Origin of the sequence: Sphingobacterium detergens (assembly GCF_003610355.1) — a bacterium.
Taxonomy (GTDB): Bacteria; Bacteroidota; Bacteroidia; order Sphingobacteriales; family Sphingobacteriaceae; genus Sphingobacterium; species Sphingobacterium detergens.
In genome coordinates this window covers 115344-346029 of record NZ_RAPY01000004.1, presented here as the reverse complement: position 1 = coordinate 346029, position 230686 = coordinate 115344, and the positions used below count along the sequence as shown (strand labels likewise).

At 39.1% G+C, this 230686-nt stretch carries 184 protein-coding genes, 1 tRNA gene and 3 pseudogenes (2 of these 188 only partly in view); 88 read left to right on the top strand and 100 right to left on the bottom strand.

The features are described from left to right. The 7 genes from DFQ12_RS19950 to DFQ12_RS19920 form a co-directional block, all read right to left on the bottom strand. A protein-coding gene (locus DFQ12_RS19950) for a tetratricopeptide repeat protein (RefSeq protein WP_120260803.1) crosses the window boundary here: on the bottom strand, window positions 1-114 show its 5' end (the start). The gene continues 2364 nt to the left of window position 1, outside the view; the window shows 114 of its 2478 coding nt (coding positions 1-114); the start codon lies at window positions 112-114; its stop codon lies off the left edge, out of view. 210 nt (window positions 115-324) lie between these two features. Then, a complete protein-coding gene (locus tag DFQ12_RS19945; RefSeq protein WP_147420446.1) occupies window positions 325-1137 on the bottom strand; it encodes a hypothetical protein in 813 nt (270 codons plus the stop codon). A 176-nt stretch (window positions 1138-1313) separates the two neighbouring features. After that, entirely contained in the window at window positions 1314-2018 is a 705-nt protein-coding gene (locus tag DFQ12_RS19940; protein WP_120260801.1) for an NUDIX hydrolase, read from the bottom strand. Between the two features lie 4 nt (window positions 2019-2022). Next, window positions 2023-2937: a cysteine hydrolase family protein gene (locus tag DFQ12_RS19935; RefSeq protein WP_120260800.1), complete on the bottom strand. Its 915-nt coding sequence runs from the start codon at window positions 2935-2937 to the stop codon at window positions 2023-2025. A 63-nt stretch (window positions 2938-3000) separates the two neighbouring features. Continuing rightward, window positions 3001-3783, bottom strand: a complete 783-nt coding sequence (gene nadE / locus DFQ12_RS19930; RefSeq protein ID WP_120260799.1) for an NAD(+) synthase — start codon at window positions 3781-3783, stop codon at window positions 3001-3003. Next, window positions 3773-5281 (bottom strand): nicotinate phosphoribosyltransferase, encoded by a 1509-nt coding sequence (locus DFQ12_RS19925; protein WP_120260798.1) that lies wholly within the window; start codon window positions 5279-5281, stop codon window positions 3773-3775. Before DFQ12_RS19925 ends, nadE begins: the two co-directional genes overlap by 11 nt. Beyond that, complete coding sequence (locus tag DFQ12_RS19920; protein ID WP_120261024.1) at window positions 5274-6083, bottom strand: phosphoribosyltransferase family protein; 810 nt, start codon at window positions 6081-6083, stop codon at window positions 5274-5276. The genes DFQ12_RS19925 and DFQ12_RS19920 overlap by 8 nt, the downstream gene beginning before the upstream one ends. Window positions 6084-7075: 992 nt before the next feature. Here DFQ12_RS19920 and DFQ12_RS19915 point away from each other — a divergent pair. From DFQ12_RS19915 to DFQ12_RS19905, 3 genes are all read left to right on the top strand, one after another. Further along, window positions 7076-7570 (top strand): hypothetical protein, encoded by a 495-nt coding sequence (locus DFQ12_RS19915; protein ID WP_120260797.1) that lies wholly within the window; start codon window positions 7076-7078, stop codon window positions 7568-7570. Beyond that, entirely contained in the window at window positions 7563-8519 is a 957-nt protein-coding gene (locus DFQ12_RS19910) for a hypothetical protein (RefSeq protein ID WP_147420445.1), read from the top strand. The genes DFQ12_RS19915 and DFQ12_RS19910 overlap by 8 nt, the downstream gene beginning before the upstream one ends. Window positions 8520-8841: 322 nt before the next feature. Beyond that, window positions 8842-9519, top strand: a complete 678-nt coding sequence (locus DFQ12_RS19905) for a YiiX family permuted papain-like enzyme (RefSeq protein ID WP_120261023.1) — start codon at window positions 8842-8844, stop codon at window positions 9517-9519. Between the two features lies 1 nt (window position 9520). Here DFQ12_RS19905 and DFQ12_RS19900 read toward each other — a convergent pair whose 3' ends face one another. After that, a complete protein-coding gene (locus DFQ12_RS19900) occupies window positions 9521-10723 on the bottom strand; it encodes a M20 metallopeptidase family protein (RefSeq protein WP_120260795.1) in 1203 nt (400 codons plus the stop codon). 263 nt (window positions 10724-10986) lie between these two features. On the opposite strand from DFQ12_RS19900, the gene DFQ12_RS19895 reads away from it, so the two are divergent. Then, the gene (locus DFQ12_RS19895; protein WP_120260794.1) at window positions 10987-12186 is read left to right on the top strand and encodes an MFS transporter; all 1200 of its coding nucleotides are present in this window, start codon (window positions 10987-10989) and stop codon (window positions 12184-12186) included. 269 nt (window positions 12187-12455) lie between these two features. Here DFQ12_RS19895 and DFQ12_RS19890 read toward each other — a convergent pair whose 3' ends face one another. The 10 genes from DFQ12_RS19890 to DFQ12_RS19845 all read right to left on the bottom strand — a co-directional run bounded on the left by DFQ12_RS19890 (window position 12456) and on the right by DFQ12_RS19845 (window position 36931). Further along, entirely contained in the window at window positions 12456-16631 is a 4176-nt protein-coding gene (locus DFQ12_RS19890; RefSeq protein WP_120260793.1) for a hybrid sensor histidine kinase/response regulator transcription factor, read from the bottom strand. Window positions 16632-16693: 62 nt separating this feature from the next. After that, window positions 16694-19399: a glycoside hydrolase family 88 protein gene (locus DFQ12_RS28585; RefSeq protein WP_341867868.1), complete on the bottom strand. Its 2706-nt coding sequence runs from the start codon at window positions 19397-19399 to the stop codon at window positions 16694-16696. A 73-nt stretch (window positions 19400-19472) separates the two neighbouring features. Next, entirely contained in the window at window positions 19473-20660 is a 1188-nt protein-coding gene (locus DFQ12_RS19880; RefSeq protein WP_120260792.1) for an alginate lyase family protein, read from the bottom strand. A gap of 19 nt (window positions 20661-20679) precedes the next feature. Next, window positions 20680-23250 carry a glycoside hydrolase family 95 protein gene (locus tag DFQ12_RS19875; protein ID WP_244211800.1) on the bottom strand — a complete coding sequence of 857 codons (2571 nt, stop codon included), beginning with the start codon at window positions 23248-23250 and terminating at the stop codon, window positions 20680-20682. Between the two features lie 4 nt (window positions 23251-23254). After that, entirely contained in the window at window positions 23255-25774 is a 2520-nt protein-coding gene (locus tag DFQ12_RS19870) for a glycoside hydrolase family 2 TIM barrel-domain containing protein (protein WP_244211799.1), read from the bottom strand. Further along, window positions 25767-27221, bottom strand: coding sequence for an alpha-L-fucosidase (locus DFQ12_RS19865; RefSeq protein ID WP_244211798.1), 1455 nt, complete (start codon window positions 27219-27221; stop codon window positions 25767-25769). Before DFQ12_RS19865 ends, DFQ12_RS19870 begins: the two co-directional genes overlap by 8 nt. An 18-nt stretch (window positions 27222-27239) precedes the next feature. After that, a complete protein-coding gene (locus DFQ12_RS19860) occupies window positions 27240-28808 on the bottom strand; it encodes a RagB/SusD family nutrient uptake outer membrane protein (protein ID WP_120260789.1) in 1569 nt (522 codons plus the stop codon). 11 nt (window positions 28809-28819) lie between these two features. After that, the gene (locus DFQ12_RS19855) at window positions 28820-31909 is read right to left on the bottom strand and encodes a SusC/RagA family TonB-linked outer membrane protein (RefSeq protein WP_244211797.1); all 3090 of its coding nucleotides are present in this window, start codon (window positions 31907-31909) and stop codon (window positions 28820-28822) included. A 289-nt stretch (window positions 31910-32198) separates the two neighbouring features. Next, the gene (locus tag DFQ12_RS19850; protein WP_120261019.1) at window positions 32199-33713 is read right to left on the bottom strand and encodes a RagB/SusD family nutrient uptake outer membrane protein; all 1515 of its coding nucleotides are present in this window, start codon (window positions 33711-33713) and stop codon (window positions 32199-32201) included. Between the two features lie 116 nt (window positions 33714-33829). Next, entirely contained in the window at window positions 33830-36931 is a 3102-nt protein-coding gene (locus tag DFQ12_RS19845; protein ID WP_120260788.1) for a SusC/RagA family TonB-linked outer membrane protein, read from the bottom strand. Between the two features lie 383 nt (window positions 36932-37314). Here DFQ12_RS19845 and DFQ12_RS19840 point away from each other — a divergent pair, with 383 nt between their 5' ends. The 5 genes from DFQ12_RS19840 (at window position 37315) to bglX (ending at window position 48957) form a co-directional block, all read left to right on the top strand. Further along, complete coding sequence (locus DFQ12_RS19840; protein ID WP_167457318.1) at window positions 37315-40137, top strand: helix-turn-helix and ligand-binding sensor domain-containing protein; 2823 nt, start codon at window positions 37315-37317, stop codon at window positions 40135-40137. Between the two features lie 265 nt (window positions 40138-40402). Further along, on the top strand, window positions 40403-43507 hold the full coding sequence (locus tag DFQ12_RS19835; RefSeq protein ID WP_120260786.1) for a SusC/RagA family TonB-linked outer membrane protein: 3105 nt from the start codon (window positions 40403-40405) through the stop codon (window positions 43505-43507). Window positions 43508-43526: 19 nt separating this feature from the next. Further along, window positions 43527-44957, top strand: a complete 1431-nt coding sequence (locus tag DFQ12_RS19830) for a RagB/SusD family nutrient uptake outer membrane protein (protein WP_120260785.1) — start codon at window positions 43527-43529, stop codon at window positions 44955-44957. Window positions 44958-45036: 79 nt separating this feature from the next. Then, a complete protein-coding gene (locus DFQ12_RS19825; RefSeq protein WP_120260784.1) occupies window positions 45037-46422 on the top strand; it encodes a glucoamylase family protein in 1386 nt (461 codons plus the stop codon). 258 nt (window positions 46423-46680) lie between these two features. After that, window positions 46681-48957 (top strand): beta-glucosidase BglX, encoded by a 2277-nt coding sequence (gene bglX, locus DFQ12_RS19820; protein WP_120260783.1) that lies wholly within the window; start codon window positions 46681-46683, stop codon window positions 48955-48957. A gap of 368 nt (window positions 48958-49325) precedes the next feature. On the opposite strand, the gene DFQ12_RS19815 is transcribed toward bglX, so the two are convergent. Beyond that, window positions 49326-50690, bottom strand: a complete 1365-nt coding sequence (locus DFQ12_RS19815; protein ID WP_120260782.1) for a sulfatase-like hydrolase/transferase — start codon at window positions 50688-50690, stop codon at window positions 49326-49328. Window positions 50691-50981: 291 nt separating this feature from the next. Next, window positions 50982-51968 carry a hypothetical protein gene (locus DFQ12_RS19810; protein ID WP_147420444.1) on the bottom strand — a complete coding sequence of 329 codons (987 nt, stop codon included), beginning with the start codon at window positions 51966-51968 and terminating at the stop codon, window positions 50982-50984. A gap of 136 nt (window positions 51969-52104) precedes the next feature. On the opposite strand from DFQ12_RS19810, the gene DFQ12_RS19805 reads away from it, so the two are divergent. Both DFQ12_RS19805 and cydB read left to right on the top strand, forming a co-directional pair. After that, window positions 52105-53442 (top strand): cytochrome ubiquinol oxidase subunit I, encoded by a 1338-nt coding sequence (locus DFQ12_RS19805; protein WP_120260780.1) that lies wholly within the window; start codon window positions 52105-52107, stop codon window positions 53440-53442. A 6-nt stretch (window positions 53443-53448) separates the two neighbouring features. Then, on the top strand, window positions 53449-54525 hold the full coding sequence (gene cydB, locus DFQ12_RS19800) for a cytochrome d ubiquinol oxidase subunit II (protein WP_120260779.1): 1077 nt from the start codon (window positions 53449-53451) through the stop codon (window positions 54523-54525). 18 nt (window positions 54526-54543) lie between these two features. Here cydB and DFQ12_RS19795 read toward each other — a convergent pair whose 3' ends face one another. The 5 genes from DFQ12_RS19795 to DFQ12_RS19775 all read right to left on the bottom strand — a co-directional run bounded on the left by DFQ12_RS19795 (window position 54544) and on the right by DFQ12_RS19775 (window position 59128). After that, a complete protein-coding gene (locus DFQ12_RS19795; protein ID WP_120260778.1) occupies window positions 54544-55167 on the bottom strand; it encodes a response regulator in 624 nt (207 codons plus the stop codon). A gap of 14 nt (window positions 55168-55181) precedes the next feature. Continuing rightward, window positions 55182-57104: a tetratricopeptide repeat-containing sensor histidine kinase gene (locus DFQ12_RS19790; RefSeq protein ID WP_167457317.1), complete on the bottom strand. Its 1923-nt coding sequence runs from the start codon at window positions 57102-57104 to the stop codon at window positions 55182-55184. A 281-nt stretch (window positions 57105-57385) separates the two neighbouring features. Beyond that, complete coding sequence (locus tag DFQ12_RS19785; RefSeq protein ID WP_120260776.1) at window positions 57386-57958, bottom strand: NADPH-dependent FMN reductase; 573 nt, start codon at window positions 57956-57958, stop codon at window positions 57386-57388. Window positions 57959-57964: 6 nt separating this feature from the next. Continuing rightward, window positions 57965-58456: a DUF2480 family protein gene (locus DFQ12_RS19780; RefSeq protein ID WP_120260775.1), complete on the bottom strand. Its 492-nt coding sequence runs from the start codon at window positions 58454-58456 to the stop codon at window positions 57965-57967. 45 nt (window positions 58457-58501) lie between these two features. Then, window positions 58502-59128 carry a superoxide dismutase gene (locus DFQ12_RS19775; RefSeq protein WP_120260774.1) on the bottom strand — a complete coding sequence of 209 codons (627 nt, stop codon included), beginning with the start codon at window positions 59126-59128 and terminating at the stop codon, window positions 58502-58504. A 197-nt stretch (window positions 59129-59325) separates the two neighbouring features. Between DFQ12_RS19775 and DFQ12_RS19770 the strand changes: the two genes are divergently transcribed. The 3 genes from DFQ12_RS19770 to fabF all read left to right on the top strand — a co-directional run bounded on the left by DFQ12_RS19770 (window position 59326) and on the right by fabF (window position 61931). Next, window positions 59326-59952 (top strand): helix-turn-helix transcriptional regulator, encoded by a 627-nt coding sequence (locus DFQ12_RS19770; protein WP_120260773.1) that lies wholly within the window; start codon window positions 59326-59328, stop codon window positions 59950-59952. 84 nt (window positions 59953-60036) lie between these two features. After that, on the top strand, window positions 60037-60630 hold the full coding sequence (locus DFQ12_RS19765) for a TetR/AcrR family transcriptional regulator (RefSeq protein ID WP_120260772.1): 594 nt from the start codon (window positions 60037-60039) through the stop codon (window positions 60628-60630). 62 nt (window positions 60631-60692) lie between these two features. Next, window positions 60693-61931, top strand: coding sequence for a beta-ketoacyl-ACP synthase II (gene fabF / locus DFQ12_RS19760; protein ID WP_120260771.1), 1239 nt, complete (start codon window positions 60693-60695; stop codon window positions 61929-61931). A gap of 340 nt (window positions 61932-62271) precedes the next feature. On the opposite strand, the gene DFQ12_RS19755 is transcribed toward fabF, so the two are convergent. Beyond that, complete coding sequence (locus DFQ12_RS19755; protein WP_120260770.1) at window positions 62272-63156, bottom strand: AraC family transcriptional regulator; 885 nt, start codon at window positions 63154-63156, stop codon at window positions 62272-62274. Between the two features lie 481 nt (window positions 63157-63637). Between DFQ12_RS19755 and DFQ12_RS19750 the strand changes: the two genes are divergently transcribed. The 3 genes from DFQ12_RS19750 to DFQ12_RS19740 all read left to right on the top strand — a co-directional run bounded on the left by DFQ12_RS19750 (window position 63638) and on the right by DFQ12_RS19740 (window position 68948). Then, window positions 63638-65026: an aminopeptidase P family protein gene (locus DFQ12_RS19750; RefSeq protein ID WP_120260769.1), complete on the top strand. Its 1389-nt coding sequence runs from the start codon at window positions 63638-63640 to the stop codon at window positions 65024-65026. A gap of 69 nt (window positions 65027-65095) precedes the next feature. After that, a complete protein-coding gene (locus tag DFQ12_RS19745; RefSeq protein WP_120260768.1) occupies window positions 65096-67270 on the top strand; it encodes a S9 family peptidase in 2175 nt (724 codons plus the stop codon). A 4-nt stretch (window positions 67271-67274) separates the two neighbouring features. Continuing rightward, on the top strand, window positions 67275-68948 hold the full coding sequence (locus DFQ12_RS19740) for a M1 family metallopeptidase (protein WP_120260767.1): 1674 nt from the start codon (window positions 67275-67277) through the stop codon (window positions 68946-68948). Between the two features lie 141 nt (window positions 68949-69089). On the opposite strand, the gene DFQ12_RS19735 is transcribed toward DFQ12_RS19740, so the two are convergent. From DFQ12_RS19735 to DFQ12_RS19720, 4 genes are all read right to left on the bottom strand, one after another. Then, window positions 69090-70355 carry an NAD(P)/FAD-dependent oxidoreductase gene (locus tag DFQ12_RS19735; protein WP_120260766.1) on the bottom strand — a complete coding sequence of 422 codons (1266 nt, stop codon included), beginning with the start codon at window positions 70353-70355 and terminating at the stop codon, window positions 69090-69092. A 22-nt stretch (window positions 70356-70377) separates the two neighbouring features. Continuing rightward, complete coding sequence (locus DFQ12_RS19730) at window positions 70378-71376, bottom strand: 4-hydroxyproline epimerase (protein WP_120260765.1); 999 nt, start codon at window positions 71374-71376, stop codon at window positions 70378-70380. Window positions 71377-71603: 227 nt separating this feature from the next. Beyond that, entirely contained in the window at window positions 71604-73061 is a 1458-nt protein-coding gene (locus DFQ12_RS19725) for an aldehyde dehydrogenase (NADP(+)) (RefSeq protein WP_120260764.1), read from the bottom strand. Window positions 73062-73142: 81 nt separating this feature from the next. Beyond that, window positions 73143-74042 (bottom strand): dihydrodipicolinate synthase family protein, encoded by a 900-nt coding sequence (locus DFQ12_RS19720; RefSeq protein WP_120260763.1) that lies wholly within the window; start codon window positions 74040-74042, stop codon window positions 73143-73145. A gap of 486 nt (window positions 74043-74528) precedes the next feature. Between DFQ12_RS19720 and DFQ12_RS19715 the strand changes: the two genes are divergently transcribed. Together DFQ12_RS19715 and DFQ12_RS19710 are read left to right on the top strand one after the other, a co-directional pair. Next, a complete protein-coding gene (locus DFQ12_RS19715; protein ID WP_120260762.1) occupies window positions 74529-74921 on the top strand; it encodes a helix-turn-helix domain-containing protein in 393 nt (130 codons plus the stop codon). 50 nt (window positions 74922-74971) lie between these two features. Then, window positions 74972-75727 (top strand): SDR family oxidoreductase, encoded by a 756-nt coding sequence (locus DFQ12_RS19710; protein ID WP_120260761.1) that lies wholly within the window; start codon window positions 74972-74974, stop codon window positions 75725-75727. A gap of 101 nt (window positions 75728-75828) precedes the next feature. Here DFQ12_RS19710 and DFQ12_RS19705 read toward each other — a convergent pair whose 3' ends face one another. Further along, complete coding sequence (locus DFQ12_RS19705; RefSeq protein WP_120260760.1) at window positions 75829-76359, bottom strand: NAD(P)H-dependent oxidoreductase; 531 nt, start codon at window positions 76357-76359, stop codon at window positions 75829-75831. A 156-nt stretch (window positions 76360-76515) separates the two neighbouring features. Between DFQ12_RS19705 and DFQ12_RS19700 the strand changes: the two genes are divergently transcribed. Next, window positions 76516-76875: a winged helix-turn-helix transcriptional regulator gene (locus DFQ12_RS19700; RefSeq protein ID WP_120261018.1), complete on the top strand. Its 360-nt coding sequence runs from the start codon at window positions 76516-76518 to the stop codon at window positions 76873-76875. Window positions 76876-77050: 175 nt separating this feature from the next. Here DFQ12_RS19700 and DFQ12_RS19695 read toward each other — a convergent pair whose 3' ends face one another. The 4 genes from DFQ12_RS19695 to DFQ12_RS19680 all read right to left on the bottom strand — a co-directional run bounded on the left by DFQ12_RS19695 (window position 77051) and on the right by DFQ12_RS19680 (window position 82827). Further along, the gene (locus DFQ12_RS19695) at window positions 77051-78733 is read right to left on the bottom strand and encodes a glycoside hydrolase family 32 protein (RefSeq protein ID WP_120260759.1); all 1683 of its coding nucleotides are present in this window, start codon (window positions 78731-78733) and stop codon (window positions 77051-77053) included. Window positions 78734-79030: 297 nt separating this feature from the next. After that, entirely contained in the window at window positions 79031-80446 is a 1416-nt protein-coding gene (locus tag DFQ12_RS19690) for a Gfo/Idh/MocA family oxidoreductase (RefSeq protein WP_120260758.1), read from the bottom strand. A 6-nt stretch (window positions 80447-80452) separates the two neighbouring features. Beyond that, window positions 80453-81844 (bottom strand): 3-keto-disaccharide hydrolase, encoded by a 1392-nt coding sequence (locus tag DFQ12_RS19685; protein ID WP_120260757.1) that lies wholly within the window; start codon window positions 81842-81844, stop codon window positions 80453-80455. Between the two features lie 482 nt (window positions 81845-82326). Further along, the gene (locus DFQ12_RS19680; protein ID WP_120260756.1) at window positions 82327-82827 is read right to left on the bottom strand and encodes a DUF2199 domain-containing protein; all 501 of its coding nucleotides are present in this window, start codon (window positions 82825-82827) and stop codon (window positions 82327-82329) included. A 950-nt stretch (window positions 82828-83777) separates the two neighbouring features. On the opposite strand from DFQ12_RS19680, the gene DFQ12_RS19675 reads away from it, so the two are divergent. Continuing rightward, the gene (locus DFQ12_RS19675) at window positions 83778-84263 is read left to right on the top strand and encodes a hypothetical protein (protein WP_120260755.1); all 486 of its coding nucleotides are present in this window, start codon (window positions 83778-83780) and stop codon (window positions 84261-84263) included. 25 nt (window positions 84264-84288) lie between these two features. Here the strand turns inward: DFQ12_RS19675 and DFQ12_RS19670 are convergent, their stop codons facing one another. Further along, a complete protein-coding gene (locus tag DFQ12_RS19670) occupies window positions 84289-84861 on the bottom strand; it encodes a Crp/Fnr family transcriptional regulator (RefSeq protein ID WP_120260754.1) in 573 nt (190 codons plus the stop codon). Window positions 84862-85135: 274 nt separating this feature from the next. Here DFQ12_RS19670 and DFQ12_RS19665 point away from each other — a divergent pair, with 274 nt between their 5' ends. After that, a complete protein-coding gene (locus tag DFQ12_RS19665; protein ID WP_120261017.1) occupies window positions 85136-85462 on the top strand; it encodes a LytR/AlgR family response regulator transcription factor in 327 nt (108 codons plus the stop codon). 105 nt (window positions 85463-85567) lie between these two features. Beyond that, window positions 85568-85978, top strand: coding sequence for a DUF2255 family protein (locus DFQ12_RS19660; protein WP_120260753.1), 411 nt, complete (start codon window positions 85568-85570; stop codon window positions 85976-85978). Between the two features lie 2 nt (window positions 85979-85980). Here the strand turns inward: DFQ12_RS19660 and DFQ12_RS19655 are convergent, their stop codons facing one another. From DFQ12_RS19655 to DFQ12_RS19635, 5 genes are all read right to left on the bottom strand, one after another. After that, a complete protein-coding gene (locus tag DFQ12_RS19655) occupies window positions 85981-86664 on the bottom strand; it encodes a CPBP family intramembrane glutamic endopeptidase (protein WP_120261016.1) in 684 nt (227 codons plus the stop codon). A gap of 133 nt (window positions 86665-86797) precedes the next feature. Further along, a complete protein-coding gene (gene folK / locus DFQ12_RS19650; protein WP_120260752.1) occupies window positions 86798-87331 on the bottom strand; it encodes a 2-amino-4-hydroxy-6-hydroxymethyldihydropteridine diphosphokinase in 534 nt (177 codons plus the stop codon). 337 nt (window positions 87332-87668) lie between these two features. Further along, window positions 87669-88778, bottom strand: a complete 1110-nt coding sequence (locus DFQ12_RS19645) for an AAA family ATPase (RefSeq protein WP_120260751.1) — start codon at window positions 88776-88778, stop codon at window positions 87669-87671. Then, a complete protein-coding gene (locus DFQ12_RS19640; RefSeq protein WP_120260750.1) occupies window positions 88778-89476 on the bottom strand; it encodes an RNA ligase family protein in 699 nt (232 codons plus the stop codon). The genes DFQ12_RS19645 and DFQ12_RS19640 overlap by 1 nt, the downstream gene beginning before the upstream one ends. Window positions 89477-89740: 264 nt before the next feature. Then, a complete protein-coding gene (locus tag DFQ12_RS19635) occupies window positions 89741-90916 on the bottom strand; it encodes a hypothetical protein (protein ID WP_120260749.1) in 1176 nt (391 codons plus the stop codon). Window positions 90917-91251: 335 nt separating this feature from the next. Here DFQ12_RS19635 and DFQ12_RS19630 point away from each other — a divergent pair, with 335 nt between their 5' ends. Then, on the top strand, window positions 91252-91650 hold the full coding sequence (locus DFQ12_RS19630) for a hypothetical protein (RefSeq protein WP_120260748.1): 399 nt from the start codon (window positions 91252-91254) through the stop codon (window positions 91648-91650). A 143-nt stretch (window positions 91651-91793) separates the two neighbouring features. Next, window positions 91794-92417 carry a hypothetical protein gene (locus DFQ12_RS19625; protein ID WP_120260747.1) on the top strand — a complete coding sequence of 208 codons (624 nt, stop codon included), beginning with the start codon at window positions 91794-91796 and terminating at the stop codon, window positions 92415-92417. Window positions 92418-92449: 32 nt separating this feature from the next. Here DFQ12_RS19625 and DFQ12_RS19620 read toward each other — a convergent pair whose 3' ends face one another. The 3 genes from DFQ12_RS19620 to DFQ12_RS19610 form a co-directional block, all read right to left on the bottom strand. Further along, window positions 92450-93610, bottom strand: a complete 1161-nt coding sequence (locus tag DFQ12_RS19620; RefSeq protein WP_120260746.1) for an MFS transporter — start codon at window positions 93608-93610, stop codon at window positions 92450-92452. Between the two features lie 66 nt (window positions 93611-93676). Continuing rightward, entirely contained in the window at window positions 93677-94522 is an 846-nt protein-coding gene (locus tag DFQ12_RS19615) for an AraC family transcriptional regulator (protein WP_120260745.1), read from the bottom strand. Window positions 94523-94553: 31 nt separating this feature from the next. Then, window positions 94554-94850, bottom strand: a complete 297-nt coding sequence (locus DFQ12_RS19610) for a hypothetical protein (RefSeq protein ID WP_120260744.1) — start codon at window positions 94848-94850, stop codon at window positions 94554-94556. 452 nt (window positions 94851-95302) lie between these two features. Here DFQ12_RS19610 and DFQ12_RS19605 point away from each other — a divergent pair, with 452 nt between their 5' ends. The 5 genes from DFQ12_RS19605 (at window position 95303) to DFQ12_RS19585 (ending at window position 98939) form a co-directional block, all read left to right on the top strand. Further along, window positions 95303-95707: an NUDIX hydrolase gene (locus DFQ12_RS19605; protein WP_120260743.1), complete on the top strand. Its 405-nt coding sequence runs from the start codon at window positions 95303-95305 to the stop codon at window positions 95705-95707. 140 nt (window positions 95708-95847) lie between these two features. Then, the gene (locus DFQ12_RS19600; RefSeq protein WP_120260742.1) at window positions 95848-96786 is read left to right on the top strand and encodes a hypothetical protein; all 939 of its coding nucleotides are present in this window, start codon (window positions 95848-95850) and stop codon (window positions 96784-96786) included. A 157-nt stretch (window positions 96787-96943) separates the two neighbouring features. Continuing rightward, window positions 96944-97342, top strand: a complete 399-nt coding sequence (locus DFQ12_RS19595) for a hypothetical protein (RefSeq protein WP_120260741.1) — start codon at window positions 96944-96946, stop codon at window positions 97340-97342. A 285-nt stretch (window positions 97343-97627) separates the two neighbouring features. Further along, the gene (locus tag DFQ12_RS19590; RefSeq protein ID WP_120260740.1) at window positions 97628-98164 is read left to right on the top strand and encodes a GNAT family N-acetyltransferase; all 537 of its coding nucleotides are present in this window, start codon (window positions 97628-97630) and stop codon (window positions 98162-98164) included. A 244-nt stretch (window positions 98165-98408) separates the two neighbouring features. Then, window positions 98409-98939 (top strand): NADPH-dependent FMN reductase, encoded by a 531-nt coding sequence (locus tag DFQ12_RS19585; protein ID WP_120260739.1) that lies wholly within the window; start codon window positions 98409-98411, stop codon window positions 98937-98939. A 94-nt stretch (window positions 98940-99033) separates the two neighbouring features. On the opposite strand, the gene DFQ12_RS19580 is transcribed toward DFQ12_RS19585, so the two are convergent. From DFQ12_RS19580 to DFQ12_RS19550, 7 genes are all read right to left on the bottom strand, one after another. Next, on the bottom strand, window positions 99034-100182 hold the full coding sequence (locus DFQ12_RS19580) for a TlpA disulfide reductase family protein (protein WP_120260738.1): 1149 nt from the start codon (window positions 100180-100182) through the stop codon (window positions 99034-99036). An 8-nt stretch (window positions 100183-100190) separates the two neighbouring features. Next, window positions 100191-101381, bottom strand: coding sequence for a thioredoxin family protein (locus DFQ12_RS19575; protein WP_167457316.1), 1191 nt, complete (start codon window positions 101379-101381; stop codon window positions 100191-100193). A 78-nt stretch (window positions 101382-101459) separates the two neighbouring features. Next, window positions 101460-102908, bottom strand: coding sequence for a RagB/SusD family nutrient uptake outer membrane protein (locus tag DFQ12_RS19570; protein WP_120260736.1), 1449 nt, complete (start codon window positions 102906-102908; stop codon window positions 101460-101462). Between the two features lie 12 nt (window positions 102909-102920). Then, entirely contained in the window at window positions 102921-106583 is a 3663-nt protein-coding gene (locus DFQ12_RS19565; protein ID WP_120260735.1) for a SusC/RagA family TonB-linked outer membrane protein, read from the bottom strand. 90 nt (window positions 106584-106673) lie between these two features. Next, entirely contained in the window at window positions 106674-107816 is a 1143-nt protein-coding gene (locus DFQ12_RS19560; RefSeq protein ID WP_120260734.1) for a FecR family protein, read from the bottom strand. A 99-nt stretch (window positions 107817-107915) separates the two neighbouring features. Continuing rightward, window positions 107916-108509 carry an RNA polymerase sigma factor gene (locus DFQ12_RS19555; protein WP_120260733.1) on the bottom strand — a complete coding sequence of 198 codons (594 nt, stop codon included), beginning with the start codon at window positions 108507-108509 and terminating at the stop codon, window positions 107916-107918. A gap of 144 nt (window positions 108510-108653) precedes the next feature. Further along, window positions 108654-108995 carry a winged helix-turn-helix transcriptional regulator gene (locus tag DFQ12_RS19550; RefSeq protein WP_244211796.1) on the bottom strand — a complete coding sequence of 114 codons (342 nt, stop codon included), beginning with the start codon at window positions 108993-108995 and terminating at the stop codon, window positions 108654-108656. Window positions 108996-109106: 111 nt separating this feature from the next. Here DFQ12_RS19550 and DFQ12_RS19545 point away from each other — a divergent pair, with 111 nt between their 5' ends. The 18 genes from DFQ12_RS19545 to DFQ12_RS19465 all read left to right on the top strand — a co-directional run bounded on the left by DFQ12_RS19545 (window position 109107) and on the right by DFQ12_RS19465 (window position 131624). Then, window positions 109107-110171, top strand: a complete 1065-nt coding sequence (locus tag DFQ12_RS19545; RefSeq protein WP_120260732.1) for an NADH:flavin oxidoreductase — start codon at window positions 109107-109109, stop codon at window positions 110169-110171. A 230-nt stretch (window positions 110172-110401) separates the two neighbouring features. After that, window positions 110402-111064 carry an alpha/beta hydrolase gene (locus tag DFQ12_RS19540; protein ID WP_120260731.1) on the top strand — a complete coding sequence of 221 codons (663 nt, stop codon included), beginning with the start codon at window positions 110402-110404 and terminating at the stop codon, window positions 111062-111064. Window positions 111065-111339: 275 nt separating this feature from the next. Next, a complete protein-coding gene (locus DFQ12_RS19535; protein ID WP_120260730.1) occupies window positions 111340-111927 on the top strand; it encodes an RNA polymerase sigma factor in 588 nt (195 codons plus the stop codon). A 98-nt stretch (window positions 111928-112025) separates the two neighbouring features. Further along, on the top strand, window positions 112026-113168 hold the full coding sequence (locus DFQ12_RS19530; protein WP_120260729.1) for a FecR family protein: 1143 nt from the start codon (window positions 112026-112028) through the stop codon (window positions 113166-113168). 144 nt (window positions 113169-113312) lie between these two features. Then, window positions 113313-116942 (top strand): SusC/RagA family TonB-linked outer membrane protein, encoded by a 3630-nt coding sequence (locus tag DFQ12_RS19525; RefSeq protein WP_120260728.1) that lies wholly within the window; start codon window positions 113313-113315, stop codon window positions 116940-116942. A 17-nt stretch (window positions 116943-116959) separates the two neighbouring features. After that, window positions 116960-118510 carry a RagB/SusD family nutrient uptake outer membrane protein gene (locus tag DFQ12_RS19520; protein WP_120260727.1) on the top strand — a complete coding sequence of 517 codons (1551 nt, stop codon included), beginning with the start codon at window positions 116960-116962 and terminating at the stop codon, window positions 118508-118510. Window positions 118511-118591: 81 nt separating this feature from the next. Further along, on the top strand, window positions 118592-119704 hold the full coding sequence (locus DFQ12_RS19515; protein ID WP_167457315.1) for a TlpA family protein disulfide reductase: 1113 nt from the start codon (window positions 118592-118594) through the stop codon (window positions 119702-119704). A 393-nt stretch (window positions 119705-120097) separates the two neighbouring features. Continuing rightward, a complete protein-coding gene (locus DFQ12_RS19510) occupies window positions 120098-121153 on the top strand; it encodes an L-dopachrome tautomerase-related protein (protein WP_120260725.1) in 1056 nt (351 codons plus the stop codon). Window positions 121154-121179: 26 nt separating this feature from the next. After that, a complete protein-coding gene (locus DFQ12_RS19505; protein WP_120260724.1) occupies window positions 121180-122187 on the top strand; it encodes an alpha/beta fold hydrolase in 1008 nt (335 codons plus the stop codon). A gap of 357 nt (window positions 122188-122544) precedes the next feature. Continuing rightward, window positions 122545-122859 (top strand): hypothetical protein, encoded by a 315-nt coding sequence (locus DFQ12_RS19500; protein ID WP_120260723.1) that lies wholly within the window; start codon window positions 122545-122547, stop codon window positions 122857-122859. 49 nt (window positions 122860-122908) lie between these two features. Continuing rightward, window positions 122909-123229 (top strand): hypothetical protein, encoded by a 321-nt coding sequence (locus tag DFQ12_RS19495; protein ID WP_120260722.1) that lies wholly within the window; start codon window positions 122909-122911, stop codon window positions 123227-123229. Window positions 123230-123240: 11 nt separating this feature from the next. Further along, window positions 123241-123573 (top strand): hypothetical protein, encoded by a 333-nt coding sequence (locus tag DFQ12_RS19490; RefSeq protein ID WP_120260721.1) that lies wholly within the window; start codon window positions 123241-123243, stop codon window positions 123571-123573. A gap of 173 nt (window positions 123574-123746) precedes the next feature. Beyond that, complete coding sequence (locus DFQ12_RS19485) at window positions 123747-124277, top strand: sigma-70 family RNA polymerase sigma factor (protein WP_120260720.1); 531 nt, start codon at window positions 123747-123749, stop codon at window positions 124275-124277. Window positions 124278-124321: 44 nt separating this feature from the next. Then, window positions 124322-125356 carry a FecR family protein gene (locus tag DFQ12_RS19480; protein WP_120260719.1) on the top strand — a complete coding sequence of 345 codons (1035 nt, stop codon included), beginning with the start codon at window positions 124322-124324 and terminating at the stop codon, window positions 125354-125356. Window positions 125357-125379: 23 nt separating this feature from the next. Further along, complete coding sequence (locus tag DFQ12_RS28405) at window positions 125380-126057, top strand: carboxypeptidase regulatory-like domain-containing protein (RefSeq protein WP_279634416.1); 678 nt, start codon at window positions 125380-125382, stop codon at window positions 126055-126057. Continuing rightward, entirely contained in the window at window positions 126041-128737 is a 2697-nt protein-coding gene (locus DFQ12_RS19475) for a SusC/RagA family TonB-linked outer membrane protein (protein ID WP_279634415.1), read from the top strand. The genes DFQ12_RS28405 and DFQ12_RS19475 overlap by 17 nt, the downstream gene beginning before the upstream one ends. An 11-nt stretch (window positions 128738-128748) precedes the next feature. Next, window positions 128749-130254, top strand: a complete 1506-nt coding sequence (locus DFQ12_RS19470) for a SusD/RagB family nutrient-binding outer membrane lipoprotein (RefSeq protein ID WP_120260718.1) — start codon at window positions 128749-128751, stop codon at window positions 130252-130254. A gap of 269 nt (window positions 130255-130523) precedes the next feature. After that, the gene (locus tag DFQ12_RS19465; RefSeq protein ID WP_120260717.1) at window positions 130524-131624 is read left to right on the top strand and encodes a glutaminyl-peptide cyclotransferase; all 1101 of its coding nucleotides are present in this window, start codon (window positions 130524-130526) and stop codon (window positions 131622-131624) included. Window positions 131625-131728: 104 nt separating this feature from the next. Here DFQ12_RS19465 and DFQ12_RS19460 read toward each other — a convergent pair whose 3' ends face one another. From DFQ12_RS19460 to DFQ12_RS19450, 3 genes are all read right to left on the bottom strand, one after another. Continuing rightward, entirely contained in the window at window positions 131729-132475 is a 747-nt protein-coding gene (locus DFQ12_RS19460) for a WG repeat-containing protein (RefSeq protein WP_120260716.1), read from the bottom strand. A 107-nt stretch (window positions 132476-132582) separates the two neighbouring features. Then, the gene (locus DFQ12_RS19455; protein ID WP_147420443.1) at window positions 132583-133302 is read right to left on the bottom strand and encodes a hypothetical protein; all 720 of its coding nucleotides are present in this window, start codon (window positions 133300-133302) and stop codon (window positions 132583-132585) included. 186 nt (window positions 133303-133488) lie between these two features. Further along, the gene (locus DFQ12_RS19450) at window positions 133489-133992 is read right to left on the bottom strand and encodes a hypothetical protein (protein WP_147420442.1); all 504 of its coding nucleotides are present in this window, start codon (window positions 133990-133992) and stop codon (window positions 133489-133491) included. A gap of 297 nt (window positions 133993-134289) precedes the next feature. On the opposite strand from DFQ12_RS19450, the gene DFQ12_RS19445 reads away from it, so the two are divergent. The 3 genes from DFQ12_RS19445 to DFQ12_RS19435 all read left to right on the top strand — a co-directional run bounded on the left by DFQ12_RS19445 (window position 134290) and on the right by DFQ12_RS19435 (window position 135703). After that, the gene (locus DFQ12_RS19445; RefSeq protein WP_120260713.1) at window positions 134290-134523 is read left to right on the top strand and encodes a hypothetical protein; all 234 of its coding nucleotides are present in this window, start codon (window positions 134290-134292) and stop codon (window positions 134521-134523) included. A 93-nt stretch (window positions 134524-134616) separates the two neighbouring features. Then, the gene (locus tag DFQ12_RS19440) at window positions 134617-135120 is read left to right on the top strand and encodes a YfbM family protein (protein WP_120260712.1); all 504 of its coding nucleotides are present in this window, start codon (window positions 134617-134619) and stop codon (window positions 135118-135120) included. A 40-nt stretch (window positions 135121-135160) separates the two neighbouring features. Further along, the gene (locus DFQ12_RS19435; RefSeq protein ID WP_120260711.1) at window positions 135161-135703 is read left to right on the top strand and encodes a GNAT family N-acetyltransferase; all 543 of its coding nucleotides are present in this window, start codon (window positions 135161-135163) and stop codon (window positions 135701-135703) included. 82 nt (window positions 135704-135785) lie between these two features. Here DFQ12_RS19435 and DFQ12_RS19430 read toward each other — a convergent pair whose 3' ends face one another. The 3 genes from DFQ12_RS19430 to DFQ12_RS19420 form a co-directional block, all read right to left on the bottom strand. Next, window positions 135786-138029: a GH92 family glycosyl hydrolase gene (locus tag DFQ12_RS19430; RefSeq protein ID WP_208642588.1), complete on the bottom strand. Its 2244-nt coding sequence runs from the start codon at window positions 138027-138029 to the stop codon at window positions 135786-135788. A 32-nt stretch (window positions 138030-138061) separates the two neighbouring features. Then, complete coding sequence (locus tag DFQ12_RS19425; RefSeq protein ID WP_120260710.1) at window positions 138062-140311, bottom strand: GH92 family glycosyl hydrolase; 2250 nt, start codon at window positions 140309-140311, stop codon at window positions 138062-138064. A gap of 480 nt (window positions 140312-140791) precedes the next feature. Next, window positions 140792-143929: a GH92 family glycosyl hydrolase gene (locus DFQ12_RS19420; RefSeq protein ID WP_120260709.1), complete on the bottom strand. Its 3138-nt coding sequence runs from the start codon at window positions 143927-143929 to the stop codon at window positions 140792-140794. 1126 nt (window positions 143930-145055) lie between these two features. Between DFQ12_RS19420 and DFQ12_RS19415 the strand changes: the two genes are divergently transcribed. Then, a complete protein-coding gene (locus DFQ12_RS19415; RefSeq protein WP_120260708.1) occupies window positions 145056-145817 on the top strand; it encodes a helix-turn-helix domain-containing protein in 762 nt (253 codons plus the stop codon). Window positions 145818-146054: 237 nt separating this feature from the next. On the opposite strand, the gene DFQ12_RS19410 is transcribed toward DFQ12_RS19415, so the two are convergent. From DFQ12_RS19410 to DFQ12_RS19400, 3 genes are all read right to left on the bottom strand, one after another. Next, entirely contained in the window at window positions 146055-146333 is a 279-nt protein-coding gene (locus DFQ12_RS19410) for a hypothetical protein (protein WP_120260707.1), read from the bottom strand. A gap of 300 nt (window positions 146334-146633) precedes the next feature. Continuing rightward, a complete protein-coding gene (locus tag DFQ12_RS19405; protein ID WP_120260706.1) occupies window positions 146634-147038 on the bottom strand; it encodes a DUF5675 family protein in 405 nt (134 codons plus the stop codon). Window positions 147039-147042: 4 nt separating this feature from the next. Further along, on the bottom strand, window positions 147043-147804 hold the full coding sequence (locus DFQ12_RS19400) for a hypothetical protein (RefSeq protein ID WP_120260705.1): 762 nt from the start codon (window positions 147802-147804) through the stop codon (window positions 147043-147045). Window positions 147805-148187: 383 nt separating this feature from the next. On the opposite strand from DFQ12_RS19400, the gene DFQ12_RS19395 reads away from it, so the two are divergent. Further along, a complete protein-coding gene (locus DFQ12_RS19395) occupies window positions 148188-148388 on the top strand; it encodes a hypothetical protein (RefSeq protein ID WP_120260704.1) in 201 nt (66 codons plus the stop codon). A 167-nt stretch (window positions 148389-148555) separates the two neighbouring features. Here the strand turns inward: DFQ12_RS19395 and DFQ12_RS19390 are convergent, their stop codons facing one another. Next, window positions 148556-149323 carry a hypothetical protein gene (locus DFQ12_RS19390; protein ID WP_120260703.1) on the bottom strand — a complete coding sequence of 256 codons (768 nt, stop codon included), beginning with the start codon at window positions 149321-149323 and terminating at the stop codon, window positions 148556-148558. A gap of 363 nt (window positions 149324-149686) precedes the next feature. On the opposite strand from DFQ12_RS19390, the gene DFQ12_RS19385 reads away from it, so the two are divergent. The 3 genes from DFQ12_RS19385 (at window position 149687) to DFQ12_RS27970 (ending at window position 151123) form a co-directional block, all read left to right on the top strand. Beyond that, the gene (locus DFQ12_RS19385) at window positions 149687-150061 is read left to right on the top strand and encodes a hypothetical protein (protein ID WP_120260702.1); all 375 of its coding nucleotides are present in this window, start codon (window positions 149687-149689) and stop codon (window positions 150059-150061) included. Window positions 150062-150071: 10 nt separating this feature from the next. Then, complete coding sequence (locus DFQ12_RS19380) at window positions 150072-150611, top strand: Crp/Fnr family transcriptional regulator (RefSeq protein WP_120260701.1); 540 nt, start codon at window positions 150072-150074, stop codon at window positions 150609-150611. 287 nt (window positions 150612-150898) lie between these two features. After that, complete coding sequence (locus DFQ12_RS27970; protein WP_147420441.1) at window positions 150899-151123, top strand: hypothetical protein; 225 nt, start codon at window positions 150899-150901, stop codon at window positions 151121-151123. A 52-nt stretch (window positions 151124-151175) separates the two neighbouring features. Here the strand turns inward: DFQ12_RS27970 and DFQ12_RS19375 are convergent, their stop codons facing one another. From DFQ12_RS19375 to DFQ12_RS19365, 3 genes are read right to left on the bottom strand one after another with little or no spacing between them, the layout of a single operon-like run. Next, window positions 151176-152444 carry a TlpA family protein disulfide reductase gene (locus tag DFQ12_RS19375; protein ID WP_120260700.1) on the bottom strand — a complete coding sequence of 423 codons (1269 nt, stop codon included), beginning with the start codon at window positions 152442-152444 and terminating at the stop codon, window positions 151176-151178. 18 nt (window positions 152445-152462) lie between these two features. Beyond that, complete coding sequence (locus tag DFQ12_RS19370) at window positions 152463-153836, bottom strand: RagB/SusD family nutrient uptake outer membrane protein (RefSeq protein WP_120260699.1); 1374 nt, start codon at window positions 153834-153836, stop codon at window positions 152463-152465. Between the two features lie 14 nt (window positions 153837-153850). Next, window positions 153851-157240, bottom strand: coding sequence for a SusC/RagA family TonB-linked outer membrane protein (locus DFQ12_RS19365; RefSeq protein ID WP_120260698.1), 3390 nt, complete (start codon window positions 157238-157240; stop codon window positions 153851-153853). 576 nt (window positions 157241-157816) lie between these two features. On the opposite strand from DFQ12_RS19365, the gene DFQ12_RS19360 reads away from it, so the two are divergent. Further along, a complete protein-coding gene (locus tag DFQ12_RS19360) occupies window positions 157817-158674 on the top strand; it encodes a helix-turn-helix domain-containing protein (RefSeq protein WP_120260697.1) in 858 nt (285 codons plus the stop codon). 490 nt (window positions 158675-159164) lie between these two features. Here the strand turns inward: DFQ12_RS19360 and DFQ12_RS19355 are convergent. Next, a pseudogene (locus DFQ12_RS19355) lies at window positions 159165-160163 on the bottom strand (IS256 family transposase); the annotation flags it as partial. 16 nt (window positions 160164-160179) lie between these two features. After that, window positions 160180-161271: pseudogene (tnpC, locus tag DFQ12_RS19350) on the bottom strand (IS66 family transposase); the annotation flags it as partial. A gap of 40 nt (window positions 161272-161311) precedes the next feature. On the opposite strand from tnpC (DFQ12_RS19350), the gene tnpA (DFQ12_RS19345) reads away from it, so the two are divergent. The 3 genes from tnpA (DFQ12_RS19345) to tnpC (DFQ12_RS19335) are packed head-to-tail and all read left to right on the top strand — an operon-like array spanning window position 161312 to window position 163481. Beyond that, the gene (gene tnpA, locus DFQ12_RS19345; protein WP_425275602.1) at window positions 161312-161596 is read left to right on the top strand and encodes an IS66 family insertion sequence element accessory protein TnpA; all 285 of its coding nucleotides are present in this window, start codon (window positions 161312-161314) and stop codon (window positions 161594-161596) included. Beyond that, window positions 161596-161949, top strand: a complete 354-nt coding sequence (tnpB, locus tag DFQ12_RS19340) for an IS66 family insertion sequence element accessory protein TnpB (RefSeq protein ID WP_120260695.1) — start codon at window positions 161596-161598, stop codon at window positions 161947-161949. The genes tnpA (DFQ12_RS19345) and tnpB (DFQ12_RS19340) overlap by 1 nt, the downstream gene beginning before the upstream one ends. 35 nt (window positions 161950-161984) lie before the next feature. Further along, the gene (gene tnpC / locus DFQ12_RS19335; RefSeq protein WP_120260694.1) at window positions 161985-163481 is read left to right on the top strand and encodes an IS66 family transposase; all 1497 of its coding nucleotides are present in this window, start codon (window positions 161985-161987) and stop codon (window positions 163479-163481) included. Between the two features lies 1 nt (window position 163482). On the opposite strand, the gene DFQ12_RS19330 is transcribed toward tnpC (DFQ12_RS19335), so the two are convergent. From DFQ12_RS19330 to DFQ12_RS19305, 6 genes and pseudogenes are all read right to left on the bottom strand, one after another. Further along, the gene (locus tag DFQ12_RS19330; protein ID WP_244211795.1) at window positions 163483-163950 is read right to left on the bottom strand and encodes an IS66 family transposase; all 468 of its coding nucleotides are present in this window, start codon (window positions 163948-163950) and stop codon (window positions 163483-163485) included. Window positions 163951-163999: 49 nt separating this feature from the next. Continuing rightward, on the bottom strand, window positions 164000-164338 hold the full coding sequence (gene tnpB, locus DFQ12_RS19325) for an IS66 family insertion sequence element accessory protein TnpB (protein ID WP_120260693.1): 339 nt from the start codon (window positions 164336-164338) through the stop codon (window positions 164000-164002). Beyond that, window positions 164338-164622, bottom strand: a complete 285-nt coding sequence (gene tnpA / locus DFQ12_RS19320; protein WP_244211794.1) for an IS66 family insertion sequence element accessory protein TnpA — start codon at window positions 164620-164622, stop codon at window positions 164338-164340. Before tnpA (DFQ12_RS19320) ends, tnpB (DFQ12_RS19325) begins: the two co-directional genes overlap by 1 nt. Window positions 164623-164683: 61 nt before the next feature. Beyond that, window positions 164684-164923 (bottom strand): annotated as a pseudogene (locus tag DFQ12_RS19315) (IS256 family transposase); the annotation flags it as partial. 179 nt (window positions 164924-165102) lie between these two features. Beyond that, entirely contained in the window at window positions 165103-165942 is an 840-nt protein-coding gene (locus DFQ12_RS19310; RefSeq protein ID WP_120260691.1) for a hypothetical protein, read from the bottom strand. Between the two features lie 11 nt (window positions 165943-165953). Beyond that, on the bottom strand, window positions 165954-166325 hold the full coding sequence (locus DFQ12_RS19305) for a BlaI/MecI/CopY family transcriptional regulator (RefSeq protein WP_120260690.1): 372 nt from the start codon (window positions 166323-166325) through the stop codon (window positions 165954-165956). 842 nt (window positions 166326-167167) lie between these two features. Between DFQ12_RS19305 and DFQ12_RS28190 the strand changes: the two genes are divergently transcribed. The 8 genes from DFQ12_RS28190 (at window position 167168) to DFQ12_RS19275 (ending at window position 175144) form a co-directional block, all read left to right on the top strand. Next, entirely contained in the window at window positions 167168-167335 is a 168-nt protein-coding gene (locus DFQ12_RS28190) for a hypothetical protein (RefSeq protein ID WP_167457313.1), read from the top strand. 104 nt (window positions 167336-167439) lie between these two features. Next, window positions 167440-167607, top strand: a complete 168-nt coding sequence (locus DFQ12_RS28185; protein WP_167457312.1) for a hypothetical protein — start codon at window positions 167440-167442, stop codon at window positions 167605-167607. A gap of 73 nt (window positions 167608-167680) precedes the next feature. Further along, a complete protein-coding gene (gwsG, locus tag DFQ12_RS19300) occupies window positions 167681-168706 on the top strand; it encodes a grasp-with-spasm system ATP-grasp peptide maturase (protein WP_120260689.1) in 1026 nt (341 codons plus the stop codon). Then, window positions 168666-168899, top strand: coding sequence for a hypothetical protein (locus DFQ12_RS19295; RefSeq protein WP_120260688.1), 234 nt, complete (start codon window positions 168666-168668; stop codon window positions 168897-168899). The genes gwsG and DFQ12_RS19295 overlap by 41 nt, the downstream gene beginning before the upstream one ends. Beyond that, window positions 168883-169899, top strand: a complete 1017-nt coding sequence (gwsS, locus tag DFQ12_RS19290; protein ID WP_120260687.1) for a grasp-with-spasm system SPASM domain peptide maturase — start codon at window positions 168883-168885, stop codon at window positions 169897-169899. The genes DFQ12_RS19295 and gwsS overlap by 17 nt, the downstream gene beginning before the upstream one ends. Continuing rightward, window positions 169880-172234, top strand: coding sequence for an outer membrane beta-barrel protein (locus DFQ12_RS19285; protein WP_120260686.1), 2355 nt, complete (start codon window positions 169880-169882; stop codon window positions 172232-172234). Before gwsS ends, DFQ12_RS19285 begins: the two co-directional genes overlap by 20 nt. Before the next feature lie 64 nt (window positions 172235-172298). After that, window positions 172299-174503: a peptidase domain-containing ABC transporter gene (locus DFQ12_RS19280; protein ID WP_244211793.1), complete on the top strand. Its 2205-nt coding sequence runs from the start codon at window positions 172299-172301 to the stop codon at window positions 174501-174503. Between the two features lie 290 nt (window positions 174504-174793). After that, complete coding sequence (locus tag DFQ12_RS19275; protein ID WP_120260685.1) at window positions 174794-175144, top strand: DUF2200 domain-containing protein; 351 nt, start codon at window positions 174794-174796, stop codon at window positions 175142-175144. Between the two features lie 32 nt (window positions 175145-175176). On the opposite strand, the gene DFQ12_RS19270 is transcribed toward DFQ12_RS19275, so the two are convergent. Both DFQ12_RS19270 and DFQ12_RS19265 read right to left on the bottom strand, forming a co-directional pair. Further along, window positions 175177-176433, bottom strand: a complete 1257-nt coding sequence (locus tag DFQ12_RS19270; RefSeq protein ID WP_120260684.1) for a beta-alanine-activating enzyme beta-propeller domain-containing protein — start codon at window positions 176431-176433, stop codon at window positions 175177-175179. A 109-nt stretch (window positions 176434-176542) separates the two neighbouring features. Next, window positions 176543-177751: an exo-beta-N-acetylmuramidase NamZ family protein gene (locus DFQ12_RS19265; protein WP_120260683.1), complete on the bottom strand. Its 1209-nt coding sequence runs from the start codon at window positions 177749-177751 to the stop codon at window positions 176543-176545. Between the two features lie 379 nt (window positions 177752-178130). Here DFQ12_RS19265 and DFQ12_RS19260 point away from each other — a divergent pair, with 379 nt between their 5' ends. Together DFQ12_RS19260 and DFQ12_RS19255 are read left to right on the top strand one after the other, a co-directional pair. Further along, entirely contained in the window at window positions 178131-178997 is an 867-nt protein-coding gene (locus DFQ12_RS19260) for a helix-turn-helix domain-containing protein (protein ID WP_077432563.1), read from the top strand. Between the two features lie 178 nt (window positions 178998-179175). Then, on the top strand, window positions 179176-180699 hold the full coding sequence (locus DFQ12_RS19255) for an acyl-CoA dehydrogenase family protein (RefSeq protein ID WP_120260682.1): 1524 nt from the start codon (window positions 179176-179178) through the stop codon (window positions 180697-180699). 48 nt (window positions 180700-180747) lie between these two features. Here the strand turns inward: DFQ12_RS19255 and DFQ12_RS19250 are convergent, their stop codons facing one another. After that, a complete protein-coding gene (locus DFQ12_RS19250; protein ID WP_341867867.1) occupies window positions 180748-182688 on the bottom strand; it encodes an AAA domain-containing protein in 1941 nt (646 codons plus the stop codon). 199 nt (window positions 182689-182887) lie between these two features. On the opposite strand from DFQ12_RS19250, the gene DFQ12_RS19245 reads away from it, so the two are divergent. From DFQ12_RS19245 to DFQ12_RS19235, 3 genes are all read left to right on the top strand, one after another. Continuing rightward, window positions 182888-183226 carry a cupin domain-containing protein gene (locus tag DFQ12_RS19245; protein WP_120260680.1) on the top strand — a complete coding sequence of 113 codons (339 nt, stop codon included), beginning with the start codon at window positions 182888-182890 and terminating at the stop codon, window positions 183224-183226. 67 nt (window positions 183227-183293) lie between these two features. Then, window positions 183294-184043: a BlaB/IND/MUS family subclass B1 metallo-beta-lactamase gene (bla, locus tag DFQ12_RS19240; protein ID WP_120260679.1), complete on the top strand. Its 750-nt coding sequence runs from the start codon at window positions 183294-183296 to the stop codon at window positions 184041-184043. Between the two features lie 76 nt (window positions 184044-184119). Then, window positions 184120-184193 (top strand) — tRNA-Ala (locus tag DFQ12_RS19235). A gap of 97 nt (window positions 184194-184290) precedes the next feature. Here DFQ12_RS19235 and DFQ12_RS19230 read toward each other — a convergent pair. Continuing rightward, window positions 184291-184719 carry a nuclear transport factor 2 family protein gene (locus DFQ12_RS19230; protein ID WP_120260678.1) on the bottom strand — a complete coding sequence of 143 codons (429 nt, stop codon included), beginning with the start codon at window positions 184717-184719 and terminating at the stop codon, window positions 184291-184293. A 352-nt stretch (window positions 184720-185071) separates the two neighbouring features. On the opposite strand from DFQ12_RS19230, the gene DFQ12_RS19225 reads away from it, so the two are divergent. Beyond that, entirely contained in the window at window positions 185072-186265 is a 1194-nt protein-coding gene (locus DFQ12_RS19225) for a BamA/TamA family outer membrane protein (RefSeq protein WP_244211792.1), read from the top strand. Window positions 186266-186268: 3 nt separating this feature from the next. Here DFQ12_RS19225 and DFQ12_RS19220 read toward each other — a convergent pair whose 3' ends face one another. Beyond that, window positions 186269-187393: a lipid II:glycine glycyltransferase FemX gene (locus DFQ12_RS19220; RefSeq protein WP_120260676.1), complete on the bottom strand. Its 1125-nt coding sequence runs from the start codon at window positions 187391-187393 to the stop codon at window positions 186269-186271. A gap of 259 nt (window positions 187394-187652) precedes the next feature. On the opposite strand from DFQ12_RS19220, the gene DFQ12_RS19215 reads away from it, so the two are divergent. After that, a complete protein-coding gene (locus DFQ12_RS19215) occupies window positions 187653-189311 on the top strand; it encodes a DNA polymerase/3'-5' exonuclease PolX (RefSeq protein ID WP_120261010.1) in 1659 nt (552 codons plus the stop codon). Window positions 189312-189323: 12 nt separating this feature from the next. Beyond that, window positions 189324-189800, top strand: coding sequence for a Cys-tRNA(Pro) deacylase (gene ybaK, locus DFQ12_RS19210; protein WP_120260675.1), 477 nt, complete (start codon window positions 189324-189326; stop codon window positions 189798-189800). Between the two features lie 21 nt (window positions 189801-189821). Here the strand turns inward: ybaK and DFQ12_RS19205 are convergent, their stop codons facing one another. The 8 genes from DFQ12_RS19205 to DFQ12_RS19170 all read right to left on the bottom strand — a co-directional run bounded on the left by DFQ12_RS19205 (window position 189822) and on the right by DFQ12_RS19170 (window position 199829). Further along, window positions 189822-190589 (bottom strand): methyltransferase domain-containing protein, encoded by a 768-nt coding sequence (locus DFQ12_RS19205; protein WP_120260674.1) that lies wholly within the window; start codon window positions 190587-190589, stop codon window positions 189822-189824. Window positions 190590-190630: 41 nt separating this feature from the next. Further along, complete coding sequence (lplA, locus tag DFQ12_RS19200) at window positions 190631-191614, bottom strand: lipoate--protein ligase (RefSeq protein ID WP_120260673.1); 984 nt, start codon at window positions 191612-191614, stop codon at window positions 190631-190633. Window positions 191615-191857: 243 nt separating this feature from the next. Continuing rightward, complete coding sequence (locus DFQ12_RS19195) at window positions 191858-192871, bottom strand: ATP-grasp domain-containing protein (RefSeq protein WP_120260672.1); 1014 nt, start codon at window positions 192869-192871, stop codon at window positions 191858-191860. 13 nt (window positions 192872-192884) lie between these two features. Then, window positions 192885-194717 carry a peptidase MATCAP family protein gene (locus DFQ12_RS19190; protein WP_120260671.1) on the bottom strand — a complete coding sequence of 611 codons (1833 nt, stop codon included), beginning with the start codon at window positions 194715-194717 and terminating at the stop codon, window positions 192885-192887. Continuing rightward, window positions 194707-195486 carry an N-formylglutamate amidohydrolase gene (locus DFQ12_RS19185; protein ID WP_120260670.1) on the bottom strand — a complete coding sequence of 260 codons (780 nt, stop codon included), beginning with the start codon at window positions 195484-195486 and terminating at the stop codon, window positions 194707-194709. Before DFQ12_RS19185 ends, DFQ12_RS19190 begins: the two co-directional genes overlap by 11 nt. Window positions 195487-196274: 788 nt before the next feature. Continuing rightward, entirely contained in the window at window positions 196275-197543 is a 1269-nt protein-coding gene (locus DFQ12_RS19180; protein WP_244211791.1) for a Glu/Leu/Phe/Val dehydrogenase dimerization domain-containing protein, read from the bottom strand. Beyond that, a complete protein-coding gene (hppD, locus tag DFQ12_RS19175; RefSeq protein ID WP_120260669.1) occupies window positions 197515-198642 on the bottom strand; it encodes a 4-hydroxyphenylpyruvate dioxygenase in 1128 nt (375 codons plus the stop codon). The genes DFQ12_RS19180 and hppD overlap by 29 nt, the downstream gene beginning before the upstream one ends. A 29-nt stretch (window positions 198643-198671) precedes the next feature. Further along, window positions 198672-199829, bottom strand: a complete 1158-nt coding sequence (locus tag DFQ12_RS19170) for a homogentisate 1,2-dioxygenase (protein ID WP_120260668.1) — start codon at window positions 199827-199829, stop codon at window positions 198672-198674. A gap of 313 nt (window positions 199830-200142) precedes the next feature. Here DFQ12_RS19170 and DFQ12_RS19165 point away from each other — a divergent pair, with 313 nt between their 5' ends. Together DFQ12_RS19165 and DFQ12_RS19160 are read left to right on the top strand one after the other, a co-directional pair. Continuing rightward, window positions 200143-201117, top strand: a complete 975-nt coding sequence (locus DFQ12_RS19165) for a fumarylacetoacetate hydrolase family protein (protein WP_120260667.1) — start codon at window positions 200143-200145, stop codon at window positions 201115-201117. Window positions 201118-201130: 13 nt separating this feature from the next. After that, the gene (locus DFQ12_RS19160) at window positions 201131-202033 is read left to right on the top strand and encodes a flavin reductase family protein (protein WP_120261008.1); all 903 of its coding nucleotides are present in this window, start codon (window positions 201131-201133) and stop codon (window positions 202031-202033) included. Window positions 202034-202134: 101 nt separating this feature from the next. Here the strand turns inward: DFQ12_RS19160 and DFQ12_RS19155 are convergent, their stop codons facing one another. The 10 genes from DFQ12_RS19155 to DFQ12_RS19110 all read right to left on the bottom strand — a co-directional run bounded on the left by DFQ12_RS19155 (window position 202135) and on the right by DFQ12_RS19110 (window position 212758). Continuing rightward, a complete protein-coding gene (locus DFQ12_RS19155) occupies window positions 202135-203763 on the bottom strand; it encodes an FAD-dependent oxidoreductase (protein ID WP_120260666.1) in 1629 nt (542 codons plus the stop codon). After that, window positions 203741-205255, bottom strand: a complete 1515-nt coding sequence (locus DFQ12_RS19150) for a polyamine aminopropyltransferase (RefSeq protein ID WP_120260665.1) — start codon at window positions 205253-205255, stop codon at window positions 203741-203743. The genes DFQ12_RS19155 and DFQ12_RS19150 overlap by 23 nt, the downstream gene beginning before the upstream one ends. After that, window positions 205248-205466 (bottom strand): DUF350 domain-containing protein, encoded by a 219-nt coding sequence (locus DFQ12_RS19145; RefSeq protein WP_120260664.1) that lies wholly within the window; start codon window positions 205464-205466, stop codon window positions 205248-205250. Before DFQ12_RS19145 ends, DFQ12_RS19150 begins: the two co-directional genes overlap by 8 nt. A gap of 14 nt (window positions 205467-205480) precedes the next feature. Continuing rightward, window positions 205481-206917: a hypothetical protein gene (locus tag DFQ12_RS19140; RefSeq protein WP_120260663.1), complete on the bottom strand. Its 1437-nt coding sequence runs from the start codon at window positions 206915-206917 to the stop codon at window positions 205481-205483. Between the two features lie 3 nt (window positions 206918-206920). Then, window positions 206921-207280, bottom strand: coding sequence for an S-adenosylmethionine decarboxylase family protein (locus DFQ12_RS19135; protein WP_120260662.1), 360 nt, complete (start codon window positions 207278-207280; stop codon window positions 206921-206923). Window positions 207281-207361: 81 nt separating this feature from the next. After that, window positions 207362-209119 (bottom strand): aromatic amino acid hydroxylase, encoded by a 1758-nt coding sequence (locus DFQ12_RS19130; protein ID WP_120260661.1) that lies wholly within the window; start codon window positions 209117-209119, stop codon window positions 207362-207364. A 132-nt stretch (window positions 209120-209251) separates the two neighbouring features. Beyond that, a complete protein-coding gene (tyrS, locus tag DFQ12_RS19125) occupies window positions 209252-210454 on the bottom strand; it encodes a tyrosine--tRNA ligase (RefSeq protein ID WP_120260660.1) in 1203 nt (400 codons plus the stop codon). 317 nt (window positions 210455-210771) lie between these two features. Continuing rightward, entirely contained in the window at window positions 210772-211641 is an 870-nt protein-coding gene (locus DFQ12_RS19120) for a hypothetical protein (RefSeq protein ID WP_120260659.1), read from the bottom strand. A gap of 177 nt (window positions 211642-211818) precedes the next feature. Next, window positions 211819-212238: an SH3 domain-containing protein gene (locus DFQ12_RS19115; RefSeq protein ID WP_120260658.1), complete on the bottom strand. Its 420-nt coding sequence runs from the start codon at window positions 212236-212238 to the stop codon at window positions 211819-211821. 13 nt (window positions 212239-212251) lie between these two features. After that, window positions 212252-212758: a BON domain-containing protein gene (locus tag DFQ12_RS19110; RefSeq protein WP_120260657.1), complete on the bottom strand. Its 507-nt coding sequence runs from the start codon at window positions 212756-212758 to the stop codon at window positions 212252-212254. Window positions 212759-213120: 362 nt separating this feature from the next. Here DFQ12_RS19110 and DFQ12_RS19105 point away from each other — a divergent pair, with 362 nt between their 5' ends. Together DFQ12_RS19105 and DFQ12_RS19100 are read left to right on the top strand one after the other, a co-directional pair. Then, window positions 213121-214224, top strand: coding sequence for a DUF695 domain-containing protein (locus tag DFQ12_RS19105; RefSeq protein ID WP_120260656.1), 1104 nt, complete (start codon window positions 213121-213123; stop codon window positions 214222-214224). Between the two features lie 63 nt (window positions 214225-214287). Then, window positions 214288-214908, top strand: coding sequence for a murein L,D-transpeptidase catalytic domain-containing protein (locus DFQ12_RS19100; RefSeq protein ID WP_120260655.1), 621 nt, complete (start codon window positions 214288-214290; stop codon window positions 214906-214908). Here DFQ12_RS19100 and DFQ12_RS19095 read toward each other — a convergent pair. Beyond that, on the bottom strand, window positions 214902-216410 hold the full coding sequence (locus DFQ12_RS19095; protein WP_120260654.1) for a hypothetical protein: 1509 nt from the start codon (window positions 216408-216410) through the stop codon (window positions 214902-214904). The two genes, DFQ12_RS19100 and DFQ12_RS19095, sit on opposite strands and share 7 nt — an antisense overlap. A 141-nt stretch (window positions 216411-216551) precedes the next feature. On the opposite strand from DFQ12_RS19095, the gene yiaA reads away from it, so the two are divergent. After that, window positions 216552-217019: an inner membrane protein YiaA gene (yiaA, locus tag DFQ12_RS19090; RefSeq protein WP_120260653.1), complete on the top strand. Its 468-nt coding sequence runs from the start codon at window positions 216552-216554 to the stop codon at window positions 217017-217019. Between the two features lie 447 nt (window positions 217020-217466). On the opposite strand, the gene DFQ12_RS19085 is transcribed toward yiaA, so the two are convergent. Continuing rightward, the gene (locus DFQ12_RS19085; RefSeq protein ID WP_208642586.1) at window positions 217467-218807 is read right to left on the bottom strand and encodes a sigma-54-dependent transcriptional regulator; all 1341 of its coding nucleotides are present in this window, start codon (window positions 218805-218807) and stop codon (window positions 217467-217469) included. 273 nt (window positions 218808-219080) lie between these two features. On the opposite strand from DFQ12_RS19085, the gene DFQ12_RS19080 reads away from it, so the two are divergent. From DFQ12_RS19080 to DFQ12_RS19070, 3 genes are all read left to right on the top strand, one after another. Further along, window positions 219081-220673 (top strand): ABC-F family ATP-binding cassette domain-containing protein, encoded by a 1593-nt coding sequence (locus tag DFQ12_RS19080; protein WP_120260652.1) that lies wholly within the window; start codon window positions 219081-219083, stop codon window positions 220671-220673. A 304-nt stretch (window positions 220674-220977) separates the two neighbouring features. Continuing rightward, the gene (locus tag DFQ12_RS19075) at window positions 220978-222714 is read left to right on the top strand and encodes a GMC family oxidoreductase (protein WP_120260651.1); all 1737 of its coding nucleotides are present in this window, start codon (window positions 220978-220980) and stop codon (window positions 222712-222714) included. A gap of 3 nt (window positions 222715-222717) precedes the next feature. Continuing rightward, entirely contained in the window at window positions 222718-223350 is a 633-nt protein-coding gene (locus DFQ12_RS19070; protein ID WP_120260650.1) for a gluconate 2-dehydrogenase subunit 3 family protein, read from the top strand. A gap of 78 nt (window positions 223351-223428) precedes the next feature. Here the strand turns inward: DFQ12_RS19070 and DFQ12_RS19065 are convergent, their stop codons facing one another. Continuing rightward, window positions 223429-224307, bottom strand: coding sequence for an OmpA/MotB family protein (locus DFQ12_RS19065; RefSeq protein WP_120260649.1), 879 nt, complete (start codon window positions 224305-224307; stop codon window positions 223429-223431). A 102-nt stretch (window positions 224308-224409) separates the two neighbouring features. Beyond that, complete coding sequence (locus tag DFQ12_RS19060; RefSeq protein WP_120260648.1) at window positions 224410-224934, bottom strand: hypothetical protein; 525 nt, start codon at window positions 224932-224934, stop codon at window positions 224410-224412. Window positions 224935-225371: 437 nt separating this feature from the next. On the opposite strand from DFQ12_RS19060, the gene DFQ12_RS19055 reads away from it, so the two are divergent. The 4 genes from DFQ12_RS19055 to DFQ12_RS19040 all read left to right on the top strand — a co-directional run bounded on the left by DFQ12_RS19055 (window position 225372) and on the right by DFQ12_RS19040 (window position 230423). Then, window positions 225372-225746: a hypothetical protein gene (locus DFQ12_RS19055; protein ID WP_120260647.1), complete on the top strand. Its 375-nt coding sequence runs from the start codon at window positions 225372-225374 to the stop codon at window positions 225744-225746. A 67-nt stretch (window positions 225747-225813) separates the two neighbouring features. Continuing rightward, entirely contained in the window at window positions 225814-227790 is a 1977-nt protein-coding gene (locus DFQ12_RS19050; RefSeq protein ID WP_120260646.1) for a DUF3857 domain-containing protein, read from the top strand. Further along, window positions 227787-229688: a DUF3857 domain-containing transglutaminase family protein gene (locus DFQ12_RS19045; RefSeq protein WP_120260645.1), complete on the top strand. Its 1902-nt coding sequence runs from the start codon at window positions 227787-227789 to the stop codon at window positions 229686-229688. The genes DFQ12_RS19050 and DFQ12_RS19045 overlap by 4 nt, the downstream gene beginning before the upstream one ends. Before the next feature lie 75 nt (window positions 229689-229763). Further along, window positions 229764-230423 carry an HAD family hydrolase gene (locus tag DFQ12_RS19040; protein WP_120260644.1) on the top strand — a complete coding sequence of 220 codons (660 nt, stop codon included), beginning with the start codon at window positions 229764-229766 and terminating at the stop codon, window positions 230421-230423. 133 nt (window positions 230424-230556) lie between these two features. Here the strand turns inward: DFQ12_RS19040 and DFQ12_RS19035 are convergent, their stop codons facing one another. Then, window positions 230557-230686, bottom strand: partial view of a sigma-54-dependent transcriptional regulator gene (locus DFQ12_RS19035; protein ID WP_120260643.1) — the end only. 1262 nt of this gene lie beyond the right edge of the window; 130 of the gene's 1392 nt are visible here — the last part of the coding sequence; its start codon lies beyond the right edge, outside the window; it ends in the stop codon at window positions 230557-230559.

Genomic DNA, 230686 nt, shown 5'->3' with positions numbered 1-230686 from the left:
AGAAAATAGCGGGAACATCAGAGCTGGAATTTCATAATTCCATTCGGCCAGATGTGCTTCAAATGTTTCTTTTGTTTTAGGATTTACGTTATATATATAAATTAGATGCGCCATAACCTTATTGCTCGATAGTCTTAAAATAGATCGCGCTTACCTCAATACGATGAAAACGGCAAGCACTGTACCTGATGCAGTAAAAATACAGCTATTATTAAATATTCTGCTTAGCGGAAAACAGGGATTTTTCCTTTTGCTAATTCTTACTTGCAAGGGCAGTTTGCCAGGAAAAGCAATTTGAGATTCGATGCATCCCTATTGATGACATCAATTTTCGGAAATAATATCCAGTCTATAGAAACTCGCTCGCTTATCATGCGGTGCTCCATAGAAGAAATTCCGAAAGTATAGCTGCTGATCTCCATTCCAAAAAATATCTTTTAAAGTGCAAAACTCAAAGTTATTATTCCAGTCCAGGGGAATCTGCGCATAGGTCAGATAGACCTTATTTTCCTTTTTTTGCAAAAAGTAACTGGAACATTCCTGTCCACCATACATTCCATTCAATCTATATTTCTTATGCTTAGAGAAATAAACATAGTCTAAATTACCGATTTCTTCAATATCCCATTTCCCCTGACGCAAATCAACTGCCTGATCTGTTGTATGTCCTCCTTCCAACAACAAAACCTCTTCCGATGGAAAATATTTCACAAACATATTCTCCAACAGATCAATGGCACCTTCTGTTTTTCCGGCCGTTAGTAAGCGACCATCATTAAGTCGTACTTGAGCAATTACATCCCCCTCCATCAATGTATCAATTTCCATGGCCTTACCTGGAATATAGTCTCCAAATACGACACGGCCCTGCAATAGCTTTTTCGCGACTTTTACATCGCTGATTGAAGCGATGGTATCTCTCTTATAATCGGCCTTTTGCTGTTCCTTAAAAAAGCTGACCGAATCTATCTTATAAATTCTGATCATTTTATCCTGAAAGACAAGCGAATCGACCGCTGGCTTTTCGCTTACAATAGCCTCCTTTATTGGAGGAGAAACAGGATTTTTTACCTTGTTTTGTTGACATGCCATACATAACGACAAAACAAGACCAGCGCAATAAAGTACTTTATTCATATTAACAGATAATTCACCATTAAGATATTTCAATCTAATATCGTATTTCAGTCACATAATAGGAAAGGTAAGTCAATTTCAGCGCTATGACAATCGACATTCGACTTGTAAACGCTAAATATTGAGATGAATAAAGGCTCATGAAACAACATGAGCCTGATGGATAAGGTAAATTGTCAGATTTCGAAGTAAAATCCTGTTTCTTTGAGTTCTTCGTATTTTTCTTTATCAAAACTATAGATTTTTGCTGCTCTGGCATGTCTATCCTTTTGCATGTCGCTATGGTCGATCAACAGATCCATGCTCAGTATCTTTTTGCGAAAATTACCACGATCTATCGAACGCTGCAGAATTGTTTCATACAATTTGTGCAGGTCAGGTAAGGTAAATTGTGCCGGCAGCAGTTCAAATCCGATGGGCTGGTAACGGATTTTACCTTTGAGGCGTTCGACCGCAACAGACAGGATCTGTTGATGATCGAAAGCCAAATCAGCTACCTCCTCCAAACTAAACCATTGAACCGCATCGATATCAAGTCCGGCCTCCAGGATATATTCGTTAGGTTTAACTAAAGCATAATAGGCAATACTGATGACCCGTCCTCGAGGATCACGGTTTAAATCCGAAAAAGTATAGAGCTGCTCAAGAAAGATATTGCTGAGCCCAGCTTCTTCGGACAATTTACGTAGCGCACATTCATCCGCAGTTTCATCCTCCTGAATAAAGCCACCGGGAAATGCCCATTTCCCTAAGTAAGGTTCTATCGCCCGTTTGGTTAATAACAGTTTAAGTTGATTTTTTTCAAAACCAAAGATGACACAATCGACTGTAACGGCGGGTCTGGGGTATTCGTAGTTATATGTTTTTGGAGTACTGACCATCTTGTTATAAAATTACGTCTGTGGACTTTTTGATCTGTATGCCGTATTTTTCACGCAGTGAGTCAAAAGCCTGCAGTGTAGCCTCTTCGAAACCAGCAATAGGTGACATACAGTCTATCAGTAGGGTAATGCGGGACGTAATCGCTTTATCCTCCGCAAAATATTCCAATATCTGCATTGCAGATGCCAATACACAGTGACTTGATGCCTGTCCAGCGATATAAATGGCATCGTAGGCCTCGATAGCCTCGAGCACGGCATGATTGACAAATTTATTATCGTCGTATTCGGCTTTGATGATACCGTACATTTCAGTGTAGGGATCCTGTCCCTTATAGACCAATAGGGGTTTGACTTGACGTACAGCGCTGTGAAAATAGAGCATATTGGTAAATTGATTTTCCAATTGCGCCCCTGAGCTGCCCTCTAAACAATGATAGGGCCAGATGCAAAGCTCCTTTTTCCCTTCGGCTTCTAAATTTTTAAGATACGCTAGAGATTGTTCAGCTGTGTCCGCATTGGCGACAGTCCAGGTTCCATCGATAAGATTCTCGTGACGGATGACCGTAAAAGGTTTGGGCTGATTTCCTTGCTTATCCACCCACCAGTCTGCATGGAAAATCTGCAGCAGTGAATGACAGTCAAGGCTACACATGACCTGTGTCAGAGAAGCCATATTGTTGTACATCCATTGGGTCAGCCGTTGTACATCAGCACGCGAACCTGCTACCGGTAGACTGCCAATGGATTCCATAAAATCGTTCTGTACATCAATCGCCAAAAGCAGTGTCCGCTTTTTATCCGATGCAGCAGGCAGGATTTGCTCCTGCCCAGCCAATGACAGTATGGACGGAATATGATCCCCTTTTTCGGATGCGATCTCTCTTACATCAACAATCTGTTCATATCTTGTTTTCATCTTCAATAATTATGTATTGTATGTGTCCTAAACCTAACCTTTTCCTATCAGCTTTACTTTTTACTAGCCTTTGAAAGTTGGAATCGCAGCAAACTTATGAGCAGACTGTTGTTGACGTCTACGGATCAGTTCATCTATCGTCGGATCACCGGATGTACCAGTCAGAATAAATCCGTCAATCTGTGCATAGCTCATGCCCAATTCTTCTTCATCTGTCTGTCCTTCCCATAGACCTGCTGAAGGACTCTTATATTGAATGGATTCGGGGACACCTAAGTATTTTGCCAGTGTATATACTTCTTGCTTGGTCACCATGGCCAAGGGATTAAGATCATAAGCGCCATCTCCCCATTTGGTAAAGTAACCCACGGTCGCTTCGGCCATATTGCCGGTACCGATCACAAAACGGCTTCCCAATTGTGCAAATTGATAGAGGTAAGTCATGCGGACCCGTGGCCGGATATTGGCTAAGCTCAAGACACGGTTGGATTCGCTTGAAGCTGCAATATAGGCTTCGTTATTGATGGTCAGCGCATCCACCGCTGGTTTGATATCAAAGATATGGTAGGGAAAATCAAATTTGTCAATAAGCTCCATCCCATGTGCATGACTCTTGCTATTGTTCATGTCGCTACCATAGGGCATCATGACCAAATGGACATCCACCTTCGCCAAGTGGCATAGGCAAGCAACGACACTACAGTCAATACCACCGCTCATACCAAGCACCAAACCCTGACGGTTTGCCGCATTCACTTGTCCCGCAATCCATGATGCCATTTGTTGTGCATACTGTTCAACGTTTTCATCATTGATGAAAAACGGTTTTCTTAGGTTATTTTCCATATACTCTTATTGATTCTGTTTGTAATCTATTTCTTATTTCCTTAAAACTAGCCGTGCTGACAAAGGCCCCATCCACAAAACATTCTTTGAGCAGGTTGCTATCATTCAATTGTTTGATGGTCGTTGGATTGAGATCGTCTATCAAGCGAAAATCATTGTTTTCAAATACAACGGCAACCATACCTTTTTGGGATTTCTTAAAATTACCGGTGTCTGTGGCCGGTCTTTTTTGAATAGCTTTAAACTGACCGGCCACAATTTCGGCCGTTCCCTTTAAAGCGAAGCCAAAGGTATCTCTTGTGACATACTGATAGGTATAGGATCCTATTCCCAGTATTGTGTTGGTCGAGGCAAAACCTTTCGCCATCAAACCTTCGCAGATCTTAGTTGCCCGTTCCACGGTGATGGAGTCGCCATATACAACACCGATATGTGGATCAAGTTCTTTGAAGCCTTTCGCATTGACCGTCCCGCCAAAGAGTTCAAATAAACGTTCGACAATCCCTTTTTGAACTGTTTCGTGGTCAGCTTCCGGATCACCACAAATAATCTTAACAGGATCGCCACTGTCTGGCCGAATGACAACCTTGCCTTCCCGTCCCATGATCAGTTCTTTCAATTGTGGCAATACATGATCCACAACATGCCATAGGTCATAGGTATCGGACACAATAGAAATGTTTCCGCCGGGGTAAACCTCCGTAATCAAATGTCGGAAGGCTTCAACCTCCTGTTCACCGTAAGAACACATCACACTATGCTCTGTTGAAGGCGTGTACATCATGACATCACTTGTGGCTCCGTAATAGGTTTTGAGGTATTCCCGAACGGAGAGTGTTGCGGAAACGCCGAAGCTTAGTAAATGTCCGCCGGCAGTGCGATAAGCCGTTTCAGGCGATCCCATCCCCCGCATAGAGAAGTCTCCAGCTTGAGTGAATACTTTATTGATATCACCAGTTTTTTCAGCAAAACCTGTCAACAATCGCTTGTATTGATCGGCGATAGTCGCAGCGGTCATTGGTGACCAGATATAAGCGGAGAGTTGCGTTTCAAGATAACCTGGCAACCAGAAGAAATCTGGATGGGTATTCTCGATCGTAAACATCGGCACGCCTATCGGTACGAGACTCCCCTCTTTCAAGGCTTTCACCTTAATCGGAAGATAACCCAAACGATGTAAATCGCGTATATGTTGTGACTGATGTGTGCTCGCAAAATTACTATTGGTCATCGCGAACACTTCACGAATGGCTTCTTCATACTGCGCGACAACTGCTTCCTCAGGTTGGGCGAAAAAATATTCATCGAAAGAATTACTGATCTCCGCCAAAGCCCCCTGCAATCCAAAGAAGGCAACATGGCTTATTCCTGCGATCCGTGACATCCGGGGAGTCCAAGTTTCGTATACCCATTCTGTATGTGCTGGATATTGATCCTTGTGACACAATTTGTAACCGTCCGTCCAGAGAATCGGATTTTTGCTCATTGCTCTAAACATAGCTTTCAGTTGTTAAGTTGATATAATTTAATTTCGGATGCGTAGTGTTCATCATAGAATCTGTGGTGAAAACAAGGTCGATCGGTGAATCTTCCTCCAACAAAGTACCTTTGAAAATCCTTGGCTCACAATGGGTCACCAACAGGTAAATTTCACTTGCCCCCATCTCCTTTAGAATTTTTCCTGCCCAGAGAAATGTTCCACCTGCAGAACATAAATCATCGACAATTATGCATTTGGCACCTTTTACAATGTTACCTGTTTTTAATTTCATCGCTTCAATACGTCCCGTCTGTGGGTTGCGTTGCTTTTCAAAGACACAGGCATCTTCGTAGCCACTATTTAAATAGCGTGCTGCTGCCCCTTTATCCGGAAATACAATTCGGTCATTATCTGAAAATTCGAGTTTTTCCATTAGTTTCGGCAACCAATCTAGCGCAGGATAAATCGCCACACTATTTTCCAGTAATGTGAGGGTTGTTTCGGAATGTGGTTCTACAACGTATACTTTATCAAACTGCAAACTATTGATAAATGCAGCGACATATTTTAGGGTAAATAGGTCGCCCTCAATTTTGCGGTCCATACGACTATAGGGCATATAACGAATCCATAATTTACAACTCGCCCCTGCTTCTTCAAGTCGCTTCTTGACAAAAAACAAACGGATCAAATCGCCATCTTCCTGATAGGTAAATTCGAGCAGATTATCCGCTTTGATCCACTGATCGAAATCCTTCACTTTCGTTTCACCATTTGGAAACTGTTCGGTGATGAGCTGATGTTTATTTAATATAATCATAGTTTCATTTTTTACAACCACTCTAGTTGAGTACTTTTTACTCAACAAATATGCGTATTATTTTCACTTTGACAAAACTTATTGAGTACTTTTTACTCAATAAATCAAAATAAAGATACAATCAGCTAAATATCAGTGAAATAAATTTTATTAAAAACACTTTATTCCCTAAATTATCAGGATATCTCTTCTCAAGATCTTTACTCAAGTACGCGTTATCCCAAAATAATATTTTTCCAAAATCATTGAATAATGCGGACAACAGACCTTTATAAACAATAAATCACGTTCATAATGAAAAAGATCCAAAACGAAATAAATCTACTTTTCAAAGACTATAGGCCGAATATCGGTTTTTGTAGAAATTTACTCCATATAACATCAGCACTCCCTGAAAACACATGAACTCCTAGCCATTTCAATATAGCTTTCGGCCATTTCAACACTACAAAGTTGCAACTGTCATCATCAACAGCTCAGGATAGACCTACGACAGCTCATCCTTGATTTACAATAAGCCGTTGTTGTTGTTGTTGTTGTGCAATGAACGATAGATCATCACAGATGGTCCTGCAGTGATGATCTTTCACCCTAATCATATCACTCTTGTCCCATTGGTGATTTAAGGGGGCGCAGGAATGATGTAAGATGACTAAAGAGTGATGCACAACTGTAAGTAAACACTCACCCCAAAACAGTGCTTCATTTACAGGAAACGAAGCTTTTTGACCAAAAACGCATTGATGGGGGCTATTTGCGACACAAGTATCCGATCATGGCGATAAAGTTGTCGCATACCGCCCCCATCCTAACAAAACACACTTTTTATATTTGCCCCTCGAATTAACAGAATACTTAACAAAGTTAGGGGTATAAAATTAGCTGAATACAGGGATAGTATCTTTCGCTGAAAACCGGATCTTTGTCTTAAAGACAAACAAGTCAAACGAACGGATCGCGATCGTTGACTGCCAAAAGAATAAAATATTCGCATGAACAAAGCAAATTTAATCAATAAGGATATTGAAGCTATTTTACAAACTGAATATCAGGACATCACGCAGTTGGTCGAAGATTATCAGGACGTTCCAGTCAGTGAGGAAAATCAGGAAGCCTTATACGCCTATAACCTGCTTTACATGAATATACATTCCTTATCGGAACAGGAATATCTTGATGCGTTCAATCAATTGGGTGAAAAATACCCCAATTACGGTCTAGCGGCAGAAAATGACCACAAAAGAACGATTGCCGAACTGGAGAGGTTGAAACAGGCGTTCAGCCAACTATGCTTACAAACCGAGCAAGGGCAGTATTTACTTCAACTCAAACTCAAGAGTATTGATCTGGACATTCAAGTATATCGAAAACTGATGCAATTGCCGATTACTCCGGCCATTCAAGCAGAAATAGATCTACTGGAATCAGACTCCTATAAACTTATAGATGAGATCGAAGCAATTTTAATACAATATGTTGATGAATAAGCCGTATTTCATTCGAGCATTGCTTTTGCGAACATCAACGTACATATGCTGTTTATTCGTTAGTCTAAGCACAGTCCTATTGCCGCAGGAGACTTGGGCGGCTACGCCTGATCAACTCCAGCACCAGTCGCTCAGCCCCTATTCAATCAGTGACGATGGCTATTTACACTACAATCTACAGGTAAATGATAGCAGCTATCTTGCTATAGTATTGAATCTGAATACCCTATTCCCAGGCACAAATGTCGAGAATCTTAGGCTGAAACGGTATGAATTAACTGACTCAGAACTTAAAATTACTAGTTATCAGGGGTCTCCCATTTCTGTTAATTATCAGGCTACTGATAACGAACTCAAAATATTAAGAACCGGCAATCTACCATCCGAACCTGGATTGGACGGTCATTTATTTTCTTTGAACTTTATCAGGGAACTGGAAACTTTATTTACAGTAAATGATTTAGAGCAATTAAAGCGACTCAACTGGGGGACCGTCCCCAAAGAAAACATACTCTTGTTTTTAAGCCAATTGAACGATTTCTCAAACACAGCAGAATTTGGTTACAATGCGATCCACAATATGTTAGCCAGTAAAAACTACGCTGTGGCAAAGTTCTTTTACAACTCATTTTTGACAAAGAATAAGAATTTCAATGACTTCGAATTGCTTAAAATGGCGATCGAACAGGACGACTTGGATTTTATCAAAAAAACATCCTTAAACAGTTTAAACATCTGGGGTATAGATGAAGTCAAATTCGACTACAGTTTTACACAATGCACCTTGCTCGGTAAAGCAATACAACAAAAAAACAAGGTTATCGCACGCTATCTTTTGGGTCATGGTGCTTCAACAGACAAGGTATACAAATATGAAACAGAAGTACTTAATGCAATTCAATTCGCAGAGCAGGTGAAAGCAAAAAAGCTATCCGATCTTTTTAAATAAAACAACACTTATCACACACATCAAACTATCTATCATCCTAATAACTAAACTTAAAAACAATTCATAGCTATAAGATAAGGATAACAACTTATGCTATGCACTACTTCTGGTGGTATAGGGATTGAATAGCAGCATAGCTATTTAAAGGAATAACAAGATTGAAAAAGCAATTCATAATCAGCGCATACTAACAACAGCTAAAATAACGTTACCAAAATAAGGTCATACAGATAAATCTATAAATTATGCCGATACGTTTCGTATCTTACTGGAATAAACGATAATAGCAGATGATATGTCCTATTTAAAAAAAATTATACAGATGAAAAAAATAGCTGTATTTATCCTGATAATCATTTGCACGTTGCTGATCGGGCGATCTTATTTCCATATTAATGCAACGAAAGCTCAAAACGGATCTTTAGATAAAAAAGTTAACAGTAGCGCGATGCTACCTCAGTTAAAAGATGGCGATATGATCTTTCAGTCATCCGTCTCTCCTCAATGTAAAGCTGTGCAACTAGCGACAGGTTCTCCTTACTCTCACTGTGGTCTTATTTTTCACGAGGATGGAAAACCTTATGTGCTAGAGGCTGTTCAACCCGTCACAGTTACCAGCTTGACGGATTGGATCGCTCGAGGAAAAAACAAACATTATGTCATCAAACGACTTAAAGAAGCAGACAAAGTACTATCAAAAGAAGTTTTAGCTAAAATGAAGGGAATCGGTGAGGGATTTTTGGGTAAAAACTACGATGCCACATTCGAATGGTCGGACAACAGAATTTATTGTTCGGAACTGATCTGGAAAATCTATCAGCGCGGTGCCGGAATCGAAGTAGGCAAACTGGAAAAACTCAAAGATTTTGACCTCAGTAGCGCCGAGGTCAAAAGCAAACTCAAAGAACGTTACGGCAATCAGATCCCTTTGGAGGAAACAGTAATTTCACCGGCATCTATTTTCAATAGTGAGCTTTTGACAACGGTAGCAAGCAACTAATTTAAGACTCGTTCAAGAGGGACAGTGCAGCATTTACAAATACTGAAATTCCTATTTTAAACGCCTTTTCGTCGAGGTTGAACTGAGGATTATGAAGCCCATGTTGAGTCGTATTATCGTTATTATTCGTCCCTACCAATATAAACAAAGCTGGATATTGATAAGAGTAATAAGCAAAATCTTCTGCTGCCATCCAAATTTCCAAATCCTGTACCACTTCATTCCCCATGCTTGTCTGTATGATATTTTTCACCTGCTGGGTCAATTCAGGGTTGTTGTTCAACGCAGGATAGCCATGTCGAACCTCGACATCCACTGTCGCTCCCAAAGCTACAGGTAATGTTCGTGAAATTTCGGCAACTGTTTCCAACGCTTCTTTACGCCAGGCTTCGTCCATTGTCCGGAAGGTTCCGGCCAGTTTTACTTCTTCAGGGATAACATTAGCTGCCCCTTCACCGATAAAACGACCAAAAGTCAGTACGGATGGGATATCCGGATTCGCCTTACGGCTGACCACTTGCTGTAAGGTCGTGAGCAGTTGTGCAGCGATCATAATTGGATCTATGGCCCGATGTGGTTCAGCAGCATGACCACCACGCCCTTTGATCGTCATATAAAATTCATCACTCGAAGCCATAAACCTTCCTGGTCGTAAACCTATTTTTCCCAACGGAACACGTGGACTTACGTGCATTCCCAAAATAGCCTTAATCTTTCCACCAAAAGATTCCAATATACCGGATTCCAAAATCTGGATTGCCCCACCGGGAATTTTTTCCTCCGCAGGCTGAAACAGTAATACAATCTTTCCTGAAAATTCAGTTTTATACCCCTTTAAGACAGAGGCTACACCCAATAGATTTGCTGTATGAAAATCGTGTCCACAAGCGTGCATGACGCCTTCATTTTTAGATTTATAGAACACATCATTCTGCTCATGAATAGGTAACGCATCAATATCAGCCCTTAAAACCACAATAGTATCACTAGGTGATTTTTCGCCCTCCAATAGGGCAACCACACCAGTATTGGCCACAAGTTTAAATGGGATATCGAGTGCGGTTAATTGTTCCTGGATATAGGCACTAGTCTCATATTCCTGAAAAGATAACTCAGGATGCTGATGGATATGCCGACGGATAGCAACGACCTTTGGAAAAATAGCATCAATTTCAGCGTTCAGGTCTTTCAACAAGTCATTCATTATCGAGATATTAGTTAAAAACGATAGTTCTATTATGATAATCTTATATAAATCGTCCAACAAGTTAAGTTAAAAATGTTGTATGCCAAAGCCAAGAGAAGAAATACCAAGTCTATTATCGCCCCCACTAATCGTCATAATGGCGTCAATATTGTTGCTTTTGGGGCATTGTGATCAGGCTGTTTGATTTTCACAATAATTTGTTTGAATTCTATATATTTTGTATCCATCAATGGAATTATTTTTGTCGACAAATTATCACGATGGAAAAAAACACTAAACCCAGACAATCTTTTGTTCCAACGATACTGGCTTTTGCACTTGTTCCAATTACAGGTCTTGCTACTGATATCTATCTTCCTTCGATGCCTCAAATGGCCTTGGAGTTTGGTCTCAGTGAAAGCCGTATCCAGTTAACACTATCATTGTTTCTAATCAGCTACGGTGTAGCTCAATTCTTTACCGGTGCGCTCGTGGACGCATGGGGTAGATACCGGATCAATCTAATTTCGTTGTTCCTTTTTATCCTTAGTTTTTGGATCACCGCCACCACAAATGATATCTGGACAATTTACTGCATGCGTATTTTGCAGGGTATTCTTTCAGCATTCGTCGTCATTTCCAAACGGGCTTACTTTGTCGATGTGTACGAGGGCGAGCAACGCAAGCACTATCTCAGTATCATGACCATCGTCTGGTCTATTGGACCTATTGTAGCCCCCTTTATTGGTGGATACTTACAAACGCAGTTTGGATGGCGTTCAAATTTTATGGTCCTCGCAGTTTATAGTGCGGTACTTTTTGTCCTGGAATTTATCTTCTCTGGCGAGACAATTAAACAAAGAAAACCGTTACACGTCAACTATCTTATCGGCGAATTTAAAATGATGTTAAAGACAAACGATTTTACTTTTGGCGTGTTGATGTGCGGAATATCTTACGGATTAGTCATGTTTTATAACCTTAGTGGCCCATTTTTTATCGAGCATCAATTGGGTTACGGAGCAATCACGACAGGCTACACCTCACTTATCATGGGATTAGCTTGGATGTGCGGTGGTTTTATTGGAAAAGCGCTGATCAAAAGAGCCTTAATACCGAAGTTGCGAATTGCTAATTTTATTCAGATTATCCTGGTATTATTGATGATTGTGGTATCCCCTTATCAGACAAATTTATATACACTGACTTTCTTCGCATTTGCGGTACATTGTTCCGCCGGATTTATATTCAATAATTATTTCAGTTATTGTTTGGGTCGATTCCCATTGTCAGCAGGAATAGCCGGCGGATTGGTCGGTGGAATTACTTACCTGTTAACGTCCTCCCTGAGTTACGGTACAGTCAGTTTAATAAACCCCTCTTCTCAACTTGAAATCGGATTGGGATACGCTGTATTTGCGGCTTTGGGGCTGCTCACACTTTTTTTTATCAGTAAGCTAGCTAAAACGAATAGGCTATAGCTAAAACACATAAAAGACTTTGTCGATTTTAAGCTACACAATCCAATAAGGTTGCTAATTTATTTTCAGGTGAAGTTTAAAACAGCTATATTTGTACTATCATAATTTAGGTTTATAATTGGTTATTGAAGGTTTTCATTCTCCCCGTTTGAAAACCTTTTTTTATTGATTCGTTTTTTTATTAAGGTATTAATGAACTCGCTACGCCTGGTTTATTGGCCAGAAAGAACCTTCAGTTGATTTTCATGGTTGTTGGTGCTTGTGAGCCCTTAATTATTTTTAACACTAAATTTCTCGATATAGGTACGTGGACTTTCTTTATAGAATTTCTTAAAGGTTTTACTAAAATATTTTGGGTCATTGAAGCCTACTTGATAAGCAACTTCGCTAATACTCAATTCACTATTATTCAACAGTATTTGTGCTGCTTTTTTCAGACGTACCATATTGATAAATTCAACCAGATTCAAACCAGTTTGCTGTTTTATCTTACGGTATAAAACTGATCGGCTCACGCCTATAGCCTTCGTCAGCTCCTGCACACCGAAATCCTCGCAGCCTAGGTTTTCCTCCACAATACGCAATACCTGATCCAAAAAGCGTGTTCTTTCGGTAGTCTCTGTCCCCTGTCCTCCCAAAAGATAATTTTGAACAAATTTTTCCTCCAAACGTTTTCTCGTCTGTATGATGTTTGATATTTTCTGAATCAAATGTGGCATACTGAACGGTTTGGTAATATAATCATCAGTTCCCACTTCGAAAGCCTCGGTGATATAGGGGTCTGCGGTTCGCGCCGTCAATAAAATAACCGGAATGTGATTAGTGCTATTATCATTCTTTATTTGTTGCAACAGTGTTATACCATCACAGTTTGGCATCGTCACATCTGAAATAATAATATCCGGTTGTTTGGCGTGAACCAATGCCAGCGCCTCGTTTCCATCGTTTGCTTCTAAAACCACATATTTCTTGCGTAGGTTTTCGCAAAGAAAACATCTCAGCTCGACATTATCTTCGGCAACAAGAATAATCGGCTTCTCATCTGCTGTCCGGTCATTTTCAACTTCCACAAGCTCCTGATCATCGACCAATTGAGCAGACTGTTCAGAGACATTCGTTTCTTCAATTCCGCTTAACATATCGGTTGTAAATGAAGCATCTATATGTACATTCTGCTGCGGCAGACTGATCCGAAAGACTGTATTATAAGCTAAAGGTTCTGCGGCCATATTACTTTCAACAGTTAACAAGCCGCCATGTAAATGGATAATGGACCTTGACAATGCAAGTCCTATACCACTACTAGTGGCCACAAAACCCTCGGTGTTTGCCTGATAGAATTGTTCAAATACAAAGGGTATATCTTTTGCGGGGATGCCTCTGCCGGAATCCCAGACGGAAACAAGTAATTTAGCCGTATCGCCATTACCATCAAGTTCAACTTGTACTTTTATCCGTCCCCCCTTATCGGTAAATTTAAAGGCATTGTAAATCAAATTGACAAGCACTTTCTCAAACTGCTCAGGATCAAAATATGCATGGTAATCGGTGGAAATATTATTCTCAAGAAAAAACTGGATATTATTCTTCTCTGCTATAAAATGGAAGTTTAATAAAACATTTTTAAGATATTCGGATACAAGAACTTTCTGACTGTGCAGTTCCATTTTTCCGCCTTCATGTTTCCGGAAATCAAGTAGCTGATTGACCAAATTCATCAAGCGATCAGCATTTCGTGTGGCGTAGCCCAGATGTTCCTGTGCATAGTCAGATAGCGAATGATCCGTTTTCAATTGATTCAATGGCCCTATAATCAAAGACAGGGGTGTACGGAATTCATGCGAGATATTTGTAAAGAAATTCAGTTTGGCTTCATGCAGTTCCTCCTGCTTCTCGGAAGCAATCTTTCGGATCAAAAGATCACGTTTTAGTTTATTTCTACCATGAAAAAAACGGATAATCAGGAACACAATAAAACCCAAAATCAAGAAATAACCTGTATAAGCCCACCATGTTTTCCAAGGTGCTGGGAGAATTCTTATTTTTAAAACCCGCGCCTTTTCATTCCAGATACCGTCATTATTTGCCCCTTTTATCCAGAGTTCATAATTCCCCGGATCCAAGTTTGTATAGGTAGCGACTGGATTGGTGACATAATTCCATTCCTGATCAAAACCTTTTAAATAATAGGCATAGTTATTTTTTTCAGGATGAACATAATTTAACACGCTGAATTCAAGACTGAATACATTCTGATTGTGATCTAATACCAATTCATCCATCATGGATATGTCCTTGGGGATTACACCATCAATTCCGGGTCTAACAGTACGATTAAACAATTTAAGATCAGTAAACTGTATCGGTGGAACATAGCTATTGACGCTAAGACTGTCTGGATTGAATAGGGTAAAACCAGAAAAGCTACCAAAAGCAAATTTTCCGTCCCGCAGTATGGTGGCTGCATTTTGAATATATTCATTACCAGGCAAACCATCCACTTTTGTATAACTTCTAACACTTCCTGCTTGCGGATCGAAACAGGTAATCCCTGTGTTTGTGCTTAGCCACAATTTGTTCTTTAGATCACTCAGAATACCAAAAACATTATTGACTGGAAGGCCATTTTGTTCATTGAAACGTTTAAAGGCTTTCTTTTCGGGCAGATAGCGATTTAAACCTCCCATATAGGTTCCAATCCAGATTTGTCCTTTTCTATCTTCGTGAATACTAATAATATCGTTACCACTGATCGACAGCGAGTCATTTTTGTGATTCAAAAACGATATGAACTTATCGGTACCTGCTATTTTAAGATTTAGTCCATTAGAAGTACCGATCCATAAATTACCTCTGGAATCCTCCATGAGTGCTCTGACCATATTTGAGCTCAACTGCTTGCTCCCTACATTGAAAGTTTGGAAATAGCCTGGCTTTTGATTTTTCCGTTGCACCTGCAAACCACCTCCAAATGTTCCGATCCAAATATCGCCCTGGCGATCCTCCAGTAGTGCATACACGTTATTATTAGCAAGCCCATTTGCCACATTTGGATCAAAACGAAAATGTTCGTAAGTCTGCTGCCCTTTACGTCTTAAATTTAATCCACCATCATAAGTGCCGACCCATAAATTACCCTCCCGATCGCGACAGATAGACTTTACATTATTATGGCTTAGGCTTCCCGCACTACTTTTATCATGTCGCTCGTTAAAAAATGAATTGGTATATCGGTTGAAATAATTCAATCCACCACCCTCTGTCCCAATGACTAGCTCGCCATTTGGATTCTCTAAAAAAGCACTGACAACATTGTAGCTCAAGCTATTTCGTCGAGATTGATGGGTGAAATTTTGGAAATTGGGGATATCTTTATCGTAGATATTAATCCCGCCAAAATAAGTACCGATCCAGATAGAGCCTCTTTTATCCTGAAATATCGGTCGAATGGAGTTGTTACTCAAACTATTGGGATTGTTATCGTCAGCCTGTATAAATAATATTTTCCCGTTTCGGTATAAATAAAGGCCATTGAATGTTCCAATCCAGATGCTCCCATCGTCAGCCTTCTTCAAAGAGCGTACATCCTGATTTGCCAAATTTGCAGCAGGACTATCATCAGTATTCAAAGAAGATACCTCTCCTGTATTTTCATTGATTATTTTTATGCCGTTGTATTTTGTTCCTACCCAAAACACACCGGGAGCAAATTCCAGAACGGCCTGAAATCGTTGATTTACTTTATTAACCAATCCTTTCTGATTGAAATAGGTCCGCAACACTTTCAATCTATTGCCATCCCTGGAAGCTGACTGCATCAGCACGATTGCATCATCTGTACAAAACCATAATCTTTTCTTCCCGTCCTCGTATATCGTTCTAAAATTTCTAAAATACGAGCGGCCATTGCTCCCTTCAACCGTAATTTCATTGAAAACAAGTTCTGCCTCCAAATGAGCACCTTCTTTTATCCGATATAATCCAACATTTGTAGCAATCCAAATTACACCATTTGAATCTTGGAAAATTTGATGCACATTCACTTCTATTTTCCCACTTGTGCTCTCAACGACTGGTAAAGGAATGCGCGTAAAATTATCTGCATTCCGATTGTATAAATTAAGGCCGCCTGTTGTCCCTACCCAAAGTCGTTGTTTCTTGTCCTGGGTAATTGCTTGTATAAAATTATGTTCCAGGGAAAGGCTATCCTGCGGATTGCTTCTATAAATTGTAAACTTACGTGCATCATATTTATTCAGGCCATCACGGGTACCAATCCACATAAAGCCCAGGTGATCTTGTTCGATAGCAAAAACACTCCCTTGTGATAAACCTTCGTTTACATCAAGATGTAAAAAACGATAGTTCTTCTCCTGTGCATTAGAAATAGAAAGGACAAACAGCGTACTAAAAACCCAAAGTATACAAATACGTAATGGCATCATGAGGAATATAATTGAAATTGGATACGATAAAAATAATCATTCCATTCTATAAACACCAATAGTTATTTATTTAATCTATCGTTCAATTGTTGCTCATAAAGTGACTCTAAGAGCAATTTTTTATTTTGATTTTCCCAAAAACCGGCAGTCCTGTCTTTAAACCGGCCATGATTGCTTTCACCATTCACCCCTATTGCAAAATTTTGCCCCGAAGCCCAAGGTTGTTGTACGGCCGCACTCTTGACTTTGCAATTCCACAATACCTGTGTCACGCCGGCCCAACCGTGTCCACTCCCCCAGTTACCGCGATCCTGAACATTAATCTCGCCATCGGTTGTAATCTGATCGTACAGGGTGCCTACCGCCCAACGATGATGTGGTCCAATATCCGCATGGGTATTCGTTGCAGTGGACAAGCTAAAAACATTTGGCCCCAAAGTTCTTGCTCCCGTGACATAGTCATGCCGCCCTTCTGTGGTATATAATTGTCTAAATAAATTGAGTTGACCATTGTTATTGAATGAATACCTACGTCCCCCGGTAATTTGAGATTTGGGATCCAGGCATTTCGAATTGATAACGGATGTTTGTTTTGCAAAGGCTCCCAAGCTTACTGCCGCATAACCAAAATAGCGTGCGGTAATGTTGCGTACCCATGCATTCTCAATTTTATCAAACTCAATAGCGATCCAAGCATGGTTTTCGTCTGTTTGGTTGGCAAATTCGGATTCAAAACGTAGATTTTCAACCCCCACTTCCTGAATACGTCCCGCAAACTTAAAAGGTACGACAGAGACTTTACCAAACTGTGGGTCTATGGCCATGACAACTGGATTATCTAAAAACAGCGTGTCTCCACTAATGGAAGTGATAACACGTTCAAATTTTAGTTTATATTCCTTAGTTGTCCATTGTTTTGTTCCTTCCCTTGCTATTATTTGATCCATTTTGACCGCTTTAATCCACGCCGCATTGAGTTCATAAGAAAGGAGTATTGGTGCCCCTTTCTGAAAATCACGACTATCATCGACAACGACATACTTACTTCCGACAGGTATATATATTGCTTCAAGCATTTGTGCTTTAGCCTGATCTTCGACATAGTTTCCGTCACCAGAAATTTTCAATAAGCTACGTTGTTGCTTTCCTGTGGCACGCAATAAGGTTTCACCTTCCGCATCCCCCTCTCCTCTCAACACAATACCACTCGATTTGATCAGTAGACTTCCAGGTATATTGTAAATTCCTTTTTTCAACGTTATCGCCCCTCTATATCCGTTTTTATCAAGGGGTTTGTTTGAGATTTCATCGATGGCACGTTGTATCATCTGTTGATCAGTTCCATCTGCTGTAGGATGTAACGAAATAGCACTGGCTACAGCGGGGATCTGTCGATTTCCTTGATGATAACCAACCCGACTGAAATCAGGGATGATATTTCCCCTATCATCCGGAAAATAGATGAGTTTACCTTCAGGGGCTTTTCGAACCAGGCTCGACTGTGCCCGTCCCGAACGCAAGTTTTCCTCCCGAAGCAAGGCTTCTAAAAAATAGTAATCTGCGTAACTTAATGGCTTATCTACTTCGGTATTGGAGGGTTTTGATCCTGTACTATGCAGTAAAATAAACCCTTTATTTTTATTTGGAGGGGACATATAGTGGTCAATCAGATTAGACATTATTGTCTGTGCTTTGCTCAAATAGTCTTTTCCCTGATTGCTGAATGTACTCAACTCCAATAGTCCCGACGCGATCACGGTGGCAGCTGAAACATCCCTCGGTTCATTCGGAATATGAGGTGCATCGAAATCCCAATAAGGGATTAAATCCTTAGGCATACGTGGATGGCCAAAAAGCCAGTGCGCAACCTTCTCAGCTTGCTGCAGGTATTTTGGATCACCGGTCTCACGATAGCACATGGTATAACCATAGAGTGCCCATGCTTCTCCCCGAGCCCAGGTAGACTCATCACTAAATCCTTGATGTGTATTTTTGTGCTGTACTTCACCTGTCGCAGGATTATAGTCAATTACATGATAGGTGCTATAGTCCGATCTAAAGTGGTTTTTCATCGTTGTGTTTGCATGACTTACAGCGATATGATAATAGCTAGAGTCCCCGGTCAATTTTGTTGCTTCAAAAAGCAATTCCAGATTGAGCATGTTATCAATAATGACCGGAAAATCCCAACGATGGCTATTATGATCCCAAGAACGGATGCATCCGACCTTAGGATTAAAGCGTGTTGCCAAAGTTTTAGCGGATTGGATAATGACATCCCGATAATGTACATTGGCCGTAAGACGATAACCGTTACCAACACTACAGAAAATCTTAAAGCCCATATCATGGGTTTTCCCATTATACTGTTCGCCTTCTATACCTCCGGTCAATTCCCCCGCCAGTTCTTTCCATTTATGTTTTCCGGATTTCTCGTATAAATACCATAAAACCCCAGGATAAAAACCACTGGTCCAATCGCCACGTTTAACGGCCACCAACTCGTTATTTTCGGAGAGTGTACGTGGAGATGCTAATGTAGAATCAGCTTTTTTTAGCCCCTGTAGCTCTTTATAGAGCAATTGCGACTGTCGATCCGCAAGATCCCAGGCTTTTTTCAATTGGTTTGCGTTCTGCGCTTTTGTTTCCTGAATGCCACAAAGTATAGTTGTCAAGCTCAGTATCGAAATAATAAATCGCCTTTTTGGGATAAAACGATTCGAAACATCTCCATGTTTTGACAGCAGCATATTCATATTGAAAATCATATTACATTTAGGTTTGTTTAAGTAAAAGGTTAATTGGTAAGATTTATAACTGGATAAAAATGGTCTTCCAGCATTACAACCATATTAAAGGATTACGGATGGGCAAGTTGCGAATGACCTCTTCCTCCTTGGGATTATGATCGAGCTCAGCCCAAAGTTTCAGATAGCTACTGTCTTGGTAAGCGGTTGCAGCAAAGATAAGAGCAGGTTGAGCAATAGGCCATTGCTCCCAGTACATCACGTCTTTTTGATAAGGCCATTTGTTCTTATCACTGATATAAGGTATCATAAAATCCACCCCTTTTTTGATTGTACGTCCATCGGGTAACGTATATTGCCATAGCGGTTCATTTGTTGTAGACAGGATATGGCAGATCATGGTCATGGCATCTAGATTAAATAGGGAATATCCAAAGGGCTTAGTCCGTTGAAGCTCCCGGGGAAAGCTACCATCTTTTTCCATCTGGCTGGGTAATAAAATTTGCTGGTAGCGTTCAGCACACATCTTGAGCAAAGCTGTATCCTGCACTAGACTGGCAAAGGATGCCACCTGCATAACCCAACAGGTACCATGATTGTTTGCTGCATTCATTTCGTCTTTACCGTATTGGTGTTCAGTCAACCAGCGCAGATATGTTGCAAACCAACGATGGATGGCATCTTTGGTTGACTGTGGAAAGTTTGGATCATTTTCGAGCACTTTTACGCCCTGCGCAACTTCCATTAAATGAATGGTATCAATAATGCCTATACCGCGACCTGTAAATCGTCCTTGCACAGCTTGGGCATACAGCAGATTTGGATTCATCATCGTCTCCGAGTCGACAAACCAAGCTTGCAAATGAACCAAGGCCTGCTGCACATATTTTTTATCCGGATTCAAACGGTAGGCCGAAGCTAGGGCGCCGATAATTTGGCTAAAACGGATCATGGCTTTTCGATGGGCAACAAAGTTGGCGGGATTACTCATACCATCCCGTTGGACATAGGGCGCACCCGCATCCATTGGATCTGGCCACCAATAGTCGCCTTCCGAGTAAAAGTCATGAATACCACCGCTACTTCGAACTGCAGGGTAAGCCGTCACGGTCAGGGGCTTTTGCTTCATGGCCCATTTTGATTGCTTTTTTATAATAGGACGCAAAACCGTCACGATTTTACTCTTGAAAGATCCATTGGGTTCATTCGCCCCAGCGAACAGGGGGAGCAGCACAATCCCAATAAATGTGCACGCTAGTCTGAAGATTGATTTTAAATTCATTTCCTTAGATTTTTATGAGCTATATCGGGATAATGCGGTACTCCTTGCCCTCGACTGTTTGAAATTCAATTTCAAAAGTTTCTTTGGTTGATAAAGGCGATAATTTTTCGCGATCAAGGATATGGTATTTCAATGAACTTGGTTTGTATAGCAATTCATTTTCAGCCCCATTGGCTTTATTCCCACTCGTTCCAATTACTTTCACTGGCATAGAGGTCCGCAACTTGCATATTCCACCTATATTGGAAACGATGCGTGTCTGTTGCAATTTATTATCCTTCCAATCGATGTCTACCGTAAAGTTTCCCCTGGCTTTAATTCCCTTAATATGCCCCGTCGACCATTCATCGGGCAGCGCTGGCAATAGATGAATAGCACCATCGTGACTTTGCAAAAGCATTTCAGTCATTCCGGCCGTTGCGCCAAAATTGCCGTCGATCTGAAAAGGAGGATGTGCATCAAATAAGTTCGGATAAGCACCACCACCGCTCATCTGAGCGCGATCCAGTTTGGGATCAATAAAGTTCAGTGCATCCTTAAGTATTTTATAGGCGTGGTTTCCATCCTGTAATCTTGCCCACCAATTTGTTTTCCATGCCATCGACCAACCTGTACTCACGTCACCGCGCAAAAGCAGTGATTTTTTTGCCGCAGCGGCCAATTCACTATTTTCTGTAACGCTAATCTGGTTACCAGGATAGAGTCCAAAAAGATGCGAAATATGTCTATGCTGATCTTTGGGATCATCCCAATCTTTAAACCATTCTTGCAGTTGACCATATTGTCCAACCTGATAGGGATATAATTTTGCACTCACCTGTTCCAATGTCGACTTAAACTCAGGGTCGATCTGCAGTACATCGCAAGAGCGAATAACCGCAGTAAATAACTCGCGGATAATTGCCATATCCATCGTGGATGCCATGGTCAATTGATATTCCTTTCCTGCTATTTTAATTGTATTTTCAGGCGATGTAGAAGGATTTGTTATCAAATATTTATTTTCAGGATCAGCGATCAGCCAATGTAACATAAACTGAGCCGCCCCCTTCATCAGTGGATAGGCTTTATTTTGGAGAAAAGATTTATCTCCTGTAAAGCGATAATGCTCCCACAGATGTGTGCTGAACCACGCGGCGGCCATTGGCCATGCAGACCATCGCGGCATACCTTTAGGGTCCCAGTCATAGCCTCCCGGAGGAGAGGTCTTGGCCCAAAGGTCCGAATTATGGTGAACTACCCAGCCTTCCTTTATATTGTAATTTACAGCGGCAGTTTGCGCTCCATTGACCGCCAGTTCCTCCATAAAATCAAATAGTGGCTGATGGCATTCGGACAAGTTGGTATTTTCTGCCAACCAATAGTTCATTTCGGTATTGATATTCGTGGTGTAATTACTTCCCCAAGGCGGCTGTACATGATCATTCCAAATCCCCTGTAAATTGGCGGGTCTTCCACCTTGTCTCGAACTTGCGATCAGCAAGTAACGTCCAAAATGATAATACAGAGTCAGTAAATCCAGATCTGTAGGACCTTTTGAAAATTGCATAATCCGCTGATCGGTCGGTAAACTTGCATGTGTTGAAATTCCAGCCAGTTCAAAATCTACCCTGTTAAACAGCGATCTGTAATCCTTCTGATGATCAGCAAGCAGTGTTGTAAAGTTTTTTACTGCAACCTGTTTCATTAAACGGTTAACTGTCGCCTTTACATCTTTTCCAGCTTGGCTCGGCGATTTGTCGAAACCATTAAAGCTGGTCGCTTCTGTCAGTAATAATAGTACCTCATCAGCACCAATGATACGAAGCTTATCCTTTTCTTGCTGTACCTTCCCTCCTTTTGCCTGTACTTTAACACGCATTTCGAAAGTCATCCCCTTTCCCTCAATGCTATCGTAAACCACCTGTTTAGGTTCGTAATCCCGATTGGCCACAAAACTGGGGGCTTTACCCACAAGGCTCAGTACATCGTTGCCGAGTGCTGAAACGCTACTTTTCAGTTTACTGGTCATGGACAGATCCAAAGTGATCGATTTAGCTTTATTTGCTTTTAAGCGAATGACCAAAGCTTTATCGGGATAGCTGACAAAGCTCTCTCTTTGGTATTGAACACCTTGATAAGTATAACTTACCGTACTTACCGCCCCTTCCAAATCCAAATCTCTCCGGTAAGCTTTTACCTCTTTCTCCTCTTGATGAAAATCCAGCCACAGGTCACCCATGGGTAAATAACGTGCTGAATAAGGGCCTTGCATTTTCTTCCAGAGCACAGCAGCCTCTTCATATTTCCCAGCTAAAATAGCTTCACGTACCGATGGTAAAATTTGCGGACCATTGGGGTTGTTTCCAGCCTCAGGTTCGCCCGACCATAGGGTATTATCATTAATCTGAAAACGATCCCTGCTCACCCCGCCAAAGACCATTGCTCCTGTCGTACCGTTACCCAAAGGTAGTGCCTCCTCCCAATATGCAGCAGGTTTATCGTACCACAGTTGGCGCTTCTTTTGTTTATGTTGTGCATGACCACAGGTAACAGTGGCCATTATCCCGAGCAAAAGAAAAAAGCTCAAATTAGTGTTTAATTTTATCATCTCACTATTTTTCAATTGTCAACAAAGTACTTTTTGATTCGTCCATCCGTCCGGACACAACTGCTTTTCCTGCGGATAAGCGAAGCCGTATCAAGGCTCTTCCATTGTATGCCTGTACTTTTCTCGCCCCTATGGATGTTCCCTGATCAATGATCAGCTCACCATCTCCTGTAGCATCAAAATAGATCCAGTTTTTGGCATCCAGACAAAGAATACCATCTTTATCCAATACCTTGGCCTGCACCGTTAGGATATCATCTTCCCGTGCAATTTCTTCAACCTGTAATTTCGCAGGTTTGCCCCAACGCTGTGTCTGATACACTTGTTCAATCTGATCTGTCATAAGCTCCTTACCATTTTTGGTAACAGCTTTGATCTGATTTTTTCCCTCACGTAACTTCACCATCCAACGCAATCCAGCAGCGGGGAAATCTTGGCTATTTCTTTTCTTTATCCCCTGACTTTCGCCATTGACAAATAGTTCGACCTCTTTCGCATTGGAATATACTTTGATCATCTTTGCCTCATCCGCCCCGCCCCAACGAACAGGCCAAGAGTGTCCGTAGATATGAAGCATGGGTTTTGAAGTCCAATACGATTGAAATACGTAATAGGATTCCTTCTTCGTAAAATCGCGTTCGACAACACCTTTCTGGTTGACATAGGGAACCGGATTATCTGGACGAACAGGTGTCGAAAAATCTTTAAAGGGCCAATATGCAGTACCCGTAAGCCAAGGCATGGTTTCTTGCTCCTTGAGGTGCCAATCGATCAAATTACAGATATAGCTTTCACTCCAGTCCCCATCCTTGGAAACTCTTGCAGCACCCCCCACGAGGGATGCATCGCCAGCCCGTTCATCGGTGGTACCATCGCCTTCTATTTTGGCTAGTGCACGATCAGGATCCTCTGCATGGCGGCGAGCATGACTATCTCCGCCCCATTCCACATGAAGAAAATGTTTGACCTTTTTCATTTCCTCTGCCGAGGCCGTTTTATAGTCTGTATACACTCCACGATACCAACCAGCCCAGATAGAGGGTGAATACACATCAACAATATCTTTACAAAAGTCACAACGTCGTATGGCCGTTTTTCGACTGGGATCCAATTGGTGGGAAAGTAAATGCAATTCCCGCATAAATGTCCTGATTTTCTCCTTGTCGAATTCGGGGAAATCGCCGGGCCAATCATTTTCATTACCCAGCCCCCAAATAATGATCGAAGGGTGATTATAGTGCTGCTCAATCATATTTGTCAACATCCGTTTCCCTTGTTGCTGATAGATTTCACCACCCAAACCACCACGGCACCAAGGGATTTCCTCCCAAACCAAAATACCAAGACTATCACAGGCTTCGAGAACCCTGCGGCTCTGTTGATAATGACCCAGCCGAATGAAATTGACGCCCATCTCTTTCATCATCGTCATTTCCTGTAAAATCTGTGCATCTGTCATGGCCGCTCCTACAGCAGCATGATCTTCATGACGATGCGTTCCCCGAAGCAAAAGTCTTTTCCCGTTTAATAAAAAGGGGCCATTATCTTTAAATTCTACATGCCGGAAACCAAAAAGGCTCTCTTCTTTAAATGTCTGTCCATTGCTTTTAACGATGGTTACCAAACGATACAAAGCGGGATGATCTGGGCTCCACAATTCAGGTTTTTTAACCGTTAATTTTCCAAAGTCAAGAGATCCTTCCACCGAACGAACAACTGGCGTCTGACTCAGTAGCAATTTACCTGAAGGGTCATAAAGCTGTGTTTCGACATCACAATTTGAGCTGTTGGATTGTGTTAATAGGCGACCACGGATTTGCAATACCCCCTGTTTTCCATCTGCATCCACTGTAGAGCTAACAAAGACTCTTTCTAAGGCTGTCTGTGGTACATATTTCAAATTCAGATGGCGATAGATACCTCCATAAAGGTTAAAATCGGACAGGTCTGAGGGAATCATTTCGAGGTCACGCGAGTTATCTACCCGAATTGAAATCGGTATCTTCCCTTTAAACTGTGTTTTATAGGCTTCGGTTTTTTTAAACTGTTCGACAGCCTCAGTAATATCTACTGTCCATTCGTCATAGCCGCCGACATGTTCCCCAACCTTTTGCGTATGGATATAAACCGTAGACTTTTGTCCCGCACCTTCAAAATGAAGCAATGTACGACCATTTGGATAGGGATTTTCAATGGTTAATGTCTTTCTATACCAACCTGGGCCCTGATAATAATTGACAGCTGGATCAACAGCATCTAAGGCGTTGTAACAATGAGGCAAACTAACGGTTTGCCATAGTGGAACGGATTCTGGATTGCCCGCCCCGACCGGCCGTACAGCTTCCCAAATCCCCCCAAGATCGCTCTTCAGAAAGTCCCATTCCCGGTCGATTCGCTTTGATTCCTGAGCCTGGAGCTGTAAAGCTCCAAATCCCAATAGCAATGCAAGTATTTTATAAAACTTATTTTCCTTTATCATTAAATATGGTTCTCTTTTCTTAATCTTTGGATTCAGCTTATTCATCCAAGGCTCCGGTTTTCATTTTCTTTGCTGTGGCAGTCTTATCTCTTTCTAGTTTTCCAGCCAACTCAATTTTGATCACAGTTGCGACAGGATCAATTGCCTGTTTGGAAACGTCAATTTTGATCGCATCAGACTGAGATTTCACTTTAAGCGTTTTACCATTCGCTAAAAAACTGGCTTTTAAAACTTTATTTTTTACTGGAAGAACGACCGTTCCATCTTGAGGCCAGTCAAATATGGTCAGGTAAAGCAGGGTCTTGTTGCCCTGTTCCTTCATTGTGCATCTTCCCCACTCAAAGGGTTGCAGTGGGCTGCTTTTGGTTGCATAAATTGCTTCACTGTTTATTTTCATCCACTTGCCTATCGTCGCCAATCTGTCTATGCTTTCCTGTGGAAAGCTTCCATCGGGTTTCGGACCAACATTGAGCAAATAATTCCCGCCTTTTGATGCGATATCAACCAAATTACGGATCAATGTTTCTGCCGACTTCCATTTATGGTCAGAAGTACGAAATCCCCAGGTTCCGTTCATAGTCATACAAGTTTCCCAATGTTTTCCTTCCAATTCACTCCAATCTGGAATTTTCTGTTCTGGCGTCTTTGTATCCCCCGGAAAATTTGGTCTTTTCAAACGATCATTGGTAATAATATTGGGTTGCAGGCGCAGTTGTTCCTGTAACATGCTTGCAGCTTCATCAGTCATATTTGTTGGCGTATCCCACCACAAGATGGAAATATCACCATAATTACTCAAAAGTTCTTTCACCTGTGGTACAGATACATTTTTGATATAGTCATCAAAACTCGCAGTTTCTTGCTTTGGGTCCCAATGGCCTTTATGCGCTAAGGTATAGGCATCTATTTTAGCCGAGTCCGGATTGGGCCAGCCTTCGCGCATGAGTTTCCGCGCTGCCGAACCTCCAGGATTATTCCAATCTTGCGCTTGTGAATAGTAGAAACCTAATTTGACACCATACTTTTTACAGGCGGCGGCCAAAGGCTTTAGCAGATCTTTACCATAAGGAGTCGCATCGACCATATTCCATTTGCTGGTTTTGGTTTCGAACAACGCAAAACCATCGTGATGTTTGGCTGTAATAATGAGGTATTTCATGCCGGCATCTTTCGCCATTCGCACCCATTCGTCGGGATTATATTGTATAGGATTAAACTGGCCCGCCATTGCCTGATATTCGTCAACAGGGATTTTTGAACGGTTCATAATCCATTCCGCTCCACCCCGAGCTTGTTCATGACCACGATAGACACCGCCAAATTGTGCATATACGCCCCAATGGATAAACATACCAAATCTGGCTTCCTCCCACCATTTCATCCGTAGACTATCAGGTAGCTTATTTTCTTGCGCCATCGATGCGCCACTTGAGATTCCTGAGATCAAGAGTATCAGGAATAGTATTTTATACATCTTGAGTTTAGTTTTCATGCCTATAATGGTTATATGTTAGAAACCTTTTGTCTGCGTAAATTTATCATTTCCCAAACTTTTAGCAATATCTACTTCGGACTGCGGTACAGGCCATAAGGTATCCCGCTCAGCAAATAAGCGCATTGCACCATCGGGATCTTTGGTTTTGTCCATGACTTGTTTTATAAGTCCCCAACGTTTTAGATCAAAGTAACGCTGTCCTTCCAGAGCCAATTCAACACGTCGCTCGTGACGGATAATATCGCGAAATTCTTCTTTTGTCAATCCGGAACTAAATTGCAGCAAAGGCATTTTCACATCTGCACGGGATCGTACCTGATTCAATGCATCGACGGCTGTTTGCTCAGGTCCAGCACTTTCGTTTTTTGCTTCTGCATACATCAGCAGAATATCTGCGTAACGAAGAAATACCCAATCTTGATCACTTTGTGTAGCGTAGCTGGTTGGCCATTTGGCTTCATTGATATATTTCCTGGGCAAGAAGCCCCCCTTAACATCCGCTGCTACAGGATCAAAGGCAGAAGAAGCTGTCGTTCCACGCCATACTCCCTGATAGATGATAGATGCCTTCAATCGGGGATCACGATTTTCATAAGGATTTTTCGCATCATATTTGGCAGAAGTATTGATATCCTTACCATCAATACAATAGTAGGAATCAACCAGATACCCCAGCGGCTGCACCGTCATTAAATAGGAATACATCATATCTGCGGGGCTATACATATTAGGTGGTAGAAAACGCGCTGAGAACATGATTTCAGGATTACTATTTTGACCAGGTTTTCTAAATAAATCCCGATAGCCACCTTGATAGATCGAAAATTTGTTTTCATCCATGACCATCTTTGCCACTGCGGCAGCTTCAGCCCATTTTTTATTTGTCAATAATACTTTTGCTTTATAACCGAGTGCGGCACCTCTGACAGCATGTCCTTTATATGCGGTATTTGGCAACTTTTCAATGGCATAATCAAGATCTGCTAAAACAGCCTCTAAAACTTTGCTTTTTTCAGTCCTTCCCAGTCTAGCGCTGGCATCATCCAAACCCAGTGGCTCAAGTGTCAGTGGCACATCACCATAGAGATTAGTCAATAAAAAATAATAATGCGCACGAATGAAACGGGTTTCGGCTTTATAGCGATCCCGATCCTGCTGGCTCATGCTGGTGATACGGTCTATATTGGCAATCAATTTATTACAGGCTGCGATTGCTTGATAGGAGATTTCATAGCCTTCCGCTTGCATACCGCCTGTCGTTGAGGTCAATCCACCTCTAGAAATTGTATTAAAATTATTGGATGTGCTTGATATGAATGCATCATCGGACAAGCCGTCCCAGAACATGCTTGCCCCACCCCAGCCCCCTCGGGCATTGGAAGAGGATGTAGAATTATATCCCCTGCATAAGAATTCATACACGCCCGATAGTGCAAGGTCTGCATCTGCTTGCGTTTTCCAAAAAGTTGATTCAGGTATTTTATCCGTTGGGTTTTTATCTAAGAAATCTTTCGCACAACTGCCCAGCGCTGTCGTAGCCGCCAAACAAAAATATAGATATGTCTTTTTTAGTTTAATTTTCATGATCTCATCAGTTAGAAGGTGATATTTGCACCAAATGCAAAAACTTTATTTTGAGGATGGGTTACATAACGTCCTGAGGTCGCCCCACCACTGGACGATACACCTCTTTCAGGATCTAAACCCGGGAACTTCGAAAAAGTAACCAGATTATCCGCGGCAAAATAAACACGGAGTCCCGAAATACCTGCCTTTGATAATGTATTCTGTGGAATACTGTAACCTATTTGAATATTTTTCAATCGTAAGAAAGATCCATCTTTCAAGAAAAATGTAGAGGCCGTCCGTACATTATTTGCTGCTGGTGAATTGTCTAATCCTACAATCGGCAACGATGCATTTGGATTTTCCGGTGTCCAAGCGTCCATCCATTCCCGCGTGAAAGTCCCACCTTGTCTAAAAGGAACAATTCCCCATTCGCTAACAAATATTTTTTGGCCTTGAGATCCAAAGAAAAATGCTGTAAAATCAAAGTTTTTCCATACTGCGGTAGCATTAAATGAATAATCAAAATCTGGAAATGCCCCAGGTACTACAACGCGGTCATTATTGTCCACCTTGTTATCGCCATCGACATCCGCAAATTTCAAATAGCCAGGTTGCGCTGGGACTTGTTGTTTTGGCGAACTTGCGATCTCTTCCTTCGAGCGAAATATTCCTACACTTTCCAGTAAGTAGAAACTGCCATATGGTAACCCCTCCCGAACAATTGTATTGCCTGAAATACGTTCAGCGCCATATTTTATAACCTTATTGCTATTGGCCTGGATATTACCATTTAATGTTAAGGATACCTCCCCAATTTTTTCACGGTATTGAAGTCCGAGTTCGATCCCCCTATTACGCAAGGTTCCATAATTTACCGTCGGTGCAGTAAGACCGATATAGGAAGGGAATGCTGTCGACGGTGACAGAATATCAGAGGTCACTTTATTGTACCAATCAAAAGAGGCTGTCAACTTATTATTCCAGAATCCAAGATCAATACCAAAATCCAATACTTTGGTACTTTCCCACTTGATGCGTTCATTTGCCATAGCAACCTGACGTGCTCCCTGTTGTAGGGTTTCTTCAAATGGATAGGCAAAAGCAGAGCTGTAAACAGTTTGATAAGGATAGTTTCCGATATTCTGATTCCCGAGGGTTCCGATGGAAGCTCTGAGTTTGACTTCATTGACTGTCTCTTTAAGCCGTTCGCCAAAAAAAGCTTCATCTGAGATCTTCCATCCTGCTGATACAGACGGGAAAAAGGCCCATTTTCGATTTTCGGGAAAACGTGAAGAAGCATCATAACGGGCATTTCCCTCCAACAGGTATTTGCCTTTATAATCATAATTTAACCGACCGTAATAAGATCTTAAAGACCATTCATCAGTCACGCCACTATTTGACTGTTGTCCGGCACCACCACCATCCAATTCAAGCAGGTCTTTATTAGGGAATTGTAATCTGCTACCGAATAATTTTTGCGTCTTGTTATATTCTGCTTGTGTGCCGGCTAATACTTTCAAATTATGGTCTCCAACTGACTTGTCGTAAGTCAGTTGGGTATACCCGACAGGATATACATTGTTATCATCAGTCACCTCCAATCCTTGTCCTCCGACATCCAATTGGCGTGCAGGAAGTGCATCTGGTTTTGCCTGCCACATATACTGATTGATCACTGGTTTGTTTGTATAGTTTTTGTTAAAACTATATGTTAAACCACCGCTGGTTTTCCATTCTAAACCCTCCAATAGCTTTATATTCACAAAGATATTGCCCTGCATAAAGTAATTGTTCAGTCTAGTCAATGCGTTGTCTGCAACCGCAACCGGGTTTTTATTGGGTGACTGAAATGGGTAAGCTCGGGAAGTATATCGGCCGCTTCCATCTGGAAGCACAGGACCATATAACGGAGACTGGCTTATTGTGGACAGGAACTGATCTTCAGCTCCGTTTCTCGGATATTTTCGATCACGATAATTCAATGTAATACTCGAACCAAAACTTATTCTATCGTTGATTTTCGAGTTCAGGTTCAATTGGAGATTATACTTTTTAAAGGACGTACCAATCATAATATCGGGCTGATCGACATAACCAAGGATGACGTTATAATTGGTCCCATTAGCACCACCACTTAAACTTAAATTATGCGTTTGTACGGGTACAGTTTTAAACACGGCATCCAACCAGTTAAAGTCAGGATAAAGCGTTTTGTCTGTCGCATTTTTATATGCATCAATCATTTCCTGGCTGAACAGCGAATTCGCATTGGTGATGCCTGAATTTTTAGCAGCTTGATTATATAGGGTCATATAATCTACGGAATTATAGACCAAATCAGGTAATGCTGAAGCTTTTGTTATTCCAACATTGTAATCGTAGCTCAGTTGTGCTTTTCCGGATTTACCCTGTTTGGTTGTTACAAGGATCACACCGTTTGCTGCTCTTGCGCCATAGATTGCTGCTGAGGCGGCGTCTTTTAATACCGTAATATTTTCAATCGCCTGTGGATTCAGGTTCTCCAAACTACCGGGAATCCCATCCACAATGACCAATGGTGCGGAGGAAGCACCATAAGATCCTAATCCCCGAACTTGTAAATTCACATTTTCATTACCTGCCTCTCCGGATCCTTGTGTCACACGAAGTCCCGGCATACGCCCTTGAAGTAATTGTGTAGGATTAGTCGCAATTCGTTTATTCAGCACTTTTCCGTCTACTGCAGCAACGGCTCCAGTCAAATTGCTCTTTTTCTGTGTTCCGTAACCTACAACGACGACTTCGTCCATTAGGCTACTTGACTCTTGTAGTACGAGATTGATATGATCTTTTTTATCAACAGCTATTTCTGTTTTTTCTCTACCTACAAGTGAAAAAATCAATACATCAATATCCTTGGCAAGAATCTGATAATTGCCGGATACATCTGTAACGGTTCCATTCTTTGCGCCTTTAATCTGTACTGTCACCCCTGCAAGTGGTTCGCCTGCAGGTGAGGTTACTTTTCCGGATATTTTTAGCTGAGACTGTGCAAATACATTTGGTGCAGCCATACTCATCAGCGAAAATAAAAGCAAACCCTTCCCTACCGTTTTGGTTATCGGTGTTATCATAGTTCTCTTGGTTTATGTGGTTATTGTGAACTCAATAAATGAAACCAAATATCAAAAATAGTCGGTCTCTAGAGGGAGATTTTTCGTTCGAATAGGTGGAAAAAATGTCTTTTTTCCTGATTTCCAGCAGAATTAAACGGATTTTGAAGAAAATTAAATTTTCAATCGCTGTTTCATTCTTGACGATGGTATAAAAAAGGTGTTATCTATTCTTAAAAAGAAAATATCAACTTATTTACAAGTTGATATTTTCTTTCATTTAGCTCCAAAGAAGTCTGATATTGCTGTTCTAATACCCTGGATTTTGAGGCAGTAAATTTGTATTACGTGCGATTTCATCCTGAGGAATAGGCGTCAGTGCATGAAAATCTTTTACTTTTGGTTGGCTTTCATAGGCTCCCTGCCTAGTAAATGCATCTACTACTTGTCCCCAACGTTTGATATCGTACCATCTTTTCCATTCAAAAGCTAATTCAACACGACGTTCTTCCTGCACTGCTTTTCGAAAGTCTGTCTGCGACATACCCGTTGCCAGGTCGGCAGGATAATTCTGTACGCCCTGTGGCGTATACCTTGCTCTAGCCCGAACAGCATTTATATAGCTATAAGCCTTTTCCGTTGGTCCGCCTTTACTTTCATTTAATGCTTCAGCTGCCATTAAAAGAACTTCGGCATAGCGAAAGATAACATGTTTGATATCGGAGTCAGAGCCATCCGCTCCAGCATTCGTACCCGGATGCAAACACCATTTTGCGGTATGTATACGAGGCCATTTCCACTTCTGATAGGGTGTCATCACTCCTTTTACCGGTGTTTCCGTCAGAAAACTAATTTTCTTTCTGTAATCTTGATCAGAAAAGCTATCATATACACCATTTGATGGTACAATAACACTCCATCCCAACATATCGGCGTCCCGCACACCGGTCATCGGCGCCGTATAATCTTGGTTGGACGCATTTTCTCCGGTAATTCCTCCTAGAAAATCAACTACCCAAACATGCTCTGTCTGAAAACCAAGATCAGCATCCCATAGACTATTATAATCTTTGACCAGAGCATACTGGTATTTGTTTGCATCATTGATCACAGCCTCAGCCATCTTAGCGGCATCATCCCATTTTTTCAAGACCATATAGACCGAAGCCAACAAAGTCTGAGCGGCTCCTTTGGATGGTCTTGCTTTGTTGTTATTGGCATAGGTATCTGGCAAATTCACTATCGCATATTCACAATCTGCGATGATATTGTCATAAACCTTTGCTGCTGGAGTTTTGCTGATAGCAATTACCTTGCTTGGATCACTGACGAATTCCCCAATATAGGGGATATCCCCAAATAGTTGAACCAAGTGATAGTAATATAGCGCCCGAAGTAACCTCGCTTCGGCAATGAGGGCGGATTTTTTAGCCTCATTCATTGTGACGGCTGGAATACCATCTATTGCGGCGTTTGCAGCGCCAATACCCAGATAAGCGGTTTTCCATACCGCGAGTAGATCCTGATTGCTCGCATCATGTGTAAAACTGTTCAACTGAATCCGACTAGATTGCGTACCAATATCCGCAATATCAATGTCATCACCCAGCAATTGCAGTACCATGGTCAATCGCCGTCCATAAAAATCTGCATTGGCTAAAAGCCCGTAAATCCCCATCACGGAAGCTTCTGCATCCGCTTCCGTCTTAAAATATTGTTTAGGATCCAAAATACTTACCGGTTCCTCGTTCAGTTTGGTACAGGAAAACAAGCTGGTAAAACACAGCGTCGTAAGTATAATACGATATATCGTTATCTTTTTCATGAGCATGAATTATTAACAGGTGCCTATTTCGAGCATCTAGCTGAAAATTGCTGCACCCAGATTATTTATTTTTCATTTAACTACCATCAATAGTACTTAGATGGTTCTTAGTAATGTCAAAACCTTATATTTAAGCCAAGGGTATACGATTTAATATTGGGGTAGCCCATGTAATCTAATCCGACATTTCGGTTAGAGTCCTGATAGCTTACTTCAGGATCAAAACCCGTGTAGTTGGTCCATGTCCATATATTTTGTGCACTGACATATATTCTTAAATATTTTAGATGAATTTTCTCGAGTGATTTTTCTGAAAAATTATAGCCAAGAGCAAGATTCTTTAACCGAAGGTAAGAGCCATCTTCCACCCAGCGCGAGGAAACTTCGGGATTGTTGGTTGAGCTTGCCCTTGGTACGTCAGTATTGGTATTTTCGGGTGTCCAGCGTCGTAGTGCATCCTTTGTCGCATTTCCTTTTCCGGCCATCCAATCGAGTTCCATTCGTGTGATGTTCAACATATCATTGCCATAACTTCCTTGCATAAAAATATTCAGATCAAAATTCTTATACTTAAAATCATTGTTAAAACCGAAGGTGAAATCAGGATTTGGATTGCCTATAATCGTACGATCGTCAGCATTGACAACACCATTAGCACCGGCGATCAATTGATTATTTTTATCGCGCCCAAATAAATCCTTATAGCGAATATCTCCAGGTTTCTTATTTGGTTGTGCACTAAAATCGTCGCCCTGCTGATAAATTCCATCTGTCACCCATCCAAAAAATGCGCCGAGTACCTCTCCTTCGCGTAGCAACTGCGAATCCGTTGAAAGCATGTGACCAGGGATCGTATTATATCGAATCTCGCCTCCAGGAAGCTGCAAAATCTTGTTGCGATTGAAACTGATGTTAAAATCTGTTTTCCATCCAAAGGCACTGTTGAGATTGGTTGTCTGCAAACCAAATTCCCAACCTTTGTTTTGTACACTTCCCACATTTTGGAGCGCCGTAGTAAAACCTGAATAGAGCGGCAGTGGCACCTGATACAAGAGATTGATCGTTTTTTTGTAATAATAGTCTACTGATAGGTTGATTCGGCTCTTTAGAATACCGATATCCAATCCGGCATCTGTCTGTTTAGTCGTTTCCCAAGTCAGATTCGGGTTGGCGACATTTGTGGGGCGCACTGCGTTAACTGGACTTCCGCCCATTGTTGTCAAGGTAGGTGAAAATCTAGCCAAGGATTGGTAGGAACCAATTTCCGAGTTTCCGGTTTCGCCATAACTTGTTCGCAATTTTAAATTGCTCAGCCAATCGATCGATTTCATAAACGGCTCCTGACTCAGGTTCCAGGCAAGCGCCCCAGAAGGAAAGAAAGCCCATTTATTGTTGTCACCAAACTTCGAGGAGCCATCATACCTACCTGTAGCAGTAATAAAGTAACGATTTTTGTAATTGTAGTTTAAACGTCCATAAAATGAAGACATTACCCAGTCTTCAAGATTCGAAGATGCATTTTGATAATTGGAACCAGCACCTAGATTCCAATAGCTAAAGCTGTCTGAAATGAAATTTCGATTATTGGCCTGCCAGGTTTCATTTCTAGAACTCTGATAGGAATAACCAGCCATCGCATTCAGATTATGGTCTTCGTGAATGGTTTGCGTATAGGTCAGGAAGTTTTCATTGATCAAATTGGTATTTTTATGTGCCGCGATCGATCCAACTCCACCGAAATTTCTTCCTTCGACAAGTTCTTTTGAGACATAATTACCTGTACGTTGATTGCTGACCTGTACACCGAAGGTGCTGCGAAAGATCAGATTTTTGAGGATCCCCAACTCCACAAATCCATTCCCCTGAAACAGATCTGTAATCACTTCGTTTTTCCTTTCCATCGCAGCAGCCACCGGATTGTCATGCGGGTCACCGAACTGCTTCAAGGTGTATTTTCCTTCGTCATCGTAAACTCCCTGTGTAGGTTCAAAACGCAAGGCTGCGGAGATCACACCCGCACCTGTCGTTCCGCTACTTCCTTCCTGTGTTCTTACACCGTTTAATTTATTGCGATTAAACAGTAGTCTTGTTCCGATTTTGATGCGATCAGAAACCTTCATCTCTAAATTTGAAGTCCCGGAAAGTCTTCTAAAATCCGAGTTGATCACAGTTCCCTTTTGTCCAAAATGACTGACGGAAGTATAATATCTGATATTGTCACTGCCTCCCGACACGGACACTTGATTATTCAACTGGTTTCCATTTCTAAAAATAAGGTCCTGCCAATCGGTTCCTTCACCCAGGGACCCCGGATCTTTAAATGGTAGATTATTGTTCCCAGCATTCTTATAGGTATCGTTAATATAGGAGGCAAATTCCGACGCATTTAATAGCGAAAGGCGCTTCCCTACTTTCTGTGAAGCAAAGGAATTATTTAATTCAATAATAGGTTTGCCCGAACGTCCCTTTTTCGTTGTTATCATGATCACTCCATTGGCACCTCGGGAGCCATAAATAGCTGTTGCAGAAGCGTCTTTTAACACCTCGATAGATTCGACATCTTCGGGAGCGGGGGCCGAACTACCAGGAAAGCCATCAACCACATACAATGGATCACTACTCGCATTGATAGAACTACCGCCCCTAATCCGTACGCGAGGAGCTTTACCGGGCTCTCCATTTGTGCTGGTCACTGAGACCCCAGGCGCTCTTCCCTGTAAAGCTTGTGCAGTACCTGCCAAGGGGAATGCATTAATTTGATTCGCGTTAATGGAAGACACGGAACCTGTTAAATCACTTTTTCGTTGTGTTCCATAGCCCACAACGACGACCTCATCCATAAGTGACTCGTTCGATTGTAAGGTGAGCTGTACTGTCTTTTGATTTACAGCAAGTTTGACCTCTTGCCCAGCGTAACCAATGGAAGAAAAAGTTAATGTTGCATTCGCAGGTACCTTCAACATAAACTCACCTTTATCGTTAGTCTGTGTACTCCGGCCAGGGGCTCCCTTTACACTTATAGAAACTCCCTGCAAGGGGGAATTATCTTTGTTAACAACCTTACCTCTGATTTCCGATTCTTCTTGATTAATTTGATGATAGATACCTCTGTCATCGCCTTTAGTTACCCCCAATGATAGTCCCGGTGACAAAAATATTGCCATGGAAGCAAAGGGAATAAGCGCACAGGGCCCTCTTCTGAAAAGCTTTGATTTCATAATTTTACTGTTTAGTGTTTTTGGGTTTAGTTTTAAATTGATGGATTCACTCCTTGAGCAATTCGTTTGAATCCAAATCTAATTTTTAAAGATTTGATCAAGTCATAGTCGTGTTTTGTTTGGTTATTTGTTTCCAAGGTAATTAAAAAACGAGTAGCCTTCAATGAATTGGGCTATTAAAAATGCGAAAACGATTTCGACTTTTTAGTCAAAAAAATAAGCTTGAATGTCTATAATGACATTCATCTGCCGTAGGCATTCTCCCTTTTGCGATAAAATCTATATATTGCTTTTCAAATTAATTTAAAGTGAGGTGTTAGATGGTCTCGAGAAAATATAGCATAGCCTATATCTTTTGGTTTTGTGCTTTTTTTGTTCTTTATATGAATACTGGCTATTGTCAGACAATCATACCTACGGGCACACCTTTTGTAAAGCAATACAAGAAAAGCCAATACAAGGCAGGAAACCAAAATTGGTCTTTGGCTATTGATCATGAAGGGCGAATCTACAGTGCCAATACAGAGGGCTTATTGCGGTTTGATGGACAATACTGGCGCATATACCCACTCCCCAACCACTCGACTGTCCGCAGTGTAGCTGTTGATAAAGCTGGAAGAGTATACACCGGTGGACGAGGGGAATTTGGCTATTGGACATCAAAGGCATTTGGGGACATGAGCTATCATAGCCTTTCCAGACTGGTCAAAGACAAGACTTATTTTCCAAACGAAGAAATATGGAAAATTATCGTTGAGGATCATCGTGTATTCTTTCATACTTTCTCCAAGGCCTATATATGGGAGAATAATACAATTAGACCACTTACGGCTAAAGGTGAGCCTTTTTTATTTCCGCATCAGCTCAACGATCAACTGTTTTTTGAACAGCTTCCGAGTGGTCTTCATGAATTCAAAGCGGACAAATTGGTCCCTGTATCAGGTAAGGAGATCCTGAAAGACAAAAATGTACTGGCAATATTACCATTTGATAAAAATAATTCTCTTATCGCAACCGCCCATCACGGGCTCTATCTTATGGATTCCAGCGGAAATATCAGGCCTTGGTCAATTCCCGCTAATCCAATACTAAGTCAATCCCAAATCAATAATGGAATTTATTTATTCGGCGGGCAGTATGCGTTTGGAACCATTCAAAATGGTGTCATTATTATCAATAAAAATGGAGAAGTAGTTCAACATATCAATAAAAATAACGGACTACAGAACAATACTGTACTCAGCATCGCAAAAGATAAACAACAGAATATCTGGGTAGGGCTGGACAATGGGATTGACCGGATTGAAATCAACTCTTCTTTGTCTTTTTATACTGATTTTGTAGGCAAAATCGGTACGGTATATACATCAATCATCTATCAGGGGAAAATTTACTTAGGGACAAATAAGGGCTTATTTGTCAGTGAATGGAAGGGGCTAAACAATTACAACTCCTTAGATTTCGTTCAGGTTCCCAATTCAAATGGTCAGGTCTGGACATTGGCCATATTTGGTGCGGAACTGATTTGCGGCCATAACGAAGGAACCTTTAAACTGGTTGACGGTAAATTGGAAAAGATTTCCAAAATTACGGGCGGTTGGGTATTCAAACCTATATTCGGTACAAAGAATATTCTTCAGGGGAATTATACAGGACTATCAAAGTTCGTATTTGATGATATGCAGCTTCGATTTGCACAGCAATTTTCCTCGATTAAGGAACCCGTTCGATTCCTCGCCCAAAAAGACAATCATTCATTCTGGATCGGAGATTGGGGACAAGTGCAGCTGATCGGTCTTGACCCAAACTTTCAACAAGCACAAATTCAATTTACATCGAAGCAAGATAGTCTTGCTTCCAAAAGAAGATTTACAGGCATCTACACATTAGAAAACAATCTTGTTTTTGCTACTGACAGTGGATTCATGCAGTTTGATAATATCGTCAAACGCTTTAGTTATGCAAGCGAATTAAATAATGCCTTAGGAAGTTATAAAAATGCTAATAAGGTCTTCCCGATCAATACCAACAGCTATTGGTTTATCCAGAAAACAAAAATCGCTAAAGTAGATTTTGATAGCAAAGGAAAGCTTAAAATAGATTCCAATTTACTCAGTCCCTTGCAAGATCGCATGATGAGTAATTATGAAAACATCCTACCGATCGAAAATCATTATTATCTCATCGGGTTAGACGATGGTTTTGCGATTTATCGGAATTCAGGTCAAGATCATAAATACGTATTGCCTCCGCCCCAGATTGCGCAATTGACCAATCTCACAACTGGAGAAACAATCATACCAAATGGAGATCTTAGGTTGGCTTCATCCGAGAATAACCTCAGGGTGAGTTTCTCAAGCCCCTATTACTCTTCTTCCCCCTTACAATATCAGTATTACTTAGAAGGTTATTCAGATAAATGGTCGGACTGGAGTGAAACAGCTTATCAAGATTTCACAAACCTACCTTATGGACATTTTGAAATTAAGATAAGAGCTAGAACCAATACCGGCTTGACTTCGGAAATACAGACAATATCTTTTACAATTAAATATCCTTGGTACCTATCATGGTGGGCAAAAATCTGCTATATCTTGATGGTTACCGGATTGATCTATCTTATTTATAATTTCAATCTTCAACGAGAAAGAAAGAGACAGTTTCAAGCAAAGCGAAAATGGCTGGAAGAAAAGAAAATTGCATTGGAAAGAGATGCCGAACAACAGGAGAAGGAATGGATTAAATTAAAGAACCAACAGTTGGAAGCTCAGCTCAGCTTAAAGAACAAGGAGCTGGCCAATGCTGCGCTCAATATCGTTTATAAAAATGAAATGTTGAATAATCTACATGATGAACTCAAACAGCTCAAAGATGCAGAAGGAAACAAGCTCAGTTCCGACGAATTGAAAAAAATAAATAAGCTAATTGAAGACGCGCATAACGACGATCGTGACTGGCATATTTTTGAGAAAAGTTTTAATGAATCACATGAGAATTTCTTTAAAAAATTAAAGCAGGAGTTTCCGGATCTTGTTCCCAATGATTTAAAACTATGTGCTTATTTACGGCTCAATATGTCCAGTAAAGAGATTGCTTCGCTACTCAACATCAGTACACGAGGTGTAGAGATCAGACGTTATCGATTGCGCAAAAAATTGGGTATACCAACTGACAAAAACCTGTCCGAATTTCTGTTGGAACGTTAAAATTTCGCTACATAGACTACATCATTACCACACAAGCGCTTTAGTGTAAAAACAACACTAAAGCGCTCTTTTTTTTACACAAAAACAAACATTAAACAACTCAATAACAATACATTAAAACTAAACAAAAACTACATTGAGAAAGTATAAATTCACTGTAGTAGTGATGTGCAAACGTTAAATTTTGGCAAACTTGTACTACATCAACATATTTGCTGAGGGAATAACCAATTGAATTTTTAAACAAACACCAAAATTTTACGATATGAGGAATCTATCCGCATTATTTTTGACATCCATGGTCGTCTCAGTTGCCTATGGACAAACTTCTATACAGGGAGTGGTCAAAGATGGTTCCAGCATGACAACCATGCCTGGGGTCACCATTAGTATCAAGGGGAAAGCAGCATCTACCAAAACCGACGCAACGGGTAAATTTCAGATTAACGCCTCTCCTACCGACTCCTTAGTTTTCAATTTTCTAGGCTACCGCACGCAAACGGTATCCATCGGAAACCAAACACAACTTAATGTTTTTCTAGAGAACGAAAATAAGGCCTTGGAAGAGGTTGTCGTCATCGGTTATGGTACACAGAAAAAAACTGACCTCACCGGATCAATTAGCTCGTTAAAATCGTCGGATATTGCCAAACAACCGGCGATGTCAGCGATGCAGTCCATTCAGGGTAAAGCGGCGGGTTTAAATATCGTTGCCAATGAAGCCCCAGGCTCATCACCCAATGTCATCATTAGAGGTCTGGGAACAGCCCTGTCAGGACGAAATCCCTTATATGTTGTGGATGGTATCGCACAGGACGACATTAATAACATCAACCCTTCGGATATTGAATCTATGGATGTGTTGAAAGATGCATCCTCAGCATCTATCTATGGTCTGAGAGCAGCAAATGGTGTCATTATCGTAACCACAAAAAAGGGTAAAGCGGGTACTGTTAGCATCAATTACGAAAGTTATGCTGGAATGAAGAAAATTCTCAATCGTGTAAAAATGGCCAATGGGGATCAATTCAGAACGTACTTTAATGAAAATTTGCAATCTCTTGGAATAACCAATTGGGAAATAAAAGAAAATCAGCCTAATAACACTGATTGGTATGACGAATTGATCAAAACCGGAACGGTGTTTAACAATGCTGTAAACATCGCTGGTGGTACAGAAAAGGTCGATTATTTTGTTTCAGCAAATAACTTTACCGAAAACGGTATCCTTGATGGCTCCAAATATGTCCGGAATACGATCCGTAACAACAATGTTTATAAATTTTTAAACAATAGGCTGAAATTTTCGCAAAATCTTAATTTAACCTTGACAAATGCTACACCAAAGCCAAATAGCGCTTTTACAACAGCATATAAACAGTCGCCATTAGTTCCTTTAATGTATTCCAATGGTCGTTATGGGATTGGACGCGTGAACCAAAATACCGGAATAGTTGGTATAGATGGAACAACTGGACAAACCATAGGAAATTTAAATACAATTGGCAACCCCGTTTATGAGGTTCTCAGACAAAATGAACGAACAAATACGTTACGACTTCAGGGGAGCTTCGAAGGTGAATTTAAAATTACAGACTATTTAAAAATAAATTCACGCATTGGGGCAAACAAATTCTACTCAAAGCAACGAATCTTCACTGACATTAAAGATCGTTGGCTCAATGCAAATCCCTTACGAGCTGAAAGTGAATTCTATAAAGAAAAAGGTAGTAGGCCGGGGAATACCAGTTATGCTGATAATAGTTTGAAATATGAAAATCTTGAACAGTTTAGATGGTCATGGGAAAACTTTCTAACATTTAACAAGACATTTGATAAGCACAATATCGAAGCTGTGGTGGGGATGTCTCGTGAAAAATACGATATCAACAGTATGAACAGCCAAATGGGCTATAATGTTCCAGAACAAGAACAGTATTGGAATATCAATTTAGCAAAAGGAAAATCAGATGGTTATGACATCGTTTCATTGCAGACATACTATACACCTAGAGCCTTAGCGTCTTATTTTGGACGGGTACAATACAACTATGATAGTCGTTATTATTTAACAGCTACAGTTCGAAGAGATGCCTCAAGTGTGTTTCGTAATACAGGTAAATATTGGGGAACATTTCCATCCTTTGGTTTTGGCTGGACTGCATCCAACGAACAATTCATGAAAGACATCAGTTGGATCAACTTCTTAAAAGTCAGAGCAAACTATGGACATTTAGGTAACCAGAATATTCCTTTAAATGCGTATAATATTTTCTCAAGTCCAGAAAGTTCCAATTACAATTATGTTTTTGGTCCCGAACAGAATATGGTATATGGTAGCGCAAAAGGAACACCTCCAGTTGACTTAAGCTGGGAGGTTACCAAGGAAACAGGTGCCGGAATCGACTTCACTTTATTTAATAATCTATCTGGATCAGTCGATTATTATCATAAAAAGAATACCAATACCATTCTGGACGTCACCCCAATCTATTCTTCACCAGATGAAAAAAACTATTACGCGCATGGCGCCAAGGTATTAAATCAAGGAGTTGAAGTTGCATTAAATTGGAACAAAAGTATATCGCCAGATTTTAGCTATTCCGTGGGTGTCAACTATTCCTATAACAGCAACAAAGTAACAGATGTTGTCCATACTTATGACGGTGCTACTGGTGGAAGTTTGAACAATGGTGAAATTACAAAACAGCTGCGCGTCGGACAGCCAATTTACGGTTGGTGGATGTTTGAATCCATCGGTGTTTTTCAGGATGCAAATGATATCGCCAATAACCCCTCTTTTGGACCAGCTAAACCCGGTTACTTAAAATATAAGGACCAAAATGCTGATGGTGTAATTGATACCAGAGATAAGAAATTCTTCGGTTCCTTTATACCAAGTTCAACATACGGCATTAATCTGGGTATCAATTACAAAGCTATTGATTTCAATATCTCAGGATATGGTGTCGGAGGAAATAAAATTTATAACGGGATGAAAAGTACACGTACCGATGGTGGAGAAAATATTGCACTGTCGACCTTTGAAAACCGTTGGACAGGACCAGGCTCAACCAATGTGCATCCCGGTGCTGAACGGGCGATTTGGGCGTCAAGTTATTTCTTAGAATCAGGCAGTTACTTCCGTATCAACAACATCACCGTTGGCTATACTTTTGATAAACTATATAGCTCAAAATCAAAATTGCGACTATATGTAACGGCTCAGAATCCATTTATGTTTACCAACTATAGCGGTTTCTCTCCAGAATTGGCGGGTGACGGTAGTCCAAACCTAACTTCAGGTATCGAACTTTCGGCTTATCCAACCACGCGCAATTTCCTTTTCGGACTTAACATGCAATTTTAATCTTTAAAATTACAACACCATGAAAATTAATAAACTCTATATAGCGATCGTACTCAGTGCAGGTTTGACATTACATTCCTGCAAAGACAGCAAATTTTTAGATGTTCCTTCAAAAGAAAATGTTGAGGCAGAAGATAGCGGGACGGTCTATACCCCCGAACAATTTGTGAACGGTGTCTATGGCATGTTTACGGATTGGGATTATGCCTTCTCTTTTTTAGGCATAACCGAAATGATTTCGGATAATGCAGACAAAGGGAGCTCTGCAACGGATTCAGGTGGCGACAAATTATTATTGGATAATCTTACGTACACTTCTACAGCGGGTTCATTTCAATCGATGTGGGCACGCTGGTATAAATCTATCGGTCGCGCTACCCGTGCAATTGAGTATACAGAAAGTTATGGTTTAACCGACGAGGCCTATAAAAACAGGCTTATCGGAGAGGCCAGATTTCTTCGGGCACTCAATTATTTCTATTTGGTCCGTGGCTGGGGGGATGTCCCTATCCAAGAGCGCGATTATATCAAAAGGGAGCCGGCAGCCGAAGTATATGCTCATATTGAAGCCGATCTACAGTTTGCGATTGACAACCTTCCTATTAAATCTGCGTATGCAGCCAAGGATCTAGGGAGGGCGACAAAAGGGGCTGCCCAGGGTCTATTATCAAAAGTTTATTTGTATCAAAGCAAGTGGCAGCAAGCTGCCGACCTAGCAAAAACTGTCATCAACTCCGGTGGATATGGTCTTGAGTCTGATTATGCTAAAATCTGGAGACTGGAAGGTGAGAATGGTCCCGAATCGCTTTTTGAGTGGCAGGCGCGGGGAAGTTCCATTGCCCATGGCATTAAACAATATAGCCAGGTACAGGCTCCTCGTGGTGGTGCAGTCGCTCTAGGTTGGGGTTTCAATATCCCTAGCCAGAATCTGTTGGATGCTTTTAATGCTGAAAAGGATGATATCCGTCGTGATGCAACCATTATTTTTAGAGGTGAAACGCTTTACGATGGCCGGTTGATTGATAGTGGCGTCGAAAATCCGATGTATAATGAAAAAGCCTATTCTTCGGCAAATGGTGGTGCTGAACACACGGACAAAAACGTCCGCTATCTTCGCTTAGGCGAGATTTACCTCATCCTCGCCGAAGCAGCCAATGAATTAGGTAATAGCAACGAGGCGCTAGATGCACTAAATATTATCCGTACCCGTGTCAAGCTACCAAAAATAACGACAACGGATCAGGCTCAGCTCCGTCAATTGATCTGGAAAGAAAGGCGCCTTGAACTGGCTTTTGAGCACGATCGTTGGTTTGATTTAGTACGGACAAAACAAGCCAAGGCTGCGATGACCGGAAATGGAAAAACATTCCAAGATAAAATGTTGCTCTTTCCAATTCCAGAAAATCAGCGTATACAAACGCCAGAAATGCCCCAAAATCCAGGTTGGTAATACACACAAACATAGCTCCGTCCAAACGACCTGCAAGTCGTTTGGACATTTTTCAAGACTCTTAAAAAATATTTTATCCATGAGAAAACGAATAGCATATCCGAGCCTTACTGGTATTGCTTTGGCCCTTCTTCTCAGCAGTTCATGCCAAAATACCTCTACCAACGGATCCGGGGATCCGCCCACAAAAGATTCTATAGGTCAAAATAAAGTAAATGAAGACTCCCTATTGACGAATATTCAGCAACAAACCTTTCAATATTTTTGGGAAGGTGCCGAGCCAACATCGGGGCTAGCCCGAGAACGCATTCATATGGATGGTGTTTATCCCGAGAATGATCGTAACGTCGTAACTATCGGTGGAAGTGGTTTTGGTCTAATGGGGATGATCGTCGCCATGGAACGTGGATTTATCACAGCGGATCAAGGTACGCAAAAGCTCAATCATATTATGGACTATTTGGCCAAAATAGAGCGATTTCGTGGTGCATGGGCGCATTGGTATGACGGAGAATTAGGGACAGCCAAACCTTTCAGCGAAAAAGATAATGGCGGAGATATTGTTGAAACCGCCTTTTTAGCACAAGGCCTTATCACTGTACGTGAGTATTTGAAAGATAAAAGCGATGCCGCCAAAGTAGTCGCACAAAAGGCCGATAAGCTTTGGAAAGAAATAGACTGGAATCATTATACAAATGGACAAAATGTGCTTTATTGGCATTGGAGTCCAAAATTTAATTTTCAGCAGAACCATCCGATCAAGGGCTACGATGAATGCCTAATCACTTATGTTTTAGCTGCCTCTTCCCCCTCTCACCCTATCGCACCAAGTGTATACCATGAAGGATGGGCTAGATCTGGAGGGATAAAAAGCAACGCTAAAAAATATGATATCCCATTAGTACTTAAACACAATGCCAAAGAAGGCGAAGTAGGCCCTTTATTTTGGGAACATTATTCTTATTTGGGTTTAAGTCCGAAAGGACTTAAAGATCAGTATGCTGATTATTGGGAAGCGACACGCAATCATGTCAAAATAAACTTGGCTTATGCACAGCAAAATCCAAAAGGTTATAAAGGTTATGGTGTAGACAAAGGTTGGGGCTGGACAGCTAGTTATTCTATCAAGGGATACGATGCACATCATCCGGACAATGACCCAGGAGTAATCTCTCCCACAGCAGCATTATCTTCTATGCCCTATTCGCCGCATGAAAGTATTCAATTTGCACAATATCTGAATAGACAACTGGGGCCCAAAGTTTGGGGTAAATATGGCTATTATGACGCCTATAGTGAAACTGCCAATTGGTTTCCGCAACGCTACCTAGCGATCGATCAAGGACCGATCATTGTCATGATCGAGAACTATAGAACAGGAAAAATCTGGGACTTGTTCATGCAAGCACCAGAGATTCAGCAAGGATTGAAAAAACTTGGTTTTACAAGTCCTTATTTAAAGTAGTGGCAAATTCCGGAATCATTTTTAATCCGTCACACGTTGAAAATGGTTCCATCCACGAAAATATAAAATCGTCAATAACAAGCTTGAACTAATTATCAAGCCTGTTTTATAAATAACAAAAATAGATGAAGATGAACTGCAAATAATATAGATATACAATGCAATCGTTATCTATTGAAACTTCAATCATCGACAAATTCGGATCTGCTGAGCACACTCATAGCAAGAGTCCGTACACATATAAAAGAAATTAATACCATGAAAAAAGTAGTAGGAACATTCCTCCTTGCATTTTTAGCTTGGCATGCCAGTCCAGCACAGTCGAATCAAAAAATGGATCAGTTTATTGACCGACTTATGGCCAAAATGACCATCGAAGAAAAGATCGGGCAGCTAAATCTAGTCACCGGCGGTGAGGCGACAACGGGAACTACGGTTTCCACGGATGTGGAAGCCAAAATCAGAAATGGTCAGATTGGTGGTATCTTCAGTATGAGTACACCAACCAAGATTCGCAAAACCCAAGAAATTGCAATCAAACAGTCTAGACTTAAGATTCCCATTATCTTCGGTATGGATGTAATACATGGCTATCGCACTGTTTTCCCTATTCCCTTGGGGCTTGCAGCGACATGGGACATGGGGTTAATTCAGCAGTCTGCCCGTATTGCTGCCGAAGAAGCTACAGCTGATGGTATTAACTGGGCTTTTTCGCCAATGGTAGATATTTCAAGAGATCCAAGATGGGGACGTATTTCCGAAGGTGCGGGTGAAGATACTTACCTAAGTTCAAAAGTTGCTGAGGCTATCGTTCATGGTTTTCAAGGCGATAATCTAGCTGCACACAACACTATGATGGCTTGTGTCAAACATTTTGCGTTATACGGTGCGGCAGAAGGTGGCCGAGATTATAATAGCACAGATATGAGTCTCCATCGTATGTACAATGAATATCTACCACCCTACAAAGCGGCCATAGATGCCGGAGCTGGGAGTATTATGACCTCTTTCAACGACATTAATGGGGTCCCTGCTTCGGCCAATAAATGGTTGATGACCGATGTATTACGCAAACAATGGGGCTTTAAAGGTCTGGTTGTAACCGACTATACCGCTGTTAACGAACTCACAGCACATGGACTTGGAGATCTGCAACAAGTTTCGGCTTTAAGCTTAAATGCCGGAGTTGACATGGATATGGTGGGCGAAGGTTTTCTCACAACTTTAAAAAAATCACTTGATGAAGGTAAAGTTAAACTCACTGATATTGATAGAGCTTGCCGGTTTGTACTGGAAGCGAAGTATAAACTGGGATTATTCGAAGATCCTTACCGTTATTGCAATGAGCAGCGTGCGAAAACAATAATCGGTTCTGCAGCCAATCATGCTAAAGCAAGAGAAATTGCAGCGAAATCATTTGTTTTATTAAAAAATGAAAATCAGATGCTCCCATTAAAAAAATCAGGTACGATCGCTGTGATTGGCCCCCTGGCCAACTCAGGGGCCAATATGCCGGGGACCTGGAGTGTGAGTGCAGAATTGGAGAAAACAGCATCTTTGGTAGAAGGAATGAAAGCAGTATTGGGAGACAAAGTAAATATCCTCACGCATCTGGGAAGTAACTTATTGGAAGATCCTACCTACCAAAAGCATGCGACAATGTTTGGTCGTACGATAACTAGAGATCCCCGAAAAGAAGATGAAATTATTGCAGAAGCAGTGAAAGTCGCGCAACAATCGGATGTCGTTGTTGCGGCACTTGGAGAATCCTCTGAAATGTCAGGTGAAAGCTCAAGCCGCTCCGAATTGGATATTCCCGCCAATCAACAAAACCTTTTAAAAGCATTGTTATCAACCGGGAAACCAGTTGTTCTTGTATTATTTACAGGCAGACCGCTTACTCTTACCTGGGAAGATGCACATGTTCCAGCCATATTAAATGTTTGGTTTGGAGGCTCAGAAACTGGAAAGGCTGTTGCGGACGTATTGTTTGGAGATGTTGTCCCTTCGGGAAAGATTACAGCAACTTTTCCGCGTAATGTTGGACAGATTCCGATCTATTATGCACACAAAAACACCGGAAGACCTTATGGTAATTCCGGGGATTTTGAAAAATTTAAATCGAATTATTTAGATGTAAGCAACTCCCCGCTCTACCCTTTCGGTTATGGATTGAGCTACACGAGCTTTACCTATGGTGAGATTCATCTAGATAAAAACACATTGGACAGCAGTAGTAATATTCAAGCGCGTATTACTATTAGCAATACAGGTCATTATGATGCCGAAGAAACTGTTCAATTATATATCCAGGATTTGGTCGGTTCGGTCACCCGTCCGGTCAAAGAGTTAAGAGGTTTTCAAAAAATATTTTTAAAGAAAGGTGAAACGAAGACTATTAAGTTTGAGATTCGAGTAAAAGACCTCAAATTCTTTGATAACAATCTGAACTATGTAGCCGAACCGGGAGATTTCAAAGTTTACATTGGACCTAATAGTCGCGATGTAAAGGAGAAGGATTTTAAGCTGCTTTAAAGTAGACTTACCCCACTTATCAGGGACTTACGTTATTTTTTAGACAGCTTTTATTTGTTTGCTTAGCGGCTGGGGCACAAATTAACTATTGATTAACACCAACTTAGGTATTAATAGGGGATTAGCAGGGGTATAACAGGGGGTTAACAGGGGTATAGCAGGGTTAAAACCCTATTACCCCCCTGTTAAAACCATATAAAGTACCTGTTAATAGGGATTTACTGGCAAAGATGGTGTTAACTTGGTCATAAGTAAAGTACCAGCATCTGTAAACAAGCCAATAAAACAGACAGGACGATTTCAAAAATAGACCCAATATTCCTTACAGAGAAATGAGTACTGTTAACGTATATCCCCTAATCTCTTTGTTATTTCATATTCCCATCGAAGTTTTCAAACAGTAAACGTAATTCCGCCGCTTTCTCGGGATAATCCGCTAAGATATTGGTTCGCTCACTTGGATCCCAAGCTATATTATGCAATTCTTCTACCGCGTCATAGGGCTTTCCCGATATCTGGTTGACACCCGCCGGTACTCGTCTATATTTCCAATCACCTGATCGAACAGCTTCAACGTGACCGTAGTTTACTAAAAATATAGGTCGATGTGCAGCCTTTAAATCCTCTGTTTTACCACTCAATAAATCATCTATTACCTGGCCATCGATGGATTTTTTTGGAAGAGGAGCTCCCGTCCATTTCGCTATTGTCGGTAACACATCTAAGTTGCTGATCGCCTGTCTAATTACCTTACCTTCTTGCGCATATCCTTTTCCGTACACGATAAATGGAACACGTACTCCCCCCTCGGTCGTTTCGGCTTTTGATCCTTTAAATACTCCAGCGGTACCCACATGCCAATTTTTTGTTGCATGGTCATCTGACATCCGCGAAGGATAGGCAATCCACGGGCCGTTGTCACTTGAGAAAATCAGAATAGTATTATCTGCCAATCCTTTTTTCTCAACTGTCTTCCAAAGTTCGGCAAAGTTATGATCCAGCTCGCGCATCACCGCTCCTAATGGGCCTGCATTTTGCTGATCGGCAAACTTATTCTTTTTGTTCGCAAAAGCCAATGGAAGATGTGGGAAATTATGCGCATAATATAAAAAGAATGGATGATCTTTATCCTGATTTTCTATAAAATCGACTGTTTCCTTATGGTATAAGGCACTTAAATCTGAATCATCGGGTGCTACAACCTCCGGTTTTCTATTTCTAAAAATTTTAATCACAGAATCCGTTTTTACGTAAGGGTCGCGATAGTCATGACTATACAGCATCCCATAGAAAAAATCGAATCCTTGTTTATTTGGATGATGATAAGCTTGTTTATCACCAAGATGCCACTTACCGATCAGCCCCGTACGATACCCTACTTTTTTTAGTAGCTCCGCAATAGTTTCTTCCTCATCCGGTAATCCGAGATTTGATCCGGGACCGATTGGGGCAGGTAGATTATAACGGGAAGCATAGCGCCCGGTCAGCAAAGATGCCCGTGAGGGAGTGCAAGAGGGGGTTGACACCATAAAGTTGGTTGCCCGCACACCTTTACTGGCGATTGAATCCAAAAAAGGGGTTGAAATATTAGGACTGCCATAACAGCCGAGGTCACTATACCCTAAATCATCTGTAAGAATCAGGATTATATTAGGCTTCTTATTTTGTGCATTAACAAATGTAACGAAGAGAAACATGGCCATTGCCATGAAAAGTTTGGTATACCGCATCATGATAGTATTATTTAATTGGAAACACGACCGCAATATAAGAAAATACGAACAAGTGCCAACGCCAATCGAAAACTTGTTTCTATTTTGGAGACATTCAGGGAGGCGAGCGCCTCCCCTGCTGTCTATTTGAGAAAAGATAAGGGAAATTTATCTATCACAAATATAAAAGATATTTCAATATAATCTACTAATTCTATAGATTTTATTAAAACATATGCAAAATCCGGTTTAAGAGTAGAAAAACACTCAATTAAACCCTAATTACCAATAGCTTCTAAATTTGAATTTTATTTATCTCAAGGACTTAAGATAATCCTTGATTAGTATTACACCTTCCTCATGAAGTATAGTAGTTCCTTTTTGAGGCATATGCATCTCACCTAGTACAGACATTCGTCCGATAATTTTTGCCTGTTTGAGCCAAATCCCAGTTTCGTTTATCGGACTTTCAAATCTGAGATCAAGCATAGTCATATAAGCAGTTCCCTTAGGATTATGACAATGCGCGCAATTCACCTCGAGATAAGCTCTTGCTCGGTGCTCGGTAGATTGACTAAGGTCATCATAGCTAGGTAACGAAGTTAGCTTTCTCAAGAGCGGAATATCTATTATACCTTTATCTTTCAGATATGCTAACTGTTGAATTGTGTCTCGATCCCGCAGCACAACCCGATTTAAATTTTTGACTTTGGGACCTATCGGGAGCAGACGATCTCCCTGGCGATGACATGCAATACAGTCTGTTCGTGAAGGAATGATATAATTTGTCTGTCGTTTCACGCCTTTATTATCTAAAAATGAAACCGGTACAACTGCACTATCAGCTAATAAGAAGGCCTCATCTTGGGTCGAATTCCATTGATAGGTTGCGGCATTCCACTGCCCCTCTTTGTTGATCAGGAGACGTGTTTCAAGCAATACGAATGTAGACGTTTGTATAGTGTCTTTCTTTGGGTAAAAAAAAGATTTCGCGATAATGGTTCCATCTGGAAAATCTGGCAATCCATCATCAGAAGCCACTATTTTCTTTCCTTTTGGCAGGAAAATAACACGTTTTTTGTCGGCATAATCTGTAAACAGTGCGGAAGCCAGCTCATAAGAAACCCCTTGATCATTGGGTACGAGATCAGCTATTTTCCCTTTGAACAATCCGTAATCGGATAATTTATCCCTAAATACGATATTGTCCGCCTCTAACGTGCCTCTGTCCTTGTTGTTGAGTAGAATAAAAAGTATGGGTATCAGCAAAACACCCATTAAAATTATCGTTTTTTTCATACCTCTTGTGCTCCCCTTCCCTTTCGCTATTTTCTGTTGTTGGGGCGAAGATAAGACAAAAAAATAAAACACTTTGAAGGGTAGGTACGACAAAAAAATAGCTATATTTAAATGTCATTAACCAAAAATCGGATCCATGGAAGACATGATTCTTTACAATCGGCTTCAATTTGCCTTTACAATCACATTCCACTATTTATTTCCCCAATTGACTATGGGATTATCATTGATGATTGTTTATTTCAAATGGAAATTTTTACAAACGCACAATGAAGATTACAACAATGCATCAAAGTTTTGGATGAAAATCTTTGCACTGAATTTTACAATGGGTGTTGTGACAGGGATACCCATGGAATTTCAATTTGGGACAAATTGGGCAAAATTCTCTGAGCTTACAGGGGGAATCATTGGGCAGACCTTGGCCATGGAGGGAATGTTTTCATTTTTCCTGGAGTCTTCCTTTTTGGGCATGTTTCTCTTCGGAGAAAAATTACTTGGTCACAAACTACATTTTCTCTCCGGTTTGATGGTATTCATTGGGTCTTGGGCCAGTGGGTTTTTAATTATTGCCACACATTCCTGGATGCAGCACCCTGTAGGTTATGAAATTCTCGAAAATGGCAAGTTTGTACTCAACAATTTCAGTTCTTTATTTAGCAATCCGTGGTTATGGCCTTCTTATCTCCACAATCAAGCTGGATCTCTGGTTACAAGTTCTTTTTTTGTTGCCTCTATAGGAGCTTTCTATCTCCTCAGCGATAGACATAGCAAATTTGGAAAGATATTCGTTAAAAGCGGCGTAATCTTTGGTGCCATTTCATCTGTCATGCTCGCATTTCCTACAGGAGATCTAGCCGCCAAAAATGTGGTAAAATATCAACCTGCATCATTCGCAGCGATGGAAGGTATCTTCAAAACAGAAAAAGGGGGATCCGAAATTATCCTGATCGGTCAACCTGATATGGAAAACAAAAAACTGGACAATAAAATTGCAGTGCCTAATGTTTTAAGCTTCCTTACCTATCAACGTTGGGATGCAGAAATAAAGGGCCTGAATGAATTTGACGACTCATTGCATCCAACAAATGTCCCCGGCCTCTATTATAGCTATCACATCATGGTTGGTCTAGGTACAATATTCATTGGAATCATGGTATTGGGTAGCATCTTACTTTGGCGAAATAAGCTATATCAGACCAAATGGTTACTGTGGATCATTATGTTTATGATCCCCTTTCCTTATATCGCCAATACGGCAGGTTGGTATACATCCGAGCTAGGACGACAACCTTGGTTGGTCTACAATCTGATGCGTATGGTAGATGGGGTATCGCCCACGGTATCTTCTGGTAATACCTTATTTACTTTACTGGGATTTGTCGGACTCTATATTCTTTTGGGATTGTTGTTCCTTATGTTGGTATTGAAAATTATTCGAAAAGGCCCCGAGCCTCATATTGCTTTAAACTAATTTGTTATGGAAATATTCTGGTTTATCGTATTGACTTTTATGTTGGGCATTTATGTTGTCCTCGATGGTTATGATTTTGGAGCGGGAATTGTGCATTTGTTCTTCGCAAAGACCGAAGAGGAGAAAAAGGCCGTAACAAATGCAATCGGCCCTTTTTGGGACGCTAATGAAGTTTGGCTGATCGCATCTGGTGGCGTTTTATTTTTTGCTTTTCCAACACTTTATGCTTCATCTTTTAGTGGATTCTACCTCCCGCTGATGCTCGTATTATGGTTACTGATCTTTAGGGCAATAAGTCTTGAGCTGAGAGGACAAATACATCACCGACTTTGGGAAGCGTTATGGGATAAAGCTTTTGGTTTAGCGAGCTTACTCCTAGCACTATTTTTTGGCGCTGCCTTAGGCAACGTCGTTCGGGGAGTCAATCTGGGGATGGTTGAAAACGGGGTATCCACGCAAGAACCACATTATTTCTTCCTCGCACTCTGGAACCCAACTTTCGACCCTTTGGCTGAACATCAAGGTATCATTGACTGGTTTACACTGATACTAGGTTTAGTAGCAGTCGTCACCCTGACTATCCATGGTGCGGGATGGGTCATATTAAAAACATCCAGCACCTTAAATCAGCGTCTTAAAGACATCATATTTAAATTGAATTTCGTATTACTTGTATTGGTCATACTATCTGCTTATGTCTGGCATTATGTAAAACCAATCTCCTTAAATAATCTGCAAAATCATTATTGGCTCTGGATATTCCCGTTGATTGCAGCGATTGGCCTGCTGGGACAATTTTGGATCAGGACGTTCAAAAAAGATGGTACGGGTTTTATGTTCTCTTCCCTATTTATACTGGGAAGCTTTGCAACCACAGTGGCCTCTATGTTTCCAACTTTATTACCATCAACCAATGAGGTAAACCCCTCGCTTACCATCCAGAATGCCGCAGCACATGAATATGGCCTATCCGTAGGTTTGGGATGGTTTATTTTTGCAGCAATTTTGGTCGTAGCCTATTTTATTATTCAATTTAGGGTCTTTAAAGGAAAACTGGATGATGTCGGTTATGGTGAGCATTAGCATAATGGCTCCGACAAGCTAGAACCCCAACAATTTATGTGTTAGCGCAAGTTGTACCAATTCGATCATATTTTTTACTTTGAATTTGGTCAGAAGATTGCGTCGGTGGGTTTCAATCGTAACGGGACTTAAAAATAGTTTCTCCGCAATCTGATTACTGGTATAGCCATCGGCAACCATCGTCAAAATCTCTTTTTCCCTTCGTGTTAAACGTGGAAGATCTTCCATGGACGTGACAGCTCCGGCATAAAGATCCTTTGCTTTATCGCAAAGCGCTTTCTTTCCATCAAGTCCAAGTTGTACACAACGAAGGAATTCGTCATTAGAAACATCCTTTAGTATATAACCATTCCCGCCATTTCGCATAAACTGAAAAATAAGATTACGATCCGCTAAATTGCTTAATGCAACAACTGGAACCTCTGGAAACAGCTTCTTCACCTGTAGACAGACGTCCAATCCGCTGGTATTCAAAAGCTGCATATCCATAAGGACCAAATCCACTTCCGTCGTATCCAAGAATTCGATCAATGATACTTGCTCCAGAAATGAATATACCTTATACCCTTTTTGATTATTGAGAAAAGAAGTCACCCCTTCCAATAATAAGGGATGATCGTCCAACACGGCAATAATTTTCATACATTAGTTTTTAACTAAACACCTACTCCTATTTCAATCTGTGTACCCGATCCAAGTGTGCTCTGCATAGCAATAGATCCATTGATCCATTTGATCCTGTTGACCATATTATTTAATCCCATTCCATAATTTGCCGCTGAAGAATCAAACCCTTTTCCATTGTCTTCAATCAAAACCTCCAATATTCCCTGTGATTTACTTACCTGAACAATAATAAGGTCTGCATCTGCATATTTCAATGCGTTTGAGATCGCTTCCTGGACGATCCGATATATTGCCAACCCTTTTTGGAAGTCAAGGTGTACTTCGTCCTCATAATTTTCAAATTGGATCTGCACCTTATTATTTCTCATCGAAAGACACAATTGTTCCAATGCTGCTATTAGACCAAATTGCCGTAATGACTCGGGCATCAGATTATGCGATATTCGTCGAACTTCGCCCAAAATATCGTTCAGTTTGTGCGGTAGTTCATTCGTCAAATCGAATTCGCCCTTCTGCTCTCCAGCGATCTTAAATTTCAATCCTGTCAGCATGCCACCAATACTATCGTGCAAATCTTGTGCAATACGCTGCCGTTCCTGTTCTTCAGCTTTGAGCATGGACTCGGAAATTTGCAACTGTTTTTCCTTCGCCAGTTTCTCCAAGGCAATCTCATGATTGATCTGGATCTGTCCATTCAGCTTCCGTTGTTTTCGATAGGAAAAGGTGACAAATAAAACAACGATGAAAAGTAAAATAGCAATGCCTAAAACAAGAAAGATCTTAAATTGATTGCGATCTTTCTCTGCACGTAGATTTAAAATCAATTTTTCTTTTTCTACGGTTTTGTATTTCGCCTCCATTTCGTTCATCTTCTCCAAAAGCTGGACTTTCTGAATACTATCAGACAGCTTACCCGCCACATTGGACATCTTAAGTGCTTCTTTGTAATCCCCCATCAATTCATTCACAGCAGCCAATTGGCTATAAACAATTTTACTGTTGTAAAGATCGCGTGTCAACAATCCATTTTTTATGATCTCCTCCAATGGCAATTTCGCTTCAGCATATTTTTTCTGCATCAAATAGACATTAAACTTTCTGAAAAGCATCATCTGGTAGGATTTCCAATTGTTCATTTTCTTCGACCATTCCAAACCGATATCCAACATACGTAACGCTTCTTCTGTCTGTTGCTTTGTCGTAAAATAGAGCGCTTCATTATAATAGTAATTGGGGAGCTGGGCAGAGTTGGGCTTGTCTCCTAACATTGCTTTGGCCTTATCTAACAATTGCCGGGCCTCTTTTGATTTAACCTGGTAGCAATAGTTGCTAACAGCATTTAAATAGGCTACCAGTAGCGCTGTACTCTGCGGTTGCTGTTCCAGCTGTTTGATCGCAATCTGATGATATTCATCTGCTTTTGCCAATTGATTGGATGACATAAAGGCCATACCGATCATGCTATTTATTGCACCTTCCATGAGGGGATCGTGTGCCTTGGCATAGGGCATACATTTACCATTGAGTATATCCAGTAAATCAGCAAAACCTTTTTTCGGAAATCGAATTAACCCCAGATTATACCAAGCTCTGGCCAAAAGTCCCTGTTGAAAAGGCTGCTTGGCATCTCCAAGAATATCTACACACTTTTGTGCTTCAATCCCAGCACGTTTACTGTCTAAAAATTGTCCATAGTAGAAGCTTTTGTAAAGCGCACCCATGGCATGAAGGCTTCGAAAAGGCTTAGCCAATCGCTCCCCCTGTCGCATATTTTCCCAGAATTTCACGGTATCCCGAAAGCGGTAGTAATCTGCCAGATAAAAATATTGTAGTGCCTGTACACTGTCACTTGAGGTCGACTTCAATAGCATTTCGGCATCCGCCCGATATTTATCCTCATTTAATGGCAGAAAACTTTGGGCATCTGTAAGCTGTATAGTGAAACACAGCATACAACAGGTAATTAACTTTAACAAAACTCTACAATGTAACCTCATTAATCAGATACCTTATATAATATGAAACAATAATAACAGTTTATTGCATTTTTTTGAGATGCAGCTCCATAGATGTGCTATTCTGGGAAATTGAGTGAATACTAAGAACACGACAACACACAGTTTCTCAAAACTAAGCAATTTTGAAAACATATAAAGCACCTCAATGGAGATCGAGGTGCTTTATTATCGGGCGCAGCAACAATTTTTAAACTGCTTTTAGGAAAATACTATTTTCAGGAACGTCCCAACAGTGTTTCAAACACCGCTGTTCGGGTAGTTGCGATATTGATCAACAGATCCAATTTTCGTTTATAATCCGACGATATCTCTCTTGAACCGATGTTTTCAAATAGTTCCCTTTTAACAATAGGTACACTAAAAGGTAAAGTCCATGCACGTAATGATTTTGCTATTGCATCCATAGCGTTGATCCCTTGTAGGGCCTGTACACCATCCGCCCAACAAACCAGTCCTATATTTTTATCGGTGAGATATGCCGGACTGTTCTTTGCGCTTATCTCCAGCCAATCCAAACAGTTTTTCATTACCCCCGGTACACTTCCGTGATATAAAGGAGATAACCAAAAATGCACGTCTGCCTCCAGAAAGAGATTGTTCATGATCTTTACACTATTGGGGATCCTGCTGAGGCTTGTATCAAATAGTGGTATTCCACTATCCGCAAGGTTAAAAACACTATTCTCAACACCAAGCTGATTCAATTGTTCAGCGAAATAATTAGACAATACGCCAGAAGTAGATTCTTGCCTACGCTCCAAGGCGCCATTAAATATTAATGCTTTCATTGTTTCTTATGCTCTTTTAGAAATAACCTTTGGCATTCCGACCTCTCCGTACATCAATGTTGTAACAATCGGAATTAAGCGTGCAGCAGCTAGCATATAAAGTGATTCTGGCATATTTGGCCTTGCCCTCACAACCACTTTTTGATCCTTATACTGAGACAAATCTGCCCGCTTCAAATTCTGGGTCCATAATTCCAATTCGAATGTTTCCACACTTTTAAAATCGTAATAAGCCACATCAGGGTGGAATTTATCGGCTAAAGCCATATAGATCCAAGGGGGAATGATGGCATCAACAGAACAAGTAAAAGCAACGGCTTTGCCTATAAAGGGTGTCAATTCCAATGCAGCAAGAGCCGCTTTAAACTCCTTTTCTTTGACGATCATTTCTTGGTAAAACAGTGTCTTGATGTCAAATTCTATAATCTCAAGTGTGGTTTTGAAATCAATGAGATCGAGCGCCAAAATACCCGAATTTTCAACCTTATTTACAAACATGTTATTTTATAATTATTATCTCCGCTTGATCGAATGTTCAAGGTTTTAAATCAATTTATCGATCGCTTCTTCGTACTGCTTTTCGACGGCAGACCAATCTAAGACAGACCAAAACGCATCCAAATAATCTGCTCTTTTATTCTGATATTTCAAATAGTAGGCATGCTCCCATACATCAACACCCAAGATCGGCACACCTCTACTCGTCAATTGTGTATCCATTAATGGATTATCCTGATTAGGTGTCGCTACGATGTCCAAAGTACCATTGTATTTGATATAAAGCCAAGACCATCCAGAGCCAAATTGTCCAAGTCCTGCATTTTTTATCCTCGTTTTCAACTCGTCTAAAGAACCAAAAGTTGCATCTATTTCCTTTGCCAACTTTCCGGTAGGCACTGTTTTCGGTGTTGCAGATAAAATTTGCCAAAACAAGGAATGATTGTAGTGCCCGCCTGCATTGTTGCGAATAGCAGGACTATATTGACTCACTTGCGCTAGGATATCCTGCAATTCAACACCTTCAGCACCTGTACCGACAACGGCTTTATTTAAATTATCAACATAGGCCTGATGATGTTTTTGATGATGAATCGTCATTGTCTCCTGATCAAAATAAGGTTCAAGTGCCTCATAGGCATATGATAAATCTGGTAATTGAAATTTGCTCATGTTATTTTAGTTTTATTGTTTTAATAATGAATCAAAACTAAATAATAGACATTAATAAAACAACTAAATGGTTGTTTTATTAATGTCATAAAATTATGCCTTTACTAAGCAAAAACTTTAATGCTATTCATTATAGCAACAATTGAAAAAATAGTATCTTTGTTTAGAAAACATTAAAACAACTTTTTAATTGCCAAATGCAGAAGACTCCAGCAGATAGAATATTAATGTTATTAAAAATGCGAGGCGAGGTTACGGCTGCGCTTATCGCGGCAGAGCTGGGTATTACAAAAGAAGGCGCCCGCAAACACCTGCTCAATCTTGCCAATCAGGGCCTAATCGAATCTTATGCGAGAAGTGAAGGCATAGGCCGGCCATCTACCTATTATTGCCTTTCAACATTAGGGCTCGCAAAATTTCCAGATAGTCATGCTGACATTACTGTACAACTCCTGCAATCCATTAAACAATTGCTTGGTGAGAATGCCTTGGATCTATTAATTACAGATCGAGAATCTAAAGTATATCAGAAATATATGAATGCCTTGTCTGATACCAAATCAATCGAAAAAAAACTGGATATTATCGCAAGCAAGAGAACGGAAGAGGGATATATAGCCGAATGGAAAAAAGAAGCCGAGTCCTATCTCCTCATTGAAAATCACTGTCCCATCTGTGCCGCAGCAACTGAATGTCAAGGTTTTTGTCGTTCAGAGCTTCACAATTTTCAACAACTTATCGGCCCATCCTATTCGATCAGCAGAATAGAATACATTATCGAAAACGGTTCCCGTTGCACTTATCGTATAACTGAAAGAAAATAATGTAAATTTTCAGTCCCATCCTACAGAAAACAATAATATACCAAAAAGTATTTTTTATCTTTGAAACCAAAGAACAGTCTCATCATGTCAAAAGCAGAACAGACCCGACAATTTATCATTGAGAAGACAGCCCCTATCTTTAATAAAAAAGGATACTATGCTACTTCACTTTCAGACATCACTACAGCTACAGGTTTAACTAAAGGCAGTATCTACGGTAATTTTAAAGACAAAGATGACTTGGCGCTTCAGGTTTACACCTATCAAAGTAAAAAAATAGCTGATGGCGTAGATCAACAGCTTAACCAACACAGAACAGCTTTAAAAAAGCTTTTCGCATTTTTTGATTTTTACAAAGAAAATTTCAAAAACATCGCTGCATCAGGAGGATGCCCATTGATGAATGCCGCTATTGAGGCCGATGATTCGCTCCCTTTTTTAACGCCAAAAGTTAAACGATCATTTACGCTTTGGCGGCAACGATTGATTTCAATATTGGAAGAAGGAATGACGAGTGGAGAGTTTAAACAGCATATTTCTGCTGAACACTTTGCGATTACCTTCATGGCGATGATTGAAGGTGGAATTTTACTTGCAAAAATCTCTGGGCGGGGTAAAGATCTTACCATCGTATTAGACAATATGAAAGAAATGGTCGATCGGGAGATCAAAATTTAATTTTTTTAACAAAACAGATACCAATCGGTATATTGACACATTAATTCTAAAAAAACAAAAAAATGAAAAGAGTTGTAATTACCGGCATGGGAACAATTAACCCATTGGGAGAGAACGTTGATATATTCTGGGATAATATCTTACGTGGTGAAAATCATACAGCGATCATCAGCCGTTTTGATGCGTCTCTGTTTCGAACGCAAATCGCAAGTGAAGTCAAGAACTTTCAACCGGAGAAATACTTGGATAGAAATGAGATCAAGAGAAGTGACCTATTTACGCAATATGCTTTGTATAGCGCATCTCAGGCCTTAGAAGATTCCGGTTTAGACCCCAACAGCATGGATCCATTTGATATTGGGGTCATTTGGGGTGTTGGTCAGGGCGGAATGGAAACATTTGAGAATGAAGTTGAAAGTTATGTAAAAGGCAATTATATTCCACGGTTTAGTCCATTTTTCGTACCCAGACTGATTGTCAATATGGCTTCAGGAATGATATCGATGAAATTTGGCTTGAAGGGAATCAATTATACAACAGTATCCGCCTGTGCGACCTCCAATACTGCTTTCATGGATGCATTCAATTATATTCGATTAGGCAAGGCTAAAGTTTTTATTAGCGGCGGTTCAGAAGCTCCTATTACTCCGGCTTCAGTTGGCGGCTTTTCCGCGATGAAAGCAATGTCCAGCAGACACGATGATCCTAAAACGGCAAGTAGACCATTTGATCGGGATCGCGATGGATTTGTCATGGGTGAAGGGGCTGGAGCTTTGATATTGGAAGAATATGAGCATGCTAAGAAAAGAGGTGCAAAGATATATGCCGAGCTTGTCGGTGCTTCGATGACTGCTGATGCCTACCATATGACTTCGCCCCATCCCGAAGGCATAGGCGCAGCTAAGGCAATGTCACTTGCAATGGAAGAAGCTCAAATCAACAGTGATCAATTGGATTATCTGAATCTTCATGCTACCTCTACCCCTGTTGGTGATATCGCTGAACTAAAGGCTATGCAACTTGCATTTGGCAAATCCAACAACCTCTGGGTCAGCTCAACCAAGTCAATGACTGGGCATCTACTCGGTGCTGCAGGAGCAATTGAAGCAATTATCGCCATAAAGTCAATCAACAATAATGTAATTCCAGCAACGATAAATATCGAAAATATTGATCCTGCAATCCCTGAAGGCATCAATATCGTTGTCAATCAACCCATGGAAAAGACTGTTCAAACGGCAATGAGCAATGCTTTCGGCTTTGGTGGACACAATTCAAGTATTCTCTTTAAAAAGATTTAATATTTTTTAGAAATATCTTGACAAAGTGTAATAAACACACTATCTTTGTTGTATCATAATTTAGGTTTATAATTGGTTATTTAAGGTTTTCATTCTCCCCGTTTGAAAACCTTTTTTTATGCCTATTCAACTTCCTTAAAGATCGATAAATCTAACCTTCATTATTTTTCTTACACAATAGACCTGATGAAAAAGCGTTATAAATCAACATTTTGACCGTTTATGCTACTATGAAAGCCATCGAAATGCCCCCACACCTACGCGATGACAATTGATTCCAAATGCTATTCCCAAGATCAAGAAGGCCGTTATTTTAGGAACAACTCACTTCACTTACCAGTTATATAACGGAGTACAGTGTTTGCTTATATTGTTGTACATATTCTTTTGGATTGCAGCCAATGATCTGTTTAAATACTCTATTAAAATTTGTAATACTATTAAATCCACAACTGTATGCGATAAACGAAACACTATCTAAGTGATCTTCGGTCAGTTGATTGCAGACCTCTTTCACTCGAATTCTGTTGAGATAAGTTACAAAGGTAACACCACAATGTTTTTTGAAATATCGACAAAAAGCCTGTGGTGTAAGATTTGCATAGTCGGCAACTTCTTCTAGACTAAGGTCGTGCTTGTGATTTTCTTTAATATAATTACAGATTATATTGATTCGATTTGAACTATGAATCGTATCTAAGATTACCTCTGCTCTTTCTGCACAAAGCGGATCTGTCTCCCTTGATATATTCGCCAAAGATCTTAATAGATAGAAAAAATGCATCAATTTATCCATTTGATCTGAAGATTTCAGTTGTAGTACTCGTTCTGAAATTTGATCAAAGTATTCCACTGGAATTTTAAAACCACAGGAATTAGTATAAATAAACTGATTTAATGATTCAAATTCTTCCAATGAGAACAAGAACTTGAGTTTACCATTCGGATCAAAAAAAATCGAGATAGAACGAGACTCATTTGAAAAACCATCCAAGGAAGAAGACTTAAATACATGTGGCTGATTTGCCCCTAAAAAGAAAATATCATTTTCCTTAAAAGGATGTAAAGTATCTTCAACAATCAACACTCCCCTTCCCTTTACTATCCACATGAGCTGTGCTTCCTGATGCCTATGTAGGTGCGGGTAAAAAGTTTCTAAAATATCTTCTTGTATCGTTAGGCTTTGGCCTTGCATTGTCGGCACATTAAACTGGAGCGCTTTCATCGGTTTTCATAAGTTTATATTTGTAATTACCACTGTTTAGTTAATATAAATATAACAACTACGAAACAAGTAAACATATCAATCATAATCCATGAAAAAATAAAAACAAAATATGTATATAATGTGATAATATTTAGCAATCGACAGATTTTCCATTCAGTATTTAATAAAATCAAGTATTAAAACTTGATATCTTATAAAAACAAGGTTAAAATACAATTAGACTTTGATAAATTGTGATAATTAATATTCAATAGAAACATAGAACTTTATTAAATCCCGATATTATTTTGTTTTCATGTACCAATCATTAAAAATAAGCAATTGTAACAACGATAAAATGTCAAACACAATACCGTTTTTGAATAAGAGTCTTCAAGATTAAAAGATTAAATTTTGCGATATTAGCTTCTGTATTATTTATGTAAATAATATCGCTTTAAATCTTAATTATACGTTGCCTCTCTTAATTTTCACAAATATGTTTAAGAAAGAAATCTATACTACCCGCAGAAACGAGCTCATTTCAAAATTTTCTTCTGGAAAAATCCTTTTTTTAGGAAATATTGAAAACCCAATCAATTTTGAACACAATACCTATCCTTTTCGTCAAGACAGTAGTTTTTTATACTATATCGGTATAAAAAGCCCACGACTAGCTGCTGTACTCGATATTGATTTGGGAGAAACATTACTATTTGGTGATGAAATGACCATCGACGATATCGTCTGGATGGGACAACAACAGACCTTAGCAGAAAAAGCGGCTCTTTCGGGGATCAGTAAATTACTTCCATTTGATCAACTCTTCGACTATCTGAAAAAAAGCGATCAAAATACACTCCATTACCTTCCTCCCTATCAATCGCACAATAAAATATTGCTTGGGAAATTGTTTAATTGCCCCGTTGATCTGCTTCAACCATCTATAGCTTTAATTCAAGCTGTTGCTGCACAACGCAGCATTAAATCAGTGGAGGAAATTATCGAACTGGAAAAAGCTGTAGATGTTGCCGTAGATATGCACCGTCTCGCTATCCAGATGACCAAACCCGGGCGTTATGAATATCAAATTAGCAATGCCATGCAGCATTTTGCACAGGATCAGGGCATGTCTTTTTCTTATCCACCAATCGTGACTAAAAGAGGTGAAATCTTGCACAACCATATGCAGTTCCATCAAGTTCATGAAGGCGACCTTCTTCTGAATGACTCTGGGGTTGAAACATCATTGGGATATGCTTCCGACTTAACACGTACCTTTCCTGTTGGTAAACGTTTTACCTCTTTACAGGAGGAAATTTACCAGGTCGTTTTACACGCATTTAAATCCGCTGAACAGTTATTAAGCCCGGGAATCCGTTTTAAAGATATCCATTTAAAAGCCTGTGAAGCACTCGTGGAGGGACTGATACAGGTCGGATTTATGAAAGGCAACTCTCAAGATGCTGTTGCTAACCATGCGCACGCACTATTCTTTCAATGTGGACTAGGTCACTTGCTCGGGTTGGATGTACATGATATGGAAGATCTGGGCGAACAATATGTGGGCTACAGCACATCCGAACCTAAAGATACCAAGACCTTCGGTCTTAAATCTCTGCGATTAGGTAAGGAATTGGAAGCTGGCAATGTACTTACCGTGGAACCTGGTATCTATCTCATTCCTGAACTGACACAGCTTTGGGAGCAGCAAAACCTGCACAGGGATTTTGTCAATTATGACTTTCTGAAGAAACATCTCGATTTTGGGGGAATTCGTATTGAGGACAATTATCTTATTGAGGAAAATGGCTATCGACGTCTCGGAAAATACCTCGAACGTGAAGTGCAAGAAATCTATCGTCTAAAAGACAATGCAATCGATTAAATACGCTGGAGGATCCTAGTAACATACCTCATCTGAATTCAATAATTGATAAATAATAATCATATACAAATGAATAGAATTAGAAATTTTATCATCGCAAAGCTGTTATTGGTTCTTTACCTATCCAATCCTCTTTTTGCGCAAAGGCTCTGGACAGATATTGGTGACCAATATTATGAGTTTTCGGATAAAGGGATTGAGATCGTCGATCCAAAAAATGGAAACCGGGGAATCTTTTTATCCCAGCAATCTCTTATTCCAAAAGGCAGCAATACGGCAATAAAAGTTGAGAATTTTTCGATATCCAAGAATAGGGAACTAATTTTAATCTATACCAATAGCAAAAAGGTTTGGCGAGAAAATACAAGAGGTGATTATTGGGTGTACAACAAGAAATCCAATCAATTGATGCAATTAGGGCGTCAATTTCCATCATCCCAACTGATGTTTGCCAAATTTAATCCTCAAGCCAATAAAGTGGCTTATGTTAACAAAGCAGATCATAATATTTATGTGGAGGATCTAACGAATGGAAATATAAACGCCGTAACGAAGGATGGTACAGACCGTATGATCAATGGAACTTTCGATTGGGTTTATGAGGAAGAATTTGGTTGCAAAGATGGTTTTAGATGGTCGCCTGATGGTCTCTCTATCGCCTACTGGAAACTTGACGCAAACAGTATCCGTAATTTTCTAATGATTAATAATACGGATAGTCTCTACTCTTTTACCATTCCTGTAGAATATCCGAAAGTGGGACAGTCTCCAAGCGCCTGTTCCATATGGACTTATGAACTTGCTAGCGGAAAGAATAGCCGCATAAACATTCCGGGAGATCCTGAACAACATTATATTCCACGTATGGAATGGTGTATGGACAGCAAACAGCTTATTTTTCAGCAACTCAACAGGAAACAAAACGAGAGTAAGATCTACACAGCTTCCATTGCTACTCATGAAGCTCAAGCAATACATCGCGAAACGAGTGATTCCTGGATCGATATCAAGGCAAGATGGAATAATAATGATCCTTCAGGCTGGGACTGGATACAGGGTGGAAAAGCATTTATCTGGGTATCTGAAAAAGATGGCTGGCGAAAAATCTATCAAATTGACTTGCAGGGTAATGAAAAGCTCATTACTAAAGCAGATTATGACATTATTAATCTTGATTTTCTAGATCCAAAAGGAGAAACAATCTATTTCACGGCTTCTCCCAGCAATGCGACCCAAAAATATCTGTATAGTGTCTCTACTAAAGGTGGCTCCCCAAAAAGGCTCACACCAGCATCCTTCGAGGGAACTTGCGACTATGATATTTCGAAAGATGGCAAGATTGCTATCTTCAACTTTAGCAACCGTGCCGAGCTCAAGTACAATGCTATTATCGAGCTCCCTACACACCGGACAGTAGTGGATTTTGAGGTTAAACGTGAAAAGAAAGTCAGTGATGGCATAGCCGAATTTTTCAAAGTTAAGACTACTGAAGGTGTAGAACTAGATGGCTGGATGGTCAAACCGCTGGATTTCGATCCGAATAAAAAGTATCCGGTAGTCTTTATGGTATATGGTGAGCCTGCTTCACAAACTGTAATAGACAACTTTAACGCGGGGCACAACAGCTTATATAATGGAAACATGGCGCAAGATGGGTATATTTATATTTCTTTGGATAACCGGGGCACACCGGCGCCTAAAGGTAGCCTCTGGCGCAAAAGTATCTACCGCAACATTGGTCAGCTCAATATTCGCGACCAAGCATTAGCCACACAAGAAATATTAAAGTGGTCATTTGTAGATAATTCGCGCATCGCAGTCTGGGGATGGAGTGGCGGTGGTTCGAGTACACTCAATTTGCTTGGACAATACCCACAAATCTATAAAACAGGTATAGCAATAGCCGCTGTTGCCAATCAACTTCTTTATGATAATGTCTATCAAGAACGTTATATGGGACTTCCACAAGAAAATTTAGCCGACTTTGAGAATGGTTCGCCATTGAAATATGCAAAAAACATCAAAGGAAATCTACTGTATATACACGGCACTGGTGATGATAATGTTCATTATCAGAATGCGGAAGTTCTTATAGACGAATTAATAAAAAATAATGTACAATTTCAGTTAATGTCCTATCCTAACCGTAGCCATTCCATTAGTGAAGGTGAAGGCACACATGAACATTTAAAAACATTATTCACGAATTATTTAAAACTACATTGCCCTCCGGGCGGAAGATAAGCGAATGAAAAGAACACTATTATATACACTAAGTACCTGTGGTATTTTAGTCGCAGGCCTCCAGCAATCCAATGCGCAACTGATGAAGGTGAAAAATGAATTCACGCGAGCGGATTCATTGCGGGGGCACCTCACACCATTACGTACTTGCTACGATATCCAATATTATCATTTGGACGTGAAAGTAGATGTGGACAATAAATTCATTTCAGGTTCAAACTTATTCCGCTTTAAGGCCACAGAAGATTTTGAACGTCTACAATTTGATCTGTTTGCGAATCTTAAAATTAATAAGGTTATTTATCAAGGGAAAGAGCTCTCATTTACAAGAGAATATAATGCTGTTTTTTTGAACTTTCCTACTAAGATCACCAAAGGCACGCAAAGTGAATTCACAGTGTATTATGAAGGTCATCCCACAGAAGCAGCACGCGCTCCCTGGGACGGTGGCTTTGACTGGAAAAAAGACAGCAATGGCAAACCTTGGGTGGCTACCGCCTGCCAAGGTATGGGCGCTAGCGTCTGGTGGCCTAATAAAGATCATCAATACGATGAAGTCGACAGTATGATGATTTCTATTGCTGTCCCAAAAGAAGTAATGAACGTATCTAATGGGCGATTGGTAAAAGTGGAAAAAATGAAAGATGGTTACAACAAATACCATTGGAAAGTTGCCAATCCGATCAACAACTACAATGTAGCTATCAATATCGGAGACTACATTCATTTTCAAGAAAAATACAAAGGTGAAAAAGGTCCTTTGGATGTCGACTACTATATCTTGCGGGAGAATGATAAAACAGAAAAAAAGGCTCATCTTCAAAAAAATGCCAGACAGACGCTAGAAGCATTTGAGCATTGGTTTGGCCCATATCCTTTTTATGAGGATGGTTACAAACTGGTCGAAACCTATCATACGGGTATGGAACATCAAAGTGCTATTGCCTATGGCAATCATTATCAGAATGGATATCGTGGAAACGATGCTTCGGGAACAGGTTGGGGGCAAAAGTGGGATTTCATTGTAGTCCACGAATCGGGCCATGAATGGTTTGGCAATAATATCACTTCTGCCGATCTCGCAGATATGTGGATTCATGAGAGTTTCACCAATTATTCTGAGGGTTTATTTATAGACTATTTCTACGGCAAAGAAGCCAGTCAGGCATATGCGCATGGTATCCGAAGTGGTATTCACAATGACAGCCCCATGCAGGGGCCATATCACGTCAACAAAGAAGGGTCTGGTGATATGTATCCAAAGGGAGGTGTCATGCTCAATATGATCCGTACTATGATAGATAATGACGACAAATGGCGTGCTATTTTACGTGGTTTGAATAGTAAATTCTATCATCAACAGGTAAATTACAGTGACATTGTGAATTATGTAAGCCAACAGTCTGGTCTGGATCTATCAAAAGTATTTGAACAATATGTTCAGCATACCTCTATTCCAACACTAGAAATCCAACAAGATGCTTCTGGTAAAATAATGGGTAGGTGGATTAGCGCGGTCAAAGGGTTTCAGATGCCAATCCATATTGGAATAAAAGGCGAAAAGAGACAGCTCATTCAACTAGATCAACAATTCAGAACGATAAAAATCGCGGGATTAAATAAGGGAAATATCGATGTCGATACATTCAATTATTATATAGGCCTTTTGTCAGAATAACAGCTATTCAAAAGCATGTTGGACGCTTCGATACGATACGATAAAATAACATGATTTTGAAGATTTTGGAGACAAAATTTTAACAGTTGCCCCAAAAGCAGGTAATCCTTTTTTTGGAGCAACTGTTTATATAATGGATTCTTAACGGTCGAAACGATCTGGTTTAAATCCGACAATACGAGGTTCAATTTCTCGAGCAGCCAATAGGTCACAAACAATCTTGCCATAGGCGGGACCCAAACTCAGCCCCATCATTCCTCCTCCTCCAGCTACAATAGCATTGCCATAATTTTTTAATCTTCCCAAATAAGGCAATCCATCCGGTGAACAGGGTCTGTAGCCATACCATATTTTGTCTTTAGGATAATCGATCTGTAGTTCGGGATAATATTTTGGAATAGATTCGACAATCCCTCTTACTCTATTTTCATAAATTTTGTCGTTTGCAGCCCCCAATTCCATGGTGCCACTAAATCTGATCTGGCCGTTCATTGGCGTAACAGCAACCTTGGCCTCAAGTAATAATGCCGCATGATTTAATTTCCTTTCTCCTTTTGTATCATACATAAAAGAGTAACCTTTTCCGGGCAAAAGTGGTGTATGGACATGCAATTTTGACATCAATTGCGGTAAATAGGCTCCGCCTGTTATTACAAATGCATCAGCTTCGAAATTCCCCTTGTTGCTTACGGCAGTTTTAATGGTATTTCCGATCGTAATAAATTTGTGAACTTCAGTTTTCTCAAAAAACACCACACCTGCAGTTTTCAAATACTGAATCAACTGTTGCATTAACTTTTGGGGATATAATTTTCCATCGCAACGATAAAGTACCGCACCTAAGATATCTAGTTTGAGATTCGGTTCCAGTACTTTTACAGCGTCTGCATCTAACACTTCTACGTCTAACCCAAGATCTTGTGCGCGATGTGCCAATTCGGTTTCCTCGTGCTTTATCTCGTTGGATTTATACATCATCAGAATACCATTTTGTTCCAACTCAAAATCGAAACCTTCTTCTGCATTCAACTCGTCATATAACTGACTACTGTAGAGATTTAGGTCACGGATCGCAGTTGCGTGCCGGTCAACATGTGCCCGATTTGCATGTTTTAAAAACTTCAGTCCCCAATCTATTAATCGTGGATTTAACGAAGGCCGTACATAAAAGGGGCTTTTGCTATTAAACATCCATTTTATTCCTTGCGCTATCATTCCTGGTGCTGCCAATGGTGTGAAATGACTTGGCACAATCATTCCAGCGTTGCCATAAGAACAATTATTATCAACCTCATTTTTCTCCAGGATTTTCACATCCCATCCATCTTTAACAAGATAATAGGCCGAAGCAAGCCCCGCAATTCCAGCACCTATTACGACTACCGTACCTCTTTTATGTTCTTTCACTTTCTTATTATCAATTAATCTATCAAATCACTTGAAAACCGCCAAAATATGGATCTTCATCATCCAAAAAAATGGTATTGTATCCTGTTATTCTTGCCCAGCCTTCTACCGAAGGTATGATTGCGGGCTTTCCGTCGACCGTGGTCTCTCCTTCTATTTTACCAATAAATTGAGAGCCAATGTAGCTTTCGTGCACAAATTCATCACCTTTTTTCAGCCGACCTTTTGCATACCATTGTGCCATGCGTGCCGAAGTACCCGTACCACAAGGAGAGCGATCCAACGCATTCTCGCCGACCAAAACAGCATTCCGTCCAGAGGAGCCAACATGTACAGGCTCTCCCGTCCACTGTATGTGGCTCAATCCATGAATATTGGAGTCCTCCGGATGGATAAATCTATATTTTTCATTAAGTAATTTGCGAATTATTTTACCATAGTGGATCAACTGACTCGCTGAATAAAATTTGATATCTTTAAAATTAACCTGGGGGTCGATGATACCATAAAAATTTCCGCCATACGCTACATCAACAGAAATAAGGCCCAAATCTGGGCAATCGACCGTTAGGTCTTCTGCATATAAAAAAGATTTTACGTTTGTTAACTTAACACTTTTTACTTTTGATCCTTCCTGAACGTAATCGATATGCACCAATCCGGCAGGAGTTTCCAGTCTTAATTTCCCTGGTATCTTTGGTTGGATTAATCCCTCTTCAATAGCGATGGTAACTGTACCAATTGTACCATGCCCACACATCGGCAGGCAGCCACTGGTTTCAATATAAAGAACAGCGATATCATTTTCTGTATCGAAAGGTGGATAAAGCATGCTTCCGCTCATCATGTCATGTCCACGGGGCTCAAACATCAATCCTTTGCGAATCCAGTCATATTCTTGCATAAAATGCAGTCTCCGCTCCATCATTGAGTTACCCTTTAAAAGTGGGGCGCCGCCAGCAACCAATCGTACCGGGCATCCACAGGTATGCGAGTCAATACAAAAAAAAGTCTTTTTCATTTGTATAAATTATTTGTTCATCATTTATTTTTAGATTAAGGTATTATTATTATTTATTTTCAATGGTATTCATGAGCTCAGTTCACAAAGCTTTTGGTGGTATAAGTGTTGGTCTCATCGGTATAAATGAAGTCGTTTACTCAGCAAATTGGTATTTTGAGGTATTCGTGAGCTCAATCGTCCGGTTTGAATAAATCATGATAGAATTATAATCTTCTTTAGCGTTATTATTCTTTTGTCCAATGCTGATTGACCAATCGTTCTATTTGCAGCGGATTGCCATCTTGCAATTCTTTCGGCAAAAACTCATCTGGCCAATTTTGAAAGCTGATGGGACGGAGAAAACGTTTGATGGCATCGGGTCCTACAGAGGTAAATCGTGAATCGGTCGTCGCTGGAAATGGTCCACCGTGTTGCATAGCGTGTTTTACTTCAACACCAGTTGGCATCCCTTGAAACAACAGCCTTCCGCATTTGTTCTGTGCAATCGTGAACAGATCCTGGTATTTCCACATATCATCGTCAGATGCTGCGAAAGTCAAGGTTATCTGACCAACCAAATGTTCCATTAAAATCTTCATTTCATGACGATCGGCACAAGAGATAACTAATCCAAATGGTCCAAAAACCTCTTCTAGCAGTTCCGGATTGTGCAATACCTGCGCTGCATCTGTTTCTACCAACATCGCTTGAGCAAAACCTTCTTGCACATTATCTGTGCCTTCTGCCAATATATTGACCCCATTGCATCCAATCATCTCGCCTCTCAATTGATTATAATGATCCAATATACCTTGGTGTAACATTTTACCAGTAGCAACAGCTTGTATTTCGCGCTTCAGATCAGCTTTGAGTGTATCCAATTTTTCTCCCTCAAGGCCAATCAACACCCCGGGGTTGGTACAAAACTGCCCCACACCCAACGTTAATGATCCAATATATTGTTTTGCAAATGCTTCGCCATTATCTGTTAGATAGTCCGGCAAAACAAATACAGGGTTTATACTACCCATCTCTGCAAAGACCGGAATGGGATCAGGTCTTGATTGCCCCAAATCAAACAGGGCCTTCCCCCCAGCAAACGATCCCGTAAAAGCCACCGCTTTTACCAACCGGTGTTTGACCAATTGCTGCCCTATTTCAAATGAATTGGACACAACATGGCTAAAAATATCAGCAGAAGCGCCGTATTTTGAAATTCCCCGATGGATGGCGTCGGCCATCAATTGAGATGTTTTGACATGGGCGGGATGGGCTTTCACAATGACGGAGCATCCAGCTCCGATGGCACTTGCGGTGTCTCCACCAGCAGTGGAAAAAGCAAACGGAAAATTGCTCGCTCCAAAGACAACCACAGGCCCTAATCCTTTATTGTATTTACGTAAATCGATCTTTCCATCTGGACTTTGGTCAATTCTCGCCTCACTATACAAACCTGTATGAACCGCATTTGCATACATACGCCACTGATTCACTGTTCTTGATTTTTCACCTTCAAGTCTACTAACAGGTAGAGCGGTCTCCAAATGAGCCGTTTCTATCAGCATGCTGTCAATTGCTTCAATTTCGTCAGCAATCGCATGCATCAATTTCGCTCTTTCAATCACATTACATTGTTGTAGAAACTGAAATCCTGCTTCAGCCTGCTTTACTACAACATCAATCTCATTTTCGTTTTGAATCATTCTCTTCTATTTTGCCTATTTCTAAATGTTCAGTAGAAACTTTTCAAGTCTTCTCCAGTGGAATAGACTTGAAAAGCCCCGCTATAAAAGTGGTCTTGTTGCTATTGCATCAGCAATGATCTTTTTAACCCGTTGCTCTTCCTCCCCAATCAATGGTAATCTCGGAGCTCTTGTATATGGTGTTGAAATCCCTTCCGCTGTAGCGGCCAATTTGATATATTGAACGAGCTTGGGATGAATATCCAATTCCAATAATGGCATAAACCAGCGGTATATTGCTATGGCTTGCTTATGCTCGCCTTTATTGACCAGACGATACATTGCAACCGTCTCCCTTGGAAAAGCATCCACCAACCCTGCAACCAACCCATCTGCCCCCAGCATTAAAGATTCTAAACACAATGTATCCACTCCCCCTAGGATCTTTAAGCGATCGTCGAAACGATTTTTCAGACGAGTAATATTGGTTACATCACGTGTTGACTCTTTCACGGCTTGAATATTTGGCTCCAGCAACAGTTCCTCAAACATATCCAAAGACACATAGGTACCATAATCAACAGGATTATTATAGATTAAAATTGGTAATGTTGTGCTCTGCGCAACAGCGCGAAAATAAGCAACAGTCTCCCTATCATCAGACTTATAACGCATAGGAGGCAACAACATCAATCCATCCGCGCCCAAATTTTCACTGGTTATCGCGACTTTGATTGCATCAGCAGTTGTATTCTCCGCAATATTGAGCAAAACAGGAACACGTCCATTCACGACTTTCAATGCATGTTTTAATAACTCGTATTTTTCCTCATTACTCAAAACACTCGCTTCGCCCAATGACCCTGCAATAATTAATCCGTGGACTCCGGCCTCCACCTGCGCTTCAATGTTCTTTGCAAACATATCAAAATCCAAATTTCCATTCTCATCAAAGGGAGATAACATTGCTGGGTAAATTCCTTCCCAATTCAATTGTGCCATAGTTTAATAATTTTTTAAAATTCCTTAACACAAAGCTATATGCAATAAGTTGCTCAGTCTTCTTATGAATTAATCAACTCTGACCTAATATTGACCTTTTATGAGTAACCACTCGTCAAAGACTTATAACTGGAAAATACAATTAGAATCAATATAATAAAACATCAGTTCGTAATATCATAACCGGATAAATAAATAAATACAAAACGAGCATTTTATTCAAAAATCCTTGCAAGTGTGTACAAAACACACTACCTTTGTCCTATCATAATTTAGGTTTATAATTGGTTATTGAAGGTTTTCATTCTCCCCGTTTGAAAACCTTTTTTCGTTTTCACATTACACTAAAATTTGTAAAATATATTACGTTGATGTATTCTTTAAATAAATCCTAGTCAAATCTAATTGTGTGGTTATAAGAGAAAGCAATAGTACCCCAGCACACATAATTTACTTATATTTAGAATATTATTCAGGATAATTAGCATGACGGAAGTATTATCACCCCACAATAAGAGAAGAAGTGAAGAAATTACAATCCAATACTTTGAATTGTTGGACCGTCATTTATCTGAGCTCGTTAATGGCACAGCTATGGAAATGTTGGAATTAAAGGATATCGCCAGTACACTTTGTATCTCTCAAAAACATCTTATTAAGATAATACAGGAAACCAGTGGAAATCATCCTTGTCATTTTTATGTACATAAAATATTGACATGTACAAAGGATCTTCTAGCCAATAGCACGTTGACCATCTCAGCCATCGCTCAGACACTTACTTATGATCCATCTAATTTCACCAAGTTTTTCAAGAAATATGAAGGTCTAACCCCTTCTGAATTTCGTCAATTGAAAAAAGCGAAAAGTTCACCATAGTATCACCATTTACTTTCATGAAATTTGTTATAATCAAAATATAAATTATTATGGCAAGGAATGATGTAAAAGGAAAAGTCGTATTGATCGCTGGTGGTGCGAAAAACCTTGGCGGTTTGTTAAGTAGAGATTTTGCTGTCAAAGGCGCAAAACTGGTGATCCATTATAACAGTGAGGGCACCAAAGCTGATGCTGAGGAAACATTGGCAGTGGTACGGGCTGCTGGAGCGGAGGCAATCCTGTTTCAAGCGGATCTTACTAAGATCGAAAATATTAGCAAACTCTTTGATGCGGCGATCTCGCAATATGGAGGAATTGATATTGCAATTAATACTGTTGGTAAAGTATTGAAAAAAACGATTGTAGAGACAACAGTGGATGAGTATGACAGCATGAGTGATATCAATTCCAAAGTTGCCTACTTTTTTATCCAAGAAGCAGGCAAAAAACTGAACAACAATGGTAAAATTTGCACGATTGTTACTTCGCTACTCGCCGCCTATACAGGATTTTATTCTACTTATGAAGGATTGAAAGCTCCTGTTGAACATTTTACACGTGCAGCATCCAAAGAATTTGGCGATCGAGGGATTTCGGTGACAGCGGTTGCTCCTGGTCCAATGGATACACCATTTTTCTATGGCCAAGAGAGTGAAGAAGCGGTAGCTTACCATAAATCCGCTTCTGCACTTGGGGGCTTGACTGACATTAAAGATATTGCTCCTCTAGTCGAATTCTTGGTAACAGATGGTTGGTGGATTACCGGACAAACCATTTTTGCCAATGGGGGGTATACAACACGATAGCGTACCATTGTCAAAGGCATCTTGCTATATAAAAGATGCCTTTGATGTTTAGTAAGTCTAACTTACCAGATCCTGTAAAAATTTCAATTCATATTGATGGTCTAGAACTGTTCCAAAAAATTGAGATAATGGCATACACTCTGTTCAACCCATTCTTTGGAAGCATGTTTTTCGATACCATAGTATGCAAAAAGTGGTTGATAATTGGCATGAACATAGTTGAATGTAATCTCAAAAGGGCTTGTCAATTGATCTAGGCTATATTTATATTTTCCATTTGCGCTATATTCTACTTCGTCAATCCCAACAGAAAGAGCCAAAGCGATCTTCTTTCCTGCTAACTTGTAACCACTCGACTTTCCATATGCCCAGCCATAGGTCAATACCTCATCCAACCACTTTTTAAAAAATGGAGGGCAGTTAAACCAATAAAATGGAAATTGAAATATGATTTTATCATGCTTTTCAATCAATTGCTGTTCCGCGGTAACGTCAATTTTTTCATCTGGATATCTTTCATGTAATTGATGGATTTCATAGTTCTCCGGATGTTTTTCCAATTCCTCGATCCACCTCTTATTAATAAATGATTCTTTAATATTTGGATGTATTACAATGACCAATGTTTTCATTATAGCTAATTATTCAATAGTTTGGATGCTCATTATCACGGCATTTGATAGCCGTAATTGTTTATTAACTCAATTATTTTGATTCAAAAATAGCGAGATATTCCTTATTTTGGCTCACTGGTAGCCCAATGTTCGGTACTATAAAAAATGTGTGTGATGACAAAAATCAAAGAGAGTTCAACAAATTTTGCCAATAAACAAATTTTAGCGAATGATTGCCCTGAGGTGTTCGCGGCTAATATTATTGGTGGCCAATGGTCTTTGGCTATTTGTTGCTATCTAATCAACGGAAGCCTCCGATACAATGAAATCAGAAAATGCCTTCCTAATATTACCGAACGCATGTTGACTTTACAATTACGAAAATTAGAGGAAAGTGGAGTCGTCAAACGTACGGTATATGCGGAGGTTCCACTACGTGTAACGTATGAATTAACAGTTATTGGTTATGAGCTATCTCCCATCATTCGGGAACTCGGAAAATGGGGGAAAAAATTAAAGGGTCTTTCGATTTAGAACTCTATCATATTAGAAAAAATATAAAATAAATTTGCATAGTGTAAAAAATACACTTAAATTTGTACTATCATAATTTAGGTTTATAATTGGTTATTGAAGGTTTTCATTCTCCCCGTTTGAAAACCTTTTTTCATTTTATCTAAGTACTTATTTTCCGTTCTTCACTCTGCTATTAGTCAGACCAAATACTTTTTAGTGTATATAAATCAGCCTGATCCAAAACCGCTTGACCATTTGAGACACTAATACCATATTGCAAATTATTGTGGTCAAAATTGTAATTTATTGGCATATAGATTTCCCCATTTTGGGCAAACAGCTCAAGGCCAGTACGATCTACAAACAATCTCAATACTAATTTGCCATCTCTTAAAGGAACAATTGCCCGCACATTGTCTACAACCATTTCTTCTGTAGCAACATTGTAATTCATAACTAACCCACGCACATTGATTTGTATATTTCTGGCACTTTTAGGCGTTATAAGCAATTTGAGTTCAGCAACATCGCCGCTAAAATGCTGCAATTGATTTAGCTTGCCGGCCTTTAAGCTGATTTGACCAATGTGCAACTGATCTTTTCTTAAATTTTGTAATTCAGCTACCGGTTCCCTAAATAAACGTATACCTTTTTCTGTCGTTTTTAACTTCAATTCCATTGGTATACTCATGGATTGATTAAAAGCGGTAGCACCCTGATTAGTATGGGTTCGCCACCATCCGACCTCGATACGACGTCCCAGAGGCTCGTTGCTAAACGTCTGTGCAGCATAGTAATCACGACCATATTGACTAAACAACCTTTCTGCCTCTGGGGTGAACTTTTTGCCATCAAAACTCCCTATAGCATATTGGCTATTGGCCCCTGTTAAAATCCATTTTTTTTGTTTCGGATCATCATCCACCGCCAGTTCAAAAAATTCGGGACATTCAAATAGATACCGGTCATTTCCTTTACCACCATAAACTTTACTCGCAAACTCCCATGTTTTCATATCCTTTGAAGTAAATAAATGCATGCTATGCTGTCCATGTTCTTCCTCGACATATAAAGTTAACACCCACCGCGCCGAGGGCCTGTGCCATATCACTTTAGGATCCCGGTTACCAGTTGAAATCTTATCCAAAATATGGTTTGGCAACTTCTTAAATTCCTTTCCGTCCAAAGAATAAGCCAGTCCTTGCTTCCAAGATTGTTCAGCTGCAGTGTAAAATAAGACCATAGGAACCATTAAATTATTATTTCCTAATCCACTGCTATTTTTAGTATCTACCACTGCCCCGCCACTAAACATAACTCCCGATTCATCGGGATATAAAGCCTCTCCCAATTCTTTCCAATGGATCAAATCGCTAGATACAGCATGTCCCCAGTGCATATTTCCCCAACTAGTACCGTAAGGATTATGCTGAAAAAAAAGATGATATTGTCCTTTGAAGAAAACGAGCCCGTTAGGATCATTCAGCCACCCACGTTTTGGAGAAAAATGAATTTGTCCACGTTCCTTTTCAGTATACACCGCATTATCATCCTGTAGATCAACTTGCTCAAAGGAATTGAATCCTTGGCTATTCCGATCAGGATTACTTATGGACAGTTTAAGGGATTGCCCCTTCCATTTCTCAATATCCAAATAAGCGATCCAATCGTATACACTATCCGCTAATTCAACATCAAACCATCTTACTTTTTCATTATTCAACCAAAGTTCAACATTACGTTTGGGGGCTCCATTTTTAACCGGAATTTTTAAGTATCGATGTGAAACATAAAAAGTCTGCGTTCCAGAAGTCTGGCCATTAGCATGAAAGACAAATGTGAGAACACCAATAAGAAGCATAAGAGTCCTTTTCATAATTTTTAAGGTTAATATCAAAATGAAACTGTAGACTTTTAAAGGTATTGACTTCCACCGTCAACCAATCTCAAAGCCTCCTAACAAAAATATCTACAATACCCCATATATTTAAATCAAGATAGATCAAAATACATCTGATTTGTCTCAATTAATAGAATGGATATGAACACATTGCTGGTCAGCGCCAACGACGAAAAAAGTCAACTAGCTCAAGGATAAAATTCTTAAAAATAAAAAGGCGAAGGGTATTATATGTACCCTTCGCCCTTTTATAGATTAAATATTCCTCTCGGATTACATTTTATAATACTGTTCCCAACCTCTTGCGGGTGGAGGTCCTGCCAACAATGCGTTCGCAAATTTATCATTGCTGATTTCCTTTTTTTGAGGATCAAAAATCAGTTTAGTATTTAGACGCTGTGCAATTACTCCCAAACAGAACACTTGACTTAAAGGTCCTGCAATTTCAAAAGCCGACCTTGTTTTCTCTTCTCCTTTACATGCTTTTAGGAAGTTGGCATAATGATTAGATGGTGATTTCGGAACCTCCGGAAGACGGGATTCTAATTCCTTTGCCTTCGTTTCAGGTATAATCTGCAAAATACTTGCGTGAGAACCTCCTTTGAAAGTCAGATCCTTTCCATAGATAATTTTTCCAGGATTTAATTTCGCCGGCTCTAACTTACCTGTACTGGGTGCTGGAATGTTCGGATCCAATCCCGAAACCCCATAGCCCTCTGGGATTGGTGGCAAATTATCTAAGCCATCATACCAATTAATATCAACCGCAGGCATTTTTTTTCGCTTCGGAAAATGAAATTTCAGCGTCGAAGACATTGGAAAAAAATACGAATTATGTCCATCAAGCTTTACCGCACTTACTTCTGTTGGTAACCCAAGATCCAAAAATTCATGTGCAGTATCTAAGATGTGCGCTCCCCAATCACCAAGAGCTCCCATTCCAAAATCATACCAGCAACGCCATTGTCCGTTCACAAAATCTTTATTATACTTATGACCTAGGGTCTGCATTTGCCACAGTTCCCAGTCTAATGTGTCTGGGGTAATTTCTGCCGCAGGAAATCCTTTCATATTCACATCCCATCCATGCCATCTACGGGGCATATTCATATGCGCATCTATGCGCGTAATATCTTTAATTATCCCTGCATCCTTCCAGGCCTTGAATTGAAAGTAATTCGCTTCAGAGTGCCCCTGATTCCCCATCTGAGTTATAAGTTTTGGATTCTTCCTCGCTTTATTTGTCATTAACTCAACTTCGAGAAATGTCCTAGCCATTGGTTTTTCCACGTAAACATGCTTTCCAAGATCTAGAGCCAGCATCGTTATAGCAAAATGGGAGAAATCTGGTGTACCGATACTAACCGCATCGATTTGGCTCCCCATTTTATCAAACATAACTCTAAAGTCTTTAAATTTTGGTGCATCTGGAAACATGCTCAAAATTTCCTGTGTGTGTTTAGCTCCCAAGTCTACATCACAGAGTGCGACAATATTACAAAGGCCAGTTTTATAGAGTTCTTTTATAATATCCGCAGCTCTATTGCCCAGACCTACACATGCCAAATTAACCCGTTCATTCGGCGATGCCAAATTGACGTTGCCAAGGACACTATTCGATAACATAACAGCCCCCGCTGCAATAACAGATTGTTTAACAAAACTTCGACGTGATAGATAATGATTCATATAAGCTTAGTTTTGTGTATTAATCTTTATACTGCGAAATGAAACCCGATCACCATGATCCTGTAATAGAATGGAGCCTTCTTTTGCTTCACCAAAGTTGTCCCAGTCCTTATACTTACTAATCGCGACAAGATCCTTAAACTCCTTCGATCCTCTTTCGTAACTCAGCATCTTTATTCCATTCAGATAATGCTCAACCTTGTTATCCGCTGTAACTACTACCCGACCTCTATTCCAGTCGCCTATTGGTCTCCGGGCACGTGCATCTCTATTCGATGTGATGAGATCATATAGTGATGCCAGGGTACGGTTACCGTCCCGACCTAGTTTTGCATCAGGATGTAAGGCATCATCAAGCACCTGAAATTCTAGACCAATAGCCGATCCTTTGGATTTCTCTTTCAATGTGACAAAATATTTTACTCCACTATTCGCTCCAGGACTAAGTTTAAATTCAAAAGAGAGATCAAATACAGTATATTTATCCTTCGTTATGATATCACCACCATTGGTAGATTCTCCGCCATCAGATTTCAAAACAGTTAATTGACCATCCTTAATTTCCCAACCACGATCAGGAAATTTATCGCCATGGATGCTTCGCCATCCATTATTAGTTTTACCATCAAATAACAGCTTTACTCCTTTTTTCTTTTCGGCAGCAACTATTTCATTTGGCTTTAGATTGACGATATAAATATCTTTCGGAAAACCTTTTGTCTTCAGATCAGTCGTCTTTATTTTAACATTTTTGAAATAGACTTTCTTGCCATCTAATTCTGAAGGAATACTATGTACTTGTAATCCGATGAATCCAGTTCGATCAATTGTATCCACTACATAAGAAACAGGAATATCATTGATCCAGGTACGCATCTCATCACCGATTGCCTCTATTCTGATATGATTATACTCTTCGGCTTTGTACGCTTTCTTTGCATTTTCATTGAGATCTAGGGGATAAAGCCAACCGCGGCGGGCTTCATCATAAATACCACCTGTCCACGCCCTGGATGACGGGTCTATCTCCACTTGTCTTCCATAGACTTTGCCACGGCCATCATTCGCTTTTGGATCAAGATGACTCCGGGTCTGGATTCCTGAATTCGTTTGACTACCTTCCAGCTTAACATCTAGTTCCAATATGAAATCACCATATTCTTTTTCTGTGATTAAAAATGAATTAGGCGTTCCTTTAGTCATTCGCCCCACGATTGCGTCCCCCTCAATAGAATAAGGAGCTTTCCCTCCAACGGTTTTCCAGCCATTCAGCGTTTTTCCGTCAAAAAGATTTGTCCAACCTTTTTCTGTGGCCTTATTCACCTGCGCATGCGATAAAATTGTATTTCCAACCATCACTGCCACTAAGACAGACTTAAATAATGTGTTTCTTTTCATTGAGATAATTACTTCTTGAGCTCGTATGCCCGGTTTATTTATTGAATATTGGTCTATTAATCACACTATGTGTACGCTATTTTTCAATATTGGGATATTAAAGTTATAATACAGTTTAATCCCTCTCGATTTAGGAGATCGGTACACCGCCCTCAGCCATTGGTTATTTTTTCAATTGGCTTTCATAAAACAAGATATCAATTAATATAGGTGAAACGAATCAAATGGTACGATTTATTTACGAAAACGTTTGAAACAATAGAAAAGCCAATACGTAAAACAATCGTAATGAAAATATGACAAAAACACCGTATAGCCTTTGCACTTATAGCGCAAACAATTAGGTATAAATACACCTAAAGAAAACTAAAAGCCACGAAAACAAATAGATACACTGTGGTAAAATAGTATAGTCCTAAAACGAACCTGCATCGAAAGAATAGGCTTCTAGGTAAAAATGAAACACTAACGATTCGAGAAATCTAAGTCACAGAATTAACTCGTCTAACAGCCTCATCTCTACTAATACCATTCGACCAATCCTGTACCAATGGATGTTCAGACTCATAAGGTATTAATAATGGCCGATAACCATTCAATTGGCATGAGACCTGCATATAAAGTCCAATTGTAGAAATTTCATAATCTGTTATCTCATTACATAGCATACCAAAATAGCTTTTTTCCTCGGCCTCCTTAGCCGAAAATATAAGGCGATAATCGTCTATCGTTTCTTTGCTTACCGAAACCCAAACACCATAATCTAAGGTTTCGTCATGATCCAAAATAGGAATCTGCAAAATAACACGAATAAAATAATCGATCTGATCTTTATGATTGATGACACAAAAATCATCATCTTTATCTGCAAGACTCTCTTTATCAGCGGGGTCTAATATATCATAATGAAAAGGGGCATTAAATGATAAGGATGGTAGTTCCGTATGTTCTGCGCCGCAATTTTGGCAAATAAAAGTATCCATATATATCGTACTCAAAAAATTTTATTCCAAGGTATTTCTTCATTACAAACTTAATCAAACTTTCAAATTCTCCTAAAAATAAATCCTATCGATGAGGATTAGGTAAAATTCATAATCTCAATTCTTCTGTTATAGCAGCAGTGTTTTGAATTATTATAATAAATTTTAAAAAAAATTTGCTAAAGTGTACAAAGTACACTACCTTTGTCATATCATAATTTAGGTTTATAATTGGTTATTTAAGGTTTTCATTCTCCCCGTTTGGAAACCTTTTTTTATTTCCATTTATTGACGATCCATACGCTTATTTTATTCAAAATACATTTTCAAACAGGATATTCCAATCATTCAAGTTTTCTCCATTGTTCAAATCATACCACATCATAAATCGTCGTTATTCTCTGATTCATATTTGGCTTAACACTTATTCCCAATACAGCCCCCTCTTCTCTTACATCGGTACAATTAAATAGTCTCAGTCATTTAAAATTGTTATATAACTCTTTTGAAAGGCTATTCCTATTCAGGATAATAAAATAGTCCATAACTAAGATAATAGCCCCCTACTATCCATATCAAAATTAACAGTACTTTTTCATGTACGCTTCAGTGATCATTATGACTATTGAATTTCTGACCACACAGTCACTATAGTCATTTTGGGAATTTCCATGGTTCTTAATAGGTTTTTCTCTTTTACCCTAAAACAGGATCACCCCTCTATTTTAAAAAATAAAATAAAAACAATCAGTAAAAAATTTGGAGAATACGAAAATTATACACAACTTTAAAGCACAAACATATATTCCAAATAGGCTACAAAGTAGACAAAGGAAATTTTTTTATTTTAAAAAGACGATTTTATCTTTGAAGATCTCATTGATGAAATTTTAAATTGGTTTTTTTGCAGAAAAACTTCACTTAACTTATAGACAGTAGCATTTTAAAATATGACAACCAACTCCATTAAGGTATATACGGTAGTTTCAAAAGAAATTAAAGAAGATCCAGATGTATTCACTAACCTAGAAGGTGTTTTTTCTACTTATGAAAAAGCACAGGAATATATTGATCATTTTTTTGGCAACGCGAAATATGGCTATCGTTCTATTGTACCTACTTTTTTGGATCCCTTTCAAGATGAAATCCAGAATAATGATTCCTATTATAGTATTTCCTCACAATTGATTGACAATAAATTAGAAATTGAAATCTGCAAAACTTCATTTGCCGTGGTTCTTTCAGAAGTCGGTCGACTCCGTGTAGATGACGCTACGTCAGAAAAACCAATGGAGATCAACTTACATTGTTTTGCTCGATCTGAAGAAAAAGCTATTGAAAAATTCAATAATTTGATTAGCGATTATGCAAAAGAACACAATCTACATTTTCTAACTAGCCCTTATCGGATAACCGATTCGGACCAGTGTTATTAGTTTTCTCAACAATGTTAGAGGTCTTTTAGGTATTTATTTTTTTTCGAATTTCACTCAGATATTCTGGAGTAAAGCCCAAAAAAGATGCAATAAGATATTGTGGTACACGTTGCACAAACTCGGGGTATTTACGTAACATATCGCGATAAAACTCCTCTTTAGGTAACGAAAAAAGATATTTAACACGCATTTGTGCCGCCGCATATGCTCTCTGATATACAAAACGAAAATAGCGTTCCATCAATGGAAATTCCGCCATCAATTTTTCCTGATTTTCCTGACTAATATATAAAACTTCCGAGTTTTCAACAGCTTGTATATAGAATGAACTCACACGCTTATTTTCATAAGCCATATTGTCCGTGAGCCACCAGTTTTCAATAGCAAATTCAGTGGTTTGTTCCACACCTTTTTCATTTACAAAAAACTTACGTAATATTCCTTTTAACACAAAATAGTGATACCTGCAGATTTGGCCTTCTTCCAGCATATTCTCCTTTTTTGCAACTGAATTTATGTTAAAGTATGTTGATATACGCTCAAATGTTACATCATCAATCTGAATAAATTTCTCCAAATGTGCTCTAAATCTTTCCAATGGCTTTCATTTTATTTTGACAGTCCATATTTCACCATCTAATGCAAGGTACTATAAAAAGTTAATTCGGACAAAGCATAAGTAACACTTTCAAACACAATCAACAACATTGTAAAAATCAACATGGAGGTTTCTGATCGCTAATTGCTCAAAGAACATACCTCCGCTTTATTGGCAAAAATCTTTTAATAGAAGGTATTAACATCTCCAGCTTTTCTTCTGATAATTTCTATATTTGAATTATTCATGCCCATATGGCTTAATGGAGACTATCATGGAAGATCGGACTTTTGCCTTTATCAAAACAGATAAAAAATTGCTAAAGCTTTTTTTTAATGAAATCAACGTGATCAAAGGATTGGGAAACTATGTCGAAATTCATACGACAAGGCACAAAAAGTATATCTATTACAAAAGTCTCAAAGATCTAATCGAAAGCTTACCGCAAGAATTTATGCGCGTTCACAATTCGTACATAGTTAATCTCAACAATATTGAATCTTTTGAAGACAATCAGCTTATATCCGGTGATCTAAAAGTAACGGTTGCAAAGAGCTATCGAGATTGTCTTACCAACACACTCAATAAGATGATGCTCTGACAACCTACATATCCTAAAGAGCCATTCACATATTATTTCTAGCAAGTTATATAAAAAAGTTTCTAACCCCTCTCTTTCATTTTAACTTTGAAAAAAACAAAGAGAATGTGTAAACAAGAAGTATTAGATTACATCCAAAACAATAACCTCATTGGTATAAAAGCAGGGGTTGGAAGACCTGATTTTTTAGATATCTGGATGGTGGTTGTTCAAGGTCGAATATTTGCAAGATCTTGGGGATTGGCTGAAAGAAGTTGGTACAATAGTTTTTTGAAAAATCCAATTGGCCAGATTAAATGTGGTACAATTCTTTACCCAATATGGGCAACAACCGTAGATGATAGCCCTGAGTTGACTACTGCAATTAATCAGGCCTATCTAACAAAATATAACCAGGGCTACAATAGTGTTTATGCGCAATCTATTATCGCTGAAAAGCATGTTGCTAAAACTATGGAATTTATGATCGATGAATTCAAGTCTCCCGTTATACAACCGAATTCAAGCATCATTTGAAATCAGGACCATGTGTGGCCATATTTCCGAATATATAAATAACCAAATATAGGGAGTGCAAGCATTTGGAAAAGAAAAATCAATAGTGAGACAAGGCCTTGTGCTTGGTTATCATTGGCTCTAACCAATAGTTGTGCCCCCAAAGGTCCATTGGAAAACAGCAAAATATTGACGACATTCCAACCGAGGTGAAAAGCTATAGGCAGATAAAGAGATTTTGTCACATCATAAGCTTTGGCTAATACCCATCCAAAAAGCCCTGTCATCAACAATATCGTCAGCATCTGTATTGGATTTCCAAAAAGACCATAGGAAAACCAATGGTAAACACCAAAAGCTCCAGCGGAAAGCAGACAGCCCCATCTAGATCCCAGCTTTTTTATCATGATATAAAGTAGTGCACCTCTAAACAACAGTTCTTCGAAAAGGACAGATTTTATGATCCACCATGTACTATTGATCAAATTAGCACCGGAAAGTTTCGGATTAAGCATCCAAAAATTGTGTACCGCCGCAACTTTTATATAATGATAGACAGCACATAACAGACCCGCCATAAAAAATCCTACACACAAATTTCCAAGCCTATTTTTCGTTGGAACAAGTCCGAGAACATTAAGATTCTTCCGCTCGAGGATCCACAGCAAAAGCCAAGATATAATCAATATGATTATTATACCTACCATACCAATAACTGTTGTCGTAATAACATACACCTATAGATTAAAAAAACAAAATTGCTTGTGGCTATAAATTACTCTGTGCTATTCACTAAAATAAGGTAATCGTCTATCAAATATACAAAAGATCACGAATTCTCTATTGCCATTTGAATATTTCGGGTTGTAGTTGTTTTACAAAGTCATACAAGAAAGGGAGCTGTACAATATCTTTTTCATCGGCAATGCTTCCATTGAAAGTAATTATATCTAGATCGATGATTCGAGGCGTGTTCTTATTCTCGTTGCTGAGGCGTCCCATATCCAATTCGATCTGTTTTAATTTACGCTGTAATTCCTCCAAAGGTAAACAGGTATGCAATAATAATGCGCCATTCAAAAAATCAGGCTGGGCTTCAAATTGAAGGGGTTTAGTATATATAAAATCCGTTTGGTTGCCCATCGTTCCCAATTTCTGAATATAATTCAGGGCGCTGATGATATTTTCTTCAGGATCGATATTAGAGCCTAACAAGATCAAAGCCGTATTGATTTGATCGTCTTTAGATCTCTTTACATTATCCGTAGCGCAAAGTGCATATGCTTTCGTTCCTTTCATTTTCTTCTTATGTCCCTTTTGAACCAGTCGGTGAGCTAAACGTTCAACGCCATCAATATACAGGATCCGTCCCATAATAAAGGAGCTATCCTCCTAAAATGCAAAGCTATTTCAGAGCTGAACTTTTCATTATGCGGTCCCCATTTGTCCATATGGTTTAAGTAAACACTACTTATCATCATCGGATAAACTCTGTAAGCAATTTTTTTGCCAATAAATCATCCAAATAAATCAAGCAATATTCACTCCTCCAAAATACAAGAGATAGACTAACCTATCAACACCAAAGATCCCGCTTCCGAGCATTTCATGCTCTAAATAAGCGTTCACTTGGTGATGAGGTTTATCAAAAATATTGATTTTTTAAATAGATTTTTTAGTGCGTAACTCAAAAACAACCTGAGGTTATGAGTTATTCAACTATATAACGGAGCTCATGTGCTTCCGTCAGTTGTGGTACTTCCAAGTTATGGAGCATTTTATCCAATACAGCATCTGGCAGCGGATAGGCTCTATCTCGATTTTGTACGCGCCATTGACGGTATGGTTTTTCGATATAGACGAGCTCAACATAGGCCTGGTAACTAACAAAGAGGTCTATCAACTGCTTCCGCATTAAGGCCGTGATATTAGTTGCATTCCATATAAAGTCTTGGCCCTGGCGTAGATAAATCTTAGCCTGTTCTTTCGCTTTTTGCACTACCCAACCATTCCGCTTTCTATCTGTTGGTTCGATACGATATTTACGACGAATATCGTCAAGACTAATGACTGGTATATCCTTGTTATGGTTAGCGATGTAATGATCCTTTCCCATACCAGGCAACCCAGACAGCATGATGACCGTTGATCTAAAATTATCAAAAGGAATATAATCCACATAACCATCCGCCCTGTTGAAGTAGGTAAATTGAGCATTTGGGGTCGAAAAAGATCGAGGTGACTCCCAGCAGTCAATCTCTTTTACATACAGTTCAAATAGCTCTAGCGTATCAAGCAATGCTCCTTGATCCTGACATATTCGCCCTTTGGCATCAGCCTCGGCTAGCAGTTTCAATTCTAGCATATTTACCCTTAATGATGCCTCTAACGCGCTACACATTGGATCAACTTTGTCCATCAGCCAGAGCGGCAGACCATGAAAACGAACCAAACCTACAATTTCTTCCCGTAGGGAAAAGGGAGTTTCCACATCACGAAACAATATTTCACGTGCTGTCTGTGCACCTTTTCGCGCATGACTTGGCGAACTAATCCGTCCCTGTCCATCGACTACGGTCGTAGACATTTTTTCGACGTCGTGCAGTAATGCGGCAGCCCAAAGCAGCTCTTGTCGTTGCCTACCTAATTTCCTATAGATATTGGATTGTTGCAATTGCTCAAGCACTAGCTGGGTATGAATAGCAACATTACCTTCTGCGTGATGAATCGGATCCTGCGGAACATTCTGCATAGCTTCTACCCAGGAAAATTGCTTTTCCAGTTTTAGCCAATCTTTATCTGTTGTTAATTTCCATTCCATTAGTTTTTTCCCCTTTCCCAAATAAGTTTTGTTCTTTTCCAGGCTTTAGTCCAATGTTCATCCGTCTGTACATGTCCTTTTCGCACATACTTAAAGATATTATGCTGAAATTTGGAGGCGGGATAAGCCCCCGCATTTCGGCAAACCAGACCTTCTGAGGTACAGCTAATTCCTGTTCCAGGATCTACAGACCCAAAGATCGAAGGTTGAGATGCCAGGTGTTGTACAGTTTTTTCCAACTGTGTTTCCGTCAGATCTCGTACACTGTCCGATCGCAATACTGGTACCGTCGGCAAGTCAAACAAGTTAGCATAGAAGGTAACTTCCTCCCATGAAAGCCAGACCTCGTTGATTCGAGCCGCAAATACAAAGTAATAATGCTCCAACTGTGTATACGCTATAGAATGAACCGCATAAAGGTTTTCACCGAAAAACTCCAGGTCGCCCAAATCATTTTTCAATCGTCCCCAATGTTCCCGTAATTGTGCTGTCCAGGGGGATGTCGTTGGAGCAGCATGTGACCGGGCAAATACACCTCGTTTGGATAGACAATTGTTTTCGCCATCCAATTTTTCAGTGTAAAGTAGCTGTGAAAAGGATTGTATATCCGTCCAGTACTCATGATTAAAACGATCGTCACTGCTGGTTCCCGGTGAAAAAGGAAAATGGTAGGTACGACCATATTTTGTTGATTCCATTTTTTTAAATTAAAGTGAATAATACTGATTAAAAACACAGGTATAGCAGTAATCGAGTTGGGCATCTATCCCATCTGATTAAATTCTTCCTGCATATTGGCACAGTATTACATGACCTTACGTTCTAAAAATGTATAACAATTATGATCTATTTCGGCAAAAATAGATAAATTTCTCTAAAAATAAAAAACCGCTATACCATCAGACATAACGGAAAACCAAAACCTATAAATAAAAGCCCTTTATGCAGGGTTCATATGGCTGTTATATTCTAATATAAGCATCCCATCCCGCACGCGTGTAATCCTGCTGATTATTTAAGAAAAGCTTAACATTATGTCCTCTTAGGCCTTTCCCACTTCTCAATATTTCACTAAGCTGTTCCCGCTGAATATTTTGCAACAGCATTTTCTCAATAAAGGGCTGTAATTTCAGGTCATCCGCCACACGTTTTATTGGGTATTGTACAAAGAACATATTGATCGCATAATTTTTTGATATTTTGACAATCCAGTCTTCCATCCCGATCTTCTTTAACTGATCAAAGATTGTCGGGCAATCCAATGTTGTACCGTTACGCAAGATAACACATTTAGTTTCTGCTGTTGTATATACGGCGACAATATCAACAAATCGAAGTTGCTGCAGGTTGATCTGTTGTACAAATTCTCCCCGCTTATCTAACAGGTCCCCCAATAGATATACATCGATGTTATCAATATCCACTCCATAGGGCTGTTCTTTCCTCTTCATCCCACTCTCTTTTATGGTTCGCTTTTCGTTTAGAGAAATTATCGCAGGGGTCTGTTCGAACTGTTCAAATGCGGGTCTTTTTTTGATAAAAGGTCTCCTTTTTGTCACCATTGGCTGTGGAGCTGGTAGTTCTTTTTCTAAACTTACATTGTGCACTATCTGCATGAGTGGCCGATTATAGATAACAGCAAGGTTTTGCCGTTGGCCAACAGAATGATAGAGTAACGACCAGTTTTCTCGCATATAGACCATTAGACTATATGAAACAAAAATAGTGGCATAACGTATACCATAGATCTGCATATGTAATTCAAAAAGCATCGATCGTTCCACTGACGACTGACTGTAAACAAAGATAACAGCTACATATAAAAGTATGAATGGAAAAACAGAAACCAATAAAAGTGAAAAGAAAGCGATAAAATGCAGAATAATATCTAGTCCGGGTATGTTTTTGGCCTGTTCCCCCAGTCGCTCACGCATGTAAGGTACACTCCAGTACGTAGGCAAATTAAGTACTAATGATACTATTGTTGCTCCAATCCAAAAAACACAGAGCATAATAACAACCAAAATCCAATATTTCAACTGATCTGACCGGTCCAAAAAACCTTGAAACGATATTGTTTTTAGATTAAAAACAATAGACAGCATCAGCGAACTCAAAAAATAAATGATAGATTTCATGACGTTTCTCCGAATTAATATCTGGTTAGGACAACTAAATTAATAATATCTACTCACAAAAGTATACTAATATAACAAATAATATCGAAATCACAAAACAAAGCACCACGCAAACGATAATATTTATAAAAAAATAACAAAAGAATAACACTATTAAAAGCTCAGATACGATGATAAACGAACGATAATTGCTATTTTAGAAAGTCAATTGATGTATTAGAAAGGTATAACCGACCAATAACCTACATTTCACTGTCGTGTTATCATATTTTTAAGCAAAAATCACACTATTTATGGTCAAAGATTGAGATATTGTAATATAATAAATTTAAATAATGAAACAGCAATTCAACAACCATGGTGTAGCCAAGGTACAATTTAGAATCTTGGCTTTGCCAGAAAGTTTGCTCGAAGTCGAGGTAAATGCGATTCGTCAAAACTTTCTATCCTGGATGGCCGCAAACTTCGCATTGACCACTAGTCAAAAATTTCAATTGATGACTATGCCTGATGATTTACAGGAAACTTTAAGCCAAGCTATCGCTAATAGCTACGAACTTGGGCAGGCCGTTCAGTTTTTCAAAGAAACCGCTTCTAAGGACGATCAACCTGATTTGAAGGATATCGTGATCAACGGTGCCGAAACAATGGCTGAGGTAAACAGCCAAGGTCTCAGAAAAGCTGATTTCACAGGACAGCTGGCAATTAATATTCGCTATAAAGTGAGTATGTAATTTATTGAACGATTATCTAGTCCAAAACTGGGCTAACCCAATAAACACCTTTAACACTAATATCCGGTTTATTTTCTATCCCGAGGATTGAAAAGAAATCGGATATTAATACCAAGGACTTTCTTGACGCTATTTGTAATGAAATGAAGATATTGGATAACAAAATCAGATCGCGATTTAATATGCTATTTATCTGGCCTCAGAAATTATATACCTACAGTAGCATTGGCCAAGGTTTTGATACGGCTACGCAATACAACATACATTGCGCTAATATAGCCAAAAGCCTTACGCGACTATCGAGCAGACCAATTACAGTAGATAAATTCCTTTCTCCCGCGGCTCACAGCAAACAATGTAACAATTCAAATGAACGGGTTCCGCTTCCCTTCAAAACATGCTACACTGTTTGCCTTTGGCAGCCTTATTTTTGGTTAACTGACACTTATTCGGCCTTGATCCAAGGCAATGATCAGCTCAGTCTACTCAATGACGCCAACCTGTATGCTGCTGCAGCTCAAGCCGACATACTTTTCTTTAGTAGTGGTGGTAACTTTTCGGTCAATGACATTTTAGAGCAAATCGACCTCAGTGATAAATATGTTATTATTATCTCCACCTACAGTGAACAAGAAATACGTACGAATATCAAGCACCGCATCGACCATTATCAAAATGCATACCTCGTCGATTCACAAGCTGAGTTTGACCAATTCATTGCCAATGTGCTAGCTAAGGCTACCAAAACAGGATTAACAGCAAGCTAAAGCTTGTAGTCCTAGCCATCGTTAAAGTTTAATTATTTATTTTTCTGAACGATCAAAATCCACATGGATACTGCTGCTGCCACACCACCGAAGAAATAGATGGATTGATACCCATGCCATCCTGCGATAATACCCGCAACTGGTCCGGCTATTCCTAGCGAAATATCAAAAAATGCAGCATAGGCGCCCAATGCCGTTCCACGCATCTGTGGACTTACCTTTTGTATAGCGAGCACACCAAGTGCTGGGAAGATCAGTGAGAATCCTATTCCAGTGAGACTACAACCTATAATCGCCATGGCTTCCGAACTAGCGAAACCAATCAGCATCTGCCCTATCATTTCAATCGCTAAGGAGACCATAGCCACCTTATAACCACCAAATCTATCCGGAAAAGAAGCACAAAATACTCTTGTCAAAACATAGAAACCACCGAAAGTTAAAAATGCTAAGGACGGATTTATCCAGCTTTTCTCCGTAAACAGCAGCGTGATAAAAGATGAGATACAGGCAAATCCTATGGAAGAAAATGCTAACGCAAGCCCCTGTTCAGAAATCATCCCGATCACCTTATAGAAAGGCGTCCGTTGATGCGAGGGATCCACTGGCAGATTGGGTAGCTTGATCGTGCAGATCCAACTTATGGCAGACAATATAATCATTAACCCAAAAACATAGCTCGTACCCCAAGATGCAGATAGATAAATAGCTAATGGTGCTCCCAAGGCAATACCAGCATACATAGCAATACCATTCCAGGTCATAACTTTCCCCGATTTTTGATGCCCCACTAGTCCAATACCCCAAGTTAAAGCGCCAGTAATAGCCAAACTTTCAGCTATACCATGTGCTATTCTTGCAACAAAAAGCATCAATAAAGCCAATAAGTGAAAATCCCGAAGATGATATGCTGTCATATAGATCAGGCCTGTTAGCATTGTCATAATGACACCATACTGCTTAGCGGTCTTAGCGCCTTTGGTATCAGCTATTTTTCCAGCAAAAGCTCTGGTTAACAAGGTGGCAATAAATTGAATTCCCACTACCGCTCCCACAATTAAAGGGCTAAAATGAAGTTCATTTTTTATCAACGCAGGAACTGTTCCCAACGTGATACCGATGCAGAGGTATATCGCAAATACCGAAATCATAATCGGGCTGATTGTCCACATCGATTGGTTTTCTTCTTTCATATCTGTATATATTATTTAAATTTTACAGATGCAAAATTAGATAGCCGTTTAGTATATTATAGGTCGTTATTCATGCATATAATTGGACAAATAATGGTTATTTTGTCGAAACTGCCCTGCTGTACACCCCAAGTTTTTCTTGAAAAACCTCGAAAAGTAGGTATGGTCTTCGTAGCCGAGACTAAAAGCGATTTCTTTAACATCCATATTTGTATAAAATAGTAGTCGTTGTGCTTCCAATAATACTTCGTTCTGTATCCAATAGCTAGCAGTAAACCCTGTTATCTCCTTACTTACTTCGTTGAGATACAATGGTGTTATATGGAGTTGCTCAGCGTAGTCTTTTACCTGTTTAACTTCCTTAAACTGTTGGCTTATTAAGTTTTTAAACATCGTCACAAGCAGGTATTTGTGGCTACCTATTTTCTTATGTATTTGACTTTGGGGTACAAAAGCTGCTGTTAAATACCCTATCAAGGCATTGACCTGTGCATGGAGAATAGATTGATAGAAGATTTGCTCTCCTTGTTCGATAAAATCGTATAAGATCGCAGCCAATGCAAATACAGGATGATCTGGTTTCAAGCTGATAACCTGTCGATTATACATAAAAGAATCGATCATAGTTCTATATTCCATAGGAATCAGTTTAGGCTCTACAAAAAGCATCCAGCATTTAGCATCTTCATTCAATAGACATTGGTGAACTTGACCGGGCGCGACGAAACAAACCGATACCTGCTCAAGCATCCATTGTTTAAAATCGATGGTCCAACATGACCGCCCCTTTTGCTGTAGAATAAACATATAGTGATCATCCCTATGGGGTACGGCAGGTCCTTGAGAGAGATCCTTAAAGGGAAGCATCTCAATTCCCTGGGGGGACAATTCCTTGTTATGGATGGGTATCATAGTTTTCAGTAAGCTGCAAAATCTATACCTTCTAAAGTTGCGACTGCAATCGGATCCAGTTCAAGATAAGAAGTAAAATAAAGATACCAAGGATATACTTTTCTACTTTATTAACTTTGACTGCACCAAATTTCCAGACGCAGACCCGATCGATAATGAGTAGTAGCAGACTTGGAATCAAACCAAATATCCCAATGTACATCGCCATTAATTTATCGGGAGCAGAATGCCCGGTAGCCAAAACTGTAACAGTTATCGCTACACAGATAAACCCAAGTATCCCAAGGATAAAAAAAAGTGTCCCTTTTGCTTTTAAGAATTTTATCATCTTTAGTTTTTTATTTCAATTCCACTTGAAGTAATGTTGATTTGCTGTTAGGATCGCTCAAAATTACGGATTTCAATGCTTTAAAAGATAAAAAAACAAGCCCCCGAAAATTCGAGGGCAAGTGGTCCAAAGTCGGTTCATTTTTCTAGTTCACTAGGGAATGTTCCGAACCTTGCAACCAAGGATAATAGCTAAGTTAGTTAATTTAAATCACACTATTACCTGTGAGCTTTTATTTAGCGCTCCGGTTCAATAAATCCAGCCCATTATAATGCAAAAATTTGTATTTAGTTTATTATCTAAATCGGTTTTATTTAGGATATCCTCGTTATTCACTTGTTTAACGAGGACGATGATCATATGAAAATTTGCACTCGAGAATGTTGGAGCGGGCAAATATGAGAAAATTTGTTAGCTACATTTTTGTTATATTCGACAATTAAATAACGCACATGGACAATAACATCATTGATAAGGTCGCATTAATTCATATTTCCAATAAAAAAATTTTAAGTACTCGTTCCAAATCTAAAGACAAACTTTACTTCCCCGGTGGAAAAAGAGAACATGGTGAAAATGATTTAGCATGTTTAACGCGAGAAATACATGAGGAGTTAAATGTCAATATTGTCGAAAACTCCGTTAGTTTTTTTGGTGTTTTTGAAGCAGTGGCTGATGGACGTGAAAAGGATATTGTAGTACAAATGTCCTGTTATTTTGCTGAGTTTACTGGCACATTGACCGCTTGTAACGAAATAGAGCACTTTGAATGGATAAGTTTTGTTGATAAAGATAGAACTTCAGCCGTAGACCGTTTAATACTACAAAAACTATACGATCTAAAGCTTATTGATTAAAGGGGAGTAGAAAACTTCTATTAAGCTATTGTCTCTCAAATCGCTTTATTTGTTTCTCTCAGTTAGACACTGGTCTGCGCATCAGATCAACAACACCGCTCAATACGACATTGGAAAATTAATTTTAGTTCGCATTTATAATGGATAGAATCAGACATTTATTGATATTTATAGCTTTTGTATTGTCCCTTAAGTCATTTTCACAGGAACAACTCTATTACTTTACCGATGCAGATAGCAATCTGGTTGGCGTGCGTACACTAACTGGCAAGACAATTATTCCATTGCAATTTCCAATGATCAGATACTATGATTTTGAAGAACCCATAACGACAGCTTTTATTGAATTTTCCTATACACTATCTGATACAACGACCAACCGGATGAACCCTAATCAATCAGTAGGCTGCGTATATGATAGAGAAGGAAATTTCATATATACTCCATTTCTTTATGATAATGGTCCCGATTATTGGCAAGAAGGCATCCGTCGTTATGTCTCTAATGGTAAGGTGGGCTATGTTGATATAAACAATATAATCTTAACCCCAGCTAAAACTGGCTTTGCAGACATGTTTAACTATGGTTATGCCTCATTCTATGAAGGGGCTGTATCAAAAGTCTATGAACCTGGAGGTGAACACTGGACAGTATCCCCCACCGATGATAAGGGCGAAAAATATCTGGTCAACCGAGACGGGCAAAAAGTGCTTGGAAGTAAAAGCCCAGCTTCGACTAAAGACTATTACTATGGCGGGTTGTACTATCCATATCCTTTTCACTACACTGCCGCCGAACAACTTATCCTGAATGGTTTAAATCAATTTACAGCGATTCAGAAAGTTGATAAACTGTTATTTTCGAACGGTCAGGCCAAATCAGATACTATTCAATTTGAAATCGTTGGAAGGCCTTCAAAATTCACTCCTTACTACACCGTACAGGGGTATAAAGAGCAGCATGCAGACGACAATTGGGTAATTGAAGCTACAGCAAATGGCCAATACTTTTATACGCGATATAATGAACGAGTTGCGCTCGGGCAATGGATTGATGAGCAGCTAGCAAAAAATCAATAACATCTATAATAAAGTAAAATAATGTAAGAATCTAGAAAATAGAACAGAACGCACACAACTAATTATAAACTTTTATTATTAAATAAATTTAACGATATTTAATTTTATACACTTTATTCTCGAATATATTTTGTAGATCTTTACTCAAATTAACCGTATGAATAGTATAAAGGCCACTGCAACCCATTTTCGCTATAAAAAGCATCCTGGAGATTTATTTAGGGACACTTCTGTTCAATTACTACCACACCCCTATAAAAATCAGTCAGAGTTTTGGGTATGGTTTCATCCCTCGTACCATCGCAGTGAAGATATTGCCGATCTGAACGAGTTGTATAAACAACTCCACAATTTTTCCTGCCGGGAGGAAATCACAGAAGCTAATCCGGAATTATGTTATACCGGCATACCCAAAGAACGAATTACCGAAGAGATAAAACTTCTTGAGCACAAAATATATCAGGATTGTTTCGAAAACTTCTATTTATTGATTATTGAAGGACATATTGAATTAATAGAGAACAATCAGCATGGGAGAAGTGAATCTCTATCTTAATTATTGTTAGCCATTATTATTTTAGGCTGTCAGTTTTTAGCTAACCTACGCAATTAATGTTCAGCCCTATGTTGTAATTGTATACATATTGTATTGATTATCCTGAAGTATCAGTATACAAATGAGTAAAAGCTGATATTTATGAAATTCGACCTTATTCAAAAAAGTGGAAGAATAAAGATAATTGTAAAAGCGGATATCATTTTAAAAATGATATGTAAATTTGTCTTAAATACTTGGCAACCTTAATTCAATTGTTTACAACCATTTTATAACACCGATAAGATGAATGACTTTCCTAGATTAGAAACAGATAGACTTATTCTCGACAAAATAACTGTGGAAGATATTCCGCAGATAGTATTATACCTTCAAGACAAGATCTTTTCTGATTATACGTCAAATATTCCATACCCCTATCGGAAGGAAGATGCTGAATTTTGGCTTAAACTATCGGCCGAGGCCTTTAAAAATCGAAAGGGATTTACCTTTGCAATTCGGGATAAAACAGGGAAATTTCTTGGAGCTATAGGTCTTCACGATGAAGGTTCGGATAAAGCGGAATTAGGTTATTGGATCAGCATTCCAAACTGGAATAATGGTTATGTCACTGAAGCTGCAAAAGCTATTATCGATTTTGGGTTCAGAGAATTGAATTTCAATAAGATCTATGCCACTTATTTTCCACACAATCCAGCTTCAGGAAAAGTCATGGAGAAAATAGGTATGAAAAAAGAGGCCCTACTGAAACAGCATCTGAAGAAAAATGGAAAATATTATGATATCCCAATGTATTCTATTTTTAAAGAAGATAGGAGATAATATTTTACGCGCTTAAGGAAATAACAGTCCAGTTTTTGTTCGATCTCAGTAGAATTGGATTTGTTTTTACTTTCTAGCGGATAAGATATTGGTAATGATACTAGACTCATCTTTTCAAGCAGATATTTACCTATCAGCATATAAAATAATACTACCCTACTATAATCCAATAATGAAATGGAGGAACCGTTTTTATCTAAAAATTCGGTAAATTCACGGTATAGACAAACACACAAAGCACAACATGAAAGTATTTGCATTTGCTGGAAGCAATTCTTCCACCTCAATCAATAAACAATTAGTTAAGTTTGTTCTGAAAAGTTTTAGTGACCATGAAATAAACTTGATTGATCTCAACGATTATAATATGCCTGTTTTTTCTGTCGATCTAGAAAAAAATGGTTTTCCAGAGGAGGCTCATCGTTTTCTGGATAATATTACCGAAAGCGATATCATTATCTGTTCATTAGCGGAGAATAATCGTTCGTATAGTGTTGCCTTTAAAAACGTTTTCGACTGGGCTTCCCGGATAAACGTAAAGGTATTTCAAGACAAACCAATGTTACTAATGACTACCTCTCCTGGCGGCTATGGTGGTGGGAATGTAATGGCCGAGGCTCAAAAATTCTTCCCGCAATTTGGCGCTATCATCAAAGAAAGCTTTTCACTGCCAAAATTCTATGAAAATTTTGATCTGAACAATGGTGTCATTAACCCCGAGCATCTCAGCACACTCAACGAAAGAATAGACAACTTTAAGAAACAACTATTCTAATCATTTTTTCAATTGCATGGATGTCGACACAGAGAATCCACTTTTTTTGAGTTAAAAAGGGGGCATTGCATTGAAATGTCCCCTTTTTATAACCTTATTTGATTAATTCTGTGAGTTTATCAGTTAGTTGTTTGCCTTTTAAATTAATACCGACGATCTTCCCCTCAGGCGATATCAAATAATTTTGCGGAATAGCCTGAATACCATATAGCTGGGCCGCGTTATTTTGCCAACCATTTAGATCAGATATCTGTGGCCATTTCAAACCATCTTGTTCGATGGCTTTTGTCCAATTATCTTTCTTTCCTGGTTTATCAAGTGAGATTCCCAAGATTTCAAAAGCGGGCCCTTTAAATTGCTTATAGATTTCAACTAAATGTGGGTTTTCGGCACGACAAGGACCACACCAAGAAGCCCAGAAATCCAATAGTACATATTTACCCTTGAAATCCGATAATTTCAGCAACCGACCATCTGGTGTCAATTGTCCGAAATCCGGCGCTGGTTGTCCAATTCCCAATTTCTTGGCAAGTAGTATTTCTCCTTCAAGCTTCTCTCCTATTGTTGTTTTTCGTAAGTTAACAGATAATTTGAGAAACAGAGGTTCAATCTGGCTGACATCACTTCCATACCGTGCTACTTCCTGAAGTGCCAATAAGCTAAAATAATTATCCGGATTTTCGACAATAAATTTACGCTGTGCCTGTACACGCAGCTCTTCGATTTTCTCGATCTCTGTCGAGACCTGCCTCAGTGCTTCTTCGTTTCGATTTTTATCCTGATATAAGTCAGCACGTTTGGATTGCTGAGCGATCAGCTGCTGCTCATAGGAATGTAAATAATCTTGATATTTCCGATAAGCAGCCTGCAATTGTCCTCCTTTTACAATAGATGACTCAAAAGGATCTTTAATAACAATTTCTGTATTAGCCTCAAGAGGGTCTACATAAAATGTAAGACGTTGCATGGGTCCCCCCTTTCTATGGAAAAATGAAGTACCATCTTTAGAATAAAACAATATGACCTGTGTAGGTTCATCAATTTGTCCTTTATAAGCTACATTTGACGAATTTAAACTTACAGAATCTATTTTCAGTTTTTGACCAACAAAATAGCGGACAAATACCTTGGCCTCTGAAGAAGGAGGCTGTCCGTTGAGAGTCAGCTTAAAATCTTGTTTTTGTCCCACGACAATTCCAATCATAGATAAGCTCAAAAGAGCTGATATAAATATTTTTTTCATGTTGATTGTTAAAGTGCTTTGGCACGCTCCAATAGCGCATCCGCCAGTTTAATGATTTTTGAAGTTTCCAATTCAGCCAAGCCTCTCGCAGCTTCTGCCGCTTTGATGGCTTCCTTCTTTTTATTCAATGCAATGCAGATATCTGCCAGGGTTCCCTGATTGGAATAACTCGATGGATTCATCTCTGCAGCCTGTTTTGCAAGGATGTAACATTGTTTAAGGATAGCAGGTTTAGCAACATCTCCTTTTGCATTGGCATTACGTCGTGCAATAAAACTAAGCTTCTCATCCTCGTCTTTTAGGAGTCCCTTCCGCAATTTGTCAGTCAACGAAACAAACTCTTTTTCTGTACCATGAGCTGCGATCCATTCAACCTGATACATTGCAGCGTCAATCTTGTGTTCCGGTTTATTTGACTGCTCAAAATAGACCAGTCCTTTTCTAAATTCGTCGGCTTTGCTATCACGGATGTAACCATACATCGCATATCGCAAGAGCTGTATTTCCTTATTCTCAAATTCAGTTGCCAAGGCTATGCTTTTAAAATACGTCTTATTTGATTCGAAAAATTTACCATAGCGATCCTCCATACTCTGTGCCATCATTTTTATCGTTTCCCAACCATTTGGACTTCTTAAAAACTCATCAGTGGCAACACTATCCAAAGCTTTTTTGGCATTATTTGTAGCCTTATTGTCCGTCTGTTCCATAACTTTTATATAGCGCAACAGAAAGTTAGATTCACGAACTCCCTGATCATACTGCTTACGCAGATTGGGAATTTGGTAGTTGGAATCATTCGCCTGTTGTGCCTGCTTCAGGAAAAGATCGGCCTCCATACGGGACTGCGTTCTATAGATCAATGTCCCCTGCCCATCCAGAAACAAATAGGTAGGAAAACTTTTTATCTGATAATTTTTTGCAATGTCCACTCCCTCACCTACCTCACAATCAAACTTGGTATTAATAAATTTCGAATTAAAGTAATCGGCAACTTCAGGCTGTGAAAACACATTGCCTTCCATCCATTTACAAGGGGCGCACCAGGAGGTAAAACCATCTAAAAAGATCAGTTTATTTTCTTTTTTTGCTAATTCCTTCGCTTCGCTAAAAGTCACCTTTTGGAATTGTATATGTTCTTGCGCCAGCAATATTGCAGACTGTATGAAGGCCAGCGATGTCAATAATAGTTTCTTCATAAAAATATTTTTTAAAACTTGGAACCAATCTTTGCTTATAATGGGCAAAGATTGGTTAGGTAAAAGCATTTATATTTTTTATCGTTCATACTGTGGAATTCCCGGATTTAGGGAAAGTACTTTGGGTGGTACCGGAAGTATCATTCTAAGGTCTGTTGACTCCATTTCAAATACTTTACTGGCCAACGGATGCTTAATTGATTTCTTATAATTATCCGCAATAACCAAACGTTTCAAATCGATAAGTCTAGTCGATGCCATAAATGGCATTTCACGTCGTCTTTCATCTAGGGCCAACTGCAGCGCAGTTTTCGGATCACCTGCTGTCAATGCTTTATTATTTTCAATACGACTATTTCTTAGTGTATTCAAGAATTCTAAAGCTTCCCCCGTATTTCCTGTACGTGCAGCTGCTTCAGCAGCGATCAGAAATAATTCTGGTGTATTAAATCCTGTACTAAAGTCAACATAGGGGGCATAAAGTACACGTCCAGGAAATTTAATTAAATTAGGACCAAAGGAGGCTTGATCACGACAGAAAAATAATTCGTAACGCTTGTCATTTGCTCCGACCGGGAGATCTTTTGCATAGGTATCAATCAGTTCCTTGGATGCATAAAATTCAGCATTTTGAGAACCTAAACTACTTGTACCGGAACGAGTCCATATTGACTCTATATTGGTTCTAGCATCAGGAAACTGTGAGGAATTATCGGTCTTGAGACATACACGTCCAAAAGTTGTCTTATCTTTATTTGTATATAGGTTGTAGTTGATCAGATTTTTATTCAAAGCTAGCGCCTGTTTAGCATTCTCCAAAGCCTCTTTGAATTTCCCCTGATATAGGTATACCCGACTCAAGAAAGAATACCCCACAGAACGTACGGCCTGAGATTTGTTTGACTGTGCTGTACTCAAGTGCGGTAGTGCATCATTAAGGTCGTTAAGCACTAGGTCATAAATGGCTTGCACAGATACACGTTCATATTTTTGATTAATATCTTCCTTTAGAACCAAAGGTACACCCAAATCCTTAGCCGCATTAGCTGGATTATAATGAGCGGCATAGATATTGACCAGGCTCAGATACTCAAATGCCCGGCCGATCTTTGCTTCCGCCCAGACCCTTTTCTTCTCAGTTTCCGAACCGTCTGTCGCTACGAGCACATTATTTATAATCACATTATAGGTAAAAATATGGCTATAAGCAGTCTCCCAATAAGGGTCATATTGACCATCCTCAAAAATTGCACCATGAGCGAGACTATAAAGCTGCTTCTTAACATAATCATAATAATCAAAACTAGCCGCAGATTGCACGTCTTGCGGATCGCCAGACTGTAGATTGTCTGTTAGGTAATTGGGGTAAACTGGGGAAGCACTAATTAATCCCTGATCATTTAATAATAATTTGTAGTCATTAAGATTTTCGGGAATAGTAAATCCCTTGGGTTTTATATCTAAGTATTTATTGCAGCTACTTAACGTCATTAAGCCAAATAACAGTCCTATATATATTTTTTTCATGATATCTTCTTTTTAAAATCCTACAGAAACACCTAAGTTATAAATCACCGGAGCTGTGACTCCACGACTAGGGCCCGAAATATTTGTACTCGTCGCTGTTGTATAACCTACCCAAGCTTCTGGATCGAGATTTTCCTTGTTAGCCACCCAGCGCCAAGCATTCAATACCTGCCCAGTCAATCGGATATAACTTAGTTTGGTCGGTGCAATCCATTTGCTTGGAAAATTATAAGACAGGGAAATATCTCTCAATTTAATGTAATCTGCCTTTTGTACAAATTTATGTGCAGCATTATAGATGTCCGATATATTACCGGAGGCAGCTGAAATGAACGCTGGAGCAATATCCGGATTATTTTCATCGCCTGGTTTTTTCCAATAATTCAACCAAAGCTTATCGAAATTACTGTTATAGTTCAGTTCGGCGTATTTACTTAAAAACTCCGGATGAACACCCCGCATCACATGACCACCATTGAAAATAAACATAAAGGAAAGAGTCAGATCTTTGTATTTAAATCCATTTCTGAAAGAAACATTATATGGGGGTATTGTCGTTCCTTCGTAAATTAGATCGTCGACTGTCAGTTGCTGTGTACTTTCGACCAAACTGCCATCAGCCTTTCTCGCCAACGGTCTTCCTTTATCGTTCAAGCCCGCGTAATCGATGCTATATAGACTTCCCATAGGCACCCCAACACGATTTTGAGGCATATAATAATAATAGTAAGGTGTATTTTGCTCCACAAAAAGATTCGTGATCTCATTTTTATTATAGCTGAAATTCAGGGTACTATTCCAACTAAATTGTTCATGTTGAATCATTTTACCATTAAGTCCCAATTCAATACCCCTATTCTGCATATCGCCATAATTGAGCAGCACGACATCCCAACCCAATGTTGGATCCAAAGGTGTATTACCTAACAAGTCTGTCGTTTTCTTATTATAGAAATCGATACTTCCTGAAAGTCTATTTTTAAATAAGGAAAAATCCAGTCCAGCATTCCATACAGATGTGCGTTCCCAGCGCAATAATGGATTTGGAGGTGAGTCAATTGTAGCCTGTAGTTCACCACTATATGGATTAACCGTTTTACCTACTCTTGAAATCAAATATGGTCCATTGTCTTTCGGGACATTCCCGTTCACTCCATAGGTCATCCGTATTGCCCAGCGATCTAATGGTTCCCAATTTAATTTTGGTAATTGGTACAATGCGCCAATTGACCATAGCGGTTTATATTGATTTTTGATATCCGTACCGAAGAGGTTGGATTGATCCATCCGTATACTTCCACTTAATGTCAGCTTTTTGTTGTATGTATAAGATCCGTTCGCATAAAAAGAGACAAATCGATCAATTACATCACGGAAACCCTCATCTTTATTTCTGGAAATAGTATAACTATTGAACAGTGCTTGAGTATTTGGAATCATTATACCAAACAATTCTTCGTTAATTCCTTTAAAGGCTAAACTACTCTCATCATAACCGTATTTATAAATATTGGTATAACGATTGTGAATCTGCCTCCGTTCCGCACCGGCAATAGCGACGATCTCATGTTTATCCTGGATATTATTCTGATAGCTGAATTGACCACGGAGGGTATAACTATTGACATCATTGCGTTGCTCAAAAAATTGCCCACCTTGCGGTATATTGCGTTTAATCACCCCGTCTCTTCCAATCTGTGTGGCATCATTAACCATACCAGCAACCGATTGCGCATTCTTTCTATTTATTGTACCCTTGTACCCTTCGGTTCGTTCATTTTGATAAGATAGATCAAAATCCAACCCTTTAATAATCTTAAAGTTGGCCGCAAAATTGAAATTAATATACTTATTATAGAACTTTTCATGCACAGCTGAAACATGATTTAGTGGTATATAAGTTTCATCTTCCAGGCCTAATCCATTTAGTCGATCTATCTCAAATTGAGATTTAGATCCGTACCATTGAGCCGGGGAGCCATCTTCATTACGCAATAAGAAATAGGATGCTTTCGTACCAACATACTTTTCATTAAAACCGATATAATTGTCATAGAAATTAAAGCCAATATCGCCCTCTCTATTTTGGTTTTTCCCTAAAATATTAGCTCTAAAATTAAACCAATCAGTCACTCTAAAATTATTTTTCAGACTGAAACCTAACTCTTTATTCGTAGCCCTTCCTTTGTTATAGTCACCCGGTTGTGTATAATTAAGGGAGTAGTGATAAGTGTAACGATCTGATCCACCAGAGATCGCCAAATTATGCTGTTGATCAAACCGGGTCGTATTCAGAAATTCCTCCATTTGACTAAATCGATCGCGATTACGATAGACATCCAATTGTTTTTCCATTTCCGCTTCGGAGATTACTCCCCCTTTGTGGTTATAAAGAATTCGGTAAACGTCGTTCATTGATTTCCGAGGATCAATCGCGGCATAATCACCTGATCTATAATTGAACATCTGTTTTTGAAAATCAACCAGCTCTGAACTGCTCATCTGGTTGAGATACTTCCGGCTTGGGAGACCACGGAAAGACAAGGTATTGCTATAATCAACCTTGGTTTTACCTGCTGTACCGATTTTTGTTGTTATCACGATAACACCATTGGAGGAACGTACACCATAGATTGACGCAGCTGAAGCATCTTTTAAAACAGTAATAGACGCAATATCATTGGGATTGATTGCAGTGAGATCGCCTTCATAAGGCATACCGTCAACGACAATTAAAGGTGCGGCCTGCGCATTAATTGTCGAACGGCCCCTCACCTCAATACCAAGATTATTTTTTTCATTTTGGGGACTGGAGGTGTTACGAACCAAATTCAGGCCAGGAAGCAATCCGTCAATCCGATCCAAAAGGTTCGGTTGCAATCGTCCTTCCATATCTTTGGCGGTCACTTGCGCAAACGAACCAGCAGCGCGCTCTTTACTGATCTTTTGATACCCCGTATTTACGGTTACATTAACCTCTTGCAATTGTGCATCTATTGCGTGCAGCCTAATTGTTCCAAGATCAGATTTTACAGGTAGTGAAAGTGGCGAAAATCCGACCATCGTAATCTCCAATAAACTGTTTGCACTGACGCTACTGATTTCAAAATACCCATTTTGATCTGTCGTTGTACCTTGAGCTACACCTTTGACACGAATGGTCGCACCTTGTAAAGGACGATTGTTATCATCAACAACAAAGCCCTTGATCAGCATCTTTTGATCTGATAAACGATTGTAGTTCGAAACAATTCCCCCTTGTTCGGCTTTTTCACGTACAACGATTATCTTTCCCTTAATTTCAAAACTAAGATTCAGATCATTCAATAATTTCTCAAGTGTTCCATTCAATGTTCCCTTTTCAACATTGAGCTGAACCTTCGTATCTGGATCAATAGTCTTTGCTGCCCATACATAGGAGTAGCCTGTCTGTTTATTGATTGTCGAAAAGACTTTTCTCAACGAAACAGATTTTTCATGAATAGATACACTTTGTCCATACGTTTTAGCTCCTACATGAAGCAAACAACAGGACATCATAATGGTAGTAAGCGATATACGCATAATGTTTCCCCTCCAATGCGACCTTCCCCAAAAGTCTGTCCGATCGCTGTTTTTCATAATTTCCGCTTGTCCGTGTAGGGCACGACAAACTTCTGCATAATTTTTATACATTTGTTTTAGGTTAAGAATTAAAATTCAGTTACAGTTAGAATTGCTTGACCAGAAGCCCTATTTGTTGCAAGCGTTTAGGGCTTCGTCTTTTCATTTAGATTGCTTTTTATCTACATAAATCGTGTTTTCTTTAAATTTGAAATTGACTTTTCCTGTACTCTCTAGTACATTGATAATATCTTTTAAGCGGCTATTACGGGACAACATCCCTTCAAATTTTTCTGACTTTATCTCGTTATCGAGGTAAACCACATTGACGTTATACCAAGCAGAAATATCCTCCATAATAACAGACAGCGGTTCAGAGTTGAATATAAAATAACCATCTTTCAATGCATTACCAATTTCAGTATCTATGGTTCTACGTTGGATATGACCAATATTGATATATGCCTCCTCTCCAGGAGATAAAATAATCTGCCTTTCTCCTTGTTGAACCTTCACTTTTCCTTCATATAAGGTAGTCCTAAAGTCACTTAGACTTTTATTTGCCTTAACATTAAAATGCGTACCTAATACCGTCACATGAATATTTCCGGTTTGAACATTAAATGGTTTCACTTGTGATACTTCTCCTGAGGAGAAGTATTTCTTTGCTACTTCAAAATAAGCTTCGCCGATCAATCGAACTTGTCTGAGACTATCTGTTTCATAATAATCCAATTGGGTCTCAGCATTCATCCAGACCTTAGTACCATCTGGTAAGAGAACGGCCATTTTACCACCTTTTGGGGTAGAAATAAGTAAGCTATCATTGCCCTTAGTCAGGTTATTGGGTAGAGTAGCCAAAGACAATACAGTATCTTTAGGTGAAATAGCGATCGAATCTCCATTTTTCAGGTAGATTGTACCTGCGGTTTGAGCGGGGAGGATTTTTACGTCTGGATTTGCCTGATATCCAGTATCCATCAGGTAACGAACAAAAAATAATGTTAAGGTACCTATTAGTACTGCAGCGATTCCATACGACCAAATCCTTCTAAAAGGGAAAATAGTTTTTGGAGCGCTCAGATGCTCCTGTTCAAAAGTTTCAAAGGATGCTTCCCAATCGTAAGCATATAAACCCTTCAAATCTCTATCTAACATCTCCTTGTTATCCAACATATCACATACTTCTCGGTTCGAAGCCGCATTGAGGCGCCAAGAATCTAGTTGCAATTGCTCCTCATAACTTAATCCTTCAAGTTTTGATTTACTCAATAAATAGATGATATGTTCGGTTGTATGCTCCATATTGCTTTATATACTTAAAACAATATTTTGATTTCGTTTCTCTAAAGAGATGGGGAATGTTTTTATAATCAACTGAAAATCAAATTTATAATTTACAACCTAATAATACAGAAGGAGTAACAGTAAACAAAAAAACTGATCAGGCCTAAGCCTTTGCCTGAGAAGTTCAATTCCTCTTTTCTTTTGATTATATACGGTACTTGTGGTAATACCTAAGGAAATCGCAACTTCTTGTGGACTTAAATCTTCGACGACCAGCTTGTATATTACATGTCGACACTGTTCTGGCAAGGTCTCTATAGCGTCGTGAACCTCACGTAGCGTTTCTAGATAGATCATTTGATGGCTGACAGGCAAATCTATCAGATCAACCTGTGTGATATAGTTATCAGCAAGCTGTTGTGATCTCTTATGTTGTTGAATCCGATTAAGTGCCGCGTTTCTGCAACTTGTATATAAAAAACTCCGGATCGACTCAAAATGATTAAAATCGCTCCGTCTTTCCCATAGCTTTAAAAACACATCCTGGACAATTTCCTCAATAATAACTTTATCCAAGTTCATTTTTTCGAGAAAATAACACATTGGACTATAAAAGGTTTTGTACAAGAACTTCAACCCTTCTCTTTCACCTTCACGAAAAGATTCGATGAAATCTTGTTTATTGTGTTCTTGATTTACCTTGTTTTTCACAATTCAATATTACCTAAATTTTAAATAAATATGAACCGTCTGGGTTTAAAATTTCATATTCTGTTAGTTATATATATTCTTGTTATTACATTTCAGTAAAAAACAGTATATATAATCCAAAAAAAGTAAAGTACTTGCTATTTCTTATAATATCAACGGTGCAGGCTCCTCATAATATTCCTCATTCCATTTTGCTAACTGACACATAATCGGAATAAGTGCCTTTCCCTTTTCAGTCAGAGCGTATTCCACCCGAGGAGGTAACTCTTTAAATTCCTCCCTCAAAATAATACCATCTTCCTCCAATTCTTTTAAAGAGGATGTCAGTACTTTTCTTGAAATATTTTCGATCAATGCATCGAGTTGTCCAAATCGGGCTTTTCGATCTCTTAGTGTGTATATAATAATGGGCTTCCATCTTGTCCCCAAAATTCCCATAGAGCGTTGCATCGCGCATGAACAATTCTTAAAATCAGTTCTTTTCATTGCCAAAACATTTGATAGTTACGCAAAGGTAACTACTTTACACTATCAATAGTTACAAAAATACACTATTTAAAATATCTTTGTAAAGAAACTCGCAAATGATATAAAAAAATGAGCATACAAACACTTTTCAGTCCGTTCCAATACAAAAATCTTGTATTAAAAAACCGTTTCGTCATGGCTCCCATGACACGAGCATTTTCTACTGACGGGATCCCTGGAGATGTCGTTACAGGTTATTATGAACGACGGGCAGCCGGGGACGTTGGTTTGATTCTAACCGAAGGAACTGTAATCGAAAGGCCAGCGTCAAAAAACTTAAAGGACATTCCAAATTTTTATGGAGACCAAGCTTTAAACGGCTGGAAGAACATTCTAAATGCTGTCCACGCAAAAGGAGGTAAAATAGCACCTCAAATATGGCATGTAGGGTATACCCCAATGCAGTGGACTCCGCCAGCGGCTTTTGAAAGTCCCGACACAATGACTTTGGCCGATATAGAAAATACTATCCAAGCGTATGCTGATGCTGCAAGATCTGCAAAAGAGCTAGGTTTCGATGCCTTTGAAATACACGCCGCACATGGTTATTTGATTGATCAATTCTTTTGGGAGGGGATGAACCACAGATCAGATGAATTCGGTGGTAAAACGATAAAGGAACGTTCCAGATTTGCTGTCGAAGTTGTGAAAGCAATGCGAAAAGCCGTTGGACCGGATTTTGTAATTATCATCAGACTATCACAATGGAAACAACAAGATTATACGGCAAGATTAGCCCCTACCCCAAAGGTAATGGAAGATTGGATTTTACCATTAGTTGATGCAGGCATAGATATTTTCCACGGAAGCCAACGACGCTATTGGGAGCCAGAATTTGAAGGCAGCGATTTAAATTTCGCCGGATGGCTGAAAAAGGTTTCTGGCCAACCGACAATAACGGTAGGGTCAGTAGGACTTGACAAAGATTTTGGTGAAGTATTTACCAATTCAGAATTTAAGTCGTCTCCAGCTTCACTAGATGAATTGGTACGTCGATATGAAAGAGGGGACTTCGATTTGGTCGCAGTAGGTCGGGCGATCTTACAAGATCCAAATTGGGTAAAAAAAGTTCAAGCAGAACAATTCGAAGACTTATCTATCTTTGAGGCTAAAAGCTTAGCAACATTGTCTTAGCTAGTTCAATGCGCGAAGTATTCTAATAATTCATATTAACAGTTATATGATAATAATCCGTAAAAGACGAGCTTTCGTTTTTATGGATAAAACAAGATATCCACTCGTTTTTGGGTATCTTGTTTTTTGTTAATAAATCATATGAACTTCCCTAGCCTAATATTTTTCTAATTTTGGATACCGACACATTATTAATAAATTGTAGTCAAAATGCATTTAAACCTACCATCATGTCCGATACCCATATTTATATACTTAGTGGATTAGGTGTTGACCGAAGGGTTTTTGACAAAATAAATTTTGGGGGCTTAAATGTCATACACTTAGAATGGATCCCTCCAATTTCAACAGAATCAATTTCATGCTATGCACAACGATTATCCACTAAAATTACGACTAAATGTCCCGTTCTTATTGGATTATCTTTCGGTGGTATGGTTGCCATGGAAATAGCTAAAATTATTGATGTAAAACAAGTTATTTTACTCGCATCAGCAAAAGATGATAACGAACTTCCTAAACTTTACAAACTTATCGGAACACTGAGAATCCACAAATTTATTCCTGCTTCAGTTCTAAAATCACATCATATTTTATCAAATTACTTCTTTGGTATAAGCTTAAAAGAAGATAAAATGATGCTTAAACAAATACTACAAGAGACCGATGCTAAATTTCTGTCTTGGGCGATCAATCAAATCGTAAAATGGAAAAACAAAACTATTCCCAACGACTTGGTCCATATCCATGGCAGCAAAGACCGCATTATCCCAATTAGAAATGTAATCCCCACTTTTATCATTCAAAGAGCCGGTCATTTTATGACAGTAACTCATGCAAAAGAAATTGAATCGCTCATACAGAAGATACTACATAAAGATCTAAACCATTAATAGCTCTATCTAAGCAGTAACGATCTATCAGCCGAACCACTGCGATAAAGAAGCTTAATGACTAACTTTGGATAAATATTAAAAACAGAAACAGTTTAATTTTCCTTCCATTTGATGGTAGCTGATATTTTCATGTTATCTTTCAACGAATGAAAATTGTCACCATCAATTATTTTAATATCAGGGGAAAAATTATATATCCTCTTCTATCATCCAAAATCTTTTCTTATCCTTTCATTTATGTCTAAAAATTCATTAATTTGTTCTACCAGTACATGGAAGACGCATTAAACGAATCCAAATTATTCCTAGCTTTTTTAAGAAAAGATGAAAAAGCTTTTGAATTCCTATTTCATAGGTTTTATTCACCATTATGCCTATATGCGATCAAGTTCGATATAGAAAAAGAAAGTGCAGAGGAGCTTGTCCAAGATGTTCTTTTAAAAATTTGGTCAACAGACTTTCATTTTGATTCTTACGACAAGCTAAAGTCATTTCTTTACCTCAGTACAAAAAATGCGGCTATCAATTACCTGGACAAGCGAAAAAGACGCTTGACAAATTATGACAATTATGCCAATCAAATAAGCAGTATTGTTGAAGACGATAGCAGGTGGATTATTTATGCAGAAACATTACAACTGATCAAAAATGCCTTAGAAAAACTACCTACTCAATGTGCTACCATTATGAAATTAAATATCATAGATGGCCTAGATACGAAAGAAATTGCGGAAAAATTAAATATAACTAGCAGCACTGTTTACACACAGAAAACAAAGGGGTTGGCTTTGCTAAAACAGCTATTAGACAATGGCGATTATCTTCTATTATTATTATTAATCGACACATTGAAAAAATAAAAACACTAACAATCAAACAATTACAAATAAAACTAAAAAAGGAATAGCAATTCTAGCTTCGAATTCTGTTATAATTATAAATACTAACCAAAGAATTTATGGAGCTGAGCCCTTTCGAAGTAAGTGAATTAATATCTGCAAAAAAGCTTGGGATCTTATCCGATGAGGGTGAGACAAAATTGGATCATTGGCGGTCCTCCTCAGCACATCATGAAGAATTATTTCAAAGCTTGGTTTCAAATAATACCTATGAACAAGATGTCGATTGGGCTTTTTCTTTACCAGTTCATGAGGTAATTGAAAAAGCAAAAAGTAAGATTACATTTGAAAGACCTAATCTCTTTCATCTTATTATTAAAAAATATGGGATCGCAATTGCCGCCTGTACAATTGCGGCGCTATTTATCCTCCTTTGGAATCTTAAGCTCGAGCGTACCTCACGGAATATTGTTCCAGGCAGTTTTCGCGCTTCCATTCAACTTGAAGATGGAAAATCACTACAACTACCGGTCGAAAAAAAATATTTCAACATTTCTGAAGAATTAAAAAAAATCACGTCAAATAATCCTTTAAAACAGGGAAAAACATTGATTATAAGCACTCCAAAAGGAGGTCAATATCAGATATTGCTTCCCGATGGCAGTGCAGTTAGATTAAACGCCGCTTCTACGTTGATATTTCCGGAGGAATTTGATCGTAAACAAAGGACAGTAAAGCTTATTGGGGAGGCTTTTTTTGAAATCAGCAAAATTAAAAATGGAGATGGTACCGCTGTTCCATTTTTCGTACAATGTAATGAACAGGAAATCCAGGTGCTGGGCACAAAATTTAATGTAAGCAGCTATAGTGAAGACAAATCCACAATCACAACGCTAATGGAGGGATCTGTAAAAATCAATTATAATAGTACGGCCACAAAAGAAGCTATCATTTTAAAACCAAACGAACAGGCCGTATCGACACTTGGTCAAAATACTTATAAACGTGAAGTAGATAATCAATCCGATATTGCCTGGACTAAAGATCAGTTCGAATTTGTCGCAGAGCCCTTGGAAAACGTCATGGTTAAACTTGCACGGTGGTATGATTTCGATTTTGAATTTATAGATCAAAAACTAAGGAAGGTAAAAATTGAAGGAATTATTCCGCGTTATGCCAGTGCTGAAGATTTATTTAGGTTATTATCGAAAGCCAGTAACGCCAATTTTATTGTAGAAAAATCAAAAGTTAAAATAAACTAACGTTATTAATCTAATATCACTAAAAGAAAGGAGAACACACCCGCAAATTTATGTCAGATTGATTAAGGAGACGCGCCAACGTCCCCTTAATTAAAGTTAAAGGATCGTAAACTACCATTATTTAAAATCAATTAACCGTAACAAATGTATCATTTTTTTACCAAAAAAGATGTTGGAGACTTCTTTTGTGTAGTCCCGACAGATGAACAAAGTACAGGTGAAAAATCTGTATCGCGTATATTTACCAATGCGCTTATGAAAATCTCTTTATCATCACTATTACTTTTAGGGATGATGGGGGTCCAGGCCAATACCATGGCACAAAGAGTCAATATCAACAAAAAAAATGTTAGTCTGCGAAAGATACTGCAAGAAATTAACATTCAGACGGGTTACCATTATTTATGGGCAGCACCAAATATTGATCCATTGACCTGTACCTCTGTCTCATTTAACAATCTCCCTTTACAAGAGGCATTAAAAACCCTTGAAAAGAATACCCCCATCTTTTTTGAACTGGAGAAAGATATGATCATGGTTAAACAGCGTCAGTCTGAAATTGGTGGTATTCAATTAAAAGAAACAATACTACTACTTAATCTTAAAGACCAGTCCAAAATAAGGGGAAAAGTTGTTGACGAAAATGGCAATGTACTTGTCGGTGCCAACGTAATGATACAAGGAAGAAAAAAAGGCACCATCACCAATGGTAATGGAGAATTCACTTTAGATAATTCTTCCGTAGGTACAAATATCATCATATCCTATATAGGGTATGAAAGCATCACTATCCCAGTCACAAACAATCTTGGAGTTATCACACTGGCATTAAAAACGGGGACATTAAATGAGGCGACAGTAGAAGTCAATACTGGATATCAGAAACTCCCCAAAGATCGCGTCACTGGATCTTTCAGTTATGTTAGCGGTGAAAAACTGGAAAGAAAACTAGCTACGGATCTCAAAAGTGCTCTTGAAGGACAGACAACAGGACTAACTATTGATAAGGCCGGCAAAATAGAAATTAGAGGTGTCTCGACCTTTAATGCACAAAAAACACCTTTGATTGTCATTGACGGTTATCCCGTAGAAACAACAATAGATGATATCAATCCAATGAATATAGCGAGCATAACCGTGCTAAAAGATGGCGTGGCCGCATCAATCTATGGTTCTAGAGCAGCCAATGGCGTTATTGTTGTTACCACAAAGTCTGGACAAAACAGTGAACCTAAAATAAGCTACTCAGGCTTTGTAAATATTATTCAGAAACCACAGTTAAAGTATCTGAATAAAGCGACAACATCAGACTATATTGACGCAGAGATAGACCTTTTCAACCTGAATCCAAACGGTCCCTCAACGATGGATCCATATAATATGAGCCGGGTAACCTATCTATTGATGCAAGAGCGTGAGGGGAAGATTAGCCACCAAGATGCAATGACCGAGATCAATGGACTACGCGGTATCAATGCTTTAAATCAAATCCAGGATTTGTTTTTCAGAAATAAAGTAACCCATCAGCATAATATCAATATCGCCGGCGGATCGCCTAAAAGCAGTTATAATTTTTCCGTCAACTATCAACAGACCAAGGATAATCTCATTAACAATGATTCAAAACGATTAATCACCGATTTTAAAAACGAATGGCAGCTTTTTCCATTCTTAACCGCTGGAGCTGCTGCCAATTTCACGTATAATAAAGGCAATAGTACTTCATTTACATATTCTACCATTTACGGTCCAGAATTAGTAGGTGACAATTATCAGTCTTTAGTTGGTTTTTCAGGAGGATCAATGATTATGCCGTATACCAATCTATTGGACGGCAATGGCAATCCGGCAGCAATATGGGGTATCAGTCAATATAAGGTAAATACCTACAAAAACACCCCCGGCATGAAGTCCTGGGATTATGTTCCTTTAGAAGACATGGGGAAAATGCCTAGTTATAGCAATGTCTATAATTTTAGGATGAGCGGGTTTCTAAGAGCCAATATCGTAGAAGGACTTACAGCGGAAGTCGGAGGTAACTGGGTCAAAGGAACGGCAAATGTCAAAAATATCCAACGTGCGGACTCCTATAATGCTCGTATCGCCTATAACGATGGCACCTCCAAATCAAATCCCGCTAATCATTATATTCCTGATGGAAGCATCTTGGACGAATTCAAAAATATCAATGAAACCTGGACGCTCCGTACACAACTCAATTATCGCAAAAACTTCTCCGATAACAAACATCTGTTGCACGCTTTAGTCGGAAACGAAATCAGAAAAATCACCTCTGACAACAATAGATTGGCTACCCGAGCTGGCTATAATGAAAATGCAGGTTCATTTATCCCTGTCAACATCAAAGATTTTACTGCCGGAATTTACAACGCAGATATGCTCTTCCCCAATGGAAGCGTATCACTGACCGATGGTTCACTAACATATGGAGATAATCGCTTTGTATCCTGGTATGCCAATGGATCATACGAATATGACAATAGATTTATTTTAAGCGGAAGTATACGCCTGGATCTCACCAATTTCTTTGGTACAGATAAAAAGTATCGCTACAAACCGCTGTGGTCACTTGGAGGAACTTATAAATTAAGTAATGAGAAATGGTGGGATAAAGCCGTTTTCAGTAAACTTAATATCAGAGGTTCCTATGGTATCAATGGAAATATTTCCCTGAGAAATGGTCCGTTTTTGATTTTGAGTGTTGGCAGCTACAGTCCTACAACGGGTGGAGTTTCCTATGGCGTCTCCTCGCCTCCTAATAAGCAATTGCGTTGGGAAAAAACGAATATTGCCAATGCGGGAATAGACTTCGGTTTATTCAACAATGCGATAGAAGGTAGCTTTGATTATTATAACAAGAACAGTTCTGACCTCTTGGCTGCTGACGCCGCGGATCCGACACTAGGTTTTAGCTCGCTAACAAAAAATGTAGGGAAAATGACCAATCACGGATTTGAGCTCGGGCTCAATGTCCACGCCATCAAAAACAGTAGATTTAGCTGGGATATTTTGCCCAATATTTCCTTTAACGCAAACAAAGTAAAACACTACAATGTAAACCGCCCATACACAGGTAGTTACACTACTCCAGGAGGAATCATGGTTGCTGGATACCCTTCAGACGGCTTGTGGGGCTATCGTTTTGCAGGTCTTAATGAGCTCGGTCAAACACAAGTTTATACCAGGGACAATCAGGTTGTATTGGCGAGCAATGCTGAAGTTACCGACTTGGTCTATCAGGGAACCTTTAGACCAAAATGGGATCTTGCTTTAACAAATCGCTTCAGCTATCAAAACTGGGACCTATCTTTTATGTTTATAGCAAAGCTAGGGCATAAATATAGGAAGGATACGTTTAGTGGATCCAATTATCAAAACCGACATGTAGCCGAAAGGTGGCGGAAACCTGGAGACGAAAAGAATACAATATATCCCGTTCTGGAAGAATGGAATATGGATATGTTCTCCTTCCCTTTTGCGGATGTCAATGTAGGTAATGCAAGTTATGCCAAATTAAGAGACATCACACTTTCTTATAATCTCGAGAAACTGAGCAAAAGAATTGGTCTTACAAACGCAAGAATATTTGTTCAGGGCAGAAACCTATTTCGTATTACGGCCAAAGGTGTGGACATAGATCCCGAAACTACAGAATTCAATGTAAGTGGTGGTACGGGGGCAGGAACAGATCAAGGATTTACGTCACTGCCTTTACCACGCGAGATATTTATTGGTTTACGATTCGGACTCTAACCTAAAAACTAATTGAAATGAAAAAAATAATATACCTTGCACTGGGCCTGGTCTCCATATCGACCTTCTCCTGCAACAAATACCTGGATGTTAAACCTATTGGACAGTTGATTCCTTCAAAAGTCGAAGATCTGGAGAATTTATTGAATAATACAAATACCATTAGCTCATTTTATGCAGACAACAACAGAGGTTGCTTCTATGCTTTTATGGGTGACAACTTAACAATCAGTGAAAATCAGGCTATATATCTGTACAAAAGTACACACCCGAATGTAGATCGTTGGGCTGCATTTAAATTTTATTACCCCTATACAAATCCGATAGATCCCCAATACACATGGGAATGGGCCATCTATCGTGCTGTGGGCATATTCAATATAGCCATTGATGAAGTTTCAAATCTCAAGGGGGAAAATTCAGATCTGGGCAAAATAATTGTTGCACAGGCAAAAGCTGGAAGAGCTTGGTCCTATCTGGTCGGAGGACTGGGTTATGGCCCGATGTATGATCCTGAAGGTAAAAATGATCAAAAAGTGCTTCCTTACCGGACAACTGGTTCACCGAACACTCCCAATCCCAGTCTCGCCAGCACAAATGAAATTATGGATCTTGCAGAAAAAGATCTGCTCGACGCATTGACCGGTGCTCCAAATACCGTTGGAAACCCAACCCGTGCAAGCAAACCAGCGGTTAATGCTTTGTTAGCACAGCTATATATGTTCAAAAGAGATTGGACCAAAATGTCCAAATATGCAAATGATGCATGGGCGCAAGCCATAGCGGCCAAAGGTAATACTGATAATCTTATCTATAACCTAAATAAATTCAGTTATAGACAAGATCCAAATGCATCTCCACCAGCTGGTACCGATGCCGAAGTTGGTCTTGAGTTACTAGGCGAAGATAATTTATTGAAACAGACTTACAACAGGGAACAGCTATTTTATCGCCCTACCCCCTATAGCTATTCTCCCTATCCTTCGGAAGAATTTATCAATCTATTTGATAAAAATGCAGATCGGAGATACAAGCTATTTATGCTCAAAACGCTGGGTTATTCGGTGGTTGAAGGCGGTGTAAAACATGATGATGGTGTGCGCCTTAAGTATTATAGGGACAACAAAATGATCGCTTCACAGGGAATAACTTATCCTGAGCTGCTATTGATAAAAGCGGAAGCAAATGCAAGGTTAAACCAATTGGGACAAGCGTTAAGCGATCTCAATATGCTACGCAAATACCGCTATTCAGGTGCAAATACAGATCTTCAAAATGGTGGGGCTTTCAGCCAGGATCAATTACTAGAGGAAATCCTGAAAGAACGTAGACGGGAAATGCAGCTTGGCACTTATCAACGGACATTCGACATCAAGAGACTGGCACTAGATAAAGGAAAACCTTGGTCGAAAACACAGGTCATACACACCATAGGTAACAAATCCTACAAAGCGGATGTCATCAGTAAATTTTTCACATTACAGATCAATAATCCGACCATACTTGCTAATCCAAGCTGGAATTTACAGCCCAATAGCGATCCATATTTACCTGCTGGACTAAATTAATAGATCTATCAATCGTACATTAAAATTTAAACTTTATTGAAATTTATCATGAAATCTAAAAATATAATAATAACAGTCCTTGTGGCACTATTTTTCTTCTCATTTAATACCCTATTTGCTCAGATCGATCTGAAAATAAAAGGTAAAGTGACTGGCGACACAAAAGGATTTAATAAGATATATATTTTCAAAGGTCAGTCTCAAGATTCCACAGTAATCAGTCCAGATGGTGAATATCAGATAACTATTACATCCGAAGCTCCGGATGTAATGTATTTCTATCTTCAATATGATAGTAAGGTCAAAGGTTATGTCTCTCCATTTTCTCTATTTATTGAAAAATCAGGAACGCTACAACTTGATTTTGACATTGACAAAGGCATCTCCTCAGCCCGAATAAATGGACCTGCCCGTTCAGTTGCATATTTCGATTATTCTAGAGCCAAAAAGTCTATTCATGAAAGGATCAACAAGGAAATCACAAGTAAATTCGGTGAAGAAGCACTGAAAGAAGGGACAACTAATTTTGAAAAGGCAATGGATTATTTCGAGAAGCGTGAGACACAATTAAATGACTCGCTATTTGCAAAATATTTTAATCCGAATGGAGCAGATGCACCATTTATGTTATTAGGAAGGGTCAGCAGGCTATCTCTCGCTCAATTAGAGCATAATTATTCCCAATTATCCGCCTCACTCAAAGAGACCAAAGCAGCCAAGCAGTTATATGAAAAAATTACTAGCAAAAAAAGATCCAGTATAGGATCTACTGTAGCGAACTTCGTCCTTCCCGATACTACCGGAAATGATTTTTCGTTCAATAAGCTCAAAGGAAAATATGTATTGATTGATTTTTGGGCATCCTGGTGCGGTCCATGTCGGATCTCATTTCCTAGACTCAGATCGGTTTACCAACAGCTAAAGGGTCAGAACTTCGAAATTATCAATATCTCCATTGACGCAAAGCTGGACGACTGGAAGAAAGCGGTAAAAGAAGAAAATAATCCCTGGCCACAACTACACGACAAAACGAATTTATCAAAATCGGCTTTTTTTGTCAGCGGAATTCCTACCGCATATCTAATTGATCCGGACGGAAAAATTGTGTTTAGTAGCGTAGGATCCGACGAAAAGGGCGGTGGACCGATGGAAGAAAAACTTGAATCCGTATTTGGTGTCAAATTAACCAAATAACGAAAAACCATGCCCCGCTGTCGAAAATAGTGGGGCATACCATTTTCACCAAAAGCTGTCCCTGCAATAAAACTTACGCTTTTCCTTATCCCTCGCAGCGAACCGATACGCTCGTCTTTCCAATACCCAACGGCCAACTCCTGATCGGGGTGAAAAATCCGAATTGCTTTCTCACGGTCCTTGCACCACGAATCCATTCTATCTGAACTAACGGGGCTATCCGCTCACCTTATATAATATTCTTATAAAACAATAACAGTAAAAAAGAAGTTATAAAATAGAATATTGGTTTTCACAATTCATTCAGCACCGTCATCAGGTCTCAAATAAATACCGAGTATGTTCAAAAGACTTTTATTTTATTTCCTATTCGCTCATCTATTATGCTCTACAATGCAAGCACAAGAAAAACTCGCTCTAGATCCGAAACTAGAAGTCGCGGCATCTTTTGGAGCCTACCGTCCCATCGGCGTCAGTGCAACTTCGACAAATAGATTATTCGTATCATTTCCCAAACAAAACAAAGATTATCGGTACGCCCTTACCGAAATCATTGATGGTAAAAGCATCCCCTATCCTAATGAAGTATGGAATAGTCAAGGGGACGAAAGTTCACATTTTGTAAACGTTCAGGACATCTTTGTGGATGCACAGGACAACTTATGGGTATTAGACTCTAAACCATCAACCTCTGGCTCTATTTTCGGTCCAGATGGTGCAGCTCCTACCGGACAATTCAAACTCCTTAAAATCGACACAAAAAATAATCAAATAGCACGAATTTATACATTTGATGATCTTGACAAAGCGAAATCAGGTTTGAACGATGTACGCATTGACCTTGAAAAAAATCTAGCCTATCTTTCTGATCCTGGTCAGGCCGCAATAATTGTGCTTGATCTTCAATCAGGAAATAGTAGAAAAGTACTGGAAAAAAGCTCCTTCACATTAGCTGATCCGGAAGTTGTCATCTCCTATTCCGGCATAGACATGCGTTATAAGGACGGTAAACCCTTTCTCTCTCACGTTAACGGGATAGCGCTAAGTCATGACTTTAATTATTTCTATTTTAAACCAATTAATAAAAAGCACTTATACAGCATCGCTACAAAGTACCTTGCGGATGATACACTATCCCAATCAGCCCTGCAAGGCAAAGTAGAAGACATGGGAAATGTAGGCGTCACACATGGCTTACTCGCGGATCGGAACGGTAATATTTATCTGACGACCTCAATGGATTACAGTATCAAATACTTGAGTCCAGATGGACAAATTCATCTATTGACACAGGATCCCAGATTGTTATGGCCGGATTCTTTGGGTATAGATGGGAATGGTTATCTTTACTTTTCATGTGCACAACTATCCAGAGATCCGCAATGGAACAATGGCATAGACCGAGTTGAATTACCCTATCAGGTTTATAAAATAAAGTTGCCAAAGTAATGATGTATACTTAAAAAAACATATAAATGAATTCATTGATAAAACAGCTCGCTCTAGTACTGCTCAGTCTCGTCTATTCGTTATCAAACGCGCAGACAGATCGCCCTGTACTGGATATTATGCTCAATAATTATCACTATCCTTATGAAGTACATTACTTGAATTTAAAGAGTCAGGGTGAAGAAATAAAAATGGCCTATATGGATGTCAGCTCACAACAACCAAATGGTCAGACCATGTTATTACTCCATGGCAAAAATTTCAACGGAGCATACTGGAAAACAACCATTCAGGCACTAAATTCGGCTGGGTATCGCGTTATAATACCTGATCAGATTGGATTTGGCAAATCTTCGAAACCCACAGCTTATCAGTTTACTTTTCAGCAGCTAGCCCAAAATACAAAATTGCTTTTAGACAAGTTGGGACTTGATAAGGTCGCCTTACTTGGCCACTCTATGGGCGGGATGCTTGCAACGAGGTTTACATTAATGTATCCCGAGACTGTAGAAAAACTTGTTTTAGAGAATCCCATTGGACTGGAAGACTGGAAACTTGTCGCTCCATATACTTCCATCGACCAAAATTTTCAAACGGAATTAAAAGCTGGATATGAAGCTGCAAAAAAGTACCAAAGCGGATTCTATTACGACAACAAATGGAAGCCGGAATACGATGAATGGGTATACCTACTTACGGGTTGGACAAAAGCTAAGGATTATTCCATCGTTGCCATGGTAAATGCCAAAACATCAGACATGATCTTTACCCAGCCTGTTGTTTATGAATTTCAGCATATAAAAACACCCACCCTCCTCATCATCGGTACGCGTGATAGAACTGCAATCGGTAAAGCCAACGTAAAAGATCCTAAAGTAGCCGCAAAAATGGGGCTGTATCAGTATTTAGGAAAGGAAGCACAACAAAAAATCAAAGGGTCAAAGCTCGTCGAGCTTGATAACGTCGGACACCTGCCCCATATTGAAGCTTTCGACCGATTTATCAGACCTCTTGTTTCATTTCTGAAAGACTGATAGCATCATTTCCTCCGTCTAAGGGGCTCAACAAAAAAATTCTTCTGTATATTGTTGTTGAATAATGAGAAGTATTCCCCTACACATTATCTTTTCAAACACTTTTGCAACAAGATGTCACGTGCTCTACGAAAGCTAAGCAGTTGCACAAACTGCTTATTGCTCATTTAAAAATACAAACAACTACCGATCAAATAGATAAGAAAACATCTTTTTTATCATTAAGTTTCCGCCTATAGAAATAAAGCTATATCGCTCTAATCCTAACCAACAATATATTTAGCAAAAAAAATCAACAAAATTTTATAAAACTAATATTTTTAGTATATTTGAATATCAATTTTAGACAAGGTCTTTATGGAACAGGCAAAAGGATATGACAATAAGGAATTACATGTTGGCGATATTGTTCGCTTCCATACCCCCTATCCCGATGAGGATCCCAATACAATCTTTATTGTACTTTGGTCGTATTACGATCCGGAAGGTAAATCGTCAAGAGCTGAAGTGGTTAAATTTGATCCAGTTCTTAAACATTATCCTGTGATTCAAAAATGGTTTATTCGAGACTTGGAAAGAGTACCCGAAGTCAGCCCTGAATTACTCCAACAGATTGCGTTATTTATGAAAAGTAAACTGGGGAATGCGATCATAAGCAAGTTGGTAGTTTAAATAAAGTTGATAGTCTAAATAAAGTCCGACAAAAAAAGTATAAAACACAATGGAAAATAAATTCAAAGCAAATAGAGAATTCACATCACGATCGATATGGTCCGATTGGCGTGAACAACTTAAAGAAAGTGAAATAAATGGTTTACTTCAACGACTTGAAGTGATGGATCGGGAGGTACTCCTTGATTGGTTACAATGGCATAACCCAAAAGGCAACTACACTGACCATAAATGTATGGAAAATAACGTAAAACCGCTTTGCAAATCAAAAGCTGTAGAATATACCTATAGAGAGATCTTGCGCAGTCATACGAAAAAGCAGTTTAATAGCATTTCGAATGGCCCCATACAACTTATGTTTAACAATTAATTGCTCAAACTATGGAATCTCTCATCAAACAGATTATCGGCTATCAATTACCAAAAATCATCGCAATGGAGTCTCAACGAAAGGATTGGCGCTATCAGCTACTGGATTTAAAAGATAAAGCACTTTTTGATAGACTCTCACTTATGAAACGACAAGAATTGCTCCAATGGCTTCAATGGAATGATCGCAATGGGATTTATACAGACTATGACTGCATCCGAAAAGGCATTCCTTTATTCACAAAAATGCAGGCTCTAGCCACAGTCTATCATCAGATTATGCGCGACCATGAAAATTGGGATGGTTATATGGGGAAAGAATATATCCGTGGAAATATCCTTTAGACAAAAAATGGGCTTCATTAACGAAGTACATAACACGATTCATTGTAGGACTTGCTATGGATGCACCTCCTTATCTTAATGTTTTACTTAACGTTTTGACAAACCAAAAAACTCCACCTAAATTTATCTTAAATCATTTAGTTTAGCTATATTAGAGATTCCAAGTCTACACTATGGGAATCAATTATTCGCTAAATATCCAAACATTTGAGGAATACTATGATCAATGGAGTCCCAAAGTATTCCAATATGCGTTCAATAAAACCAGATCATCTTATTTAGCCGAAGAAACTGTACAGCGTGTTTTTATTAAGCTTTGGAAAAACTTAAATGAAAAAAATATTGATGCCACTGTAGAATCCCAGATCTTTTGTATTGCAAGAACAACAATTTTGGATCTGATCAAAGAAGAATATAACAGAAAGAAACTTCTTCAAACAGAAAATGAGCTCATTCAGCGCTATTCCCCGCAAGATGATTACTATGCCAAACAGCTTGAAGGGACATTACAACATATCATTAATCAATTCCCCGAAAAGCGAAAACAGATCTTTATGTTGAGCCGATATTCCAATCTATCCCATAAACAAATCGCGGATAAACTCTCCATTTCATCCAAGACTGTAGAAAACCAAATTACCCTTGCGCTAAAAGCAATAAGAAAAGCATTATTGCTCTCCATACTGATGCTAAATCTTTTTTAATTTTCTTTTGGGGGATACCCTATTTTCAATCGTAATCAATATGTATGAAGATTACGAAAGAACTCGTCGAAAAATATCTCCGTGGAGAAGCAAATACCGAAGAAGTTAAAGCGGTTCAAACTGCACTGGATAATAATCGACTAAATTTGGATGATTGGCTTCCAGCAAGCGAATGGCATAATATAGAAGAACATGTAGCTTTTGAACAGCATGAGTCAATCAAACAATCCCTGATCAAAAAAATTACGATCAGGGATACAAAACAACGGATCTATACCCTATTGAAATATGCTGCGATACTTTTACTTGTCGGAACACTAGGCTGGGAATCTTTTCAATATTGGAAGACAACAACAAATACACCTACGATTACTTCTGTTCAAAAAAAACAAACTCCGAAATTGGAGTCCCCAAGCAACTTCTATTATATTAATTCTGGCAATTCGCCGATGGAGGTAGATGTTCCTGATGGATCAAAAATTGAACTTTATCCTAATTCGGAAGTTAAATTTGCAGATAACTTTTCTTCGCTGTCTAGCCGTGATATTCATTTAAAAGGAAAGGCAAAGTTTGTTGTTGCCAAAGACAAGTCAGGACCCTTTAATGTATATACCACTGGGTTAACAACAACCGCATTAGGTACAATATTCAGCGTAGATGAGCTAAAATCTTCGCAAACAAAAGTCAAATTATTTGAAGGACGTATCCAATTAAAGAGTCTAAAAAATAAAACAGGCTCCCCTCCTCTGCTCCTTGATTTTATACCAAACGAAGAAATAACCATCGATCATCGACAACTTCAAATTATTGCTGAAGAACGGATGAATTCATCCAAATTCAACAGAAGAGGTTTTTATTCCGAAAAACAAAATACACTAATCTTCAAAAATTTAGCCCTTAAAGATCTACTGCATATTATAAGTCAAAACTATAATATCAAACTTGAATTTAATTCCGAAGCCATCGAAAATAAATATTACAGTGGCACCTATGAAAATGACCCTTCTGTCTTCCGAAAAATACTATCAGATATACAAGAACTCCACCACATTACTATAACCATACAGAATAAAATATAATTTACTTATTTAATCCATAAATTATGCACAATTATTTACCTTCCAAACATGGCCTACTAACCATGTTTATGCTAAGAACCAATATCCGTGCTGATGTAAACTGGGGTTTACGTCTTGGACTAATGGGCCTTTTGGCAACTAGCTATCAAATCGTTAATGCACAACAGCAGGCAGCGATCAACGGCGTCATTCGCGACGAAGCGGGCAAGCCCATATACTCCGCAACAGTCACTATCCAAAATGTGACTAACAAATTCAAAAGGGCAACGACTAGCGCCGCAGATGGTACCTTTTCCTTTGATCAGATCCCAGCGGGTCAAGGATACCAAATCACCATTTCCTCTATCGGATTTAAAACCAAGGAACTGACAGATTACAACATCTCTGAAAGAGATAAGCTTGCCATCAATGTCAGTCTGGAATCGGTATCGGAAAATCTACAAGAAGTAGTTGTCACTGCACTAGGTATTAAAAAGGAGAAAAAGGCCCTTGGTTATACTGTTGCGGAGCTAAAAGGAGATGAATTGACACAGGGTAAAGAAACAAATGTTGCCAATGCACTTTCAGGAAAGGTCGCTGGCGTGCAAGTAAGCCGTGCCGCTTCTGGTGCTGGGGGATCTTCGAAGGTCGTTATTCGTGGTAACAACTCACTTGTTGGTAATAGCCAACCGCTTTACGTAGTCGATGGTGTGCCCGATTGACAATCAAAACATTTCAGCACCAAACCAATCCGGTGGCACAGATTATGGTGACGGTATTGGTAATATTAACCCCGAAGACATTGAGACCATGTCCGTCTTAAAAGGACCCAATGCCGCGGCGCTATATGGTCAAAGAGGAAGTAACGGTGTCATCCTGATTACAACAAAATCAGGAAAAGCCGGTAAAACACGCTTCAGCTATGGTACCGACTATTCCTTTGGAAATGGTTTGGTACTCCCTGATTTTCAAAATGAATATGGTCAGGGACTAAATGGCACATTTACCCACTTCCGAAAAGACGACGGAACCATCGTTTCCATGAGTGAAGCCATAAAAAACGGTTACAGTGGTATCCCAAAAATGAGTGCAGGCAGGGACCGTACAACACGTGCCAGCTGGGGAGCGAAAATGGAAGGCCAAACTTATGAAGATGCCTATGGAAATGTACTGCAGCTAACACCCAAACCTGATACCTATGCATCTTTTTTCCAGACCGAAAAACAATTTGTCAATAACTTAAGCGTAGACGGCGGTAATGAAAAAATAAACTACCGCTTTTCTTTTGCCAACACAGATGTGAAGGGATATATCCCGACCAATACTTTGAAAAGGAATAATTTCGGATTACGCACACAAGCAAAAATTACGGACAAACTCCATATTGATGTAAAAGCAAATTACATCGCTCAAAAAGGAAATAATAGGCCAACATTGGCTGATGCAGCCGATAATCCGGCCTATTTATTTATCAGTCAACCACGAAGCCTAGGGAATGATATCATGTCCCAATATAAATGGACGGTACAGGAAATAAGCAGGCAGCTTGGTTTTTCGGGACTAACGGAAGGTCTGGAAAAAACTTACGCTACGAACAGTTCCACTGCCAATCCTTTCTGGACAATCCATGAAAATCACAACGAAGATCGCCGCGATCGCATCATTGGATTACTCCGCCTAAGCTATGACTTCGCTCCCTGGCTCAAAGTAGCAGCAACAGGAGGAACCGATTTCTATACAGATCAGCGATTCCGATACAGACCGATCAATACCTATCAGAGCTTAAACAGGAAAGGCGATATCAGAGAAGAAGTTATTCGATCCCGCGAAGATAACTTTGATATCCTTGCTAGCTCCAATTTCACTTTATCGGATAACATTAAGCTCAGCGCCAACATAGGGGCAAGTCATCAAAGTCGATATCTGCGAATGACCGGAAACGCTGGTAATCAGTTTATCGTACCTAATCTCTTTGTCATCAATAATACCACTACGAATACCTATATATTCGATCTTATCGAGTCAAAAATAAATTCGGTATACCTATCAGGCCAATTTAGCTATAAAGATTATTGGTTTGTCGACTTTTCCGCACGCAACGACTGGTCTTCTACATTATCCAAAAATAACAATTCGTTTTTCTACCCTTCGATAAGTTCTAGTCTTGTGCTATCTGATGCATTCAAATGGCAGTCAGACGCACTGTCTTTCGCTAAGATCCGAGCTTCCTGGGCACAGGCCGGTAGCTCCGGAAACCCCTACCAATTGACGGGTGCGTATAGTCTGAATCAATATACACATGGTGGTGTACCGATGGCTTCATATACCGAAATTATCCCTGATCCCAACTTAAAGAATGAGTTGACCACCTCTATCGAGGCTGGTGCAGATCTCAGATTTCTAAAAAATAGACTTTCACTATCCTTTACTTACTATCAGGCGAAAACAAAAAACCAGATTCTAGATGTACCGATTGCACCATCAAGTCTTTACGTAAAAAATCGCATCAATGCTGGAGAAATCAGTAACAGGGGGATCGAATTTGTACTAGGAGCCACTCCTCTCAAAACCGAATCAGGATTTGAATGGAATACAACATTTAATTTTAATAGAAACCGCAACAAAGTCGAATCACTTTACCCTGGTGTAGAAAGTTTCCTTTTAGCAACAGATAGAGGAATCAACGTCGTTGCCGAGGTAGGAAAGCCCTTTGGTCAGCTTATTGGAACTCAGTTTGCATGGATTAAGGATGCAAATGGGAATCGATTAATTGATCCAACGACAGGACTCCCTTTACGTACCGCCGGAAGAGTGGAAACAGATCTTGGAAATGCGCAGCCAAATTGGATAGGCGGTTTCGGCAACACATTAAAATACAAAGGGTTCAACTTATACGCACTTGTTGATATTCGTCAAGGGGGAGTGATCTTCTCACAGTCCAATCGAGAACAAATAATTTATGGTACGAGCAAAAAAACGTTAGAAGGACGTGAGGGTACCTATGTCGCTGATGGGATGGTTGCACAACAAGATGGCGCAGGCAATTGGACAAGCACCGGAACAAAAAACAGTAAACAGGTGAATGCTCAGGATTATTGGAATATGGTCGCTAGCGACAAAGAAGTCATGGTATCTGAAGAAATGATTAATGATATGAGCTATATTGCTATGCGCGAAATCAGTCTCTCTTATTCATTCCCGAAAAATCTGATGCCACATCGCTTGATCAATTCATTGAAATTGGGTCTATATGGTAGAAACTTATTCTATTTCCAACGAAAAACAGATGGTTTTTCTCCAGAAGCTTCTGCTTTCAATGTGAATAACAGCTCCATAGGGATTGAATCTACTTCCCTACCTATGATGAGAACATTTGGCATTAACCTTACCGTTGGTCTTTAAAACACTGAATTATGAAAACGAAAATGATAAAAAACAGATTTGTTATCGCTCTTGTCTCCGTAGCAACATTTAGCGCCTGCACAAAAGACTTTGAAAAAATAAATACGCCGCCAACATCAGTGACAACAATAGATCCCGCATTGCTTATGGCTAGAATCCTTCGTGATGGTACGTTTCAGGAGTCGGGAGAACTTCCAAACAATAAGTTTGGTTCTTGGATCCAGCATTGGGCCGGTGGCCCAGTGGTGCCTGTATCGCGTTATTTTGAAGGGCCAGAGAACCTGATATGGTCGCAGCATTTTACCTTGCTCAGAAACATCATTCAGATAAAAAATGAGCTCAGTGGCAAAGAAGAAAGTCCCGAAGGTAGAAGTAAACTGGCCATAACCGAACTTTATGAAGTTTATCTATACCAACGATTGACTGATCTATTTGGAGACATCCCCTATTCGGAAATTACAAAAGATAGCAAAGAGATTAATCGAACCCCTAAGTTTGACAAACAAGAGGATATCTATCCCGCACTAGTTATAAAGGTTGATGCCGCTTTGGCACGTCTCACCGTTGGTGATCAGTCTTATGGCTCCTCCGATTTTTTCTATGGCGGTAATATTGATAAATGGAAAAAATTCGGAAACTCCTTAAAACTGAAATTGGGCATGAGAATGCGTTATGCCAATCTCTCATTAGCGCAAAAGACCGTTACAGAAGCAATGACTTCTCCACTTGGGTTAATCTCAAGTAATAGTGATAATGCTGCAGTTCCTACATTTAATAATGCCCAAGCCGAGAACCAAAACCCTATATTACGGCAGATGACTACTGGGAGCGCCGACTTACGGTACTTAGCCAACACATTGGTAAACAAATTGAAGGAGTATAATGATCCACGCTTAGGTCTACTTGCAGAACCAGTCACTATAGGCGGTGTTACCACCTATCAAGGAATTGGAGTAGCATTAACCGATAATGAACTTTCTCAACTGATCAGAGCAAATTACTCTACGGCCAACAAGTCAACATGGTTTAGCTTGAATTTTGCGCCAATACCAAGTTATGCAATGACCTACTCAGACATTTGTTTTTACAAAGCCGAGGCAGCATTATTAGGTTGGGGCGCGACAAGTACAAATGCACAATCATTCTTTACAGATGGCGTCAAAGCCGCCTTTGCCCTTCCTCCGTACAATCTAACTTCCATCCCTTCATCCTATGAGCAAAATGTCATCAACCTAAATGGATTGACAGACGAACAAAAGATGGAGAAAATCGCTACTCAAAAATGGATAAGTTTATTTGGCCGAGATATGGAAGCATTTGCCGAATGGCGTCGTACTGGTTATCCAAAATTGACACCTGGTCCAAATCCGGGATCCACCAATAGACAGATACCACGTCGAGCTATTTACTCCAGTGAGGAGGCTGAATTAAATCAAACAAATCTCAAAGACGCTGTTTCCAGAATGCAGAACGGAGATTCCTTTTTGTCCAAAGTATGGTGGGATAAAAAACAATAAAAACAACAATAAAGGTTTGAGCGATACGAAATAATTTCGTATCGCTCAAACCTAATTACCAAAATGCTGCTGCTGCTCCAGATTCTATTCCCCCACATATTCGAAATAGCTAATTCCCGCGACAAGATCTTCAATACTATTTTAGAGCAAAACAACTTCATTGCTTTTCGTACTGAATCTTTTTCAGCAATGATTTAGGTTTCTTTTGAAATTATATTTATCTTTCTTTAAGTATAAAATAAATCCCACTATCTTCAAGCTTTACAAAAATGAAAACAACCTCTTCACTATTTTTGCTAACAGTAGCATCTCTTTTTATAGGATGCGGAGAAAACGGTAAAAAAACAACATCACCGTCTCCAGACAGCTTACCAAAAAATAATCCAAGCTTTGGCTTCGAAGGGATTAAACAAGATTATACAACAAATGAAGAATTATCGTTTCAGATTACAAATACACCTAATGTAAAAATTGATTCCATCCTTTATTATATCAATGATTACCCTATTGCTAAAGTCACAGAAAACAATAAAGTAACATATAGATTATCAGGAGAGAAATTTGGCAAGCAAATCATTAAGGCGGTTGTATTTCATACTGGAAAATCCGAAGAAAACACAGTAAACATAGACTATTTGCCATCAAACCCACCTCGAATTTTAAAGTACCGAATTGTTAATACTTACCCACATGATATCAAAGCTTTCACACAAGGGCTAGAGTTCTTTGGAGAAGACTTGATGGAAAGTACGGGCAATGGCGTTGGGTTAAGTGGAAATAAAGGTAAGTCAAGTATCCGCATTGTCAATCCTACAACAGGACAACCAATCAAAAAGATCGAATTAGCAGATTCAATATTCGGCGAAGGTGCAACCATATTAAATGGGAAATTATATCAATTGACTTACAAAAGCAATCTTGCCTATGTCTATGATATGACAACACTAAAGACAATAAAAACACTGCCATATTTCAAAAACATGGAAGGATGGGGACTGACCTCAGATGGTAAAAATTTGTATATGTCTGACGGTTCAGAAAATATCTATGTACTCAATCCCAATGACTTTTCCAAAATTGATTATATCCGCGTTGCCACAAATGAGAAAATAGTTAACCAAATAAACGAAATGGAATGGGTAAAGGGAAAGATTTATGCTAATTTCTTTATGGAAGATGTTATGGGTATCATAGACCCAAAAACAGGTGCTATTGAGGGGCTAGTCGATCTTTCCAAATTACGAGAAAATGTGACACAACATGTTGATCTAGATGTATTAAACGGAATTGCCTACAATAAAAAATCAAACACCTTTTTTCTCACAGGAAAAAATTGGGACAAAATATTTGAAATACAGCTACTGGATTAACTAATCACTCGTTAGCTTATGATGTACACAATCATAAAGACAGTTTATTCATTAAAGTGCTATTCCCGATCTGGAAATAGCACTTTCTTACTTCAGGACAACAATTATTTCTTAATGATTTTTCCATCTTCATAGAGTGTATACTCTTCGCCATCGGCCTGTTGTAACACCATTTTTCCGCCGACAAAAATATTGCTAAATGTAAAAACAGGATCGGTCATTATTTTGCTATTGTAATCCATCAATCCCCAATGCTTCGGTGATTCCATATACATGATTCTATTTTTACCCGCAACATCCAAAACCTGATATTTAAAAGGAACCACAATAGCGCCGTTATGATCAATAAATCCTTGTTTGCCATCTTTCGCAACTTTGATAATCGTACTATCAATCGCCATAAGACTGGCATCCAAAAAGATAGACTCATACTGAGGCGAAACAACCTCCACTCCTTTCTCATTGATCAACCCTACACGTTGTTTACTATCTTGTACTTCAAAAAAGCCAAAATGTGGTTTTGTCGTAGTACTGAAATAGTTGGGCTGTACAATAACCTTTCCTGTTTTATCAATGATGCCAACAGTTCCTAAATCGCCATTAGCATCCGTTCGATGGAAAGTCGCAAGATTTTCGCCATCAAATCGTATAAATTGTTCGTAAGCAGTATCCGGATTTTCCCAAATGTCTTCTGCCGTATTATACTTTCCCGGTAGCTGACCGATAAGTAAAACAGCCTCTTCAACACCTTCTTTAGCAGCTTTGGTTGCATCCTGTCCCTGACAGGAGCCGCCCATAAGTACAATTGTTGCCACTATGCCTACAATTTTATATGGATTGTTTATTCTCATACTATTTCAAAATTATGCTTATTTATCAAATGTTATATACCCCCTATACTTTAGACAGATACATTTTAAAAACGGAAATCTTCGACTCAACATTATTTTCTCATCTGCTAAGGCATTTCTTCATGCTTGTTAAAACCTGTTGTTATCATCTCCTGCAATTGAGGTGTAAACAATTTGGTTGAATGTGGCATTTTCTTGGCTTCGCTATTTAATCTCCATTGTGCATGCTTCTCAAGTAAAAATTGCAATCGCTGTGCTGTTGTCAATCCCGGCAATGTATAATATATACTATTTTCGCCTTCTTTTCCTTGCTTTTGAATATATCTCCCTGCAGTTACCTTAAATTTATTTCTTTCCTCAAAACTTCGGATAAAAGAGCTATCCTGATCAGCAATATCCCACATCGGATCACGAGGGCAGCAGACAGAACCATAGCTTTCCTTCCAATATACTGTTAATAGGTTTTCGGGCACTGTAGGTTTAGCAAAATCAATCACTGGATTTTCAAATCCCCCAAGCCGAACGCTATCAACTTTTACATTGTCCTCTTCCCGTCTGATATAGAAATAATAATTAGTGGTTTCTGGTTCCACGCACATTCCATTTTTTGAAGCCATTTTACTGACTTCACTGTAAAACTTCCAATCAGGAACAATAAGAATAAATTCCTGCAATTCAGGATAAAACTCCGATGACTTTTTAAAAAATTCTATTGGGATCTTTGCGCTCAAATAAAATACAGCTATTGAATCCCTCTTAAACTGTAATGGCAGATCCAATAGATAATTGCCCTCTAATCGTGCCACCTGACGATCTTCAATATTCATTACTCGATCATACTTTTGAGCTAGCCAATCCGGTCGTACAGTTTCCTGTGGATCGGGGGGCCTGATAGCCTGTTTTATGGCTTTAGTTTTACAGGATACAACAAATAGAAGTAAAACAAACATTAAATAAAACCTATCAATTGTTAAGCATGTTCTCATTGGCTGAAATTATGTTTCATGAATTATTTATTGTGCAGTAGCAACCTTTATCCCCACCTTATTTAAAAACTCAACTTGTTTTTCCAAACAAGTATCTGCCAGGACTGCTATTTTAGCTTTTTCATCAGTAATATCTCTTAATAACGCCTGTCTAGCACCTTTTTTCTGCTCATCCACATATTTGACCAACAACGTACCATAACCATCTGTAATTCTCGTCATGTAAGCTATTGTAGTCAAATGGAAGCTCTTCGCAGCCTCACTAGGCTTTAATGCATTAACTTCACTCTTTATTCCTTTGATATAGCTGCTCAGCGCCTGTACCTCTTTGAGCTTCATTTCGTAGGATAATTCATCCGTTTTATCCGCATCATATTCTCCTTCCAACAATTTATTATAGCTTTCATCCAACTTTTCTTTACAACTATAGAAAAGGCCGGCAATCTTCTCATTATATCCGAAGTCCAAATTACCACTACAGGATGTCAATGCGAATGTACTGATGATTAATGTCAAAATAATAATTCTCATATCTCGATTTTTCAACAAATAACGCATTTTCAAAACAAGCTCTTTAAGACAGTTAATATTCGTTACCTGCTTTTTAAGATTCGCTATCATTTGGATACAATTTTACCCCAGACAATAGCACGGATAATTATCAGATTAGTAAATACTGTAAAACAAGTCAAGGACAACAGCTTGTTTCTTAAGGAAGAATTGCGGAACTTAGAAAAAGAATATAGACCAGATTAGAAGACCGAGAATTTTACACGAATCAGGAAAATCAATGAGGAATCAAAAACGAAAAGAACTGAATAAAACACTATGAAACAACTAGCTTTATTGATCATGTTCATCGGAATGTCGAGCATGGTTTTCGGACAAGAAATTAGCCGTTCAACTACCCAAACAATTACACAATCTGGAATAGGACTTGGTTCTGTAATTGCAGTAGTCACTTCGTGGGACCGCAACAAATCTATTCTTTGGGCGCTGATCCATGGTATCTTAGGTTGGCTATATGTTATTTATTTTGCATTTACACGGAGTAATAATTAATATTTCTACCGTTCATATTTTCAATACAATCAACAGTATTACATCCTTCTGTAAAACAGAAAACAAAAAGCAGTCAACCAAAATCGAAAGATCATGAGCATGATACAAAATTTCCTCCGTGTCAATCTAGAAACATTGAATAGTTTTCTCACTGATAGTCATTCATTAAGAAAAATGGTCTATAGCAAAGAAGCTATACATTTGGACAATTTGATAGATATTGATAAAGCTTGGGAGGGTATTTTCTTTTTATTGACAGGAGAATCAATCGGTACATACGATCAGGCCGCTCCACCATTATCCTGGCTACTAGTTGGTCCTAATGACATTGATCGCAATCAGGACATGGGCTATGGCCCAGCAACCTATACAGATATAGAACAAACCAGACAGATTGATTTAGCGTTAAAGGAAATTTCAATAGATGAATTAACACAACGTTTCGACTCCGCCACCATGCTTGAAAAAGATATATACCCAGATATCTGGGAGGAGGAAAATGCATTAGATTATCTGCTTCAATACTTCGAAGACCTAAAAGCATTTTATCAGATGGCCGCCTTGCATCATGAAGCAGTAATCCTATTTCTCAATTAAATAGCAATCATTTCACGCTAATAAAAACCATAAAATAACTATGCTTATTTCTGATAAGAGAAATATCCACATTGAAGAATTAAAGGAAGCAAATAACATAGCCGTTTCCGACCTGGTCGCATTAACATTGGATATTGTCCAAGGAAGGGCCTCAGTAGGATTTATGCAGGACATAAACGAAGAAAAAGCGAGTGAATTCTGGAACAATGTCCTGGCAAAGGTCCAGCAAGAAAAAACAGTGCTACTTGTTGCAAAAGACAGCTCATCGGACCAGATCGTTGGGACCGTGCAATTACAAATAGACCTTCCTCAAAATCAACCGCATCGGGCGGAAGTAGCAAAAATGTTGGTGCATTCAGCCTTTCGACGTCTTGGTATAGCTGAAAATCTATTGCAACATCTTGAATTAATTGCGAAAAAAATGAGAAAATCACTACTGGTATTAGATACTGTAACAGATAGCCCGGCTCATGCTTTGTACTTAAAATGTGGCTGGAAGGTCGTGGGAAACATTCCCAATTATGCACTTTTTCCTAATGGTACCCCCTGTAGTACAACCTACTTTTATAAAAACCTTGAATAGTATTGCTATTTGCAAAAAGAACCTCCAATAACTGTTAACTTATTGGAGGTTCTGTTGACAAAAACAATGATATTGCTTCTGACTATTTTTTGTACCACGCCGGACCAGGTTTGCTTCCCATTTGGAAAACAAGAGTAGCTCCGGACATGATCTGCTCATGTGTGATATAACTTGTTTCAAGAGGTTTTCCATCCAAAGTAACCGACTGGATGTAAATATTGGTTTTATTTACATGATCTGCTTTAATAGTAAACTTTTTCCCATTCGCAAGTTTAAATTCACTATGTTCAAACAATGGCGTACCGATTTCATACCTTCCGCTCACTGGATCTACTGGATAAAAACCCAGCGCACTGAATACATACCAAGCAGACATCTGTCCGCAATCATCATTCCCGCTTAACCCTGACGGATTATTTAGATAGAGTTTTTCCATCACTTCGGCAGCATATTGCTGTGTTTTCCATGGTTGCCCAATCGCGTTAAACAAATATATAGCGTGATGACTTGGTTCATTTCCATGTGCATATTGTCCAATCATGCCCGTACTGAAGATAGGCAGTTTACTGGTGTCGGATGGATGGAAGGTAAACATGCTATCCAATTTCTGCCCAAAACGTTCATTTCCGCCGACGAGATTGATCAATCCCGGAATATCATGTTGAACAGACCAGAAGTATTGCCAAGCATTGCTTTCACAGATATGTGCACTATATTCCTCTGGATCAAATGGCGTTACAAAAGCACCATGACTGTCACGCGGTTGCATAAATGATGTAGCGGGATTATAGACATTTTTATAATTTTTTGCTCTTGCAAAAAACGTAGTTGCCACCGCCTTGTTCCCCATCTTATCCGCCATAACCGCAATACAATGATCATCAAATGCATATTCGAGTGTGCGTGACAAAGACCAGTTCTCCTCATTATATTTATCCACAACATCATAAGGTACATAACCCAGCTTTTTATACAATCCAATACCTCTATAGTTGTCTATGTTTGCTGTTGTCACACAAGCTTCCAGCGCTTTATTGACATCAAAATCACCTATTCCTTTCAAATAAGCGTCCACAATAACTGGGATTGCATGATTGCCAATCATCATATCGGTTTCACTGCCATAGATATTCCATACAGGCAAGCGACCATGCTGTTCGTAGAATGTAATAAATGATTTCACCATATCATTTACCCGATTTGGATCAAGATAAGTAAATAGAGGATGTGAAGCACGATAGGTATCCCAAAGCGAAAAAGTACTGTAATTGGTCCAACCTTCGGCCTGATGTATTTTTCTATCCGCACCAAAATAAGCCCCATCTACGTCTCCAAATATGGTGGGGGCCAACATCGAATGGTACAATGCTGTATAGAACTTTACTTTAGCTTCTTTGTCCGCAGTCCGAATAGCGATCTTACCAAGCTCTTTGTTCCAGTTATTCTCAACTTGTTTTAAATAGTGATCAAAATCATCTGTTGGCACCTCAGCTTTCAGGTTTTTGGAAGCACCATCCATACTTACCCCCGAAAGAGCTGTGCTAAGCGTCACTTGTTCACCAGTAGATGTTTTAAAATCAAAACGTGCCTTGAAAGCAGTACCAATACGTTTGGTCGTTTTTGTTATGCTGTCAACACTTGACTGTATCGCCGAGCTATCGATGTGAACTGCAGTAAACGGCTTTGAAAATCGGGTTTCAAAATAGACACGTTGGCCTCTGGCCCAACCTTCTGAAAACCGGTAGCCACGCACAGTGACCGAATCGACCACCTCGATGTATGAATCTATTGTGGCATCCCAGTTCATTGCTTTCTTTAGATCCAAAAAAATAGCCGATTGAGCCTTAGGGAATGTATAACGTTGGATACCACAACGTGGGGTTGCTGTTAGCTCCACATCGATATTATAGTCCGTCAGCTTTACTTTATAGTACCCCGCATGTGCCTGTTCGTTTTGATGGGAAAACTTGGAATGAATACCCAAAGGTGCCGCGGCTTCATGATAAGGCAATGTAACTGGCATAAAAGATATATCATATAGATCCCCAGCCCCCGTCCCACTTAAATGGGTATGACTAAAGCCCGAAATCGTGCTATCGGGATAAAAATAACCCGAAATACGATCCCAACCGGGCAATCCATTATCTGGACTCAATTGCACCATACCAAAGGGCGATTGTGCTCCAGGATAGGTGTTACCCGTAAAATCTGTCCCTATAAAAGGATTGACTGATTTTGCATAAGAACCTTCAGCCGAATCCCGCTGTGAGGCACAGCTCAGTATTCCCAATAAACCTGCGCATGCCAGGTATTTCATATATTTCATAGTGTAGATAGCTTCTTTAATCTGCGTGTCATTTATCTGTCTCCCGTAACAATCAGGATATCTTTGCTATTAACCAAAACTTGATGGCTTATCTTAAAACCTCCTAATGGCTTTCCATCGACGATAATTTTTTTGATGAATTCTCCATTGCCCTCTTTTTGGCGTCTAATGGTCACACGATCAGACTTAGGATAATACTTTTTATCAAGTTGAATAGTTACTTTATCAAATACCGGAGTAACGATCGTATAATCTGGCCTGCCAGGACAAAAAGGGTAAATCCCCATCATATTCATTAATGCCCAGGTCGACATTGTTCCTGTATCATCATTTCCTGGGATCCCACCGGGACTATTCGTAAAATGTTTATCCAGAATTTGCTTAACCAATTTTTGTGTACGCCATTCCTCACCTTTTATTTCGGAAAAAACATGTGGATAAAGCATGTCAGGTTCGTTGGTAACATCAAAATACCCTTTATCAAAGGTGGCCTGTAATCTGTCCACAAATTTCCTTTTACCGCCCATCAGTTGAACTAAACCAGGGATATCAAATGGTATCGCAAAACTATAATTCCAGGCATTCCCTTCATGGAATCCATGGTTAGGTTCAAAATTAGCCCCCATCAATGGATTGAAAGGTGTCAAAAACGAGCCATTGGGAAGAATAGGTCGAAAGGTTCCATACTCTGGAGAATAGTAATGTTTGTACCCCTGTGCTCTCTTACCAAAAGTCTGTGCATCTTTAGTTTTTCCCAACGAGTTGGCCAACTGCGCTAAATTCCAATCAGCTACATAGTACTCAATCGCATGGGAAACTGAATTATCAAAAGAATCGCGAAGAGGAACATAACCATACTTGACATAATCGGCATTGTCCGGACGGATTCGATTCGTCGAATCCGTTGTCGTCGCCGACTTCAAAAAAGCCTCATAAGCTGTATTGATATCATAGTCCCGAATGCCTTTCATCCAGGCATCAACGATCACAGGTACTGCTGGATCACCGTCCATGGTATAGCTTTCACGGCTATAAAGTTCCCACTTAGGCATCCATCCATTTTCTTTATAAATATCAATCATGGATCGAATCATTCCAACCTGTTTATCTGGATAGACCAACGACATGAGCGGCTGTACATTTCTGTACGTATCCCATAAAGAGAATACGGTATAACGATTATGATCCGCAACAAGGGTCTTTCTATTTTCCATAGCCGGATATTCGCCGTTAACATCCTGTAAAATATTTGGATGAATCATGGCATGATACATAGCCGTATAAAATACCGTTTTTTGATCTTCGGTACCTCCTTCAACCTGAATTCTTGATAATTCATTATTCCACAAAGATGAAGCTTGTGTCCTGATCCGCTCAAATCCAAAACCAGGTTGCTCGACGTCCAGATTTTTTCGTGCATTTTCAACGCTTACGAAAGATACCGCCAACTGAACCTCTAAGCTCTCATTTTCCTGAACATCAAAACTCAAGAATGCCCCAAGATCGTCTCCAGACAATTGGCTCGAATAATCGGTAAAAATCTTGTATTTGCCAGCATCTTTATTCCAATCATTCTCCCATTTTTCACCGGCACGCTGAAATTTCCAGTAACCTTTCTTTGCGGGCTTTTTATTCACTCGCATCACGAAGAAAATCGGATATACGGCCTGATTGTTGGTATAACAGAACGAACCCAATAATTTCGAACCTTCAAGTTCCGTATCACTGACATAGCGAACCGTGGCACCCGTTTCATTCGTCAGTCCCTCCCCTAAATTGAGTAGAATATTAGCCTGCCCTTTAGGGAAAGTAAATTTAGATACACCCACACGAGCAGTTGCGGATGTCTCGGTTTTGATACCGTATTTTTTTAACACATTACTATAATAACCTGGATGAGCCTCTTCCTGTGTATAAGTACTTCCATATTGATGGTAGTCGACTTCTAGTTTTCCAGCCGTTGGCATCAGCAACAAACTTCCCATATCAGGACAACCTACACCACTCAGATTGACATGTGAAAAACCGGTAAAATAGCTATTGCTATGTTCGTAAGGTGTAGACCACCAACGTGCATCCTTATCAAAGGCATTAAGTGATGATCCCATCACATTAAAGGGAGACACATTCATTAAACCATGAGGTACCTGAGCACCGGGATTGGTTGTACCATAGTTACTGGTACCAATAAAAGGATTGACATAGTCGGTTGGTAGTTTTTGCGCAGCCGCTTGCTCCCAAACAAATAATCCCAAAAGAAAATAACGGATAAACTTGATCATATCATCTTGATAAAGACAATCTACTTTTTTCTGATACAATGAACAGTAGATTGCACATTTTTAAGTGTAGTCACAATACTACTGATAATACCAAAGATTTACAAATATCGACAGCAGTTATATCTATCATTTTACAATGTTAATAGGATTTAGCAAGACTAAAAATAGAGGCGAATTCATCAATCCGATAGGTATCTTAAAGTATAGTAGTATGATCAAAATATAGTCGCTAATGCGGGTTAGATCCAAGGAGAAAGATCATTCAACAAAAAAATCCTGAAGCGGGGAACTTCAGGATTTTTACTAACTAACCAATTATTAACCTAAATTATGAAAACTACATTGATAACGCCATTCCCCGAGCTTTGTTATCCTGTTCTTGTATGTTTAACCAAACTTTAACAAACGGTGCCGTTCGTTGCGGAAAGCTACAATCTGAAGATATCATCTCCCATTAAAGTCCATCTCAATGATACATGATTAATGTGACAAGCCCCATTGCATATTCGGTTTATCCCCCATTTCCAAAACTAGTTCACCTCCTTTTAGCAATTCCGCAGCGTCAAAATAGAATGTCTGTAGCGGTTTACCGTTTAAAGTTGCGCGCTGCACATACATATTCTTTTTGCTTGCATTTTTAGCTTTAATAGTGAATTGATCCCCTCGTCCATATTGCCGTCCCAACTTAATTTTAATTTCTTCAAAAGATGGACTACCAATTTCATAAATTGGTTTTGTTCGCGTCCCTCCGTCTAGCTGAAATAATCCGATTGCATTCATGATATACCAAGCGCTCATCTGTCCTTGATCCTCATCTCCTAGATATGCGTTGGAAATACCCTGTCCGTAATAGCGTTCACCGATAGACCGGCTCCATTTTTGTGTAAGCCATGGTTTGTTCAACCAGTTAAAAATATAAGCAAAATGCATAGACTGTTGATTTCCCTGAACAACCGGATAATCCCAGTATTGATCATTTGGTCCATTATACCGCCATTTTTCACTTTCTCCAAACCCCCATTCCAAACGCTTTAAAAACACATCCTCACCAATCATTTTAGCCAATGCAGGAATATCCTGAGGTACAAAGAATGTCAACTGCCATGCATTTCCTTCAACATAATGATGATTGGCCCCAGATTTAAATGGATCAAAGTCCTGGTACCATTCCCCCTTAGCATCTTTCATCCGCGCATAGCCACTTTTAACATCTATCGCGTTCTTCCACCAGCTACCTCTATCATTAAAATAATTGTATTCCTTTTCCTTTCCCAAGGATTTTGCAAATTGTCCTACAGTCCAATCGTCAAAACTATACTCCAGGGAATTTGAGAAACGACCAAGGTCATAAGGCACATACTTATACTTCAGATAAACATCCAGATCCCGGTTACCAGCAAAGCCACCTTCAAATTTCAGCGGACTTGTTGTCTGCATTTTCTTGATCGCTTCAAATGCCTTCGTGACATCGTAATCACGTATTCCCATCTGATAGGCCCCTACGATCAAAGGAATCTCGTGTTCAGCAACCATCACTGGAATATATTCCATCCCAGCAGGCCCTTTTGCCAACCAACCGTCGGCATCATACATCGCCAATTGCGACCGCACCCATTTATTCGACCATTCCGGTGTAACCAGATTCCAGAATTGGTTTAAATTCCAGAACGTATTCCAAAATGCATCACAGCCAAGGGCAAGGTCGCCCGGATGTTTCATCGTTCTGATCGTCTCATCAGAAGAGCGCCATTGCCCGTTAACGTCGCTAAATGTATTACGGCTGGCCAGGGTACGATACATATTTGTATAAAACTTCTCTTTTTCCAAATAGTCATCACTTTTTATCTCCAGGCGCCCCAATAATTCATTCCACACTCGATGTTGGTTGGCGACCACACGTTCAAAAGACCATCCAAATGGATCTGAAAGTTCTGTTTTCAAATTTTCTGCAGCATTGGCGATACTGACATAGGAAATCCCTGTCCGCAGCTGCACTTCCTTGTTTTTACGAACATCGAATTCTACATACATACCAGCGGATTGAGCGCTGTCGGCAACCAGATCAGACTGATCTGTTATGCGACCATTATGCCAGGTTCCGAAATTGATAATCGGTTTGTCAAACTCCATGACGAAATAGACAATATAATCTTGTTTCGCATCGGTAGACCAGACATTTTCGGACAATTGGTTACTGTAGCCAATAACCTTATAATCAGAGACCTTTTTAAGAGAGAGGTCTTTGATCTTATAATCATATTCTCCGTTCACTTTAAGATCAATCATAATACGTCCAGTATCTGATTTATGATAGGTATATTTCTGGAAACTGGAGCGTGTTCCTGCGGTTAACTTTGCGTCAATATCCTGGTCAAGAAGATGAACGGCATAGTATCCCAATGGAGCCTGTTCACTTGCTTTATCTATTGCCGAACGGTAACCTGAATGCGTACTATATTGGTCTCCGACACTAGTTTTCAATTGGCCTGCTGTTGGAAATGTGCCCAGTCCAGCCATTGTCCATTCGTGTATATGGCTAAATGTACCAATAGATTCTATTGAAGGTTCATAACCAGCCTGCCAGCCAATATTCTGATTATCGGGACTGATCTTTACCATTCCAAATGGCATCCACGGTCCTGGTGCCAGCATCCACCTAGAATGCGCAGCCCCTATCATGGTGTTGACATAATCCGAAACCCCACCCAATCTTTTGGGAGATCGTTTTATAGAAGATGTTTGAATTAATTTATCGTTGATATATATTGCATATTTACTTCGCACCTCTTTTGATGCATAAGGCATTGGAATCTCAAGTCGCGACAAGCCCTTCTCATGAGTTTTATCATAGATTTTCTTTCCATCCAACAACACTTTTATATGCTCATCATCTTTTAATTTCAATAGATCAACGAGCATATGCTGTATGCGCTCGTTTCCATTTTTCAGCTCAAAATCCGATTGCCGTACCCCTTTGATTATTGAAGTATAATCTCTTAGCAATTTCACCTGTTGGGGGCCTAATAATTTAAAGGAGTCAAACTCAACCCATCCTCCCTTTATTACAGTAAGCGTAACCTGGTTAAATCCCTCCGAAATAAGATGCTCGGGTAGTGCCATCCGTATTGTAGACGCTCCAGACTTTGAACCTGCACTTACAGGATCAACGGGGCCGTCACCATTCTTAAGTTCGTAATTATAAGATTTACCATTGATTGCGATTTGTAAGGTCGGTTTATTCTGAGGATCACTATTTGCCAATTTTACTTCCAGAGTCCATTTCCCGTTTTCAACTTGACCACTTAATACACTGTATAAATTCAAAAAATGGGTTCTTAGGCCAGAGGTACCACCAGTCCCACCCCATCCATTGGCAGGTCCGGGCAATACATAAGGCAAATCTCTTGACAACGAAGATTGCCCAACCACAAAGTAATTGTCTTCGTAGCCAAAATCATGTTCCAGAAATTTCTTGTAATCGTGTGGAGCCAAGGCAAATTCTCTGCTGGAGCCATCTGAACTGCCCAGTTGCCAAATGGTATTTTCTTGCCCCGAAACAAGCTGTCCTGTCATTAACAGTAAGCTGGTGAAAACGGAAATGGGGAAATGCATTTTCATAATTGATGGATTTTATAATAAAAAGTATGCTATAAATGCCTATCCAAGTATTCAGTTCTTTTGCATGTTTCAATTTATCATCCCACTCCAAATTAAGATTTATAAAGAAAAACCATCTCCCAATTATTTAAACAATCAATCACAGCAATATTGTATACACATAATAAAAAGCAACAAATCAACCTAAAAATAGATATAAAGCAGAAAACATTAGATTTAGCATACAATATTACTATAAAAAACAGTAAATACCAAGTAATAAAACATAAATGTACATACATATTATTATACACAAGAATTCTATTTAAAGTATTTATTATACGATCAGACATGCATTGTATAAAAACAATGCATAAGTCATCTTTGCATTTTTGAAGTATCTTTAAAAAATTGACAGTTGAGATATAGATCTACATTATCGTCTATTCGATATTGGCCATATTAAATACGTCTTCGGAGGTTACAATTAATTTTAAATTCGTCTTTGATTACTTTAATTGGTAAATATAAAAAATGGTAAAGGATAAAAAACAGCTATCCTATTACTGGAATTTATTTTCGGGTGTTACAATTGATATTGAGATCGCAGCAAAATCATTAAGTCACTATTTTTTTACCTTTTTAGCAAAAGGGTATTATCCACTCTAAGTGCATTAGACATTTGAGCATTCACATCAATTCTTGTTCCGACAATTGAAAAAATGATTGTTTGACAGCTTAAGGTGATAAACAGGTTGATGGGCAAAAATAGTTGGTTAAGATAAGAATTTTACAATATGTCATAGTATGATTGTTATTTTTTCTCAATCAAGGGAAAAAACAAATCAACTATTGTATTTTTTTGAATACAATAGATTATATTTATATAAAAATTATGGTGCTTTAATTAAATCAAAAGTAAAAATTATATGCAAAATTCCAGTATGTTCATCGGTATTCTACACATTTGTGTAGAGCTTTATCCATTATATAACAGAAGATTAAACTACATGATAGGCCGCGGATCTATCCAAGTCCACATGGATCATGGAAGTCCAAAAGCTGCGGTTTCGTTGAAATTAGGCACTGATGTTAATCTTTTTGGGAGTTTTTGAAGCAATGATAGACCGTTTTAACATTTTATGCTATGAAAATAAAAATTGAAGATTTTTTTACGCCAGCCCTTGTAAAAGATACCTTTAGCAATAATGATTATAAAATTGTGAATATATTCATTGATTTCGCAAGATCTTTAAGCAAGTTAACCTATCAGAGTATGTATTTAATTGACTACGCGAAGAAAAGTTTTTTGTACGTGTCCGACAATCCTATCTTTTTATGTGGAAGTACCTCAGCTGAGGTTCTCAGAAAGGGCTATCAACATTACTTTGATAATGTACCAGAGGAGGAGATGTATCTTTTAAAAAAAATAAACGACGTGGGCTTTGATTTTTTTGAAAACCTTCCTGACGAAGAAAAATTACAGCATTCCTTCTCCTACGATTTCCATTTGAAGCAATCGAATGGAAATCCTCTATTGATAAATCACAAACTTAAGCCCATACTCTTAGATAAATTCTCAAATCCTTGGATAGCACTTTGTGTCGTTTCTATTTCTTCGCACGCCAAGCCGGGAAATATTATATTTAAATCTGATGAGGGTGGAAGACAATTCGCATATAATTTAGAAACTGATCGTCTGGAGGAGCTCCCACGTGTTAAGCTTAAACCTCGGGAGAAAAATATTCTTCTATTTTCCGCACAGGGATTAACTATGGATCAGATAGCGGGTAAACTTTATATTTCTATTGATACAGTTAAGTTTCACAAAAAACAAATTTTTTCAAAGCTAAAGGTTAAAAGTATTACGGAAGCGACTGCAGTGGCGATTGAACAATCCTTGTTCTGATTGAGAAGTTTAAATTAATCATTGAAACTCTAATTCAAAAGCCAGAAGGTGCTTCAAATAAATGAACACCTTCTGAAATAACTTTATTTCCTTTTACACCACTTATCAAGCAATCGGCTGGTAATGAAACTTATTAACGTACCCAATGCTGCGACTAGTACAGTCTGTAATATGCCATCCAAAGAAAAACTCACCCAAATGGAGCAAATAGTGCCCCCCAGTGTCGCGCCACGCATATCATTCCATTTCATCGAGCCTCCCCTTTTTCACTGTGATTCCGATATTATTCCCGCTTGATGAATTTTTATCCACCGATTCTTGCAACGTTTTGGTTGCAGATCGTGAATCGGGCAGGTTTATTTCTGAGGGTGGTTTCTTTTCTTCCAGTACCTTCTCCAACACCCCAAGTCCAAGAGCTACGTATTTCAATATATTCAATGCCTTACCCGGCAATTTAACAGGTGCAGCCAGAACCATCTGCAGCACTTGTCCTATTTTGTTAAAGATTTTTTTCATCCTAATTGCATTTAAGTAGGCAGGATCACAATCCTACCTACTCTGATACAAACTTTATTCGAGCAATAAAGGAGGACAAAGAATTGAAAGCATCGCATTTCGACTTCAATCTCCCTCCAACAACCCGCTTCGATAAATATGAAGGGCCAGGAATAGAAAATATAGCTTTCTGACTGTCAAGCTTTGACGGGATCTGGCGTAAATATGAATCACTGTCTGAGCGAAGCGAGTTTGATTCGTATAGCCAGATAACTAAAAAGATGACATCAAAGAAAGCAATGATCTATTCCTGCCCTACTTTTATCGAATATTCAAATACACATCGTCCCCCATATCCCACAGGCAATACACCAGCGCTTTGAGTTTGGCCAAGGCTTTACCACTTCCGGTACCCTTTCCCTCACCTGTTAGGCTGGTGACCGGAGCGATACAGCCGAGCAGTTCGTCCTTTGCACTATTCGCCGCGTGGAGCAGGATCCCTTCACGGTTCAGTACGTTCGGGATACCGATCTGCTCACCATGCCGCTGGTAGCGGACCTTCTCTAGTTTGTACTGACCGATCGGGATGCAGCTGATGCGCCTGATGTTATTGCGGTCCGGCAGCTCGATGGTATGGCAGATATGATCACCGTTGTACGTGATCGTTCCATTTGTTCCCTCAGCCCCATATTTCCGGAGAAGCTTAAGGGTATGCTTAGTTTTCATAAGCCTACGGTTGGATCACTTGTACAAAAGTCAGGGCATTGTACATGCCATTGGACAAAGGATAGTATCCGCCGTTGACAAATTGGAAATAGCTGATGCCCATCATGATCAGCACGACAGCATCGGGCTGCGGCTGTAGTTGCAGAGTCAGGTTTTCCGCGGCAGTCGCCTCACTTTTGCCGATATCCATATAGGAAGACCGGGCAATGGCCACTTCATCAGCTTCCGGATTTTGTACATCGAACTCTGTCGCCACCAGTTGGATCTGCACATGCGTGGCACCTTCCAATCCCTTGATGACATTCTTGGCGATCATCTCCGGGATGGCAAAAGAACCGTCCCCTGTAGCTCGATCATAGACGGGTCGGGTTTTGAGAAAGAATACATCTTTGAGCTGTGCCTTAAGGTTACATTCCAGACCCACCAACTGACCAAGGTTGGCAGCAAGTACCTGACGGTCTCCCCTGCCATTTACTTCGTCTGCACGGATGATACGGTTCATGCGTCCAGTCAGGCGGTTGCTGAATGCTGTATCCGATCCCTGATTGAGCATTTCCCGAAGCTGCTCACGCAGTTTTTTGGAAGCATTTGCTGCCCTGCCGAATTCCAGTCCGTTTTCTTTTGTGCGCTGGAAACGCGGATCAGAATTAATCTGATCTTTGGTTGGGCCGCCTTTCATGCGAGCCTGGTAACCGCGTTTGTCCTTGTAGAAGGAAAGATCCCCGATCTTACCTTCAAATTTTACTAAACTTACTTGTCTTGCCATGATTGTATATCATTGGATTACAGTACAAAGATGCAGAGGCAAAAATCAGGTTCGGTTCCAAATGGCCTTTGGTGGGCTTATTTGTATCCAAATGGGGCCATATGGGCTCATTTGTCTCTTTTACATATAAAATAATATTTCCTAATTTTAGATTAACAGCAAGACGTAAATTTTGCTGATAAAATGCCGTTACGAATAACCCCTAATTGTCCAGTACAGATATATCACATGTTAAGCACAGATATAGCACTGTTTAAGTACTGATAAGGTACATGGAAAAATGTACTTAAACGGTACTACAGGAGTACTTTATGGGTGAAGGATGATGAACAGAAAATTGGCAGGTCAACAGCGTGTTTTTTAACAATTAAGTAAATATAATTATGAGCAATCAACGTGTCTGCATCTATGCAAAAGATGTCAGTATCCTCTTGGGAAAGAGTTACAAGCAATCCGTCCGTATCCTCAGGACGATTAAAGATGCCTATGGAAAGAATCTCACTCAGTACATTACCGTCGAAGAATTTGCTTCGTACACCGGTATTGATGTAGAAACTATCAGAAAGCAATGTCTCCGCAATTGATCTGATGTATTGCTAAATATTTACGTCCGGGCCAGTTAGTCACTTACTATGTTCCTTTTCTTTCTTCATTGACGATCTACCAGTCTTTAATAACTTATTTTCCCATCGCTACACCTATTGCACAGGAATCAGACTGATTTTCCGCAGTAATTCCGAAACCTTCATCCCTACTGTTCTTTAACAGTATTATACCACTGCTGAAAATACCTCACATCATTTTTATGTAGGTGTAAATGTCCTTTTAAAGGCAGCTTTAAATATATTCTTAATGCTCTGCTGTTACTGTCCTTTTCCGTATCTGCTATCGCCTCGAATTGGACAATCCAGCTTCCGGTAGAGAAAAAACGGTAATCTTCGCCGATCAGCTCCTTTACCTCTTTCAGGGTCGTGTAAGGTAATTTATGTTCTTCCCCATTTTTATCCGTTGCGAGTACCCGCCTATTGATAAGTACCATCAAATAATATTGCATAAAATTATGCTGAGGATCCAGCTGATTTGCCCGATGGTCATTGTTAACAGTATCCTCCCCAGACCTTACATCATTATTTTGGATAAAAAAAGAAAAGATCTCCAATGCAAAGAAACAGACGATCACCATCAGTACCATTGGAAAGATTACTTTCATATAGTTGGACAGGCTAAAGCTCTTTCCCTCCAAATTAAAGTAGATCATTGCAAAGACAATTGCCAGGGAAGCTGGAAAACATAACCCCCTGATGAAAAGTAGTAACCATTCTTTTGCGCTTAGATTTCTTTGTAAAAATAAGTAGCGCCGCATTTTCATCAACCAACCTACCGACAAAGCAAGCAAATATAGCGCTATGGTATTGATCAGGAAAAATTTGATGAATCCGGGCTCCCCTATTATTTCCAAAAATCCTTCCGGCTCACCATACCACAAAATAGTATAGGCCGCCAGCAAGGACAAGATCATTCTAAAAATATTAAAAATAGTTCTCCGCCGTTTATAAAAACGTTGCATAAGGATTCGTTAAAGATTGTAAAAATTAGAGGACGCTATAAAATAGGGTCTTAGGTTGATTCAAATATACATATTAAGGATTAATAAAGTGTATGCATTATGATTTTCAAGCAATGAATTTCAATATATGTGTAAATTTTATATACTATTAACTACACAAAAGTGTCGACATACCGTAAAACACTGTCCGAATTTCTCATAAAATGTCCGAATTTCTCCTTTTGAGCACAATCTGCTCAATTATAAAAAAATCATTGTCTAGTTTTGAAAACAGTGAAAATCACTATCATTTAAAACAGATAAACAAATCAAATTATGCTAAAAAGAAAGTACCCGTTAACATCAGGAGGTGTAGAAACAAAAATTTACCGACTCTATCGTAAGGATGACAATCGAGTTTTCCGGGAAGCCGATTATGTGGAAAACGATTTTTTTGGTTGGCTCGAGAATAATTTTGAGCTTACTGAATCACAGGCCACCTACATGTATTCTTTGGGGATTGAGTTTGCAATACAAAATGGCAGTGTGCTCGCCTACTGCTTTCGCCATCGACTGTCTGTCACCTTGGTCAAAGGTGATAAAGCACTGCGCAGTTCAAAATTTATCCGTCGTGAGGAAAACGTTGAAGTTACTGCACAGCCGGGACAAGATGATCTTGTCTCTGGTGGGGTCAACTATTTTATCAGCTAAAGGAAATGCTATGGATAAGGAACCGACGGAAAAGCTGATCAGCACCATAATGCAACATGTGTCTCTACTACCTGAGATGCAGGAGCAGTTATTGTCCCATATTTTTATCAAAAAGATCTTCAAAGACCAATACCTCTCCCTACATGAGAAGGATCATTTCTATGTGCACTCCGGTATTCTCAAAAAGCTGGATCCCGATACCGGCGATATTGCCCATTTTATCGTCGAAGGCGATTTTGGGATCTTTCCTTCAGAGAAGGATACCTACAGTTTTGTAGGCCTGGAGCCCTGTACCATTGTGGTAATCAGAGTGAATGATATCGACAGTTTGTTGTCCCGGTACCGGCAACTTATTACGCCTTACCGGCACATGATCTTTGATTGGGCGCAGCAACGGCAGCGCCGTATTTCACTTATGCTCCTACCTGCCGGTGAGCGTAAGGCCGCAATGCTTGAGAGGCTTGGTCCGAATTACAACCGTATACAGAACAAGGACCTGGCCAGCTATCTAAAGATAAGTGAGGGTTACTTTAGCAAGCTTCAGTTGTAAAATCACTATTGACAAATAGTGATTTTCATAGTCAGTTCTAGCTATTTTACAATTGAACAAGGTGATACATTTCAGATCTTAGTGATAAGAAAAAGGAACATAAGTAATACATCTACCGACATGGACAAATGGGAGACAAACGTTCAAAGGGTAAAAAAAAACGGTCTGGCAAAAGGGGTACCCCGCCAGACCGTTAGTTACTAGTAATGGTAACTATTATGGGGGCCGGTATGATTGCAACATACTGACAATTATAAATCTAAGTTCACCAATTAAAATTTTGGATTATGCCACTATTTCAATTAAGTGCGACCGGGAACCCAACAGTTCCTGCAGATTATTCTTTAAATCCATCTCCGTCATGTGCCAGCGGGACAAATCAGATTTGTTCAATCACGGCAAATGATGATGGGACTGGTAAACCGGTATTAACTCCGGCATTAAAGGATCAAATGATCGTCGCTTTACACACTAGAACATCAAATCCGCCAACGGTTTCACTGCGTTCTTAAATTTTACGTGTAAAAAAGGAAAAAATGGGGCGCACTTGCGCCCCATTTTGATTTACCGCTCGCGAATCATCAGCACTTCCATATCCCTAACGCTTTCCTTGACCTTTAATCCATAACAAGAAAGCCGGGCATTTAGCTTTTCAAGATCATAACCGTTAGGCACCTTTATAATACCAGTATATTTGGACTCATCAAATACGGGTGGGAAAACACCCGCGAAATCAAGGTAACCTGTCAACGTCTCCGCCCCTTCGACAAGGTTACTGTCACTATCTGGTATTTCGGCAATTTTTTTCTCGTCAGTCTTGCCTTCATTAACAATAATTAAACAAGGTCTTTTTCGTGTTTCCCACTTTACATCAAGATTAAGCAGGTCCGATAGATCTTCCAAGGCTTTTTGCACCCGAACAGTATCAGATACTTCAAGACAATCTTTCCTCTCATAGCAAATCGCATATTGCTCCGCCCAAGCATGATAAGGCAAAGATTTAGACTTGTCATAGAAATAACGATCAGGATTGGCAACTTCCCATACAACACGATCCTTTGTTAGAAAATATTTTGGTGTTTTAATATGCGCCCAAGCAGCCGTAAATGCACCAAGGATATCCAGATTATTAATATAGGTCACATGCATCTGTTGTAGTGAATCATACCTATATTTCAATCCGGTCGAATTCAGATTGTTTTTATATCCAGTAAGCTGGATCGATCCCATTAAAGACTTTCCTTTGGAATCAATTGTTTCCGACCTTTCTTCTATTTCACTAATCGCAAAATCATCTTTCAGGGGAATACTGATTGTTTTCCCATCCAATAGTCTTTGAATATTTTCTTTATTAACAAAGTCAGGATGACTGATCGCTTTCACTTCATTGTTGATTATCCATACTGTATGAGAGACCGCCTGATGTGGAAAGTATTTTTTTAATAGCGTATCTGACACGATTGTCGGTATCTTAACGTTATTTTCCTTCAAAAACTTATTGTTCGCATAGAACTTTTCCATGCGCTGTTTATCTTCATAAGTTACCATCACAACATCTAACCGATCCTTAAATTGCATTTTTAACTTGCTTAGACGGGGCATATTCTCTATGCAGCTGGCACAGCCCGTATTAAAAAAGTCTAAGATTATCAGCTTGGTGTCGGACTTTTTATAATCGTATAGCTTACCCGGATAATTGATAATGGCCGATTTGGGAAATGAAGGTAGCTTTGATCCGATTTTCAACTCCTTACTTCGGTCTATTTGATTTTTTGGTGCCTGAGATGTAAAACCCAACAGCACAAAACCCAGCATTAAAATTAATTTGTTCATCGTTTGTATTTATTTCGGTTATCTTTTATTCTGTTCAATGTTTGATTCCCTGATTACATCCATTGGAATCAGTAAGGCATATGCATGGCTTTTGGGTGGTAGGCTGTATACTTTGTCCCCAAGTGTTCTCGTTAAAGTTTTCTGCGTCTTCGGATCCTGGTTAAGCCTTTTTAGATCTGCCCATCGCAGCCCCCTAAAAACGAGCTCTCTCCGGCGCTCATTTAAGATAAACCGCACAAGGTCTTCCCGATCAGCGATCGACACCAATTCAAAGTTTGCTGGCGGAAACCTATACTTCCGCAATGTATTTATTGCATCCAACGCTGCGGTTAAATTACCCAGCCGTGCAGCGCTCTCTGCTTTAACCAGGTACATTTCACTTGTGGTCAAGCCCACAAAATTTCCGGATTGCGTATTATCGTACGATCCTTTGAAATCATAACTCATTTCCGGAAGGTCATAATTGTTCATAAAGTAGATTTTTTTACGTAGGTCACTAGCCGTATAGCTCTCATACAAATCGTGGTCCACACGGGCGTAGCCCTGCATCAATGGATAGCTAAAACTGGTGGTGGCCGAAAACAGCACTTCGGCATTAAAGACCGGTATCGGAGCATAGGAATATATATTCAATGTATTATAATCTAATAGCGCACTGGTGACTGCTAGGGCTGAATCCGCATAGTTATAAGCATTTTCATAATCCTGCTTATCCAAGTATAGCCGGGCAAGCCCAGCGAATACAGCTGCTTTGGCAGGACGGCCTTTTCCAGACGGCGTGTTTCCCAAAAAGCTAGCTGCTTTTTGATAATCCGATATCACCTGATCGTAAGATTCCTGTATGGATGCCCGTGATGTTTTGGTGTCCAGCTGTGGGCTTAGTTTCAGAGGGATACCGGGCTCATTATTGGCAGTCGATTTATCATAAGGCAAAGCATAACAGGACAATAGCTGGTGGAATGCAAATGCTCTATAAAAGTGAGCCGCACCAGCTACTTGGTGGTATTGCTCCATGTTTACACTATTCTGATCTAAGCCAGCAACAATTTCAAGTACCTGATTTGTATTAAAAATAACCTTATATGCGTTCAGCCACTGTACAGAAAGCGATGGAATATCATTTGACCAGATGTAATAATTTCGGTCGTCCAATAAAGCAATGGACTGCCAGATCGTTGCCGGCAGGAAGTAATCATCTGCGCTCACCTCAGATGCACTTGGATAGCTGCAATTCATGACCGTATAATCATTCAACAATAATTCACAGTCATTCAGATCTTTTGGCACCACCATCTTTCCGTCTGGCTTTACGTCCAAAAATTTATTACAAGCCGTAAGCGATGCAAGCACAACCAGTAAAAACATCACTTTTAATTTTGTTGTATTTTTCATTCTGTTTTCCTTTCTTAAAATTTACAGCTCATACCAATTGAGAAAGATTTTGGATCCGGGAAATTCTCACCGAATTCAGGGTCTATTCCCCAATTATTCGCTCTCCATATCGTAGCTATATTATTGACATAGCCATATACACGAAGTTCTTTAAATAAGCGGTTCTGTTTTGACGGAAAATTATATCCGAGCTGTATGTCGCGGAGCTTGATCTGATCTGCAGGTTCAATCAGTGCGGAAGACATACTATAAAATAGATCGCCATAATAGTCCAAAGGAAATGCTAGGGCAGGAATATCTGTATGCAATTCATCGCCGGGTTTCTGCCAGCGTAATGCATAATCTTTATGACCGGCATCAGTCTGCCAAAACTGATAACCATTGAACGATTTGCGTCGAAACTTATGGCCCAGCTGATAGCTGATATTGAAAGAAAATTCAAAAGATCGGTAGCTAAAACTATTTCTCAGACTACCAAAGTAGACAGGCTGCATAGCGCCGAGATTGGCCATGCCCTTTACCTTAGTATTATTGTAAATAGCAGCATAATCTGTAGATTCTACCCCATCAACCAAACCTATCGGGCGTCCATTCTCAGCGTCCAGTCCTTTCCACTCAAAACCTAGCGCAGCATACACGTCAAAACCTTCAATCGGTGTCAATATACGGTTGCCACTGACGAAGTTTTTACCATCATCATTACTGATGTAGGATTTGGTCACCTTGGTACGGTTGTACGCAAACACAAGATTTGACATCCATTGAAAATTATCCGATCTGATATTGAGAGATTTCAGATTAATATCGATGCCTCTGCCCCGCATATTGGCGCTATTGATATTCAGCGTACCAAAACCAGAGGTCGCATCTATCATTGCTGGTGCGATAAGGTCTGTCGAATTTTTGATATAGTACTCTATTGAACCAGACAAAACGTTGTTTTTCAAGCCAAAATCTAGCCCAAGATTAAGCATCCCTACATTTTCCCATCTTAAATTCGGATTCGGGGGATTGCTTATCGCAGCATACGTATTCCCGGTTACATAATCCGGATAGGGCGAGATATCCATCACAGGATAGGCAGAAACGGTATTGTTGACATTGCCATTATAGCCAAATGTCGTTCTCACCTTTAAAAAGTCAATACCATTTTGATGTTTGAAAAATGGCTCATTTGAAATCAGCCAGGCAGCACCCGCTGACCAAAAAGGCTGTCCTTTATTATTTGTTTTTACACCAAATAGATTGGATGCATCCTTGCGGATACTTCCGCTCGCTATATACCTACTTTTAAAAGTATAGGAAGCATTCGCAAAATAGGATGTAAATCTATTTACCCGATTTTGCGACTCCTGTGGGCTATAAATTTTGCTCCTGCCAAGAATACCATTGCCCCAGGGAAAGATAGAGATCAGATCAACCGGCTGCCAAGTCAGCTGATCCCTGTTATAACCCCAATAATTCGTGCTATAAGTCCTCGTCTTCATATCTTTAATCTCCATCCCTGCGATAGCCGATACCAAATGATTTTCTGAAAACTGATGGTCATAGGATAGCTGAATGCGTCCTTGCTGCATCGTTCCTTTTGTATTCAGTATGTAAAGGTTGTCGCCAAAAGGAAGGTTTCTTTTCACCGGAGAATAATCCCATTCTGTAAATGAATTGATCTTGTCGCGCATCACAAAAGAATTGACGCTTTTCCAGTACTCCTGGTCCTGCTGCTGATTGCGGTAATTGTACAGTACGGAAGCCCTGAGTCCAAAAGGCAGTTTATATTCAGCATTGAAGTCAAGTACGATATCACTTACATCTACCCTATTTGTGATCAGGTCAAGATCCTCTAGGGGCCGATATCGCCAATCAAGTAATTTATTATAGGCAGCCAGCGTATCCAAAAAGAACGGATTGACACCAGCACCATCAATTGATATAAGTTTGCCTCCCGCATTAGCTAAGAGCGTATAAGGATAATTTCCTGCCAAGAGATTGCCATACTGTGTATTGTTACCACTCGGATCCGTTAATGTTGATTTCGTATAGGTAATCCCAACTCCTAGATCCAGATTTTTTACCGGAGAAAGCTGGGCGGAGCTCTTTAGATTGATACGATCAAAATTAGAATTCACCATATTGTCAAGGTTTTTATCATAGCCTGCAGAGAACAAATACCGCAATGACGTGCCACCCCCCGAAAGCTGTGTATGGTATTGCTGTTTCACTGCATTTCTATAGACATACTTTAAAAACTGATCTCGTGTATCAATTTGAGCAAGCTGATCGAGTTTACGGTCAAGCTCATCAGTCGATAAAAGACCTTTTTCCTTTTTCATCATAAGGATCTGTACTGGTGAAAACCGATTAAAAATTTGGCTCTTTTTATAGTCATAAGCTCCGTTATCAAAATAAAAGCGCTCTACGTCTATATAATCCCTGCTTGACATTTGAGGTAGATAATAAAGATCAGGTTTGGCTTCCACTGTTAGATTGGTATTAAAAGAAACCTGTATTGGCTGGTTGTACCGACCTTTCTTGGTGGTAATGACGATAACACCATTCCCTGCCTGCGCACCCCATATAGATGCTGCGGCAGCATCTTTGAGCACGGTAATATTTTCAATATCATTTGGATTGATGTTATTGAAACTCCCAAAATACGAAGAGCCGTTTACCCAGTTCAAATCCCCTTGATATGGCATGCCGTCCACTACGATAAGCGGCCAAGGATACGACCGCATACTACTGACGCCACGCACGTTTATAAAAGGTAGCTTACCGCGGTCAAAAGATTTATCACGGCTAATGCTCGGCACAATATCTTCTAGCCTGCTTAAGATATCAGTGGACACCTTACGGTTGAGCAACTTGTTGTCCACAAACTCAAAACTTCCTGTTGCGCGTTCTTTAGGAATCTTTTGGTATCCGGTAGAGACCACCTCTACCTCATCCAATTGATTCTCCAGTGGTATCAATTTTACTGTTAACGATACTCCTACGGAGTAAGGTAACGCTAAGGGCTTATAACCCATATGGCTAAACTTCACCGTCCCTTTATGAGCCAGTACTGGCACTGAGAAAGCACCATCACTTTTGGAGGACGCTCTGCCCTTTTCATCTTCGATCCGAACTGATACGCCATGTATCGGTTTACTATTCAGTATCGATATTACAGTACCAGATACTGTTAAAGGCCCGTTAGCCCCGCTGTCCTTGCGGGGCGTCTGAGCCGATAAACTAAACATATGAAATACAACAGCTATAATTAAAAGAACTCTTTTGGTTAATACTCCTTTTGAGCTGTATGCTTTACAATCAATACGTTCGGATTGTGCTTTTTTTAATTTAATATACTGGATTGTCTGTTTCGAACAGGCAATACATTTCCCAGTCCTTATAAAATTGTTCATTTAAAGGATTTAAAATGGTCATAATCTTCCCTTCTCCTCGCGTACGCGTAGGATCAGGTCGTTAGAATTACTCGTAAAAATGTTCCGAGATAGTCGTCTCTAATAGGTTACAAAGCAGATGATATATTTACAATGACACTTTTTCGGATGGTCATACGGACCTCTAGCCTTAATAAAGCTAAGGGGGATTGGGATTTTTTGAATGTTTGTTTTTAATAATCATAACTCGTTATTGGCTAAACGAGTCTTGGGATGGGACATTTTTAGATAAATGTGGGCCTACATGCCGTGGTTGCGAAAAAGTTTCTGAAGCCTTACGTAACACGGACTAACAGTAGGCCCACATCCACCTTATTAAAGCAAATATAATAAAAGCTTTTAAATAAGAATAGACGTGGGTATTTAAACTACTGCCCTGCGTTACGGCTTCAGAAATTGCAACCGCAAGACTCTTTGTTTTAAATACCACAAATCCCTCTTTAAGAGAAGGAATTATTTACACAAACTTAGTGAATTACTATAATAATTCATAGAAATAAATAATATATTTTTTCACAAACCGCCATAAATTAATACATGGCAAAGGATATCAATATTATCATTGGAAAAAATCTGAAAATAGCTAGAGAAAAACTACTGTTTAGTCGAAAAGAAATGGCTAATAGGTCGGGAATCAACCGAGGATCGATTGAACGAATTGAGAAGGCTCATAAATACTTTAATATAGATGAGCAGGCGAAATATATAAAATTTATCGGTATAGAAAAGGATGTTTTATGCAGCCCATCTTTTAATTTAACATGGAGTGAGCTAACTGTAATTTTGAGAAAAAATCATCCCGAAAACCCTTCTATTTGTGATATTTCGGACAAAGAGACTAAACCTCAAAAAGTAATTATGCAAAGAGCTCTTCCTGAGAAACTACTTGAAGAGCCTTTAACTGCTGCGGAATTAACAACACTAATTTCCAAAAAGTTCAAAATAATTATTGAAGCAAATAAAGTGCAGAATTCTTTAAATTCTTTGGTAAATATTGGATTACTAGTCAAGACCCAAACATCACCCATCAAATATAAGCGTTCGGATAAAAAGTTTCCGCAAGAGATAGACCCGCTTTTCGAACTAGTGGCGAAATTAGAGAAAATGTTTGAATTAACCCAAGCCAACTTAGTGAATGAAGATAAGGTGAAAGTCAATCCATCTTTTCGAAAAATGGCTTTAATATTAGAATATCTAAATGAAGGAGAAAAAACAAGGGGTGATCTATTTCGGAAAGTTGGAATGGTTAATGATACTAATAATGTTGTGAGAACACTAAATGTATTAGAAAAAATGGAACTGGTAAGAAAAACGAAAAAAGCCGCTAAGAGTAGTCTTCAAAGCTATATATTAACAGATATTGGAGTAGAGTTTTTGAAAGAAATGGGAACGTAGTACTTATTGAGGATACATCCTTTTGGCAAAAAAGCTGAATGACAAAGTATTGGCGACCGCACTTTGGACCAATTACTTTTCTTCTGCGAGATCTGGCGTTGTTAACTTAATCGGTATATTAGTTAGGAACAATAAAATATCATAATTTTGGAATAATGATTAAAGTCGCAAAACGTATGACGATTACACTTTTAAAGAGCGTGTTGTCGAATTAAGCATAGTTAAGAAAAATATTTCTGGTAGCCCATAAATAGTAATTTCGTATCCACCCGGCCAAATGCATATTTCATGAGAGTCTTATAGTGCAGGACTTTGCTGGACGAGCAAAGAAGAAATAAGAACAGCAATGCTATCTATGATAGCGGCTTGATGAGAGGAGGATAGTTTTATTATTGATTTTCGCACAGTGATCTGGTGCTGATGGTCGAGGGGATACACGTTGTAAAGAGCATACGGGAGTGTAACACCAACTGTGTCATAGGATTAAAACTTAAAAACCTCTTTCGAGTTTGAGTCTATCCCCAAATCTAATATAAAGTTGGGATATGGTCAAGCCCCAGTTATGCATTGGCATCGTCCATTTTTTTGCAATATCTTTAATAATTAAATACATCAATTTCATGAGCGCCTGTTCAGAGCTGAAGGCCCCTTTAGACTTAATGATTTTTCGTATCTGACGGTGCATTCCCTCGATCGGATTTGTGGGGTATATAATCTTGCGAACCTGATCCTCGTACTCAAAGAAAGTGGAAAGATTGGTCCAATTATCCATCCAGGATTTGGCAGCAAGAGGATATTTCTTACCCCATTTTTCTTCAAAAGACAGGAGGTTTTCATATCCCATTTCTTCGTTCACAGCCTTATAGACCGGTTTTAGATCCTCCATTACAAACTTCTTATCTTTCTCAGTTACATAGCGCATACTTGTTCTGATCTGGTGAACAATACACAACTGGATCTTTGTTTTTGGAAAAATAGCTTCTATGGCCTCAGGAAACCCTTTTAGACCATCAATACAAGCTATAAGGATGTCTTCAACGCCACGTTGCTTTAGATCCGTAAGAACTGAAAGCCAGAACTTAGCTCCCTCATTTTCTGAGCTATAAAGACCGATCAGATCTTTTCTACCATCCATACCAACTCCCAGTATGTTATAAATAGCCCTGGATTCAACAGTTCCATTCTGGCGAACCTTGATGTGCATACAGTCCAGGAATACAAAGGGATAAACAGCTTCAAGAGGCCTGCTACGCCACTCATTTACCGCTGGAAGCACACTTTCTGTAATACGCGATATTTCTGTGGCAGAGATCTCCATAGCATACATTTCGCGTATAAACTCGCTTATCGCCCGTGTGCTCATTCCTTTGGCATACATGCTCAATACGTGCCCCTCAAGCTGTTCAGTAATGATTAATTGTCTTTTAGGTACTACTTTTGGCTCAAACGTGCCGGATCTATCACGACCTGTTTCCAGCTCAAATGTTCCGTATCCGCCCGACGAACTACATGTCAGTTGATTTTTTGAAGTTCTGTGGGTAAAGCTCTTTTATATTCTTGTGGTTTATTGACGCTATATTCATTAGCGTATTTTTTAACCACAGAAAAGGGTTCACCTCATGCTTTTTGCAGATAGCGAAAAATGAGTAGATCATTGCCGATCGCTGTGCTGCCTCATGACTTCCTGCGAACAGCCAATTTTTGCGTCCCAGGGCAACTGGGCGAATGGCATTCTCGATAAGGTTATTGTCAATCTGCAGATTTCCATCGCGCAAATATTCCGACAGCATGTCCCAACGGGCGTATGCATAGGCCATAGCCTTTCCTATCTGGCTTTTGGGCAATGTGTTTTTTATCTCCCGGAATATCCATTTACCCATGTCGTTGATGATCGGAAGTGACTCTTTGAGCCGTAGCTCCCGGATCATATCAGGTGATGACTTTTCTTCTTTGGCTTTCCGCTCAACTTTATAAAGATCCTGTATCATCAGTAGTGCCTTTTTGGCTCTTTCCGGGTCATTCTGCAGGCCTTTCTCAAACTCACGGCGTGCGTGTGCCCAGCAGGCCAGATGGGTGATGTCTTTCTTTTTTCCAAATTTTTCGTAGGCGGCATATCCATCCGTCTGCAGATATCCCTTAAAGTTATCCAGCATGGGTGTAGGTACATGACCACCACGGGAAGGGTTATAATCGAACAGCACCGTTTTATCCAAAGGCGAGTGGTAGACCCAATAATAGCCCTGATGGGCAGCTCCTTTTTTATCGCTGTCCAATACTTTTATTGGGGTCTCATCAACCTGCAAATAGCCCTGAGCTTTGGTGTCAAAGACCAGCTGTTCATACAATGGTTCGAGTTTTTCCAGTGCCTGTCTGGTCCATCCTTCGATGGTTGAGGATGGGATCTGTATGTTTTCCCTTGCGAAGATCTGTTTTTGTCGGTATAGGGGAAGATGGTCCTGATATTTACCCACCAGTATCATCGCCAGTAAGCTCGGACCTGCAATTCCTTTATCGATGACCCGTTCAGGTAGTTCGGCAATGGATACGCCATCTCTGTTTTTAGCCGCATATTTATAACGTATCCGTCCTACCAAGTACATATTGATTTAGATTACCTGGGTTTCTAGCTTTGTTGTTATGAACAACATTCAAGAAAAACGTGCTCGTATGCTATCTATGCTAGCACACTGGCAGCAGAGCGGAAAAAGTAAGAAAGCTTACTGCGCGGAAAATGGGATCAGTGAAGCGACCTTTTATTATTGGTTTTCTCGCAGTAAAGAAAATGACACTATCTGTGGTAACTTTATCACAATCGATAAGAGGCCAAGAAAGAGCGATGTTGAGATTATTTATCCCAACGGTGTGCGTATAAAGACCGAAAATGATCTTGCCCTTGTATCACAGCTGATCCGTCTGTACTGATGTTTACACTGGGGTCCTCGCACCGGTTTTATCTTTACGATGGATTTTGCGATATGAGAAAGTCATTTGACGGGCTTTGTGGCCTGGTCATTTCGGTTATGCACCGTCAGCCGACCGGTGGCGAGGTGTTCGTATTTTTGAACCGTAGCCGTACACATATCAAGCTGCTGCACTGGGAACACGGTGGCTTTGTACTGTACTACAAGCGTCTGGAGCAGGGTACGTTTGGCACATCTGCACTTAAAAAAGGTGAGCTGTCGTGGAGCGATCTGGTATTGCTCATCGAGGGTGTTCAGGTTGTAAAAAGCATACAGAAAAAACGTTATTCATTGCCACAAAAACAGCTTTTTTGATTACAAGAATGCAGATAAAACCGTATCTTTAGGGTATGGAAACAGCGCTGGAAAACCTCTCAAAAGAAGATCTAATCAAGGTCATTTCCAGTCGTGATGAAAAGATAGAACACCTCACCCAGGAACGTGATCACTTAAAATCTCAGGTTGAAATGCTTCGACGGATGCAGTTCGGACAGAAGCGTGAACGTTTCGAAGGTGACCCCAACCAGACTGAACTTCCATTTGAAGCTGGACCTGCTGATATAGAACAGCAGCAGGAAGAAATTAAAGAAAAGATTGAATACGTCCGCAAGCGCCCAAACCATAAAGGGCGTGCAAAATTACCAGAACATCTACCTGTAGAAGAGATCGAGATCCATCCTGAGGGTGACCTGTCTGAAATGGTGTGCATCGGCAAAGAGATCACCGAGGAACTGGAATGCGAGCCTGCCAAGTTTTATATCAAACGTTATATCCGCTACAAATATGCGGCTAAAAACGGCGAAGGGGTGAAAATCGGCGAGCTTCCCGAGCGGGTGATCGATAAAGGTATCCCCGGGGCAGGCCTGCTAGCGATGATACTCACCGGTAAATACCAAGACCATCTCCCACTGTACCGCCAGAAGCAGATCTTCGCCAGGGAAAACATACAGATCCCATCCTCCACAATCGAAGGATGGACCAAACAGGGGCTGGAAAAACTGGAACCTTTGTATGAACAGCTTGTCTACGAGACCAAGACCAAGGGCTACCTGCAGGTCGATGAAACAAGAATAAGAGTACTGGATAGTGATAAAAAAGGGGCTGCCCATACCGGTTGGTACTGGGTCTATCATGCTCCTTTGGATGGAACTGTACTGTTTGACTATAGCCCTAGCCGGGGCAGCAGTGCACCATTACCCATGCTAGGAAACTTCAAGGGTTATCTTCAGAGTGATGGATATGCCGTGTACGAAAAGTATGGAAAAAAGAAAGAAGTAATACATCTGGCCTGCTGGGCGCATGCACGACGCGAGTTTGAAAAAGCGTTGGACAATGATCGTCCGAGAGCTGAAAAGGCACTTTTGATGATACAGGAGCTCTATAAAATAGAACGAAGGACAAAAGAAGAACAACTTTCCGCTGATCGGATAAAAGAACTGCGACTGGAAAAATCGCTGCCGGTCATCAACGAAATGGGCAAATGGATCTTTGAAGAGATAAAAAGCACCTTGCCCAAAAGCCAGATCGGAAAGGCGATGGCCTATGCCTACGCACGTTGGGACGCCTTGAGCGCCTATTTATACGATGGCTCGCTTCACATCGATAATAACCCGTGCGAAAATGCCCTAAGACCCATTGCCCTGGGCAGGAAAAACTATCTCTTCGCAGGGAGCCATGAGGCTGCACAAAGATCGGCAATGATCTATTCGTTCTTTGCGATCTGCAAAAAGCATGAGGTAAACCCTTTTCAGTGGCTAAAATATACCTTGGAAAATATCATGTCAATCAACCACAAAAACTTAAAAGATCTCTACCCGCAGAACTTTAAAAAATCAGCTGACCTGTAGTTCATAGGGCGGATACTTTATAACGGATGTAACGTTTGATATAGAATTTGGCTGGCTCGCACTCCAGCTCCTCGGTAATCTCCTGGCCGATGCACACCATTTCAGACAGATCACCCTCTGGGTGGATCTCGATCTCTTCTACAGGAAGGTGGGCAGGTAATTTAGCGCGTCCTTTATGGTTTGGACGCTGACGAACATACCCGATTTTCTCTTTGATCAGTTCGAGCTGTTGCTCTGCTTCTGCAGGTTCTGCGTGGAAAGGCAGGAAAGTCTGGTTGGGGTCACCTTCGAAGCGCTCACGCTTCTGGCCGAACTGCATGCGTTGAAGCATCTCCACTTGAGCTTTCAGGTAATCACGTTCCTGTGAAAGGATATCACGCTCCTGATGGAGGAGTTCATTCTCTTTGGACATACTGGAAACCATTTTCAGAAGGTCTTCTTTAGAGAGATTTTCCAGTGCTGTTTCCATACCGTAAAGATACTCAAAAGATACCTTTATTCCTATTTTAAGTCCATTTTTAAGGCAAAGAGAAACGTCTTTTTTGAATACTTTTTACCACCTGTATCCCTTCAACCATCAATACCAGATCGCTCCAGGACAATTCTCCATTTTTTGCGTTCGGCGGCATGAAGGTGCCGCTCTCCAGACGCTTATAATAAAGTACAAAGCCTCCTTTTTCCCAGTGCAGCAGCTTCATATGTGTACGGCTACGGTTCAAAAATACGAAAACCTCACCGCTGGTAGCCTGACGCTGCATCCCTGAACCGATCAGTCCGCAGAGCCCGTCGAATGATTTTCGCATGTCGCAAAAGCCATCATAAAGATAAAAACGGTGCGAGGATCCCAGGGCAAACATCAGTAAAGACGGATCAGCTGTGATAAAAGGGCAAGATCATTTTCAGTCTTTATACGCACACCATTGGGATAAATAATCTCAACATCGCTCTTTCCCCGCGCCTTATCAATTGTTATAAAGCTGCCGCCGCCTGTGTGATTTTCTTTACTGCGAGAAAACCAATAATAAAAGGTCGCTTCATTGATCCCATTTTCAATACAGTAAGCTTTCTTACTTTTTCCGCTCTGCTGCCAGTCTGCTATCATAGACAGCATACGCTCACGTTTTTCTTGAATGTTATTCATAGCAACAAAGCTAACAACCGTGGTAATCTAAGTCAATATGTACTTGGTAGGACGGATACAATGTTCCAGTGTTAAGGCCACGGACAGTCTTTTTTGTCTTGCCATTTCGCCGATTGCTATTGCCCGAAGCTTTCTCTTCGTTCAAATGGTTTTCCAGTTCTCCATCCATCATTGATTCCAATAGATGCTTCATTAACGGCGCTAGGACGCCATCATTGGGAGACAAACTTTTTCCTTCGTAAAGACCTTGCATGGCTTCTGCCTTGAAGCGTTCAAAGTCGAATGGGTCTTTTTCTTTCATGACCGTGTCGTTTGAATAATTGAATATAAATAATCTTATTGAATTATTCCTCTGACACAGTTCATGTTACAGTCTCGAGCATACAGAAAAAAACGTTATTCCTTGCATCCTAAACAGCCTTTTTTGATTGCAGGAACGCTGAATAAACCGTATCCATGGCATATGGAAGCGCTGGAATTCTAATTAACGATCAATTCTTTTCGCCATTTAACATTATTATTTAGATCTGTATATGAAATTATATAAGACCCCTTGGACACTTTAAAGCTACTGGTATTATTTCCCTTTTTGAGAAATTTAAAACTTATTAGAATCTTTCCTTCGTTATTATAAAGTTTTAACAAGGCCGCCTTATTTAAGACATTATCCTTTGGTATTTCAATTCTAACATCTCTAAAATTTGCATTAGTACCATTAGAATGATTGTTATCATTCCCCGACATTAACATTTTTGAGGCTCTTAACGACAAACTTTCTATGTCACAGTAAACGCAACTATCAGATTGCTTTTGATAATATACAAAATTAAAAGTACCTTGATCAATAGGTATAATTGTTTGGTAGACTCGCCACTCTTTAAAATTATACATTTTGTAATAATATCTTACTGAATCATTTTCTTTTTTTGGGATTAAACTGCTGTTTTCCTTTATTAGCTTTTCTTCTTTTGACACAAACGCTATAAGATGATACAAGGGTTCGCCATTGGGAATACCAGAAAATAGCATGCGCATCTTACTTGGATCTAAACGGGTACTTTTTAGGATGGCTTTATCACCACTATACAAACCATCTACCTTGAAACCATGTTTAAGCTCATCATTGAATTCAACATAATCACCAAACGTTTCTAAAGATAGTTTTAAACTATCATTATAATATATGGGCACTTCTTTTATAACAGTCCCTGACGGAAGGAAATTATACTGCGAACATTGTATATTTAATAACAGAATTAAAAAACAAAAAATAATCCGGAAAAATTTAGACGTAGTTAAATATAGATATTTAATCTTCATAAGGATTACAATTACATTGAAGAATTTTTTGAAATACAAAGAGACTCTTGACTAGAAAATAAATCTAATGAACCACTAAAAGTTAAATGTACATATATTAAAAAGTCCTTTAAGGAGTTATCAAAGAACTTGGCTATTAGATCGTTTATCAAATAATTCAGGTAATCAATCCTTTCAATAATTGGAAAACACAGATGAATTCTGCCTAAAGAATTATGAGAGCTAAAACCTTTTTCTTTGAGGACCATCACTATTTTTAAAACTGTAGTATAAGAGGAAGTTTTAAGATCCCTGTAGTTATTTACGATTTCGCCAGCTGTTATTGGGGCATACTCCCAAAGAATTCCCATAACTCTTTCTTCATTATCTGTAAGTCTAATCATACCAGTAGTGTTTTTCTTTAAATCATTTGTAGTTACTAAAATTTCGTTTAAATTCCCTCGAGAAGCAATCAAAATCCGAAATTGATTTTTTTTACCTGATATCGATTAATATTTCAAGTAATAAGCAAACACAAAGAATAAAGAGGTTAAAGATATAATATTCAATTCTCCAGTTTACTCTCTTTTGCTTGACATCCTATGAGAAAGCAACTACAATACATATAAGCTTTCCTTTACGAATGTCACTATTTAATTAATTTACGGGTTATCAATCTATTTTGCAAATCACGAGGGAACTAATTCAACTTTTCGCTTAACTTTCGATAGCTTTTTTTCTACGACATAAGGTTAAACTGGTAACAATATGACTTTCTTGCTTCATTTGGCATGAAAGTCTGGAGCAAAATATTCATATTCTCAGAGCGATTACAAGGAGATATAATTGTAACAAGGAATTTTTTCAAAATTTCACGAATATAACTACTTAAATTTATTTGATCTACTAATGTATTAGAGTCCCAAATTATACTTCAATTCGTGAATTCAGCCTACAAGTAAATTGCTTTGAACCTTAAATACTATATAGAAAACTCAATCAATCACTAAAACAGACATACACACACAAATGTGTAGTTTATACATTTTAATTATTTTTTCAAAATTTATTATATTAACTTCAAACTACAGACATTAACACCACTTAATACATCGACTCGAATATTTACGAGGAGACTTAAACATTATGACAACTAATAATAAACAATTACAATGTAATACACATAATTATTAATTGAATTTCTCAACATCTGAAAGAATCGAATATAGTTTTAAAACAAATATCCATGAAAAGAAAGAAACTAATTTTAGAAAAAGTTGAATTAATCTCAAAGACCAATTTAAAAACATTTAAAGGCGGTAAATTTTCCCCTAGCGAAGATCCTGTAACATTGATAACCTGGACATTACCTGACGCACATCAGGATGGTGATGATGGAATAAAGAATGACTAACTACTTTTTTTTAATAGTATTATCATATTTAAAATACCATGCATGTAGGAGCATCTCGAAAATCCTTAAAAGAGTAGAGGTTAACGTAGTAAATTCAAAATCACATGAAAAAGAAAAGATTAAATTTTGAAAAATTAGAATTAATTTCTGATGTTAAATTGAGAACTTTTAAAGGAGGAAAATCTTCCCCAATTGCAGACCCAGTTACTTTAAATACTTTGACTGTTCCTGAAGGTACCGATGACGGTGATGATGGAATTAAGAATGACTAAGTTTAGGATAAGTAGGAATTGATTCATTTAGGATATAGCATTTAGCTATATCCTTCACTTATAATTTTAAAAAATGATAATAATTCTTTCAGGTGATGGAGACGTGAGTACAGACTATGTTGTAGAGTATCTTGCTAGATTGCAACATAAGTTTATTCGCATAAATTCGTATGATCTCCTAAATGATAAATTATGTATTTCATCCAAAAACGGAAAAACAGAACTGATCCTTGCTGGACAATTAATTGATATTAATGATGTTGGTGCGGTTTGGTACCGTAAATTCGGTTTCTTCTATAAAAGTGAACAGTATAAAAAACTCACAAAAATTTTCAACATTGATATAGCCAATAATATTTCAAAGGAGTTTACATCAGTGTTAGAAACTATTGTACAAATTCTCTTTGACAAAAATTGGCTGACTCATCCTTCTACTATTGGAATTAATAAATTTGACGTTATAAGGCAAGCTCAAAGATTGCAAATTGATACTCCAGATAGTTATTTGACTAATTCTAAAAACTACTTGCAGGAGATCTTGCCAACGGATGAATTTATTACGAAATCTATTCGCGATCCGTGGATTATTAGAAGTGGAACAAAATCCATAAAAAGACCATATTCAATGTTCACATCGATACTAGATCAAGACGAAATAAATCAAATTAGCGCCGAGTTTTTTCCATCTTTAGTTCAAAGAAAAATAGACAAAGAATTTGAGCTTAGGGTATTCTATCTTGCCGGCATATTCTATTCCATGGCAATTTTTTCACAATTAGATTCTCAAACTTCTATTGATTTCCGAAGGTATAATTGGCAAAAACCAAATCGCCGTACTCCCTATAATTTACCATTCGAATTGAAGGTCAAATTGAAAAAATTAATGCGTCATTATGGTTTTAATTGCTGCTCAATAGATATTATAAAAGGACAAGACGGAAAATATTATTTATTGGAAATTAATCCAACTGGACAATTTGGCATGGTAGATTTCCCTTGCAATTATGGCCTCCATATGAAAGTAGCACAACATTTAATTTATTTGGATCAAAAATATCATGAAAAAAGCAAAAAAACTATTTCAACGCCTGACATATGATGAAAGAAGACTACTGTCTTTAAATGTAATGTTTTCCGAAGAGGCAGGTAACGAGTCTAAATTACCTGTTATTGAGGAACACGTTATTGCAAAAAGTAGCAAACATCATAATTTTCATTTTGATAGCTTTTCATATTACAAAAATATATCAAGAACAATTAAAAACAACTTTTTTGATGACATTAAAATCTAATTTAGACAACAAGTACTTTATTTTATTTGCGTGTTGTATTCCTGTAAAGGGGGCACAAAGATGTATAATGTGTGATTTACAAAGGGGTGGATACATTAAAATACCTAATGCATTATATCTTATATTAAATAAATATAAAAACAGAACCTTAGGATGGCTAAAGAACCATTTCGGAAATGAAAACTTTGGAATTATCACGGAATATTTCGATTTGTTGGTTGACAATGAGTATGGTTTCTTCTCAGATTCTTATCAAGAATTTCCTAAATTAGAATTAGACAATCTTTATGACTCTAAGCTTATTTCAAATGCCATTATTGATTTTGACGAAAATAGCAACCACAATTTTGCTGACATCGTAACTCAACTTTCGGATTTCTTTTGCGAAGGACTGGAAGTGCGATTGTACTCGAAAAGATCAAAAGACTTTATAGAAAACATAATTTCGACGACTGAAACTTCTTCATTAAGATTTTTACAACTGTTAATTAAATATGAAGAAGGAATATCAGAAGAATACTTAACGAAACTTCAAAATAAATACCCTCGTTTGAAATTAATTACTGTTCACGGAGCACTCGAGAATAAAGTAATCGAAACACTTGATACATTGATATATATTACGACAGAAGATGTTTTAAAGGAAACCTGTTGTGGACAAATTAGTCCATTTTATTTCTCAATTAATTTAAAATCTTTTATTGATGCTAAAAATGAAAATTCCTGTTTGAGCAAAAAGATTTCAATTGATAAAGATGGAGCAATTAAGAACTGTCCATCAATGCCAAAATCTTTTGGAAATATTAGCGATACACCACTAAAAGATGTGGTTAAAATGAATGACTTTAGATCAATTTGGTCTGTAAAGAAAGACTTGATAGAATCCTGCTCTGATTGTGAGTATAGATACATTTGTCAAGATTGTCGCGCCTATACACTTGACAATTCTAACATATATTCGAAACCGGCAAAATGCTCTTATGATCCGTACGAAAATTAATATATTTCTTACTATTTTAACTTCAGCATTGTATTTCAATGCCAACGCACAAGAGATTAATATTATTTTAAAAGGAGTTTTGATTGATTCCCTATCTAATCAATTTGTAGCTGGAGTTACGGTGAAGGTATTGGAAGGAAATAAAACACTTGCGCAAGAAAAAAGTAGCAACTATGGTGTATTCTTATTAAAGGTACCCAAAAACAGGAAAGTTGATTTGGAATTTACTCATCTTAATTATGGAGTAAAAAAAATGAAGCTCTCTACCGACGATAAAAATACAAGTATAGATTTAGGTTTTGTATCTCTTTCTGGTAGAACTAATTTACTCGAGGAAGCTACTGTAACAGGAAATCTGTCCCCAATTAGAAAAAAAATAGATGGCATAGAATTTAACGTACAGAATGATCCAGATAAAGATATTTATAGCGTATTGGATATGCTACAAAAAGTACCTTTAATAAATGTAGACGGTCAAGATAAAATTTCATTGAAAGGAAAGTCGAATTTCAAATTATTAATCAATGGAAAACCGTCAGCTTTATTTTCTGGTGATCCTGGAACCGCTTTAAAAATGATGCCCTCTAAAGACATTTTAAAAATAGAAGTTATCACCTCTCCGCCATCAAAATATGATGCAGAAGGTATAGGAGGCTTAATTAATATTCTTACCAAAAAGAAAACCGACGATGGTTATGATTTTTATATTGGAACCTCCTATAATTATCCTTATGGCCCACTTGGTAGTTTCAATACTAATGTAAAGAAAGATAAACTTCAACTAAGCGTTCTTGCTACAACTTTTTTTCAAAACACACCATACAACACTGTTGATAAGACAATTAACTTCGTAAGTGAACAAAACGTCGAACAGCATGGTGAACAAAAATTTAAAGGAAATTCATCAATGTTGAGAGGACAATTGTTGTATGAACTGGATTCTCTGAATGCATTATCTTTATCTGGAAGTTGGAAAAGAGATAAATTTGATATGATATCCCGTATTGTAAATCATCAGTCAAATCTAGCGGATTTTACAATTTTCCAAAATGGCGCACCTTTTTGGAAAACGGGAGATGTTGACCTAAATTATCAAAGAGGTTTCAAGAAAAACCCCAAGAAATTTTTGAACTTCTCTTACAAGTATTCTACATCCTCAAATGCAGTGCAAGATGATTTGCGATTTGAGGGGATTGATTGGTCGAACAGTAACCAAAGTAATATATTCGGTTTTAAAGAAAACTCTGTACAGGTGGACTACGAAAACCAATCTAAATATCTATTAATTGAATCCGGCGGTAAATTTATAGCAAGGAATAGCAACAGTCTTTATAATTATGGACAAGATCAACAAAATGAGTTTAAATTTGACTATAACATTTTCAATTTATATCAAACCATAGGATATGAAACGGGAAGTTGGTCGTATAAAGCAGGTTTACGGATGGACTTAATGGCTTTCCCACAACGCAGCAACGATCAGGATGACAAGCTTAATTTATTACCTTCGCTAGCTGTACAAAAATCTTTTGATAAACATCATTCAATTGGAATGACATATAACGAGCGTATCCAACGACCTAATATTTCTGAGATGAGTCCCTTCATTGATCGTGCAAATCCCAATTTTATTTCAGCTGGAAATCCTAAACTTGAGCCAACAAAGGGTCGTAATGTTAACTTGTCTTATAGCTATATAGATAAACTATCAGTAATTACTGATTTCGGTTATTATTATACAAATAACTCGATTCAAAAAGTATATACATCCAATACAGATTCCTTGATAAACGTTTCCTATGAAAATCTAGGCAAAGAAAGAAGCTTTGATGTAAATGCAAATATTGGCTACACATGGAAGAAAATTAGATTAACTTTTAATGGAAGGCTATCCTACATAGCGATGCAAGGGATGTATAAAAATATGCAGCTTAAAAATGATGGTTATGAAAATAATTTGTCTTTTACGATGGCAATACCAATTACAAACACCTTTAGGACAAATTTATCATTGCGCCACACAGGACCTCAGCTTTTCCTTCAAGGCAGATCTAACGCTTATACTGCAACATCAGTAAGTTTTACAAAGCAATTTCTTGATAAAAAAATGTCAGTATTCGTATCACTCAACAATCCATTTTCTGAATATTTTACGAGGAAAAATTTCTTTTCAGTACCTGAATTTAGTACCACTTCCTTTAATCGTCAGAATTATCGAACCATCGTATTAAGCGCTAGCTACAGTTTTGGAAGTTCAAATCTTAAGACAAAGAAAATTAAGAAAAAAATCGAAAATTCAGATCAGAACACTTTCGAGATAAAACCTTTAAAATAGATGATTGATTAAACATTGGGCGCCATTTTTTTGGGTTTTGTAGAATTAAATAAAATATCGCATTTTGAAAAAGAGAATTAGATTTATACCTCAGCATGATCAGATGGATTGTGGGCCCGCTTGTCTTGCAATGGTAGCTCAAATCTTTGGAAGAAATATAAATCTTAATTTATTACGTGAGTATTGTTATTTAACCAAAGAAGGTGTCTCTCTAATGGGAATTAAGGAGGCTTCAGAAAAAATTGGTTTTGATGCTTTTGCAGGTAAAATATGTACAAAAGATATTGAAAAGGATATGTTACCTTGTATTTTGCATTGGAATCAGAATCACTTTGTACTACTATATAAGCTTAGTAAAGATAACTTTACTCGGGAAATCTATTACCATATCGCAGACCCAGGTAGAGGATTAATAAAACTCAAAACACATGAACTTGAAATGTCCTGGTTATGTGATGATCAAAAAGGGATAGCTTTATTTTTCGAGCCAACACCATATTTTTTCAATCTTGGTGTGGAAAATGCAAACAACACAAGCTTTACGGCATTGATGAAATATTGGAAACCATATAGACGGCAACTTGTTCAACTAATGGTACTTTTGATATTAGGTAGCATGGTGGCGTTAGTTTTTCCTTTTTTGGCTCAGAAACTAATAGACGATGGGGTCGCAACAAAAAGCATTAGCGCCATAACATTAATTCTTATAGCGCAATTAGCCTTCTATTTAGGAAACATTATATTTGAAATTATTCGAAACTGGATTACATTAAAAGTTGGAGCAAAAATTAATATCAATATTTTATCAATGTTTATCAAGAAAATATTGAGACTTCCAATTTTATTTTTTGAGCGAAAAACTATAGGGGATTTCAATCAAAGGATTCAAGACCAAGATAGAATTGAACTATTTCTTACTTCTCAAAGCTTACAAACACTTTTTTCACTCATCACATTTTCTGTTTTTTTCGCAGTACTCTTTTACTATGATGTAAGAATTTTGATAGTTTATTCTTTTTTCACATTCATGTCAATAATTTGGTCATTATATTGGCTTAAAAGAAGGATTTTGCTGGATTTTATTAAATTTCAAGTTAAAACCAATAACCAAAATACATTTTTGGAATTAATTCATGGAATACAGGAGATTAAAATAAATCAGTTGGAAGAAACAAGGAGAGATGAATGGGAAAAAGGGCAGCACGAATTGCTTAATATTAATTCTAGAATACTTAAAGTGAGTCAACTACAAAATTCAGGCTTCGATTTCATTAACCAACTCAAGAATATTTTAGCAACATTTCTTACAGCTTATCTTGTTATAAACAATAAAATGACTTTAGGAATGCTCTTAAGTGTATCATATATTATTGGACAAATGAATGGGCCAATAAACCAGCTGATTACTTTTTTTAGAACATTTCAAGATGCGAAATTAAGCTTTGAACGCTTGAATGAGGTGCAAGATTTAAATGACGAAGAATTCGGAGAGCTTAGAAAGCTGGAATATCATGAAAGTAGCAGCAAATTGAGTGGAATTAAATTTGAGAATGTTTCTTTCTATTATGAAGGTCCCAATTCTCAACCAATATTAAATAATATAAATCTCAATGTGCCATCAGGGAAGGTAACTGCGATTGTCGGTTCCAGCGGAAGCGGAAAGAGTACATTGCTAAAACTGCTGTTAAGGTTTATTACTCCTACTACCGGAGATTTATTCTATAATGATGAAAACATTTTAGATATATCTCCAGAAAACCTCCGAAGCAATTGTGGGGTCGTCATGCAAAATGGGCATATATTTTCTGATACTATTGAAAGAAATATCGCTGTAGGAAGTAATGATATTGACAGGGAAAGACTATGTGAAGCCATACGAATAGCTAATTTGGAAACATTTATCGAGGAGCTTCCATTGCGAACGAAAACTAAGATTGGTGCCTCTGGCAATGATCTCTCCGGTGGACAAAAGCAACGAATTTTAATTGCCCGAGCAGTTTATAAAAATCCTCCTTATTTATTTCTTGATGAGGCCACCTCTGCATTAGACGCCAACAATGAAAGGACAATTCATGACAATCTTAATGAATTTTTTAGAGGAAGGACTGTAGTTATCATCGCACATAGATTATCCACTGTTAAAAGAGCAGACCAGATAGTTGTGCTTAATGAAGGTAATATTGTGGAGTATGGTGCACATCTTGAGCTTGTTCAAAAAAAGGCCGAATATTATAATCTTATAAAAAACCAATTAGAGTTGGGGAATTAACCGGTAATCCTACTTACAAAGCAGCTTAAGTTTAGTATCTAAAAAGCCGATCTTAGTGGACTAAGCGAACCGACGTCATCAAACTGTTACTCTGAGAAGAGTATATTAAAAGCCATCCACTGGCCATAACTGTATACTGTTTAACTACCCTTTATTATTACACTCTTTTATGGAGGCACCAACAAAACCATTACTTTTGATAAAACAACAGGAAAAATGATATTGTAAAGAAATTTCACATCAAAAAAATGGTAAATTAGCAAAAACCACAAAAGATAATCAGTAGAAAAATGGACAATACTAGAATTTACCGCATGTCATTTGCTGGAGTATATCCACATTATATACAAAAAGCAGAAAAAAAAGGTCGCACAAAAGAAGAAGTGAATGAAATCATATTTTGGTTAACAGGTTATAATACCCAAGACTTGCAACAGATCATAGCCGACAAAACCGATTTTGAACATTTTTTCAGCCAGGCGCCGCATTTCAACACCAATGCAACAAAGATTACAGGTGTCATTTGCGGCTATCGTATAGAAGATATTGAAGATCCACTCGTTCAAAAAGTCCGTTATTTAGATAAACTGATTGATGAACTGGCGAAAGGCAAGTCAATGGAAAAAATTTTAAGAAAATAAATCAATCAACGTTCGAATACAGCCCACAGGTATTATTCAATGGCATAAACAGCGCCATCTGCTGCTCCAAAATAAAGTGTACTATCCGCTATCCAGATCGTAGAAAAGATACTTCCCATTTGCAAATAGTCAGTAAATAACCTATTGATATCATGCGCGTATTTCTCCTGCAAATCGGCTCTTAATTTCCCTTGCTCATCCACAAATAGATGGCGATTTCTTTTGCTGGATTCTGTCTGAAAAATAGGTGTCGTAATTCCTTTCGCAACATCAAACCGATAAATGACCCCATCCAATGTGCCAAAAAATGCATTCGAACCAGCAATGGCAGCACTACTAAAAGTATTTAGGGGAACAGCTGGTTCAACCAGTTTTGTACCATTTATTTTGTCCAAGGCCAATACACTATAAGAGTCTGACATCGTTACGATCAACTTCTCTCCTGACAAGCTAGGTACACTTGTCCAGCTCCCCGGTTGATGGTATACCCAATATCCTGTTCCATCTTTGATATTCAATGCGTACATGTTGAAATCCCTTGCTCCAAAATAGACCGAACTATCGGCGGCAACGGCATGAAATTGAATTTCACCTTTTGGAAAATAGCGTTCACCAATTGTTTTGAACTTCCAACGTAACTTCCCATTTTTCTCCAGACAATAAAAGTAACCATCAAAACTCCCGATCATTACCCCCTCCTTTGCCAATGTTGGCGAAGCATGGACAATCCCTCCAGTAGGAAACTTCCAGTGAAGTTCTCCACTCTTGCCATTAACCGCATAAATATGTTTGTCTCCGGATCCAAAATATACGGTTCCATCGCTGATTGTTGGTGAGGAATGAAAGTAATCCCAAGTATCCTGTTTTTTTTCACCTTGAGTGGCAAAGGTCCAGCGTCTTTCTCCCGTTTCTATACTTAGAGCATATAACAGACCATCTGAACATACAAAATACAACAGGTCTAAATCAATGGCTGCTGTGGAGCGGATTTCCCCTCCAGTTTTATATTTCCATATTATTTTACCGCTCGTTTTATCCAGCGCATAAAGGTTACTGTCACAGGAACCAACGATCACTTTATCCTCAAAAACAATAGCAGAAGCAAATATTTGTCCCTTAGTCTGAAACTTCCATTTTACCTTTGGCTCTAAACGAATTTCAGCAGCGCGGATATAATTCTGTCGATCTGGGCTCCGGGCTAACTGTTGCCCATAGAGTTGGTTTAGAGTTGCGATAAGCCCCCATAAGAAAGCAACATAACAACAATAATATTTTCGATTAAACATCATTTACTTTTCAGGTTAAATAGTAAGGTTCCGATAAACTAGTTATTGGCCCTATCACATTTTTAAGAATAATCGCACCCCCTCACAACATACTTATGTACAGATAAATAGATTACGGATAAATAAGATACTTCTTTCTCATTTCCTTATAAAGCGTTAACCCAGGCTCCCAGCTTTTTCGGATTTCATCTTCTGAAACACCTTCAGTTATCTGTCTTCGAAAGGAATCAACACCAACCAATTTTTCTATACTGCCAATCTGCTTGGAAAATGACTGATCAAAGAATTTATCTTTTTCTGGAGAATTCCGATAGAGCTCCTGCATCCAGGAAAGATTTATTTTCTTACTGTCCACCAGCTTCTGCAAATCATATTCTCGTAGATCTAAACCATAACATGCTTCATTCATAAAGAGTGGTGTCTCACTCATTCCTTTTTTACTCACAGGTGTAAACGAAAAACGATACACGCCTTTATAGGTTGGACTTCCAAAAACTGTAAAGGGATAATCCGTCCCCCTTCCATGATTGATCTTTACACCTTCAAAAAGGCAAGTACTTGGATAGAGGAGAATACTCTGTTCGGTATTTAAATTTGGAGAAGGATTAACCGGAAGTTTGTATAACATTTGATGATTATATGCAGCTACGGGTATGATCTTTAGCTTACATTTTTTTGTCGTCGCCATCCAGCCCTCCCCGTTAATCATCTGGGCAAATTCAGCGATTGTCATCCCATGAGCAATCGGAACCGGAAACTGACCGATACCCGATTTATATTTCATATCCAATATAGGGCCATCGACCAAATACGCATTTGGATTAGGGCGATCTAAAATCAAGAGTTCCTTCTCATTTTCGGCACAGGCTTCCATAATGTCCCGAAGTGTGTTAATATTCGTGTAAAATCTTACCCCCATATCTTGTACATCAAAGATGAACACATCAATATCTTTTAGGTCTTTCGCTGAAGGCTTTTTTTTACTTCCATAGAGCGAGATCACCGGAATTTTGGTTGCTGGATCGACTTCATCCCGCACTTTCGTTCCGTTGCTGGCATTTCCGCGAAATCCATGTTCAGGCCCAAATATTTTTACGATTTTAATTCCTCTGGCGAGTAGGCTATCCACAAGATGTTTTTTCTTGATCACGGTAGATGGGTTACCCAAAATAGCAACCCGCTTACCATTGAGGTAAGGTATATATTGCTCAGTTCGCTCTGCACCGGTTTGAATTTGATCATTACAGTAATTCATCCGGTCCTGTGCCCGAACAGCAACAACAGAAAAAAATAAGGATATAAAAACAAATACAATTTTCATACTCGCTCGGTTTATAATAAAGAAATCGTTGAGAAACAAACGATTCAGCTTTTGTTAAGGATTAAAGCTAATGATAAACCTTCATTTTCCCAAATCATTTCTTATCGGTCATAACTACCACCTCGGCTCTATATAGATAGAAAATCCGATTACTTTTCCACCCCTACATAGAAGTAATCATGGAGTTTAGTGATTGGCAACAATGGTAGCATATTGCACCTATTTTTGAAAATCATCATACATTTTATATTGACAAACCTATTTTATCCCATTACCTTTGAAATATTATCCTGATATTACGTTAAATCCGTTTGCAACGAATAGTAATAATCGGAAAATAGGAGAATTTGATGTTTTTGCAAAAACATAATGGACAAAAATGGAAAAGCAGGTAAATGCAGGTGAATTTGTAGATAGATTTATGACTGGTAGTCTGGAACACCTGAGGTACCAGCAATCTCCCGTCAAGATCTTCCAGCTCAGTGAAATCGCTCCATATATTAAATTCCCTACACCGCCCATTTTCTTGGGATACAATCTCCTTGTACATATAACAGAAGGCCATTTTAAACACAAGATCGGTGCAAAAGAATATGTGGTAAAAGCACCAGCGATTCTGATTAGCAACTATGGTAATATTTCGACGATCAAATCTGTTGACAAATCGGCAAAAGGACATTGTGTACTGATCAACGATAATGCGATGACTTCGATTTTTCGGGAACAGGAGATTCTGAATATCTTTAACATTTCACCACTGCTCAACTTAGCTTCACAGGATAGTACCGACCTTAACGAGCTATTCAAATTGCTCTACAATGAATTACTTTCTGAGTCACCTTATAAAGAACTTTTCGAAAGTTTACTAAAATCCCTCTTACTAAAGATTATCAAGCTATCATCTTCCAATCAAGCACTCAACCGAAGGCAGGAAATTGCAATGATGTTCAAACAGCTTGTGCACAAAAACTTCAAAAAACAAAAACATATCGGTTTTTATGCTGACCGACTTGCGGTGTCAACCAATTACCTAAACCGCTGCGTATTTTCGGTGTTCAAAAAGTCTTCCAAAGAACTGATCTTAGAAGTACTTATCATGCATAGTCAATTTCTTCTTTTTGAATCAAATAAAAGTATTGCCGATATCTGTTATGAGCTGGATTTTTCTGATCCCTCCTATTTCTCCCGTTTATTCAAAAAAATCGTAGGAATTTCCCCTACTTCTTATCGTAACAAGGCAACTTAATATTTTTTGGATATGCACGATTTGTCCTATCTTTTATACCAAAGTGGACAGACCAATCACAACGATATGGATTATTTTTGTATAGCGATAGGATGTAAGCAAAATTCACAGCTATCTTTTGAGGCTTTATCGTATACATCTACTATTGCAAATGTTTCATCATTTAATTAATATAGCGATGTCTAACGTTTTAGATCACACGAACAAAGCCCAAAATTTCGATTTATTTATCGGAAACTTTAAAGAAAAATTATCAAGCTTATTCCATACCGAATACGACTATAATAACCTGAGTTTAACACGTGGTTTACCCCCTCAGTTTTTAAGCGAAATCATGGCAATGAGACCATTGTCTGTTGCTATTCCCGAGCATCACGGAGGCCGTGGCCTACATGTAAAAGAATGTTTAGGAGTGCTTGCGGCGTCGTCTTATGAATCACTTTCACTGTCTTTGATCTTCGGGATCAATATCGCTTTATTCTTGGAGCCTTTTGCTAAATACGGCAATACCTTACTTCAGGAAAAAGTTTTCCATCAATTTCTAGAAAATAAAGCCATGGGTGGGCTGATGATTACCGAGCAAGCCTATGGTAGTGATGCCCTCAATATGCGTACCTCCTATCAACAAGATGGAGATAAATACCGTATTAACGGAGAAAAACATTGGCAAGGTTTAACAGGTGCTGCTGACTTTTGGCTCGTTACTGCCCGAAAGAAAAATGAGAATGGTGAACTTGTACGTGATATAGATTTCTTTGTTACCGACAATTCCATCGAAGAACAAAAGATTGAAGTAACAAAAAAATACAATAGCTTAGGATTATATGCTATTCCTTATGGTATCAATAAAATAGACATCGAAGTACCCGTCGACAATAGATTAACACCAGAAAGCACTGGTATAAAACTGATGTTGGATACTTTACACCGGAGCAGACTTCAGTTTCCTGGCATGGGAATGGGATTCATAAAACGTATGCTGGATGAAGCCATGAAGCATTGCACGGAAAGACGTGTTAGTGGAATTCCATTAAACGAACTGGATTCGGTTAAGTTTCAATTATCTCGTTTGCAGGCTGCTTTTACGATATGTTCAGCGATGTGTGCATACAGTAGTTCGATCAGTTCAATTCAAAATGATCTTTCTGGCCACAGTGTGGATGCCAATAGTGTCAAGGCACTCGTGACAGACCTGATGCACGAATCTGCACAGATCTGTGTACAATTATCTGGAGCAAACGGTTATAGATTGGATCATGTTGCTGGTCGTGGTTTAGTAGATAGTAGACCTTTCCAAATTTTTGAAGGATCGAACGAGATGCTCTATTCGCAAGTAGCAGAAGCAATTGCTAAACTGATGCGCAAAAGCAAAGAAAGCAATCTGCTTTCGTTCCTGAAAATAAATCCGGCAACCGAACTTGCGGCTCCATTTTTCTCTTCTATTTTGAATTTCGACTTCCCGCTTCAACCTAAACAGCGCGAGATGGTCACTTTAGGGAAAATAATTGCACGTGTTGTTTGCTTCCAATATGTCCTGCAAATCAATAACGCTGGTTTTAATGATAAAATGACAGAAATCGCCCGTCAGCATGTTAGTATGGATCTGTACATGTTGGTTGGTCAACTCTCCAATAACAATAATGCCGAACCGCTTATGAACTATGACGAAAAGGCTGATTGGATGAATTTCACCTCTTTATAAAAATTGAGAGGGACTGCGAAAGGAATTTCATCGCAGTCCCTTTTTCTATTACATCTCCGCAATATCCCATTCCCAAACACTATGGTAGTGGCCAAGATTTTCTGCGTAATCAATAAATTTCTGGTAGAACGAATGAATCCCTATCGTCGCACTATCGCCAATGACGACCAACTTCTTTTTGGCTCTTGTCATAGCGACATTCATCCGTCGCACATCGGATAAAAAACCAATCTGTTGTTCGTTATTACTTCGCGTCAAACTGATATAAATAATATCTTTCTCCTGCCCTTGAAAACTATCAATGGTCTGTACTTTAATAATAGCAGCATACGGCCGTAATTCTTCATCCTGCTCCAACATTTCCTTTAATACAGACACTTGCTTCCGGTAAGGTGCTATTATCCCAATACTTGGCCATTGTTCGCTTGGAGAAGACTCTACCCAAGTTGCGATGGCTGTCTTTAAATGAGATTTCAGAAAACTGGCCTCCCCGAGATTATAGATCGCACCATCACTTTCAGTTTCCTCAAAACCTGCCCCAGCCGTATCAATATATACAATCGGTTCCGAATCGTCTGCTATTGTCCAATGCGCAACTGAACAATCAGCTTTCAAAAGACCTCCATACAAAGCTGAGGACGGATAATTCATGATCTGTTCGTTCATTCGGTACTGGATATCGAGCAGTGAAACCGCTTGGGGATAAAGATTGATGAGTTTTTCAAACAACGTATAGCTAAGCTTATTGTCCAGACCTTTATTTGATTTCACTGTTGGTGAGAGTTGACAATGATCTCCAGCCAACACCAATTTGTCTGCCTTTAATATCGGAATCCAGCAGGCAGGCTCCAGTGCCTGAGCAGCCTCGTCAATAACAACCGTCTCATATCTTCGGTTTCGTATAACATCTTGATTTGCCCCTACGAGCGTCGCGGTTATTACCTGAGAGCGATCGAGAATATCCGCTACGATAAAATCCTGAATCTTATCAACATCTTTTCGAATTCTGTAAGCTTCGTCGAACAATGCTTTCCTTTGTTCGCGCTCGGCCTTGCCAAAATTGCGTTTATATTTTTGGGCCATATCCGTATAGGTTCGAACTTGCTTTTGCAAGGTCTTTATATCCTTATTCGCGCTATGGCTGTCTATTCTGCTATCAAGGGTTAACTCCTGTAGATGTTCAGATACTTTAACCGGATTACCTATCCGAGTGACAGCTATTCCTGCAGCATCTAAACGCTCAGTCAATAAGTCAACTGCAGTATTACTCGGAGCCACGACCAATATCTGCTTGTTATTGCTCTTTGACAAAGCAGCTATTGCCCTGATTAATGTTGTCGTTTTCCCAGTCCCTGGAGGGCCATGTACAAGTGCGACATCTGTCGTAGCTAAGACCTGTTGAACAGCGCTATTTTGGCTGACATTGAGATCTGGATGTTCAAAAAAGGTATCTTTTTCTCCGGTATATAATTGTTCTCCACCAATAAGCTTTCTGATCAATTTGCCTTGTCGTGGATCAGTCGCAAGCTCCTTTGCCTGTCGCAATGCATTCGCCATTTCACGGTATGAGTATTCGTCAAATAATAAGTCCACACCAAGTTTCCCCCTTCTGCTCCAATCGGGCAGCTCATCTACACGAAATGAAATCCGCATACTTTCCTTATTAACCGAAGATATAATGCCGTCTATTCTGTCCGCATTTGGGTCATGGTTTGAAAATAGAGAAACAGGCATCCCAAAACGAAACCGATGATCTACATCGAGGTGATTTGTTTTTTTTAAACTAACTGACAGATAATCTCCCCGTCCTAGTTCGCTATCCGTGATCTGAATAGGAAACCAGGTCACCCCTTGCATTCTTCTTTCATTTAAACTGCTTTTCAATAATAATGCTTCATGCTGCATCTTATCATATTGCTGTTCTTCATGTAATAATGTAATAAGTTCGTCGAAATAATTCATATCAGTACACTCGCTTTGATCAGACACAAAGTAACAGTTTTTTCAAATACTTTACCGATCAGTTCATGCATGTTCTTCTATTTTTCCTAAGAAAATCGGGGGATTCTCTCATCAACGCTGTACGCTTATCAAGAACTTCTCAAGCTGAGCTACAAAAGTCATATTTATTTCCTATCATTGGCGATAAAGATTTGTTGATTAATTTTTCAAAATAAAAGCGAATAAAATGAGTGAGATATTCCTACACGATAAAGCGCAGAGCTGGACGGATCTAGGCGATGGTGTACAACGTAAAATATTAGTTTATAACGATGAATTGATGTTAATGAAAGTACGTTTTCAAAAAGGTGCAATCGGTGCCCTACATCAACACCCACATACACAAATATCTTATGTCAGCGCCGGAAAGTTCAAGTACCACATTGATGGCGCAGATGAAATTTTAACTGTAGGTGATTCCTGTATCATTTACCCAAATTTAATTCACGGTTGTGAATGTCTTGAAGAAGGCGAATTGGTAGATTCTTTCACACCACATCGAGAAGATTTCATTATATCGTTGTAGCCAGAAAAAAAAGAATTTTACAGGTCCATCACAACAATATTCATTCCGAACAATCGTTTATTTACTTATGTTCAAAAATACTATTTCGCTCTTCTTCGCAAAAGTAGCTACGCTACTTCTCGGTCTTTCTTGCTGTGTATTGCCATCTTTGCGCGCACAGGAAAAACCATTATCCATTGAAAAGATCAATTCACGGCTATATCTTTATACGACTTACAATACCTTTGAGGGCACCAAATATGCCGCTAATGCGGTCTATCTAATCACCAAGAAAGGTGTTATTCTATTTGATACGCCTTGGGACTCGACACAATATCAACCGCTTTTGGACAGCATCAAGCAAAAGCATCAGCTACCTGTCATTGCAGTATATGCCACACATTGGCACGAGGATCGCGCAGGAGGCTTTGCATATTATAATCGTATGGGAATTCCAACCTATGCGACAAAAATGACCAACGATCTGCTTAAGGCAAATCATAAAGCCCAAGCTACGCATCTCGTTAAAATCAACAAGACCTATAATGTGGGTGGTCAGTCCTTCGTTTTGAACTTTTTTGGAGCGGGACATTCTTTGGATAATGTCGTTGTCTGGTTTCCGGACTATCAAATTCTGGATGGGGGTTGCTTCATCAAAAGTTCGGAGGCCAAAAACCTGGGCTTTGTCGGTGATGGTGATGTCAAAGCCTGGAAGCCTGCATTGGCAAGATTGTTAGCGAAGTATCCACAGATAAAAATGGTTATTCCTGGACATGACGCATGGAAGGACAATCAGCAGATAAAACGTACTGAGGAACTACTTACTGAGAAGCAATAAATAATAATATTTAAAAAAATAAAAAAGCAATTTTGTTTTTACAAAAAAGGTACTATCTTAGCGACAGAAAAAACAAGGGGCATTAGCTCATCTGGCTAGAGCGCTTCGCTGGCAGTGAAGAGGTGATCAGTTCGATCCTGATATGCTCCACAAACAAAAGAGGCTACTTTTCACAAGTAGCCTCTTTGTTGTTTTTATACATTGATCAGTTTTCCCGAAACATCATTTCAATTTGTGGCAGTAATTCCTATTTGTAAGAATTAACTGATTTAGAAACTTTCCATGCACCATTTTCCTTCACAAGTGTGATCAAATCGGTCTTAGAGAAACCATCAAATTGCATGGTTACTTTCGCAATAGCGTAATCTGGTAATTCTTCAACGATCTGCGTTGTTGTTTTGCAGTTCATTTTTATTCCTTTTTGTTTTTTCAAGAACTCGATCATCTCCGAACGACTGTGATTTAAATCTTGTTTACCACAGATTTTCTGGTTAAAATCAGAAGTGAATAGCTTATCTAAATTCGCTACCTGACCTTCGGTCATCGCGCCAACATATTCATCAATCGCCAAATCAGCTGTAATTAAATTACGTTCTTCTGGTTTAACCGAAGCCATTGAGCAAGTAGAGATCGCTATCATTGCTGCCGCTACAAATGTTTTTACTAAAGTTTTCATATCTTTTCTATTTTATAATGTATTAGTATATTTTCTTATCCTATTGTCGGAGACAATCTAAATTTGTTGCACTTTTTTCTTATTTATTTTCTGATTCAAATTTAAGACAACTGATGTGTTGATTCTATTACATTTAGATTAACATTACATTAAAATCGGTAAACGCTATTTTTTTCTAGGTGAATGAAATTTTCGCTTATTTCATTTATAGCCAAAACGCGACAAAACAGATAAAATCTTCTTTACAATATTGTAATTCTGTACAATTCCTCTTAGATTGCAGGCGTTCATGACACACTACGACAGACGGCATCTTTTTTTATATCAGCTTGCTACTTTAACATTTTTATTGGTGATATTTCGATCTGAGCTCTATGCGCAGCGCCCCGTCAATGAAATAGAAATCACCGAGCATATTGCAGATACGAGCAAACAAAGGGATCTGATCGATATCGGAAAGGAGATTCTCAACATTAAGCCACCGCAATCTGTCGATAGTACCGGAAAAAAGTTTTACTTTTCATTTCTGCCATTTTCGACAAATGTCCCTGGAGGAGGGCATGCTTTAATTACGAGTACCACAGCAGGGTTTTATCTTGGTGAGCGTAATAGCACCTATATGTCTAAGGTTACTTTCACGCCATATACCAATTTTGGAAAGCGATTCGGCCTCCCCATCCGTTCCTATGTCTGGTTAAAAGATAACACTTGGGTTATCGATGGTGATATTAGGCTATTAAAATACCCACATGAGACCTGGGGAATAGGCAAAGAGCATCACGGTGACCAACAGATCAATTTGGATTATACTTATTTTAGACTATATCAACATGCGTTGAAAAGAATCCACGGCGGACTGTTTATGGGCATTGGCTATGATCTGGATTACCGCATGAATATCAAATCCACGAGTGCGATTCCGCTTGACGAGTATACCTCCTACCCCTATGGCACGGATTTAAAAGATCATACTGTTTCTTCGGGACTTAGTCTCAATCTCATTTATGATACACGTGCGAATTCCATTAATACCTGGTCTGGCAATTATGCCAATCTACAATTCCGCCTTAACCCGGTTTTCATGGGAAGTGATCAGAATTGGAAGTCCTTATTCCTCGAAATCAGGAGATACCATCGCTTGACCCAGGACCCAAATAAGCAGAATATGATTGCTGTGCGTAGCTTTTTCTGGACTGTATTCAATAGCAAAGCACCTTACCTCGATTTACCTAATTTGGGTTGGGATCCTTACAACAGTTCCGGAAGAGGGTTTCCCGTAAGTAGGTTCCGTGGCAAATCGTTGTATTATCTGGAAACAGAGTACCGACGCGACATCAGCAGCGACGGTTTATTCGGCTTTGTGGCTTTTATAAATTTCACCACGGTGAACGGCCCCAAAAATAGCATGTTTGCAGATTGGAACATCGGTACCGGTGCTGGCGCCAGAATTAAATTTAACAAAAACTCGGGAACCAACATCGGTATAGATTATGGTGTTAGCACCAATCACCGTGGGGTAAGATTGACTCTGGGTGAAGTATTTTAATACTTAACTCAAATGATAACTTTGATTTTTAAACTCCATGGAGGCATAATATCGATACTTCTCGTTATCCAACGGATAATCCCAACAGCCCATTCGGTGATAGATCTCACCACCAAAACCAGTTTTAAATCTATAAAGTCCGTATAATGGATGTGATGGATCAGCCTGAGGTGATACGCCAAAGAAATCATATTCCGTACAGCCTTTTTCCTTTGCTACCTGCATGGCACGCCATTGCAAGGCATAGGTCGCCATATAATTGCGATTCTCGGAAGCAGAGGCACCATAGAGATAGGTTCCGCGATTTGCAGCAATCACCAGAAACATTGCAGCCAGAGGTTGATTGTCTACCTCTGCAACCAATAAATAAACATCTGCTGGAGACAACGTATCATTTGCCTTGGCAGATAGCACAATCTTGAAATAGTTGATATCGTGCAAGAAAAAATTATTCCGAAGCGCAGTCTGCCGATATAACTCATACCAGATCTCCAGGCTCTCTAAGCCAAGAGAATGAACCTTTACGCCTTTCCTTTCAGCCAAATGAATATTATAACGCGTCTTTGATTTCATATTGGCCAACAGGAGATCCTCTTCTTTTCTAAGGTTCATAAAAATGGTATTAGAAGGAAGAATGTCTGTATTCGCTTTATGAAAATTCCAGTTTTCCGTATTAAAATTAAAGCGCATTTCCTGAATACGTTTTTCAGGGACACCTAGCCAATTGCCATAGAGGTCATAACAGTCATCTTCTTTTGCCCAATGGGATTCCCAGGACAGATCATAGCGTATCATAATACAATTGGGCGGCAAGTAAGATCGTAAACTCTCCGAAAGCTGCTCTAAAAACACCCCTTGATTTTCTTCCGATGGTTCTATTTCAGGACCATATGGTACATACGCGATGCTATGCTCATGATCCACTGCCTGAATAATAATCAATAGATCCCCCACAAAATAGGTATCGTCTTCCACTCCGATATAAAGATCAGAATGTTTCGATTTGAAATTAAAAGCCTTTGATTCTATCCCTTGCATCTTTTTCACAGCAGACCAATAGGCTGTCTGTTGAATAATACCTGTCTTGTAGAGACCACTTACTTCTTTGTCATTTATATCTGCTATCATAACATTCCTATTGTTGTCCAATATTTTCAAAAAACACGACAAACCTTGTCGATTTCAACATCCAAAAACGGCAAACTTAGCCAAAATGCCCGGTTAAGCGGGCAGTCATTTGTCACTTTGTTGTTAATTTTAAAAAACAGTACATGATTTTGGCCAAAATCAGCTTTTTCACATTATTTAACGGCATTATATTATCGACTTGGTTGGTATTTTGGTTCAAAATTTAGGATATTTGTAGCCTAACAACTCACCGACAATGATGGACAATAAAGCGATCTCTAAAATTTTTAAATTGTGTAGCCAATTAATGGAACTTCACAACGAAAATCCATTCCGAACAAAGGCTATGGCTAGTGCATCTTTTAAATTGGACAAATTGCCCTTTCGTATTGATGACGCTTCGCTTGAAGAATTGAGCGCACAGCCGGGCATAGGAAAAAGTACCGCCGAAAAAGCGAAAGAGGTCGCACAAACCGGAACGTTTAAGGAACTCCAGGACCTATTGGCGAATACGCCATCAGGAGTTGTTGAAATGTTAAACATAAAGGGCCTGGGCCCAAAAAAGGTTCAGATTATCTGGCAAGACCTTGGTATTGAAAGTGTAGGCGAACTACTGTATGCCTGCAATGAAAACCGGCTAGTTGAAGCCAAAGGGTTTGGATTAAAAACACAGGAAGAAATAAAGAAGTCCATCGAATTTTCAATATCCAACCAGGGATGGTTCCTATACGCCAAAGTATTGTCTCAAGCTGATACATTTTACGCTATTTTAAAAACACATTTCCCCTCGTCTCTTCTATCCTTTACAGGAGATTTTAGAAGAAAATGCGAAGTGTTAAGCACAGTGGACCTACTCATTTCCGAAAGTATAGAAGCAGTGGAGAAATTCCTAGTTGATTATACATTGGTGGAGAAAACAGAGAATTCACTGGAAATTACTGATGAATTAGGTTTTACATTCAAGGTTTTCAGTACGAATATCAATGATTTTTATCGGGACCTTATTCTCAGCACAGGATCGACCGCACATTTGGACCTTTTATTCAATATTCTTCCTGACTTACCTTCACTTTCTAGTGAAGAAGCTATCTACCGTAACTTAAGGCTTGATTATATTGAACCTGAATTGCGCGAGGGTCTTGACGAAATTGAACGCGCGCAGAACCATACTTTACCTCATTTAATCCAATTTAAAGATCTCAAAGGGACACTGCACAACCACTCAACTTATAGTGATGGTGTGCATACCTTGGAGCAAATGGCTCTTCATTGTAAAGATGCATTAGGTCTCGAATATCTCGGAATATGTGATCACTCCAGAACGGCAGTTTATGCAAATGGTCTTTCCATTGAAAGATTGGAAGAGCAATGGAAAGAAATTGCCAGCTTAAATGAAAAACTAGCACCTTTTAAAATCTTTAAAGGGATAGAATCCGATATCCTAAGCGACGGATCACTGGACTATCCCGATGAGGTACTAGCACAATTTGACTTTGTTGTCGCCTCTGTTCACTCCAACTTAAAGATGGATGAGGAAAAAGCAACTGCTAGATTGATTAAAGCAATTGAAAACCCATATACAACAATTTTGGGACATCCAACAGGCCGCCTTTTATTAAGTAGATCGGGCTATCCACTCGACTTTAAAAAAATAATTGATGCCTGCGCCGCGAATAAGGTCGTCATCGAAATTAATGCAAATCCTTTAAGGCTAGATTTAGATTGGAGATGGCATCGCTACGCTGTAGAAAAGGGCGTATTGTTATCCGTTAACCCTGATGCGCACCGCACGGAAGGGCTCTTGGACATGCAATATGGTATTTTTGTTGCACAGAAAGGTGGTCTGGAAGCAAAAAATTGTCTGAATACATATTCCTTGACAGAGATTACAAACTATTTTTCCAATCGTAGATCTTAAAAAAAGCTTATTATGTCGCATAAAACCAATGCAGTCCGCTTGTTGGATACGGCAAAAGTAAACTATGAATTAAGAGAGTATGAGGTGGATGATCATGATGTCAGCGCAGAGCATGTTGCCTTGTCCTTGGGTCTAATACCTGAAATACTTTATAAGACTTTAGTATTGAAAGGAAATATAGACCCTTACATTGTTGCTGTAATTCCCGGGAATGCGCAACTTGACTTAAAAAAGATCGCTAAAGCATCAGGCAATAAAAATTGTGAAATGCTCCCCATGAAGGATCTGTTAGCTGTAACGGGCTATATCCGTGGGGGCTGCTCACCTATTGGCATGAAAAAACTATTTCCAACATTTATCGAGGAAGCAGCTCAATTGGAAACAGAAATTTCTGTGAGCGCAGGAAAACGAGGCCTTCAAATGATATTAAATCCCAATGATTTAGCAACGATGACCAAAGCGATCTGGTCCGATTTGATCAGCATTTAACACGAACATCCTCGCCCGATTTCAGCTCTTTCGTCCATACAACAAAATACGTTTAAACGGATATATCGCGGGGAATCTGGAAAAATGCTGTTTAATAAGTGTCTTAAAAGCCTCAATAAAAACAGGTCGTTTATCTTCGTCCAGTCGCTCAATATAGGGGATCAATGCCGATCCGGAAATAAAGTCATAAAGTACTTCCGCTTCGGCAGCTATAATTGGGTATATACGAAGCGATAGATCCAATTCCTCCAAGCCCGAATGAAACAAAATCTGTGCATAGTCATCTATACTTAGTACCGATGAAGCCCTATTCCAACCATCCAAATAGCTTCGGTAAGGTTCTTCACCAGCCAGCTCAGATAGCAGTTTATTTAAGACATTTTCCGGCTGATAAGGCATCTGAACGGCCAATTTCCCACCGCTACTCAATTTGGAAATGAGATGCGGAAAAAGTGTTTGGTGATCATCTAGCCATTGCAATGCCGCATTACTGAATATCAAATCCCAGGAACCCGCTGTGTCCAGAAATTTTTCAACACTACTATTTTCAAATTTTAGGTGTTCATGTTCAAGTTTACGGCTCATCGATAACATTTCTGGAGATGCATCTATTCCAAGGAATGTAGCCTGTGGAAATTTATCGCTTAAAATAGCGGTTTGCTCTCCGGTTCCACATCCGAGATCTACCGCTTTCATTGTTGCTTCCGAAGCTATTAGTTCGGATAGATCAAAAAAAGGTTTGAAACGGATGTCTTTAAATTTATTATAGATATCTGGATTCCAAGGCATAATATTTTTATTTAAGTCCCAATGGGATAATACAATAGCTATTATTTAAATAGCTCCAAAATTTCAACTACATCAACTTTTCCAAAATACGAAGTTAGGTCTATGGTTTCCAACAGCGCTCTGACTTCTTCCAATTGATGCTTTTTTCCAATCAATAGTTGCTCCAGTTCATGAATAGATTCAGAAGCAAAAAAATCCCCGAAAATCTTAGCATGCTCAATAGAACCTTTATGTACATCTAAATGTAATTCGATAAAACCGGCGGGGATCTTGATTGCCTTTTTAAAATTATAATTCGGAGAGAAACCGAAATTCCAGTCCCAGGTTTCATATTTTTCCTTCACTAGATGTTCGATATTCTGGATATCAGTTGCAGAGAAATGAATGATCTCCGCATCAGGATTTTCACGCTGCATTTCTGCGATCAATAGTTCCTTAAATTTTACCGTTGTAAAACCCTGAGGTAGATAACCGATCAGATTTGTTACCCTCGCACGGTTGGACTTGACAGCTTTATCGACAAATTTAAGCGGGTTTACCTTCAATGCATCGCTCAATATCTGCATCTGTGAATCAATTAAAATAGTACCATGCTGAACCATTTTACCATTTTTTGCAAGCTTAGCATTTCCACTAAACTTCTTTCCATCCACCAGCAGGTCATTCCTCCCTTCCAGTTTTGCCGGAATATTCAATTTGTTCAAAACAGAAACAATAGGTTGCGTGAAAGTCGAAAAATCCATAAAATCAAGATTTCCCAATAAGGTGTGAAAGGAGAAATTGAGATTTCCTAAATCATGATATACGGCACCACCACCAGACATTCTCCTAACGACCTTAATCTTATTATCATTCACGTAATCAAGGTTAATTTCGGCCAAAGTATTCTGAAATTTGCCGATAATAATTGACGGATCATTCATGTACAATAAGAAAATGGGTTCTTTCGGATATTTCGTGAGCAGGTATTCCTCAGAAGCAATATTGAAATAAGCATCATGAGAAGGCGAATCAATAATAAACATCGTATTTTTATATTTTCTTAAAATTAACAAGAATTTAAATGCCTTGATTCATCTCAAACTCATAATTTCCATCAATCCAGCGTTTTGTCAGCTTCCTATCACAACAATCCTAATTACCATTAAAAGATTTCAAATGACACCAAAAACAACTTAGTTCTCAAGATCAGGTATGCTTTTAGACAGCCCAGTCAATTATTGATCTTTGTCCCCTTATTATAAAACCAATTACATATAATCGCCTTATTAAACACCCGATGAATTTCTAGCAGACCCTATTTTTTCTTCAAGATTTTTGATAATCAATGCGGAAAAATCTTCTTTTACAATCTCTTCTGTTTGGCATAAAGCTCCCGGACTAAAAACATTTATCTCCATAATACGATCGCCCACAATATCCAAACCGACAAAATACATTCCATCCTGTATCAATTTGTCTTTGATTTTATCAACCATAAGTAGCAGCTCCGGCGAGATTATCGCGGCTTGGGTTTTTGCCCCTTGGTGCACATTGCTCCGGATCTCATTCCCCTGTTGTACACGATGAACAGCAGCATATTTTCCATTGATGGAAACGGGTTCACCATTCAACAAAAAAAAACGGATATCACCAGCAGCTGCTTCGGGCAGATACTCCTGCCCAATCACATAGCCATCCCTGGCAATCGCCTCGACCGTTTGTTTTAGATTCTGTTGATTATCTTTATTGATCAAAAACACATTTTTCCCACCAGACCCCTTTAAAGGTTTTAAAATAATCAGTCTATTTTGCTGCTCAAAAAACTCGACAACATCAGTATAATTCCTGGTTACAATTGTTTTGGGTCGGATAGACTCGTCAAAACCCTCGAGATACAATTTGTTACTTGCCCGGCCCAAACTATCGGGATCGTTAATGACCTGTACACCTTTTTCTTTTAATAAGGAGGCGAACTGCAGCGCAGATGAAGCTGCCCAGGGTCGATTCACCATATCCAAAACAGGATCGAATCTAAGCCAGATCACATCCATCTTCTCCAATTCCATTTTTGTCTTTGCTGTAGCTCTCAATACCTCCATCAACTGCTTTGCAGAGGTAATCTGTTGAGTAGGAAGCACCTCACGCACATGAGCGGCAATATGGGCAGATTCATAATAAAAATCGGCCAGTCCGATGTAATAAATCGCATGCCCTAGCTGATGTGCCTTCAATGCGAGCAGGGTTGTTGTGAAACGTTCAGTTTCTTTATGGGTCTGATTAATAACAAATGCTATCTTCATATAGTGTCGCTGATTATTGTATCATCTGAAATATTCCTTTACTTTTCTTGAGGTTGGTTAATACATCTTTATAGGGTGAGGTCAAGTATTTGGGTGTTAACACCGGAGCATTCAATACCCCCTTAAGCATTAATTCTTCGACTATTGGGATATAATCTTCCCTGATCTTGCCCATAGTCAGCAAAGTGAGATCCCGACCACTTTTTATATAATTTATCAACTCGATCAAGCCACTGAGGTACAACGCATCTTTTGTGAGCCCTCCGCTTCTAAAAACACGCATGGTCATCTGAAAAGCCGTGTCTGGCAGAAACTGATATTTGTCCACCAACAGCGCGAATGTATCTAAAAAAGTGTTTCCCTGTTGCATGTGATATACCGCTACCACCCTACCCGCTAATATGCGTAATCGATTATTCGTCAAGCCACCAACCAAGTATTCGGCGAGTACGGCCAATCCCTCCTGAAGCTTCTCATATCCGGGAACTCCCAATCTAAAAAGGCTGAAGGGCTGCTGTTTACCATTATAGTAGGTCACGATATGAGTCCCAACTTCGTGTTGGATCAATGCCTGTACCCGATGTCGGGGCAGACTATATTGTTTACTGATATTTAAGACCCCTTGATTCACCATCACTCCATAGATATCATCCCGAAGCCGTACAGTCGTACCAAAATTAGGATCTTGGCTTTTTAAATAATCTAGTTCTTCCTGTGCTAGTTTTGCAAACTCTTCTGCATAGACGATATCCTCTTCCTTTGTCCGATGCTCCCTGTCAGTCGCTGTAATTGTTAATATGGCTTGCGCTTTCTCTAACAGCTTTTCGTTGACGGTACCAAACACCTGCATGCTACCCAGTAAAAATCCCTCTTTCCCCCTTTCGCTCAGCATGCTCATCATCTGATCGAGCTCTTTGCGTTTATCCCGAAACAAATAAGCTATGGAAGGGTCATAAAGATCTTCAATATGCAGATTATAGAGGTTACGTTTTATAATATCGGGATCAATGGGCATCGGTCTATAATGAAAAACAGGAACCCTGCGATAGTTTCCCTTTTTGAACTGCAGCCAGGCATCATAGGAATTTGTCGGTGTCACCAATAATAGAAAATCAAACCGCTGGCTTTCACGGGCCAACTTTTGATCGATTTCCCAAGCCAAAGGAAGCATCTTTTTGGGATGACTAATTTTAAATGATGTTGGTTTTGACAGGGTATGTATGCGAATAAATTCAAAAAATGTTTTGGATAAACTTCGGGATATAGCTTCACGAAAATGGCGAAGATCAATGGGAAGTATCTGTTGGTTGGCCCCCAGCAGGTACTTCGGTTTGATTTCTAATCCCATATACAAGATATTACTATTTAGTTTATCCAATTGTATACTCGCCGGGGAGAGACTTTGTGTCGCATTGGTTTTCGTGTCGGTTACAATTTCGACTTTGGCAATAGATTCCTCTGTTTCCAATTGCTTTCCAAGATATTGTGCAATGGATTGCACATTTTTCCGGGCAATATGGATCTGAATATCTTCTTCCTGCCCCGGGCTTGCGGTCCAAGCTTCTATAATTAGACATGCACCAAATTCTTCGACGAACTGGTTAAGTATCGGTGCGATCCAGTCCGATACATTCATTTCTGGGTCCTTAACTCTAAAATACGCGGGTTCGGATTTTACCAGTTCCGCCAGCATTGGATCCGGGCTAAAAAACTGTCGATACAAAAATAAATAAGGTACAACCTGATTGAATACCATTTTATTTTTTGGTGGTATCTGCGTATGAAAAACCTCCTTATTTTTGATTTTCTTTAGGATACCCGCTAACTGTTTCGCATTATCTTTCATAGGCAAAATAGGATTCGAGGGTGTCAGTGGTTTGCATTAAAAGTTGCTTATATTCCTGTAACTTTTGAGGGTAGACCTCTCCTGTCCATTCATTCATAAAATCCTTGCGAAACTCAATAGAAAACACACAACCCTTATCGCCAAATTGCTCATTTAAATAAGATGACAAAAAGCCGCCCTTAAATTTAACATTCTCACGCACGTCGTAGACCTGCCCATCTTTACCTGTACGAAGCACATCCATCAATGCGCTGGTCAATTCCTGCCATTTGCTGTGATTGTTTGCTGTTCCAATATTAATCTGTGGATTGTTTACTTTGTCGATCATAACCGTCGGCCCATCCCGGAGCGCGTTATAGCTATGAATATCATAAACAACAAAATAACCATAGCGGTCAATGGTGTTTTGAATCTGCTGCGTTATCTTTCGGTACAACATGTCATAAGATTCGTACAGTTGATCTTTTATATGTTGCGGCAACGCTGTCCTCCAGACCTGAATTCCCCAAGACTGTTCAGGAGTCAGATAAATCGCTCCATCCTTATTCCGGTTTAAATCCAATTGGAACCTCGATGTGCCACAAACAAAGCGGTTAAAGGGCAATTCGGCCAAAATTGCTGTATACGGATCCTCCTCACGTAAACGATCTTCGGGAGCAATATGTAAATACGATTCTAAATCCGCATCGATATGATGACCATCGTGGATAGCAAAAGCCCAAAAAGGGCTTCTATAATTTTCGAATTGATAAAGATAGGATAAGGACATGTACTTTATATTAAACAGTTTCACTGATTATTTGCTCACTCCGCTTAAGTAAACATTTACAAGTGATAAAAGGTTTGAAAAATAAAATACGACAGCCTCGGTACAATGGAGTACAGGCCTGTTGGCCATTGAAAGCGTTAAAAATCGTTAAAGCGACTGATTGATTTATGCCCTGGCATTCTTATTGAAAGTTGTTTACTAGTTTCATAAATTTAGGTTAATAATTAGTTAGTTTATAAAAAACCTGTTAGTCCCCGCTAACAGGTTTTTTATTTTCTAATACGAAAAGAATGTAAATACTAGAATATTTTACTGAAAATCAATATAGAAATACTAAAAAATGTTAAAAAATGTAAAAAAGTAAAAATAGTTGAAACATTTTATGTTCGGATCACGTTATACCTGTACTTTTCATAAATTTAGGTTAATAATTGGTTAGGAAAACTCCTGTTGCTCCCCGCTTCAGGAGTTTCTGTTTATCAACAGTTTACAACAAAACCAACAGTAATAACCCTTGGTATATCCGCATACTTTAACACATCTGCCACCTACGACGATTCATTCGAGAATCAGTTTTGGAAATCAGCAAAATCAGGTGTTTATCCAAAATAGAAGCGAAATTATAAGTTAACAAAAAAATGACAATTTATTCATCTTAGGTAAATAAGTTTTGGCACAGGTATTGCACTGTTTTAAGCATTCATAAATTTAGGTTAATAATTGGTTAGTTAAAACACTTGAAGTTCCCCGCTTCAAGTGTTTTTCGTTTAACGACTCCTGTAAAAGAATCAGATCAATTGTTTCAATGCGATTTCATACGCTCTCGAAGAGATCTGTGTACGGTCTGCCGAAGAATCTCTTATTTTTTTTAAAGCCTCAAAAATCACCTTTGAAACGTCAGAGAAGATCGCATCATCACTCATTTCTATATTTCGCTGCATTAAATAAGCAAATACCCTTGCCATACCACAATTAGCGATAAAATCAGGGATCACCGCAACATGCTGATCAGCAAACTCCATCACTGGACCATAGAATATTTCCTGATCAGCAAAAGGGACATTTGCACCAGAAGCAATGACTTCAAGCCCATTTTCAAGGAGCTGCTGGATCTGATCTTTTGAAACCAAACGTGATGCTGCTGCTGGAACAAAGATATCGGTCTTCAATCCCCATATTTCTTTCTGAATCTGCTCAAAAGACATCAAATCCGGTGAATTAAGCTCATTTCCCTTGCGATCCAGGAATAATTGTGTAATCTCCGCTTCGCTGAAACCTTCCCGATTGATTAAACCACCAGCCCGATCGATAATTCCGACAATTTTCACGCCCAGCTTAGAGAGGTAGAAAGCTGCGGCGGCGGCAACATTTCCCCAGCCTTGGATGACTGCACGTTTTCCTATACAGTTACTTCCAAAAAGTTGATAATAATGGCGGATAGATTCAGAAACTCCATAGCCTGTTATCATGTCTGCAACCTTATATTTACGCTTTAAATCCGGACTGTAGGTATTATCTTCCAATACTTTGGACACTCCATAGCGCAACTGTCCTATTTGGTGGATACGGTTGCTCTCATTTACCTTAAAATGTCCATTCAAGATACCTTCCTGTGGATGCCATAGGCCATATTCTTCAGTCAATGGAATGACATCATGGATTTCATCGATATTAAGATCCCCTCCTGTACCATAGTAATTTTTTAATAACGGTGTTACCACCTTAAACCAACGGTCTAAAACCTCATTTTTGCGTGGATCATGTGGGTCAAAGTCGATACCAGATTTGGCACCACCGATAGCGGGGCCTGAAACCGTAAACTTTACTTCCATTGTTTTAGCAAGGGACTCTACTTCATGCCGATCCAGGCCTGCACGCATCCGTGTGCCTCCACCCGCTGCACCGCCCCGCAACGAATTGATAACAATCCATCCTTTGGCATCAGTTTCACTATCTTTCCACTCAAATACGATTTCCGGACTCCGGTGCTCAAATGCACGCAATAATTCTTTCATACCCAACATATCCTTATAGATTACCTCTGCGTTCCTGTTCACGTTCGATTGCTTCAAAAAGTGCCTTAAAATTGCCGGCGCCAAAACTCTGTGCGCCTTTTCGCTGAATAATCTCATAGAATAAAGTTGGCCTATCCTCTACAGGTTTGGTAAAAATCTGAAGGAGATACCCCTCTTCGTCACGATCCACCAAAATACCCAGTTCTTGGATAATCCGGATTTCCTCATCTATTGCTCCAACCCTTTCTGGTAGCATGTCATAATATGCTTCTGGAGGAGCTCCTAGAAATTCAACCCCTCTGGATTTAAGTTCCCGCACCGTACGTACAATATCCTTCGTTGCCAATGCCGCATGCTGCACACCCTCACCCTCATAGAATTCAAGATATTCCTCAATTTGAGATTTCTTTTTTCCCTCAGCAGGTTCATTGATCGGAAATTTTACATAGCCATTGCCATTACTCATCACCTTACTCATCAATGCCGAATATTCGGTATTGATCTGCTTATCATCAAAGGACAGGATGTTGACAAAGCCCATCACATCCTGATACCATTGAACTGTTTCATTCATTTTATTCCAGCCTACATTACCTACGCAATGATCGACATAGAGCAAACCGGTCTCTGCTGGGTTATAGTCGCTTTCCCATTTTTCATATCCGGGCATAAATAAACCATTGTAGTTCTTTCGCTCCACAAAAAGGTGCACTGTTTCTCCATAAGTGTATATCCCTGCAGTCCAGACCTCCCCTTGTTCATCTTTGAGAAGTTGCGGTTCCTGATAGACTTTTGCTCCCCTTTTGGTCGTTTCCTCAAATGATTTGCGGGCATCATCAACCCATAAAGCCAATATTTTGACGCCATCGCCATGCTTTTTGACATGCTCAGCAATAGGATGGTCTGATTTAAGGGCTGTGGTCAGCACCAGCCGTATTTTATCTTGCTTTAAAACATAAGATGCACGGTCTCTAATACCGGTCTCTGGCCCTGCATAAGCCTCCGACTGAAAACCAAAGGCAGTTTTGTAATAATGTGCGGCCTGCTTCGCATTCCCCACATAAAATTCAATGTAATCGGTTCCATTAATAGGTAGAAAATCTTGCGCTTGGGCAATCTTCTCTGCAAATGTATTTGCCATAATTTATATAAAGGTTATTCGTATTTAACTTAACTCATCCAGGATTTAAAGTAATCGGGATCTTCAATTTTTAACGCCTCTTCGGTCAGCATCAGGGGACGGAAAGGATCGATCATGACCGCAAGTTCCTCGGTTTTAACTTGTCCAATACTTTTTTCGACCGTACCGGGGTGTGGTCCATGCGGGATACCACCCGGATGTAATGTAATCTGTCCTTTTTCAACCGATTTCCGGCTCATAAAATCACCATCCACATAATATAGCACTTCATCCGAGTCTACATTGCTGTGGTTATAAGGCGCGGGTACGGCTTTTGGATGGTAGTCATACAGACGTGGACAAAAACTACATAACACAAAGGTATCAGTCTCAAAAGTCTGATGAACAGGTGGTGGCTGATGCAATTTTCCGGTAATTGGCATAAAGTCATGAATGGAAAATGCCCAAGGGAAATGATAGCCATCCCAACCAATAAAATCAAAAGGATGGCTTCCATAGATGTAAGGATAAATCAATCCCTGTTTCTTGATTTTCACCTCAAAATCACCAAGCTGGTCAAAAGTTTCCAGATCCTGTGGTACACGGATATCCCGCTCAAAAAAGGGAGCATGCTCCATCAGCTGGCCAAATTCATTACGATACCGCTTTGGCGTACGTACCGGCGAAAACGATTCAACAATAAATAATCGGTTGTCTGTCTGATCAAATTCCATCTGGTAAATTGTACCCCTGGGGACAACCAGATAATCACCATACTGAAAAGGAATACTTCCGTAGCCCGTCTTGAGTTTCCCTGTTCCCTGGTGCACGAAAATAATTTCATCGGCTTGGCTATTTTTATAAAAATAATCCGTCATGGACTGACGGGGAGCAGCCAGTGAAATGTGTAGGTCCTGGTTGACCAGAACAGGTGTACGGCTTTCCAGATAATCATCTTTGGCCTGAACCTGAAATCCTTTTAAACTGGTATGTTTAAGATGTTTTTCACGGGCAATCTTTGGAGTAACATCATAAGGTTCACGGATCTGTTTGACCAACGTAGGCGGATGGCAATGATACACGAGCGAATAAAGACTGGAAAAGCCATGGGTAGAAACCAATTCTTCAGCATAGAGCGTATGATCGGGCTTTCTAAAAACAGTATGTCGCTGTGCTGGAATTTGCCCTTGTTTAACATAAAATGGCATAATTCTACAATTTAAAACGGTTATAAAAAATAAATGAATATCAACGTTGCCAATAGCATCGATTGGCAAAAAATTCGAGGGGATTAGTATTGGGCAAAAACGATATCAGCTATAATTGCTCTATTAAAAGCAATATAGGGCATGGATGACGCAAAGCGATGTATTCCACGATTGATCATTTTTACTAGTTTATAATGTTATAATAAAGGTAAGAATATTTTTCTGTTTTCAAGTGAAGAAATATTTTTTTCAAAACTTATACGATATATTTGTGTCGCATTCAAAGATTGAATAACCAATAGAATATTCCGATATGAGAATTGTTACGTGCACGAAAAATGGCCAACATGAATTAGGTATTATAATCAATGACCGGGTATATACCTGCTCGGAGATAGCCCCTTCCCTTCCGACCGATATGGCTGATTTTTTGATCCGTGGAGATAAAGCCATAAATGATTTAAAGTACTATCATAGTGCATTGCTGAAGGGACGGATGTCCAGACCTTACCAGTTATTACAAGATAGTCAGCTTGTTGCACCGATACCGCATCCGACATCGGTGCGTGATGCCTATGCTTTTCGGCAGCACGTAGCGACCTCAAGAAGAAACCGCGGACTGGATATGATTCCGGAATTCGATGAATTTCCTGTTTTTTACTTCTCCAATCATCAGGCCATACAAGGCCCAGGACCAATACAATGTATGCCACTGCATCTTGAGCAACTGGATTTTGAACTTGAAGTGGCCATCGTAATCAATAAAACAGGTATAAATATCCCTGCCTCAGAGGCTGATAAATATATTGCCGGATACATGATCATGAATGATTTTAGCGCGCGAAAGCTCCAGATGGACGAGATGAAATTAAGCTTGGGGCCAGCCAAAGGAAAGGATTTTGCTACGGCAATTGGTCCATGGCTAGTCACCAAAGACGAATTGGAACCTTATAAAATTAATTCTTCAGGAGATCATATTGGTGACAGATACAATCTCGACATGTCATGCCGCGTGAATGGTCAACAGGTTTCTTCCGGCAATTTTGCTACGATGCACTGGACATTTGCCGAAATTATCGAACGCGTCTCCTATGGTGTACGTCTCTTTCCGGGAGATGTGATCGGCTCCGGAACAGTTGGAACAGGATGTTTTTTAGAACTCAACGGCACTGGACGCTTGGAGAATCCTGCTCATCAGGATCAATGGTTGCAGGTAGGCGACCAGATCGAGCTGGAAGTAACAGGTTTGGGCAAGCTTTCCAATTCCGTTGTATTATACCACCAATAAATCTATTCAAAAAATGAATTCTTCTTCTTTCGATACAGTCACATTTGAGTCCTCGGCTGATAAAGCCATCATTGATAATTTAATCAAATATGCTATTGCGCCTCGTCCCATCTGTTTTGCGAGTACCATCGATGCAGCGGGCAATGTCAACCTGAGTCCCTTCAGCTACTTCAATCTGATGTCACATCAACCACCAATATGCGTATTCTCACCCTTGCGTCGCATGCGTGATGGCAGTACCAAGCATACACTGGACAATATTCAGGAAGTCAATGAGGTCGTCATCAATATCGTAAACTATGCGATGGTACAGCAACAGTCACTGGCCAGTACAGAGTACGGCAAGGAGGTAAATGAATTTGACAAATCTGGATTTACACCGATCCCATCATTACACGTTCGTCCACCGCGGGTAGCGGAATCTCCGGTTCAACTGGAATGTCGTGTAAGAGAAGTGATCGCCCTGAGCGACGAACCCGGCGCAGGAAATCTCGTTATAGCAGAAGTACTTTATATGCATGTGCACAGAGAACTCTTGCACAAAAACAATACGATAAAACAAGAGGAGCTAGATCTGGTCGCCCGACTCGGCGGCGATTGGTACTGCCGTGTAACCAATGAAAACCTCTTTATTGTTCCTAAACCACTCCGCAGTCTGGGTATTGGCGTAGATCAGCTGCCCGAAAGTATTCGCCTTTCCAAAGTACTTACCGGAAACCATCTCGGGTTACTGGCCAATGTAGAATCCTTACCGGTCGTAGAGCAGGCCTCCCAGGAGGATAAATATTTAAACTACCTCCGACTGAACTTTCAGCAAGATTCACCACAAATGACAAAAAAAGTACATGAATACGCGGCGCAATTGTTGGATACAGAGCAATTAGATAAAGCATGGCAGGTACTATTAAGCCTATAAAAGCTTCGGTGCACAATACTACAGATAAGCAAACCTATAAAAATATCGGGGACGCAATACCTATTGCACACCTACAGGAATCCGGAAGCATAGACTGACAGCTATGCTTCCTTTTGACCAAGGTCAGCTAAAACCTGATCGGTTATGGTGATTCCCTGATAAAAGGCTTCCTCAAAGATAGATATACCACTTAAATCAGAATGTGCAAAATAGACTTTATCAGCAATAGGTTTTGTCAGTTCGATACGCGCTTCGTCTGATAGAAAACCACTGACAGGGCTGATCATACCATGCCCGTGTCGAAAAATTTCAATACTGATGACTTCATTTTCTATTCCATAATGCGCCTTCTCCAGATCTTCCATAATAAACTCTCTCCATTGCTGATCTGTCCACTGATATAGTTGCTTCCGGTTTCCGTTGAGGTCCCCATCTCCCAGACTATGATAATAGGTAATCACAAAAGGGCTTTGCAGCTGATTTAGGCTCTGGTGCTGATCATAGACATAACCCAATCCCTTTCCGTTATAAATAATATTTTCCCAGGAAAGTGTCGCACCATCTGTAAAAGGGAAACGATGCAAGACAATAGTCGCTACGATCCAAGGTGCATAATGAAATTTTTTCGTCAATGCCGTACGGTTTGGCAATAGATACTGATTGACAAACTGTGGGCAACAATTGATCACCTTCTGGGCTCTGATGGTCTTTGACAATTTCGCTTTATCGTCGAAGACTGACACTTCCACAGCATCTTGCCCAACATGTATCTGATAAGCCAGATGTTTATTCAATACCCTACCATCCGCATATTTTTTTAAATGGCTGACCAATCGCCCATTCCCTTCCTGCCAGGTAAGCACCAGATCCTGGTAGGCAGACCAATCGTGCTTTCGGCTCGCAAAGTAATGTATAGCAGCAAAAGCAGAAGTAGCTGCGATACCGGTACCATAATCGTCACGACAACAGTAGTTCACATAACTAAAAACAGATTCCGTCTTATACCCCTCTGATTCCATCCATGAACGCATCGTCAGGACATCCAATCTTTTGAGATCATCCGACTGCGAAGCATTGCGCATCGGGATATCAAAAACATACTTTCCATCACTACCTTTCAATTGCTTAAACTGACCCATCTGTGCCATAAAACGATCAATTTCAGCCGCCTCCTGCTGGGATAACCCATAGCTGGGAACAATGCCTTCCTGCCAGATGTTATGGATAAAAAGTCGTTCCTGCGGAGCAAAGGACAATTGTTCCTCATCAAATAATGGAGCACCCCCCTCCGTCCAGCCGACGATAATTTTCGATTCTTCCAAAAACCGCAGCAACTCCTTATTGGAAGCATTCGGAATAGGAAGATAATGTGCTCCCAGCGGATAACGACTATAAGCATTCTCACCATGACGCGCATTGCCTCCTACTTCAGACTCCATGTCCAAAAGCAGAAAATCGTTCATTCCTTTTTGTTGCAAACGATAGGCAGCCGATAGTCCGGTTACACCAGCACCGAGAATCAGAATAGGTATTTCAACCACTGCTGTAGATTTGGGGAAATCCTGGAATCGCAGACGATGCCCCAAAATATGATCTGTCCCCGTCAGGCGCAAAAAAATACGGTTCACCTTTTTCTTACAGGCCTGAGCAAACTGCAGGCCGATTGCCCCCAAGAATGCGAGCTTGAGAAAACCACGCCGCGAGGGATTAAATCTTACTCCATTCTTCATCAAAATACCGCACTAAAATCTGATTGTCCAAACGGTTTATTTCTACATGATCCGCACGCATGTCGGCCGGAAACTCAGTCAGTTCTCTAAAATGATAATTGTAATACCGCAGCTTATCCACCCGCCGGGCAATATGCTTAAATTGTTGTGTCATATCTGCTGAAAATAGACAAAATCCCCATTCGCCGAAGGATGGCACATAGGTATGATAGGCGACGGTATTTGGAAAAACCGTGCTGATTGTCTCATGAATACACCAGTAAGATTTGGGTGCAAAATAAGGCGAAGTTGTCTGTACGGACACCATAGTATAGGGTGTCATCAGCGGCAATAGACTTTGATAAAAACTTGTCGTATATAATTTTCCAAGACTATAGTTTGATGGATCCGGAAAATCGATAATCATGACATCGTATTTTTCCTTTGCAGATTTTGCCCAGATAAATGCGTCCTGATTGATCACTTTTACCCTTGCGTCGTTCAGCGAGCCCTTGTTGTGACTGACCAGTAGTTCATTTGTCTGGAACAATTTGGTCATACCCTCATCCAGATCCACCAATGTAACCTTTTTTACACCTGGATATTTCAGAACCTCCCGGACAGCGAGCCCGTCTCCACCACCAAATACCAATACATTCGATACATCTTTGGCCATAGACATCGCTGGATGCACCAAAACCTCATGATACCGATATTCATCTTTGGTGTTGAACTGTAAATTATTGTTCAGAAACAATTGATATTCACCCTTGCTCTCTGTTAGAACAATACGCTGATAGGGTGTAGAATGTTTATAGACAATATTATTCCCATATAATTGACTTTCGGAATATTTAAGCAAATCATCGGAATAAAAAAACACAACCGAAAGCAATACCAGACAAATTATTGATTTGGCTTTAATCCAATTGGGATTTTTAAGTCTTTTAGCGAGATAGAATGATAGAAAGACACCTACCAAAATATTGATGATCCCAAAAAATAGTGATGTTCCCATTACGCCCAGCCGTGGAATCAACAGGATAGGAAACAGCACTGAAGCGATCAATGCGCCGATATAATCAAAAGCAAATACATTGGAAACCAAGTCCCTAAACTGAACCCTATCTTTTAGAATATTCATCAATAAGGGTATCTCCATACCGCAGAGACAGCCAGTCAGAAAAACAAAGAAATAGAGTACAAATTGAAAGTGTTCGACCTGCTGAAACAGTAAAAATAAAACGACAGAACTGCAACCGCCAATGACACCGATCAACAGTTCAATATCAATAAACCGGTCAAAAAGGTTTTTGGTGATGTACTTAGCTAAAAAAGATCCCACCCCCATCGAGAATAGGTAGGTACCAATAATAAATGAAAACTGCTTGACTGAATCTCCCAATAAATAGCTCGCCAATGCACCCGCAACCAGCTCGTAGATAAGCCCGCAAGTAGCAATGACAAATACCGCAAATAAGAGAAAAATGGGCAGATTGCTCTTTTTACCCATGTATTGCCGCAGCTATTATAATCGATATGCCTAATATAAAAGCCGCAAAAACAATCGCCAAAGCCATATTCTTGTTCTTTACGATCTCCTGCCAAGATTGTTCCGGTGTCAATCGCTCAATAAGCCAATAGGCCAATAACAATACAGCAATGCCAATAAGCGAATAAATCAATGATGCTGCAATTCCTTTATAAAACAATTCGTAATTCATTTTTATATTAATTTTTATTTATGACCTGAACCATATCCACTATAACTACCACCGCTACCATAAAAGGATCGACGATAATGCGATCTTGACCCTGTATAAGTATGATCTTCCAAGGTGCTTGTCCGCGTTGTAGTCCTACAATCTGTGGAGGAATTTACAAATAGGCTAACAGCAACAAAAAAGGCAAAAAAAGCAACTAAAGCGACACCCAGCCGATCAAATTTTAAGATATCGAAATAACCTAAACCTTCAGCCCGAGCAACAAAATCTTTATTTTTAATCGCCAGAATCTTGCTTCTAAAAATCCCAACAAGGACAACAATGCCCACTAAACAAAGAATCAAAAAGTTATAACTGGTACCTCCGTACGTTAATTTATAGTCCTCTGTGAGTTCAAAATTAACATCTATATCGGCCGCACCATTGGTTGAAGAGGTTACAAAAACGAGGTGATAGATCCCCGGTTGGATACGGCAAAAATCGACGGTCAATCCACTTGCGTAATTAACGTCATTGTTCTCGTGGACAGCGGTACCAGACTCAATAAACTCATTTGTCTTTTCATTGACCAATTTGATCATCAACTGGATGGGATGGCTTTTAGATTCCGATATTCCATCCAGAACCAGTTTCTTGGGTTTATCGCCTTTTAATTCAAAAGAGGCGCCGACAAATTCCGAGTTTACTTTTTTTGCAGGAAATTTTTCATCAAACTTATACGTATCCTTACCGATCTGTCCCCAATTTAAAACCCAGAATAGAACTGCCAACAGCAAAACAGCAAAGACACCAATATTTCTCAGCTTCGTCCCTACAACCTCCTTTCGGGCAATGTAGTCGTTATAAGTATCAAAAATTTTATAATAGCCTTCATCCCCCAGGTAAATCCCCTGATAGTACTGTACGTCATTGTCAATGAATTCCTGAGAAATAAAACGATCCTCATTACCTGTTTGAATGTAGGTCAGGGTCGTTGACTTCGATTCCAGATCTTCAAATACAAAGCCCTCTGCATAGACAACGGTTTGTTCCTCCGTATACTCCAGGTCATAGTGTCTATTACCAAACTTACATGAGTTGCTTTTCGGTAAAAGCGTCACCTGCTCTCGATCAATGGTGTGTAAGGCACAAGTATAGTCTACGCCATCGCTGAAGTAGATATCGTCTTGATTCGCGTTTAACCCCACAAACTCATTTCCATATTCGCCACTTTTTGTAAAGCGCTGTATCTTGGAGATAATATAATAGCTATTTCTCTTGAATTGAACAGACTCGCCCAAAGTAGCCCATTGCATGACTAAGGGAGCCGAAAATTCCTTCACATAAGTTAAGGTTTCGACCGTCTTACCTTTAAAATAACTATGACAGTTTGCACAAACGAAACCTGAAAAATCGGTTACCTCGATCTTAAACCGGTGTGCATGGCCACATTTTTTGCAAATTACATCCATAAACTACCGATTAACCACAGTTTCGTTAATAACTATTGCATTAAAATAAGTTTTAAAGAGCTTACCCAAATGCAAAACTTTTTCACTGTTATCTTTTAGATAATTACAGAGATAAACATCTAATGTCAATTGTCCAAATTCCGGCCAGGTATGGATACAGATATGGGATTCCATTAAACAAATTGCAGCGGTAAATCCACCGCCCTCAAAAGAATGGGTGGAAATACCTACAATTTGTAAATTATGGATATTGATCTGCTTTTTTGTAAACTCCAAAAAAGGATCTATAGTAGTCAATAATGATGCCTCCTCGACCTGCAATGTCATCAGCAGATGTTTTCCGGGAGTATACTTTTCGTTCATCAGAAATAACTGGATAAATTAAACGTTCCAAATATAAAAAGTTTTACCAGATTTTTATACTACGGGAATCAATCATTTCACTCAGTGATTATTTAACGACTCTTCTTTTGCCACCCGTAAACCATCATCTATCAGTTTTTTCAAGCTGGGTCGAATTGTAATAATAGTTTTAAGCTTACCTTGTGCACTTTCAGCCAAGTCGTAGGCATGATTCGCCCAGGCGATCTCATAAAGTTCTATTAGCGCGAGCCAGTTATCTGTTATTTCAGCAGACAACTGATCAAAGATATCTGTCCAATGCTCCGTATCAAATGATCCCGACCGCAGTGCTCCGATCAGCGCATGCAAGGACAGCAATTTTGAGTCTTCATTTTGTGTATACAATACAGCCGATGGCTCTGCGATCTCTTCCCCAATGGACTCATAAGCATCTTTATCAGCTGCACCTGCAAAGACTGAAATAATCTCCGTACCAACAGCCATGTCGTAAGTTCCCCATTCCGGTTTAAAATAAATTTCCTTCCGGCCATTTCGGTAAACTTCGCAATCTTCAAACGAAATCAATACAACTTTGCCCGCTTGACGTACAACCTCCAAAACAACGCCCTCAACCACGATCCCTGAAGAATAATGCAAAGAACATCGCTTTCCTTTACTAATGCCATAAGCACTCAATTCTTCGTCTGAGAAGTCGGCCAGGTCTTTGTTGCTGCCTGTCAGGTAACCAACCGGAGATCCAAATCCCTCCCGATGATAGCTTATGCCATGCCCTGCTAATTGCTCCCCTGAAAACGCCAGTGCCGTGGGTCCTGTTGTCTGTATATAGGAAATAGATTGATCTGCATTCGCCGCTTTAAAAATACCTGATACCTGCAATCCAGAACTATAAACTGCAGTACATACAGCCTGACAGTCAATCGCTTTTTCCAAACTCTGCTTACCTCCAAGCCGGAAAGCCATGGTATCTGCAAACTGATTCAGGACATCCATTAAATGTTCAAAATCGGGTGTGACAAACAATTGCGGCTGTGGCTTAGTAATATCATAGGTATATGCGACAGTATTTAAATCATAAGGTAGCTTTGGCACCGATTTTTGCATACAGCTGGCACTTTCGCCGATGGAAGACAGTAAACCTGCACCATAAATCTTAGGATCATCAAGACTACCGATCAGACCATACTCCACAGTCCACCAATGCAACCTACTCAGCAAAGCCATTTCCGAAGGTTCGCCCATATTGTCCTGAACGGTCTTCAACTTGTTTTCAGCTTCCGCCAATTCGGCTTCAGTTGTACCTGCGTGCTCTTTTAAAATTGATAAATGGCGAATAGCCTCATACAGTTCGAAATCCTTCCGGGAAGACAATGCTTTTGTTCCAATTTCACCAAAGTACTGCAAATAAACCGCATAATCGGGCTCACCTATGATCGGTGCATGGCCCGAAGATTCATGAATGATATCTGGTGCCGGGGTATATTCAATATGTTCCAATTGTCGAATATCTGCGGCTATAACCAATACCCGATGTGCCTGAAATTCCATAAAAGCTGCAGGTGGTATAAATCCATCGACCGTTACAGCTCCCCAACCAATTAATTTCAAACTATCGTTCATCTGTTGCAGATCCGGTATATGTGCAATAGAGAGCCCCGCTTTCTTCAATCCCGGTATGTATGGGTAATAAGCGACATCTTTTAAAAAGGAATAATTCTGACGCATGACATAGCGCCACAAGGCTTGGTCCAAAGCCGTATAACGTTCGTATTGCTGGGCGACTACATAGCGCTTTAAATGTTTGGGCAACTGCTCCAAAACAACATTATTATATGTTTCCATTTATAATCGGTATCAAAATAAAGTGTGAGACTTTGTATGAAGGTAGAAAATATTTATGGTTTCCAAAAGGCCAATCTTACATTCTCGCACTTTTTTACAAAATATATCAAAGGTATGACTCACAAAACCTTCCTAAACAAATCTAAAAAAACTTCTTTTTCCTAATTTAATTCTAAAAGCAGTTTCCAGATCAACGGGCAGATTAGCATCCAGCCATTTGTTCGAATCAATCTGTACTGCCCCCTCAGCAATGAGTCTGCGAATAGCTGACTTGCTCAGATCTTTCTTTAAAAAGTGACAAAGGTCGACGAGCTTTGCAACAGAACCCAATTGCGCATGAACATGTTGCAACGATACCTCTTCAAAACTTTTATCATCAAATGATTTTTGCTGGAACTGTTTCGCAAAAAAATCCAATGCATCTGCAGCAGCCTGCGGATCGTGGTATTGAGCTACGAGATTATGCGCAATAAGCTTTTTGACTTCCATCGGGTTTTCGCCTATTTCCAGCCGTGATTTTAACATCTTCTTTTCCGTCAGGGTAAAGTCTGTCGTTAGGTCAATATAATCTGGGATTAAGCTATCGGGAATAGACATTGTTTTGCCAAACATTTCATTCGGTTCATCCAACAGCCCAATGGTATTGTGCAGCGATTTGCTCATTTTCTCTTTACCGTCCAATCCTCTGAGCAGCGGCATACATAAGACAAGCTGAGGATCGAGGTTAAAAGATTCCTGAAGCTGGCGACCCATTGTACAATTAAACAATTGGTCTGTCCCTCCCATTTCAATATCGCTTTTGATATGTACGGAATCAAACCCCTGCAATATTGGATAGATAAGTTCATGCATAGCGATCGGCTGATTGTCTGTAAAGCGCTTATGAAAATCATGCCGCTGCATAAGCTGCGCGACCGTCACTTTTGAAACAAGCTGAATAACCTCCGCAAAATCCAATTGATCCAACCAATCACTATTAAAGACAACTTTTGTTTTTGACATATCAATGATTTTAGCTAATTGCGCAATATAGGTTGTAGCATTCTCAGCTATTTTTTTCTGATTCAAAGGTTTGCGCGCTTTATTTTTGCCTGTTGGATCCCCTATCCGCGCGGTAAAACTCCCAACCAAAACGACGATTTGATGGCCCAATTCCTGAAATTGCTTAAGCTTTTTCAACACCACAGCATGCCCCAAATGAAGGTCTGGAGCCGTCGGATCAAACCCGAGTTTAATAATCAGCGGACGCCGAGTTTCTTTGGATTGTTGCAATTTGGACCTCAGCCCATCCTTTGGCAACATAATTTCAATGTTCTCTTCTAAATCTGTTAACATAATGCTATAAAACAAAAAAAGCCCGAACGTTATGTTCGGGCTTAGCTATATAAATAATTAATTTTTCTAAATTTTAATAGGCATAAGGTTCCCGAACTACTATCGGGAGATAATAATTAAAGAAAAATGGAAGACGTAATATGTTGTTCATTTTCTTCATTGCCTCAACAAAGTTAACGCTATATTTCCAAAAATCAAAAAAGCCACGATAATGTAGTAATACCATCCCCTCTTATTCAATACCACATGACATCTGACTCCAATCAGCTCTTATCAGCCGCCCAATTACACTTTATCCTCTCCTATTAAAAACTCAACTACACGTTATTCTCATCTCCTTTTTTCGATCCACTACCATTGCTTTTCTCTAGTAATTTACCCTCGGCATTATATACATATCTCTCAACTTGGCCATTTCGTTTTTTCTCAACAATTTTCTTCAATAATAATTGGTTCTTAAAATATTCCCTATAGCTCGAACCATTGGATTTGTAAAGACGCTCGACAAGATTATTATGCTGATATAAGTCGGTATAATTGACTTTATCTTTTTTATAGGTATGTTTAAGCAGTTGGCCCTCCCTATTGAAAGACTTCGATTCGACGACCTGACCAACACAATCCAACTTCGCTTTATAAAGTAACTTGTTATCCAGGCCATACTCCGATTTACTGTGGTCAAACTCATTTTCAATGGTATAGTAGCTGTCAAAAAAAGTCTTTAATACTTTCTTCTTCCCGATATTAGGTTGATAAATCACGATCTTTTCCTGACTGATTTTACCGTTTCGGAAATCACGCTGTACACTTGAAGTATCCGTAATTGTATACTGAAAATCCAATGTCGCATCAGTCTGCACGTCCATTTGCTGCATCACACCATGCCTGACTTGAACTACAGCACGCTTCCCTTCCTTTTCAATCTTAAAATTTCCATCCACTAAACCATCCTTGTTGACCGCAATAAAGGCATTAGAGGGGCCCATAAATTGATTTTGCTGCACAATATATTTTCCTTGCTTCAATTTAGTGACTTGTCCTTTTTCAACGATGTTAATAGTATCTTTTGGAGATTCTGATAAATGTAACTGATACCTGTCTTTATCCAATCGGACATACTCCTGGGCTACGGCTATTTGTCCCAACAAAGCAATACATGGGAACAAGAAAAATTTCAATTTCGACATATTGTAATAAGTTTGTTGCAAAACATATATTACAATTATTACACCAAAAACCACGAGTCCAGATGAAACTAAGTTCAAACGGGGAATATAAAGCGTTAAAACAACAACATAAAGACAAAAAAAAGGAGAAATATCCTTAGATAGATCTCCTCATCTTTTATTCAGGGACTGATCGTATTAGACAGACTCAAGGTATTGCGCATAGCAATACCCTTCTTCATTATCGTTGGTCCGCACTAACCACCATTGCTCATTTGCTTTGCTGATCAATGTGATAATTTCACCCTTCGCTGCTTTTCCTACAATAGGCTGGTCAGTTCCTGGGCCTTTTCGAATATTTAAGTTGCTATTCTCTGTGATTACCTTTACCTGGCTTCCGGGCACCTCTGTAGCCACATCAACATTTAAGACAACATCACCGGTCTGGAAGTTGGGATCTATATTTCCATAAATTTCCCACAGTTTATTTTTCACATCAGCGGTAGGCGCAGTACCCCTAATTTGAAGCACTCCATCCATTTCAGCGTAATTCAGATCATTAACTCCTGAAGATTGCGCAGTATCCAAAAGAACTTTATATTTTTCTTGTAATGACATAATTTTTGCTATTTTATTTTTTTACAACAATACCACTCAAATCTACTTTTTTTGGATTTAGATTATCCAAACCTTGTTTCAACGTAACAATCTTTGCCTGTTCCAACGTTCCTGTTACCGAAATAATTCCATCTTTAACACTCGCCTGAACGGATGGAAAATCTTTCATAAACGTATTTACAGCAGCGCCAAGTGTAGCATCATTATTTGATACTGTAATAGGTGCAGGTGTTGTTGCAACAGGTGCACTCACAACAATATCATTTTGAATAGATTTGACATCCTTATCCCCTGCTGTTTTTGCGATCGATTCAATTTGTTGCTTTTCTTCCTCTGACGCTACAGTGCCGCTAAGGATTACTTTTCCTTTTTCCACCTCAACATCAACAGTTTTACGTCCCGTAAGTGCATTTTCGATCTTTTCCTCTAATTTATCATCTGATAACCCCGATTTACATGCAGAAAAAGAAAGTACTGCAGATGTTGCCAAAAGGCAAAATGTTAATTTGTTAAATTTCATATTTAAATAATTATTTGTTCATCAATTATTTTCTGATTAAAGTATTCACGAGCTCTCCGCGGAATAAGCATCTATTCTCATTGCTATATCCGAACGCGATACACCCGGTTTGTTTTTTATCAAATGGAATATCCTGATTTTTCGCGCAAATCTGTTTGTTATCAGTCATGGCTATTTCAGCTGCTCCATCTTAATTTATATTTTCCAATACTATCCTTAACAAACTGCTAGACCAATTGTTTGTCACATAATTTTTAAACAGCAAATCACTTGTTGGATCATAATTATATCATTAATTTTAAAAGCAAAGGTGTAACAGGTCTTACATACGATATAGGGTTCCAATCGAATAAATAGTAACTATGGGGTTTTTTAACAATATTTTTGGAAAGAAAGAAAACAAAAAAGATAGCATACAGGATTTTTGGAATTGGTTTGCAAAAAACGAACAAACCTTTTTTCAAATTGTAAAAAATGGGGATCACATTGATCAGAATTTTTTCAGCAAGCTCTCCCCAAAAATTGACGCGCTTCGAAAAGAACTCTATTTTTTAACTGGAATGTACAGCGATGATATTGCTGAGCTTGTTATTACTCCTGATGGGGTTGTAAAAAATATCGCGTTCGTCGAAACCTTGATCGGCTCAGCTCCAACGCTCCCAAATTGGAAATTTACGGCCTTAAAGCCGGCTATCGAAGACATGGAAAAATTCAAAATAACGATGTACGGATTTTCCTTTGACATTAATGACATGTATTTTTACCCCATTGAACACAAATACCGCCCGGATGATGTCGATATTGTAATTGTACACCCCAATTACACGGAAGAAGACAAAGCCAACATCGCTCATGGAGTTGAAATATTCTTAGATAATTATATCGGCGAGCTAAACTCGATCATCACCATTGACAATTTAAATGTCACCTCCACTGACCAGGCAGCAGGAGAGCTCATTCCATTGATCAAATTAAAAGACTATTTAATATGGCGGGAAAAAGAATTTGTCGAAAAATATACGGATGTCAGGCATGAGACCGAAAATGATTCCTACACTGCTTTTGAGGGCATGATGCAAAACGATCTACCTATCTTGGCCATAATAAACACAACACTTTTGGACTGGGACGGAAAGGCATCACACCCCTGGATCGTAACATTGCGGATCAATTACGATGGAACTTCAACCAATGGTATGCCTGACCAGACGACATACGATTTAATGGATAAATTCGAAGATGACTTAATGGCTAGCCTTCCACATGATATTGGCTATCTCAATATTGGGCGGGAAACTGCGGACAACATACGGGAAGTTTACCTGGCCTGTACAGAATTCAGAAAATCATCCCAAATAATAGATCAGTTAATTGCGCAATATCAAAATAGGCTTGAAATCGACTATGCGATCTATAAAGATAAATATTGGAAATCCTTTGCGCGATTTAATAAAACAATAGAATAACAACAATAAGCGATTGAAAAATAATTGTACATACTTTGTTGAACAAAAAAGCCAACCTAAGAAATGAATAAGTTAATTCTGCTCATTATCGGGATCGGGATAGGTCTGATCGCTTTCAAAGTTTCCCGAAAGCATACAGTTGCTGCAGACAACACCGAAAACACTGCGGCATCAGACTCAGCAAGATATATTAACGCGTTCGATCGGGTCAATGATCTCGTTAAAAAGGATAAAAAATACAATAAGAACATCGCTTTTCTTCTCGACATGAAGAAGCTTTCCGGAAGGAATCGCTTTTTTGTTGTTGATCTCCACAACAACCGGATCCTGGATCAAGGTTTGGTAGCGCATGGTTCGGGTTCGGAAACCGGAAAAGCCGGCAGATTAAAATTCAGCAACCAGGACAACTCCTATGCGACCTCATTGGGCATGTACTCGATCGGCACATCTTATAACGGTCGTTTCGGAAAAGCTTATAAGTTATATGGGCTTGAAGCCTCCAATAGCAACGCCTATAGTAGAAACATCGTTTTACATAAATACGATAGCATGCCCGATGATGAACAAATTGCTCCAATATGTTTAAGTCAGGGTTGCCCAATGGTAAGCGTAAAATTCTACGAAAGACTGCAGCCTATTATTGACTCCTCCCCAAAACAAATTATCTTAAACATCTATTATTGATCCTTTTTCAGCTCCGATTTCCTAACCAAGCTCAATAAAGCCTGATAGGGGCTTTCCGAAGTGACCAGGGACTTTAACCAAGCAATGAACCCCAGCACAAATAAATCCTGATTTTCTGCACGATCGGCCATCTCCTCTATATCGGCTATAAAAACAGTATTCTTTACGACCGATGGATTTTGCAGATACTTTTCAACCAGTCTTAAAAAATTAACAACCCGACCTTCCCGCACGGTTTCCAGGTATTTTTTGTACCGACGTCTAAAGCTTTTCACGCGTGAAATTGCTAGATCAATATCCGCAAACTGAATATGGATCAATATCTCCAGCAAGCTCTTACGAATTGTCCATAACATACCCATTTTCTTCTCATACCAAGCATCCGTTCGAATCAACTTTCTTAATTCTGTTAATGCAAGTTTATCTTGAAATTGTGTCAGAAACATAACCAGGCATAATTGCAGGTCCGCAAGATCAGTCTCGTTGGACTTCAATGTTGATTGTTGGATCCCTAAACGTAAAATAGCGAGTGCCTTTGCCCCCTCTCCCATGTAATGGTAATTGAGCGCCTTGAGCAAATAATAACGTAAATGAAACTGAACCCGAAGAACGCTTCCCGGCGAACAGCCTGCAATCAGCTGCTCTAAATACGCTAAACTTTCGTGAAATAATCCATTCCGCAAATTGAAATTAGCGAGGTAATAGAGAATATGTAAGTAGTAAAACAGGTGATGCACCGAATTTACCTTTTGCCTTGTTATAAATTCATCACTTGTTTTCAAAAACGACCGAACTAAGGCATAATTCTGATGTATCGTAGCATATTCATTGGCGATAAACAATAGCTGATATAGCGACTTAAAAGACAATAGTTGCCGCAATGAAATATCATACTTGCCAATTGTATCCATCACCAACCGATTTAGATCAACGATCTTCCCCTTCAAATGGATATCTTGCAATTCGACCCTTAGAAATGCATAGGCAATTTGGAATTTGACCTCTTGCTGCATTTTATGTTGATTTGCCATCAAACGATCGATCAGTAATTCTAAATTAGGTCTGGATTCCAAATATGCATATTGCAACCTCAATTGAAGGATTTCATTGAGCAAGCTAAACTGCTCCAGAAGTAAAGCCTTGTGTTCGGCCCGTTGAAGACATTTAAATCCAGGTTTTATCAGATCATTCTCCAACAAAAAACGTCCAACAATAAGCAGTCTCAAAGCTTCATGCGCCTCACTGTTATCCCGCTCAAATGTTTTATTTGAAATAAACAATAGTAGGCTATCATGTAATCTTTTCCTTAATGCATGATAAGCGTCTTTATTTTTTGAAGATCCATAAAGTTTTTTTAGTCTATTTATATCATCAGTTTCTAAAATTTCGAGCAACTTGATATTCTTGACGTCATTCCGTTTATTTTTCTTTTTTATGAAGCTCTTAAAGTCCTTAATATCATCATTATCTAATACACTAATAAGCTCTACAATTGAATCCATATCGTCAAATTTAGCAGAAAATCAAATTTAATAAATAAAAATATATCATCAGTATTTTTTACAAATTGATTTTATATCCTATTGAATACTCCTGATATTTGAATCAACAAATAACAAAAACAACAATAAAAAATTAAAATTATGGAACCGCTAAAAAACATGATTGAAGAAAAAATTTCAAAAAAGGATTCGAACACAAGAAATCCTTTCAAACCTACAGGAGCCTTCATTGGCGCATCGTGGACAGCTCTATTGGTAGGAACTATTGGTTACTGTGTGGGATTATGGAATGCGACTATGGCGCTCAATGAAAAGGGATATTATTTTACCATTCTATTGTTTGCCCTATTTGCTGTTATTTCCGTTCAAAAAAGTGTCAGAGATAAAGCTGAAGGACTTGCCGTAACCGAACTTTACTATGGTCTAAGTTGGTTTGCAACAATTGCTGCAGTAGTCTTATTGATTATCGGATTATGGAATGCTGATCTGCTACTTAGCGAAAAAGGGTTCTACGCCATGTCTTTTTCGCTAAGTATATTCTCTGCGATCGCCGTTCAGAAAAATACACGGGATGCTAAACTTATTGATGATAACGAGATAAAACTTTAGCGGTTTGCCGATCCTGCGGCCGCTGGCTGACATGCCGCAGGATCTATTGTAGATCATTAAAGGAAACAAAAAGGGACTGTATCGAAAAGCAGATTTGACAAATGAAGCAAAGATATATGTCCCTTTTTCTTTGGTTATTATTTGCTTATCCTTCGCTTATTTATTGCTATTTCTTTGCTTATTTATTGGTTATCCTTTACTTATTCTAGGCCGTTTCTTCGAAGCTTCTTTGGGCTTTCTAGGGACTTTCCTTGGGCTTCGCTTGCCTTTTCTTTGCTATTTCTCTGCTATTTCTTTGCTATAATGGCAATAAAACAGGCTTCAAACGGCAAAGAAATAGCAGGCCAAGTAGCATACTGGTCCCAGCAAGGTGTTAAGGAATACCGACAAAACAACCTCAAAGTCAAGAAAACAAATGCAACAAGACGAGTTGTGTTTAATCTTGCCTTATTGCATTTTATACTCCTCAATTTTCCGGTACAATGTTGCTACACCGATCTCTAGCAATCGTGCAGCTTCGGCTTTATTCCCATTTGTATGTTGCAATACACGTTGAATGTGTTGACGTTCTATGTTTGCCATAGAGAAGCCGGAAGACAGCGCCTGTTCCGATTTCAAACTATTCATTCCAAAAGGAAGACTGCTCAGATCAAGCAGTCCATCTTCACTCAGTATGACACTACGTTCAATCACATTTTTCAATTCACGGATATTTCCCCGCCAAGGATTTCGTTCGAGAGCAGCAACAAATTCAGCCGTCATTTTTAGCGGTTTGAGATTCGATTTTGCCGCAAAAATATCTGCATAATATTGAGCCAGCAATCGAATATCCTCAACACGCTCACGTAGGGGTGGTAGTTGAATTGTAAATACGGACAATCTATAAAATAAATCGCTTCTAAAATGTTCTGAATCGATTTCAGCTTCAAGGTCCCGATTTGTTGCAGCGATAATACGGACATCCACTTTCGTCGGCTTGGAATCACCTACCTTTAAAAATTCACCGGTCTCCAGTACCCGTAAAATTTTGGCTTGGAGTTCAATCGCCATCTCACCAATCTCATCCAAAAAAATAGTTCCCAAATGAGCCTCTTCGAATAGACCACGCTGGTCCTTTGTCGCTCCTGTAAAAGCCCCTGCTTTATGTCCAAACAGCTCATTTTCCAGCAGATCTTTTGTGAAAGCCGCACAATTAATGGCAACAAAACTACGCTCCTTACGTGGGCTGGCCTGATGAATCGCTTGTGCAAATACCTCTTTACCAGTTCCTGTTTCTCCGGTTAGTAGGACAGTCGTACTTGTTACGGATACTTTTTGCGCAAGCGCGATGGCGGATTTAATCGCAACAGAACGCCCTATAATTTTGTCAAATGAAAGCCTATTGCCTAATTGTTTCTCCAACTGTCTTACTCTTCGTGCCAGTGCTACTTTCTCACAGGCTTTATAGAGTAAAGGAATAATCCGGTTGTTGTCATCACCTTTGGTAATGTATTCAAAAGCACCATTTTTAATCGCCTGAACTCCATCCGGAATATTACCATAGGCAGTCAATAATATGATTTCAACAACTGGATAGCGCTCCTTAATCAATTTCGCAGTCTCCACACCGTTACCATCAGGCAACTTAACATCGCATAATACTACATCGACATCGAAAATATCAAGCTTTTTCAAACCAGATTTGATATCAGCAGCTTCGATTACTTCAAAACCCTCCAAGCTGATGATCTTAGCAAGCAGTGTACGAAGCTTCTCTTCGTCATCGATAATAAGTATTTTATTCACCATGTTTTTTTTCAAAATTACGATTTGTTCAACGCAAATAGCAATAATTTACATTCAAAATTTGGAGCACTATTATACAAATTTATGTTTAAACATTAAGGAATTTGACTATAGATAAAACAGTTGTTTTGAGATTAGAAATAAACTGGTATATTTGTAGTTCTTAAAATCAAATAAAAACTGTATGTAAGATTAAGATTCTTTAGAGCGTAATAAATACCAACGGTAAATAACTTACCGAAATGGACTGTTTTTAACATTATAAAGAATTTTAGCATGATTTCATTACAACAGATATCCTATATACATCCGAATAAAGATTTATTGTTTGAAAACATAAGTCTAACAATAAACTCACACGAGAAAATAGCATTAATTGGCAACAACGGTGTTGGTAAATCAACATTATTACGCCTTATCGCCGGAGAGCTATTGCCCACAACAGGCGGTATGCACAGTGATACCCGCCCTTTTTATGTGCCACAAATTACCGGACAATACGATGATTTAACGGTCGCACAGGCTCTTGGCATTGACAAAAAACTAAATGCTTTTTATGCCATCTTAGGCGGCAATGCCTCAGAGGAAAATTTTAATATCCTTCAAGATGACTGGACACTGGAAGAACGCTGCCAAGAGGCTTTTGGATATTGGAATTTGCCTGAAATTCATTTGACGCAGAAAATGTCGGATCTCAGTGGTGGCCAAAAGGCAAAAGTTTTATTGGCAGGGATCCAAATTCACGAATGTGAGCTTATCCTGTTGGATGAGCCCAGCAATCACCTGGATATTGACAGTAAAAAGCTGCTTTATCAATGGATACAGTCTTCAAAACAAACCATCGTTGTTGTCAGCCATGACCGAACACTGCTCAATCTATTGGAGGACACACTAGAAATGACGCCGAGGGGTATAAAAAGATACGGTGGAAACTATGCATTTTATGAATCTCAAAAAGAAATAGAACGCAATGCGCTAGAACAGGATATCCATCATCAGGAAAAAGCGATCAGAACAGCCAAAGAGAAAGAAAGAGAAACGATTGAACGGCAAAACAGATTAAACAATCGTGGTCAAAAAAAACAGGAAAAAGCAGGTGTTGCCCGCATCATGATGAATACACTACGGAATAATGCCGAAAAAAGCACGGCCAAAATCAAAAGTGTCCATCAGGAAAAAATTGGGGATATAAAATCCAATCTGCAAGAACTTAGAGGTACGAAAGCTGCCTTAGATGAAATGAAAATTGATTTGGGAAATAGCAACTTCCCACGCGGAAAAAGTATGATAAAAGCGACCAAAATCAATTTCAAATACAATACAGATGAACTTTGGCCAGAAAATATGGATCTGCAAATATTCAGCGGGGAGCGTATTATCTTGCAGGGGAAAAATGGTTCCGGTAAAACCACATTGATCAAAATCCTATTAGGTCAGCTCACTCCCTCTCAAGGTCAGGTTGAGCGACAACGCTTTAGCGCTATCTATCTCGACCAGGAGTACTCGCTTATCGACCTCCGGTTGAGTGTTTATGAGCAGGCTCAATATTATAATAGTGAATCGCTACCAGAACATGAGATCAAAATCAGACTCAACCGCTTTTTATTTGGGAAGGACGACTGGGACAAGCCTTGTCGACTTTTAAGTGGTGGCGAAAAAATGCGCCTGATCCTATGCTGCTTAACGATTAGACAACAGGCTCCGGATCTCATTGTATTAGATGAACCGACCAATAATCTGGATATCCAAAACATTCGTATCCTTACCCGAGCAATTCAACATTATAAAGGCACGCTCCTTGTCATCTCACATGATGAAATGTTTCAAGATGATATCGGCATAGACAGAACGATCAGCTTAAAAAATTAGGTAAAACAAAACAGCCGATATTTCTGATGCCTCGATATCGGCTCAATTTTTATCTCAGCATACTCAACCAATCGAGTCTCATTCCAGCGAACTACACATTGTTTTGTAACAATCTCCTATTCTTTATTTAGAATAATGCTAAAACGATAAATTAAATTGAAAAAAAATAAAATTTTATCAATATATTCACGATGATTTTAAACATGAAACAATAACCATCAATTAGTTGAAACCTTCCCGCAGATATTGAATTTCTTAAAAAAATGTATCTCGCAGACTTTTCAATTAATTACTCAATTTAATTATGTCAAATTATCAAATTAAAGAGAATCCCGAATTGTTTGACGCTATCGTCATAGGCTCAGGTGCAGGTGGAGGTATGGCCGGATATATTCTGGCACATGCTGGTCTCAAAGTATTGATGCTGGAGGCTGGCCCATTTTACGATCCCGCAAAAGATTCGTTGCAGTTACGTTGGCCCTGGGAATCACCCCGGAGAGGAGCTGGTACCACACGACCTTTTGGCGATTTCGATGCGGCCTTTGGTGGCTGGCAAATCGAAGGAGAACCTTACAGTAAAGTTAGTGGAACCGAATTCGAATGGTTCAGAGCAAGGATGCTTGGTGGTAGAACCAATCACTGGGGCCGCATCTCATTGCGTATGGGTCCAGATGATTTCAAACCGAAAGATGGTACCACCGATGAATGGCCTATCACTTATGATGAAGTCAAACCATTTTATGATCGCGTAGACCGTATGATCGGTATTTATGGTACAGCCGAGGGTATACATAATGAACCTGATGGTATTTTTATGAAACCTCCTAAGCCTCGTCTTAATGAACTATATATTGCAAAAGGGGCTAAGAAAGCGGGTGTACCTGTCATTCCGGGACGGGGTGCCGTGCTGACCGAAGTATCCAAAGATATTAAAGACCGAGGCACTTGTTTCTACTGTGGCCAATGTGGTCGTGCATGTAAAGTATATGGCGATTTCTCATCCTCATCCTGTTTGGTCATTCCCGCAATGAAAACAGGGAATTTAAAGGTAATCGACAATGCAATGGTACGGGAAGTATTGACCAACGACGAAGGATTGGCTATCGGTGTGTCCTATGTTGACACAAAAGATTTACAGGAATATACGGTAAAAGGAAAAACTGTAATTCTTGGAGCCAGTGCCTGTGAAAGCGCCCGCATTATGTTAAATTCAAAATCTAAAGCACATCCGGGTGGTGTTGGTAACAGCAGCGGCTTGGTCGGCAGATACCTCCATGACTCCACAGGAGCCAGTCTGTCTGGTTATTTACCACAATTACTCGACCGCAAAAGATATAACGAAGATGGCGTTGGAAGTGTCCATATCTATTCACCTTGGTGGGAAGACAACGCGAAACTGAATTTCCCGAGAGGATACCATATTGAATATGGTGGCGGTCTCCATATGCCATCTTATGGATTCCTAAACTGGGTACCAAAGGTAAATGACGCCGGAAAAGGTGGCGATGGAAAAACAAAACCAAAGGGTGGATATGGCACGGCGCTTAAAGAAGATTACCGTAGTTACTATGGCGCAAATGTTGGTATGGCTGGACGTGGCACTGCATTGGCAAGAAAAGATAACTACTGTGAAATCGACCCGAGTCAAGTTGATAAATTTGGTATCCCTGTACTCCGTTTCAATTACAAATGGGCAAATGAAGAAATCGCCCAAGCGAAGCATATGCAGGAAACATTCCAATCCATTATGCATGAAATGGGAGCTGTCATCACATCAAAAATCCCTGGTGCCGACACCTTATATGGTTTGGAAGCTCCCGGAAAAATTATTCATGAAGGTGGTACCACCAGAATGGGTAACGATCCGAAAACCTCGGTATTAAACAAATGGGGGCAGGCACATGACTGTAAAAACCTCTATGTGGTCGATGCGGGACCATTTGTACAACAAGGAGATAAAAACCTTACATGGACAATTTTAGCGCTGTCGATGCGTACCGCAGAATATATATTGCAGGAAAAGAAAAAATTAAATGGTTAAAGCATGAATAGAAGAGAATCGCTAAAAGCATTAGGCTTTATTGCTGCTGGATCAGGTCTTTTAACCGCAGCTTGTAACACAAAAGACGCCAAAAATACAACAGCCGCAAATGCTGATAAACTACCCGGTATCCAAGATTTTGAATATGAACGGACAGCACGGCTAAAAGAAGAGAAGTTTTTTGATGAACATGAAATGGCAACAATTACCGTTTTAGCCGACATCATTATTCCAAAGGACAGCAAATCAGGTAGCGCCTCCGAGGCGGGAGTTCCGGATTTTATCGAGTTTATTGTAAAGGATTTGCCCGACAATAAAATCCCGATGCGTGGTGGACTACGCTGGCTTGACCTTCAGACCAAAAGACGGCATGGCAATGTATTTATAAAATGCGATACAAAGGATCAGCTCGCACTCATTGATGAAATTGCTTATCCTGAATTGGCAAAACCTGAAATGCAGCAAGGAGCAGCATTTTTCTCATTAATGCGCAACCTGACGTCTTCTGGCTTCTACACCAGCGAAATTGGCATCAAAGATATCGGATATGCCGGCAACAAACCAGGCGTATGGAATGGTGTTCCGGACGATGTGCTGAAAGAACACGGTTTTGATCCTACTAAATTCTTTGGATAAAAAAAATCCTTTCCAGCTTTTGGAAAGGATTTTTTTCTATACACAATATCGAGGTGAAAGCTATTTATCTAATTTTCATTATTGTGCCGGTGTAACCTCAGTCGGCTCTGGAGCTTTGTCGATCAATTCCATAAATTGATCCAACTTAGGTGTAATAATAATCTGTGTTCTCCGGTTGCGTTGTTTTCCAAGAGCCGTTGAATTGTCAGCTACAGGATTATATTCTCCCCTACCACCGGCTGTCAGTCGCTTCGGATCAACACCATACTTGGTCTGTAATGCCTGAACAACAGAAGATGCCCGTAATGTACTTAAATCCCAATTGTTCCGAATATTGGGTTTCGAAATCGGGTCTGTATCTGTATTACCTTCTATCAGCACTTCATAATCCCTATAATCTTGAATAATCTTGGCTATTTTGCTTAAAGTCATATCAGCACGATCACTGATTTCATAACTTCCAGACTTGTACAGCATATTATCTGCCAGTGAAATATAAACGACACCTTTTAACACCTGCACATCAACCTCCTGTAATTCCTCTCGACTCAGTGAGCGGGTCAGATTATTTGTCAATACTAAATTCAACGAGTCAGACTTGTTCTTAGTCTCAACAAGGTGTTTAATGTATTTATTTGAAGCATTGATTTCATCAACAAGCTTGGAAATATTGACATTTCCCTGTGAGTTTTGATTGATACTCTTATCCAAAGACCCTTGCAAGGCAGCATAAGCAGCTTTAAGATCAGCATTATTTTGCCGTTCTGAAGCTAATTGATCTTCCAAACTTTTAATCCGTGACCGACTTTCAGTCAATTGAAGCTGACTATCCTGATACTGTGTTTGCAAGGTTTTATACTCTGTCTGCAAACCTACATATGTTTTTTTACTGACACCACATCCCGTAAAAAATAAACTTGCGGTCAGTATGGACATCGGAAAAACTATATTTTTCATAGCATTCTAATTTTGTAGATGTTGAATTAATTCGTTGAACCAAGATAAAGCAATATTTCAGCCAAAAAAATAGTAGCCTATCGAATTAACATCCTTTAACGTCTATTGTCCTAACTCCTTTAACTCCACATTAGTGAATATCTGCTCACCTTTCAAATAAGGATTAGCTCCTTTCAGATAATTGTAAATAATTGATTTTGCCTCTTCATTCGGCAACTTATGGAGGTTTTTGACCAAGAAGTTTTTGTCTTCGATGATATTATCTTTATAACCCAAGAAAGACGGTGCATGAACCTGCACACTCCATCGAATAAATCTTGCCTCGATATGATTGGGGTTATCTTTGATCAACTCCTCCAGATGCTTCTTACCTTCTTTAAATTGGCCGACTTTCTTAAATGGATTGCCCATGTGTTTTGCTATTAATATCTCATAGGCGGCACGATAGACCTTCTCTGTAGTGGATTTAGCCCCGTCATCGAGTATATCAAAATTACGTTCACACAGATCCTCGTCCTTTACTGCCTCCGCATAATCTTTCCGGATCTTATCAATATTCAGCTGCTGTCCCAGTCCCATCTTTGTTATGGTAAATAGAAATACTGTCAATACTATTCGTGTCATCATAATTATAAATCAGGCTTTTTCAAAAAATCATTTTCCGACTTAAATTACTAAAAAAATCGAATTCAAATATTAATTTTCAATTATCATACCACAAAGCCTAAAATCTCTTGTCATCATATCACTACAGGAGGCATTTTCCTCGCTAAATTTCTTTATAAAAGGATATTTTTAAGGCATTTTTGCACCATGAAATTAGCATTAAAAACAAGCCCTGTATGGTTCAAAGTAAGTCTATCCATTCTTTTTGGAATTCTATTGGGTTGCCTGTTAGGTGAAATGGTTTTCAAACTGCTACAGTCTTAACCTACACTCAGCTAGAACAAAAGAAAAGATATACAACCTGTATGTCTTTTTCAGAGAAATCTTGTCGTCATCCTTGCTTAGAATAGAATTATTTTTAGTATATTGCTTATACCAATATAAATTTAAAGTGAGCTATGGAGACAAAAGCGGAGTATCAGATTTGGGACACTATAGTCAATAGTGCAAAAACTAAATTCGATTATAAGCATATTCGTGCTATGTTCAAAAAGGAAGATGATGAAATAACCGATAAATTTCTATTCCATATTATCGCAGGATTTGCCTGTGGAGAAAATCACCAGACGATCTCAACAAACTTGTTCAATGAATTGCAAAGCATCAATTTTGAATGCAATGAACAACAGATTGATAAGTTCATTGCAGACAAACATGTTAAGTTTAGTCCTGAGATCTACGCAACCTACCTCGCATTTTCAATGTTAGAAGATGGTGAGGATATTGATAATATTACCGAAGTCATTGACAATCTACTACAAATAGACAAATAATATTTTTTAGAGGTATCGTTTAATTTTGGCTAAAAACTTATATTCGTATACAAATTACGCCTAAGTTATGCGCCATTTTTTAACGCTATTTTTAATATTTTGTTTTTGTTCGAACATCTTTGGACAGAATTTCGATTTTGGTAAGGTTGCCATTTCAGATTTCTCAACTACAGCACTGGATAGCAATGCAAATGCTATTGTGCTAAAAGAATTCGGGCAAAGCTCAGTTTTCGTCGATGACTATGATCATCGCATAAAATTAATGCACGAATACCATGTCCTCATTCGTATAAATAATAAGGAGGGTTTTAAAAAAGCCAATTTCGAGATCCCGTCCTATAAAAGAGGAAGTTATATCCGTGACTACTTAGACGAATTGAAGGCTGTTACCTACAATTTGGAAAACGGACAGATCATTCGAACAGAACTTGAAAATAAAAAGGTTTTTAAAGAAAATTACTCTACTTACCTCGATCTGAACAAATTCACGCTTCCAAATATTAAAGAAGGATCCATCATAGAAGTTTCTTATCGAACCCTCGAACAGGATCTATTTAATTTTAAGACATGGAAATTTCAGGATGATATCCCCAAATTACAAAGCCAATATATCGCTATCATACCAGCATCTTTTACCTATAATGTGGTATTGCGTGGCCCCTATAGACTTGATGACCAAAAAAAGGGAGAAGTTTTGAAGGAATATCTTTTTTTGGATGGAGTAAGAATGGATTGTTCAAAGCTCACCTATACGATGTCCAATATTCCAGCTTTTGTTGAAGAAGACTTTATGACTTCTCCCAAAAATTTTAAATCCGCTATATATTACGAACTCGAGTCCATATTTTATCCAAGCACTGGTGTCAAAAAAACATTTAGTAAAACATGGAAAGATGTTGACACAGAATTAATGAATGAGAAGACCTTTGGTGGACAATTCAAAAAAACAGATCTATTCAAAACTACGTTGTCAACGCTTTTATCTCCAGATGATTCAAAATTGGTAAAGGCCAACAAAATCTACGACTACATCAAGAAACAGATAAAATGGAATAACTATCTTGGAAAATATTCGGAAAATGGAATAGAAAAAGCCTTAGAAAAAAGAACTGGTAATATTGGTGATATCAATTTATCGCTGATTACTGCCCTACAAGCTGCGGATTTAGATGCTTATCCAATTATTTTATCGACAAGACGGAATGGCAACCCCAATTCACTATTTCCAGTATTATCTGATTTTGACTATGTAATCGCCTGTGTGGACATCGATGGAATCAAATACAAATTAGATGCATCGAATAGCTATCTACCCTTTGGCTCGTTGTCACTGCAATCCCTCAATGAGCGTGGCCGAATCATATACTCCAAAAAGAGTTCAGATTGGTTCCCCCTAACCTCCGAGGAGATATCCGAACAATACTATGCGTTGACGGGCGTACTGAATGACCAAGGTCAAATTAAGGGCACACTTATCATCAGCAGTCAAGGCAATAAAGCGCTCTTAAAAAGGCAACATATAGCCAAATTCAATTCTCTCGAAGAATATTGGGAAAAACTGGATGAAGAGATGCCCAACATCAGTTTTACCAATGCCAAAATTGAACATCTTAACGAACTCGATCAGGTACTAAACGAGACCTTTGATATTACGTTAGATGTTAATAAACAGCAAGAAAACAATATATTATCGCTTGCTCCAAACGTCATCGATCGCATATCCTATAATCCGTTCAAAATTCAAGATCGTACTTATCCGGTAGATATGGGATTTAAGTCTAAGCTCCAATATAATATCCAATTGGAAATCCCGGAGCAATACGAAGTAACCGATAAACCACAAAATGTATCTTTGGCTCTTCCCGAATCTGCTGCAAGATATAAATACATCACACAGCTAACTGGCACCAAACTAGAGGTTATGGGGAGCCTTAGTTTTAATAAACCAATATTTACGGTAGACGAATATTTCTCTTTAAAAGAGCTCTATTCACGCATTATACAACAGCAGAAATTAGACATTAGATTAACCACAAAAAAATGAAAACGTTATTTGCCAATTTAGCCTATTTCCTGATTCCAATTGCTTCAATTGCTCAGGAAAACTACGATATTGCCCAGATTCCGGGCGCGCTAAAAAGTCGGGCAGTAGCAACAGTCCGAAATGATAAAACTGTCGTGGAAGTAAAATCCCCTGAGCAGGTCACTGAAACCGTTACACGTGTCATTACCGTTTATAATAAAAACGGGGATTACTATGCCGCTCTTCCGATACATTATAACAAATCAAATGAGATCAAAAGCATAAAGGGTGCGATCTATAATGAAATGGGAATATTGCAGAAAAAAATTGCAACCAAGGATTTTAAAGATGTAAGTGCAGTCGACAACAGTACAATGTTTGCTGACTCAAGGATGAAAGTCTATATCCCGGATTATCATAGCTACCCCTATACCATCGAATATCAATACGAAGTAAGGCATAAACAAAACTTAATCATTCCTTCGTGGACTCCGGAAGTTTCAAACAATGTATCCGTTGAAAAAAGTAGTTACCAATTTATCACTCCGATCGGTAGCGAATTCCGTATCGAGTCAAAAAACTATAAAGGTAATATCAAAGAGGAAAAAACCGACAAAACAGTCAGTAAAACATGGAATGCAGAACAAATTCCAGCGAAAAAAGAGGAATCTTATAGTCCCAATCCCAATCTGAAAAGAACAAGTGTATTGATCGTTCCCAAAAACTTTGTCTATTATGGAAAAGAAGGCAATTTTAGTGACTGGAAAGAGTATGGTGACTGGTTTTCAACTAAATTATTAAGCAAAAAGCAAGATCTTACTGAAGCTTCAAAACAGAAGTTCATATCACTTACAAAGAACGCCTCATCGGATCAAGAAAAAGCGAAGATCCTCTATGACTATTTGCAGAAAAACACGAGATACATCAGTATTCAGATTGGAATTGGTGGACTTGAGCCTTTCCCGGCCTCTGAGGTTGACCGTTTAGGTTATGGTGACTGTAAAGCCTTGGTCAACTATATGGGAAGCATGTTATCTGCTGTAGGTATACCTTCTTACTACTGTATGGTTGAGGCGGGTAAACGCAAGGAGAATTTTCATAAAACATTTGCAAATGTACAAGATGGAAACCATGCAATCCTATGCCTGCCGTTCAAAAATGACACGACCTGGTTGGAATGTACCAGCCAGAACCTCCCTTTTGGATTCCTAAGCAATTTTACAGATGACAGAGATGTCATTGCCTGTACCGAAAATGGTGGTGTGATTATGCATACGCCAAAATATAGCAATGCCATCAATCTTCAGCTTCGTAATGCCGATCTTAGCCTATCCGATGATGGGAGTATAAAAGGCTCCTTAAACACCAAATTTTATGGTACGCAGTATGAAAATCATATGGAAATTCTTTTAGCAAGCAATAATGAGAAAACTAAACTGCTGGCAGAATATTATAATATCGACAACATTAATTTTGAACAGGTAAAATACACCGAACACAAACAAGATAAACCATTTATTGAAGAGAATTTGTCAATTTCCATTAAAAACTATGCAGTAAAAAACGGTAATAAGATGCTGATTCAGCCCAATATTTTCAATACCCAATCCAGCATATCTGAGAATAAAAACCGTACAGAAGATATTTTTATAGAACGTGGATATGTTGACATTGACAGCATTAGCATTGCACTGCCAAATAATATTTTAAAAACAATAACCCCCGAACAAAAGGTGATCGAAAAACCGTTTGGCAAATATGAATTTAAGTCGGAGATAAAAGGAAATAAACTTTTCACGTATCGAAAACTGGAGCTCTTCGAAGGAAATTACCCAGCAAGCAACTATGAGGATTTCTTTCAGTTTCATAAAGAAGTGAGTGGTTCCGATAAAGGACGTTATAATCTGAGCATATTGTAATATCATCTTAAAATATTTACCAGAATATGAAAGTTGCCAAACAATCAAATAAAGCAATTATTGTATATTAGCCAAATGACAGAATACGCGGCAATTTTTGATATGGACGGGGTTATAAGCCACACAAATCCCTTTCATGCAGAAGCTTTCAGAGCTTTTTTTAAAAACCATAACGTACAGCAGGCTACTGAAGAAGAATTCGAACAGCATATGTATGGCAAACACAACAGCTATATCATGCAACATTTTTTTCAACGTCCGATCTCTCCTGAAGAGTTACGTACGCTTGAGTTTGAAAAAGAGCAGCTTTTTAGGGTCATCTATAAAGAACATGTTGCCCCTATTAAAGGCTTGATCGAATTTCTGAAAGATTTAAAAGACAAGGGCTTCAAACTTGCGGTGGCAACATCGGCTCCTAAAGAAAATATGGATCTGATTTTGGATGAACTAAAGATCCGGGATCTTTTCTCATCAACGTTGAGCAGCGAGGATGTAAAACTGCACAAACCTCATCCCGAAGTTTATTTGAAATCAGCGGAAAATCTGGGTATGCCAATTGAAAAATGCATTGTGTTTGAAGATTCTTTTTCGGGCATTACAGCGGCACAGAATGCGGGAATGAAAGTTGTTGCCGTATTGTCAACGCACAAAAAGGAGGAGCTCCCGACTAGCGATACGTATATCAGAAACTACACTGAAATTTCAGTAGCTAATGTGAAGGCTATATTGAAATAGAAAAACCTCCTAATAAAATGATCGATTATTGGACATTAGGATCATTTTAGCAGTGCAGCTTCACATTACACATAAGAACTATTACAAGGGTTTATAAAAAAACAAGGGCTTCCAAAAGAAGCCCTTGTTTTTGCTAGTCTCTTTTGAGACCAAACTTTTCAATCTTACTATAGAGATGACTCCGTTGTATATCCAGATCATCTGCAGTCTTGGAAACATTCCAGTTATTTTTCTCCAATTTATATTTTATAAATTCTTTTTCC

Coding starts and splice junctions, on each gene's coding strand:
- DFQ12_RS19220 (WP_120260676.1), bottom strand. CDS start 187,393: ATGATAGCAGATATAAATGACAAAGAAGTAAGTGGTCTCTACAAGACA.
- DFQ12_RS19610 (WP_120260744.1), bottom strand. CDS start 94,850: ATGATAAAATTCTTAAAAGCAAAAGGGACACTTTTTTTTATCCTTGGG.
- DFQ12_RS19700 (WP_120261018.1), top strand. CDS start 76,516: ATGACAAAAATCAAAGAGAGTTCAACAAATTTTGCCAATAAACAAATT.
- hppD (WP_120260669.1), bottom strand. CDS start 198,642: ATGGCAAATACATTTGCAGAGAAGATTGCCCAAGCGCAAGATTTTCTA.
- DFQ12_RS19400 (WP_120260705.1), bottom strand. CDS start 147,804: ATGGCAAGACAAGTAAGTTTAGTAAAATTTGAAGGTAAGATCGGGGAT.
- DFQ12_RS19640 (WP_120260750.1), bottom strand. CDS start 89,476: ATGGAATCAACAAAATATGGTCGTACCTACCATTTTCCTTTTTCACCG.
- DFQ12_RS19190 (WP_120260671.1), bottom strand. CDS start 194,717: ATGAAAGATAATGCGAAACAGTTAGCGGGTATCCTAAAGAAAATCAAA.
- DFQ12_RS19545 (WP_120260732.1), top strand. CDS start 109,107: ATGAGCATACAAACACTTTTCAGTCCGTTCCAATACAAAAATCTTGTA.
- DFQ12_RS19740 (WP_120260767.1), top strand. CDS start 67,275: ATGAAAAGAACACTATTATATACACTAAGTACCTGTGGTATTTTAGTC.
- DFQ12_RS19145 (WP_120260664.1), bottom strand. CDS start 205,466: ATGAATTACGAATTGTTTTATAAAGGAATTGCAGCATCATTGATTTAT.
- DFQ12_RS19540 (WP_120260731.1), top strand. CDS start 110,402: ATGTCCGATACCCATATTTATATACTTAGTGGATTAGGTGTTGACCGA.
- DFQ12_RS19365 (WP_120260698.1), bottom strand. CDS start 157,240: ATGAACAATTTTATAAGGACTGGGAAATGTATTGCCTGTTCGAAACAG.
- DFQ12_RS19585 (WP_120260739.1), top strand. CDS start 98,409: ATGAAAGTATTTGCATTTGCTGGAAGCAATTCTTCCACCTCAATCAAT.
- DFQ12_RS28190 (WP_167457313.1), top strand. CDS start 167,168: ATGAAAAGAAAGAAACTAATTTTAGAAAAAGTTGAATTAATCTCAAAG.
- DFQ12_RS19360 (WP_120260697.1), top strand. CDS start 157,817: ATGGCAAAGGATATCAATATTATCATTGGAAAAAATCTGAAAATAGCT.
- DFQ12_RS28185 (WP_167457312.1), top strand. CDS start 167,440: ATGAAAAAGAAAAGATTAAATTTTGAAAAATTAGAATTAATTTCTGAT.
- DFQ12_RS19850 (WP_120261019.1), bottom strand. CDS start 33,713: ATGAAAAAGATAACGATATATCGTATTATACTTACGACGCTGTGTTTT.
- DFQ12_RS28405 (WP_279634416.1), top strand. CDS start 125,380: ATGCACAATTATTTACCTTCCAAACATGGCCTACTAACCATGTTTATG.
- DFQ12_RS19625 (WP_120260747.1), top strand. CDS start 91,794: ATGAAGATATTGGATAACAAAATCAGATCGCGATTTAATATGCTATTT.
- nadE (WP_120260799.1), bottom strand. CDS start 3,783: ATGGAAAATAACCTAAGAAAACCGTTTTTCATCAATGATGAAAACGTT.
- DFQ12_RS19870 (WP_244211799.1), bottom strand. CDS start 25,774: ATGAATAAGCTGAATCCAAAGATTAAGAAAAGAGAACCATATTTAATG.
- DFQ12_RS19050 (WP_120260646.1), top strand. CDS start 225,814: ATGCGCCATTTTTTAACGCTATTTTTAATATTTTGTTTTTGTTCGAAC.
- DFQ12_RS19920 (WP_120261024.1), bottom strand. CDS start 6,083: ATGATTATATTAAATAAACATCAGCTCATCACCGAACAGTTTCCAAAT.
- DFQ12_RS19460 (WP_120260716.1), bottom strand. CDS start 132,475: ATGAGAATAAACAATCCATATAAAATTGTAGGCATAGTGGCAACAATT.
- DFQ12_RS19860 (WP_120260789.1), bottom strand. CDS start 28,808: ATGAAAATTAAACTAAAAAAGACATATCTATATTTTTGTTTGGCGGCT.
- DFQ12_RS19905 (WP_120261023.1), top strand. CDS start 8,842: ATGAAAAAAATAGCTGTATTTATCCTGATAATCATTTGCACGTTGCTG.
- DFQ12_RS19085 (WP_208642586.1), bottom strand. CDS start 218,807: ATGGTGAATAAAATACTTATTATCGATGACGAAGAGAAGCTTCGTACA.
- DFQ12_RS19485 (WP_120260720.1), top strand. CDS start 123,747: ATGGGAATCAATTATTCGCTAAATATCCAAACATTTGAGGAATACTAT.
- DFQ12_RS19045 (WP_120260645.1), top strand. CDS start 227,787: ATGAAAACGTTATTTGCCAATTTAGCCTATTTCCTGATTCCAATTGCT.
- DFQ12_RS19810 (WP_147420444.1), bottom strand. CDS start 51,968: ATGAAAAAAACGATAATTTTAATGGGTGTTTTGCTGATACCCATACTT.
- lplA (WP_120260673.1), bottom strand. CDS start 191,614: ATGTTTATTATTGATTCGCCTTCTCATGATGCTTATTTCAATATTGCT.
- DFQ12_RS19430 (WP_208642588.1), bottom strand. CDS start 138,029: ATGAAATATATGAAATACCTGGCATGCGCAGGTTTATTGGGAATACTG.
- DFQ12_RS19880 (WP_120260792.1), bottom strand. CDS start 20,660: ATGAATTTAAAATCAATCTTCAGACTAGCGTGCACATTTATTGGGATT.
- tnpB (WP_120260695.1), top strand. CDS start 161,596: ATGTTTACACTGGGGTCCTCGCACCGGTTTTATCTTTACGATGGATTT.
- DFQ12_RS19940 (WP_120260801.1), bottom strand. CDS start 2,018: ATGGTCAGTACTCCAAAAACATATAACTACGAATACCCCAGACCCGCC.
- DFQ12_RS27970 (WP_147420441.1), top strand. CDS start 150,899: ATGCCACTATTTCAATTAAGTGCGACCGGGAACCCAACAGTTCCTGCA.
- DFQ12_RS19910 (WP_147420445.1), top strand. CDS start 7,563: ATGAATAAGCCGTATTTCATTCGAGCATTGCTTTTGCGAACATCAACG.
- DFQ12_RS19945 (WP_147420446.1), bottom strand. CDS start 1,137: ATGAATAAAGTACTTTATTGCGCTGGTCTTGTTTTGTCGTTATGTATG.
- DFQ12_RS19185 (WP_120260670.1), bottom strand. CDS start 195,486: ATGTCCTTATCCTATCTTTATCAATTCGAAAATTATAGAAGCCCTTTT.
- DFQ12_RS19095 (WP_120260654.1), bottom strand. CDS start 216,410: ATGGATTCAATTGTAGAGCTTATTAGTGTATTAGATAATGATGATATT.
- DFQ12_RS19665 (WP_120261017.1), top strand. CDS start 85,136: ATGGAAGATCGGACTTTTGCCTTTATCAAAACAGATAAAAAATTGCTA.
- DFQ12_RS19415 (WP_120260708.1), top strand. CDS start 145,056: ATGAAAATAAAAATTGAAGATTTTTTTACGCCAGCCCTTGTAAAAGAT.
- DFQ12_RS19525 (WP_120260728.1), top strand. CDS start 113,313: ATGTATCATTTTTTTACCAAAAAAGATGTTGGAGACTTCTTTTGTGTA.
- DFQ12_RS19450 (WP_147420442.1), bottom strand. CDS start 133,992: ATGAGAATTATTATTTTGACATTAATCATCAGTACATTCGCATTGACA.
- DFQ12_RS19260 (WP_077432563.1), top strand. CDS start 178,131: ATGGAAAAGCAGGTAAATGCAGGTGAATTTGTAGATAGATTTATGACT.
- DFQ12_RS19790 (WP_167457317.1), bottom strand. CDS start 57,104: ATGCTGTGTTTCACTATACAGCTTACAGATGCCCAAAGTTTTCTGCCA.
- DFQ12_RS19570 (WP_120260736.1), bottom strand. CDS start 102,908: ATGAAAAAAATATATATAGGACTGTTATTTGGCTTAATGACGTTAAGT.
- DFQ12_RS19390 (WP_120260703.1), bottom strand. CDS start 149,323: ATGATCTTGTCCTTGCTGGCGGCCTATACTATTTTGTGGTATGGTGAG.
- DFQ12_RS19115 (WP_120260658.1), bottom strand. CDS start 212,238: ATGTCATTACAAGAAAAATATAAAGTTCTTTTGGATACTGCGCAATCT.
- DFQ12_RS19195 (WP_120260672.1), bottom strand. CDS start 192,871: ATGAAGATAGCATTTGTTATTAATCAGACCCATAAAGAAACTGAACGT.
- DFQ12_RS19265 (WP_120260683.1), bottom strand. CDS start 177,751: ATGAAAATTGTATTTGTTTTTATATCCTTATTTTTTTCTGTTGTTGCT.
- DFQ12_RS19705 (WP_120260760.1), bottom strand. CDS start 76,359: ATGAAAACATTGGTCATTGTAATACATCCAAATATTAAAGAATCATTT.
- DFQ12_RS19155 (WP_120260666.1), bottom strand. CDS start 203,763: ATGAAGAATGGAGTAAGATTTAATCCCTCGCGGCGTGGTTTTCTCAAG.
- folK (WP_120260752.1), bottom strand. CDS start 87,331: ATGGGACGGATCCTGTATATTGATGGCGTTGAACGTTTAGCTCACCGA.
- DFQ12_RS19575 (WP_167457316.1), bottom strand. CDS start 101,381: ATGAAGAAACTATTATTGACATCGCTGGCCTTCATACAGTCTGCAATA.
- tyrS (WP_120260660.1), bottom strand. CDS start 210,454: ATGTTAACAGATTTAGAAGAGAACATTGAAATTATGTTGCCAAAGGAT.
- DFQ12_RS19380 (WP_120260701.1), top strand. CDS start 150,072: ATGGATAAGGAACCGACGGAAAAGCTGATCAGCACCATAATGCAACAT.
- DFQ12_RS19600 (WP_120260742.1), top strand. CDS start 95,848: ATGGATAGAATCAGACATTTATTGATATTTATAGCTTTTGTATTGTCC.
- DFQ12_RS19420 (WP_120260709.1), bottom strand. CDS start 143,929: ATGAAAATGCATTTCCCCATTTCCGTTTTCACCAGCTTACTGTTAATG.
- DFQ12_RS19595 (WP_120260741.1), top strand. CDS start 96,944: ATGAATAGTATAAAGGCCACTGCAACCCATTTTCGCTATAAAAAGCAT.
- DFQ12_RS19440 (WP_120260712.1), top strand. CDS start 134,617: ATGAGCATGATACAAAATTTCCTCCGTGTCAATCTAGAAACATTGAAT.
- DFQ12_RS19510 (WP_120260725.1), top strand. CDS start 120,098: ATGCAAGCACAAGAAAAACTCGCTCTAGATCCGAAACTAGAAGTCGCG.
- DFQ12_RS19630 (WP_120260748.1), top strand. CDS start 91,252: ATGAAACAGCAATTCAACAACCATGGTGTAGCCAAGGTACAATTTAGA.
- DFQ12_RS19780 (WP_120260775.1), bottom strand. CDS start 58,456: ATGTTTGTAAATAAGGTTGAAAATTCGGGTATTTTGGCGCTCGATCTC.
- DFQ12_RS19660 (WP_120260753.1), top strand. CDS start 85,568: ATGTGTAAACAAGAAGTATTAGATTACATCCAAAACAATAACCTCATT.
- DFQ12_RS19165 (WP_120260667.1), top strand. CDS start 200,143: ATGAGAATTGTTACGTGCACGAAAAATGGCCAACATGAATTAGGTATT.
- DFQ12_RS19230 (WP_120260678.1), bottom strand. CDS start 184,719: ATGAAAACTTTAGTAAAAACATTTGTAGCGGCAGCAATGATAGCGATC.
- DFQ12_RS19395 (WP_120260704.1), top strand. CDS start 148,188: ATGAGCAATCAACGTGTCTGCATCTATGCAAAAGATGTCAGTATCCTC.
- ybaK (WP_120260675.1), top strand. CDS start 189,324: ATGTCGCATAAAACCAATGCAGTCCGCTTGTTGGATACGGCAAAAGTA.
- DFQ12_RS19150 (WP_120260665.1), bottom strand. CDS start 205,255: ATGGGTAAAAAGAGCAATCTGCCCATTTTTCTCTTATTTGCGGTATTT.
- DFQ12_RS19105 (WP_120260656.1), top strand. CDS start 213,121: ATGGGGTTTTTTAACAATATTTTTGGAAAGAAAGAAAACAAAAAAGAT.
- DFQ12_RS19550 (WP_244211796.1), bottom strand. CDS start 108,995: ATGAAAAGAACTGATTTTAAGAATTGTTCATGCGCGATGCAACGCTCT.
- DFQ12_RS19620 (WP_120260746.1), bottom strand. CDS start 93,610: ATGAAAGAAGAAAACCAATCGATGTGGACAATCAGCCCGATTATGATT.
- DFQ12_RS19615 (WP_120260745.1), bottom strand. CDS start 94,522: ATGATACCCATCCATAACAAGGAATTGTCCCCCCAGGGAATTGAGATG.
- DFQ12_RS19465 (WP_120260717.1), top strand. CDS start 130,524: ATGAAAACAACCTCTTCACTATTTTTGCTAACAGTAGCATCTCTTTTT.
- DFQ12_RS19480 (WP_120260719.1), top strand. CDS start 124,322: ATGAAGATTACGAAAGAACTCGTCGAAAAATATCTCCGTGGAGAAGCA.
- DFQ12_RS19135 (WP_120260662.1), bottom strand. CDS start 207,280: ATGAACGAAAAGTATACTCCCGGAAAACATCTGCTGATGACATTGCAG.
- DFQ12_RS19590 (WP_120260740.1), top strand. CDS start 97,628: ATGAATGACTTTCCTAGATTAGAAACAGATAGACTTATTCTCGACAAA.
- DFQ12_RS19770 (WP_120260773.1), top strand. CDS start 59,326: ATGCAGAAGACTCCAGCAGATAGAATATTAATGTTATTAAAAATGCGA.
- DFQ12_RS19785 (WP_120260776.1), bottom strand. CDS start 57,958: ATGAAAGCATTAATATTTAATGGCGCCTTGGAGCGTAGGCAAGAATCT.
- DFQ12_RS19255 (WP_120260682.1), top strand. CDS start 179,176: ATGTCTAACGTTTTAGATCACACGAACAAAGCCCAAAATTTCGATTTA.
- DFQ12_RS19730 (WP_120260765.1), bottom strand. CDS start 71,376: ATGAAAAAGACTTTTTTTTGTATTGACTCGCATACCTGTGGATGCCCG.
- DFQ12_RS19245 (WP_120260680.1), top strand. CDS start 182,888: ATGAGTGAGATATTCCTACACGATAAAGCGCAGAGCTGGACGGATCTA.
- DFQ12_RS19925 (WP_120260798.1), bottom strand. CDS start 5,281: ATGTTTAGAGCAATGAGCAAAAATCCGATTCTCTGGACGGACGGTTAC.
- DFQ12_RS19435 (WP_120260711.1), top strand. CDS start 135,161: ATGCTTATTTCTGATAAGAGAAATATCCACATTGAAGAATTAAAGGAA.
- DFQ12_RS19695 (WP_120260759.1), bottom strand. CDS start 78,733: ATGAAAAGGACTCTTATGCTTCTTATTGGTGTTCTCACATTTGTCTTT.
- cydB (WP_120260779.1), top strand. CDS start 53,449: ATGGAAATATTCTGGTTTATCGTATTGACTTTTATGTTGGGCATTTAT.
- DFQ12_RS19840 (WP_167457318.1), top strand. CDS start 37,315: ATGAATACTGGCTATTGTCAGACAATCATACCTACGGGCACACCTTTT.
- yiaA (WP_120260653.1), top strand. CDS start 216,552: ATGGAACCGCTAAAAAACATGATTGAAGAAAAAATTTCAAAAAAGGAT.
- DFQ12_RS19505 (WP_120260724.1), top strand. CDS start 121,180: ATGAATTCATTGATAAAACAGCTCGCTCTAGTACTGCTCAGTCTCGTC.
- DFQ12_RS19710 (WP_120260761.1), top strand. CDS start 74,972: ATGGCAAGGAATGATGTAAAAGGAAAAGTCGTATTGATCGCTGGTGGT.
- DFQ12_RS19055 (WP_120260647.1), top strand. CDS start 225,372: ATGGAGACAAAAGCGGAGTATCAGATTTGGGACACTATAGTCAATAGT.
- DFQ12_RS19410 (WP_120260707.1), bottom strand. CDS start 146,333: ATGAAAAAAATCTTTAACAAAATAGGACAAGTGCTGCAGATGGTTCTG.
- DFQ12_RS19285 (WP_120260686.1), top strand. CDS start 169,880: ATGATCCGTACGAAAATTAATATATTTCTTACTATTTTAACTTCAGCA.
- DFQ12_RS19270 (WP_120260684.1), bottom strand. CDS start 176,433: ATGATGTTTAATCGAAAATATTATTGTTGTTATGTTGCTTTCTTATGG.
- fabF (WP_120260771.1), top strand. CDS start 60,693: ATGAAAAGAGTTGTAATTACCGGCATGGGAACAATTAACCCATTGGGA.
- DFQ12_RS19865 (WP_244211798.1), bottom strand. CDS start 27,221: ATGAAAACTAAACTCAAGATGTATAAAATACTATTCCTGATACTCTTG.
- DFQ12_RS19725 (WP_120260764.1), bottom strand. CDS start 73,061: ATGATTCAAAACGAAAATGAGATTGATGTTGTAGTAAAGCAGGCTGAA.
- DFQ12_RS19530 (WP_120260729.1), top strand. CDS start 112,026: ATGGAGCTGAGCCCTTTCGAAGTAAGTGAATTAATATCTGCAAAAAAG.
- DFQ12_RS19795 (WP_120260778.1), bottom strand. CDS start 55,167: ATGAAAATTATTGCCGTGTTGGACGATCATCCCTTATTATTGGAAGGG.
- DFQ12_RS19110 (WP_120260657.1), bottom strand. CDS start 212,758: ATGAAATTTAACAAATTAACATTTTGCCTTTTGGCAACATCTGCAGTA.
- DFQ12_RS19330 (WP_244211795.1), bottom strand. CDS start 163,950: ATGGAAACAGCACTGGAAAATCTCTCTAAAGAAGACCTTCTGAAAATG.
- DFQ12_RS19445 (WP_120260713.1), top strand. CDS start 134,290: ATGAAACAACTAGCTTTATTGATCATGTTCATCGGAATGTCGAGCATG.
- DFQ12_RS19875 (WP_244211800.1), bottom strand. CDS start 23,250: ATGATAAAATTAAACACTAATTTGAGCTTTTTTCTTTTGCTCGGGATA.
- DFQ12_RS19645 (WP_120260751.1), bottom strand. CDS start 88,778: ATGGAATGGAAATTAACAACAGATAAAGATTGGCTAAAACTGGAAAAG.
- DFQ12_RS19560 (WP_120260734.1), bottom strand. CDS start 107,816: ATGGAGCATACAACCGAACATATCATCTATTTATTGAGTAAATCAAAA.
- DFQ12_RS19040 (WP_120260644.1), top strand. CDS start 229,764: ATGACAGAATACGCGGCAATTTTTGATATGGACGGGGTTATAAGCCAC.
- DFQ12_RS19745 (WP_120260768.1), top strand. CDS start 65,096: ATGAATAGAATTAGAAATTTTATCATCGCAAAGCTGTTATTGGTTCTT.
- DFQ12_RS19100 (WP_120260655.1), top strand. CDS start 214,288: ATGAATAAGTTAATTCTGCTCATTATCGGGATCGGGATAGGTCTGATC.
- DFQ12_RS19425 (WP_120260710.1), bottom strand. CDS start 140,311: ATGATCAAGTTTATCCGTTATTTTCTTTTGGGATTATTTGTTTGGGAG.
- DFQ12_RS19715 (WP_120260762.1), top strand. CDS start 74,529: ATGACGGAAGTATTATCACCCCACAATAAGAGAAGAAGTGAAGAAATT.
- DFQ12_RS19835 (WP_120260786.1), top strand. CDS start 40,403: ATGAGGAATCTATCCGCATTATTTTTGACATCCATGGTCGTCTCAGTT.
- DFQ12_RS19370 (WP_120260699.1), bottom strand. CDS start 153,836: ATGAAAAATACAACAAAATTAAAAGTGATGTTTTTACTGGTTGTGCTT.
- DFQ12_RS19310 (WP_120260691.1), bottom strand. CDS start 165,942: ATGAAGATTAAATATCTATATTTAACTACGTCTAAATTTTTCCGGATT.
- DFQ12_RS19170 (WP_120260668.1), bottom strand. CDS start 199,829: ATGCCATTTTATGTTAAACAAGGGCAAATTCCAGCACAGCGACATACT.
- DFQ12_RS28585 (WP_341867868.1), bottom strand. CDS start 19,399: ATGATTTTCAATATGAATATGCTGCTGTCAAAACATGGAGATGTTTCG.
- DFQ12_RS19830 (WP_120260785.1), top strand. CDS start 43,527: ATGAAAATTAATAAACTCTATATAGCGATCGTACTCAGTGCAGGTTTG.
- DFQ12_RS19160 (WP_120261008.1), top strand. CDS start 201,131: ATGAATTCTTCTTCTTTCGATACAGTCACATTTGAGTCCTCGGCTGAT.
- DFQ12_RS19605 (WP_120260743.1), top strand. CDS start 95,303: ATGGACAATAACATCATTGATAAGGTCGCATTAATTCATATTTCCAAT.
- tnpB (WP_120260693.1), bottom strand. CDS start 164,338: ATGTTTGCCCTGGGATCCTCGCACCGTTTTTATCTTTATGATGGCTTT.
- DFQ12_RS19815 (WP_120260782.1), bottom strand. CDS start 50,690: ATGATGCGGTATACCAAACTTTTCATGGCAATGGCCATGTTTCTCTTC.
- DFQ12_RS19065 (WP_120260649.1), bottom strand. CDS start 224,307: ATGAAAAATATAGTTTTTCCGATGTCCATACTGACCGCAAGTTTATTT.
- DFQ12_RS19890 (WP_120260793.1), bottom strand. CDS start 16,631: ATGATGCCATTACGTATTTGTATACTTTGGGTTTTTAGTACGCTGTTT.
- DFQ12_RS19120 (WP_120260659.1), bottom strand. CDS start 211,641: ATGTCGAAATTGAAATTTTTCTTGTTCCCATGTATTGCTTTGTTGGGA.
- DFQ12_RS19895 (WP_120260794.1), top strand. CDS start 10,987: ATGGAAAAAAACACTAAACCCAGACAATCTTTTGTTCCAACGATACTG.
- DFQ12_RS19490 (WP_120260721.1), top strand. CDS start 123,241: ATGGAATCTCTCATCAAACAGATTATCGGCTATCAATTACCAAAAATC.
- DFQ12_RS19520 (WP_120260727.1), top strand. CDS start 116,960: ATGAAAAAAATAATATACCTTGCACTGGGCCTGGTCTCCATATCGACC.
- gwsG (WP_120260689.1), top strand. CDS start 167,681: ATGATAATAATTCTTTCAGGTGATGGAGACGTGAGTACAGACTATGTT.
- DFQ12_RS19375 (WP_120260700.1), bottom strand. CDS start 152,444: ATGAACAAATTAATTTTAATGCTGGGTTTTGTGCTGTTGGGTTTTACA.
- DFQ12_RS19855 (WP_244211797.1), bottom strand. CDS start 31,909: ATGATAACACCGATAACCAAAACGGTAGGGAAGGGTTTGCTTTTATTT.
- DFQ12_RS19295 (WP_120260688.1), top strand. CDS start 168,666: ATGAAAAAAGCAAAAAAACTATTTCAACGCCTGACATATGATGAAAGA.
- DFQ12_RS19565 (WP_120260735.1), bottom strand. CDS start 106,583: ATGTATAAAAATTATGCAGAAGTTTGTCGTGCCCTACACGGACAAGCG.
- DFQ12_RS19675 (WP_120260755.1), top strand. CDS start 83,778: ATGACAACCAACTCCATTAAGGTATATACGGTAGTTTCAAAAGAAATT.
- DFQ12_RS19305 (WP_120260690.1), bottom strand. CDS start 166,325: ATGATTAGACTTACAGATAATGAAGAAAGAGTTATGGGAATTCTTTGG.
- DFQ12_RS19385 (WP_120260702.1), top strand. CDS start 149,687: ATGCTAAAAAGAAAGTACCCGTTAACATCAGGAGGTGTAGAAACAAAA.
- DFQ12_RS19655 (WP_120261016.1), bottom strand. CDS start 86,664: ATGGTAGGTATAATAATCATATTGATTATATCTTGGCTTTTGCTGTGG.
- DFQ12_RS19060 (WP_120260648.1), bottom strand. CDS start 224,934: ATGATGACACGAATAGTATTGACAGTATTTCTATTTACCATAACAAAG.
- DFQ12_RS19915 (WP_120260797.1), top strand. CDS start 7,076: ATGAACAAAGCAAATTTAATCAATAAGGATATTGAAGCTATTTTACAA.
- DFQ12_RS19805 (WP_120260780.1), top strand. CDS start 52,105: ATGGAAGACATGATTCTTTACAATCGGCTTCAATTTGCCTTTACAATC.
- DFQ12_RS19635 (WP_120260749.1), bottom strand. CDS start 90,916: ATGAAATCTATCATTTATTTTTTGAGTTCGCTGATGCTGTCTATTGTT.
- DFQ12_RS19070 (WP_120260650.1), top strand. CDS start 222,718: ATGAATAGAAGAGAATCGCTAAAAGCATTAGGCTTTATTGCTGCTGGA.
- DFQ12_RS19535 (WP_120260730.1), top strand. CDS start 111,340: ATGGAAGACGCATTAAACGAATCCAAATTATTCCTAGCTTTTTTAAGA.
- DFQ12_RS19765 (WP_120260772.1), top strand. CDS start 60,037: ATGTCAAAAGCAGAACAGACCCGACAATTTATCATTGAGAAGACAGCC.
- DFQ12_RS19900 (WP_120260795.1), bottom strand. CDS start 10,723: ATGAATGACTTGTTGAAAGACCTGAACGCTGAAATTGATGCTATTTTT.
- DFQ12_RS19845 (WP_120260788.1), bottom strand. CDS start 36,931: ATGAAATCAAAGCTTTTCAGAAGAGGGCCCTGTGCGCTTATTCCCTTT.
- DFQ12_RS19580 (WP_120260738.1), bottom strand. CDS start 100,182: ATGAAAAAAATATTTATATCAGCTCTTTTGAGCTTATCTATGATTGGA.
- tnpA (WP_244211794.1), bottom strand. CDS start 164,622: ATGAATAACATTCAAGAAAAACGTGAGCGTATGCTGTCTATGATAGCA.
- gwsS (WP_120260687.1), top strand. CDS start 168,883: ATGACATTAAAATCTAATTTAGACAACAAGTACTTTATTTTATTTGCG.
- DFQ12_RS19405 (WP_120260706.1), bottom strand. CDS start 147,038: ATGAAAACTAAGCATACCCTTAAGCTTCTCCGGAAATATGGGGCTGAG.
- DFQ12_RS19455 (WP_147420443.1), bottom strand. CDS start 133,302: ATGAATATTGAAGATCGTCAGGTGGCACGATTAGAGGGCAATTATCTA.
- DFQ12_RS19690 (WP_120260758.1), bottom strand. CDS start 80,446: ATGAATCATTATCTATCACGTCGAAGTTTTGTTAAACAATCTGTTATT.
- bla (WP_120260679.1), top strand. CDS start 183,294: ATGTTCAAAAATACTATTTCGCTCTTCTTCGCAAAAGTAGCTACGCTA.
- DFQ12_RS19720 (WP_120260763.1), bottom strand. CDS start 74,042: ATGGCACAATTGAATTGGGAAGGAATTTACCCAGCAATGTTATCTCCC.
- DFQ12_RS19205 (WP_120260674.1), bottom strand. CDS start 190,589: ATGCCTTGGAATCCAGATATCTATAATAAATTTAAAGACATCCGTTTC.
- DFQ12_RS19500 (WP_120260723.1), top strand. CDS start 122,545: ATGGAACAGGCAAAAGGATATGACAATAAGGAATTACATGTTGGCGAT.
- DFQ12_RS19825 (WP_120260784.1), top strand. CDS start 45,037: ATGAGAAAACGAATAGCATATCCGAGCCTTACTGGTATTGCTTTGGCC.
- DFQ12_RS19495 (WP_120260722.1), top strand. CDS start 122,909: ATGGAAAATAAATTCAAAGCAAATAGAGAATTCACATCACGATCGATA.
- DFQ12_RS19275 (WP_120260685.1), top strand. CDS start 174,794: ATGGACAATACTAGAATTTACCGCATGTCATTTGCTGGAGTATATCCA.
- DFQ12_RS19140 (WP_120260663.1), bottom strand. CDS start 206,917: ATGGATGTAATTTGCAAAAAATGTGGCCATGCACACCGGTTTAAGATC.
- DFQ12_RS19750 (WP_120260769.1), top strand. CDS start 63,638: ATGTTTAAGAAAGAAATCTATACTACCCGCAGAAACGAGCTCATTTCA.
- tnpA (WP_425275602.1), top strand. CDS start 161,312: ATGAACAACATTCAAGAAAAACGTGCTCGTATGCTATCTATGCTAGCA.
- DFQ12_RS19680 (WP_120260756.1), bottom strand. CDS start 82,827: ATGGATACTTTTATTTGCCAAAATTGCGGCGCAGAACATACGGAACTA.
- DFQ12_RS19775 (WP_120260774.1), bottom strand. CDS start 59,128: ATGAGCAAATTTCAATTACCAGATTTATCATATGCCTATGAGGCACTT.
- DFQ12_RS19080 (WP_120260652.1), top strand. CDS start 219,081: ATGATTTCATTACAACAGATATCCTATATACATCCGAATAAAGATTTA.
- DFQ12_RS19475 (WP_279634415.1), top strand. CDS start 126,041: ATGGTGTGCCCGATTGACAATCAAAACATTTCAGCACCAAACCAATCC.
- DFQ12_RS19755 (WP_120260770.1), bottom strand. CDS start 63,156: ATGAAAGCGCTCCAGTTTAATGTGCCGACAATGCAAGGCCAAAGCCTA.
- DFQ12_RS19215 (WP_120261010.1), top strand. CDS start 187,653: ATGGACAATAAAGCGATCTCTAAAATTTTTAAATTGTGTAGCCAATTA.
- bglX (WP_120260783.1), top strand. CDS start 46,681: ATGAAAAAAGTAGTAGGAACATTCCTCCTTGCATTTTTAGCTTGGCAT.
- DFQ12_RS19685 (WP_120260757.1), bottom strand. CDS start 81,844: ATGAAAAGAAACACATTATTTAAGTCTGTCTTAGTGGCAGTGATGGTT.
- DFQ12_RS19130 (WP_120260661.1), bottom strand. CDS start 209,119: ATGGAAACATATAATAATGTTGTTTTGGAGCAGTTGCCCAAACATTTA.
- DFQ12_RS19470 (WP_120260718.1), top strand. CDS start 128,749: ATGAAAACGAAAATGATAAAAAACAGATTTGTTATCGCTCTTGTCTCC.
- DFQ12_RS19935 (WP_120260800.1), bottom strand. CDS start 2,937: ATGAAAACAAGATATGAACAGATTGTTGATGTAAGAGAGATCGCATCC.
- DFQ12_RS19075 (WP_120260651.1), top strand. CDS start 220,978: ATGTCAAATTATCAAATTAAAGAGAATCCCGAATTGTTTGACGCTATC.
- tnpC (WP_120260694.1), top strand. CDS start 161,985: ATGGAAACAGCGCTGGAAAACCTCTCAAAAGAAGATCTAATCAAGGTC.